At 41.6% G+C, this 188,063-nt stretch carries 188 protein-coding genes, 1 pseudogene and 1 riboswitch (1 of these 190 only partly in view); of the genes and pseudogenes, 157 read left to right on the plus strand and 32 right to left on the minus strand.

Annotated elements, in window-relative coordinates:
* From KUA57_RS02305 to KUA57_RS02355, 11 genes are all read left to right on the plus strand, one after another.
* On the plus strand, positions 1–1,163 hold the 3' end of the coding sequence (locus KUA57_RS02305) for an SIALI-17 repeat-containing surface protein (RefSeq protein WP_218493581.1). It extends 1,972 nt beyond the left edge of the window; the window shows 1,163 of its 3,135 coding nt (coding positions 1,973–3,135); the start codon falls outside the window, past its left edge; it ends in the stop codon at positions 1,161–1,163.
* Between the two features lie 117 nt (positions 1,164–1,280).
* Positions 1,281–3,914, plus strand: a complete 2,634-nt coding sequence (gene polA, locus KUA57_RS02310) for a DNA polymerase I (RefSeq protein WP_125446633.1) — start codon at positions 1,281–1,283, stop codon at positions 3,912–3,914.
* Between the two features lie 102 nt (positions 3,915–4,016).
* A riboswitch (TPP riboswitch) is annotated at positions 4,017–4,119 on the plus strand.
* A 68-nt stretch (positions 4,120–4,187) separates the two neighbouring features.
* The gene (locus KUA57_RS02315; RefSeq protein ID WP_000647659.1) at positions 4,188–4,478 is read left to right on the plus strand and encodes a thiamine-binding protein; all 291 of its coding nucleotides are present in this window, start codon (positions 4,188–4,190) and stop codon (positions 4,476–4,478) included.
* Positions 4,441–5,199: an ABC transporter permease gene (locus tag KUA57_RS02320; protein WP_167747867.1), complete on the plus strand. Its 759-nt coding sequence runs from the start codon at positions 4,441–4,443 to the stop codon at positions 5,197–5,199. Before KUA57_RS02315 ends, KUA57_RS02320 begins: the two co-directional genes overlap by 38 nt.
* Before the next feature lie 39 nt (positions 5,200–5,238).
* A complete protein-coding gene (locus KUA57_RS02325) occupies positions 5,239–6,246 on the plus strand; it encodes an ABC transporter substrate-binding protein (protein ID WP_061864811.1) in 1,008 nt (335 codons plus the stop codon).
* Entirely contained in the window at positions 6,246–6,974 is a 729-nt protein-coding gene (locus tag KUA57_RS02330; RefSeq protein WP_061864810.1) for an ABC transporter ATP-binding protein, read from the plus strand. The genes KUA57_RS02325 and KUA57_RS02330 overlap by 1 nt, the downstream gene beginning before the upstream one ends.
* A gap of 118 nt (positions 6,975–7,092) precedes the next feature.
* The gene (locus KUA57_RS02335) at positions 7,093–7,551 is read left to right on the plus strand and encodes a CtsR family transcriptional regulator (protein ID WP_001211265.1); all 459 of its coding nucleotides are present in this window, start codon (positions 7,093–7,095) and stop codon (positions 7,549–7,551) included.
* A gap of 1 nt (position 7,552) precedes the next feature.
* Entirely contained in the window at positions 7,553–9,985 is a 2,433-nt protein-coding gene (locus KUA57_RS02340; protein WP_125446640.1) for an ATP-dependent Clp protease ATP-binding subunit, read from the plus strand.
* 148 nt (positions 9,986–10,133) lie between these two features.
* Positions 10,134–11,192 (plus strand): AAA family ATPase, encoded by a 1,059-nt coding sequence (locus KUA57_RS02345; RefSeq protein WP_049487554.1) that lies wholly within the window; start codon positions 10,134–10,136, stop codon positions 11,190–11,192.
* A gap of 9 nt (positions 11,193–11,201) precedes the next feature.
* Positions 11,202–11,981 carry a nicotinamide riboside transporter PnuC gene (pnuC, locus tag KUA57_RS02350; RefSeq protein ID WP_115904572.1) on the plus strand — a complete coding sequence of 260 codons (780 nt, stop codon included), beginning with the start codon at positions 11,202–11,204 and terminating at the stop codon, positions 11,979–11,981.
* Between the two features lies 1 nt (position 11,982).
* A complete protein-coding gene (locus KUA57_RS02355) occupies positions 11,983–12,756 on the plus strand; it encodes an NUDIX domain-containing protein (protein WP_218493582.1) in 774 nt (257 codons plus the stop codon).
* 72 nt (positions 12,757–12,828) lie between these two features.
* On the opposite strand, the gene KUA57_RS02360 is transcribed toward KUA57_RS02355, so the two are convergent.
* Entirely contained in the window at positions 12,829–13,059 is a 231-nt protein-coding gene (locus KUA57_RS02360) for a hypothetical protein (protein WP_218493583.1), read from the minus strand.
* Between the two features lie 279 nt (positions 13,060–13,338).
* Between KUA57_RS02360 and KUA57_RS02365 the strand changes: the two genes are divergently transcribed.
* On the plus strand, positions 13,339–14,019 hold the full coding sequence (locus KUA57_RS02365; RefSeq protein WP_218493584.1) for a hypothetical protein: 681 nt from the start codon (positions 13,339–13,341) through the stop codon (positions 14,017–14,019).
* Positions 14,020–14,088: 69 nt separating this feature from the next.
* On the opposite strand, the gene KUA57_RS02370 is transcribed toward KUA57_RS02365, so the two are convergent.
* Genes KUA57_RS02370 through hslO form a run of 3 tightly spaced genes read right to left on the minus strand, consistent with a single transcriptional unit; the run spans position 14,089 to position 16,481 of the window.
* A complete protein-coding gene (locus KUA57_RS02370) occupies positions 14,089–14,640 on the minus strand; it encodes a cysteine hydrolase family protein (RefSeq protein WP_049487548.1) in 552 nt (183 codons plus the stop codon).
* A 1-nt stretch (position 14,641) separates the two neighbouring features.
* Positions 14,642–15,622: a tRNA dihydrouridine synthase DusB gene (gene dusB, locus KUA57_RS02375; RefSeq protein WP_218493585.1), complete on the minus strand. Its 981-nt coding sequence runs from the start codon at positions 15,620–15,622 to the stop codon at positions 14,642–14,644.
* On the minus strand, positions 15,609–16,481 hold the full coding sequence (gene hslO / locus KUA57_RS02380; RefSeq protein ID WP_115904568.1) for an Hsp33 family molecular chaperone HslO: 873 nt from the start codon (positions 16,479–16,481) through the stop codon (positions 15,609–15,611). The genes dusB and hslO overlap by 14 nt, the downstream gene beginning before the upstream one ends.
* A gap of 164 nt (positions 16,482–16,645) precedes the next feature.
* Here hslO and KUA57_RS02385 point away from each other — a divergent pair, with 164 nt between their 5' ends.
* The 16 genes from KUA57_RS02385 to KUA57_RS02460 all read left to right on the plus strand — a co-directional run bounded on the left by KUA57_RS02385 (position 16,646) and on the right by KUA57_RS02460 (position 35,342).
* The gene (locus tag KUA57_RS02385) at positions 16,646–18,073 is read left to right on the plus strand and encodes an AcpB/EbpR/MafR family transcriptional regulator (RefSeq protein ID WP_115904567.1); all 1,428 of its coding nucleotides are present in this window, start codon (positions 16,646–16,648) and stop codon (positions 18,071–18,073) included.
* Between the two features lie 159 nt (positions 18,074–18,232).
* On the plus strand, positions 18,233–19,741 hold the full coding sequence (gene glpK, locus KUA57_RS02390) for a glycerol kinase GlpK (protein WP_070482504.1): 1,509 nt from the start codon (positions 18,233–18,235) through the stop codon (positions 19,739–19,741).
* Positions 19,742–19,782: 41 nt separating this feature from the next.
* Entirely contained in the window at positions 19,783–21,609 is a 1,827-nt protein-coding gene (glpO, locus tag KUA57_RS02395) for a type 1 glycerol-3-phosphate oxidase (protein ID WP_218493586.1), read from the plus strand.
* Between the two features lie 70 nt (positions 21,610–21,679).
* Positions 21,680–22,384 (plus strand): MIP/aquaporin family protein, encoded by a 705-nt coding sequence (locus KUA57_RS02400; RefSeq protein ID WP_020902151.1) that lies wholly within the window; start codon positions 21,680–21,682, stop codon positions 22,382–22,384.
* A gap of 402 nt (positions 22,385–22,786) precedes the next feature.
* Positions 22,787–23,941, plus strand: coding sequence for a D-alanyl-lipoteichoic acid biosynthesis protein DltB (dltB, locus tag KUA57_RS02405; protein ID WP_125446662.1), 1,155 nt, complete (start codon positions 22,787–22,789; stop codon positions 23,939–23,941).
* A gap of 47 nt (positions 23,942–23,988) precedes the next feature.
* Positions 23,989–25,161: a D-alanyl-lipoteichoic acid biosynthesis protein DltD gene (gene dltD, locus KUA57_RS02410; protein WP_061589664.1), complete on the plus strand. Its 1,173-nt coding sequence runs from the start codon at positions 23,989–23,991 to the stop codon at positions 25,159–25,161.
* Positions 25,162–25,613: 452 nt separating this feature from the next.
* On the plus strand, positions 25,614–25,745 hold the full coding sequence (locus tag KUA57_RS02415; RefSeq protein WP_000813667.1) for a teichoic acid D-Ala incorporation-associated protein DltX: 132 nt from the start codon (positions 25,614–25,616) through the stop codon (positions 25,743–25,745).
* A 20-nt stretch (positions 25,746–25,765) separates the two neighbouring features.
* On the plus strand, positions 25,766–27,316 hold the full coding sequence (gene dltA, locus KUA57_RS02420; protein WP_061864789.1) for a D-alanine--poly(phosphoribitol) ligase subunit DltA: 1,551 nt from the start codon (positions 25,766–25,768) through the stop codon (positions 27,314–27,316).
* Positions 27,313–28,557 carry a D-alanyl-lipoteichoic acid biosynthesis protein DltB gene (dltB, locus tag KUA57_RS02425; protein WP_061864788.1) on the plus strand — a complete coding sequence of 415 codons (1,245 nt, stop codon included), beginning with the start codon at positions 27,313–27,315 and terminating at the stop codon, positions 28,555–28,557. Before dltA ends, dltB (KUA57_RS02425) begins: the two co-directional genes overlap by 4 nt.
* Before the next feature lie 13 nt (positions 28,558–28,570).
* Complete coding sequence (gene dltC / locus KUA57_RS02430; RefSeq protein ID WP_000351967.1) at positions 28,571–28,810, plus strand: D-alanine--poly(phosphoribitol) ligase subunit DltC; 240 nt, start codon at positions 28,571–28,573, stop codon at positions 28,808–28,810.
* Positions 28,803–30,071 carry a D-alanyl-lipoteichoic acid biosynthesis protein DltD gene (dltD, locus tag KUA57_RS02435; RefSeq protein WP_061864787.1) on the plus strand — a complete coding sequence of 423 codons (1,269 nt, stop codon included), beginning with the start codon at positions 28,803–28,805 and terminating at the stop codon, positions 30,069–30,071. Before dltC ends, dltD (KUA57_RS02435) begins: the two co-directional genes overlap by 8 nt.
* Before the next feature lie 152 nt (positions 30,072–30,223).
* A complete protein-coding gene (gene adcR / locus KUA57_RS02440; RefSeq protein ID WP_001249308.1) occupies positions 30,224–30,664 on the plus strand; it encodes a zinc-dependent transcriptional regulator AdcR in 441 nt (146 codons plus the stop codon).
* Complete coding sequence (locus tag KUA57_RS02445; RefSeq protein ID WP_001269496.1) at positions 30,664–31,368, plus strand: metal ABC transporter ATP-binding protein; 705 nt, start codon at positions 30,664–30,666, stop codon at positions 31,366–31,368. The genes adcR and KUA57_RS02445 overlap by 1 nt, the downstream gene beginning before the upstream one ends.
* A complete protein-coding gene (locus KUA57_RS02450) occupies positions 31,361–32,167 on the plus strand; it encodes a metal ABC transporter permease (protein WP_000950038.1) in 807 nt (268 codons plus the stop codon). The genes KUA57_RS02445 and KUA57_RS02450 overlap by 8 nt, the downstream gene beginning before the upstream one ends.
* A 9-nt stretch (positions 32,168–32,176) precedes the next feature.
* Positions 32,177–33,682 carry a zinc ABC transporter substrate-binding lipoprotein AdcA gene (gene adcA / locus KUA57_RS02455; RefSeq protein WP_218493587.1) on the plus strand — a complete coding sequence of 502 codons (1,506 nt, stop codon included), beginning with the start codon at positions 32,177–32,179 and terminating at the stop codon, positions 33,680–33,682.
* A gap of 775 nt (positions 33,683–34,457) precedes the next feature.
* Positions 34,458–35,342, plus strand: a complete 885-nt coding sequence (locus KUA57_RS02460; RefSeq protein ID WP_004235732.1) for an SPFH domain-containing protein — start codon at positions 34,458–34,460, stop codon at positions 35,340–35,342.
* Between the two features lie 273 nt (positions 35,343–35,615).
* On the opposite strand, the gene KUA57_RS02465 is transcribed toward KUA57_RS02460, so the two are convergent.
* Positions 35,616–37,703: a GH92 family glycosyl hydrolase gene (locus tag KUA57_RS02465; protein ID WP_049509694.1), complete on the minus strand. Its 2,088-nt coding sequence runs from the start codon at positions 37,701–37,703 to the stop codon at positions 35,616–35,618.
* 170 nt (positions 37,704–37,873) lie between these two features.
* Here KUA57_RS02465 and KUA57_RS02470 point away from each other — a divergent pair, with 170 nt between their 5' ends.
* From KUA57_RS02470 to KUA57_RS02520, 11 genes are all read left to right on the plus strand, one after another.
* Positions 37,874–39,154, plus strand: a complete 1,281-nt coding sequence (locus KUA57_RS02470) for a glycoside hydrolase family 125 protein (protein WP_125446668.1) — start codon at positions 37,874–37,876, stop codon at positions 39,152–39,154.
* A 98-nt stretch (positions 39,155–39,252) separates the two neighbouring features.
* Positions 39,253–41,898, plus strand: a complete 2,646-nt coding sequence (locus tag KUA57_RS02475) for an alpha-mannosidase (protein WP_125446670.1) — start codon at positions 39,253–39,255, stop codon at positions 41,896–41,898.
* A gap of 83 nt (positions 41,899–41,981) precedes the next feature.
* A complete protein-coding gene (locus KUA57_RS02480) occupies positions 41,982–42,851 on the plus strand; it encodes an ROK family protein (protein WP_185756751.1) in 870 nt (289 codons plus the stop codon).
* Entirely contained in the window at positions 42,845–44,725 is a 1,881-nt protein-coding gene (locus KUA57_RS02485) for a beta-N-acetylhexosaminidase (RefSeq protein WP_061864780.1), read from the plus strand. Before KUA57_RS02480 ends, KUA57_RS02485 begins: the two co-directional genes overlap by 7 nt.
* A gap of 209 nt (positions 44,726–44,934) precedes the next feature.
* Positions 44,935–45,864, plus strand: coding sequence for an ABC transporter permease (locus KUA57_RS02490; RefSeq protein ID WP_049552653.1), 930 nt, complete (start codon positions 44,935–44,937; stop codon positions 45,862–45,864).
* 13 nt (positions 45,865–45,877) lie between these two features.
* Positions 45,878–46,801: a carbohydrate ABC transporter permease gene (locus tag KUA57_RS02495; protein ID WP_000818352.1), complete on the plus strand. Its 924-nt coding sequence runs from the start codon at positions 45,878–45,880 to the stop codon at positions 46,799–46,801.
* Between the two features lie 103 nt (positions 46,802–46,904).
* Positions 46,905–48,386, plus strand: coding sequence for an ABC transporter substrate-binding protein (locus tag KUA57_RS02500; protein ID WP_004263115.1), 1,482 nt, complete (start codon positions 46,905–46,907; stop codon positions 48,384–48,386).
* A 235-nt stretch (positions 48,387–48,621) separates the two neighbouring features.
* Positions 48,622–49,311: a CPBP family intramembrane glutamic endopeptidase gene (locus KUA57_RS02505; protein WP_218493588.1), complete on the plus strand. Its 690-nt coding sequence runs from the start codon at positions 48,622–48,624 to the stop codon at positions 49,309–49,311.
* A gap of 56 nt (positions 49,312–49,367) precedes the next feature.
* The gene (locus tag KUA57_RS02510) at positions 49,368–49,664 is read left to right on the plus strand and encodes a bacteriocin immunity protein (protein ID WP_218493589.1); all 297 of its coding nucleotides are present in this window, start codon (positions 49,368–49,370) and stop codon (positions 49,662–49,664) included.
* A gap of 131 nt (positions 49,665–49,795) precedes the next feature.
* Positions 49,796–50,785, plus strand: a complete 990-nt coding sequence (trhO, locus tag KUA57_RS02515; protein WP_070842105.1) for an oxygen-dependent tRNA uridine(34) hydroxylase TrhO — start codon at positions 49,796–49,798, stop codon at positions 50,783–50,785.
* A 121-nt stretch (positions 50,786–50,906) separates the two neighbouring features.
* Complete coding sequence (locus KUA57_RS02520; protein ID WP_218493590.1) at positions 50,907–51,767, plus strand: DUF4299 family protein; 861 nt, start codon at positions 50,907–50,909, stop codon at positions 51,765–51,767.
* A gap of 223 nt (positions 51,768–51,990) precedes the next feature.
* Here the strand turns inward: KUA57_RS02520 and KUA57_RS02525 are convergent, their stop codons facing one another.
* The 5 genes from KUA57_RS02525 to KUA57_RS02545 form a co-directional block, all read right to left on the minus strand.
* On the minus strand, positions 51,991–53,055 hold the full coding sequence (locus KUA57_RS02525; RefSeq protein WP_218493591.1) for a DUF6574 domain-containing protein: 1,065 nt from the start codon (positions 53,053–53,055) through the stop codon (positions 51,991–51,993).
* Between the two features lie 57 nt (positions 53,056–53,112).
* A complete protein-coding gene (locus KUA57_RS02530) occupies positions 53,113–54,027 on the minus strand; it encodes a DUF4097 family beta strand repeat-containing protein (protein ID WP_218493592.1) in 915 nt (304 codons plus the stop codon).
* On the minus strand, positions 54,020–54,613 hold the full coding sequence (locus KUA57_RS02535) for a DUF1700 domain-containing protein (protein ID WP_061589652.1): 594 nt from the start codon (positions 54,611–54,613) through the stop codon (positions 54,020–54,022). The genes KUA57_RS02530 and KUA57_RS02535 overlap by 8 nt, the downstream gene beginning before the upstream one ends.
* On the minus strand, positions 54,600–54,926 hold the full coding sequence (locus tag KUA57_RS02540; RefSeq protein ID WP_042751793.1) for a PadR family transcriptional regulator: 327 nt from the start codon (positions 54,924–54,926) through the stop codon (positions 54,600–54,602). The genes KUA57_RS02535 and KUA57_RS02540 overlap by 14 nt, the downstream gene beginning before the upstream one ends.
* A gap of 138 nt (positions 54,927–55,064) precedes the next feature.
* Positions 55,065–56,231: a CynX/NimT family MFS transporter gene (locus KUA57_RS02545; RefSeq protein ID WP_125446681.1), complete on the minus strand. Its 1,167-nt coding sequence runs from the start codon at positions 56,229–56,231 to the stop codon at positions 55,065–55,067.
* A gap of 150 nt (positions 56,232–56,381) precedes the next feature.
* Between KUA57_RS02545 and KUA57_RS02550 the strand changes: the two are divergent.
* Positions 56,382–57,448 (plus strand): annotated as a pseudogene (locus KUA57_RS02550) (glycosyltransferase family 2 protein).
* 38 nt (positions 57,449–57,486) lie between these two features.
* A complete protein-coding gene (locus KUA57_RS02555; protein WP_218493593.1) occupies positions 57,487–59,337 on the plus strand; it encodes a polysaccharide biosynthesis protein in 1,851 nt (616 codons plus the stop codon).
* A gap of 108 nt (positions 59,338–59,445) precedes the next feature.
* Here the strand turns inward: KUA57_RS02555 and KUA57_RS02560 are convergent, their stop codons facing one another.
* Genes KUA57_RS02560 through sdaAB form a run of 3 tightly spaced genes read right to left on the minus strand, consistent with a single transcriptional unit; the run spans position 59,446 to position 61,652 of the window.
* Positions 59,446–60,078 (minus strand): HAD family hydrolase, encoded by a 633-nt coding sequence (locus KUA57_RS02560; protein ID WP_218493594.1) that lies wholly within the window; start codon positions 60,076–60,078, stop codon positions 59,446–59,448.
* A gap of 21 nt (positions 60,079–60,099) precedes the next feature.
* Positions 60,100–60,972, minus strand: a complete 873-nt coding sequence (gene sdaAA / locus KUA57_RS02565; protein ID WP_049509903.1) for an L-serine ammonia-lyase, iron-sulfur-dependent, subunit alpha — start codon at positions 60,970–60,972, stop codon at positions 60,100–60,102.
* A gap of 8 nt (positions 60,973–60,980) precedes the next feature.
* Positions 60,981–61,652 (minus strand): L-serine ammonia-lyase, iron-sulfur-dependent subunit beta, encoded by a 672-nt coding sequence (sdaAB, locus tag KUA57_RS02570; RefSeq protein ID WP_000838909.1) that lies wholly within the window; start codon positions 61,650–61,652, stop codon positions 60,981–60,983.
* 239 nt (positions 61,653–61,891) lie between these two features.
* Between sdaAB and apf the strand changes: the two genes are divergently transcribed.
* Positions 61,892–62,542 carry an aggregation-promoting factor gene (gene apf / locus KUA57_RS02575; protein WP_049509905.1) on the plus strand — a complete coding sequence of 217 codons (651 nt, stop codon included), beginning with the start codon at positions 61,892–61,894 and terminating at the stop codon, positions 62,540–62,542.
* 51 nt (positions 62,543–62,593) lie between these two features.
* Here the strand turns inward: apf and KUA57_RS02580 are convergent, their stop codons facing one another.
* Positions 62,594–63,457: a helix-turn-helix domain-containing protein gene (locus KUA57_RS02580; RefSeq protein WP_061864770.1), complete on the minus strand. Its 864-nt coding sequence runs from the start codon at positions 63,455–63,457 to the stop codon at positions 62,594–62,596.
* A 321-nt stretch (positions 63,458–63,778) separates the two neighbouring features.
* Here KUA57_RS02580 and KUA57_RS02585 point away from each other — a divergent pair, with 321 nt between their 5' ends.
* On the plus strand, positions 63,779–64,366 hold the full coding sequence (locus KUA57_RS02585; protein WP_061864769.1) for a hypothetical protein: 588 nt from the start codon (positions 63,779–63,781) through the stop codon (positions 64,364–64,366).
* 181 nt (positions 64,367–64,547) lie between these two features.
* Here the strand turns inward: KUA57_RS02585 and KUA57_RS02590 are convergent, their stop codons facing one another.
* On the minus strand, positions 64,548–65,429 hold the full coding sequence (locus KUA57_RS02590; RefSeq protein WP_125446687.1) for a hypothetical protein: 882 nt from the start codon (positions 65,427–65,429) through the stop codon (positions 64,548–64,550).
* Positions 65,430–65,731: 302 nt separating this feature from the next.
* Here KUA57_RS02590 and mnmA point away from each other — a divergent pair, with 302 nt between their 5' ends.
* The 3 genes from mnmA (at position 65,732) to mnmG (ending at position 69,838) form a co-directional block, all read left to right on the plus strand.
* Positions 65,732–66,853 carry a tRNA 2-thiouridine(34) synthase MnmA gene (mnmA, locus tag KUA57_RS02595; protein WP_125446689.1) on the plus strand — a complete coding sequence of 374 codons (1,122 nt, stop codon included), beginning with the start codon at positions 65,732–65,734 and terminating at the stop codon, positions 66,851–66,853.
* Between the two features lie 139 nt (positions 66,854–66,992).
* Positions 66,993–67,928 carry a hypothetical protein gene (locus KUA57_RS02600; protein ID WP_070482477.1) on the plus strand — a complete coding sequence of 312 codons (936 nt, stop codon included), beginning with the start codon at positions 66,993–66,995 and terminating at the stop codon, positions 67,926–67,928.
* Positions 67,925–69,838, plus strand: a complete 1,914-nt coding sequence (mnmG, locus tag KUA57_RS02605) for a tRNA uridine-5-carboxymethylaminomethyl(34) synthesis enzyme MnmG (protein WP_125446693.1) — start codon at positions 67,925–67,927, stop codon at positions 69,836–69,838. Before KUA57_RS02600 ends, mnmG begins: the two co-directional genes overlap by 4 nt.
* 36 nt (positions 69,839–69,874) lie before the next feature.
* Here the strand turns inward: mnmG and rnjA are convergent, their stop codons facing one another.
* Both rnjA and KUA57_RS02615 read right to left on the minus strand, forming a co-directional pair.
* Positions 69,875–71,554: a ribonuclease J1 gene (gene rnjA / locus KUA57_RS02610; protein ID WP_000331993.1), complete on the minus strand. Its 1,680-nt coding sequence runs from the start codon at positions 71,552–71,554 to the stop codon at positions 69,875–69,877.
* Between the two features lies 1 nt (position 71,555).
* The gene (locus KUA57_RS02615; RefSeq protein ID WP_000639572.1) at positions 71,556–71,789 is read right to left on the minus strand and encodes a DNA-dependent RNA polymerase subunit epsilon; all 234 of its coding nucleotides are present in this window, start codon (positions 71,787–71,789) and stop codon (positions 71,556–71,558) included.
* Between the two features lie 279 nt (positions 71,790–72,068).
* Here KUA57_RS02615 and KUA57_RS02620 point away from each other — a divergent pair, with 279 nt between their 5' ends.
* From KUA57_RS02620 to KUA57_RS02670, 11 genes are all read left to right on the plus strand, one after another.
* Positions 72,069–72,284: a hypothetical protein gene (locus KUA57_RS02620; RefSeq protein WP_000282478.1), complete on the plus strand. Its 216-nt coding sequence runs from the start codon at positions 72,069–72,071 to the stop codon at positions 72,282–72,284.
* A gap of 103 nt (positions 72,285–72,387) precedes the next feature.
* A complete protein-coding gene (gene tsaB, locus KUA57_RS02625; protein WP_061864765.1) occupies positions 72,388–73,071 on the plus strand; it encodes a tRNA (adenosine(37)-N6)-threonylcarbamoyltransferase complex dimerization subunit type 1 TsaB in 684 nt (227 codons plus the stop codon).
* Positions 73,068–73,505 carry a ribosomal protein S18-alanine N-acetyltransferase gene (gene rimI / locus KUA57_RS02630; protein WP_061864764.1) on the plus strand — a complete coding sequence of 146 codons (438 nt, stop codon included), beginning with the start codon at positions 73,068–73,070 and terminating at the stop codon, positions 73,503–73,505. The genes tsaB and rimI overlap by 4 nt, the downstream gene beginning before the upstream one ends.
* Positions 73,495–74,505 (plus strand): tRNA (adenosine(37)-N6)-threonylcarbamoyltransferase complex transferase subunit TsaD, encoded by a 1,011-nt coding sequence (tsaD, locus tag KUA57_RS02635; RefSeq protein ID WP_061864763.1) that lies wholly within the window; start codon positions 73,495–73,497, stop codon positions 74,503–74,505. The genes rimI and tsaD overlap by 11 nt, the downstream gene beginning before the upstream one ends.
* Positions 74,506–74,739: 234 nt before the next feature.
* Positions 74,740–75,435, plus strand: a complete 696-nt coding sequence (locus KUA57_RS02640; protein ID WP_125446695.1) for an AzlC family ABC transporter permease — start codon at positions 74,740–74,742, stop codon at positions 75,433–75,435.
* Positions 75,425–75,748 carry an AzlD domain-containing protein gene (locus KUA57_RS02645; RefSeq protein ID WP_000253936.1) on the plus strand — a complete coding sequence of 108 codons (324 nt, stop codon included), beginning with the start codon at positions 75,425–75,427 and terminating at the stop codon, positions 75,746–75,748. Before KUA57_RS02640 ends, KUA57_RS02645 begins: the two co-directional genes overlap by 11 nt.
* Before the next feature lie 219 nt (positions 75,749–75,967).
* Positions 75,968–76,798, plus strand: coding sequence for an amino acid ABC transporter substrate-binding protein (locus tag KUA57_RS02650; RefSeq protein WP_004254995.1), 831 nt, complete (start codon positions 75,968–75,970; stop codon positions 76,796–76,798).
* 153 nt (positions 76,799–76,951) lie between these two features.
* Positions 76,952–77,806, plus strand: a complete 855-nt coding sequence (locus KUA57_RS02655) for a MetQ/NlpA family ABC transporter substrate-binding protein (protein WP_000694522.1) — start codon at positions 76,952–76,954, stop codon at positions 77,804–77,806.
* 96 nt (positions 77,807–77,902) lie between these two features.
* Positions 77,903–79,276 carry a M20 family metallopeptidase gene (locus tag KUA57_RS02660; RefSeq protein ID WP_061864762.1) on the plus strand — a complete coding sequence of 458 codons (1,374 nt, stop codon included), beginning with the start codon at positions 77,903–77,905 and terminating at the stop codon, positions 79,274–79,276.
* Positions 79,269–80,330: a methionine ABC transporter ATP-binding protein gene (locus KUA57_RS02665; RefSeq protein ID WP_033680837.1), complete on the plus strand. Its 1,062-nt coding sequence runs from the start codon at positions 79,269–79,271 to the stop codon at positions 80,328–80,330. The genes KUA57_RS02660 and KUA57_RS02665 overlap by 8 nt, the downstream gene beginning before the upstream one ends.
* Position 80,331: 1 nt before the next feature.
* On the plus strand, positions 80,332–81,024 hold the full coding sequence (locus KUA57_RS02670) for a methionine ABC transporter permease (protein ID WP_033685604.1): 693 nt from the start codon (positions 80,332–80,334) through the stop codon (positions 81,022–81,024).
* Between the two features lie 28 nt (positions 81,025–81,052).
* On the opposite strand, the gene KUA57_RS02675 is transcribed toward KUA57_RS02670, so the two are convergent.
* Positions 81,053–81,622: an MptD family putative ECF transporter S component gene (locus tag KUA57_RS02675; RefSeq protein ID WP_125446697.1), complete on the minus strand. Its 570-nt coding sequence runs from the start codon at positions 81,620–81,622 to the stop codon at positions 81,053–81,055.
* A gap of 134 nt (positions 81,623–81,756) precedes the next feature.
* Here KUA57_RS02675 and KUA57_RS02680 point away from each other — a divergent pair, with 134 nt between their 5' ends.
* The 5 genes from KUA57_RS02680 (at position 81,757) to nrdI (ending at position 86,449) form a co-directional block, all read left to right on the plus strand.
* Entirely contained in the window at positions 81,757–82,371 is a 615-nt protein-coding gene (locus tag KUA57_RS02680; protein ID WP_125446699.1) for a YesL family protein, read from the plus strand.
* Positions 82,349–84,019, plus strand: coding sequence for a sensor histidine kinase (locus KUA57_RS02685; protein WP_284691207.1), 1,671 nt, complete (start codon positions 82,349–82,351; stop codon positions 84,017–84,019). Before KUA57_RS02680 ends, KUA57_RS02685 begins: the two co-directional genes overlap by 23 nt.
* A gap of 11 nt (positions 84,020–84,030) precedes the next feature.
* Positions 84,031–85,317 carry a response regulator transcription factor gene (locus KUA57_RS02690; RefSeq protein WP_125446703.1) on the plus strand — a complete coding sequence of 429 codons (1,287 nt, stop codon included), beginning with the start codon at positions 84,031–84,033 and terminating at the stop codon, positions 85,315–85,317.
* 60 nt (positions 85,318–85,377) lie between these two features.
* Positions 85,378–85,911, plus strand: a complete 534-nt coding sequence (locus tag KUA57_RS02695) for an ABC transporter permease (RefSeq protein ID WP_004269724.1) — start codon at positions 85,378–85,380, stop codon at positions 85,909–85,911.
* A gap of 73 nt (positions 85,912–85,984) precedes the next feature.
* The gene (gene nrdI, locus KUA57_RS02700) at positions 85,985–86,449 is read left to right on the plus strand and encodes a class Ib ribonucleoside-diphosphate reductase assembly flavoprotein NrdI (RefSeq protein WP_020901834.1); all 465 of its coding nucleotides are present in this window, start codon (positions 85,985–85,987) and stop codon (positions 86,447–86,449) included.
* Positions 86,450–86,615: 166 nt separating this feature from the next.
* Here nrdI and KUA57_RS02705 read toward each other — a convergent pair whose 3' ends face one another.
* Both KUA57_RS02705 and argS read right to left on the minus strand, forming a co-directional pair.
* A complete protein-coding gene (locus tag KUA57_RS02705) occupies positions 86,616–86,861 on the minus strand; it encodes a hypothetical protein (RefSeq protein ID WP_042751768.1) in 246 nt (81 codons plus the stop codon).
* A gap of 378 nt (positions 86,862–87,239) precedes the next feature.
* Positions 87,240–88,931: an arginine--tRNA ligase gene (gene argS, locus KUA57_RS02710; protein ID WP_061864675.1), complete on the minus strand. Its 1,692-nt coding sequence runs from the start codon at positions 88,929–88,931 to the stop codon at positions 87,240–87,242.
* Positions 88,932–89,066: 135 nt separating this feature from the next.
* Between argS and argR the strand changes: the two genes are divergently transcribed.
* Both argR and mutS read left to right on the plus strand, forming a co-directional pair.
* Positions 89,067–89,513 carry an arginine repressor gene (gene argR, locus KUA57_RS02715; protein WP_001231476.1) on the plus strand — a complete coding sequence of 149 codons (447 nt, stop codon included), beginning with the start codon at positions 89,067–89,069 and terminating at the stop codon, positions 89,511–89,513.
* A 50-nt stretch (positions 89,514–89,563) separates the two neighbouring features.
* Complete coding sequence (gene mutS, locus KUA57_RS02720; protein WP_218493595.1) at positions 89,564–92,098, plus strand: DNA mismatch repair protein MutS; 2,535 nt, start codon at positions 89,564–89,566, stop codon at positions 92,096–92,098.
* A gap of 41 nt (positions 92,099–92,139) precedes the next feature.
* Here the strand turns inward: mutS and KUA57_RS02725 are convergent, their stop codons facing one another.
* Positions 92,140–92,598: a DUF3021 domain-containing protein gene (locus KUA57_RS02725; protein ID WP_218493596.1), complete on the minus strand. Its 459-nt coding sequence runs from the start codon at positions 92,596–92,598 to the stop codon at positions 92,140–92,142.
* A complete protein-coding gene (locus tag KUA57_RS02730) occupies positions 92,595–93,035 on the minus strand; it encodes a LytTR family DNA-binding domain-containing protein (protein WP_125446707.1) in 441 nt (146 codons plus the stop codon). Before KUA57_RS02730 ends, KUA57_RS02725 begins: the two co-directional genes overlap by 4 nt.
* A 206-nt stretch (positions 93,036–93,241) precedes the next feature.
* Between KUA57_RS02730 and mutL the strand changes: the two genes are divergently transcribed.
* The 3 genes from mutL (at position 93,242) to KUA57_RS02745 (ending at position 96,486) form a co-directional block, all read left to right on the plus strand.
* Positions 93,242–95,191, plus strand: a complete 1,950-nt coding sequence (mutL, locus tag KUA57_RS02735) for a DNA mismatch repair endonuclease MutL (RefSeq protein ID WP_061864676.1) — start codon at positions 93,242–93,244, stop codon at positions 95,189–95,191.
* Positions 95,192–95,319: 128 nt separating this feature from the next.
* Positions 95,320–95,913: a Holliday junction branch migration protein RuvA gene (ruvA, locus tag KUA57_RS02740; protein ID WP_125446709.1), complete on the plus strand. Its 594-nt coding sequence runs from the start codon at positions 95,320–95,322 to the stop codon at positions 95,911–95,913.
* A 9-nt stretch (positions 95,914–95,922) separates the two neighbouring features.
* The gene (locus KUA57_RS02745) at positions 95,923–96,486 is read left to right on the plus strand and encodes a DNA-3-methyladenine glycosylase I (RefSeq protein WP_061864677.1); all 564 of its coding nucleotides are present in this window, start codon (positions 95,923–95,925) and stop codon (positions 96,484–96,486) included.
* 61 nt (positions 96,487–96,547) lie between these two features.
* Here KUA57_RS02745 and KUA57_RS02750 read toward each other — a convergent pair whose 3' ends face one another.
* From KUA57_RS02750 to KUA57_RS09565, 8 genes are all read right to left on the minus strand, one after another.
* A complete protein-coding gene (locus tag KUA57_RS02750) occupies positions 96,548–97,579 on the minus strand; it encodes a S66 family peptidase (protein WP_061864678.1) in 1,032 nt (343 codons plus the stop codon).
* Positions 97,580–97,729: 150 nt separating this feature from the next.
* Positions 97,730–97,993 (minus strand): SemiSWEET family transporter, encoded by a 264-nt coding sequence (locus KUA57_RS02755; RefSeq protein ID WP_000166114.1) that lies wholly within the window; start codon positions 97,991–97,993, stop codon positions 97,730–97,732.
* 224 nt (positions 97,994–98,217) lie between these two features.
* The gene (locus KUA57_RS02760) at positions 98,218–98,895 is read right to left on the minus strand and encodes a DUF1129 domain-containing protein (RefSeq protein WP_061864679.1); all 678 of its coding nucleotides are present in this window, start codon (positions 98,893–98,895) and stop codon (positions 98,218–98,220) included.
* Between the two features lie 11 nt (positions 98,896–98,906).
* Entirely contained in the window at positions 98,907–99,851 is a 945-nt protein-coding gene (locus KUA57_RS02765) for a magnesium transporter CorA family protein (protein ID WP_000815623.1), read from the minus strand.
* A gap of 160 nt (positions 99,852–100,011) precedes the next feature.
* Entirely contained in the window at positions 100,012–101,178 is a 1,167-nt protein-coding gene (locus tag KUA57_RS02770) for a tyrosine-type recombinase/integrase (protein ID WP_061864680.1), read from the minus strand.
* Between the two features lie 185 nt (positions 101,179–101,363).
* Positions 101,364–102,377 carry a virulence RhuM family protein gene (locus KUA57_RS02775; protein ID WP_001004339.1) on the minus strand — a complete coding sequence of 338 codons (1,014 nt, stop codon included), beginning with the start codon at positions 102,375–102,377 and terminating at the stop codon, positions 101,364–101,366.
* A 393-nt stretch (positions 102,378–102,770) separates the two neighbouring features.
* On the minus strand, positions 102,771–103,439 hold the full coding sequence (locus KUA57_RS02780) for a zinc ribbon domain-containing protein (RefSeq protein ID WP_061864681.1): 669 nt from the start codon (positions 103,437–103,439) through the stop codon (positions 102,771–102,773).
* A 66-nt stretch (positions 103,440–103,505) separates the two neighbouring features.
* Positions 103,506–104,063 carry a helix-turn-helix domain-containing protein gene (locus KUA57_RS09565; protein ID WP_228113243.1) on the minus strand — a complete coding sequence of 186 codons (558 nt, stop codon included), beginning with the start codon at positions 104,061–104,063 and terminating at the stop codon, positions 103,506–103,508.
* Positions 104,064–104,270: 207 nt separating this feature from the next.
* Here KUA57_RS09565 and KUA57_RS02790 point away from each other — a divergent pair, with 207 nt between their 5' ends.
* From KUA57_RS02790 to KUA57_RS03135, 70 genes are all read left to right on the plus strand, one after another.
* Positions 104,271–104,471, plus strand: coding sequence for a helix-turn-helix transcriptional regulator (locus tag KUA57_RS02790; protein ID WP_125446711.1), 201 nt, complete (start codon positions 104,271–104,273; stop codon positions 104,469–104,471).
* Between the two features lie 14 nt (positions 104,472–104,485).
* Positions 104,486–105,115 (plus strand): Rha family transcriptional regulator, encoded by a 630-nt coding sequence (locus KUA57_RS02795; protein WP_125446713.1) that lies wholly within the window; start codon positions 104,486–104,488, stop codon positions 105,113–105,115.
* A 370-nt stretch (positions 105,116–105,485) separates the two neighbouring features.
* Positions 105,486–105,938: a hypothetical protein gene (locus KUA57_RS02800; RefSeq protein ID WP_061864682.1), complete on the plus strand. Its 453-nt coding sequence runs from the start codon at positions 105,486–105,488 to the stop codon at positions 105,936–105,938.
* Complete coding sequence (locus KUA57_RS02805) at positions 105,935–106,135, plus strand: hypothetical protein (RefSeq protein WP_061864683.1); 201 nt, start codon at positions 105,935–105,937, stop codon at positions 106,133–106,135. Before KUA57_RS02800 ends, KUA57_RS02805 begins: the two co-directional genes overlap by 4 nt.
* A 1-nt stretch (position 106,136) precedes the next feature.
* On the plus strand, positions 106,137–106,352 hold the full coding sequence (locus KUA57_RS02810) for a hypothetical protein (RefSeq protein WP_061864684.1): 216 nt from the start codon (positions 106,137–106,139) through the stop codon (positions 106,350–106,352).
* On the plus strand, positions 106,349–106,642 hold the full coding sequence (locus KUA57_RS02815; protein WP_061864685.1) for a hypothetical protein: 294 nt from the start codon (positions 106,349–106,351) through the stop codon (positions 106,640–106,642). The genes KUA57_RS02810 and KUA57_RS02815 overlap by 4 nt, the downstream gene beginning before the upstream one ends.
* Entirely contained in the window at positions 106,623–106,964 is a 342-nt protein-coding gene (locus KUA57_RS02820; protein WP_000058833.1) for a hypothetical protein, read from the plus strand. The genes KUA57_RS02815 and KUA57_RS02820 overlap by 20 nt, the downstream gene beginning before the upstream one ends.
* Positions 106,957–107,232 carry a hypothetical protein gene (locus tag KUA57_RS02825; RefSeq protein WP_061864686.1) on the plus strand — a complete coding sequence of 92 codons (276 nt, stop codon included), beginning with the start codon at positions 106,957–106,959 and terminating at the stop codon, positions 107,230–107,232. The genes KUA57_RS02820 and KUA57_RS02825 overlap by 8 nt, the downstream gene beginning before the upstream one ends.
* 140 nt (positions 107,233–107,372) lie before the next feature.
* Positions 107,373–108,239, plus strand: a complete 867-nt coding sequence (locus KUA57_RS02830; RefSeq protein WP_125446715.1) for a primase alpha helix C-terminal domain-containing protein — start codon at positions 107,373–107,375, stop codon at positions 108,237–108,239.
* 79 nt (positions 108,240–108,318) lie between these two features.
* Positions 108,319–109,761 (plus strand): DNA primase family protein, encoded by a 1,443-nt coding sequence (locus KUA57_RS02835; RefSeq protein WP_125446717.1) that lies wholly within the window; start codon positions 108,319–108,321, stop codon positions 109,759–109,761.
* A gap of 282 nt (positions 109,762–110,043) precedes the next feature.
* Positions 110,044–110,211 (plus strand): hypothetical protein, encoded by a 168-nt coding sequence (locus KUA57_RS02840; RefSeq protein ID WP_185756753.1) that lies wholly within the window; start codon positions 110,044–110,046, stop codon positions 110,209–110,211.
* 83 nt (positions 110,212–110,294) lie between these two features.
* Entirely contained in the window at positions 110,295–110,753 is a 459-nt protein-coding gene (locus KUA57_RS02845) for a hypothetical protein (RefSeq protein ID WP_061864688.1), read from the plus strand.
* An 82-nt stretch (positions 110,754–110,835) separates the two neighbouring features.
* The gene (locus KUA57_RS02850) at positions 110,836–111,339 is read left to right on the plus strand and encodes a hypothetical protein (RefSeq protein ID WP_125446719.1); all 504 of its coding nucleotides are present in this window, start codon (positions 110,836–110,838) and stop codon (positions 111,337–111,339) included.
* Between the two features lie 1,010 nt (positions 111,340–112,349).
* Entirely contained in the window at positions 112,350–112,742 is a 393-nt protein-coding gene (locus tag KUA57_RS02855; protein WP_061864690.1) for a hypothetical protein, read from the plus strand.
* A 38-nt stretch (positions 112,743–112,780) separates the two neighbouring features.
* Entirely contained in the window at positions 112,781–112,954 is a 174-nt protein-coding gene (locus KUA57_RS02860; protein WP_185756761.1) for a hypothetical protein, read from the plus strand.
* A gap of 470 nt (positions 112,955–113,424) precedes the next feature.
* Positions 113,425–116,256, plus strand: coding sequence for an excinuclease ABC subunit UvrA (gene uvrA / locus KUA57_RS02865; RefSeq protein WP_218493597.1), 2,832 nt, complete (start codon positions 113,425–113,427; stop codon positions 116,254–116,256).
* Positions 116,249–117,310, plus strand: coding sequence for a M24 family metallopeptidase (locus KUA57_RS02870; protein WP_033685586.1), 1,062 nt, complete (start codon positions 116,249–116,251; stop codon positions 117,308–117,310). Before uvrA ends, KUA57_RS02870 begins: the two co-directional genes overlap by 8 nt.
* A 131-nt stretch (positions 117,311–117,441) precedes the next feature.
* The gene (spx, locus tag KUA57_RS02875; protein WP_000591165.1) at positions 117,442–117,840 is read left to right on the plus strand and encodes a transcriptional regulator Spx; all 399 of its coding nucleotides are present in this window, start codon (positions 117,442–117,444) and stop codon (positions 117,838–117,840) included.
* Positions 117,841–117,906: 66 nt separating this feature from the next.
* Positions 117,907–118,476 carry an SP0191 family lipoprotein gene (locus KUA57_RS02880; protein ID WP_049487395.1) on the plus strand — a complete coding sequence of 190 codons (570 nt, stop codon included), beginning with the start codon at positions 117,907–117,909 and terminating at the stop codon, positions 118,474–118,476.
* Between the two features lie 86 nt (positions 118,477–118,562).
* Entirely contained in the window at positions 118,563–118,829 is a 267-nt protein-coding gene (locus KUA57_RS02885) for an IreB family regulatory phosphoprotein (RefSeq protein ID WP_000507059.1), read from the plus strand.
* Positions 118,830–118,832: 3 nt separating this feature from the next.
* Positions 118,833–119,252, plus strand: coding sequence for a Holliday junction resolvase RuvX (gene ruvX, locus KUA57_RS02890; RefSeq protein ID WP_004239076.1), 420 nt, complete (start codon positions 118,833–118,835; stop codon positions 119,250–119,252).
* A 15-nt stretch (positions 119,253–119,267) separates the two neighbouring features.
* Positions 119,268–119,573: a DUF1292 domain-containing protein gene (locus KUA57_RS02895; protein ID WP_000017620.1), complete on the plus strand. Its 306-nt coding sequence runs from the start codon at positions 119,268–119,270 to the stop codon at positions 119,571–119,573.
* 253 nt (positions 119,574–119,826) lie between these two features.
* Positions 119,827–121,077 carry a folylpolyglutamate synthase/dihydrofolate synthase family protein gene (locus tag KUA57_RS02900; RefSeq protein WP_218493598.1) on the plus strand — a complete coding sequence of 417 codons (1,251 nt, stop codon included), beginning with the start codon at positions 119,827–119,829 and terminating at the stop codon, positions 121,075–121,077.
* 86 nt (positions 121,078–121,163) lie between these two features.
* Positions 121,164–121,628, plus strand: coding sequence for an SP_0198 family lipoprotein (locus tag KUA57_RS02905; protein ID WP_247932112.1), 465 nt, complete (start codon positions 121,164–121,166; stop codon positions 121,626–121,628).
* 193 nt (positions 121,629–121,821) lie between these two features.
* The gene (locus tag KUA57_RS02910) at positions 121,822–123,138 is read left to right on the plus strand and encodes a glycosyltransferase (protein ID WP_049487398.1); all 1,317 of its coding nucleotides are present in this window, start codon (positions 121,822–121,824) and stop codon (positions 123,136–123,138) included.
* Positions 123,095–124,075 (plus strand): NAD-dependent epimerase/dehydratase family protein, encoded by a 981-nt coding sequence (locus KUA57_RS02915; protein ID WP_049487399.1) that lies wholly within the window; start codon positions 123,095–123,097, stop codon positions 124,073–124,075. The genes KUA57_RS02910 and KUA57_RS02915 overlap by 44 nt, the downstream gene beginning before the upstream one ends.
* Positions 124,050–124,865: an MBL fold metallo-hydrolase gene (locus KUA57_RS02920; RefSeq protein WP_049487400.1), complete on the plus strand. Its 816-nt coding sequence runs from the start codon at positions 124,050–124,052 to the stop codon at positions 124,863–124,865. The genes KUA57_RS02915 and KUA57_RS02920 overlap by 26 nt, the downstream gene beginning before the upstream one ends.
* Positions 124,843–126,105 (plus strand): F390 synthetase-related protein, encoded by a 1,263-nt coding sequence (locus KUA57_RS02925; RefSeq protein WP_049487401.1) that lies wholly within the window; start codon positions 124,843–124,845, stop codon positions 126,103–126,105. The genes KUA57_RS02920 and KUA57_RS02925 overlap by 23 nt, the downstream gene beginning before the upstream one ends.
* 14 nt (positions 126,106–126,119) lie before the next feature.
* Positions 126,120–127,064, plus strand: coding sequence for a 3-oxoacyl-[acyl-carrier-protein] synthase III C-terminal domain-containing protein (locus KUA57_RS02930; protein ID WP_218493600.1), 945 nt, complete (start codon positions 126,120–126,122; stop codon positions 127,062–127,064).
* A 133-nt stretch (positions 127,065–127,197) separates the two neighbouring features.
* On the plus strand, positions 127,198–128,730 hold the full coding sequence (gene cls / locus KUA57_RS02935; RefSeq protein WP_218493601.1) for a cardiolipin synthase: 1,533 nt from the start codon (positions 127,198–127,200) through the stop codon (positions 128,728–128,730).
* Between the two features lie 254 nt (positions 128,731–128,984).
* Entirely contained in the window at positions 128,985–130,538 is a 1,554-nt protein-coding gene (locus KUA57_RS02940) for a hypothetical protein (protein WP_049487404.1), read from the plus strand.
* Positions 130,539–130,657: 119 nt separating this feature from the next.
* Entirely contained in the window at positions 130,658–132,865 is a 2,208-nt protein-coding gene (nrdD, locus tag KUA57_RS02945) for an anaerobic ribonucleoside-triphosphate reductase (protein ID WP_218493602.1), read from the plus strand.
* An 11-nt stretch (positions 132,866–132,876) separates the two neighbouring features.
* The gene (locus KUA57_RS02950) at positions 132,877–133,017 is read left to right on the plus strand and encodes a hypothetical protein (RefSeq protein ID WP_218493603.1); all 141 of its coding nucleotides are present in this window, start codon (positions 132,877–132,879) and stop codon (positions 133,015–133,017) included.
* A gap of 43 nt (positions 133,018–133,060) precedes the next feature.
* The gene (locus KUA57_RS02955; protein WP_218493604.1) at positions 133,061–133,567 is read left to right on the plus strand and encodes a GNAT family N-acetyltransferase; all 507 of its coding nucleotides are present in this window, start codon (positions 133,061–133,063) and stop codon (positions 133,565–133,567) included.
* Complete coding sequence (nrdG, locus tag KUA57_RS02960) at positions 133,560–134,150, plus strand: anaerobic ribonucleoside-triphosphate reductase activating protein (RefSeq protein ID WP_218493605.1); 591 nt, start codon at positions 133,560–133,562, stop codon at positions 134,148–134,150. The genes KUA57_RS02955 and nrdG overlap by 8 nt, the downstream gene beginning before the upstream one ends.
* A 253-nt stretch (positions 134,151–134,403) precedes the next feature.
* Complete coding sequence (gene rpsJ / locus KUA57_RS02965) at positions 134,404–134,712, plus strand: 30S ribosomal protein S10 (RefSeq protein WP_001284513.1); 309 nt, start codon at positions 134,404–134,406, stop codon at positions 134,710–134,712.
* An 82-nt stretch (positions 134,713–134,794) separates the two neighbouring features.
* Positions 134,795–135,421: a 50S ribosomal protein L3 gene (gene rplC / locus KUA57_RS02970; protein WP_000160197.1), complete on the plus strand. Its 627-nt coding sequence runs from the start codon at positions 134,795–134,797 to the stop codon at positions 135,419–135,421.
* 24 nt (positions 135,422–135,445) lie between these two features.
* A complete protein-coding gene (gene rplD / locus KUA57_RS02975; RefSeq protein WP_000024547.1) occupies positions 135,446–136,069 on the plus strand; it encodes a 50S ribosomal protein L4 in 624 nt (207 codons plus the stop codon).
* Positions 136,069–136,365, plus strand: a complete 297-nt coding sequence (locus tag KUA57_RS02980; protein WP_001055347.1) for a 50S ribosomal protein L23 — start codon at positions 136,069–136,071, stop codon at positions 136,363–136,365. Before rplD ends, KUA57_RS02980 begins: the two co-directional genes overlap by 1 nt.
* A 17-nt stretch (positions 136,366–136,382) precedes the next feature.
* Complete coding sequence (gene rplB, locus KUA57_RS02985) at positions 136,383–137,216, plus strand: 50S ribosomal protein L2 (RefSeq protein WP_000512911.1); 834 nt, start codon at positions 136,383–136,385, stop codon at positions 137,214–137,216.
* Between the two features lie 103 nt (positions 137,217–137,319).
* Positions 137,320–137,601: a 30S ribosomal protein S19 gene (rpsS, locus tag KUA57_RS02990; RefSeq protein ID WP_000533766.1), complete on the plus strand. Its 282-nt coding sequence runs from the start codon at positions 137,320–137,322 to the stop codon at positions 137,599–137,601.
* A gap of 11 nt (positions 137,602–137,612) precedes the next feature.
* A complete protein-coding gene (gene rplV / locus KUA57_RS02995; protein WP_000818137.1) occupies positions 137,613–137,957 on the plus strand; it encodes a 50S ribosomal protein L22 in 345 nt (114 codons plus the stop codon).
* A 12-nt stretch (positions 137,958–137,969) separates the two neighbouring features.
* Positions 137,970–138,623 (plus strand): 30S ribosomal protein S3, encoded by a 654-nt coding sequence (gene rpsC / locus KUA57_RS03000; protein ID WP_000529936.1) that lies wholly within the window; start codon positions 137,970–137,972, stop codon positions 138,621–138,623.
* A 3-nt stretch (positions 138,624–138,626) separates the two neighbouring features.
* Complete coding sequence (gene rplP / locus KUA57_RS03005; protein ID WP_000960946.1) at positions 138,627–139,040, plus strand: 50S ribosomal protein L16; 414 nt, start codon at positions 138,627–138,629, stop codon at positions 139,038–139,040.
* 9 nt (positions 139,041–139,049) lie between these two features.
* Positions 139,050–139,256 (plus strand): 50S ribosomal protein L29, encoded by a 207-nt coding sequence (gene rpmC, locus KUA57_RS03010; protein ID WP_000772918.1) that lies wholly within the window; start codon positions 139,050–139,052, stop codon positions 139,254–139,256.
* Positions 139,257–139,280: 24 nt separating this feature from the next.
* Positions 139,281–139,541, plus strand: a complete 261-nt coding sequence (rpsQ, locus tag KUA57_RS03015; protein WP_000440801.1) for a 30S ribosomal protein S17 — start codon at positions 139,281–139,283, stop codon at positions 139,539–139,541.
* A gap of 25 nt (positions 139,542–139,566) precedes the next feature.
* Positions 139,567–139,935: a 50S ribosomal protein L14 gene (gene rplN, locus KUA57_RS03020; protein WP_000616545.1), complete on the plus strand. Its 369-nt coding sequence runs from the start codon at positions 139,567–139,569 to the stop codon at positions 139,933–139,935.
* Positions 139,936–140,013: 78 nt separating this feature from the next.
* Entirely contained in the window at positions 140,014–140,319 is a 306-nt protein-coding gene (gene rplX / locus KUA57_RS03025) for a 50S ribosomal protein L24 (protein WP_000497691.1), read from the plus strand.
* A 23-nt stretch (positions 140,320–140,342) separates the two neighbouring features.
* Positions 140,343–140,885: a 50S ribosomal protein L5 gene (rplE, locus tag KUA57_RS03030; protein ID WP_000013542.1), complete on the plus strand. Its 543-nt coding sequence runs from the start codon at positions 140,343–140,345 to the stop codon at positions 140,883–140,885.
* Positions 140,886–140,902: 17 nt separating this feature from the next.
* The gene (locus KUA57_RS03035; protein ID WP_001085697.1) at positions 140,903–141,088 is read left to right on the plus strand and encodes a type Z 30S ribosomal protein S14; all 186 of its coding nucleotides are present in this window, start codon (positions 140,903–140,905) and stop codon (positions 141,086–141,088) included.
* A gap of 213 nt (positions 141,089–141,301) precedes the next feature.
* On the plus strand, positions 141,302–141,700 hold the full coding sequence (gene rpsH / locus KUA57_RS03040; RefSeq protein WP_000245504.1) for a 30S ribosomal protein S8: 399 nt from the start codon (positions 141,302–141,304) through the stop codon (positions 141,698–141,700).
* A 226-nt stretch (positions 141,701–141,926) separates the two neighbouring features.
* Positions 141,927–142,463, plus strand: a complete 537-nt coding sequence (gene rplF / locus KUA57_RS03045) for a 50S ribosomal protein L6 (protein WP_000086626.1) — start codon at positions 141,927–141,929, stop codon at positions 142,461–142,463.
* An 83-nt stretch (positions 142,464–142,546) separates the two neighbouring features.
* A complete protein-coding gene (gene rplR / locus KUA57_RS03050; protein WP_000624044.1) occupies positions 142,547–142,903 on the plus strand; it encodes a 50S ribosomal protein L18 in 357 nt (118 codons plus the stop codon).
* Between the two features lie 17 nt (positions 142,904–142,920).
* On the plus strand, positions 142,921–143,415 hold the full coding sequence (gene rpsE, locus KUA57_RS03055) for a 30S ribosomal protein S5 (RefSeq protein WP_000874202.1): 495 nt from the start codon (positions 142,921–142,923) through the stop codon (positions 143,413–143,415).
* 13 nt (positions 143,416–143,428) lie between these two features.
* Entirely contained in the window at positions 143,429–143,611 is a 183-nt protein-coding gene (rpmD, locus tag KUA57_RS03060; RefSeq protein WP_000057241.1) for a 50S ribosomal protein L30, read from the plus strand.
* Positions 143,612–143,755: 144 nt separating this feature from the next.
* Positions 143,756–144,196 carry a 50S ribosomal protein L15 gene (gene rplO, locus KUA57_RS03065; RefSeq protein WP_000766087.1) on the plus strand — a complete coding sequence of 147 codons (441 nt, stop codon included), beginning with the start codon at positions 143,756–143,758 and terminating at the stop codon, positions 144,194–144,196.
* A gap of 12 nt (positions 144,197–144,208) precedes the next feature.
* Positions 144,209–145,519 (plus strand): preprotein translocase subunit SecY, encoded by a 1,311-nt coding sequence (secY, locus tag KUA57_RS03070; RefSeq protein ID WP_000465403.1) that lies wholly within the window; start codon positions 144,209–144,211, stop codon positions 145,517–145,519.
* Positions 145,520–145,668: 149 nt separating this feature from the next.
* Positions 145,669–146,307 carry an adenylate kinase gene (locus tag KUA57_RS03075; RefSeq protein ID WP_001050436.1) on the plus strand — a complete coding sequence of 213 codons (639 nt, stop codon included), beginning with the start codon at positions 145,669–145,671 and terminating at the stop codon, positions 146,305–146,307.
* A gap of 116 nt (positions 146,308–146,423) precedes the next feature.
* Entirely contained in the window at positions 146,424–146,642 is a 219-nt protein-coding gene (infA, locus tag KUA57_RS03080; protein WP_001029883.1) for a translation initiation factor IF-1, read from the plus strand.
* Between the two features lie 24 nt (positions 146,643–146,666).
* Complete coding sequence (rpmJ, locus tag KUA57_RS03085; protein ID WP_001808836.1) at positions 146,667–146,783, plus strand: 50S ribosomal protein L36; 117 nt, start codon at positions 146,667–146,669, stop codon at positions 146,781–146,783.
* 17 nt (positions 146,784–146,800) lie between these two features.
* Positions 146,801–147,166 (plus strand): 30S ribosomal protein S13, encoded by a 366-nt coding sequence (gene rpsM / locus KUA57_RS03090; protein ID WP_000090781.1) that lies wholly within the window; start codon positions 146,801–146,803, stop codon positions 147,164–147,166.
* 17 nt (positions 147,167–147,183) lie between these two features.
* Positions 147,184–147,567: a 30S ribosomal protein S11 gene (gene rpsK, locus KUA57_RS03095; RefSeq protein ID WP_001118385.1), complete on the plus strand. Its 384-nt coding sequence runs from the start codon at positions 147,184–147,186 to the stop codon at positions 147,565–147,567.
* Between the two features lie 42 nt (positions 147,568–147,609).
* The gene (locus KUA57_RS03100; RefSeq protein ID WP_000568988.1) at positions 147,610–148,545 is read left to right on the plus strand and encodes a DNA-directed RNA polymerase subunit alpha; all 936 of its coding nucleotides are present in this window, start codon (positions 147,610–147,612) and stop codon (positions 148,543–148,545) included.
* A gap of 11 nt (positions 148,546–148,556) precedes the next feature.
* Positions 148,557–148,943 carry a 50S ribosomal protein L17 gene (gene rplQ, locus KUA57_RS03105; RefSeq protein ID WP_000331493.1) on the plus strand — a complete coding sequence of 129 codons (387 nt, stop codon included), beginning with the start codon at positions 148,557–148,559 and terminating at the stop codon, positions 148,941–148,943.
* A 264-nt stretch (positions 148,944–149,207) separates the two neighbouring features.
* Positions 149,208–149,474, plus strand: a complete 267-nt coding sequence (locus KUA57_RS03110) for an ACT domain-containing protein (protein ID WP_125446735.1) — start codon at positions 149,208–149,210, stop codon at positions 149,472–149,474.
* Positions 149,475–149,483: 9 nt separating this feature from the next.
* Positions 149,484–150,821 carry a PFL family protein gene (locus KUA57_RS03115; protein WP_125446737.1) on the plus strand — a complete coding sequence of 446 codons (1,338 nt, stop codon included), beginning with the start codon at positions 149,484–149,486 and terminating at the stop codon, positions 150,819–150,821.
* Between the two features lie 244 nt (positions 150,822–151,065).
* Entirely contained in the window at positions 151,066–151,758 is a 693-nt protein-coding gene (locus tag KUA57_RS03120; RefSeq protein ID WP_125446739.1) for a histidine phosphatase family protein, read from the plus strand.
* 160 nt (positions 151,759–151,918) lie between these two features.
* On the plus strand, positions 151,919–154,420 hold the full coding sequence (gene leuS / locus KUA57_RS03125; RefSeq protein WP_125446741.1) for a leucine--tRNA ligase: 2,502 nt from the start codon (positions 151,919–151,921) through the stop codon (positions 154,418–154,420).
* Positions 154,421–154,530: 110 nt separating this feature from the next.
* Complete coding sequence (locus tag KUA57_RS03130) at positions 154,531–155,226, plus strand: GNAT family N-acetyltransferase (protein ID WP_125446743.1); 696 nt, start codon at positions 154,531–154,533, stop codon at positions 155,224–155,226.
* An 11-nt stretch (positions 155,227–155,237) separates the two neighbouring features.
* Positions 155,238–155,654 carry a GNAT family N-acetyltransferase gene (locus KUA57_RS03135; RefSeq protein ID WP_125446745.1) on the plus strand — a complete coding sequence of 139 codons (417 nt, stop codon included), beginning with the start codon at positions 155,238–155,240 and terminating at the stop codon, positions 155,652–155,654.
* Between the two features lie 723 nt (positions 155,655–156,377).
* On the opposite strand, the gene KUA57_RS03140 is transcribed toward KUA57_RS03135, so the two are convergent.
* The gene (locus KUA57_RS03140) at positions 156,378–156,458 is read right to left on the minus strand and encodes a type I toxin-antitoxin system Fst family toxin (RefSeq protein WP_084819591.1); all 81 of its coding nucleotides are present in this window, start codon (positions 156,456–156,458) and stop codon (positions 156,378–156,380) included.
* Between the two features lie 133 nt (positions 156,459–156,591).
* Between KUA57_RS03140 and ruvB the strand changes: the two genes are divergently transcribed.
* From ruvB to KUA57_RS03185, 9 genes are all read left to right on the plus strand, one after another.
* Entirely contained in the window at positions 156,592–157,590 is a 999-nt protein-coding gene (gene ruvB / locus KUA57_RS03145) for a Holliday junction branch migration DNA helicase RuvB (RefSeq protein ID WP_125446747.1), read from the plus strand.
* The gene (locus KUA57_RS03150; protein WP_061864705.1) at positions 157,571–158,143 is read left to right on the plus strand and encodes a nucleotidyltransferase family protein; all 573 of its coding nucleotides are present in this window, start codon (positions 157,571–157,573) and stop codon (positions 158,141–158,143) included. The genes ruvB and KUA57_RS03150 overlap by 20 nt, the downstream gene beginning before the upstream one ends.
* 347 nt (positions 158,144–158,490) lie before the next feature.
* Entirely contained in the window at positions 158,491–159,249 is a 759-nt protein-coding gene (uppS, locus tag KUA57_RS03155) for an undecaprenyl pyrophosphate synthase (RefSeq protein WP_000466726.1), read from the plus strand.
* A gap of 8 nt (positions 159,250–159,257) precedes the next feature.
* Positions 159,258–160,061 carry a phosphatidate cytidylyltransferase gene (locus tag KUA57_RS03160; protein WP_004269763.1) on the plus strand — a complete coding sequence of 268 codons (804 nt, stop codon included), beginning with the start codon at positions 159,258–159,260 and terminating at the stop codon, positions 160,059–160,061.
* 21 nt (positions 160,062–160,082) lie between these two features.
* The gene (gene rseP, locus KUA57_RS03165) at positions 160,083–161,342 is read left to right on the plus strand and encodes an RIP metalloprotease RseP (RefSeq protein WP_125446749.1); all 1,260 of its coding nucleotides are present in this window, start codon (positions 160,083–160,085) and stop codon (positions 161,340–161,342) included.
* A 12-nt stretch (positions 161,343–161,354) separates the two neighbouring features.
* Positions 161,355–163,208, plus strand: coding sequence for a proline--tRNA ligase (locus KUA57_RS03170; RefSeq protein ID WP_125446750.1), 1,854 nt, complete (start codon positions 161,355–161,357; stop codon positions 163,206–163,208).
* A 98-nt stretch (positions 163,209–163,306) separates the two neighbouring features.
* Positions 163,307–164,686 carry a 6-phospho-beta-glucosidase gene (bglA, locus tag KUA57_RS03175; protein WP_061864708.1) on the plus strand — a complete coding sequence of 460 codons (1,380 nt, stop codon included), beginning with the start codon at positions 163,307–163,309 and terminating at the stop codon, positions 164,684–164,686.
* Between the two features lie 191 nt (positions 164,687–164,877).
* On the plus strand, positions 164,878–166,686 hold the full coding sequence (gene glmS / locus KUA57_RS03180; RefSeq protein ID WP_061864709.1) for a glutamine--fructose-6-phosphate transaminase (isomerizing): 1,809 nt from the start codon (positions 164,878–164,880) through the stop codon (positions 166,684–166,686).
* 233 nt (positions 166,687–166,919) lie between these two features.
* The gene (locus KUA57_RS03185) at positions 166,920–167,969 is read left to right on the plus strand and encodes an LLM class flavin-dependent oxidoreductase (RefSeq protein WP_218493606.1); all 1,050 of its coding nucleotides are present in this window, start codon (positions 166,920–166,922) and stop codon (positions 167,967–167,969) included.
* 99 nt (positions 167,970–168,068) lie between these two features.
* On the opposite strand, the gene KUA57_RS03190 is transcribed toward KUA57_RS03185, so the two are convergent.
* On the minus strand, positions 168,069–171,968 hold the full coding sequence (locus tag KUA57_RS03190) for a pullulanase (protein WP_218493607.1): 3,900 nt from the start codon (positions 171,966–171,968) through the stop codon (positions 168,069–168,071).
* Between the two features lie 448 nt (positions 171,969–172,416).
* On the opposite strand from KUA57_RS03190, the gene rpoB reads away from it, so the two are divergent.
* From rpoB to KUA57_RS03245, 11 genes are all read left to right on the plus strand, one after another.
* On the plus strand, positions 172,417–176,028 hold the full coding sequence (gene rpoB / locus KUA57_RS03195) for a DNA-directed RNA polymerase subunit beta (protein WP_033682367.1): 3,612 nt from the start codon (positions 172,417–172,419) through the stop codon (positions 176,026–176,028).
* Between the two features lie 32 nt (positions 176,029–176,060).
* Positions 176,061–179,738 (plus strand): DNA-directed RNA polymerase subunit beta', encoded by a 3,678-nt coding sequence (gene rpoC / locus KUA57_RS03200; RefSeq protein WP_185756756.1) that lies wholly within the window; start codon positions 176,061–176,063, stop codon positions 179,736–179,738.
* 108 nt (positions 179,739–179,846) lie between these two features.
* Complete coding sequence (gene ndk / locus KUA57_RS03205) at positions 179,847–180,269, plus strand: nucleoside-diphosphate kinase (protein WP_125446756.1); 423 nt, start codon at positions 179,847–179,849, stop codon at positions 180,267–180,269.
* 133 nt (positions 180,270–180,402) lie between these two features.
* Positions 180,403–181,032 carry a competence protein gene (locus KUA57_RS03210; RefSeq protein WP_125446758.1) on the plus strand — a complete coding sequence of 210 codons (630 nt, stop codon included), beginning with the start codon at positions 180,403–180,405 and terminating at the stop codon, positions 181,030–181,032.
* A gap of 95 nt (positions 181,033–181,127) precedes the next feature.
* The gene (tsaE, locus tag KUA57_RS03215; protein WP_125446760.1) at positions 181,128–181,571 is read left to right on the plus strand and encodes a tRNA (adenosine(37)-N6)-threonylcarbamoyltransferase complex ATPase subunit type 1 TsaE; all 444 of its coding nucleotides are present in this window, start codon (positions 181,128–181,130) and stop codon (positions 181,569–181,571) included.
* A complete protein-coding gene (locus tag KUA57_RS03220) occupies positions 181,561–182,079 on the plus strand; it encodes a GNAT family N-acetyltransferase (RefSeq protein WP_125446762.1) in 519 nt (172 codons plus the stop codon). Before tsaE ends, KUA57_RS03220 begins: the two co-directional genes overlap by 11 nt.
* 7 nt (positions 182,080–182,086) lie before the next feature.
* Positions 182,087–183,142 (plus strand): glycopolymer--peptidoglycan transferase LytR, encoded by a 1,056-nt coding sequence (gene lytR, locus KUA57_RS03225; protein WP_125446764.1) that lies wholly within the window; start codon positions 182,087–182,089, stop codon positions 183,140–183,142.
* Between the two features lie 77 nt (positions 183,143–183,219).
* Entirely contained in the window at positions 183,220–184,476 is a 1,257-nt protein-coding gene (locus tag KUA57_RS03230) for a competence/damage-inducible protein A (RefSeq protein WP_218493608.1), read from the plus strand.
* Between the two features lie 54 nt (positions 184,477–184,530).
* Positions 184,531–185,697 carry a recombinase RecA gene (recA, locus tag KUA57_RS03235; RefSeq protein WP_060627462.1) on the plus strand — a complete coding sequence of 389 codons (1,167 nt, stop codon included), beginning with the start codon at positions 184,531–184,533 and terminating at the stop codon, positions 185,695–185,697.
* A gap of 114 nt (positions 185,698–185,811) precedes the next feature.
* Positions 185,812–187,182: an MATE family efflux transporter gene (locus KUA57_RS03240; RefSeq protein ID WP_218493609.1), complete on the plus strand. Its 1,371-nt coding sequence runs from the start codon at positions 185,812–185,814 to the stop codon at positions 187,180–187,182.
* A 96-nt stretch (positions 187,183–187,278) separates the two neighbouring features.
* The gene (locus KUA57_RS03245) at positions 187,279–187,995 is read left to right on the plus strand and encodes a YebC/PmpR family DNA-binding transcriptional regulator (RefSeq protein WP_000532879.1); all 717 of its coding nucleotides are present in this window, start codon (positions 187,279–187,281) and stop codon (positions 187,993–187,995) included.
* Positions 187,996–188,063: the final 68 nt, after the last annotated feature.

A 188,063-nucleotide genomic window follows, 5' to 3' on the forward strand; every position in this document is an offset into this window, starting at 1 on the left:
CGAATAAAGCTGATCAAGATGTTATCGATAAATTACAAGATGCTGTAACTAAACTAGAAGGTTCTGTCGCTTCTGCTAAAGCTTCTGTTGATGAAGCTCAAGCTAAATTTGACGAAGTTAACGAATCATTACAAGCGCGTAAAAATGCAATCGATACACTAACTGACGATTACAACGCAACTTTAGGTTATATCGAAAACTTAAAAGAAGTTCCTAAAGGTGAAGAACCTAAAGATTTCAGTGGTGGCGTAAGTGATGATGAAGCACCTACTGAGCCTGCTAAGGAAGCAGATGAAGTTCCAACTGTTCCTGATGCTCCAGAATTCACTGGTGGGGTAAATCCTGCTGACGCTCCTTCTGACGATGCTAAACAACCTGACGAAGTACCAACTGCTCCTAATGCTCCAGAATTTAATGGTGGAGTAAATCCTAGTGATTCTCCTTCTGACGATGCTAAACAACCTGACGAAGTACCAACTGTTCCTAATGCTCCTGAATTCACTGGTGGGGTAAATCCTGCTGATGCTCCTACGGCTGAAAATGCTCCAGAGTTTAACGGTGGCGTGAATCCTAGTGATTCTCCTTCTGGAGATAATGAATCTGATTTTACTGGTGGGGTAAATGATGCAACACCTCCTACTGTAGCCGATGCTCCAGAATATACAGGCGGCGTTAATGGTTTAGAAGCAGCAATTAATGAAGTTCCAGAATATAAAGGGGGTGCTAACTTTGTCTTAGCAGCTGTTAACGAAGTTCCAGAATATACAGGACCTTTATCTACAAATGATGAAGACCCTGTAGTGAACAATGTTCCAGCATATGGAGAAACAGGAGCACCAGCTGTAAATAATGTTCCGGCGTATGCAGAAACAGGTGCCCCAGCCGTAAATAATGTTCCAGCGTATGCAGAAACAGGAGCGCCAGCTGTAAACAATGTTCCAGCGTATGCAGAAACAGGAGCCCCAGCCGTAAATAATGTTTCAGACTATAAACTGACAACAGTAGGAACTAAGCAAGATCAGACTTATCAAGCGCCAGCAGCAAAAACAGAAGATAAAAAAGAACTTCCAAATACTGGTGGTAAAGATAATGTTGCAGTTACATCATTAGGATTCCTTGGATTGTTCCTTGGTGCTATTCCATTTGTGAAACGTAAAAACTAATTCATTTCGTAGCTTGAAAGAGGGGGAATAACTTCCTTCTCTTTTTATATTATCTTAGTTTCTCTCAGGGAACTCTTCCTAATGGTATTTTTTGGTGCTTTCCTTTATAATGGGTGTATGGATAAGAAAAAATTATTATTGATTGATGGGTCTTCTGTTGCTTTTCGGGCGTTTTTTGCGCTCTATCAGCAGTTGGACCGTTTTAAGAATGCGGCTGGCTTGCATACCAATGCGATTTATGGCTTTCAGTTGATGTTGAGCCATTTGTTGGAGCGGGTTGAGCCGAGTCATATTTTGGTGGCTTTTGATGCGGGTAAGACGACCTTCCGTACAGAGATGTATGCGGACTATAAGGGTGGTCGGGCTAAGACTCCTGATGAGTTTCGTGAGCAATTTCCCTTCATTCGTGAGTTGCTGGATCATATGGGGATTCGTCATTATGAGTTGGCTCAGTATGAGGCGGATGACATCATTGGGACGCTGGATAAACTAGCTGAGCAGGATGGTTTTGATATTACCATTGTCAGTGGGGACAAGGACTTGATTCAGCTGACGGATGAGCATACGGTGGTTGAGATTTCCAAGAAAGGTGTGGCTGAGTTTGAGGCCTTTACGCCAGAATATCTTATGGAAAAGATGGGCATCACACCGACTCAGTTTATCGATCTCAAGGCGCTCATGGGTGATAAGTCGGATAATATCCCTGGGGTGACCAAAATCGGTGAAAAGACGGGTATCAAGCTCTTGCTGGAGCATGGTTCGCTTGAGGGGATTTATGAAAATATTGATGGGATGAAGGCTTCTAAGATGAAGGAAAATCTCATCCATGATAAGGAACAGGCCTTTTTGTCGAAAACACTGGCGACCATTGATACCAAGGCACCGATTGAGATTGGTTTGGATGATTTGGTCTATAGTGGTCCAGATGTGGAAAATCTTGGGAAATTCTACGATGAGATGGGCTTCAAACAGCTCAAGCAGGCTTTAAATGTGTCGTCAGCTGATGTGACTGAGAGTTTGGACTTTACTATTGTTGACCAAGTCTGTCAAGACATGCTGAATGAAGAATCTATCTTCCATTTTGAGCTTTTTGGTGAGAATTACCATACGGATGATTTGGTTGGATTTGCCTGGTCTTGTGGGGATAAGCTCTATGCTACAGATAAACTTGAACTTTTGCAAGAGCCTATTTTCAAGGATTTTTTAGAAAAAACACATCTGAGAGTTTATGATTTTAAAAAGGCCAAAGTTCTCTTGAATCGTTTTGGTGTAGATTTACAGGCGCCTGCTTTTGATAGCCGTTTGGCTAAATACCTCCTTTCGACTGTGGAGGACAATGAAATTGCGACTATTGCTAGTCTTTATGGTCAGACTTACTTGGTCGATGATGAGACCTTCTACGGTAAGGGTGTCAAGAGAGCCATTCCTGCACGTGAGAAATTCTTGGAGCATTTAGCTCGTAAGCTTGCAGTTTTGGTCGAAACAGAGCCTATTTTGCTTGAAAAACTCAGCGAAAATGGGCAATTAGAGCTTCTTTATGATATGGAGCAACCTCTGGCTTTTGTCCTTGCCAAGATGGAAATTGCTGGGATTACGGTCAAGAAAGAGACCTTGCTTGAGATGCAGGCTGAAAATGAGCTTGTCATTGAAAAACTGACTCAGGAGATTTATGAACTGGCTGGTGAGGAGTTTAATATTAACTCGCCTAAGCAGTTGGGCGTGCTTCTCTTTGAAAAATTGGGACTTCCTCTAGAATACACTAAGAAAACCAAGACAGGTTACTCGACAGCGGTGGATGTCTTGGAGCGTCTAGCTCCTATTGCACCGATTGTTAAGAAAATCCTGGATTACCGTCAGATTGCCAAGATTCAATCTACTTATGTGATTGGCTTGCAGGACTGGATTTTGGCTGATGGCAAGATTCATACTCGCTATGTGCAGGATTTGACCCAGACTGGGCGTCTGTCTAGTGTGGATCCAAACTTGCAAAATATTCCTGTGCGATTGGAACAAGGCCGTCTCATTCGTAAGGCTTTTGTGCCTGAGTGGGAGGATAGTGTACTTCTCAGCTCCGACTATTCACAGATTGAATTGCGTGTTTTGGCGCATATTTCTAAAGACGAGCACTTGATTAAGGCTTTTCAAGAGGGGGCAGATATCCATACTTCGACAGCCATGCGGGTCTTTGGCATTGAGCATCCTGAGGATGTGACTCCAAACGACCGTCGCAATGCCAAGGCAGTCAACTTTGGAGTGGTTTACGGGATTTCCGACTTTGGCTTGTCTAATAATTTGGGCATTAGCCGTAAGGAGGCCAAGGCTTACATTGATACCTACTTTGAACGTTTCCCAGGTATTAAAAACTATATGGATGAAGTGGTGCGTGAGGCGCGTGATAAGGGCTATGTAGAGACCCTCTTCAAGCGTCGTCGTGAGTTGCCGGATATCAATTCGCGTAACTTTAACATTCGTGGTTTTGCTGAGAGAACTGCCATTAACTCACCTATCCAGGGTTCGGCAGCAGATATTCTCAAGATTGCCATGATTCAGCTAGATAAAGCCTTGGTTGCAGGTGGTTATCAGACTAAGATGCTGTTGCAAGTGCACGATGAAATCGTCCTTGAAGTGCCTAAATCGGAACTAGCAGAGATGAAAAAATTGGTCAAACAAACCATGGAAGAAGCCATCCAACTCAGTGTTCCCCTCATCGCAGATGAAAATGAAGGTGCAACCTGGTACGAGGCTAAATAAAAAAGCTATATAGAGTTTGAAGCATTTGTTTTCAAACTCTTTTTCATGTTTTTCTGTAAGCAGTTTCCTTGACATTTTTTTTGTTTTACGCTATCATATGTCCATATAATATATGGGAGTCTGTGTACAGTCTGAGAGGAAGTGTTAAACTTCGACCGCACCTGATCTGGGTAATGCCAGCGTAGGGAACGATACTTAGTCTAATCTTGACCTTTTCCATATATGGTAAAGGTTTTTCTTTTTGTCAAAGGAAAACGAGAAGAGGAGGTTCTTATGAAAGCAAGCATAGCCTTGCAAGTTTTACCCTTGGCACAGGGAATTGATCGGATTGCTGTTATTGATCAGGTCATTGCTTATCTGCAAGCTCAAGAAGTAACTATGGTGGTGACACCATTTGAAACGGTCTTGGAAGGGGAGTTTGATGAGCTCATGCGCATTCTCAAAGAAGCGCTAGAGGTAGCAGGGCAAGAGGCAGACAATGTCTTTGCCAATGTTAAAATAAATGTAGGAGAGATATTAAGTATTGATGAGAAACTTGAAAAGTATACTGAGACGACACATTAGTCTATTGGGCTTTCTAGGAGTCTTGTCAATCTGGCAGCTAGCAGGTTTGCTTAAACTTCTCCCCAAGTTTATCCTGCCGACACCTCTTGAAATTCTCCAGGCCTTTGTTCGTGATAGAGAATTTCTCTGGCACCATAGCTGGGCGACCTTGAGAGTGGCTTTGCTGGGGTTGGTTCTGGGAGTTTTGATTGCCTGTCTCATGGCTGTGCTTATGGATAGTTTGACTTGGCTTAACGATCTGATTTACCCTATGATGGTGGTTGTTCAGACCATTCCGACCATTGCCATAGCTCCTATCCTGGTCTTGTGGCTCGGTTATGGGATTTTACCCAAGATTGTCTTGATTATCTTGACGACTACTTTTCCTATCATCGTTAGCATTTTGGACGGTTTTAGGCATTGTGACAAGGATATGCTGACCTTGTTTAGTCTGATGCGGGCCAAACCTTGGCAAATTCTGTGGCATTTTAAAATCCCAGTCAGCCTGCCTTACTTTTATGCAGGTCTGAGGGTCAGTGTCTCCTACGCCTTCATCACAACAGTGGTATCTGAGTGGTTGGGAGGCTTTGAAGGACTAGGTGTCTACATGATTCAGTCCAAGAAACTGTTTCAGTATGATACCATGTTTGCTATTATTATTCTGGTATCGATTATCAGTCTTCTTGGTATGAAGTTGGTCGATATTAGTGAAAAATATGTTATTAAATGGAAACGTTCATAAGAAAAAGGATGTTTCTGAAAAAGAAAAGAGGAAATTGAAATGAAGAAAACATGGAAAGTGTTTTTAACGCTTGTGACAGCTCTTGTAGCTGTTGTGCTTGTTGCCTGTGGTCAAGGAACTGCTTCTAAGGACAATAAGGAAGCAGAACTCAAGAAGATTGACTTTATCCTAGACTGGACGCCAAATACCAACCACACAGGGCTTTATGTTGCTAAGGAAAAAGGTTATTTCAAAGAAGCTGGAGTGGATGTTGATTTGAAATTGCCACCAGAAGAAAGTTCTTCTGACTTGGTTATCAATGGTAAGGCACCGTTTGCAGTCTATTTCCAAGATTATATGGCTAAAAAATTGGAAAAAGGAGCAGGAATTACTGCCGTTGCAGCTATCGTAGAACACAATACATCAGGAATCATTTCTCGTAAATCTGACAATGTAGCTAGTCCAAAAGACTTGGTTGGTAAGAAATACGGAACTTGGAATGACCCAACTGAACTTGCTATGTTGAAGACCTTGGTAGAATCACAAGGTGGAGACTTTGAGAAGGTCGAAAAAGTACCAAACAACGATTCAAACTCAATCACACCGATTGCCAATGGAGTTTTTGACACTGCTTGGATTTACTACGGTTGGGATGGTATCCTTGCAAAATCTCAAGGAGTAGAGGCTAACTTCATGTACTTGAAAGACTACGTCAAGGAGTTTGACTACTACTCACCAGTTATCATCGCAAACAACGACTATTTGAAAGACAATAAAGAAGAAGCTCGTAAAGTCATCCAAGCTATCAAAAAAGGCTACCAATATGCCATGGAGCATCCAGAGGAAGCAGCAGATATCCTCATTAAGAATGCACCTGAACTCAAGGAAAAACGTGACTTTGTCATCGAATCTCAAAAATACTTGTCAAAAGAATACGCAAGCGACAAGGAAAAATGGGGGCAATTTGACGCAGCTCGTTGGAATGCCTTCTACAAATGGGATAAAGAAAATGGTATCCTAAAAGAAGACTTGACAGACAAAGGCTTTACCAATGAATTTGTGAAATAATGACAGAAATTAGACTAGAACACGTCAGTTATGCCTACGGACAAGATAGAATTTTAGAAGACATCAACCTGCAGGTGACTTCAGGTGAAGTGGTTTCTATCCTAGGCCCAAGTGGTGTTGGGAAAACCACCCTCTTTAACCTAATCGCTGGGATTTTAGAAGTTCAGTCAGGGAGAATTGTCCTTGATGGGGAGGAAAATCCTAAGGGGCGCGTGAGTTATATGTTGCAAAAGGATCTCCTCTTGGAGCATAAGACAGTCCTTGGCAATATCATCCTGCCCCTCTTGATTCAAAAGGTTGATAAGGCAGAAGCCATTGCTCGAGCGGATGAAATTCTTGCGACTTTCCAGTTGACAGCTATAAGAGATAAATACCCTCATGAACTCAGTGGTGGGATGCGCCAGCGTGTAGCCTTGCTTCGTACCTACCTTTTCGGGCACAAGCTATTTCTCCTAGATGAGGCCTTTAGCGCCTTGGATGAGATGACTAAGATGGAACTCCATGCTTGGTATCTGGAGATTCACAAGCAGTTGCAACTAACAACCTTGATCATTACGCATAGTATCGAGGAGGCCCTCAATCTCAGTGACCGCATCTATATCTTGAAAAATCGTCCTGGGCAAATTGTTTCAGAAATTAAACTAGATTGGTCCGAAGATGAGGACAAGGAAGTTCAAAAGATTGTCTACAAACGTCAAATCTTGGCAGAATTAGGCTTAGATAAGTAGAAAAATAGGGAGTTGGTGAAGATTATCCTTTACCAACGCCCTTTTTCTTTTAAAAATGAGAAAATTTCGGTATAATAGTCAAAGATAGTCAAGGTTTAAAGAGAGAGGTGGGTTTGTAATGAGATTTAAAAATACATCGGATCATATTGAGGCCTACATCAAGGCGATTTTAGATCAATCTGGAATTGTGGAGTTGCAACGGAGTCAGTTGGCAGATACCTTCCAGGTTGTTCCTAGTCAGATTAACTATGTGATCAAGACGCGCTTTACTGAAAGTAGAGGCTACTTGGTTGAAAGTAAACGTGGTGGCGGAGGCTACATTCGTATAGGACGGATTGAGTTTTCTAGTCATCATGAAATGCTCAGGGATCTGCTTTACTCAATTGGTGAGCGGGTCAGTCAAGAAATTTATGAGGATATTCTGCAGCTTTTGGTTGAGCAGGAATTGATGACCAAGCAGGAGATGAATTTGCTGGTGGCAGTAGCTTTGGATCGCGTTCTAGGAGAAGAAGCTCCAGTTGTTCGTGCTAATATGCTAAGACAGGTCATACAAGAGGTAGATAGAAAAGGGAAGTAAGATGAACTATTCAAAAGCATTGAATGAATGTATCGAAAGTGCCTACATGGTTGCAGGCCATTTTGGAGCTCGTTACCTAGAGTCTTGGCACTTGTTGATTGCCATGTCCAATCACAGTTATAGTGTGGCAGGGGCGACTTTAAATGATTATCCATATGAGATGGACCGTTTAGAAGAAGTCGCTTTGGAACTGACTGAAACGGACTATAGCCAGGATGAAACCTTTACGGAATTGCCGTTTTCTCATCGTTTACAGGTTCTTTTTGATGAAGCGGAATATGTGGCGTCAGTGGTCCATTCTAAGGTGCTAGGGACGGAGCACGTCCTTTATGCGATTTTACATGATGGCAATGCCTTGGCGACTCGTATCTTGGAGAGGGCTGGTTTTTCTTATGAAGACAAGAAAGATCAGGTTAAGATTGCTGCCCTACGTCGAAATCTAGAAGAACGGGCAGGCTGGACTCGTGAAGATCTCAAGGCTTTACGACAACGACATCGTACAGTAGCTGATAAGCAAAATTCTATGGCTAATATGATGGGCATGCCCCAGACTCCGAGTGGTGGTCTCGAGGACTATACGCATGATTTGACAGAGCAAGCTCGTTCTGGCAAGTTAGAACCAGTCATCGGTCGGGACAAAGAAATCTCACGTATGATTCAAATTTTGAGTCGGAAAACCAAGAATAATCCTGTCTTGGTTGGAGATGCGGGTGTCGGGAAAACTGCTCTGGCGCTTGGTCTCGCCCAGCGTATTGCTAGTGGTGATGTACCTGCAGAAATGGCTAAGATGCGCGTGTTGGAGCTTGATTTGATGAATGTCGTTGCAGGGACACGCTTCCGTGGTGACTTTGAAGAGCGCATGAACAATATCATCAAGGATATTGAAGAAGATGGCCAAGTCATCCTCTTTATCGATGAACTCCACACTATCATGGGTTCTGGGAGCGGTATTGATTCAACTTTGGATGCGGCCAATATCTTGAAACCAGCTTTGGCGCGTGGAACTTTGAGAACGGTTGGTGCCACCACTCAGGAAGAATACCAAAAACACATCGAAAAAGATGCGGCCCTTTCTCGTCGATTCGCCAAAGTGACGATCGAAGAGCCAAGCGTGGCAGACAGCATGACCATTTTACAAGGTTTGAAGGCGACTTATGAGAAACATCACCGTGTGCAAATCACAGATGAAGCGGTCGAAACAGCTGTCAAGATGGCGCATCGTTACTTGACTAGCCGTCACTTGCCAGACTCTGCTATCGATCTCTTGGACGAAGCAGCAGCAACAGTGCAAAATAAGGCTAAGCATGTAAAAGCAGACGATTCTGACTTAAGTCCAGCTGACAAGGCCCTGATGGATGGTAAGTGGAAACAGGCAGCTCAGTTAATCGCAAAAGAAGAGGAAGTGCCTGTCTATAAAGACTTGGTGACAGAGTCTGATATTTTGACCACCTTGAGTCGCTTGTCAGGTATTCCAGTCCAAAAACTGACTCAGACTGATGCTAAGAAATACCTAAACTTGGAAGCTGAATTGCACAAACGTGTCATCGGGCAAGATCAAGCAGTTTCAAGCATTAGCCGTGCGATTCGCCGCAACCAGTCAGGGATTCGCAGTCATAAGCGTCCGATTGGTTCCTTTATGTTCTTAGGGCCTACAGGTGTCGGTAAGACCGAATTGGCTAAGGCTCTAGCAGAAGTTCTTTTTGATGATGAATCAGCTCTGATCCGCTTTGATATGAGTGAATATATGGAGAAATTTGCAGCCAGCCGTCTCAATGGAGCTCCTCCGGGCTATGTGGGTTATGAAGAAGGTGGGGAGTTGACCGAGAAGGTTCGCAACAAACCCTATTCCGTTCTCCTCTTTGACGAAGTAGAAAAGGCCCACCCAGACATCTTTAATGTCCTCTTGCAGGTCTTGGATGACGGTGTCTTGACAGATAGTAAGGGACGCAAGGTCGATTTTTCAAATACCATTATCATCATGACATCGAACCTTGGTGCGACAGCCCTTCGTGATGATAAGACTGTCGGATTTGGGGCTAAGGATATTCGTTTTGACCAGGAAAACATGGAAAAACGCATGTTTGAAGAGTTGAAAAAGGCTTATAGACCTGAATTCATCAACCGTATTGATGAAAAGGTGGTCTTCCATAGCCTATCTAGCGACCATATGCAGGAAGTGGTGAAGATTATGGTTAAACCTTTAGTGGCAAGTTTGGCTGAAAAAGGCATTGATTTGAAATTACAAGCTTCAGCCCTGAAATTGTTGGCAAATCAAGGATATGACCCAGAGATGGGAGCTCGTCCACTTCGCAGAACCCTGCAAACAGAAGTGGAGGACAAGTTGGCAGAACTTCTTCTTAAGGGAGATTTGGTGGCAGGCAGCACACTTAAGATTGGTGTTAAAGCAGGCCAGTTAAAATTTGATATTGCATAAAAATGGAGAATCAGGAGCAATCTTGATTCTCTTTTTTGCTACTTTTTTATAAAAAATAATAAAAAACTATTGACAAAACAAAAATATAGTTTATAATAAAAAACATAGATAATAAAAATATCAAAAATTATAAAAAGGCAATGCGTTTATGAAAAAGAAAACAGCAGTGGTATTTGGAACCTTTGCTCCGCTTCATCAAGGTCATATCGATCTGATCCAGCGTGCGAAGCGACAGTGTGACCGGGTTTGGGTTGTCGTTTCAGGCTATGAGGGAGATAGAGGGGAGCAGGTAGGCTTAACGCTTCAAAAAAGATTTCGCTATATCCGAGAGGCCTTTGGTGATGACGAGTTGACCTCTGTCTGCAAGTTAGATGAAACCAATCTTCCTCGTTACCCTATGGGTTGGCAGGAGTGGTTGGACCAAATGTTAGAGGAGATTTCCTATGATGAAACCCAGCAAGAACTAATTTTCTTTGTGGGAGAAGCAGACTACCAGCAAGAATTGTCTAATCGTAGCTTTGAGACTGTCTTGCAAGAAAGAAAGTTTGGTATCTCAGCGACTATGATTCGAGAAAATCCAAGCAAATATTGGAAATATATTGCTCAACCCTTCCGACGTCAGTTTACAAAGAAAGTGTTGATTATGGGAAGTGCCAGCAATGGGAAGACCACTTTAGCCAAGGATTTGGCAAGGTATTACGATGCACCAGTTAGCCTGGAATACGCGCGTGAGTACCAGATCAAAAACAATGTCCGCGACGATGAATTGACTCCAAAGGATTACTATTATCTCCTGTTGGGGCAGTATGACCAGACATCTAAGTTAATCGATAGCAATGCCAATAGGGGACTGGTAATAGCAGACACCAACTCCTTAGTAACCAAGGGCTACTATGATTATTACATGGAGACTGAGGACCAAAGGGACTTATCAGGAGAGACATTTGACAATCTCTTTGTTTCAATCTTGGCTAAGGAAAAATGGGACTTGATTCTCTTTGTGCAACCTGTCGGTTCCTATGTCAATGACGGATTTAGAGATATGACTATGGCAGAAGACCATATTCGTCATAGTTTTTCCCAGCATTTGGACCAGATGAGGGAGCGCTACTTAGCAAACATTCCACTAGTTTATCTAGCAGAAGATTATCTAGGAAATTATGAAGCAGCAAAAGTGGCTATTGATGCCATTTACCAAGCAGATTAGGAGAAAAATATGAAAAAACTAACTGAAAAAATCACACAATTTATCGAAAACTTTAAAAATGTCCATGCGGAAGCCCGCAAGATCGGTTTTGCAGGAATCATGAACCTGCTCTGGAAAGATCTCTTTGTCGGCCGTAGCCTCTTCCAGTGGTTGTATCTTATTGTCTTGTCAAGTGTTCCCTTGATCTTGGAATTCACGCAAAATACAGAAAGTCATGACTGGATGAGCTTGTTGGCATCTTGGACTGGGATTGTCTGTGTTATCTTGGTAGCAGAAGGGCGTGCAAGCAATTATCTCTTTGGGGCCATCAACTCAGCTATCTATTTGGTTTTGGCCATGAACGCGACTTTTTATGGAGAAGTCTTGACAACCGTTTACTTCTTTGTCATGCAGCCGATTGGCCTCTATGCTTGGCTGTCCAACCGTATCAATGATCAAGGAAAAGTAGAAGAATCTCACTTTGAAGCTAAGAAATTATCTGTGCTTGACTGGCTCAAGTACTTGGCTTTGACTGCTATCATTTGGATTGGTATGGGCTTGGCTTACCAAAGTATTCATAGCGCTCGCCCTTTCCGTGATAGTGTAACCGATGCGACCAATGGTGTAGGTCAGCTCTTGATGACACGTCTCTACCGTGAGCAATGGATTTTCTGGATTGCAACCAATCTTTTTAGTATCTACCTCTGGTGGGGTGAAAATATCCACATCCAAGGGATGTACTGGGTTTACACACTCAATAGTCTAGTAGGTTGGTACCAATGGACCAAGGCAGTTCGTAAGGAGGCATAAAATGGCGGATACGATGATTCCAGCAGGGATGACGGAAAAAGAATTTTTTGAAGTTCATGCAAGTCAGGAAGAGTTTTTAGACTGGTACTACAAGCAGGAACTCCCTCAATACGAAAAACCAAGTGTGACGGTGGATATGGTAGCCTACTGCTTTGTCGAAGGAAAGATCAAGCTCTTATTAATTCGTCGCAAGGCTCACCCTTATCAAAATTGTTTGGCCTTAGTTGGAGGATTTATGGACAAGGGCGAAGATGCTGCGCATGCCTGTCAGCGTGAGGTGAGAGAAGAAGTTAATCTCGATCTTCCTTTGGAAAAAATTGAGCAATTGATGACCGTATCGACCCCCGGCCGTGACCCACGGGGCTGGACAGTGACCATTGCCCACTTGGTTTATCTGCCTAGTCGTGCATTAGAACTTGTTCAAGCAGGAGACGATGCCAAGGATGTCGTTTTCGTAGATGTCGATTTTCAGACAGGCAAGTGCTTCTTAAAGGGAGTAGAGTTGGAGGAGCAAGCCTTCGCTTTTGACCATTATGCCATTATCCAAGAATCCATCAAACGAATCCAAGGCCGTCTCGACTGGAATCCGACCTTCCTTTATCTGCTGGAGGAGGAGTTCACTGTCTACGAAGGAACTGAACTGGTCAATCTTATCAACCCCGGTCGTCCAATCGTCAGCAATAATTTTCTCGTAAAATACGGAGAATATGTAGAAGAAGTCGGACTCAAACGAGTGCCTAAAAAGAAACCAAGAAAAACCTATCGATTGAAATAAAAAACGAGGTCGGGACAAAGTTCCCGATCTCTTTATTTGCCTTTATTAGTTTGATTTGCTGTTGCGACTGTTTTAGGGATGGCTATCTTTCTTAGAATTACTCAACATGTGAGTAAAGAAGTCTTTGTATCGATACTTGAGATATTTCTCATGCAAAACTAATAAAGCGATATAGAAAATCAAAAAGATTGTAGTCAGATAAAACACATCAAATGCAGTTCGCGCATAGTAAGTTGCTGATTGATAAGAGACAATAGATGTCACAATCAACCAAGGAAGATACTTGTAATATTTGCTTAACATAAGCCTACACCTCCTATATTCTATTTCAATGTTATTATATTCCTTTGCACTTAAAGTTGCAAGCGATTACACAAAAAACAAATTCAAATTTTTAATAGGAAAATCTCCTGTTTTTCTGTTTTATTACGAATAGAAGAGTAGGAGGAGTAAATGTATCTAAAGTATTTAAGATTTTTAAAATAGTTTAGATAAATTGTTGACATATTCAAATTTAAATGTTACAATCATATTACAAAAAGATTTCTTTATATTTCTAAAATATTACAAAGGAGTAGAAAAATGAAAAAGAAAACCTATATCAAATTGATGGCAGCAACTGTATTGGCTTCTACCTTGCTATTAGGAGCTTGTGGAAATAAAAAGGAAACAACTCAAGCAAGCAGTTCTGCTAAGACAAGCCAGTCATCAAGTTCTAAAGTAGCTTCTTCTAGCAAAGAAAGCAAGACTCAGAAGTCCTCAAGTTCAGCTTCATCTGAAAAGGCCAAGGCATCTACCGATCAGTCTTCAGTAAGTGCAACACCATCACAAGCGGCACCTGCACCAGAGCAAAGACAAGGTCAAGAAGTGTCTAATCAACAGGCGGCTAGTCAACAAACTCCTGCTCAGGCTCCTCAAGCCCAGTCTAACCAATCAAGCTATGATCCTACAACTGACCGCAAACTTCAAGACAAACAAGCAGAGCAAAATAAACGCTACAAGGGTGTTTTAACCATGGTAGATGGTGATTTCTCAGCTGCAGCGGGCAATTGGAAGGGAGCAAATGGCGAAACTATCACAGTTTCATCAGGAGGCAAATTCACAGTAGAATCTGCTGATGGAAAGAAAGAAAACTACTCTATCAGAGACTATTCTTATACTCTTGATGATGGTAAGTATAATGCCAAAATTGGTGGGGGAAAAATCATCCAAATTACAACAGGAGCGGATGGTAAGGTTTCCAGTGTTGCTTTGAGTCAATAATAACTCTCAGTATTTGAATTTTTACAATCAAAGAAAATCCGTCAGCTCAATAAGAGTTGACGGATTATTTTATACTTGTACTTGGGTTAAAAATTCTTCTGTAGTAAGAATTTGAGCAAACTCATCTTGTAGAGAAAGGAGATTAATCTCATGGATAGTCTCAGGAGAGATGGCCTGACCGTTTTTGTTAGATAGGGTAAAACTGGCAGTGGCATCTGCTAGTAAAGTGACTTCAAAACCAAGATTTGCTGCCATTCGTGTCGTAGTAGATACACAATGAGGCAGGGTCAAACCAACAACGACTAAATGACAAATCTGATTTTTTCGTAAATATGTTTCAAGATTTGTTCCAATAAAGGCGCTATTAACCGTTTTTTGAAAGACAGGTTCTGCAGTAACTGGTTCAAATCCACTTTTAAACACCTGATTTTGTTTGTTATGAAATTGCGACTGGGGATTGTCAGATATGTGTTGAACGTGTAAGACTGGAAGATCGTGTTTACGAAAGTGTGCCAGTACCCTCAATGCTTGATGTTCAGCTTGAGGGTTATTTCGTTCTCCCCAAATAGGTCTATCAAATGCTTTTTGCATATCGATAACCAGTAGAGCAGTATGAACCATTTTAAGCTTTCTCCAATTGCAAGAGGGCTTCAATCTCTGCCAGAGTGCTAGCTTGTGAAATGGCTCCACGGAGTTTGGCAGCGCCAGATGTTCCACGGAGGTAGTGAGGAGCGAGGCCACGGAATTCACGAACTGCGATCTTTTCTCCTTTGAGGTTAATCAAGCGTTTCAAATGTTCGTAGGCGATTTTCATCTTGTCCTCAAAGGTCAAATCAGGTAGGATTTCTCCTGTTTCAAAATAATGGTTGATTTGGTTGAAGAGGTAAGGATTTCCCATGGCAGCGCGGCCAATCATAACTGCGTCAGCCCCGACTTCTTCGATGCGTTGCTTGGCTTCTTGGACAGTACGGATATCACCGTTGGCGATAAATGGAATCTTGGTCAAAGCTTGAGCGACCTTGTGAAGGGTCTCAAGGTCTGCGTGACCTGTATACATTTGTTCACGGGTACGGCCATGCATGGCGAGGGCAGAAACACCTGCAGCTTCAGCAGCGAGGGCATTTTCTACTGCCAGAGATGGATCGGCCCAGCCGGTACGCATTTTGACAGTAAGTGGGATATCAAGGATAGATTGGACCTTGTTGATGATAGAGTAAATCTTATCTGGATCCTTGAGCCACATAGCGCCAGCTTCGTTCTTCACGATTTTGTTAACTGGGCAGCCCATGTTGATATCCACGATATCGGTTTTGGTGTTTTCTTGGATGAATTCTGCTGCGCGTGCTAGGCTGTCTTCATCACTACCAAAAAGTTGGATAGAAACAGGGTTTTCGCCTTCATCAATATGAAGCATGTGCAGGGTTTTTTCATTGTTGTATTGGATTCCCTTGTCAGAGACCATTTCCATTACAACGAGTCCAGCTCCGAGCTCTTTTGCAATAGTACGAAAGGCTGAGTTTGTCACGCCAGCCATAGGCGCTAAAACGGTACGATTGGGAATCTCAACATTGCCAATCATAAAGGGTGTATTAAGATTTGTCACGAATGAGTTCCTCCAGGTCGTGTTCATCAAAGTTGTAAGTTGTTTGGCAGAATTGACAAGTGATTTCTGCTCCGTGGTCTTCCTCTTTCATTTCCTGCAAGTCTGAGCTTGGAAGGCTAGAAAGAGCGTTCATAAAGCGTTCATGGCTACAGTCACATTGGAAACGGATTTCTTCTTCAGAAAGACGCTTGTAGGCCTCGTCCCCGTAGATAGCCTTGAGAAGGGCTTCAATATGGTCTTCACTTTCCAGAAGGGTTGAGATAGCTGGCATTTCTTGGATGCGTTTTTCAAAGCGAGCAATCTCTTCTTCCTTGGCTCCTGGCAAGACTTGGACTAGGAAACCACCTGCAACCTTGACCTTGTCTTCTTCGTCCAAAAGGACATTGAGGCCGACTGCTGAAGGGGTTTGTTGGCTTTCGGTCAGGTAAAAGGCCAGGTCTTCACCGATTTCCCCAGAGATGAGGGGAGTCATAGAGTTGTAAGGATTTCCAGTACCGTAGTCTGTGATAACGAGGAATTGACCATTTCCAACAAAAGGTCCAACTAGGACTTCACCAGTTGCAGTCTTTTTGATGTCAACACCAGGATTTTGAACGTAGCCTTTGACGTTCCCCTTGGTATCAGCAACGGTGATAATGGCTCCTAGAGAGCTAGATCCCAGTACCTTCACTGTTAGTTTGGTATTTCCTTTTTCATTGGCTGCGAGAATCTGGCTAGCGATAAGAGTTCGACCAAGCGCTACAGTTGAGCTAGCTTGGGTTTGGTGTTTTTCTTGAGCAGTGCGGACGGTTTCTGTGCTATCAAGGACAAAAGCACGAAAGGCTCCGCTTTCTGATATTGTTTTAATAATTTTATCCATAGCTACTATTTTAGCATAAAAATGCCCAAAGGGGGAGCCGTGTGTTTGCTGATTTTCAGGATAATGGACCAGGAAATCAGCATGAAAATAAAAAGAGAAACAGATTATTTCAGCATTTCTAAGATTTATGCTATGCTTAAGGTAGAAAATGAAAGGGGTAACAAATGTATTTAGGAGATTTGATGGAAAAGGCTGAATCTGGCCAATTTTCAATCCTTTCCTTTCTATTACAAGAGTCTCAGACGACCGTCAAGGCTGTAATGGAGGAAACAGGATTTTCAAAAGCAACCCTAACCAAATATGTCACCCTGCTCAATGACAAGGCTTTGGATAGTGGCATAGAGCTGACTATTCATTTAGAAGATGAAAATCTGCGTCTATCGATCGGTGCAACTACCAAGGGAAGAGATATTCGGAGCTTGTTTTTGGAGAATGCTGTTAAATATCAGATTTTGGTCTATCTTCTCTACCACCAACAGTTTTTAGCCCATCAGCTGGCTCAAGAATTGATGATTAGCGAGGCTACGCTTGGTCGTCACTTAGCTAGCTTAAATCAGATTTTGTCAGAATTTGATTTATCTATTCAAAATGGACGTTGGCGAGGTCCAGAGCATCAGATTCGCTATTTCTATTTCTGTCTTTTCCGCAAGGTTTGGTCGAGTCAGGAATGGGAAGGCCATATGCAGAAACCAGAGAGAAAACAGGAGATTGCTACACTAGAAGAAATCTGCGGTGCAAGTTTGTCTTCGGGGCAGAAATTGGATTTGGTTCTCTGGTCTCACATCAGTCAACAGCGTCTTCGGGTCAATGCCTGTCAGTTTCAAGTCATAGAAGAAAAAATGCGAGGGTATTTTGACAATATTTTCTACCTTCGTTTGCATCGAAAGGCTCCTTCCTTTTTTGCCGGGCAACACCTTCCTCTAGGAACTGAGGATGGGGAGATGATGGTATTCTTCTCTTTCCTCCTATCTCATCGCATCCTTCCTCTTCATACAATGGAGTATATTCTTGGTTTTGGAGGGCAGTTGGCAGATTTGCTGACGCAATTGATTCAAGAAATGAAGAAGGAGGAGTTGCTGGGCGGTTATACAGAGGACCATGTCACCTATGAACTCAGTCAGCTTTGTGCTCAAGTCTATCTCTATAAGGGCTATATTTTACAGGACCGCTACAAGTACCAGTTGGAGAATCGTCATCCTTATTTGTTGATGGAACATGATTTTAGGGGAACGGCAGAGGAGATTTTTCATGCTCTACCTGCTTTTCAACAGGGGACGGATTTGGATAAGAAGATTCTCTGGGAATGGCTCCAGTTGATAGAATATATGGCTGAAAATGGTGGCCAGCATATGCGGATTGGTCTGGATTTGACATCTGGTTTTCTTGTCTTTTCAAGGATGGCAGCCATTTTGAAACGGTATTTGGAATACAATCGTTTTATCACCATTGAAGCCTATGACCGAACTCGGCATTATGATTTGCTGGTTACCAATAACCCGATTCATAAGAAGGAACAAGCACCAGTCTATTATTTAAAAAATGACTTGGATATGGAAGATTTGGCAGCGATTCGTCAGTTATTATTCACTTAAAAGGCTTGGTTGTTCCAGGTCTTTTTTGTGAAATTCACACAATCTCCTCACATTTTTTAAAAAATTAAAAAAAGTTGATGAACAAGAAAGCGCTTTATTTTGTATACTAGTTAGTGTAAAGAGGAAACATCCTCAAGATCTTTATCAGGAGGACAGCACATGTCACAAGAAAAATACATCATGGCCATTGATCAGGGAACTACAAGTTCTCGTGCCATTATTTTCAACAAAAAAGGAGAAAAGGTCAGCTCGAGTCAAAAAGAGTTTACCCAGATTTTCCCTCAGGCAGGTTGGGTAGAGCACAATGCCAATGAAATTTGGAACTCAGTCCAGTCAGTTATTGCGGGTGCTTTCATCGAAAGTGGTGTGAAACCAAGTCAAATCGAAGCAATCGGAATTACCAACCAGCGTGAAACAACGGTTGTCTGGGATAAGAAAACAGGGCTTCCGATCTATAACGCAATCGTTTGGCAGTCACGCCAGACAGCACCTTTGGCTGAGCAACTAAAAAGCCAAGGTTATGTGGAAAAATTCCATGAAAAGACTGGTTTGATCATCGATGCTTACTTCTCAGCGACTAAGGTTCGTTGGATTTTGGATCATGTAGAAGGCGCTCAAGAGCGAGCAGAAAAAGGAGAATTGCTCTTTGGTACTATCGATACTTGGTTAGTTTGGAAGTTGACTGACGGTGCGGCTCACGTGACGGACTACTCAAATGCAGCTCGTACCATGCTTTATAACATTAAAGAACTTAAATGGGATGATGAGATTTTGGAAATCCTCAACATTCCAAAGGCTATGCTTCCGGAAGTTCGTTCTAACTCTGAAATCTACGGTAAGACAGCGCCATTCCATTTCTACGGTGGAGAAGTGCCAATCTCAGGTATGGCTGGGGACCAACAAGCAGCCCTCTTTGGACAGTTGGCCTTTGAACCAGGTATGGTCAAGAATACTTATGGAACAGGTTCTTTCATCATCATGAATACCGGTGAAGAAATGCAGTTGTCTGAAAACAATCTTTTGACAACCATTGGTTACGGAATTAACGGCAAGGTTTACTATGCCTTGGAAGGTTCTATCTTCATCGCAGGAAGTGCTATTCAGTGGCTTCGTGACGGTCTTCGCATGGTGGAAAATTCACCAGAATCTGAAAAATACGCTCGTGATTCTCACAACAACGATGAAGTTTATGTCGTTCCAGCCTTTACAGGTCTAGGTGCTCCATACTGGAACCAAAATGCTCGCGGTTCTGTCTTTGGCTTAACTCGTGGAACAACTAAAGAAGACTTTATCAAGGCAACTCTTCAATCTATCGCTTATCAAGTCCGTGATATCATCGATACGATGCAAGTGGATGCGCAGACAGCTATCCAAGTCTTGAAAGTAGACGGTGGTGCAGCTATGAACAATTTCCTCATGCAATTCCAAGCTGATATTTTGGGAATCGATATCGCACGCGCCAAAAACTTGGAAACAACAGCTCTAGGGGCAGCCTTCCTAGCAGGTTTGTCAGTGGGCTATTGGAAAGACTTGGATGAGTTGAAACTCTTGAACGAGACAGGAGAACTCTTTGAACCATCGATGAACGAATCTCGCAAGGAACAACTCTACAAGGGCTGGAAGAAGGCTGTAAAAGCAACTCAAGTCTTTGCGGAAGTAGACGACTAATACTGGAAGAATAAAGCGACTCAGTTAGAAAGTGTGTAAATATGGAATTTTCAAAGAAAACACGTGAATTATCAATTAAAAAAATGCAGGAACGAACCCTGGACCTCTTGATTATTGGTGGAGGAATCACTGGTGCTGGTGTAGCTTTGCAGGCGGCAGCTAGTGGTCTTGAAACTGGTTTGATCGAAATGCAGGACTTCGCAGAAGGAACATCAAGTCGTTCAACAAAATTGGTTCACGGAGGTCTGCGTTACCTCAAACAATTTGACGTGGAAGTGGTGTCAGATACGGTTTCTGAACGTGCAGTAGTTCAACAAATCGCTCCACACATTCCAAAACCAGACCCAATGCTCTTGCCAGTTTACGATGAAGATGGAGCGACCTTTAGCCTCTTCCGTCTGAAAGTAGCCATGGACTTGTACGACCTTTTGGCAGGGGTTAACAATACGCCAGCAGCCAACAAGGTCTTGAGCAAGGAAGAAGTCTTGGAACGTCAACCAAACTTGAAGAAAGAAGGCTTGGTAGGAGGCGGGGTTTACCTTGACTTCCGTAACAACGATGCGCGTCTCGTGATTGAAAACATCAAACGTGCCAATCAAGATGGTGCCCTCATTGCCAACCATGTTAAGGCAGAAGGCTTCCTCTTTGACGAAAGTGGCAAGATTACTGGTGTTGTAGCTCGTGATTTGTTGACAGACCAAGTCTTTGAAATTAAGGCTCGTCTGGTTATCAACACAACAGGTCCTTGGAGCGACAAGGTGCGCAATTTGTCTAATAAGGGAACACAATTCTCACAAATGCGTCCAACTAAGGGAGTTCACTTGGTAGTGGATTCAAGCAAAATCAAGGTTTCACAGCCAGTTTACTTTGATACAGGTTTGGGTGATGGCCGTATGGTCTTTGTTCTCCCACGTGAAAACAAGACTTACTTCGGTACAACCGATACAGACTACACAGGAGATTTAGAACATCCAAAAGTGACGCAGGAAGATGTAGATTATCTGCTTGGCATTGTCAACAACCGCTTCCCAGAAGCTAATATCACCATTGATGATATCGAAAGCAGCTGGGCAGGTCTTCGTCCATTGATCGCAGGCAATAGTGCTTCTGACTACAATGGCGGAAATAACGGAACCATTAGCGATGAGAGCTTCAATACTTTGATTGCGACTGTCGAAGCTTATCTATCGAAAGAAAAAACGCGTGAAGATGTTGAATCTGCTGTCAGCAAGCTTGAAAGCAGTACCTCTGAGAAACATTTGGACCCATCCGCAGTTTCTCGTGGTTCTAGCTTGGACCGTGATGATAATGGTCTGCTGACCCTTGCTGGTGGTAAAATTACAGACTACCGTAAGATGGCTGAAGGAGCTATGGAGCGCGTGGTCGATATCCTCAAAGCAGAATTTGACCGTAGTTTTAAACTCATCAACTCTAAGACTTACCCTGTTTCAGGTGGAGAATTGAATCCAGCAAATGTGGACTCAGAAATCGAAGCCTTTGCGCAACTTGGAGTGTCACGTGGATTGGATAGCAAGGAAGCTCACTATCTAGCAAATCTTTACGGTTCAAATGCACCGAAGGTCTTTGCCCTTGCTCACAGCTTGGAACAAGCGCCAGGACTCAGCTTGGCAGACACCTTGTCCCTTCACTATGCAATGCGCAATGAGTTGGCTCTTAGCCCAGTTGACTTCCTCCTTCGTCGTACCAACCACATGCTCTTTATGCGTGATAGCTTGGACAGCATTGTAGAGCCAGTTCTAGATGAAATGGGACGTTTCTACGAATGGACAGAAGATGAAAAAGCAACTTACCGTGCTGATGTCGAAGCAGCTCTTGCTAACAACGATCTAGCGGAATTGAAAAATTAAGAAAAACTAGAAGAGAGGGAGACAAGCCTTCCTTGCCTTCCCTCTCCTTCTTTAAAATGGAGACAACGATATGATGAAAGAATTATTTGGAGAATTTTTGGGGACTTTAATCCTGATTCTTCTAGGAAATGGTGTTGTTGCAGGTGTGGTTCTTCCTAAAACCAAGAGCAACAATGCAGGTTGGATTGTGATTACTATGGGTTGGGGAATTGCTGTAGCCGTTGCGGCTTTTGTATCTGGCACGCTCAGCCCAGCCCACCTAAATCCAGCTGTAACGTTTGCGATGGCCTTAAAAGGAACGCTCTCTTGGGCTTCCGTTTTCCCATACATCCTAGCTCAGTTCGCAGGGGCTATGCTGGGTCAGATTTTGGTTTGGTTGCAATTCAAACCGCATTATGAGGCAGAAGAAAATGCAGGCAATATCCTGGCAACCTTCAGTACTGGACCAGCTATAAAAGATACTGTATCAAACTTGATTAGTGAAATCCTAGGAACTTTTGTATTGGTATTAACAATCTTTGCTTTGGGACTTTATGACCTTCAAGCAGGAATCGGAACCTTCGCAGTGGGAACTTTGATTGTCGGTATCGTTCTATCACTAGGTGGAACAACAGGTTGTGCCTTGAACCCTGCGCGTGACCTTGGACCTCGTATCATGCATAGCATCTTGCCAATTTCAAACAAGGGAGACGGAGATTGGTCTTACGCTTGGATTCCAGTTGTGGGACCTGTTATCGGTGCAGCCTTGGCCGTGCTTGTATTCTCGCTTTTCTAAGATATTAAAACTCAATTATTCATACCTCAATAAACATAACTTACAAAAACGACTAAAATAAGGAGCACTTTCTCACTTCATTTTGGTCGTTTTGATTTTTTAAGTTTATATACTGGTGCTGATTACTATTTCAGCTAAAAAGGCAGAATTCTTCACTGGTCCCTTCATCAATTTTTTGTTCTTGAATTTTATTTATTGTGTGAATAATTTTGTCTCATTATTGGGGTTCAGTACTAAGAGTCAGTTGGATTTTTTATTTTAAGAAATAAAATAACAGAAGTATTTTTAGTTTTTAAATTATGATATAATGAATAAAGTTAACTATCTTTGGTAATATGATAGGAACTAATCTTAAAAAGATAAATCATGAGATGAGAAAAAGAAAAAAGGAGTTTGGCTGGTATGAATTATTTCGAGGGGAATGAGTTTTTCCTTCTTTTGTTTGTAGTTTTACTGATTGGTTTTGTGGTAAACTTTTTTGAAAAACGTAAGGACTACTATATTTTGGTGCTCTCCCTCTTATTTGCAGGAGCTATTTATGGCAAGAGTAGAGCAATGATTGTCTATTTAATCTCCTTTGTAACTTATCAATATTTTCTGGTTTTCATAGCACAGAGGATAGAAACAAAGCGGCTGAAACCTCTGGTTTTCCTTTCTATTTTTCCTTTGGTGATCAATAAAGTCTTTGCCCTGACTTCTCTGCATTTGTTGGCCTTTATTGGAATTTCTTACATGTCCTTTAAGACCATTCAGATCATGCTGGAGATATCGGATGGCTTGATTAAAGAAAAGATTAGCATAAAAGACTACCTGCAATTTTTACTTTTTTTCCCTACAGTTAGTGCTGGTCCGATTGATCGGAGTAGGAGATTTTTAAAAGAGATAAACGAGGTCATGCCTCGAAAAGAGTATCTAGAGTTAGCAGGGGACGGTGTGTATCGTATCGTTCTAGGCCTTCTCTACAAGGTTGTTTTGTCAACCTATGTTTATCAGATGTTACTCGCTCTAAATAATACTGGCACAGTCGTTTACTCAATCAAGTATATGTACCTCTATACCTTGTATCTGTTCTTCGACTTTGCAGGCTATAGTCTAATGGCCGTTGGAAGTAGCAACATTCTAGGTATTCAGACACCGATGAACTTTAACAAACCTTTCTTGAGTGTCGATATCAAGGATTTCTGGACCAGATGGCATATCACCTTGTCGACCTGGTTGAGAGATTTTGTATTTTCAAGAGTATTGATGCAGGTTATCAGGAAAAAATGGTTTAAAAATAGACTACACAATGCAACCTATGCCTATATGGTCAATATGTTGGTCATGGGTTTTTGGCATGGCCTTAGTGTTAGCTACATTGTTTATGGTTTTTATCATGGTGTCTTGATGGCTGGATTTGAAGTGTATCAAAAGAAAAGCACTTTTTATAAGAAAAATAAAAACAAAAATTGGTATAAACTACTAAGTTGGTTTGTGACCATGAATTTGGTTATGATTGGTTTCTTTATCTTTTCAGGTGAACCCTATAAAATCTTACTGACGATTTTAAAGAGATAAGAAATTGAAAAGAGATTGGACGGATCGAAGGGATAGGATAAAACGAGATGATTAAACTAAAAGCATTTTTGCTATCGCTTGTGCTCGTAATTGCGACGCTTGCCCTTTTAAATGTGACATACGTCAAGAAGATTGATGATTATTATAAAGTAAAGGATAACAGTATTCGCTATAGCACTTCGTATGAAAAGTATAAAAGTAGAGATATTCTGACAAGCAATATTACTCCCAATACATTTGTTTTATTGGGATCATCTGAGTTGGTTGCGACTATAAATGAAGACTATCATCCCAATAAAATTTTTAACTACAACGATTTTAATATCATGCAGATTGGAACCAGCTATTCACAAAACATCATTCAGGCTACGACCTTGGGCTCAATTGAAGGATCTATGACTAAGCGAAAAGTGGCTATAATAGAGTCGGTTCAGTGGTTTGAAAAAGATGGGACTCATCAAGATGCCTTTTTGAACAAGGCTTCTCAGGAACATATTTTCCATATGCTAGATAATGATAAGATTAGTAAGGAAACGAAAGAAAAACTAATCAATCGCATTATCGAGATTACCAAGGGGAACAAGCAACAAAATGACATCTACAAAAAATACAAAAGTTATTTCATAGATGAGAAAGGAACGATTGTTGATAAAAAACTATTAGAGTTTGATAACGCGATTTATTCCTTTAAACTCAAACAGACTTTTTATCAAAAACATGCCAAATCAGATTATCCTTCACTAGGGGATAAAACCCCAGACTATGATTGGGAGAAAATGACGAATCAGTTTGTAGAAGAGGTCAAAAAGAAAACAGACAATAATGATTATGCTGTTGATAATAACTACTACAATACCTATTTAAAAGATCGTTATACATCGCTGAAGAATTCTAATAAAGATTTGAGCTACCTCGAGTCACCAGAGTATTCAGATATGGAACTTTTCTTGACAGTTGCCAAAGAATTGGGCATTGAAGTTGAGGTCATTATTTTCCCAGTAAACGGGAAATGGAATGACTACACAGGTGTCTCAAGAGAGATGCGGGAGAAAACTTATAAAAAAATAGAAGATGTCGCAAAAAGCCATGGTGCAACAGTACTAAACTATGGAAACAGAGAGTACGATGATTACTTTTTATTTGATGTGATGCACGTTGGAGTGAAAGGATGGATGGAAGTTGAAAAAGAACTATACAAATTTGCAAACCAAGATAACTAACACACACCGTTTAATCTTGTGGACGTTATTTTTCTATACGGTTATCTTAAGCATCGTGATTTATTGTTTTGTTACCGATTTTTCGAACATTCAAGAATTTATCTATAGTGAATTCTAGGATTACATACTATAAAAATCTCTAGATAAAGGGAACTGCACCGATAAAGTGAGACATAAGATAAGGCTCTATAATATTTATAGTGGAAAAATCCTCTATAGGTAGTATGGAGCCTACTTTGTTGTAGCTCCCCATATAATCCATACTGAAAAGCATTTAAGCTATCATTAGAAAGAATTATATGGAACAAATTAATGTTACTGGAACGTAGTGAAAATAGACGGGTAAACAATTGAAAAACTAGTCTATAAAGTGGTATAATAGCAGAAAAATAAATTAGTAAGAAATTGATTTTATTTTAGCGGAAAATTACAGAAATGAATGGTTTTTCTTTATGAAACAGAGAAAAGAATTGTACCTCTTTCTTGGTCGGACAGCCTTGTATTTTCTTATCTTTCTAGGGCTGCTTTACTTCTTTAGCTATCTTGGTCAGGGTCAAGGAAGCTTTATCTATAATGAATTTTAACTTGAAGGAGAATCCTTATTATGTCAAATAAACCAATAGTAGATATGATTGAAACCATTGAGCATTTTGCTCAGACACAGCCTAGCTATCCTGTTTACAATGTTTTGGGGCAGGAACACACTTATGGAGATTTGAAGGCTGATTCGGATAGTTTAGCTGCAGCCATCGACCAACTGGATTTACCAGAGAAGTCTCCTGTGGTTGTTTTTGGTGGCCAAGAATATGAAATGTTGGCAACTTTTGTAGCTCTGACTAAGTCAGGACATGCCTACATTCCCATTGACAGCCATTCAGCCTTGGAGCGAGTTTCGGCTATTTTAGAAGTAGCAGAGCCAAGCTTGATTATTGCTATCTCAGACTTTCCATTGGAGCAGGTTTCTACGCCAATGATGACTCTAGCTCAGGTTCAAGAAGCCTTTGCTCAAGGGACTAGTTATGAGATTACGCATCCAGTCAAGGGTGATGATAACTACTACATTATCTTTACTTCTGGTACAACTGGTAAGCCTAAGGGAGTACAGATTTCCCATGATAACCTCCTCAGTTTTACCAACTGGATGATTACGGATAAGGAATTTGCGACGCCAAGTCGTCCGCAAATGCTGGCTCAGCCACCTTATTCTTTTGATCTGTCTGTCATGTACTGGGCACCGACATTAGCACTTGGTGGTACACTTTTCGCTCTTCCTTCAGCTATTACTCAGGACTTTAAGCAACTCTTTGCGACCATCTTTTCATTGCCAATCGCTATCTGGACATCAACGCCTTCTTTTGCGGATATGGCCATGTTGTCTGAAGACTTTAATAGTGAGAAAATGCCTGGTATCACGCATTTCTACTTTGATGGAGAAGAATTGACGGTCAAAACGGCTCAAAAACTACGTGAGCGTTTCCCAAATGCCCGTATTATCAATGCTTACGGCCCAACAGAAGCGACAGTGGCCCTGTCAGCAGTTGCCGTGACAGATGAGATGCTAGCGAATCTCAAACGTCTACCAATTGGCTATACCAAGGCTGATTCTCCAACCTTTATCATTGACGAGGAAGGAAATAAACTGCCAAATGGTGAACAGGGAGAAATCATTGTTTCAGGACCGGCCGTCTCAAAAGGTTATATGAATAATCCTGAAAAAACAGCAGAAGCCTTCTTTGAGTTTGAAGGTCTGCCAGCCTATCACACAGGTGATGTGGGAACCATGACAGATGAGGGCTTGCTTCTCTACGGCGGACGCATGGACTTCCAGATTAAGTTCAACGGTTACCGCATTGAGTTAGAAGATGTCTCTCAAAACCTCAATAAGTCTCGCTTTATCGAGTCTGCTGTTGCAGTACCGCGCTATAATAAAGACCACAAGGTGCAAAATCTTCTAGCCTATGTCATCTTAAAAGATGGTGTTCGTGAGCAGTTTGAGCGTGATATCGATATTACCAAGGCCATTAAGGAAGACTTGACAGATATTATGATGTCTTATATGATGCCGTCCAAATTCCTTTATCGAGACAGTTTGCCACTGACTCCAAATGGAAAAATTGATATCAAAGGATTGATTAATGAGGTAAATAGGAGATGATGGAGTTTTTTAAACAGCTTCCTCATTTAGAGCCATACGGCAATCCTCAGTATTTTGTCTATGTGATTGCTGCAACCTTGCCCATCTTTATCGGCCTCTTTTTCAAGAAACGCTTTGCCTGGTATGAGGTATTGGTTAGTCTCTTCTTTATCGTTACCATGCTGGTAGGTGGGAAGACCAATCAATTGGCTGCCTTGGGCATTTATCTGTGCTGGGAAATATTGCTCTTGCTTTTCTATAAGCACTATCGAAAAAGTAAGGATGGTAAGTGGGTTTTCTACCTAGTTAGTTTTCTGTCCCTACTGCCGATTATCTTTGTCAAGGTGCAGCCAGCTATCAATGGAACGCAGTCTTTGCTTGGATTTTTGGGAATTTCTTACCTGACCTTTCGTTCGGTTGGAATTATCATCGAGCTGAGAGATGGAGTGATTAAGGATTTTACCCTCTGGGAATTCCTCCGTTTTCTTCTCTTCATGCCGACTTTTTCAAGTGGTCCAATCGATCGCTTTAAGCGTTTTAATGAAAATTATCAGACCATTCCTGAGCGAGATGAGTTGATGGATATGCTGGAAGAGGCTGTCAAGTATATCATGCTTGGCTTTCTATATAAGTTTATCATAGCTCATATTTTAGGAGAGACCTTACTCCCTCCTCTGAAGAATCTAGCCCTACAGTCAGGTGGCTTTTTTAACCACTATGCCTTGGCAGTTATGTATACCTTTGGTCTAGAACTTTTCTTTGACTTTGCAGGCTACTCTATGTTTGCCTTGGCAATCTCAAACTTAATGGGGATTCATAGTCCAATTAACTTCAACAAGCCTTTTTTATCTAGGGATTTAAAAGAGTTTTGGAATCGCTGGCACATGAGTCTGTCTTTCTGGTTCCGTGACTTTGTCTTTATGCGAATGGTCATGGTGTTGACCAGAAAGAAGGTCTTTAAGAATCGCAATGTAACCTCAAGTGTGGCCTATATTTTAAATATGCTGATTATGGGATTTTGGCATGGAGTGACCTGGTACTATATCGCCTATGGCCTCTTTCATGGATTAGGCTTGGTTATTAATGATGCTTGGATTCGTAAGAAAAAAACGCTCAATAAGGAACGGAAAAAAGCAGGGAAAGCTGCTCTACCTGAGAATCGCTGGATTCAGTTGCTTGGCATGGTTATCACCTTCCATGTCGTCATGCTGTCATTCTTAATCTTTTCTGGATTTTTGAATGATTTATGGTTTAAAAAATAAAAGGAAATAAAATATGGATATCAAATCAGAAGTTATTGAAATTATTGATGAGTTGTTTATGGAAGATGTTTCTGACATGATGGATGAAGATCTTTTTGATGCAGGTGTCTTGGATAGTATGGGAACGGTTGAGTTGATTGTGGAGATTGAAAACCGTTTTGATATTCGTGTCCCTGTTACAGAGTTTGGTCGCGACGACTGGAATACAGCCAATAAAATCATAGCTGGTATTGTGGAGCTACAAAATGCTTAAACGCTTATGGATGATCTTCGGACCGGTCTTGATAGCTGGTTTGTTGGTTTTTCTGCTCATTTTCTTTTATCCTACTGAGATGCGTCATAATCTAGGAGCTGAAAAGCGTTCAGCGGTGGCTACTACCACAGAAAGTTTTAAGGAGAGGAGTCAAAAGGTCAGAGCCTTATCTGATCCAAATATGCGTTTTGTTCCCTTCTTTGGCTCCAGTGAATGGCTTCGTTTTGACGGTGCTCATCCTGCAGTCTTGGCTGAGAGATACAATCGCACCTACCGCCCTTATCTTTTAGGACAGAGGGGAGCTGCTTCACTTAATCAGTATTTTGGGATGCAACAGATGTTGCCACAACTGGAGAATAAACAAGTTGTGTATGTTATCTCACCTCAGTGGTTCAGTAAAAATGGCTATGAGCCAGCAGCTTTCCAGGAATATTTTAATGGAGACCAGTTGACCAGTTTTCTGGAACATCAATCTGGAGATCAGGCTAGTCAATATGCAGCGACTCGCTTACTACAGCAGTTTCCCAACGTAGCTATGAAGGAACTGGTTCAGAAGTTGGCAAGTAAAGAAGAATTGTCGAAAGCAGACAATGAAATGATTGAATTATTGGCTCGGTTTAATGAACACCAAGCTTCCTTTTTTGGTCAGTTTTCTGTTAGGGGATATGTCAATTATGATAAGTATGTGGGTAGATATTTAAAAACCTTACCAGATCAGTTTTCTTATCAAGCCATAGAAGATATTGTTAAAGCAGATGCAGAAAAGAATACTTCTAATAATGATTTAGGAATGGAAAATTATTTCTATACTACTCAGATTAAAAAGGATTTGAAGAAATTAAAAGGTTCTCAGAAAACACATACCTATCTCAAGTCGCCAGAGTATAATGACTTGCAGTTGGTTTTAACACAGTTTTCTAAATCTAAGGTCAACCCGATTTTTATCATTCCACCTGTTAATAAAAAATGGATGGACTATGCTGGTCTACGAGAGGATATGTACCAACAAACGGTGCAGAAGATTCGCTACCAGTTAGAAAGTCAAGGTTTTACTAATATAGCAGATTTTTCTAAGGATGGAGGGGAGCCTTTTTTTATGAAGGATACCATTCATCTGGGTTGGTTGGGTTGGTTGGCATTTGACAAGGCCGTTGATCCTTTCCTATCCAATCCCACTCCAGCTCCGATGTACCATCTGAATGAGCGCTTTTTCAGTAAAGACTGGGCGACTTATGATGGAGATGTCAAGGAATTTCAATAGATAATAGTATGGAAGAGTTCAAGAATGAAACTGGTTTTCACGTTTTTTCTTGACTCTTTTTTTGGTTGTGATATAATTAACCAGTAAATAATTCTTCAAAGAATAGTATTTTTCTCTTAAAAAAGAGAAGTCCAAAAGGAAAGGAGTCAGATATGAGACAGCTAGCGAAGGATATCGATGCTTTTTTAAATGAGGTGATTTTGCAGGCGGAAAATCAGCATGAAATTCTAATAGGTCATTGTACTAGCGAGGTAGCTCTGACCAATACCCAGGAGCATATCCTCATGCTCTTGTCGGAGGAATCTTTAACCAATTCAGAGTTGGCTCGTCGCCTCAATGTCAGTCAGGCGGCGGTTACCAAGGCCATTAAATCTCTGGTTAAGGAAGGGATGTTAGAAACATCTAAAGATCCTAAGGATGCGCGTGTGATTTTTTACCAGTTGACTGATTTGGCTCGTCCAATCGCTGAGGAGCACCATCATCACCATGAGCATACACTTTTAACTTATGAACAAGTGGCGACTCAGTTTACTCCAAATGAACAAAAAGTGATTCAGCGGTTTTTGACTGCTTTAGTAGGAGAAATCAAATAATGAGATACATTACGGTAGAGGATTTATCCTTCTATTATGATAAGGAGCCCGTTCTTGAACATATCAATTATAGTGTTGATAGTGGTGAATTTGTTACCTTGACAGGGGAGAATGGGGCAGCTAAGACGACACTGATTAAGGCCAGTCTTGGAATTCTTCAGCCACGCATTGGAAAGGTAACTATTTCAAAGACAAATACGCAGGGTAAGAAATTGAGAATAGCCTATCTTCCCCAGCAGATTGCCAGTTTTAATGCTGGTTTTCCAAGTACGGTTTATGAATTTGTCAAATCTGGTCGCTATCCGAGAAAGGGTTGGTTCCGTCGCTTGAATGCTCATGATGAGGAGCATATCAAGGCTAGTCTGGACTCAGTTGGCATGTGGGAACACAGAGACAAACGCTTGGGTTCTCTATCTGGGGGGCAAAAGCAGCGAGCGGTGATTGCGCGTATGTTTGCTTCTGACCCAGATGTGTTTATCCTAGATGAGCCGACAACGGGGATGGATGCAGGAAGTAAAAATGAATTTTACGAACTCATGCACCACAGCGCCCATCATCACGGCAAGGCTGTTTTGATGATTACTCATGACCCTGAAGAAGTTAAGGACTATGCGGACCGCAATATTCATCTAGTCCGTAACCAAGACTCGCCATGGCGTTGTTTCAACGTTCATGAGAATGATCAGGAGGTGGGCCATGCTTAGTTTATTATCTTATGACTTTATGCAACGTGCCTTTCTGGCTGTTATTGCTATGAGTCTTTTCTCGCCAGTATTAGGAACCTTCCTTATCTTGCGCCGTCAGAGTTTGATGAGTGATACCCTCAGCCACGTCTCGCTTTCAGGTGTAGCCTTTGGTCTGGTCCTAGGGATTTCTCCGACTGTTTCTACGATTGCCATTGTCTTGATTGCGGCGGTCTTTTTGGAGTATCTCCGTACGGTTTACAAGAGCTTTATGGAAATCGGGACAGCGATCCTCATGTCAACAGGTCTGGCTGTTTCTCTGATTGTCATGAGTAAGGGTAAAAGCTCGAGTTCAATGAGTTTGGACCAGTATCTTTTTGGTTCAATCGTGACGATCAGCGAAGAGCAGGTTATTTCCCTCTTTGTCATTGCGGCGGTTGTTTTGATTTTGACCTTCCTCTTCCTTCGTCCTATGTATATCTTGACCTTTGATGAGGATACGGCCTTTGTGGATGGCTTGCCAGTTCGTACCATGTCCATTCTTTTTAACATGGTTACAGGGGTGGCCATTGCCCTTATGATTCCTGCTGCAGGAGCTCTTTTGGTGTCGACCATTATGGTCTTGCCAGCTAGTATTGCCCTGCGTCTGGGGAAAAACTTTAAATCGGTTATGCTGCTTGCCAGTGCGATTGGATTTTTGGGAATGGTAGCAGGACTTTACATTTCCTACTATGCAGAAACACCTGCAAGTGCAAGTATTACCATTATTTTTGTAACTGTCTTTTTACTCATCAGTTTAGTAAGACGTTTTATCAAATAGGAGACTAACGTGAAAAAAATTAGCTTATTGCTAGCCAGTCTATGTGCCTTGTTTTTAGTGGCTTGTTCCAATCAAAAGCAGGCAGATGGCAAACTAAATATCGTGACAACCTTTTACCCTGTCTATGAATTTACCAAGCAAGTCGCAGGAGATACGGCTAATGTAGAACTCCTCATCGGTGCTGGTACAGAACCCCATGAATATGAACCGTCTGCCAAGGCAGTTGCCAAAATCCAAGATGCAGATACCTTCGTTTATGAAAATGAAAACATGGAAACATGGGTTCCTAAATTGCTAGATACCTTGGATAAGAAAAAGGTGAAAACCATCAAGGCGACAGGCGATATGTTGCTCTTACCAGGTAGCGAGGAAGAAGAGGGAGACCATGACCATGGAGAAGAAGGTCATCACCATGAGTTCGATCCCCATGTTTGGTTATCACCAGTTCGTGCCATTAAACTAGTAGAGCATATCCGTGATAGCTTATCAGCAGATTATCCTGATAAAAAAGAGACCTTTGAGAAGAATGCTGCTGCCTATATCGAAAAATTGCAAGCCTTGGATAAGGCTTATGCAGAAGGCTTGTCTCAAGCCAAACAAAAGAGCTTTGTAACGCAACATGCAGCCTTTAACTATCTGGCCTTGGACTATGGACTCAAACAAGTCGCAATTTCAGGCCTCTCTCCAGATGCAGAGCCATCAGCTGCTCGCTTGGCGGAATTGACAGAGTACGTTAAGAAAAATAAAATCGCCTATATCTATTTTGAAGAAAATGCCTCACAAGCCCTTGCTAACACACTTTCAAAAGAAGCAGGTGTCAAAACAGATGTCCTTAATCCTTTAGAAAGTCTGACAGAAGAGGATACCAAGGCTGGAGAAAACTACATTTCCGTGATGGAGAAAAATCTCAAGGCTCTAAAACAAACAACAGACCAAGAAGGCCCAGCAATCGAGCCTGAAAAGGCAGAGGATACCAAGACAGTTCAAAATGGTTATTTTGAAGATACAGCTGTCAAGGACCGCACCTTGAGTGACTATGCAGGTAATTGGCAGTCAGTTTATCCTTTCCTTGAAGATGGAACTTTGGATCAGGTCTTTGACTATAAGGCTAAGTTGACTGGTAAGATGACTCAGGCTGAGTACAAGGCCTACTATACAAAAGGCTATCAGACAGATGTAACTAAGATTAAAATCACTGATAACACTATGGAATTTGTTCAAGGTGGACAAAGTAAGAAATATACTTACAAGTATGTTGGTAAGAAAATATTGACTTATAAGAAAGGCAATCGTGGCGTGCGCTTCCTTTTTGAAGCCACAGATGCAGACGCTGGTCAGTTCAAGTATGTTCAGTTTAGTGACCACAATATCGCCCCAGTTAAGGCAGAACATTTCCATATCTTCTTTGGAGGCACAAGCCAAGAAGCCCTCTTTGAAGAAATGGATAACTGGCCAACCTACTACCCAGATAACCTATCTGGCCAAGAAATCGCCCAAGAAATGTTGGCACATTGATGAGAAACCGACTAGATCATAGGAGCTAGTCGGTTTTTTGGGTACTAGATGGCTAACTTCATGATAGATCTTTCAGATACATAAGGCGCTTTAAAAAATAAATAAAACTCTTGAAATATCGGGGCTTGTATGTTAGAATGATTTTAACGGACAAGGTTCATTAGAACACCAAAGCCCCTAACTATGCCAGTAGTTAAGGGCTTTTTTGACGTATCTTAGAGATTTAACGGGTGTTGATAGGCTAGTCACTCGGTCTACTTCTTACCATCTAGCCATTTGCAGACGAAATACAAGATAATTCCTGCTATGACGTCCGCTATAATAGTAAGAACGAGCTCTGGGGCAAGGTTCATTAGTTTCACCTCCTCTCACGAACCGTAAGGAACGTAATCGGTAACCGATGACAAAAATAGTATACACATCAAATTTAGATCATCAACCTCACTTAATGCTTGAACTATTGGAGTGCGGTTCACTTCAATGATGTTTTTTGTGAGTCTTTTAAAGGGATTAACCGTTACTTGTTTCGTTTCTTTGTCCACGACTTGTAATGTTCAGATAGTATGTTGATAATCAACGGAGTTAGAAAGAACTCGTATGGTGCACCTAATTCTTTACCAGTTGGTTTAGCAAGAAATCAGACGACAATGTGACAATTCACCTCTAATTATGGACATTTCAGGAAAAATCGCAGTAAAAACTGCACAGCCTTCTTTAAATGTGCTATAATACAGGAAAAATAATGATGGAGGTCACGATAATGGCAACATTTTTGATGATTTTTGTGGTGGTTTGTGTGCTCCTATTGGTGATAGTCACACTGAGTACAGTTTATGTAGTTCGTCAGCAGTCGGTGGCGATTATTGAACGCTTTGGGAAATACCAAAAGGTTGCCAATAGCGGTATTCATATTCGCTTGCCTTTTGGGATTGACTCGATTGCAGCGCGGATTCAGTTGCGCTTGTTGCAAAGTGATATTGTGGTTGAGACTAAGACCAAGGATAATGTGTTCGTTATGATGAATGTGGCGACACAGTACCGTGTCAATGAGCAGAGCGTGACAGATGCCTACTATAAACTCATGCGTCCAGAATCTCAGATTAAATCTTATATCGAAGATGCTCTTCGCTCTTCTGTTCCCAAATTAACCTTAGATGAATTGTTTGAGAAAAAAGATGAGATTGCCCTCGAAGTTCAACACCAAGTGGCGGAAGAAATGACTACTTACGGTTATATTATTGTGAAAACCTTGATTACTAAGGTCGAACCAGATGCAGAAGTCAAGCAATCCATGAATGAAATCAATGCGGCGCAACGTAAGCGGGTCGCAGCGCAAGAATTGGCGGAAGCAGATAAGATTAAAATCGTCACTGCAGCTGAAGCCGAAGCAGAAAAAGACCGCCTCCATGGTGTGGGGATTGCCCAACAACGTAAGGCGATTGTGGATGGATTGGCAGAGTCTATCACAGAACTCAAGGAAGCCAATGTTGGTATGACAGAAGAGCAAATCATGTCTATCCTCTTGACCAACCAGTATTTGGATACCTTGAATACCTTTGCCTCTAAAGGAAATCAGACTATCTTTTTACCAAATACGCCAAATGGTGTGGATGATATCCGTACACAAATCTTGTCAGCTCTTCGCGCTGAGAAGAAATAATAGACTAAAGAGCCTGGAGTCAGGCTCTTTTTAGTGTTTGTGAGAGATAAGTCTTAGCTTAAATAAGACTATTCACAAAAGTTACTAACAGGTTGTGGATAAGTGTGGATAACTTCTGATTATTTTAGTGATAATTCTTATTTGTGTGACCAATTTAGTAACTTTTGAGGATTATAAAGTAGTTTTAATTACTGCAACTCAAGAGTTAAGCACAGTTTGGGATAGTTATTCGCAGATTGTGGATAACCTTGGGAATTGCAGATTTTTTATTATTTAGCGATGACTTGGTAACCAGCTAAGTGTAAAGGTTAGTTGTTCAGCTTTTAAGAGGTTTTGGTGTTGAATAGTTGATACGAGTGTTTTATCCAATCGGCATTCTTTTACAAAGTTAAAATGGCTGTGGTTTTGCTCAGCATGAATATCTAGCCATTTATTTTCTGTGGCAAGATAGACTCGGAGATGGTCAAAGAGAGGGATTCCGAGATCATAGTTTGGTTTGCCTGGACAGGTTGGATAGAATCCGAGAGACGACCAAATGTACCAGGCTGAGAGACTGCCATTGTCTTCATCGCCAGGATAGGCTTGCCAGCTTGGGTGAAAGGCCTTCTGACGGAGAGTCTTGATGAGAAGGGCAGTGTAGTCAGGGTAATCGCTGTAGCGGAAGAGATAAGGAATGTGGAAGCTAGGTTGGTTAGAAATGGCGAGTTGCCCAAAAGGAGCAGTAGCCATTTCGCTCATTTCGTGAATCTCGTAACCATAGCCTGTTGTCTCAAAGAGGGGAGCATCTTGACAGGTTTTCAAAAGATAGTTGCTAAAGGTTTCTTTTCCACCCATAAGCTGGATCAAGCCTGGAATATCGTGGAGGACACCTAGGGTTGCTTGGATGGCAGAACATTCGGCATAGTCGCGTCCCCAACTATAAGGAGAGAAGTCAGGCCGGAAGTTGCCTTGACTATCACGCGCTCGCATGTAACCTGTCTCAGCGTCAAATAGATGGCGGTAATTTTGTGATGCGGCCTTGTAGGTTTCAGCGATTTCTATTTTCCCTCGTTTTTTGGCACAGCTGGCGATACAAAAGTCACTATAGGCATAGTCTAGAGTATGGCTAACGCTTTCGTGGTGGTCGATAGAGAGATAGCCCAGTTCTTGGTATTGAGCTAGTCCGTGACGACCATTGATGCCAAGAGGATCAGATTTGGTGGCTGTTTCAAGCATGGCTTGGAGGAGTTCTTCTTCTAGGTCGGGGGCCATGTCCTTGCAGGCGCTATCGGCGATAATACCGTCTATAAGTGTACCTGGCATCATACCCCGTTCATCTGGAGCCAGCCATTTTGGAAGGAAACTAGTATCGCGGTAGTTATTGAGAAATCCTTCTAAGAAGCGGTGGTAGTGTTCTGGTATGATAAGGGCAAAGAGGGGGAATGTGGTGCGGAAGGTATCCCAGAAACCATTGTTGCTAAAGAGGACACCGGGCTTTACAGTTCCAGTAGCCAAATCTTTGTGGATGGCTTGCCCTGATTCATCAACCTCATAAAAAGTCTGAGGAAAGAGGAAGAGTCTGTAGAGACAGTGGTCAAAGAAGGTTCGGTTAGCTTCTCCTGTCTCTATAATGTCAAAACGATGGAGGAGATTTTCCCAATCCGCTTGGGCATTTGCTTTACAGCTATCAAAATCTTCTTGAGGTAGATTAAGCAGTGCTTGAGAAGGAGAGATGAAAGAAGTCGCTAGCTGAATTTCAGCATGACTATCTGCCAGGTCGATTCGCCAGTCTCCACCTTCTTGGCTGATAGCAAGGATATCCATATTCATTTTCAGGGATGTGAACAGTATCAGTGGATTTTTGTTGTTCTCAGTTTTTCCTTCTTGTCGTAGGGCAAGATTCCTCTTATCTACTTGCTCTACTGCTAATTCATCTGCTGCGTGAAGATAGAGGGATAGGGCTTTGCCTTGCTTTTGCTCCAAACGAATAGAAGCACCGTAGCAAGTCGGTGTAAGCTGGGTTTCAATCTGATAGCGCAGGGAGAAAATCTTCAGATAATGAGGTTTGAAAGAGGACTTATCTATGTCATAGGAAGACTGGCGGTGAAAGAGGCTGTCTCCCCCTAGCTGACCGGTGACAGGTGTCAGAAGGAGCCAAGAGTAGTCCCCAATCCAAGGACTGGGCTGGTGGGTTAATCGAATCCCTTGAAATATAGGCAGATGTGGGTCGAAAAACCAAGAGCCCTCCTGGTCGCTGGTCTGGGGTACAAAGTAATTCATCCCAAAAGGAACGCCTGTGTAAGGCAGGGTATTTCCCCGAGAAAAGGCATGCTTGCTGGCAGTTCCAAATCGGGTATCGATGGTTTTAAGTAGTGGTTTCATAGTCTTTCCTTTAGCTGTTTTTCTACATTATATCAGAAAAAGATAGTCTTTAGAAAAGGCGTTTTAAAGATAACTATTTTGTAGAAAAATGACTATCATTTGTGTATGTATTTTCTGTCTCAAAAGCTATATACTGAAAATGAAACTTGTTTGAAAGAGGATACTGCACGATGATTTATTCAAAAGAAATTGTTAGAGAATGGCTAGATGAAGTGGCAGAACGGGCTAAGGACCATCCAGAGTGGGTGGATGTCTTTGAGCGTTGCTACACAGATACCTTGGACAATACGGTTGAAATCCTAGAAGATGGTTCAACTTTTGTCTTGACTGGGGATATTCCTGCCATGTGGCTTCGAGATTCGACAGCCCAACTCAGACCCTACCTGCATGTGGCTAAAAGAGATGCCCTCCTGCGTCAGACCATTGCAGGTTTGGTCAAGCGTCAGATGACCTTGGTACTCAAGGATCCTTATGCCAATTCTTTCAACATTGAGGAGAACTGGAAGGGGCACCACGAGACTGACCACACAGACCTTAACGGCTGGATTTGGGAACGTAAGTACGAGGTAGACTCGCTTTGCTATCCTTTGCAGCTGGCTTATCTCCTCTGGAAAGAGACTGGCGAGACTAGTCAGTTTGATGAGACTTTTGTCGCAGCGACCAAGGAAATTCTTCATCTGTGGACAGTGGAACAAGACCACAAGAATTCTCCTTATCGTTTTGTCCGCGATACGGACCGCAAGGAAGATACCTTGGTAAATGATGGCTTTGGCCCTGATTTTGCAGTGACAGGCATGACCTGGTCAGCTTTTCGTCCGAGTGATGACTGCTGTCAGTATAGTTACTTGATTCCGTCAAATATGTTTGCAGTTGTTGTTTTGGGGTATGTTCAAGAAATCTTCGCAGCATTAAACCTAGCTGATAGCTCGAGCATTATCACAGATGCTAAGCGTCTTCAGGCTGAAATCCAAGAAGGAATTGAAAACTACGCCTACACAAGCAATAGCAAGGGCGAAAAGATTTATGCCTTTGAAGTGGATGGTCTAGGAAATGCCAGCATCATGGATGATCCAAACGTACCAAGTTTGTTGGCTGTACCTTATCTGGGCTACTGCGATATTGACGACGAAGTCTATCAAGCAACTCGTCGTACCATTCTGAGCCCTGAAAATCCATACTTCTACCAAGGAGAATACGCTAGCGGTCTCGGAAGTTCTCATACCTTCTATCGCTATATTTGGCCTATCGCCCTTTCTATCCAAGGATTGACAACGACAGATAAGGCAGAGAAGAAATTCTTGCTGGATCAGCTGGTTGCTTGTGATGGGGGGACAGGTGTCATGCACGAAAGCTTCCACGTGGATGACCCAACTCTTTATTCTCGTGAATGGTTCTCTTGGGCCAACATGATGTTCTGTGAATTGGTCTTGGATTACTTGGATATCCGCTAAGGATCACGCTTTCGCTCAATTGATTCTTGGAAAGAATCACAAATTTACATTTAAAATGTTAACAATAAAAATTTAAATTTAGAATGAGGTTTTACTTCATGGAAAATGTTGTCGTACATATTATCTCACATAGTCACTGGGATCGTGAGTGGTACTTGCCTTTTGAAAGCCACCGTATGCAGTTGGTGGAATTATTTGACAATCTCTTTGATCTCTTTGAAAATGACCCTGAGTTCAAGAGCTTCCACTTGGATGGTCAAACCATTGTCCTTGATGACTACTTGGAGATTCGCCCTGAAAATCGCGACAAAGTCCAACGATACATCGACGAAGGCAAACTTAAAATTGGTCCTTTTTACATCTTGCAAGATGACTACTTGATTTCAAGTGAAGCCAATGTCCGCAATACCTTGATTGGTCAGCAAGAAGCTGCAAAATGGGGCAAATCCACTCAGATTGGTTACTTCCCAGATACTTTTGGAAATATGGGACAAGCTCCTCAAATCCTTCAAAAATCAGGCATTCACGTGGCAGCCTTTGGTCGTGGTGTGAAACCGATTGGATTTGACAACCAAGTTCTCGAAGATGAGCAGTTTACTTCCCAGTTTTCAGAAATGTACTGGCAGGGTGCGGACGGAAGTCGTGTCCTCGGTATCCTCTTTGCCAACTGGTATAGTAATGGGAATGAAATCCCAGTTGATAAAGACGAGGCCTTGACCTTCTGGAAACAAAAACTGGCAGACGTGCGTGACTATGCTTCGACCAACCAGTGGTTGATGATGAACGGCTGTGACCATCAGCCTGTCCAGAAAAATTTGAGTGAAGCCATTCGTGTGGCAAATGAACTCTTCCCAGATGTAACCTTTGTTCATAGTTCTTTTGATGAATATGTTCAAGCTGTGGAAAGTGCCCTACCAGAGCAATTATCAACGGTTACAGGTGAGTTGACCAGTCAGGAAACAGACGGCTGGTACACACTTGCCAACACTTCTTCATCTCGTATTTATCTCAAACAAGCCTTCCAAGAAAATAGCAACCTCCTAGAGCAAGTGGTAGAACCCTTGACGATTATCACTGGGGGTCATAACCACAAGGACCAGTTGACCTATGCTTGGAAAACTCTTTTGCAAAATGCGCCGCATGATAGCATCTGTGGCTGTAGCGTGGACGAAGTTCACCGCGAGATGGAAACTCGTTTTGCCAAGGTTAACCAAGTCGGAAACTTTGTTAAGAGCAATCTTCTTAACGAATGGAAGGGTAAAATCGCTACAGCTAAGGCTCAAAGTGATTATCTCTTTACTGTCATTAACACAGGCTTGCATGATAAGGTCGATACTGTCAGCACAGTGATTGATGTGGCGACTTGTGATTTCAAGGAATTGCACCCAACAGAGGGATACAAGAAGATGGCTGCCTTAACCTTGCCAAGTTATCGTGTGGAGGACTTGGATGGTCGTCCTGTAGAGGCTAAAATCGAAGACCTCGGAGCTAATTTTGAGTACGATTTACCAAAAGATAAGTTCCGCCAAGCTCGTATCGCTCGACAAGTGCGCGTGACTATTCCAGTTCACCTAGCACCGCTTTCTTGGACAACCTTCCAATTGCTGGAAGGAGAACAAGAACACCGTGACGGTATTTACCAAAATGGAGTAATTGATACGCCATTTGTAACGGTGAGTGTGGATGACAATATCACAGTCTATGACAAGACAACTCACGAAGCCTATGAAGATTTTATCCGCTTCGAAGACCGTGGTGACATCGGAAACGAGTATATCTATTTCCAACCAAAAGGAACAGAGCCAATCTATGCAGAGCTTAAGGGCTACGAGGTCTTGGAAAACACAGCTCGCTACGCTAAGATTTTGCTCAAACATGAATTGACCGTGCCTGTCAGTGCAGATGAAAAGCTAGAAGAAGAGCAAAAAGGCATCATCGAGTTTATGAAGCGTGAAGCTGGACGTTCAGAAGAATTGACAAGCATTCCTCTTGAAACTGAGATGACTATCTTCGTTGATAATCCACAAATCCGCTTTAAAACTCGCTTTACCAACACTGCCAAAGACCACCGTATCCGTCTCTTGGTCAAGACTCACAACAAGCGTTCAAGTAATGATTCTGAAAGCATTTATGAGGTAGTGACACGACCAAACAAACCAGCAGCTTCATGGGAAAATCCTGAAAATCCTCAACACCAACAAGCCTTTGTTAGTCTGTATGACGATGAAAAAGGTGTGACTGTATCCAACAAGGGATTGAATGAATACGAAATCCTTGGAGACGACACTATTGCAGTGACCATTCTGCGTGCGTCAGGTGAGCTAGGTGACTGGGGTTACTTCCCAACACCAGAAGCACAATGCTTGCGTGAGTTTGAAGTCGAGTTTGCGCTTGAATGCCACCAAGTCCAAGAACGCTTTTCAGCCTATCGTCGTGCTAAAGCCTTGCAGACACCGTTTACCAGCCTTCAGCTTGCTAGACAGGAAGGAAGCGTGGCTGCGACTGGTAGCCTCTTGAGCCATTCTGTTCTCAGCATACCGCAAATCTGTCCAACAGCCTTTAAGGTAGCTGAAAATGAAGAAGGCTATGTTCTTCGCTACTACAATATGTGTAGTGAAAATGTGCGTGTACCGGAAAGTCAACATCTCTTCCTGGACCTACTGGAACGACCATACCCAGTTCATAGAGGCCTCATTTCACCACAAGAGATTCGTACAGAATTCATCAAAAAAGAAGAAATTTAATTTCAAAAAGTAAACATAAAAAGAAAGGAGGGGCGAAAAGGTAAGAACTAACTGCTGATTCGCCCCTTTTTATGGTAAAAACAATGACCATTGCAACGATTGATATCGGAGGGACTGGGATTAAGTTTGCCAGTCTGACTCCTGATGGGAAAATACTAGATAAGACAAGCATTCCAACGCCAGAAAGTTTGGAGGACTTACTATCTTGGCTAGATCAACGTTTGTCAGAACAGGATTATAGCGGGATTGCTATGAGCGTTCCAGGCGCGGTCAATCAAGAGACAGGTGTGATTGATGGCTTCAGTGCGGTGCCCTACATTCACGGATTTTCTTGGTATGAGGCGCTTAGCTCTTATCAGATTCCTGTCCATCTGGAAAATGATGCCAACTGCGTTGGACTCAGTGAATTACTGGCTCATCCAGAACTTGAAAATGCAGCCTGTGTCGTGATTGGGACAGGGATTGGCGGAGCCATGATTATCAATGGTAGACTTCATCGAGGTCGCCACGGCCTGGGTGGAGAATTTGGCTACATGACCACCCTTGCCCCTGCTGAAAAGCTCAACAACTGGTCGCAACTAGCGTCAACTGGAAATATGGTGCGATACGTGATTGAAAAATCTGGTCAGACTGACTGGGACGGTCGCAAGATTTACCAAGAAGCTAAAGAAGGTAATACCCTTTGTCAAGAAGCTATTGAGCGCATGAATCGTAATCTGGCGCAAGGCTTGCTCAATATTCAGTATCTGACTGATCCAGATGTCATTAGCCTGGGAGGCTCTATCAGTCAAAATCCAGATTTCATCCAAGGTGTTAAGAAGGCTGTTGAAGACTTTGTTGCTACCTACGAAGAATACACAGTCGCACCTGTCATCCAAGCCTGCACCCATCATGCAGATGCTAATCTCTACGGTGCCCTTGTCAACTGGCTACAGGAGGAAAACCAATGGTAAGATTTACAGGACTTAGTTCCAAACAAACTCAGGCAATCGACTTGCTGACAAAGCATATCTCTTTACCAGATGTGGAAGTATCTGTCGCTCAGTCTGACCAAGCCTCTATTTCAATCAAGGGTGAGGGTGGTCACTATCAATTGACCTATCGCAAACCTCACCAACTTTATCGTGCCTTGTCCTTGTTAGCAACAGCTCTAGTAGAAGGTGATAAAGTAGAGATTGAAGAACAAGCAGCTTATGAAGATTTGGCTTATATGGCTGACTGTTCGCGAAATGCGGTGCTGAATGTGGCTTCTGCCAAGCAGATGATTGAGGTCTTGGCTCTCATGGGCTACTCAACCTTTGAGCTCTACATGGAAGACACTTACCAGATTGAAGGGCAACCTTACTTTGGCTATTTCCGCGGGGCTTATTCGGCTGAGGAGTTGCAGGAAATCGAGGTTTATGCCCAACAGTTTGACATGACCTTTGTGCCATGTATCCAGACCTTGGCCCACTTGTCAGCCTTTGTCAAATGGGGTGTCAAGGAAGTGCAGGAGCTCCGTGATGTGGAGGATATCCTCCTTATTGGCGAAGAAAAGGTTTATGACCTGATTGATAGTATGTTTGCTACTCTGTCTAAACTACAAACTCGCAAGGTCAATATCGGGATGGACGAAGCCCACTTGGTTGGTTTGGGACGCTACTTGATTCTGAACGGTGTTGTGGATCGTAGTCTCCTCATGTGCCAACATTTGGAGCGCGTGCTGGATATTGCTGACAAATATGGTTTCCACTGCCAGATGTGGAGCGATATGTTCTTTAAACTTATGTCAGCAGATGGCCAGTACGACCGTGATGTGGAAATTCCAGAAGAAACTCGTGTCTACCTAGACCGTCTCAAAGATCGTGTGACCTTGGTTTACTGGGACTATTATCAGGATAGCGAGGAAAAATACAATCGCAACTTCCGCAACCATCACAAGATTAGCCATGACCTTGCATTTGCAGGTGGTGCTTGGAAGTGGATTGGTTTCACACCCAATAACCATTTCAGCCGTCTCATCGCTCTTGAAGCCAATAAAGCCTGTCGTGCCAATGATATCAAAGAAGTCATTGTAACGGGTTGGGGGGATAATGGTGGTGAGACCGCTCAGTTTTCTATCCTACCAAGCTTGCAAATCTGGGCAGAACTCAGCTATCGCAATGACCTAGACCGTTTGTCTGCACACTTCAAAACCAATACTGGTCTATCGGTTGAGGACTTTATGCAGATTGACCTAGCTAATCTCTTGCCAGACCTACCGGGTAATCTCAGCGGGATCAATCCTAACCGCTATGTCTTTTATCAGGATATTCTCTGTCCGATCCTTGATCGACACATGACACCTGAACAGGACAAACCGCACTTCGCTCAGGCTGCTGAGACGCTTGCTAACATTAAAGAAAAAGCTGGCAACTATGCCTACCTCTTTGAAACTCAGGCCCAGTTGAATCAGATTTTAAGTAGCAAAGTCGATGTGGGACGGCGCATTCGTCAGGCTTACCAAGAAGGTGATAAAGAAAGCCTGCAAGAAATCGCCAGACAAGAATTACCAGAACTCAGAAGCCAAATTGAAGACTTCCATGCTCTCTTTAGCAACCAATGGCTGAAAGAAAACAAGGTCTTTGGCTTGGACACAGTTGATATCCGTATGGGCGGACTCTTGCAACGCATCAAGCGAGCAGAAAGCCGCATCGAGGCTTATCTAGCTGGTCAGATTGACCGCATCGATGAGTTAGAAGTGGAAATCTTACCATTTACAGACTTCTACGCAGACAAGGACTTCGCAGCCACAACAGCCAACCAGTGGCATACCATTGCGACAGCTTCAACCATTTATACAACCTAAAAACAAGAACACCTTGCCTTGAGCAGAGTGTTTCTCGTGAAACATCCCTTTCTTAAAAAAGTACTCCACATAAAATAATTTGTGGAGTTTTTTCTATAATTAGTAGTTTAACCTAACCTTCAAATAGGAGTATACTAATAATGTAATCGTTATCAAAAGTCTAAAAAGGAATTTTTAGATGGATATCAAAATAAAAAGGGGAGGAAATTATGAATAAGTTTTCAAAAACCTTGAGAGACAACTGGATCTTTCTCTTGATGGTTTTGCCAGGGGCACTCTGGTTGATTCTATTCTTCTACATTCCAGTATTTGGGAACGTGGTTGCCTTTAAAGACTACCACATGACCAGTAATGGATTTATAGATAGTATCGTGAATAGTAAATGGGTCGGACTCGATAATTTCAGATTCTTGTTTAGTTCAAAAGACGCCTTTATCATCACTCGAAATACTGTCCTCTACAATCTAGGCTTTATCTTTATCGGTTTGATTGTATCAGTAGGGATTGCTATCATCTTAAGTGAACTCCGTTCTAAGAGAATGGTTAAGATCTTCCAAACTTCCATGTTGTTCCCTTACTTCTTGTCTTGGGTTATCATCAGTTTCTTTACAGATGCTTTCCTAAACATTGATAAAGGTGTGTTCAACCATTTCCTAGAATCTATTGGGATGAAGGAAATCAATTTCTACGCTGACTTGGGTATTTGGCCTTATCTCCTACTTTTCCTTGGTATTTGGAAAGGCTTTGGATATAGCAGTGTCATGTACTATGCGACAATCATGGGAATTGATCCAACCTACTACGAAGCAGCAACCGTGGACGGGGCCAGCAAATGGCAACGAATTCGCAATGTAACCATTCCGCAGTTGACACCATTGGTAACCGTATTGACCATTCTTGCAGTCGGAAACATCTTCCGTGCAGACTTTGGTCTCTTCTACCAAATCCCCCACAATGCTGGTCAGCTTTATAACGTAACCAACGTCTTGGACGTATATGTTTATAATGGTTTGACTCAGACAGCGGATATCGGGATGGCTTCAGCGGCAGGTCTCTATCAATCAGTAGTCGGCTTGATTCTGGTTGTCCTATCAAACTTACTTGCAAGACGAGTTGATCCAAACTCAGCCTTGTTCTAGAAAGGAGGAGAATATGGCAGAAAAGAAAATTAAAAAAGAGAAAATTGATAATGTCGGCATTCACTCCTTCAGTAAGAAAGCAGATATCTTCTTTAGTACTATTTCTGGTTTGATCGCCCTCTCTTGTATCCTACCCTTCGTATTCGTTATTGTTATTTCAGTGACAGATGAAAAGAGTATTCTCCAAAATGGATATAGCTTCTTCCCATCCCAATTTGGATTAGACGGTTTTGAATTTTTGGCACAGTTTAAGGATAAAATCCTCCAAGCCCTCTTCATCTCAGTCTTTGTAACCGTAGTTGGGACATTGACAAATGTCTTTATCACAACAACTTATGCCTACGCCATTTCACGGACAACCTTTAAGTATCGCAGATTCTTTACGATCTTTGCCCTTCTTAGTATGTTGTTCAACGCTGGTTTGGTACCAGGCTATATCGTGGTAACTCGTTTACTTCAACTTGGTGATACAGTTTGGGCCTTGATTGTTCCAATGCTTCTCTCACCATTTAACATCATCTTGATGCGTTCCTTCTTCAAGAAGACCATTCCAGAAGCTATTCTAGAATCCGCTCGTATCGATGGTGCTAGTGAGGCCCGGATTTTCTTCCAAATTTGTTTGCCATTGTCACTACCAGGTATCGCAACCATCACGCTCTTGACAGCTCTTGGTTTCTGGAATGACTGGTTTAACGCCCTTCTTTACATCAAGAGTGACAACTTGTATCCATTGCAATATTTGCTCATGCAAATCCAACAAAATATGGACTACATTGCAAAAGCAGTCGGTCTATCTGGTCAACTGGGAGTTGCTCTACCAAAAGAAACAGGTCGTATGGCCATGGTTGTGGTCGCAACCCTTCCAATCGCGATTTTGTATCCATTCTTCCAACGCTACTTTGTAAAAGGTTTGACTATCGGTGGTGTGAAAGAATAGTGCTTGTCGAGAAAAAACATTTCTCATTTTCCAACTTCCCTTGCGTGAAGTTAAAATCATTATATTGTTTATAAGTTTAAAAATAAAAAAAGGAGTTTTTGTCATGAAAAACTGGAAAAAATATGCTTTTGCATCTGCTAGCGTAGTCGCTTTGGCTGCTGGTCTCGCTGCTTGTGGAAACCTTTCAGGTAACAAGAAAGCTGCTGACTCAGCTTCAGGTGATAAGACTGTTATCAAAATGTACCAAATCGGTGACAAACCAGATAACTTGGATGAATTGCTAGAAAATGCTAACAAAATCATCGGAGAAAAAGTTGGTGCCAAATTGGATATCCAATATCTTGGATGGGGTGACTACGGCAAGAAAATGTCAGTTATCACATCATCTGGTGAAAACTATGATATCGCCTTTGCAGATAACTACGTTGTAAATGCACAAAAAGGTGCTTATGCTGACTTGACAGAATTGTACAAAAAAGAAGGTAAAGACCTTTACAAAGCACTTGACCCAGCTTACATCAAGGGTAATACTGTAAACGGTAAAATTTACGCTGTTCCAGTTGCAGCCAACGTTGCGTCATCTCAAAACTTCGCCTTCAACGGAACTCTTCTTGCTAAATACGGTATCGACATTTCAGGTGTAAACTCATATGAAACACTTGAACCAGTCTTGAAACAAATCAAAGAAAAAGCTCCAGATGTAGTGCCATTTGCGGTTACTAAGAACTTCATCCCATCCGATAACTTTGACTACCCAGTTCCAAATGGACTTCCATTCGTTATCGACCTTGAAGGGGACACTACTAAGATTGTAAACCGTTACGAAGTGCCTCGCTTTAAAGAACACTTGAAGACTCTTCACAAATTCTATGAAGCTGGATACATTCCAAAAGACGTAGCAACAAGCGATACTTCATTTGACCTTCAACAAGATACTTGGTTCGTTCGTGAAGAAACAGTAGGACCAGCTGACTACGGTAACAGCTTGCTTTCACGTGTTGCTAACAAAGATATCCAAATCAAACCAATCACTAACTTCATCAAGAAAAACCAAACAACACAAGTTGCTAACTTTGTTATCTCAAACAACTCTAAGAACAAAGAAAAATCAATGGAAGTGTTGAACCTCTTGAACACTAACCCAGAACTCTTGAATGGTCTTGTATACGGTCCAGAAGGCAAGAACTGGGAAAAACTTCCAGGTAAAGAAAACCGTGTTAAAGTCCTTGATGGCTACAAAGGAAACACTCACATGGGTGGATGGAACACTGGTAACAACTGGATTCTTTACATCAACGAAAACGTTACAGACCAACAAATCGAAGATTCTAAGAAACAATTGGCTGAAGCTAAAGAATCTCCAGCACTTGGATTCATCTTTAACACTGACAATGTGAAATCTGAAATCTCAGCTATCTCTAACACAATGCAACAATTCGATACAGCTATCAACACTGGTACTGTAGATCCAGATAAAGCTATTCCAGAATTGATGGAAAAATTGAAATCTGAAGGTGCTTACGATAAAGTATTGAACGAAATGCAAAAACAATACGATGAATTCTTGAAAAACAAAAAATCATAAGATCAATTGATTTCGTGTATTCATTCCTAACTCCTAAAAACTGAATCACTGTTTTCCTCAGGTTGGTATGGGGGAGGCAGTGATTTTTTGAAACGAGAGAGCATAGATATCCATGTTTTTCTTATCACTATTTAACCACTCAGGAAATCTCAAGTAGCATTTAGGATTTGGAGTAAGGATTTAGGAAAATATAGCTTATATTAGAGATGTCTCGAGTTTACAAAGGAGAGTTCATATGAAGAAGTATCAGCTTGTCTTCAAAATAAGCGCAGTCTTCTCTTACTTATTTTTCGTATTTGGTCTTTCTCAGTTGACGCTTATTGTCCAAAATTATTGGCAATTTTCTTCCCAGATTGGCAATTTCGTCTGGATTCAAAATCTCTTGAGTTTGCTATTTAGTGGAGTCATGATTTGGATTCTGTTTAAGACAGGGCACGGCTATCTTTTTCGCATTCCGAGAAAAAAATGGCTTTGGTATTCGATTTTGACAGTATTAGTGGTAGTGCTCCAGATCTCTTTTAACGTTCAGACAGCTAAACATGTTCAGTCAACTGCTGAAGGTTGGGCTGTATTGATCGGTTATAGTGGGACCAACTTTGCTGAGCTAGGTATCTATATAACTTTGTTCTTTCTGACTCCACTTATGGAAGAGCTAATCTATAGAGGATTACTGCAACACGCTTTTTTTAAGCATTCGAGATTTGGCCTTGATTTGCTTCTTCCGTCAATTTTATTTGCTCTTCCTCATTTTTCAAGCCTGCCTAGTTTGTTAGATATCTTCGTCTTTGCAACATCTGGCATCATCTTTGCTAGTTTGACCCGCTATACCAAGAGCATTTATCCTTCCTATGCGGTGCATGTGATTAATAATATTTTCGCAACATTACCATTTTTGCTGACTTTTTTACACAGGGTGTTTGGGTGAAATATTGGTACGAGAGTTAGGAATGATAGCTTTTCAATTTAAGGAGGAAAATGAGAATGACACCATTAAAATGGTTTGCAGGAGGAAGTGAAAGGCGTTGTGAAGCCATGACTATCATAGATCATCTACTAGAAGACATAAAGGATACGCCTCAACTTGCTCCTTTGAAAAATCAGTTAGTGAGTTATCAAAGAAGATTGAAGGACGATGGGACTTCTACTCCATTTATTTTGAGTCAAATGAACGTTGACCTTGCGCGCGTATTGATTGATAACAAGCTAAGTTTGTCAGAAAGTCAAGCTAGGCAAATCAAAAAATTGAGAGAATTATCTGCGATTCGCTATGGTTACTGATGAAGTGCAGGGATAAGCACTTTTCTACAATTTCCAGTCAAATAAATTGCATTCGCTTTCTCAAGCAGGTATACTAGTATAGTTAGATGAAAAATTCTGAAAATTTAAGAATAGAAAAGAGAACAAATCTTATGGCAAAAGATATTCGTGTCTTACTTTACTACCTTTACACTCCAATTGAAAATGCAGAGCAATTTGCTGCAGACCACTTGGCTTTCTGTAAATCAATCGGCCTTAAAGGTCGTATCCTAGTCGCTGACGAGGGAATTAACGGAACAGTTTCAGGGGATTATGAAACAACTCAAAAATACATGGACTACGTTCACAGCCTCCCAGGCATGGAAGACCTCTGGTTCAAGATTGACGAAGAAAATGAACAAGCCTTCAAGAAGATGTTTGTTCGCTATAAGAAAGAGATTGTCCACCTTGGTTTGGAAGACAACGACTTTGACAACGACATCAACCCACTTGAAACAACAGGTGCTTACTTGTCTCCAAAAGAGTTCAAAGAAGCCCTTCTTGACGAAGATACAGTTGTCCTTGACACTCGTAACGATTACGAGTACGATCTAGGACATTTCCGTGGGGCTATCCGCCCAGACATCCGCAACTTCCGTGAGTTGCCACAGTGGGTTCGTGATAACAAAGAAAAATTCATGGACAAGCGTGTCGTGGTTTACTGTACAGGTGGGGTTCGCTGTGAGAAATTCTCAGGCTGGATGGTGCGTGAAGGCTACAAAGATGTCGGCCAATTGCACGGAGGAATCGCAACCTACGGTAAAGACCCAGAAGTCCAAGGTGAGCTTTGGGATGGGAAAATGTACGTCTTTGACGAGCGTATTGCCGTAGATGTTAACCATGTCAACCCAACTATCGTAGGGAAAGACTGGTTTGATGGAACACCATGTGAACGTTATGTCAACTGTGGAAATCCATTCTGTAACCGTCGTATCTTGACATCAGAAGAAAATGAAGACAAGTACCTTCGTGGATGCTCACACGAGTGCCGTGTTCACCCACGTAACCGCTATGTTTCAGAACATGAATTGACACAAGCTGAAGTTGTCGAGCGCCTAGCCGCTATCGGTGAAAGCTTGGATCAAGCAGCAGCTACTGTATAAGATTAAACAGTCCTTAGGGGCTGTTTTTCTATGCTTTTTACTAAAAAATCTAAAGTTTGTTTCTGTATCTTTCAGGAAAATAGGGTATACTATATGTAAACGATTTCAAAGGAGTCCAGTTATGACGAAAACATTTTTTATTCCAAATAAACAGAGCATTTTAGGAGAACAAGAGATTTTGACTGCCAAGTCCGTCTTGGCCTTGGTAGATGGTTTGGAGTCACATAGCTATGATGCTGTCTATCTCCGTCAGCCTCTTAACCGTCTCGAGTATATTGAGTGCGGAATCGTGGGCAGATCTCAGTTTCTCTTTAAAGTTCGCTACCTAGACTCTCAAAAAGGCCATCAAGTAATCATTCCTGACTTGATTACCAGAGCTGACTGGGAGATTGTAGAAGCTCTCTTGCAAGCCTTATCTAGCAAGGTTGGTGAAGAAGTTGAAGGATTGGCAGACTTTGACTTGGAAAACTATTTCCAAGAAACTGTTAAAACTTATTTGGCGGATAAGGGTGCTCGTTTGGGCTTCTGCCAAGGAATTCTATCACCTGTTTACTTTGACAAGAAGGATTTAGAAAGCTTCTTAAAAGAAGATGGTTTGGCACGTTTTGAAGCATTAGTCAAAAAAGTTCAAGGGTCTGATGCATATCCTGCCAGCGCTAAATTTTATCCAGATGGAGAAGGTAAGGTTCATGGTATCTACCACCTAGCTCAGGGAGTAAAGACTATTTTGCCAAAAGAACCTGTGATTCCAGCGCCTTATGTTGAGCAGTTGGTAGGAAAAGAGCTTGTCTGGGAAATTGATCTAGTAAAAATATCAGGAGACGGCTCAAAACCAGAAGACTATGAAGCAATTGCCCGCTTGGACTATGCAAAATTCTTAGAGTCTCTACCATCAGCATCTTACCACCAACTAGATGCCAATCAATTAGAAGTACAACCCATCCTAGACAAAGATTTTAAAGCATTAGCACAAGAAGAGTAAAGCAGAAGCAGGTCAAGTGACTTGCTTTTTTGGCATAGAAAAATCCTGCCATGGAAGACAGGATTGCTACTCAATGAAAATCAAAGAGCAAACTAGGAAGCTAGCCGCAGGCTGCTCAAAACACTGTTTTGAGGTTGTAGATAAGACTGACAAAGTCAGGAACATATATCTACGGTAAGGCGAAGCTGACGTGGTTTGAAGGGATTTTCGAAGAGTATGAAGTTTAAATAAAGGCCAAGATACGAAGATAATCCCCAATCAGTGCCACTTCAGCTACAAAGAAGAGGAGGATAATGACTCCGTTCACAAGGACAGACAAGAATAACTGATAGAAGGAGTCGGTTTCATTTGCTTGACTTGGCCTTGTAATGATATGGAGACTAGCGAGCAGAATGATTCCAATGCTAATCACACACAAGATGGCTGTAAATCGTAGGCTATCAAAGAAGGCAAAGAAACTAGCAATAGCAGTGAGGATGATTGGAATGGCCAAGAGTTGACTATATTGTTGGAGAACCTTTTCTAGCGTCCAGTCAGTTTCTTGGTGGATAAATCGTCTCACCACGAAACTACCCAAGAGGAATGAAAAGAAGAAGAGTGTTGTTGCTACTAGGATAGAGATAATCGAAAAGAGATTTAATGAAGCAAATTGTTCAGGGAAGTGATTATGCATAGTTGCTATATGTCCATAGTAAGCATGTTTGATATGGTAGATACTAAAGAAAAAGGAAGATGCAGAAAACAGAATGAGCAAGAGAAAGGCTGTGTAACTGTGTGTGCTACTTGTTTCAAGATTGCTCGTAGGAGATTTGATTGCTTCCACTAGCCAAGACCAAAAATCAAGCGCTTGCTCTTTCCATCTATCCGTAGATTTTGGAGCTTGGTCGGGGATATAGGGACTTTCTAAGGATTGACTGATAAGAAGGGGCTCTTTCGTGCTTGTTTTTTGCTGAGGAAGTGCTTCTTGACTCTCTTCAGCTATAGTGACTTTTTCTGTTTCTTTAGAAAGGTCTTGCTCTTCTTCAGTAGAATCTAATGCTTTCTTTTCTTCTATTTCTGTTCTCGCTTCACTGTCTTCAGGAGCTTCGATTTTCTCTTCTTGCTGGCTTTCCAGTTCGACTTCAGCTTGAGAGACTTCCTCCTCTACTTGAGTATTTTTTTCAATTGGTGTATCGAGATCGGCTATCGTTTCTTCAGTTTTATCTATCATTTTTTGTGATAAATCTTCTGATTTGTTTTCATTTGGTGATTTAACAAAATCATTACTTTCAAACCATTCTTGTTTCATGGTAGAACCTCCTTTTTAGTGGGCTATGCGTTATAGTGGTCGATATAAATAGGTTTGTTAAGGTCTGTTTGCTGTAATTTCAAGACTAATATAATCATCAGCCTTAGCTATGAGTTGACCTTTTGTATCAGTTTTTTCAGTTTTGTAAGGGTTACTCAATTCGTTGGGGTGGCGTTGACTCTCGTCTTTCGATAACTGATAAATAGGACCATAGTGACTTGAGAGGTCTAAGTTGATTTCTTGGCTTTCTTTTTGAGTTAGCGTGATACTAAGTTCATTTTTAGAAGTTAGTTCTACCTTACCATATACTTTAATATTGTCAACGTAGAAGTGATTTTCTGTTGACTCAAGCTGACTATCTGTCAGCTCTGTATCAAAGATATTAATGATATTTGGGGTTGTGAGTTTGCTGTTTTTGATTCGACTCTCTGTGATTCTTAGGAGATAGCCATTATTGGTATTGATAGTCGCATTTTCAAGGCTAGCATTTATGATGGTGGTTTGTCCACGATTGGCTGACACGTTGATCCCTTTTAGACTTCTTCCTTTTGGAACTTGTAGAATAACTTCTTCAAAACGACGAGAGTAGCTACTTGCGACATGGAGAATCCCGCCAATTCCTGAAGAGAGATATGGAGTTTCAGACAGTTTTTTATCCGTTAGGCTCAGAGTTTTGTCGTTTTGATTTGTGACAAGATCATGGTTAGCAGAAATAGATGGATGGTAAGAAATGTGGATTTGATCATCGAAAGAGTCTGTGATGGTTAGCGCGTGTTGGTGGAGAGTAATTTCTAGGTTTTCGACTTCCTTGCCAAAGGTCAGCTCTTCCATCCGACTATCGTAGACAGGTTCTTTGGACATGGTAAGTAGGCTCCTAATTCCGTCAGATTGGATGCCTACAAAGAGCAGGACAAAGCCGATAACGGTAGTCACAACACCAAAAATGAGAAATCCTTTTGTCCATTTACGCATGCTGGGCACCTCTCTTTCCTTTTTTAAGAACAAATTGCACCAGGCGAACAATGAGTAGACCGAAGAAGCGGGCTACATAGGAAATACCTAATAAAACCAGCGAAGAAGCACCGATAGCTAGTAAACCAGAACCGAAAATCAAGATAAAGGCTGATTTAGCTTGGGCTAGGACAGTAAAACTTTCAACTAAAAATAGGAATCCGCCGATGATACCAAGTATGGAAACCGCAAAGAAAGCCAAGATGACAGTCAAGGCTGCCACAAGGATTGCGAACAGGGACACGAGGATGGCGATTCCCAGAGGAATACCGATGGGTGCCGCAAGGAGAGCTAACAAGGCGATATGCAAAATTTGTCGGTTATTCTTTTGAGCGGGTGCCTCATTGATTTTTTTATCGAGAAGATTAGAGAGAACTTCGTGGGCCGCTTCTTTGGGAGTTCCCAAGCTAGCGATAAGTTCTTCTTCTCCTTCGACTCCAGCATCATCAAAGAGTTCCCTGAAATAGTCCATGGCTTCGATGCGGTCAGCTTCAGGTAGTTTCTTGAGATAGAGTTCTAGCTGAGTCAGGTATTCAGTTCTTGTCATGGCGGATACTCCCTTCTATGATGCCATTGATAGTGTCTGTATAGAGTGTCCACTCATCTTTTAGGGTCACGAGCTGCTCTACACCACGGTCTGTTAAGGAGTAGTATTTGCGCATGCGACCTTGGAACTCTCTAGAATAGGTGGTCAGAAAGCTATTGCCTTCCAATTTTTTGAGAATGGGATAGAGCGTAGATTCTTTGATGTTAGCGATCAGCTTAATGGTCTGGCTAATCTCATAACCATAAGAATCATCCTGCTCCAGTACGGCCAAGATGAGAAATTCAATCAAGGCAGAGGATGTTGGAAAGTACATGGGAAACCTCCTTTTCTAATGTGTAAGATTTTTATATATAATTTTTCTACACATACATTGTACATCTAAATGAAAGCCCTGTCAAGAGAAATGTGTAAAATTTTTATATATAAAAAACTTCTAGGCAAAACTAGAAGTTTAGAGGATTTTATCGGTTCTGTCCACTGTAAAGAGGGCCACAGTCATCAGGATATCGACGAGTAAGAGGGCAGCTACAGCTGGTACCCAAGAGTGGAAAAGGTCAAAACTGTAACCAAAGAGGGTTGGTCCAAAGGCTGCTAGGATATAGCCTCCTGTTTGAGATAGACCTGACAATTGGGCTGTCTTTTCAGGAGCGCTTGTCTTGAGTGAAAAGTTGACCATGAGATAAGGGAAGAGGGCGCTTGTTGCGGTTCCGATGAGGAGATGGATGGCAAGCCAGTAAAAGAAATTATTGATTGGGAAGAAGAGCATGGAAATACCGACCACACCAGCCAGTGAGACCAGAGTGAGCATGAGCTGACGGTTACGAGTAGATAAACTAGTTGTCAGGCTTGGGATAGTCATAGAAAAAGGAATGCTAATCAGAGAGAAGATAGAAGTCAGCAAGCCAGCTTCGTGACTGGATAGGCCTGCATGGATGGCCATGGTAGGTAGCCAGGTCATAGCGGTGTAAAAGAGCAAGGATTGAAAACCTGCAAAGACAATCACTGCCCAGACCTGTTTATTACGCATGACCTTTGCTTTGCTTTTTTGTTTGGTTTGTGGAGCCAGTCTGTGATTATAGCGGTGATTTGGGAGCCAGACCAAAAAAGTTGCTAGGCAGAGCAGGGTGAGGAGGATGATAAGTCCTTTCCAAGAACTGGCTTGTGTAATAGGCACAGCTAGATAGGAAGCCAGAGCCGTTGCAATCCCCATAGAGGTTACATATAAGGTGGTCAGAAAACCAATTTTCTTTGGTTGATTGGCTTGGATAAGACTAGGAAGCAGAACATTGATGACTGCGATGCTTGCCCCAACCATCAAGGTTCCTAGATAGAGCAGGGGCAGATTGATTAGTCGAATAAGTGATCCAATGGTCAAGAAGAAGAGGCTATAGGTGAAGAGATGCTCCAAGCCAATTTTCTGAGCCAATCGGGTAGAAAAGAGCGAGAAGAGAGTAAACATGAGGAGGGGAAGGCTGGTCAAGACACCAAGCGAACTAACTTCTACTCCCAGCCCTTGCGAAATATCTCCCAATATAATGGGTAAAACAGTAAAAGGAGTCCGCAAGGAAACACCAATCAGGATAATACCTGGAACAAAAAAGAGTGACTGCTTTTTCATAAAATACCTCTTCTAGCTGATTTTAATAACAGCTTATTTTAAGGCTTTTTCACTATAATGTCAAGTAAGGTTTCTGGCTTTCAAGATAAAAATGGGAAAGTCTTGAAAATTATGATAAAATAGTGGAAGGAAAAATTCAGGAGAGTAGTAGTGACTCAAAATGTTGAAAGTCTTCTCGTATCCATTGTAATCAGTGCATACAATGAAGAAAAATATCTGCCTGGTCTAATTGAAGACTTAAAAAATCAAACCTATCCTAAAGAAAATATTGAAATTCTATTTATAAATGCTATGTCTGCAGATGGGACAACAGCCATCATTCAGCAATTTATAAAAGAAGACACAGAGTTTAACTCAATCAGATTGTATAACAATCCTAAGAAAAATCAAGCTAGTGGTTTTAACCTGGGAGTTAAACATTCTGTAGGGGACCTTATTTTAAAAATTGATGCCCATTCAAAAGTTACTGAAAGTTTTGTAATGAATAATGTGGCTGTTATTCAACAAGGTGAATCTGTCTGTGGGGGACCTAGACCGACGATTGTTGAAGGAAAGGGAAAATGGGCAGAGACCGTGCATCTTGTTGAGGAAAATATGTTTGGCAGTAGCATTGCCAATTATCGAAAGAGTTCCGAGGATAGATATGTTTCTTCCATTTTTCATGGGATGTATAAACGAGAGGTTTTCCAGAAGGTTGGTTTAGTAAATGAGCAACTTGGCCGAACTGAAGATAATGATATTCATTATAGAATTCGAGAACATGGTTATAAAATCCGCTATAGCCCAAGTATTCTATCTTATCAGTATATTCGACCAACATTCAAGAAAATGCTGCATCAAAAGTATTCAAATGGTTTGTGGATTGGCTTGACAAGTCATGTTCAGCCTAAGTGTTTATCATTATTTCACTATGTCCCTTGTTTATTTGTTTTGAGTCTTGTGTTTAGCCTGGCATTGTTACCATTCACATTCTTATTTATAACTTTACTATTAGGTGCTTATTTTCTACTTTTATTACTGCTCACTTTTCTGACTTTATTAAAACATAAAAATGGATTTCTAATTATGATGCCATTTCTTTTATTTTCCATTCACTTTGCTTATGGCCTTGGGACGATTGTAGGTTTAATTAGAGGATTTAAATGGAAGAAGGAGTACAAGGAAACAGTAATTTATTTGGAAAAATAAACCAAATAAATCAAAATATGCTACAATAATGATATAGTATAACTCTTTTAAGGAGGAGTAAATTTCTATGAATAAAAAACTCACAGATTATGTGATTGATCTGGTGGAAATTTTAAATAAACAACAAAAACAGGTTTTCTGGGGAATATTTGATATTTTGAGTATGGTGGTTTCCATCATTGTATCTTATATTTTATTCTACGGCTTGATTAATCCAGCACCTGTTGACTACATTATCTATACGAGTTTGGCCTTCCTGTTCTATCAATTGATGATTGGATTTTGGGGGTTGAACGCTAGTATTAGTCGTTACAACAAGATTACGGATTTCATGAAAATCTTTTTTGGTGTGACTGCTAGCAGTATCTTGTCATATAGTATCTGCTATGCCTTCTTGCCTCTCTTCTCTATCCGTTTTATCGTGCTCTTTATCTTGTTGAGTACTTTCTTGATTTTATTGCCACGGATTACTTGGCAGTTAATCTACTCTAAACGCAAAAAGGGAAGTGGTGATGGAGAACACCGTCGGACCTTCTTGATTGGTGCCGGTGATGGTGGAGCTCTCTTTATGGATAGTTATCAACATCCAACTAGTGAATTAGAACTTGTCGGTATTTTGGACAAGGATTCTAAGAAAAAGGGCCAAAAACTTGGTGGGATTCCTGTTTTGGGTTCATATGATGATCTGCCTGAATTAGCCAAACGCCATCAAATCGAGCGTGTCATCGTTGCGATTCCGTCGCTTGACCCGTCAGAATATGAACGTATCTTGCAGATGTGTAATAAGCTGGGTGTCAAATGTTACAAGATGCCTAAGGTTGAAACCGTTGTTCAAGGACTTCACCAAGCAGGTGGAGGCTTCCAGAAGATTGATATCACAGACCTTTTGGGACGTCAGGAAATTCGTCTTGACGAGTCGCGTCTGGGAGCAGAACTTACTGGAAAAACAATCTTGGTTACAGGGGCTGGTGGTTCAATCGGTTCTGAAATCTGTCGCCAAGTTAGCCGCTTCAATCCTGAACGCATCGTCTTGCTCGGTCATGGGGAAAATTCAATCTACCTTGTTTATCATGAATTGATTCGTAAGTTCCAAGGGATTGATTATGTACCTGTGATTGCGGACATTCAAGACTATGATCGCTTGTTGCAAGTCTTTGAGCAGTACAAGCCAGCTATTGTTTATCATGCGGCTGCTCACAAGCACGTTCCGATGATGGAGCGCAATCCAAAAGAAGCCTTCAAAAACAATATCCGTGGAACCTACAATGTTGCTAAGGCTGTTGATGAAGCCAAAGTACCTAAGATGGTTATGATTTCGACAGATAAGGCGGTTAATCCACCAAATGTTATGGGAGCAACCAAGCGCGTGGCTGAGTTGATTGTCACTGGATTTAACCAACGTAGCCAATCAACCTACTGTGCAGTTCGTTTTGGGAATGTACTTGGTAGCCGTGGTAGTGTCATTCCAGTCTTTGAACGTCAGATTGCTGAAGGTGGTCCTGTCACGGTGACAGACTTCCGCATGACCCGTTACTTTATGACTATTCCAGAAGCTAGCCGTCTGGTTATCCATGCTGGTGCTTATGCCAAAGATGGAGAAGTCTTTATCCTTGATATGGGCAAACCAGTCAAGATTTATGACTTGGCTAAGAAAATGGTCCTTCTAAGTGGACACACCGAAAGCGAAATTCCAATCGTTGAAGTTGGAATCCGCCCAGGTGAAAAACTCTACGAAGAACTCTTGGTATCAACTGAACTTGTTGATAATCAGGTTATGGATAAGATTTTCGTTGGTAAAGTTAATGTCATGCCTCTAGAAGCAATCGATCAAAAGATTGAAGAGTTCCGCACTCTTAGTGGAGATGAGTTGAAGCAAGCTATTATCGCCTTTGCCAATCAAACTACCCACGTTGAATAAAAAAGAAAAACGCATATTATCAGGTCTGAAGAATCTTGGTAATATGCGTTTTGTTATGTAGAGACTTGCTCCATTTTCTTCTGGAATGGAGTCGTTGTCCAGTCTATGTTATTGAAAATACTCCAAAACTTCTATGGGTTTGTGGGCGATATAATCAGGTTGATAGTTTAGCAAGTCTGCTTGCTCTCCAAATCCCCAAGTGACGGCCAATTTCTGAATGCCTGTTTCTTGAGCTCCAAGCATATCAAACTTGGTATCTCCGATGATGATGGTTTGTTCCGGTGCTAGTTGATGTGTCTGCAAGGCTTGGCGAATGACATCTGCCTTATGAGGTGCTTCAGGGCTGGAACCATAAATGCCATCAAAGAAATGATGGATTCCTAAGTTTTTAGTCATGTCTTGAGCGGTTGGAGTATTCTTTGTAGTGGTGATATAAAGAGGGTAATTGCTCGATAATTTCTCAAGCAAGTCTACAATCTGAGGAAAGAGTTGAGCTTCATGGATGCCTTTTGCCTTGTAGTAAGAACGGTATATCTGCACGGCCTCAGAAATTTGTTCTTTGGGCAGGCAGGTCGCAAAACTACTTTCAAGGGGCGGTCCCATAAAACCACGAATAGTTTTGGTATCAGGACTAGGCACTCCCAGCTCCTTAAAGGTATGAGTAAAGGCATTGTGAATCCCGATAGAACTATCAACGAGGGTTCCGTCCAGATCGAAAAAAATCGCTGTGATAGAGGTCATGGTTTCTCCTATTTGATAAGCTTATTCTCCGAAAATTTCTTTTTGCAGGCGACGACCAGTAGGGGTGGCAGCGAGTCCACCTTCAGCTGTTTCACGAAAGGCAGTTGGCATGCTTGACCCCACTTGGTACATGGCATCGATAACTTCATCCACAGGAATTTTAGATTCGATACCTGCCAGGGCCATGTCTGCTGCGATGAAGGCAAAGCTGGCTCCCATGGCATTACGTTTGACACAGGGAACTTCGACCAAGCCGGCAACAGGGTCACAGATAAGGCCCAGCATATTTTTAATGACAAAGGCAATGGCCTGACTGGCCTGATAAGGTGTTCCACCGGCAGCTAGAGTCAAGGCTGCAGCACTCATAGCAGAGGCCGAACCAACCTCGGCCTGACAGCCACCTTCAGCACCTGAGATAGAAGCATTATTTGCGATGACTAGTCCAAAGGCACCGGCAGCAAAGAGGAAATCCAGCTGTTGCTCGTGGCTGAGGTCTAATTTTTCAATAGCAGCAGTGAGAACGGAAGGGAGACAGCCAGCACTTCCAGCGGTTGGAGTAGCGCAGACCAAGCCCATTTTAGCATTGTGTTCATTGACTGCGATAGCATTTCGGGCAGCAGAGAGAATCGTGTAATCTGACAGAGTTTTTCCGTTTTTAATGTAGTGATCCAATTTGGCAGCATCTCCACCTGTCAGGCCACTACGAGATTTATTTTCATTGAGGCCGAGTTGGACAGAGGCTTTCATGACTTCCAGATTGCGTTCCATGAGAAGGAAGACTTCTTCACGTTCGCGACCGGTCAATTCAAACTCTGTTGTAATCATGAGTTCTGCGACATTTCCTTGAAAGTCCAGATCTGCTTGCTCGACCAATTCTTTGATAGAATAAAACATGCTTCCTCCTATTTAAAGAAATTGACATTGTGGAGATGAGGGATTTTTCGAATTTCTTCGATAGCCTCATCACAGTTGCGACTGTCAACTTCGATAATCATAATAGCTTTTTCACCAGCTTTTTCACGAGTGACATTCATCTGGGCGATATTGATATCATAGCGGGAGAGTGCCTCCGTAACAAGGGCAATCATACCTGGAATATCTTGATGAACGATGATGATAGTTGGTGTATTCATATTAAGAGAGACAGCAAAGCCATTGAGTTCGGTTACCTGAATATTCCCTCCACCGATAGAAATACCAGTCACACTGATAGTTTTATGGGCATTTTTAACGGTGATTTTAGTAGTGTTAGGGTGAGGGGCATTGCTGTCTTTCTGAATAGTCCAGACAATCTTGATACCGCGCTTGTGGGCAATTTCCAGACTATTTGGGATTTCAGGATCATCTGTATCCATGCCCAAAATACCTGCAACAAGGGCTAGGTCTGTCCCGTGACCACGATAGGTCTTGGCAAATGAGTTAAATAGTTGGAATTCGACTTCTGTCGGAGTATCATCAAAAATGGAAGAGACAATCTTTCCAATACGAACAGCACCAGCGGTATGACTACTAGATGGGCCAATCATAACTGGTCCGATGATATCAAAGACAGATTGAAAACGAAGTGATTTCATCAGTTTCCCCTTATAAAAATTCTTATCTCTATTATATCAAAGAATGAAGGTCTTGGCTTTAATTGTGGATGAAAACCTTTTTACACTACAAATAGCATAAAAAAGCATCTTTTGTAACAAAAAATAGCTTATTTAGGGAAATAAAAAATAATTTTGTAATATTTCTACATAAAAGTGTCAAGAAACGGTAATATTTAAAGGGTATGATAGAACTATAGAAAGAAGGAGAATTTTCAAATATGAAATCAACAACTAAAAAGATTAAAACAACTCTTGCAGGAGTAGCTGCCTTGTTTGCAGTATTTGCTCCATCATTTGTATCTGCTCAAGAATCATCAACTTACACTGTTAAAGAAGGTGATACACTTTCAGAAATCGCTGAAACTCACAACACAACTGTTGAGAAATTGGCAGAAAACAACCACATTGACAACATTCATTTGATTTATGTTGGTCAAGAGTTGGTTATCGATGGTCCTGTAGCGCCTGTTGCAACACCAGCGCCAGCTACTTATGCGGCACCAGCTGCTCAAGATGAAACTGTTTCAGCTCCAGTAGTAGAAACTACAGAAGTAGTAGAAGAAGCAGCACCAGCTGCAAGCGCTCCTGTAGCAGAAGAAACTGTTGCTGCAGCAGAAACTTCAGCACCAGCTTCAACTGTAAGTGGATCTGAAGCAGAAGCTAAAGAATGGATCGCTCAAAAAGAATCAGGCGGTAGCTACACAGCTACAAATGGCCAATACATCGGACGCTACCAATTGACAGATTCATACTTGAACGGTGACTACTCAGCTGAAAACCAAGAACGTGTAGCAGATGCCTACGTTGCAGGACGTTACGGTTCATGGTCAGCCGCTAAAAACTTTTGGCTTAACAACGGCTGGTATTAAGAAATAACGAACAGAATAATATGAAAAGGTCGAGGAAATCCCTCGACTTTTTTATATTTCTTTCGGTTGATAATAGGTCTCCACTTCTTTTTTGAGAAAGGCTAGAATGGACGTTTCATCGGTCAGCTCCAGAAGGGAGAACCCTTTTTGGATAAGCTTAGAATCATCCCTACAAATCCCAATACGGACATAGCAGACAGCAAGCATATCGTAGTTTTTCTTGTTCTTGGCATCCTCTAGTAAAATATAGCAGATTCGTTGACACATGTTTTTGTCTTGATGGTATAAGTAAATGGTGGAAAGGTTGAGTAGGATTGCCATTCGTAAGTCGTATAAATGTTGGTGGTTTTTATAGACTTCTAAGCGTTGCAGGATTTTTCCAGTAATGAGATGGAGGTGTTCAATTGGAAAGCTGAAAAGGATGGTATTGAGGATTTTTAGGTCACTTTCATACCATGTATCTTGTTTTTCAATTTTTTCCCATAGTTTTTTGACAGTCTGTTTCACTTGGTCTGACAGTTGATCTGTACCATGTTGACGAATATGAATGACAACTTCAAGCATATCCCTGATTTCTTCTATAGGCAGGTCGTGATGGGTCTTGAGATAGTTTTGGCATGTTTCAAAAAAATCAACTAGACCACTGCCACCAATGATGGAATTCATATTGAGATAAGTTTGCATGATTTCTGTCCGTTGGCTCGGCTGATAGAGATGGCAGATGTAGTCAAACTCTTCAAAACTCATATTGATTTGCCGGAGAAGAAAATCCATATTTTCATATTTAGGAGTTACTTTACCACTTTCAATCTTTGATAGGCTAGTTCTTGAGAGAACATTTCCACAGACCTCTTCTTGGGTCAATCCTTTTGACTCGCGTATTTCTTTATAGACCTTTCCGAAATCATAACGCATGATTGACTCCTTTTCGTGAAAAAAGTTAACAAATAATAAAATCCTATTAAAAATATTGTATCATAGTAATATAAAAAGTAGAAAAGAAAGCTAAAATAAGTTTGGTGTAATTTTAAAATGGGCTTAACAGTATTATGATGTAGCTAGAAAAGGGATGGAAAAATGTTTAAAAATAAGGAACTTTTTCGAGTAGTTATGATATTTGTGATAGGAATTATCCTAATTTTAATGACACCCGTCTTATTTAAAGTTGTGATGGAACTATTTTCAAAATAAATAGGCCTCTGCTTTATGTAGAGTCGTGAATCAGGAGGTTAAGTGATGAACTACAATTTAAAATATCTTTTATCAGGAATATTTGTCCTAGTCTTTATAGGTTTCCTAGTCTGGATGCGTTATGTTAATCAGAGGAAGGAAGAAGAGCATTCGGATGTGTCTTTTGAAGCGAGGTTAGATAGTGAGGTAAAGGCCTTATATAAACAACTAGGATTGGGTGAGGAGCCTCATTATTTCTTAGCCTATCGCTACCTACATCCCTGGTTTAATTTGGCGATTTTACCACCAACAGTTGAAATTTTCTTAACTAAAATAGCGCTGGTGATGGTGACACCAGACGAACTGTTGATAAGAAATCTTGGGAATGGGATGACTTTCACAAGTGAGCATCATCGTGATTTGCGGCAAGGACTTATCCGCATTCCAAAATCAGAGATGAAAGAATTTGAGATTCGTAACTGGAAAAAATTTTTTGTATTTGGCGATTTTTTGACAATTAAAACAAGCCAACATAGCTATTATTTACAGGTTAGAGATGATGGACTTCAAAAAGGAAGTCTTTCTACCAAACACTTCTCCGACTTGAAACGACAAGATTTTCTCGGATTATTGACAGATAAACGGACATTTTGATTGACAATTGCCCAAAAAACGAATCTCTGAACGTTCAAAAACCACACAGTATCCCTTTCAATTTGATTGTGTTCAAGATTGGAATGACAGTGTGGTTTTATTTAGAAGTTAGTTTTTGCTAGCCTTTTATATACTTTATTCGACAAAAGATAATTTTTAAATAGTAGTAATAACAGATTGCTTACGGCTGACGAGATTCTGGAGTTTCTCCAGCTGAATTAGTGCGATTATTACTGTTAGTATCGCGAACCTCGGCATTATTACTATTATTATTGGTATTCGTATTTCCTTGGGTTCCTGCAGTATCAGTAGCTTGATCTCGTGTATTGACAGCAGTGTTTCCCCCGCTTCTAGCACTATCAGATGAATATTGCTCGCTTGCAGGTGCTTGTGAATTATATCTGTTCCCATTTGACTCAGTATAGCTTGGAGTGTAGCTACCTCCTTCTGAAGAATAGCTTTCTCTTCCCTCAACGTTACTAGTCGTTTCTGTTTCTTTTTTATTAGACTTTTGTTCTTCTTCTTTTTTGGTCAAGACTTCAACTTGCTTTTGGAATTTAGAAATCAGTTCTTGAATGGGTTTTATTTTTTCATCAATAGTGACTTGTTCGCTTGTGGAATTGACACTTTTAATAATTTCTAGTATTTTTTGTAAGGAAGTGATGGCTGTTTCAAGTGTTTGTTTATCTTCGAATTGGTTATCGGATTCCTTTATATCCAATTTTAAAGCTTTTTCAGTATAATGATTAGTGATTTTATCGGCCGTAGAAGTAAGAAAATCTGCTAATGTCTTTTTGCCTTCGTCAGTGGTCGGCTTTAATTCTTGAATTTTTTTCCAATCCTCTATAATCGTTTCAGAATCAATATTGAAGTCTTTAATGGCATTTTTTACTTGTTCGACATCTTGTCCATTCTTATGTTGTTTGCTGAGAGCGATGTTCCCTCTATCTGCTTGGATATGTTCTTGATGAATGACTAAACCTATTAAAAGTCCAAGACCTACAACAATAATGATAGTAAAAATAGTATTTTTTGATGTTAGAATATCTTTGTAGTTTTTCACAATCGTACTACGTACATGGATGGTAGTATCTTAAAGGGATCATGTACGACTTCCTCCTCATTACAGTATATCATTTTTAGCTTATTTTATAAATAAGTTTATAAGTAGAATCGAGATTTAACTGTTCATTGCCCTTTTTGTAATTATATTTCTGTTTCTATCAAATAGAATGTCAGATTATCAGCCTCTTTCTTGTCTTCTCTAACCAAGCGTGTTATAATGAATACTGCTCAAGCGACCTTCAATCGTTAAAGCACACACGACCTTCAATCGTGAATAAACGAATAGATGGGAGACCTACCATGAGTGATAACTTTAAAACACGTGTTGTCGTGGGGATGAGTGGTGGTGTTGATTCGTCGGTGACGGCTCTTCTTCTCAAGGAGCAGGGCTACGATGTGATCGGTATCTTCATGAAGAACTGGGATGACACAGATGAAAACGGCGTCTGTACGGCGACCGAAGATTACAAGGATGTGGCTGCGGTGGCAGATCAGATCGGCATTCCTTACTACTCTGTCAATTTTGAAAAAGAGTACTGGGACCGCGTCTTTGAGTATTTCCTAGCGGAATACCGTGCAGGACGCACGCCTAATCCAGATGTTATGTGCAACAAGGAAATCAAGTTCAAGGCTTTTTTGGACTATGCCATGACCTTGGGGGCAGACTATGTAGCGACTGGGCATTATGCCCGAGTGGCGCGTGATGAGGATGGGACAGTTCACATGCTTCGTGGCGTTGACAATGGCAAGGACCAGACCTATTTCCTCAGCCAACTGTCGCAAGAACAACTTCAAAAAACCATGTTCCCACTAGGACATTTGGAAAAGCCTGAAGTTCGCAGACTAGCAGAAGAAGCAGGACTTGCGACTGCTAAGAAGAAAGACTCGACAGGGATTTGCTTTATCGGAGAAAAGAACTTTAAAAACTTTCTCAGCAACTACCTGCCAGCTCAGTCTGGTCGCATGATGACAGTGGATGGTCGCGATATGGGCGAGCATGCAGGTCTTATGTACTATACGATTGGTCAGCGTGGCGGTCTTGGTATCGGTGGCCAACACGGCGGTGACAATGCCCCTTGGTTCGTTGTCGGAAAAGATCTAAGTAAGAATATCCTCTATGTCGGACAAGGTTTCTACCATGACTCGCTTATGTCAACTAGTCTAGAGGCTAGTCAAGTCCACTTTACTCGTGAGATGCCAGAGGAATTTACGCTAGAATGCACAGCAAAATTCCGCTACCGTCAGCCTGATTCTAAGGTGACCGTCCATGTCAAAGGAGACAAGGCAGAGGTCATCTTTGCGGAACCACAACGCGCCATTACACCAGGACAGGCAGTTGTCTTTTACGATGGCGAAGAGTGTCTAGGTGGTGGCTTGATTGACAATGCTTACCGCGATGGACAAGTTTGTCAGTACATTTAGATTGACAAATTTTCTCAATTTGCTACAATAATAAAAGCAATAGAAATGATGGTCAAAGCTCATGGATGTTGCAGGCTTTTTTGTCCTGCACTTCTTTGGAGTTTTGACTGTTTTTGTGTGATTTCATGGGGGAAATTAAATGTATATCAATAACTTAAGTTACGAATTGTATAAATTTGTGTTAAAATTTTTGAAATTGCAGAAGTCTAGCTATACAAAAAAAGGAAAAATGTTAATTTTTTTTGCAAGCGCAGCACTTGTTTTTTATCTGATTTTTGTAGCAACAATTCTATTTAAAAATATTTTGGGTATTAAGATTTCAGCAGCTCTTATGTTTGTATCAGTATGTGTGACTATCTACTGCATTTCTCTTTTTAATAAAGAACAACAGAAGATCAATCATATGAAAGTACAATTGCAAAAATATAGACGTTTTAAACAGAAGTTTCATGAAAAGTACGGGATAGAGGTAGAGGAAAGCTTATTACAGAAGACAATTGACGAACTATCAAAGAGTATTGAATTAGAAATAGAAAGAAGTAAATATACATTTGATAAAATATTGTCAATTATGACACTAACACCTATTTTAGCAGTGTTTTTAAGTTTTGGGAAAGTTCCTGATAGCAATCAATATGATCCTTCCTTTATAGTTATAGCAATTGTTTGTATAACAGTAGTAGGAATTCATTTTTTTACCAAAAGTATTTATTTTCCTCAATTTAAGGAAGTTGAGAAGAAACAGAGAGTTTTATCCTTTTTAACAGGATGTTTGTTAGAACTTAAAATAAATGATGATAGTTTAGAAGATATTGAAAAAAATGAAGAGGATGAAGTGGAAATTTTAGATTCTGAAAATAGAAACTTAGATTGTAATATACGAATATTATTTGGTGTGTTTTCTTATTACAATAGTTATGTAAATGAGGAACATAAGCTATCAATAAGTTTTTTGTGGGGTATGTTGAAAATAGATTTCACAAAAACAAAAACTCAAAGAGAATGTAATATTAAGTTTTTATGGAAACTGATTGATATTTGTAGAAAAAGTGAGTGGAATAGGAGAGAAACATGACTTATCATTTTACTGAAGAATACGATATTATTGTAATTGGTGCGGGACACGCTGGGGTCGAGGCTTCCTTGGCCGCTAGCCGTATGGGCTGTAAGGTCTTGCTTGCGACCATCAACATTGAAATGCTGGCCTTCATGCCTTGTAACCCCTCTATCGGTGGTTCTGCCAAAGGGATTGTTGTACGTGAAGTTGATGCCCTCGGTGGCGAGATGGCTAAGACCATTGACAAGACTTACATCCAGATGAAGATGCTCAACACAGGTAAGGGTCCTGCCGTTCGTGCCCTTCGTGCGCAGGCTGACAAGGAGCTTTACTCTAAGGAGATGCGCAAGACAGTTGAAAATCAAGAAAATCTGACTCTTCGTCAAACCATGATTGATGAGATTTTGGTGGAAGACGGCAAAGTTGTCGGTGTACGTACAGCGACCCATCAAGAGTATGCTGCTAAGGCCGTTATCGTGACGACAGGGACTGCACTACGTGGGGAAATTATCATCGGAGACCTCAAGTACTCATCAGGTCCTAACCACAGCTTGGCTTCTATTAACCTTGCTGACAATCTTAAGGAACTGGGCCTCGAAATCGGTCGTTTCAAGACAGGAACCCCTCCACGTGTCAAGGCTTCTTCAATTAACTACGATGTGACCGAGATTCAGCCAGGAGACGAAGCGCCTAATCATTTCTCATACACTTCACGAGATGAGGATTATGTCAAGGACCAAGTGCCATGCTGGTTGACCTACACCAATGGTACCAGTCATGAGATTATCCAAAACAACCTCCACCGTGCGCCTATGTTTACAGGTGTGGTCAAGGGAGTGGGGCCTCGTTACTGTCCGTCGATTGAGGACAAGATTGTACGCTTTGCAGATAAGGAGCGCCACCAACTCTTCCTTGAGCCAGAAGGGCGCAATACAGAGGAAGTCTATGTTCAAGGACTTTCAACCAGTCTGCCTGAGGATGTGCAACGTGAACTTGTTCATTCTATCAAAGGTTTGGAAAATGCAGAGATGATGCGAACAGGTTATGCCATTGAGTATGATATGGTCTTGCCTCATCAGTTGCGTGCGACACTGGAAACCAAGAAAATCTCAGGACTTTTCACTGCTGGTCAGACAAATGGAACGTCAGGTTACGAAGAAGCTGCTGGGCAAGGGATTATCGCGGGTATCAATGCGGCTCTGAAAATCCAAGGCAAGCCTGAGTTGATTTTGAAGCGTAGTGATGGTTATATCGGGGTGATGATTGATGACTTGGTGACCAAGGGAACCATTGAACCCTACCGTCTATTGACAAGTCGTGCTGAGTACCGTCTCATCCTCCGTCATGACAACGCTGATATGCGTCTGACAGAGATGGGACGCGAGATTGGACTTGTGGATGATGAACGTTGGGCTCGATTTGAGATTAAGAAAAATCAATTTGACAATGAGATGAAGCGTCTCGACAGTATCAAACTCAAGCCAGTCAAGGAAACCAATGCCAAGGTTGAGGCAATGGGCTTCAAGCCGTTGACCGATGCAGTGACAGCCAAGGAATTCCTTCGCCGTCCAGAAGTTTCTTATCAAGATGTGGTGGCTTTTATCGGACCAGCAGCAGAGGACTTGGATGACAAGATTATCGAATTGATTGAAACAGAAATCAAATACGAGGGTTACATCTCAAAAGCTATGGATCAGGTTGCCAAGATGAAACGCATGGAAGAAAAACGCATTCCAGCCAATATCGACTGGGATGACATTGATTCTATCGCGACGGAAGCCCGTCAGAAGTTCAAACTCATTAATCCAGAAACCATCGGCCAAGCCAGCCGTATTTCGGGAGTAAACCCAGCAGATATTTCTATTTTGATGGTGTATTTGGAAGGTAAAAATCGTAGTATTTCTAAAAATCAAGAAAAGAAAGCATAGAGAAAAACAGCTCCGAAGACGGGGCTGTTTTATAATTTATTCTTCATCTGGTGTGAGGATCATCGGGATGATAATCGGTTCACGTTCGGTATTTTCATAGAGGAATGGTCGAATGGCGTTGACAATGGCACCATTGACAGATTGCACGCTGGCGTCCTTGTTTTTGAGTGCGATACGAATTGCATTGAAGAGGATGCGTTGGCTTTGGCGAATCAAATCACCAGACTCTCTCATGTAGACAAAGCCTCGGCTGAGGATGTCTGGACCAGACAGAATCATCTGCGATTTGAAGTCAACAGTTGCGACTGCCAGAACGACACCGTCTTCAGATAAATCACGACGGTCTTTGAGGACAGCAGCGCCGATTTCACCGATACGATTTCCATCGACATAGATGTCTTGGGCATTGAAATGACCTGCGATACGAGCTGAGTCAGCAGTAAGAGCAAGCACATCACCATTGCTCATGATAAAGATATTGTCCTTCTCGACACCAGTATCCACCGCTAGTCCAGCGTGGACTTTTTGCATGCGGTATTCACCGTGGACAGGCATGAAGTATTTTGGCTTAATCAAGCGGAGCATGAGTTTTTGCTCTTGCTGACCACCGTGTCCAGATGTATGGATATTGTTCACTTTACCGTGGATAACTTCGACACCAGCTTCAGAAATGATGTTAATCAGCTTGTTGACGCTAGTCGTGTTTCCAGGGATTGGGCTAGAAGAGAAGATAACCGTATCACCGGGTTGGAGTTGTACCTGACGGTGGGTTCCGTTGGCGATACGAGAGAGGGCTGCCATCGGCTCGCCCTGACTACCTGTACAGAGGATCAGAACCTCGCCTGCAGGGTAATCTTTGATTTCATTTGGCTCGATAAAGGTTCCCTTAGGAGCTTTGATGTAACCAAGCTCGATTCCATTGACAATGGCTTTTTCCATAGAGCGACCAAAGACCGCAATCTTGCGTCCAGTCTTAACAGCGGCTTCTGTCGCTTGCTGGAGACGGAAGATATTTGAGGCAAAGGATGCAAAGATGATACGTCCTTCAATGCCTTGGATAATCTTCATGATGGACTGACCAACGACTTTTTCAGAGTTGGTAAAGGTTGGAATTTCTGCATTTGTCGAGTCAGACAGGAGACAGAGTACACCTTCTTCACCAAGCGCAGCCATACGGTGCAAATCTGCTGGTTCACCAACTGGTGTTAAGTCAAACTTGAAGTCACCCGTACAGACAATTTTCCCTTGAGGAGTATGAATGACAATCCCCAAAGGCTCTGGAATAGAGTGAGTAGTTCTAAAGAAAGTTGCCTTAAGATTTTTAAAGGTCAACTCAGTGTTGTGGTTGATTTCGTAAAGTTTGGCGTTGCGCAAGAGGCCGTGTTCTTCGAGTTTTCCACGGATTAAAGCCAAGGCAAGCGGTCCAGCATAGATGGGGACATTTGCTTGCTTGAGCAGGAATGGAATCCCACCGATGTGGTCCTCGTGTCCGTGTGTAATCAAAACAGCCTTGACGCGGTCGATATTGTCTACGATATAAGAGTAATCAGGAATGACGTAGTCGATACCCAGCAAGTCATCTTCTGGGAATTTAATCCCAGCATCGACGATGATAATCTCATCTTGGTATTCAATCCCGTATGTATTTTTCCCGATTTCTCCCAGACCACCGATGGCAAAAACGCCGACTTCTTCAGGTTTAAGAGTATAGGCCATATTAGAACTCCGTGATTTCGAAGGCGCCAGTTTCTTTTTCGTAATCTAGCAATTTGTCAGACAAGAGTTCGATATACTCGATATTGTACTCTGGGCGATTTTCTTCGACAAGTTGGCGAGCAGCGATGCGGCCCTCAAGTTCTGAGCTGGCATCGATGTCTAGGTAAAGTGCGCGTGTTGTTTCACGACGTGGGCTACGTTCTTTTGTTTCTTGATAAAAAACTTTGTAAATCATATAGTTCCTTTCTATTTACAGGTCAGCTTATTCCAAACTTTTAGCATAGATTTGCTTGATTTCATTCCATTTTGTGTCTAGATTGACCTTGATTCGTTACAATTATTTCAATTATACCACAAAATGAAAAATTAGTAAAAGACAGAAACGAGAAAGTCAGGGGACGATTCCTTTAGTAAGCGCTTGCAAAAACAAAGAAAATGTGCTATATTGACAATGGAAGTGAAATTTATCGCTTGTCATAATTCCATATAGATTTTAAGTCAAGGAGGTTGCCCTATGTATAACTTATTTGCTTTTGCTATCGGAGCTCGCTTGGTAGCTTTTATTGTTTTTGTTGCTTGCGTTTATGCGGGGAATCTTCTATTTGCCAAACTGGAACGACGACAAACCAAGTTCTTGTGGAAAATTACCTTTGTGACTCTCTACTCGCTTTTTCTCCTCCTCGTAACCTATGTCGTTTGGTTTGTATTTTACTTTGGATTAAATGCTTAGATGCCCTGCTCATGCTGGGGCTTTTTGTTTGGGGGCAAAGAAAATTCCCATGTGCCAGCTTTTGTAGTATAATAGTAAGCAGACAAAAAGATAGGAATGTGTTATGAAAGTATTAGCTTTTGATACGTCCAGCAAGGCTCTTTCTCTCGCTATTTTAGAGGACAAGCAGGTTCTTGCCGAGACGACGATTAATATTAAGAAAAATCACAGTATTACCCTTATGCCTGCCATTGATTTTTTGATGGCGAGTTTGGATTGGACACCCAAGGACTTGGACCGAATCGTAGTGGCGGAAGGGCCAGGTAGCTACACGGGTTTGCGAATCGCGGTAGCCACTGCCAAGACGCTTGCTCATACTCTGAACATTGAGTTAGTTGGTATGTCGAGCCTCTTGGCTCTGGTGCCCTACCAACAAGAAGGCTTGTTCGTTCCTTTGATGGATGCGCGTCGCAACAATGTTTATGCAGGATTTTATGAAAATGCTAAATCTGTCATGCCAGAAGCACACCTATCTTTTGAAGAGGTGTTAGAAAAAGTCAAGGGCGCTAGTCAGGTAACCTTTGTCGGAGAAGTTTCCTCCTTTGTGGAGCAGATTCAAGAACACTTGCCAAGGACTAATTTCAAAGAAACCTTGCCTAATGCAACCAATCTTGCTCTTTTGGCCTGGGATAAGGAAGCAGACTCCTTGCACGACTTTGTGCCTAACTACCTCAAACGTGTTGAGGCTGAGGAAAATTGGCTCAAGAACCACACCGAATCTGGCGAGTCTTACATTAAACGCCTATGATAGAAATCAAACGAATCCAACAGCAACCTGATTTGGCTCAAGCCATCTCCGATGTCATGATAGATGTTTACCCAGTCAGTCCTTGGACGCTGGAACAAATCCAAGCAGATCTGTCCCAAGATCAGACTTGGTATGCTCTGGCTTATGATGGGGCAGAAGTGATTGGCTTTCTAGCCGTGCAGGAAAATATCTTTGAGGCAGAAGTCTTGCAAATCGCTGTTAAACAAACCTATCAGGGTCAGGGAATTGCGTCAGCCTTGTTTGCTCAATTGCCGACAGATAAGGAGCTCTTCCTCGAAGTCAGAAAGTCAAATTATCGAGCGCAAGCATTTTACAAGAAAGAAAAGATGGGAGTCATCGCTGAGCGAAAGGCCTACTACCATGATCCAGTCGAGGACGCCATTATCATGAAGAGAGAAATAGATGAAGGATAGATATATTTTAGCATTTGAGACATCCTGTGATGAGACCAGTGTTGCCGTATTGAAAAACGACGATGAGCTCTTGTCCAATGTCATTGCTAGTCAAATTGAGAGTCACAAACGTTTTGGGGGCGTAGTGCCTGAAGTAGCCAGTCGTCACCATGTCGAGGTCATTACAGCCTGTATCGAGGAGGCGCTAGCAGAAGCAGGAATTACCAAAGAGGACGTGACAGCTGTTGCGGTTACCTATGGACCGGGCTTGGTCGGAGCCTTACTAGTTGGTTTGTCAGCTGCTAAGGCTTTTGCTTGGGCACATGGACTTCCACTAATTCCTGTTAACCACATGGCTGGTCACCTCATGGCAGCTCAGAGTGTGGAACCGTTGGAGTTTCCCTTGCTAGCTCTCTTGGTCAGCGGTGGACACACAGAGTTGGTTTATGTTTCGGAGGCTGGTGATTACAAGATTGTTGGGGAAACGCGTGATGATGCAGTTGGCGAGGCCTATGATAAGGTCGGCCGTGTCATGGGCTTAACCTATCCTGCAGGTCGTGAGATTGATGAGCTAGCTCATCAGGGACAGGATATTTATGATTTTCCTCGTGCCATGATTAAGGAGGATAATCTGGAGTTTTCATTCTCTGGTTTGAAGTCCGCCTTTATCAATCTTCACCACAATGCCGAACAAAAGGGAGAAAATCTGTCCACAGAGGATTTGTGTGCTTCCTTCCAAGCAGCTGTCCTGGATATTCTCATGGCAAAAACCAAGAAGGCTTTGGAGAAATACCCTGTTAAAACTCTAGTTGTGGCAGGTGGTGTGGCAGCCAATAAAGGTCTCAGAGAACGCCTAGCAACCGAAATAACAGATGTCAAGGTCATCATCCCACCTATGCGCCTCTGCGGAGACAATGCAGGTATGATTGCCTATGCCAGCGTCAGCGAGTGGAACAAAGAAAACTTTGCAAGCTTGGACCTCAATGCCAAGCCAAGTCTTGCCTTTGATACTATGGAATAAAATGGAGTCTGTCTGATTACAATCAGCAGACTTTTTTCTCTTTCCTGAATGTGTTATAATAGTCCATGCTATGGCTGGAGCCTTTTCAGCCTACTTATACTCTTCGAAAATCTCTTCAAACTGCGTCAGCTTCTATCTACAACCTCAAAACAATGTTTTGAGCAACCTGCGGCTAGCTTCCTAGTTTGCTCTTTGATTTTCGTTGAGTATTATTAAGACAATATGAGGAGAAAGATGAAAGAAAAAGGATTTTGGGAGGGGGCGCAGGCAGCTATGCCAACGGCCCTTGGTTATGTCAGTATTGGCCTTGCCTGTGGAATTATCGGTGCGCCCTATGTGACACCTGTTGAGATGGGCTTGATGAGCCTCTTTGTTTATGCTGGGAGTGCCCAATTTGCTATGTTGGCCTTGATTGCAGTGCAGGCGCCTGTAGCGGCTATTGCTACGACGGTCTTTTTGATTAATTTGCGTCTCTTTTTGTTGAGTTTGCATGCGTCGACCTATTTCCGTCATACTAGTCTTTGGCACAATATCGGTATGTCTAGTATCTTGACGGATGAGACCTATGGCGTTTTGATGGGTGAATTGGCCCATACAGACAAGGTCAATCCTATGTGGATGCACGGAAACAATCTCAATAGCTATGTGGCTTGGTTTGTGGGGACAGTTGTCGGAACGGCTCTGGGTGGCCTGCTACCAAATCCAGAAATCTTTGGCTTGGATTTTGCCCTGGTTGGGATGTTCATCGGAATTTTTGCTTCGCAATTCCAGATTATGCAAAGACGGATTCCTGTCCGTAATCTGCTCATTATCCTAGCAGTTGTTGCGGTGTCCTTCTTTTTACTCTTGACAGTGGTGTCTCAGTCACTAGCTGTTCTGTTTGCGACGTTACTTGGTTGTACAATGGGGGTAGTTTTAGATGGTCAGTAAGTATCTTTTATTAGCAGTTATTTTCTCTGGCTTGGTGACCTGGATTCCTCGTATGATTCCCTTCATCTTGGTCAAATATAAGGGCTTGCCTGCGATTGTTGAACGTTTTTTGAAGTTCTTGCCCGTTTCTATTATCTTTGCCTTGATTCTTTCAAGTGTAGTGACAGGTAAGGTTGGCAGTCTTCCTCAAATCAAATGGCTGGACTTCTTAGCAGTCTTTCCAACAGCTTGGGTAGCCTTTCGTTACCGCAATCTAGTCGGAACAGTTCTCTTTGGAGTGGTCTTAATTGCAGTCTTGCGTTTGGTCTTTTAATACTCTTCGAAAATCAAATTCAAACCACGTCAGCTTCTATCTGCAACCTCAAAACAATGTTTTGAGCAACCTGCGGCTAGCTTTCTAGTTTGCTCTTTGATTTTCATTGAGTATAAATCAGCCATAAAGAAAACCTATCACAGAGATAGATATCATATAATGGCGTAAATGTTTTTTTTCTGTTAAGATTATAAGGTATTCTATTTTGGAGGAAATGACATGAAAAAAATCGTTAAATACTCATCTCTTGCTGCCCTAGGGCTTGTTGCTGCAGGTGTGCTAGCAGCTTGCTCAGGTGGTGCGAAAAAAGAAGGAGAAGCAGCTAGCAAGAAAGAAATTATCGTTGCAACTAATGCTACACCAAAACCATTCAACTATGAAGAAAATGGCGAATTGACTGGTTACGAAATTGAAGTGGTTCGCGCTATCTTTAAAGACTCTGACAAGTATGATGTCAAGTTTGAGAAGACAGAGTGGTCAGGAGTCTTTGCAGGACTTGATGCCGACCGTTACAATATGGCTGTTAGCAACATCAGCTACACTAAAGAACGTGCTGAAAAATACCTTTATGCAGCTCCAACTGCTAAAAACCCTAACGTTCTTGTAGTGAAAAAAGATGACCCTAGCATCAAATCGCTTGATGATATCGGTGGAAAATCAACAGAAGTTGTTCAAGGGACAACTTCTGCTAAACAGCTAGAAGACTACAACAAACAACATTCAGATAATCCAACTGTCCTAAAGTATACTAAAGCAGACTTCCAACAAATCATGGGACGCTTGAGCGATGGCCAATTTGACTACAAGATTTTTGATAAAATCGGTGTTGAAACAGTCATCAAGGACCAAGGTTTGGACAACTTGAAAGTGATCGAACTTCCAAGCGACCAACAACCTTATGTTTACCCACTTCTTGCTAAAGGTCAAGATGAGTTGAAAACATTTGTAGACAAACGTATCCAAGAACTCTACAAAGACGGAACTCTTGAAAAATTGTCTAAACAATTCTTTGGAGACACTTATCTACCAGCAGAAGCTGATATTAAATAATTTCTTGAAATCATCCATTCTGCATAAGGTGGATGATTTCTCAGTTTTTAGGGATATAGTTTTAAACTATATATCTGACTACATAATAACAATTTGTGAAATCAAACAAATTGTGAGATACTAGTACGGTATTATTTTTAAGGAGAAAGAATCATGAAAATTAAAAAATGGCTTGGTGTAGCAGCCCTTGCTACAGTCGCAGGTTTGGCTCTTGCAGCTTGCGGAAACTCAGAAAAGAAAGCAGACAATGCAACAACTATCAAAATCGCAACTGTTAACCGTAGCGGTTCTGAAGAAAAACGTTGGGACAAAATCCAAGAATTGGTTAAAAAAGACGGTATCACTTTGGAATTTACAGAGTTCACAGACTACTCACAACCAAACAAGGCAACTGCTGATGGCGAAGTAGACTTGAACGCTTTCCAACACTACAACTTCTTGAACAACTGGAACAAAGAAAACGGGAAAGACCTTGTAGCGATTGCTGATACTTATATCTCTCCAATCCGCCTTTACTCAGGTTTGAATGGAAGTGACAACAAGTACACTAAAGTAGAAGACATCCCAGCAAACGGAGAAATTGCTGTACCAAACGATGCTACAAACGAAAGCCGTGCGCTTTACTTGCTTCAATCAGCTGGTTTGATTAAATTGGATGTTTCTGGAACTGCCCTTGCAACAGTTGCTAACATCAAAGAAAATCCAAAGAACTTGAAAATCACTGAATTGGACGCTAGCCAAACAGCTCGTTCATTGTCATCAGTTGACGCTGCCGTTGTAAACAATACTTTCGTTACAGAAGCAAAATTGGACTACAAGAAAGCACTTTTCAAAGAACAAGCTGATGAAAATTCAAAACAATGGTACAACATCATTGTTGCGAAAAAAGATTGGGAATCATCACCTAAGGCTGATGCTATCAAGAAAGTTGTTGCAGCTTACCATACAGATGATGTGAAAAAAGTTATCGAAGAAACATCAGACGGTTTGGATCAACCAGTTTGGTAATAAGAAATAGGGAGGTGGGAGAGAAAATTCCACCTCTTGCTTTTGTATAGAGCATGGATTGTCAGGAAGAGTAGTTCATAGAAAGGTAGAGAGAATATGGTTTTTCCTAGCGAACAAGAACAAATTGAAAAATTTGAAAAGGATCATGTAGCCCAGCATTATTTTGAGGTTTTGCGTACCTTGATTTCTAAGAAGTCGGTCTTTGCCCAACAGGTGGGTCTCAAAGAAGTTGCCAACTATCTGGGTGAGATTTTCAAGCGTGTTGGGGCTGAAGTGGAGATTGATGAGACTTACACGGCGCCTTTTGTCATGGCGCATTTCAAGAGTTCGCGTCCAGATGCCAAAACCTTGATTTTCTATAACCACTATGACACTGTGCCAGCGGACGGAGATCAGGTCTGGACAGAGGATCCCTTTACGCTTTCGGTGCGCAATGGCTTCATGTATGGGCGTGGGGTTGATGATGATAAGGGGCATATCACAGCTCGTTTGAGTGCTTTGAGAAAATACATGCAGCACCATGATGATCTGCCTGTCAATATCAGTTTTATCATGGAGGGAGCGGAGGAATCGGCTTCGACAGACCTAGATAAGTATCTGGAAAAACATGCGGATAAACTCCGTGATGCGGATTTATTGGTCTGGGAACAAGGGACCAAAAATGCCTTGGAACAGCTAGAAATTTCTGGTGGAAATAAGGGGATTGTGACCTTTGATGCCAAAGTAAAAAGCGCTGATGTGGATATCCATTCTAGTTATGGTGGGGTTGTGGAGTCAGCTCCCTGGCACCTCCTTCAAGCCCTACAGTCTCTTCGTGCCGCAGATGGTCGTATCTTGGTTGAAGGTTTGTACGAAGAAGTACAAGAGCCAAATGAACGTGAATTGGCTTTGGTGGATATCTATGCTCAACGCAATCCAGGGGAAATCAGCCAGATTTATGGTTTGGAATTGCCTCTCTTACAAGAGGACCGTGCAGCCTTTCTAAAACGTTTCTTTTTCGAGCCAGCCCTTAATATAGAAGGGATTCAGTCAGGTTATCAAGGACAAGGGGTTAAAACGATTTTGCCTGCAGAAGCTAGTGCTAAGTTAGAAGTTCGTTTGGTTCCTGGCCTAGAACCGCATGATGTTCTGGAAAAAATTCGGAAACAGCTAGACAAAAATGGCTTTGATAAGGTAGAATTATACTATACCTTGGGAGAGATGAGCTATCGAAGCGATATGAGCGCGCCAGCCATTCTCAATGTGATCGAGTTGGCCAAGAAATTCTATCCACAGGGCGTATCAGTCTTGCCAACAACTGCAGGTACAGGTCCTATGCATACGGTTTTTGATGCTTTAGAAGTACCTATGGTTGCCTTTGGTCTAGGAAATGCCAATAGCCGAGACCACGGTGGAGATGAAAACGTGCGAATCGCCGATTATTATACCCATATTGAATTAGTAGAGGAGCTGATTAGAAGCTATGAGTAGAGATATTATCAAGTTAGATCAGATCGATGTGACTTTTCACCAAAAGAAGAGAACTATCACAGCGGTCAAGGATGTGACCATTCACATCCAAGAAGGGGATATCTACGGAATTGTTGGATATTCTGGAGCAGGGAAATCAACCCTTGTACGGGTGATTAACCTCTTGCAAAAACCATCTGCAGGAAAAATTACCATTGATGACGATGTGATTTTTGATGGCAAGGTGACCTTGACGGCAGAGCAGTTGCGTCGTAAACGTCAGGATATCGGGATGATTTTCCAGCATTTTAACCTCATGAGTCAAAAGACGGCAGAGGAGAATGTAGCCTTTGCCCTTAAACATTCTGGACTCAGCAAGGAAGAAAAGAAGGCTAAAGTAGCTAAGTTGTTGGACTTGGTTGGCTTGGCAGACCGTGCTGAAAACTACCCTTCACAACTATCTGGAGGGCAAAAACAGCGTGTGGCCATTGCGCGTGCCTTGGCCAATGATCCGAAAATCTTGATTTCAGACGAGTCAACTTCTGCGCTTGATCCGAAGACAACCAAACAAATTTTGGCCTTGTTGCAAGATTTGAACCAGAAACTAGGTTTGACTGTTGTCTTGATTACGCATGAAATGCAGATTGTCAAAGATATTGCCAACCGTGTGGCAGTTATGCAAGATGGGCACTTGATTGAAGAGGGCAGCGTCCTTGAAATCTTCTCAGATCCTAAACAACCTTTGACTCAAGACTTTATCTCAACAGCTACAGGCATTGACGAAGCCATGGTCAAGATTGAGAAGCAAGAAATCGTGCAACATCTGTCTGAAAACAGTCTCTTGGTGCAGCTCAAGTATGCAGGTGCTTCAACAGACGAGCCACTTTTGAATGAATTGTACAAGCATTACCAAGTGACGGCTAATATCCTCTATGGCAATATCGAAATCCTCGATGGCACTCCTGTTGGAGAATTAGTTGTGGTCTTGTCAGGTGAAAAAGCAGCGTTAGCAGGTGCCCAAGAAGCCATTCGTCAAGCAGGCGTACAGCTAAAAGTATTGAAAGGAGGACAGTAAGATGGAATCATTGATTCAAACCTATTTACCAAATGTCTATAAAATGGGCTGGGCTGGTCAAGCAGGCTGGGGAACAGCCATCTACCTAACCCTTTATATGACAGTTCTTTCCTTTATCATCGGAGGATTCTTGGGGCTTGTTGCAGGTCTCTTCCTTGTCTTGACAGCGCCAGGTGGGGTTTTGGAGAATAAGGCCGTTTTCTGGATTTTGGATAAGATTACCTCTATTTTCCGTGCGGTTCCCTTTATCATCCTCTTGGCAGTCTTGTCACCCTTCTCCCATCTAATCGTAGGGACAAGCATTGGTCCAAATGCGGCTATCGTACCGCTATCTTTTGCGGTATTTGCCTTCTTTGCCCGTCAGGTGCAGGTTGTCTTGGCTGAGCTAGATGGTGGTGTCATTGAGGCGGCTCAAGCGAGTGGAGCGACATTCTGGGATATCGTGGGTGTCTACCTATCAGAAGGTCTTCCAGATTTGATTCGTGTGACAACTGTGACTTTGATTTCACTTGTTGGGGAAACAGCCATGGCCGGTGCGGTTGGAGCTGGCGGTATTGGTAACGTAGCCATCGCTTATGGATTTAACCGTTACAATCACGATGTGACCATTTTGGCAACCATCATTATCATTTTGATTATCTTTGCGATCCAATTCTTGGGAGATTTCTTGACTAAGAAATTGAGTCATAAATAAAAAAGAGCCGTGAGGCTCTTTTTATTTATCAGATTTTCTGTGCCAATTTTTTACTCAAGGCTTGTCCAATCAAGGCGCCAACTAGGGCTCCGATGACAACACTAGCGATAAATAGAAGGATGGTTCCAGGATTTGGTGCGACCATGATACGGTCGATATATTCTTGGGATTTTCCTCTTGCTAGAAGAGTAGCCATATAGGTTTGGGGCGCAATCCACATGAGTAAGATTGGACCAGTTGAACTAAAGGCGAAAATAATGAAAGAAAGCAAATTTTTTGTTTGGTCCTTGTATTTTCCTAAATGAGCTACTCCATCTGCTAGGAGGCCACAGATAATTCCAGGAAGGAAGGCACCGGCACCGTGTTTGCTCCCCAAGAAAAAGAGGGCGATGACAAGGCCGATAGTGGTAATGGCTCCAAAGCGCGGAACTTTTGCGACTAGAATCATATAGACGATACCGCCTACAAGGGCAGTAAAGGCAGGTGCATAAAACATGTTTCCAGTTTGGTCAAGGAGATTGCCCAAAAGGACACCAATCCCCATGCAGAGGAAGTAAAGAACTGCAAAGAGCAGTGTAGTTAAGATAGATTTTTTCATGAATTGTCTCCTGATAATTTTCTCACAATTCTCATTGTACCACGGTTTGGTGGGATTGTAAATGGATAGTCTATGTTTTTGAAAACGCTTGAAATATGATATAATAGTTTCATAGTTATTTTTAGGGGGATATCATGGGTAGATTTTTAGACTTTGTCTTTAATCGTTTCTTTTTAGGGATGATTGCGACAGCCTTCTTTTGGCTATTAACCTTAGCAGGAGGGATTATTCTTGGTCTAGCGCCAGCTAGTGCCACCTTGATGAGCCTATATGCAGAACATGGTTATAGCTTTCGGGAGTACAGTTTGAAGGAGGCTTGGTCTCTTTACAAGCAAAATTTTGTCTCAAGCAACCTGGTTTTCTATAGCTTTTTAGGGGTGGATCTAGTTTTAATCTATGGCTTGTATCTCTTGGTGCAATTGCCTCATCAAACCATCATTCATTTGATTGCGACCTTTTTGAATGTCCTAGTAGTCGCCCTGCTCTTTTTGGCCTATACAGTGTCTTTGAAATTACAAGTTTATTTTGACTTGTCCTATCGAAATAGCCTCAAACTATCCTTGATTGGCATCTTTATGAGCCTAGCAGCTGTGGCCAAGGTTCTCCTTGGGACAGTGTTACTTGTTGCAATTGGTTACTATATGCCTGCTCTACTCTTCTTTGTAGGAATTGGGATGTGGCATTTCTTTATCAGTGATATGTTGGAACCTGTCTATGAAAGCATCCATGAAAAATTGGCGACAAAATAGAATGAAGCAGTTTTGGCTACATACGCTTCTGAGAACCTACAGTTCAGTTATGATGATTATTATTGCGAGTTTTGCAATCTTACTCTCCTACGCTGACTGGGATTCAAGGGAAAAGGAAGCTCAAAGAGTAGCCCAGCGTGTAACCACTCGAACAGTCGAAGAGGTGGAATATTATTATCGCGAGTCAGCCCAGCTAGCGCAAGATTTAGTAGCCAATCAAGACCGTATACAAGGGGTTTATAAGTACTTTAGCCTATCAACTTCTGAGTATTTTTATTGGTTGTTGGAGCATCAAGCGGCTTCTTCAACTTCTATTTCTCTGTATGAAAATATTGATGACCTGTATGTCCAAAATGACTATATAACGGGTGTTGCAATCGTCTTGCAGGACTTTAAAGAAGTTTATGTGTCAACAAGGGATAAAAGAAGTGGGCATGTCTTGCCTGCTGAGGCCTTTAAACCGGAGACCAATAGTTTTGGAATTCCTGTTCTGGATCCAGCAACGGATCAATCTATAGGAGTGATATACATCTCCTTGGATCCAGAAGTTTTATATCATGCCATTGATAATACCCGAGGTCATATCCCGATGGCCGTTACCGTGACATCGCCTTTTGATACGGAGATTTTTCATATTGGTGAGAGGGTCAATAGAGAGCATGAGAACTGGTTCGTTGGTGTGACCTCTCATGGCTATCAGGTTCAGGTGGCAGTTCCTAAAAGCTTTGTTTTACAAGGAACGGTGACCAGCTCTGCTTTGATTGTGGGCTTGAGCCTTCTCTTTATTGTCATTCTCTATCTGACTTTGAGGCAGACCTTTGCTAACTACCAAAAGCAGGTAGTGGATTTGGTGGATTCCATTCAAGCTATTGCCCAAGGAGAGGAAGGTCTTCGCATTGATACGCTTGAAAAGGACCAGGAATTACTCTTAATCGCGGAGACCACCAATGATATGTTGGATCGATTGGAAAAGAATATCCATGATATTTACCAGCTAGAGCTTAGCCAAAAGGATGCTAATATGCGAGCTTTGCAGGCGCAAATCAATCCTCACTTCATGTATAATACGCTAGAGTTCTTGCGCATGTATGCAGTTATGCAGAGTCAAGATGAGTTAGCAGACATCATTTATGAGTTCAGTAGCTTGTTGCGTAACAATATTTCAGACGAAAGAGAAACTCTTCTCAAGCAGGAATTAGAATTTTGTCGTAAATATAGCTATCTCTGCATGGTTCGCTATCCTAAATCCATTGCCTATGGTTTCAAGATAGATCCAGGGTTAGAAAATATGAAGATTCCTAAGTTTACCTTGCAACCGCTGGTAGAAAACTATTTTGCGCATGGTGTTGACCACAGGCGGACAGATAATGTGATTAGCATTAAAGCTCTTAAACAGGATGGTTTTGTAGAAATTTTGGTGGTCGATAATGGCCGTGGAATGTCGGTTGAAAAACTGACAAGTATTCGAGAAAAATTAAGTCAGAGACAGTTTGAACACCAAGCCAGTTACAGTGATCAAAAGCAATCTATCGGGATTGTCAATGTCCATGAGCGTTTTGTGCTCTATTTTGGGGACCGCTATGCTATTACTATAGATTCTGCAGAGCAAGCAGGTGTTCAGTATCGTATTACAATTCAAGATGAGTAGAAAGGGAGAAAATGTATAAAGTATTATTAGTAGATGATGAGTACATGGTGACAGAAGGTCTGAAACGTTTGATTCCCTTTGATAAGTGGGATATGGAGGTCGTCGCAACAGCCAGTCATGCTGATGCAGCCATGGAATATGTTCAGAAAAATCCCGTCGATGTCATCATTTCAGATGTCAACATGCCCGATAAAACAGGGCTTGACATGATTCGGGAAATGAAAGAAATCTTACCAGATGCCGCCTATATCCTGCTCTCAGGTTATCAGGAGTTTGATTATGTCAAAAAGGCCATGAATCTCAAGGTTGTAGATTATTTGGTTAAGCCTGTTGATAAGGTAGAGTTGGGAAATCTGCTGGAAAAGATTGCAGGTCAGCTCGGCGAGAGAGGAAAGAAAAGTCAGACCCTTAGTCAAGATTTAGACGAGGCTGGATTTGCTAGTTATCTAGGAGGTAAGGAGAACTGGTGGATAGGCCTATCCAAGGAAAAACAAGGCTCCTTCATCATTCCCTACTATGTCTTAGGGCAAGACTGGCAGATTTTCATTTCTGACCAACCCCTAGATGGTTTAGTTGTTACCCCTTTTGAAGCTCCTTATCAAGAACACTTTGAACGCTGGAAGCTGAATGCTGAGAAAACCCTCTTTTACGGTTCTGTAAATCTAAAACAGTCTGAGAGTCTCTTTGCCTATTACGAACCGATTTATAGGGTTATCATTCAGGGGAATCTCAATCAAATCGTGGAAGAGTTGAATCTTTTGGAGAAGGTGGTTCTTAAGAATACACCGCGTGTTCCGATTACCAAACAGCTTTTTATCCAGTTTGTCATGGATGTCTTTCATTTATTTGAACATCTCAAAGCTGATGATATGACGGACATTGTCAAAACCATTCATGCTATTCAATCATTCGATGAACTGGTTCCTTATATCAAAGAAACTCTGACCCGATTCTTTGGACAATATCGGATGAATGAAAATGTGGTTAGTGTGCTAGAAGTCATTGGGCGTGATTATCAGAAAGAACTTTCTCTCAAGGATATTAGTAAGGATCTTTTTATCAATCCTGTCTATCTGGGGCAGTTGATTAAGCGAGAAACCAATTCGACCTTCGCAGAGCTTTTAAACAAACAACGCATTAAGGCTGCCCAACAACTTTTGCTTTCAACTAGTGACAGTATCGAAGATATTTGTTATGCTGTTGGTTACAGTAATGTTGGATATTTCTATAAAGTGTTCCGAAAATTGTGCGGAAAATCGCCAAAAGCCTACCGAAAACAGGTAGAAAATACACTATAATATTTGTATCCCTTTACAAAAAGTGCTATAATATCAATAATAATATCAGGAGGTTCTATCATGAAAAAGAAACCAATCTATCTATGGGTATTACTGATTTTTTCAGCCTTACTCTCAGCATTGTCACTATTTGGAATCATATCTCCAGTACCTACTGCGGAGAGTATGAACAATCTAGAAACATCAGCATCAGGTGTTAATGCTACTTATGCTAAGGAGCTCGTTGCTTACACTATTAAGGTATCGGAGCATGGTCATTCTATCTTCAGCATTCTCTTGGTTGTCTTATCTGTTATTCTGGTTGTTGTGTCTTTGGTTTTCCTTGTTCGTAAAAACATACAATTGGCTAACTACACTTATCTTGCTTATGTCTTCGTTGCCATCGTTGGTTCTATCTACAACTTTATCGGCATTCAGGATGCGGTTTTACTTTTTACAGACCCTAACATCCGTATGGGAGCGGAGCTTGGTGCCAAAGGTTCTGCTATTTTTGGGATCGTACTCAATGTTATCTTCCTAGCAATCGTCTTCTATAAAATGTGGCGTCAGCAAAAAGCCTTGGCGGAAGAAGAGGAAACAGAAGAACTTGCCTAAGTATTGACAAAAAAGAACTATCAAGTTACAATCTTGGTAGTTATTTTTTATGATTCAAAAAAAGGAGGAGAGCATGAAAAAAGTTTCCTTGGTCTACATCAGTCTGAGCGGAAATACGGAGAGTTTTGTGACGCGCTTGAAAGACTATCTCTTGTCCCAGTACGAGGGAATTGAGGTTCAAAAGATTCATATCAAGGATTTGGTCAAAGAAGGCCAAGATTTCTATGAAATGGACCATCCCTATGTTGCTTTTTTGCCGACTTACCTAGAAGGTGGGAATGGCGTGGATAACGGAGATGTCGAGATTTTGACGACACCAGTGGGAGATTTTATCGCCTATGGTGACAATGCTAGTAAGTGTTTTGGTGTGGTTGGTTCAGGAAATCGTAACTTTAATAACCAATACTGCCTGACAGCCAAGCAATATAGTCAACGTTTTGGCTTCCCTGTATTGGCTGATTTTGAAATGCGAGGTATGCTAGGAGATATCAAACGTGTCGCAGCGATTATCGCAGATTTGTATGAGTTGGAAAGTTAAGCTGAAACCAATCTTTCAATCATTAGAAGAAAGAACTTATTATATCCCCCTCTATAGCAGAGATGAAAATTACCTATAAAATTTTTAATATAAATGTTATTTGCTATAGTTGGAAGATAAAAATTATGCCCTAAAAAAACCGAGAAGCTTTCTTCTCGGTTTTTGATTATTTCAATTGATCTGTAATGTCTTTTGATAGCAACATTCCTAGATGATAAGTTTTATTGATGTAAGCAATGACATCATTGATATTTTCAGTCGTGTGAATTTTCTCTTTGATGTCAGACCTAAATGTTTCATCCTTTAAAAGTTGTTCTTGGTAGAGTTTTTGCAGTCTCTCCTTCTCGTACTTATTGAGCAGAAAAAGGAAAACCAAACTAATCACAACGAGGATATAAGCATATTGGCTCATAGGATATCTCCCTGTATGATAAAGAAGTAATAGTGAATAAATCGATTTAGTGGATCTAAAATAGCAGAACAAGCCAGCAAAACTTGATAAGATTTTTGATAGACCTCTAAACCAAAATCCGTATAGGCTTTAGTGTAAGTTACTTAGATTATTTTGCAATCAAGTAGTTTAAAATATTACGACATGAACCTAACCAAATCGATATTATTTGGTTAGATGAATTAGTAAAGCGTTTAGACAAGTGTCTCTGATTACGACGTCATGGCCCCTAAATCGATTATATTTAGGGACCATGACTAGTGAAGCAGTTAGCTAGTCCGCATATAAGCGGCTAGCGTCTAACAATTAGGAACTTTAGTTCCAATTGTTAGTACTGAATCACATCTTCTCTGGCGCCTCCACTCCGAGCAAGCGAAGGGCTTCTTTGAGAACGACTGCCGTTGCGTAGCTGAGGGCCAGACGACTGTCGCGCTCAGGGCTTTCATCCAAGATACGGGTATGTGCATAATATTTGTTAAAGGCTTGAGCCAAGCTAATCGCAAATTTAGCAATGATAGAAGGTTCAAAGTTATCCGCCGCACGGTTGATAATACGTGGGAAGTCTTGGATGAGTTTGATGATTTCCCAGCTTTCAGTATCATTCAAGCTATAGTTGCCAGCTGTTTCTGGTTTGAAATCCGCTTTACGTAAGATCGATTGGATACGAGCGTAGGCGTATTGAACATAAGGTCCAGTTTCACCCTCGAAGGATACCATAGCTTCTAGGTCGAAGTCGTATCCATTTGTACGGTCGGTTTTGAGGTCATAGAATTTAATGGCTCCAACCCCAACAGCATGTGCTACCTGATCTTTATTTTCCAATTCAGGATTTTTTGCTTCAATTTGGGCTTTGGCACGACTAACAGCCTCTGCAACAGTAGGTTCTAGCAAGATGACATTCCCTTTACGAGTAGAGAGTTTTTTTCCTTCTTTTGTAACTAAACCAAAAGGAACGTGAGTAATATCGTTACTCCAGTCGTAGCCCATCTCTTGCAAGACGGCTTTGAGCTGTTTAAAGTGGGCAGATTGCTCTTGGCCAACGACATAGATAGATTTGGCAAATTGGTATTCATTTTTACGGTAAAGGGCTGCAGCCAAGTCACGAGTGATATAGAGAGTTGCACCATCCGATTTCTTGATAAGGGCTGGATGTTCAATTCCATATTTCTCAAGATTGACAACTTGGGCACCTTCTGACTCAACAAGAAGTCCTTTTTCAGAAAGAATGTCTACGACTGCATCCATCTTATCGTTATAGAAGGCTTCTCCGTTATAGCTGTCAAATTCAACCTGCAATTCATTGTAAAGGCGGTTAAATTCCACCAAACTTTCATCACGGAACCATTGCCAAAGAGCGAGAGCTTCCTCGTCGCCATTTTCAAGTTTACGGAACCATTCGCGTGCTTCTTCATCCAAGCTAGGGTCATTTTCAGCTTCAGCGTTGATGCGGACATAGAGTTTAAGGAGTTCATCGATTGGATGAGCTTTTACAGCTTCTTCGTCACCCCATTTTTTGTAGGCAACAATCAGCATCCCAAACTGCTTACCCCAGTCTCCCAAGTGGTTGATCTTGACTGTTTGATAACCGATTTTTTGGAAAATATGTGACAAGCTATCTCCGATAACAGTTGAGCGCAGGTGACCAATAGAGAATGGTTTAGCGATATTGGGACTAGACATGTCGATAACAACATTTTCTTGTTTACCAATATTTTGATCAGCATAGTGTTCTTTTTCAGTGATAACAGCTTGCAATACTTGAGCAGAAATGGCAGATTTATCAAGGAAAAAGTTAACGTAAGGTCCTGTTGCGACAACCTTTTCAAAGGCTTGGCTGTTAATTTTTTCAGCCAGTTCAGCAGCAATCATTTGAGGTGCTTTACGTTCGACTTTTGCAAGAGAAAAAGCAGGGAAAGCGATATCTCCCATTTCTGAGTTTTTAGGGGTTTCCAGTAAATTTAAAATAGCCTCTTGGTCCAGGCTATCAATGACGCTAGCCAACTCGCTAGCAATCAATTCTTTTGTATTCATTAAGAGCTCCTTTTTGGACTTTTCTACTATTTTATCACAATTTTAAAGAAAGAAGAAAAAATTTTTGAAATCTCCTATTTTTTTGGTATAATATAGTTATAAAATTAGTTATAAATATGCATATAAGAGGATTTTATGAGAAAAAGAGATCGTCATCAGTTAATAAAAAAAATGATAACTGAGGAGAAATTAAGTACACAAAAAGAAATTCAAGATCGGTTGGAGGCACACAATGTCTTTGTGACGCAGACAACCTTGTCTCGTGATTTGCGCGAAATCGGCTTGACCAAGGTCAAGAAAAATGATATGGTGTATTATGTACTAGCAAATGAGACAGAAAAGATTGATTTGGTGGAATTTTTGTCTCATCATTTAGAAGGTGTTGCAAGAGCAGAGTTTACCTTGGTGCTTCATACCAAATTGGGAGAAGCCTCTGTTTTGGCAAATATTGTAGATGCAAACAAGGATGAATGGATTTTAGGAACAGTTGCTGGTGCCAATACCTTATTGGTCATTTGTCGAGACCAGCACGTTGCCAAACTCATGGAAGATCGTTTGCTAGATTTGATGAAAGATAAGTAAGGTCTTGGGAGTTGCTCTCAAGACTTATTTTTGACAAGGAGAGACGGACAATGACGACAGAAAAGCTATCACCCGGCATGCAACAGTATGTGGATATTAAAAAGCAATATCCAGATGCTTTTTTGCTCTTTCGGATGGGTGATTTTTATGAATTATTTTATGAGGATGCGGTCAATGCTGCGCAGATTCTGGAAATTTCCTTAACGAGTCGTAACAAGAATGCCGACAATCCGATTCCTATGGCGGGTGTCCCCTATCATTCTGCCCAACAGTACATTGATGTCTTGATTGAGCAGGGCTATAAGGTAGCTATCGCAGAGCAGATGGAAGATCCGAAACAAGCAGTTGGGGTTGTTAAACGAGAGGTTGTTCAGGTCATTACGCCAGGAACAATGGTTGATAGCAGTAAGCCGGACAGTCAGAATAATTTTTTGGTTGCTATAGACCGTGATGGCAGTCAATTTGGCTTAGCTTATATGGACCTGGTGACGGGTGACTTTTATGTGACAGGTTTATTGGATTTCACGATGGTTTGTGGGGAAGTCCGTAATCTCAAGGCGCGAGAAGTGGTGCTGGGTTATGACTTGTCTGAGGAAGAGGAACAAACCCTTAGTCGTCAGATGAATCTGGTACTTTCCTATGAAAAAGAAGGCTTTGAAGACCTTCATTTACTGGATTCACGATTAGCAGATGTGGAGCAAGCGGCATCTAGTAAGTTGCTCCAGTATGTCCATCGAACCCAGATGAGGGAATTGAACCACCTCAAACCTGTTATCCGCTATGAAATCAAGGATTTCTTGCAGATGGATTATGCGACCAAGGCTAGTCTGGATTTGGTTGAGAATGCCCGTTCAGGCAAGAAGCAAGGCAGTCTTTTCTGGCTTTTGGATGAAACCAAGACGGCTATGGGTATGCGTCTCTTGCGGTCTTGGATTCATCGCCCCTTGATTGATAAGGAACGAATTATCCAACGTCAAGAAGTGGTGCAGGTCTTTCTCGACCATTTCTTTGAGCGCAGTGATTTGACAGATAGTCTCAAGGGTGTTTATGACATTGAGCGCTTGGCTAGTCGGGTTTCTTTTGGCAAAACCAATCCTAAGGATCTCTTGCAGTTGGCGACCACCTTGTCTAGTGTGCCACGGATTCGTGCGATTTTAGAAGGAATGGAGCAACTTGCTCTGGCCTATCTCATCGAACAACTGGATGGAATCCCTGAGTTAGAGAGTTTGATTAGCGCAGCGATTGCTCCTGAAGCTCCTCATGTGATTACGGAAGGTGGTATTATCCGCACTGGATTTGATGAGACTTTAGACAAGTACCGTCGCGTTCTCAGAGAAGGGACTAGCTGGATTGCTGAGATTGAGGCCAAGGAGCGAGAAAACTCTGGTATCAGCACGCTTAAGATTGATTACAATAAAAAGGATGGCTATTATTTCCATGTGACCAATTCACAACTGGGGAATGTGCCAGCCCACTTTTTCCGTAAGGCAACATTGAAAAACTCGGAACGCTTTGGAACTGAGGAATTGGCGCGTATCGAGGGAGATATGTTGGAGGCGCGTGAGAAGTCAGCCAACCTAGAGTACGAAATCTTTATGCGTATTCGTGAAGAGGTCGGCAAGTACATCCAGCGTTTGCAGGCTCTAGCCCAAGGAATTGCGACAGTTGATGTCTTGCAAAGCTTGGCAGTTGTAGCTGAAACCCAGCATTTGATTCGACCTGAGTTTGGCGACGACTCACAAATTGATATTCAGAAAGGGCGCCATGCTGTCGTTGAAAAGGTTATGGGGGCTCAGACCTATATTCCAAATACGATTCAGATGGCAGAAGATACCAGTATTCAACTGATTACAGGTCCAAACATGAGTGGGAAGTCAACCTACATGCGTCAGTTAGCCATGACGGCGGTGATGGCTCAGTTGGGTTCTTATGTGCCAGCAGAAAGTGCCCATTTGCCAATTTTTGATGCAATCTTTACCCGTATCGGAGCAGCCGATGATTTGGTTTCAGGTCAATCAACCTTTATGGTAGAGATGATGGAGGCCAACAATGCCATTTCGCATGCGACTAAGAATTCTTTGATTCTTTTTGATGAGTTAGGACGAGGAACTGCGACTTATGATGGGATGGCTCTTGCCCAGTCCATCATCGAATACATCCATGAGCATATCGGAGCCAAGACTCTCTTTGCGACCCACTACCATGAGTTGACCAGCCTGGAGTCTAGTTTACAACACTTGGTCAATGTTCACGTGGCAACCTTGGAGCAGGATGGGCAGGTCACTTTCCTTCATAAGATTGAACCAGGCCCAGCTGACAAATCCTACGGTATTCATGTTGCTAAGATTGCTGGTTTGCCAGCAGACCTTCTAGCAAGGGCGGATAAGATATTGACGCAACTGGAGAGTCAAGGGCAAGAGAGTCCTGTCCCAATGAGGCAAACAAGTGCTGTCACTGAACAGATTTCACTATTTGATACGCCAGAAGAAAATCCTATCCTAGCAGAATTATCTAAACTGGATGTTTACAATATGACACCTATGCAGGCTATGAATGTCTTGGTCGAGTTAAAACAGAAACTATAAAAATAATCCCACTCATGCATTTGTGAGTGGGATTATTGCTATTACTTTCTATGCTCTAAGAGTTGATTGATGTGGTCTACTTTTTTTGATGCTCTTTTATAGGAAATAGTCCAAATGATGAGGTAGACAATCGCAAACTCGATAATGAGTTGGAGATAGAAAATCCAGTGGAAGGGGAACCAACCTGCTAGAGTTGCTAGTGGGACAAAGCCAACCAGCATGAGGAAGAAATGGGTCAGAGTTGCACGGAGCAAGCTCCAGTCACGGCTGAATAATCGTTTACCAAAGTTGAAGAGAATACCGATGGCTGCCCAGATAAGTGTGCAGTAGAGCAAGACCAGGGCACCGTGAACCTGATGTTGGGTCATTACTTGGCCGATGAGAGAGTCGGAACTTAGTGGTGCGTAGGTATTTGGTGCATAAATGAGTGAAAAGATGATAGAGAGGATGAGACCGATAAGAACACCGGCAGTTGCATCGTTAAATACTTGTTTTTTCATAGTTCTAATTTCTCCTTGATGGTTTTTAGGTAACGGCGTGAAGAGTAGGTGAAACTTTCGTTTTTTAGAAAGATTTCTACTAGACCGTTGTGAGTTAGCTTGAGATGGGAGATGGAGTTGATATTGATGATTTCTGATTGGGAAATTTGGATAAAAGTTGTTGGCAGAATTTCAAGGACCTGATAGAGTCGCAAATCAATGCTGTAGGTCTGACTCGCGGTTTCTGCTAGAACTTTCCGATTCTCGATATAGAAGCGTTGTATCTTACTAATCTTAACGAGATAGACTTGATCATCAATCTTTCCTTTGATTGTTTCTTTTTGGTCAAGATTTTCTGCGAACTCGATGACTTTCTGGACTTTATCTGTCGGATGAGGTGCTTGGACAATCAGTTTTTCCTCCTTGTAAGTCTCACTAATCTGTAGTTCTACTTTCATATATTTCTCTCCTTGTTTTTCATACAAAATTGTGATCACTTCTTGTACACCTTTATTAAACACTATTTTACGATACCTGGCAAGGGACTTTGTTTATGTGGAGGGATTTGTCTCCTATGTGGTGCTTGCTTTTCTGTCCTTTCTGAAATATGGTATAATAGCACTAATCAATTTCTAGGAAAATAGATACAGAAAGGGGCTGAAAAATGTCTCATATTATTGAATTGCCAGAGGTGTTGGCAAACCAGATTGCAGCTGGGGAGGTCATTGAACGTCCTGCCAGTGTTGTTAAAGAGTTGGTAGAAAATGCCATTGACGCGGGCTCTAGTCAAATTACCATTGAGATTGAGGAAGCTGGTCTCAAGAAAATCCAAATCACAGATAATGGTCATGGAATTGCCCACGATGAGGTGGAATTGGCCCTGCGCCGCCATGCGACTAGTAAGATCAAAAATCAAGCGGATCTTTTTCGGATTCGGACGCTTGGTTTTCGTGGTGAAGCCCTTCCTTCTATAGCGTCTGTTAGTGTCTTAACTCTGCTAACGGCGGTAGATGGTGCTAGTCACGGGACCAAGCTGGTCGCGCGTGGAGGAGAAGTAGAGGAAATCATCCCAGCGACCAGTCCTGTGGGAACCAAGGTTTGTGTAGAAGACCTCTTTTTCAACACGCCTGCCCGTCTCAAGTATATGAAGAGTCAGCAAGCGGAGCTGTCTCATATCATTGATATTGTCAACCGTCTGGGCTTGGCCCATCCTGAGATTTCTTTTAGTTTGATTAGTGATGGCAAGGAAATGACACGGACAGCAGGGACTGGTCAACTGCGCCAAGCTATCGCAGGGATTTACGGTTTAGCTAGCGCCAAGAAGATGATTGAAATTGAGAATTCTGACCTTGATTTCGAAATTTCTGGCTTTGTGTCCTTGCCTGAGTTAACTCGGGCCAATCGCAATTATATCAGTCTCTTCATCAATGGTCGTTATATCAAGAATTTCCTACTCAATCGTGCTATTTTAGATGGTTACGGAAGTAAGCTCATGGTGGGACGCTTTCCGTTGGCTGTTATTCATATCCATATTGACCCTTATCTAGCGGATGTCAATGTGCATCCAACCAAGCAAGAGGTGCGGATTTCCAAGGAAAAAGAACTGATGACCCTGGTCTCAGAAGCTATTTCTAATAGTCTCAAGGAGCAAACTTTGATACCTGATGCCTTGGAAAATCTTGCCAAATCGACTGTGCGCAATCGTCAAAAGGTGGAGCAGACCATTCTCCCTCTCAAAGAAAATACGCTCTACTATGAGAAGACTGAGCCGACAAAACCTAGTCAAGCTGAGGTGGCTGATTATCAGGTTGAATTAACTGATGCAGGACAAGACTTGACCTTGTTTGCCAAGGAAACCTTGGACCAATTGACCAAGCCAGCAAAACTGCATTTTGCAGAGAGAAAGCCTGCTAATTATGACCAACTAGACCATCCAGAGCTAGATTTAGCCAGTCTTGATAAGGCTTATGACAAGCTGGAGCGAGAAGAATCATCCAGCTTCCCAGAGTTGGAGTTTTTCGGACAAATGCACGGGACTTATCTCTTTGCACAGGGACGAGATGGGCTCTACATCATAGACCAACATGCAGCTCAGGAACGGGTCAAGTATGAGGAATATCGTGAAAGCATTGGCGATGTTGACCAGAGCCAGCAGCAACTCCTAGTGCCCTACATCTTTGAATTTCCAGTGGATGATGCCCTGCGTCTCAAGGAAAGAATGGCACTGTTGGAGGAAGTTGGGGTCTTTCTAGCAGAGTACGGGGAAAATCAATTTATCCTTCGAGAGCATCCTATTTGGATGGCAGAAGAAGAAATCGAGTCAGGCATCTATGAGATGTGCGACATGCTCCTTTTGACCAAGGAAGTTTCTATCAAGAAATACCGAGCAGAGTTGGCTATCATGATGTCCTGCAAACGGTCTATCAAGGCCAACCATCGTATCGATGACCACTCAGCTAGACAGCTGCTCTATCAGCTTTCTCAATGTGACAATCCCTATAACTGTCCCCACGGACGTCCTGTTTTGGTGCATTTTACCAAGTCGGATATGGAAAAGATGTTCCGACGCATTCAGGAAAATCACACCAGTCTTCGTGAGTTGGGGAAATATTAAATTCATACTCTTCGAAAATCTCTTCAAATTAGGTCAGTTCTATCTGCAATATCAAAGCTGTGCTTTGAGAAACCTGTGGCTAGCTTTCTAGTTTGCTTTTGATTTTCATTGAGCATAAAAGGAAAACTATGTACGAATATTTAAAAGGAATCATTACCAAAATCACTGCTAAATACATTGTTCTTGAAGTCAACGGTATCGGTTATATCCTGCATGTGGCCAATCCATATGCCTACTCAGGGCAGGTTAATCAAGAAGCTCAAATTTATGTGCACCAGGTCGTGCGTGAGGATGCCCATCTACTTTATGGATTTCGCTCAGAAGATGAGAAAAAGCTTTTTCTCAGTCTGATTTCGGTTTCTGGGATCGGTCCTGTATCAGCTCTTGCTATTATCGCTGCCGATGACAATGCTGGCTTGGTTCAAGCCATCGAAACCAAGAACATCACCTACTTGACCAAGTTTCCTAAAATTGGCAAGAAAACAGCCCAGCAGATGGTGCTGGACTTGGAAGGCAAGGTAGTCGTGGCTAGTGATGACCTTCCTGCTAAGGTGGCAGTGCAAGCTAGCGCTGAAAATCAAGAATTGGAAGAAGCTATGGAGGCCATGTTGGCACTGGGCTACAAGGCAACCGAGCTCAAGAAAATCAAGAAATTCTTTGAAGGAACGACAGATACAGCTGAGAACTATATCAAGTCGGCCCTTAAAATGTTGGTCAAATAGGAGCAGAGCATGACAAAACGTTGTTCGTGGGTCAAGATGACCAATCCTCTCTATATCGCCTATCATGATGAGGAGTGGGGCCAGCCCCTCCATGATGACCAAGCATTGTTTGAGTTATTGTGCATGGAAACCTATCAGGCAGGCCTGTCTTGGGAAACGGTGCTCAACAAACGCCAAGCTTTCCGAGAAGCCTTTCATGGCTATCAAATTCAAGCGGTCGCAGAGATGACCGACACTGAACTAGAAGACTTGCTGGAGAATCCAGCCATCATCCGAAATAGAGCCAAGATTTTTGCTACACGAGCTAACGCCCAAGCCTTTCTACGACTACAGGAAGAATATGGCTCTTTTGATGCCTATCTTTGGTCTTTTGTTGAGGGGAAAACTATCGTTAACGATGTTCCCGATTACCGCCAAGCCCCTGCTAAAACACCCTTGTCTGAGAAATTAGCCAAAGATCTCAAAAAACGAGGTTTCAAGTTCACAGGCCCAGTCGCTGTCTTGTCTTTTCTACAAGCAGCAGGGCTAGTTGATGACCATGAGAATGATTGTGAGTGGAAAAGCGGTCACTAGTGTGTACAGGTAATTAGAATATCTGAGAATATAGAAAAAAGCTGAGAAACTTTTCCCAGCTTTATTTGTTATAGTCAAAGCAAATGACTTGCTCCTGTGCATCTACATGGGCATGGACTCCGAAGGGGACAATTGCTCTTGGAGTTGCGTGGCCGACATTTAGATTATAGATAATCGGGATATTGCTGTCAATGATATCCAATAGTGCCTCTTTATAGTCGTCATAGAAAGTTTCATCCATAGGTTTTCCGACCAAGAGTCCATTGATGACCTCGAATATGCCAGTGTCCTTTAAAGTCCGCAACATCTTTTTGAAGTCTTCTGGTTCAGGCTTTTCTTCGCTTGTCTCTAGCAAGAGGATCTTTCCTTCCCAGTCTGACAAGTCAGGGAAAAGTTTGTATTTTTGGCAGAGCTCCGTGCTATCTGCGTATCGAGAGTTGTCAAAGATATCGTAGAGGGATTCGAGGCAACCACCGAGGATTTCCCCCTCGAACTGGGCAGTTCCTTGTAACAACTCAAAACCAGTATTTACATGACTGACACGAGGTGTTCCCAGAGCCTTGGGACTAAAATCAGTTCGTTCCTCATACCAAACGTCACTAGGGCGGATTTCTGAGATTCTTCCAGTCTCAATCAATTCTTTAAAGTAGTGAAGGCTATAGGCTAACATTTCTTTGTCTAATTCACAAATGTCTGCTAAGAAGGATTGACCATAAAAAGTCTTGATTCCTAGTTTATGCAACATGAGATGGTTCATGGTTGTATCCGAGAAGCCAAGAAAAATTTTTTGTTTGATAACCTTTTGGAGTTGGTCATTTTCAAAAAGATAAGATAGCAAGCGATAGGTGTCGTCTCCACCAATGGCACATAGGATCATGTCGATGCTATCATCAGAAAAGGCATGAATCAAATCCTCTGCACGAGCTTCAGGATGGTTCTTGATAAAGTCTAATCCATTTAGCGAATGGGGCAAAAAGATAGGATTGAGTCCCAGGTCCTTGAGACGTTGGACACCCAAGTCTACTTCGTGTTTGACAAAGTCCTCTCCGATAATGCCACTAGATAAACTAACAATACCAATAGTAGAAATCATATTTTATCCCCCTAGAAATAGATTGAGCCTATTTTATCACAAAAGATTAGATAGAGCTATGTGAGATGTCAGAAGAATACTTTAAAATAAAAAAGTAAGTGAAAAAGCAACCGCACCTGCAGTTGCTTTTTATACATACTATTAGATTTGTTAGAGTGAAGTCAAAAAAGTGATTCCACCTAAAATAACACCGGCTGAATTTGGAATGATTAGTATCCAATCCTTCTTAGGTTCCTTTGTCCATCCATAAATAACCCAGATTAAGCAAGATATAGCAGCTGATAAAGGTTGAAATGGTTGAGCTTTATTTCCCTGTAAATTAGCGATAATTTGAGGTATGTAGGCAATAAATACTATAATTCCAATAAAGGCACCAATGGAGCCTACGATTCGATTAATTTTTTGTTTTGTCATATTTCCCTCCAATTATAGAGTATCAAAATGATTGTATATAGGCAAGGAATATGCTCATTTGTTGTTATTCTCTGTAAAAAATAGAATAAAATGTTTACATTTATGTTTTATAAAGTATAAATGTACTGAATTTTAGATAGAGTTAAATATTTTTTACATGATTGTTTAAAGATTAAAAAATCATGGTTCTTATGATGTTGAACCATGATATGTTTCCGTTCTTCTTAATAGCGTGTTGGTCCTGCACTTGCGCTGCGGATGTTCAAGCGTTTCTTGAGATAAAAGCGAAGGGCTAGGAGGGATGCTCCGATAATAGCTAGTGGTAATGGAGCAAGTACTGGGTTAAGGTTAGCTGGTAGGAAGCTTGTTGCAAAGAAGACAAGCAACCAAAGAAACATAGAAGCTAGGATAACCAGTACAGATTTCCAGAAAGGTGGGCGTTGACTGCGATCCATATCTGGTCCATAGTATTGGTAAACAAAGTAGTACATCAAGTAGAAGGCAAATCCACCAACCAGTCCAACTAATAGGAGAGTGACAAATCCATAGCCGAAAGCTTGATCTGCCGCAAAGAAGGTTGTGAGGGCGCTGACAAGGGCAAAGAGACTAGTGATGAAAAGAGCTGAGTCCATAATCATCAGTTTTGGATCATCATTTTCTTTTGGATGCTCTTTTTCATATTGTTCCTTGACAGTGAAGCTGTGCGCCCAGTGGGTCGGCGCGCCATAGAGGGAACGAGCAGTAGTACCCTTGGCTTGCTCTTCAAGGATTTTGGGAATAACTTCCTCAAAAATAGTTTTGATTTCAGCGTCTGATTTTCCATCTTTGATGAATTGTTGGGTAGCGATGTGGACAAACTCTTGGTTTTTCTTTGTTAATTTTTGTAGATCAATCTGAGACATAGGAACTCCTCTTAGAACCATTTTTTATGGATGAGATAGAGAGTGAGCGAGACACTCATAGCAAAGGCGATAAAGACGATTAACCAGAAGGCATTTGGCTCTCCGTTTAGGGGGATTTCATTATCCTTAAAGTTCATCCCGTAGGCAGAAAAGACCATGGTTGGGATGGACATGACGATGGTCACAAGGGCCAAGGTTTTCATGATGTTGTTCTGGTTGTTAGAAATGATAGAGGCGAAGGTCTCTGTCATAGAGTGCAAGACGTTTCCATAAATATCTGCCATCTCGATGGCCTGTTGGGTTTCAATCAGGGTATCTTCAAGCAGGTCTTCGTCCTCAAGGTATTTCTTGATATTGCTGGTTGAGCTGGTCAATTTCTTAATCACGCGCTCATTTGTTTTGAGGGAAGCCTTGAAATAGACGATAGTTTTTTCTAATTCCATGAGCTCAATCAATTCTTCATTACGAGTTGATTGATGCAGTTGACTTTCGATTTGTTCACTCTTACGGTCAATCGAACGAAGGGCCGTTAGGTAAAGCTCTGCATTGCGATAGAGAATCTGGAAGATAAAACGCGAACGCATGAACGTATAAAAATTACGTAATCGACGGTTGATAAAGACATCAAGGACAGGTAGTGGTTCCAAACACGTAGTGATAATGGTTTCCTCGGTGATGATAATACCAAGCGGGATGGTTACGTAGTAGGTGCGGTTATTTCTTTCCTCTGTGACCGGCACGTCTACGATAATCAGGGTATACTCGTCTTCAATGGTAATACGAGACATTTCTTCCGCATCGAGCGGTGCTCGAAGATCGGCAATATCGATATCGAAGGCGTTGGCGATTTCGAGTGATTCATTTTGAGTTGGATTGACGAGATTGATCCAAGTACCCGGTTCAAGCGTATCGATCTCTTTAAATTCAGTTGTTGTAGAGAGAAAAACTTGTTTCATATCCCTTATCCTTTCTCATTTTTCAGATTTTTTCACACCGTACTATTATACTACAAAATCGGCTTTTTTCAAATAAAATATTACAAAAACACCGTTGTTATTGGCTTTTTACTTTGTCTTGAAATGTTGATTTTTGAATTTGCTCCCCTTTTTGCTCCCCCTATAGTGCTTTTAGTGCAGTTTCGTAGAATGAGACTGCTTTTTTTGCGTTCTCTTTTGAGAGGTGGCTATATATATCCATGGTCATTGATAAAGTGGAATGACCTAGGCGGTACTGGAGTTCCTTGTATGGTATTCCAGAGTTAAGCAAGAGACTAGCGTGAGTGTGACGGAATCCGTGAAAGCCAATGTTAGGAACATCAGCACGCTTAAAATGTGTTTGCAATCTTCTTTTAAGTCTTGAACTGCTAGGATACTCATGAATGAAATCAGAAAATACTACACTTTCACGTTGCCCTATCTTCCAAGCCTCTTTAGTTTGGCGTAGTTTGTACTGCTTCAGCATGCTAACAGTCGCTTGATCTATATCTATATCCCGATAACTAGCCTTAGATTTTGGGCTATTGATTTCTAAATCCCGATTTAGTGTTTTGGTAACATGTACCACGGCATTATCTAAATCTATATCAGACCAGGAAAGAGCTAAAGCTTCATTGATACGGCAACCAGTAGCCAATAGGAACTTATAGAGCGTTGTCTCATAGTAGTAACGATATCTATCGCTATCTAAATTATCGAGATAACCAAGAAACTTTTTTAGTTCTTGATTTTCAAAGTGTTTTACCTTTTGGCGCTTTGCTTTCTGAGTGTTACGAGGTAAAACAACATCACGCGCAGGATTGGACGGTATAGCTTGCATGGTTACGCCATATTGTAAGATACGTTTGTTTAAAGCGTGTATCATATCATAGTGTAGAAAAGCGCCCTCTTCCTCTCTATTAGCCTTATCAGCAAGCTTATTGATAATTGACTGAATAAGTGGAGTAGTGAGCTTATCGAGCTTATACTCCCCGAAAGTAGGCAATATGTGATTATCTATTAGCGCTCTAACGTTTCCTTGAGTGTTTGGCTTAACTGTATTCTTATAGCTTTCCCACCAGAGGGTTGCCAATTCTTGATAGTTTTTTATGGTAACAGCCTTTTGTCTGGTAGATCCTGCTTTTTGAAAAGCTATTTTTTCTTTAGTGGCCTTTTGCTTTACCTCTTTATGTGTCCGACCTGTTACTTTGGTTTTTACTTTCTTTCCTGTTACCTGGTCAACTCCTAGATATACATTAGCACGATAGACTTTACTACCGTCTTTTTTTATAACTTCAGTTATTTTCATGATGATAAACCTTTCTAAAATACATCAGCAGGCAAGCCATTATCAAAAAGGTTTTATATCATGCTAGGGCTTCATAGATTGCCCCATATTCGATTTTAAAGAGTCAGGCGGTAAATAATACCAGAGTTGGAAGCAAGGCGGATATGGGGTTAATATGGGCTTGTTTATAGTAAACAGGCTTGTATTTAAAGTTTTTTATCGTCAGTTAGCTGTTTTAAAGTTTTTTCAAAGTCCGAGTTTATCTTTTGAGTTTTGTTGAATAGTTGGTATTCTGCTTTTGCTTTATCTTTCGCAACCTTGGAAGTGATTTTTCCATGACCTTCTAAAATATCGTATTCTTGGAAAGTCAAAAAGCGGTCAATACTTTGGGCTAGTTGTTGCATTGTCTGAGCTTTTCGCTGTTCTATCTGTCTTTCCAGGTAATCAAAATAGCTAGATATTCCTCTTTCAAGGGAACGGATTTCTGTTTCTGAAAGATAATTCTTTGCTATTTGAGTATCTGCTTGCAGTATGCGACCGTTAGGGGAGTTTTTCCATGTTGTAAGCCCCATGTTGTCTTTTGTATGGTCTGCTTTCGTGTAGATAATTTCCGCAGCAGTTTGGCCAGTGATTGCATAATGAAACTTATTCTGTACATCAGCATAGAATTGCTTAGTCAACGTACTTTGTGGGTCATAGTCGATAGAGATTTCAGCAAAAATATCTGTAATCTGCAACCATATACGACGCTCACTAGCTCGGATAGAACGCACGCGCTCCAAGAGCTCACGGAAATAGTCTTTTTCCAGCAAGTTTTCGCCTTGTTTCAGACGGTTGTCATCCATGGCGAACCCTTTTATCATGTACTCACGAAGTACCGAAGTAGCCCACTGTCTAAATCTCGTAGCTTTTTGGGAATTGACACGGTAACCAACTGAAATGATGGCATCAAGGTTGTAGTAGCTGACATCCTTAGTTTGGGTTTTATCAGCAATTGCACCGTGTTTTGTGGTTATTTCCATTTTGGAAACAACCACCTTTTCTTCTAATTCTCCCTCTTCAAAGATATTTTTTAAGTGCTTACTAATTGCAGGAACACCGACATCGAAAAGTCTAGCCATTTCTTTCTGACTAGCCCAAATCGTTTCGCCTTTGATGATGACACTAGCTGTCTCGCTATCGTTGTCAGCGGTATAGATTAAAAATTGTAATTCGTTCATGAGATCCTTTCTAAAACATTGTGAGTAGTTGACTTTTGTTGACATCAACAAAATTAGTAGATATGGGGCTTATATGGGCTTGAAGCTCGAACGAAGCTTGAGAATCCACGCGCTTCATGATTGTTGGACATTGTGGCGCGTGGGTATGGTGTAAGTCGCTTTTTAAATGCAAGAGTGGTATAATGATGTTGTAAATACCTAACCTTTCGCTTATTTTCAGTTAGGTACTATTAGACAAGTTGGCAGTAGCTAGCTTGTCTTTTTCTATTTGTCAATTTCGCTTATTTTTTAGCTTTAGTCTGTAAAATTGGCTTTCTATTCTTCAAATTCCCCTGTTTTTGCACAATAGACCATGAAAAAAGGGGGGTATTCGACGAGGTGGGGGAGTTTTGTTTATGAATTATGGGTAATAACATCTAGAGCTCCAATAATCTTTTGAGCATTTTCAATAGCTTCTTTGTATTCTTTAGATGTGTTTTTAACAGGTTTTTTAATTAAATCTATAAAAACAACTGGTTTAGTAAAATCGTTAGATGTTATTCGGATTGTCATATTCAAAATCTTGGTAGTTGCTTTTCTTTTAGCGACGATTCCGCCAGCTACGGCTCCTATTACACCAAATACCGCTCCAGCTACTAAAGCTTGTCCAACACCGCCGGAAACAACAGACTGATCGTTTATAACTAATTCGTAAGATACTAAATCATCGAAGGAGTACCAGTCGGTATCATTTTTATCTTTTTTAATTAAAGATGGAATCAAAGATAAACCGCCTGTCCCAAGCGCTAAGGTGGTTTTTCCAACAACTTTAGCAGTTCCGCCAATCAGACCTGATGAACCTTTTGCTTTTCTTGCTCCATGTATTCTATATGTACGATGATTTTTATCTATTTCAAGAGGTCCGACTTTATCAGTACGTTTACTTCTTACAGTAGAAGGTCTAGACGATGGAGTTGCTACTTTTTGGGGAGAAGTTGTAAGTGACACATTGATTGAGTATCCGCAATTCGGACAAAACTTGCAACCAACAACAGAATTTCCGCATTCAGGACAAAATTTCATAATTTTTTTACTCCTTTTTAATTCTCTCTATATATGCCTACGGCTTCGCCGATGGTTTAGAAGATATTAGTCATCGCTATATGATTTATCGAAAAAGATAGTATATCCGTTATTTTCTAAGAAATCAACAGCTTTAGTAAAGTCTTCATCTGCCACTTTTTCAAATAATTTCTTTTTATTTCCACTGTTTAAATCAGCAGTTAAAAGCATATTGTAAAAATTTTCAATTTCTTCATCGTTTAAAACGATTATATTTGTTTTTAAGAACTTAACAAAATTTCTAAATTTTTTGTTGTTTTGCTTTTCCTTCTTCAATTCAGCTTGATACATTAATTCAGCGAGTAAGTCACCTTCTTCTGTAAAAGCAAAATCCATTGCCTCTGTACCGGACATTTTAGAAATTTTTTGGCCTAATTCTTTTATTAAGCTAGAGTCATCCTCATACCCCAACAGATACCCAACGCTTACCTTGAAGTAGTCAGCTAGTTGCTGGGCTTTTTCTGGTTTAATTTGGCGTTCCTCGTTTTCCCACCGCAATACGGTAATTTTAGATACAGAAATTTCATCAGCTAATCCTTGTTGGGTTAGCCCTTTTTGTTTTCTCAGTTCTTTCAATCTATTCATAATTTATCACACCTTTCAAAGATGATTATATCTGATTTTTAGAAAAGTATCAAGAAATGATACAAAAAAATCTAAAAAACAGTTGACAATTAACCGAAACGGATATATAATAAAACACAAGTTATCCAAATCGGATACCACCCCCTCCAACCTTTCACACTTTCAATCTATTCATGGAGGGGGGATTTTTTAGAAAGGGGGAAAGCTATGAGCAAACTACGAGGCTATCGGGTTATGTTAGGACTAACTCAACAACAGATGGCGGACAAGCTAGATATTTCTTTGCAGTCATACAACAACAAAGAATTAGGTAAAACGCCATTCAATGACAAGGAACGCCTAGCGATTAAGTCAATGGTTGCAGAAATCAAATCAGATATAACCATAGATGAACTATTTTATAGCTAGAAAGGAGAAAACCAATGGAACTAGTCTACATGGACGGTAAGAAAGAGCCGTATACTACAAGCGAAATTATCGCTGAATGTGCTGAAGTCACTCATCACACAATACAAGAACTTTTAAGGAAGCATAAAGCTGATTTTGAAAGCTACGGAATTATCGCATTTGAAATGCGTAAATTAGACGGGCGAGGGAGACCAATGAAAATCTATCGCTTGAATGAGCAACAAGCGACCTTGCTGATCACTTATCTAAAGAATACTGCACCAGTTCGTAAATTCAAAATGAACCTGGTCAAAGCTTTCTTTGAAATGCGTGAGGAACTTTCTAAGTTTCGTATGCAGAGGGCGCTAGAAAAGCCAAAAAGAAAAACCTTGCATGACAGCATTGAGAACTGGGAACAAGCCCCAAAGCACGCGCATAGCACTATGAACAACCTGCTACTGAAAGCAGTAACCGATAGGAATGCTAAACAGTTAAGGGAAGAACGTGGGGGCTATAATGGCATCGATAGCTTGACCAGTGACGAGCTGGAGCAATATCAAGCCTTTGAGGATATGGTAATAGCCATGATTGGCTTGAATATGAGTTATCAGGAAATCAAGGCTATGGCATTCAGAAATAAAAAAACACGCCAAAGAAGCGCGTGAGAGCAACAAAAAAAGGCTTAGCAATAACCACACCGCAGAGCCTTTCACACTAACACTAAAACGAATTTAACAAAGCAGGCAAGCTATTATCAAAGAGGTTTTAGTAAAGATTTATACCTAGATTATAGCATATTTAGGGCAATTTGACCATACGGAGAGCGCCAACTCTTAAAACTGGTACTTTCTCACGCTTTCAATTTGGCGACTCTGAGCGTGAGGAACTTCATTACAAGAAAAACTGTATAAGAAACAACCATTAAAAATCCCCACACTCTCTATCGCCAAACTTTGAGTGTGAGGTATGTGACAGGAAAAAAAGCATTAAAAGCCCTCAGGGCAGTTACACAACATAGAAACAAAGGTAAAAAACATGACAGAAACAACATACGAGAATTTAACTAGACATATAGACAGAATTAGCGCAGAAATGCGAGAAATTGGCGAAAAAAATGGGCTTAGTAGACTTTCGTTATTGGCAAATCAGACAAAATTCATCAAAGAAAATTTACACCGTTTACTTTGGATTGAACTTCCTGAATTGAATGACAGCTATAAAATCGAGGCAGTTTCTAAAAGCACTACGGGAGTCTTTTTCTCCCCTGGTATTTTTGAAATGGACGCTATGCGACAAGCCTTCTTTAAACGCCAAGCCAAGCACTTTTTTGAGAACGAAGCAGAGCAACAGGCGTATATAGAGCATGCTGAAAAGGAGTATTTAGAGGCTACTGTAACCTTAAAAGATATTCTTTTTAACTCTAAAAATGGAACTCAGAGAGTAAATAAAAGTTGTCTTATAGAGAAGTTTGAGGAGGCGATGCAATGACACTAGACCTAGACAACATGACACAAGCAGAATTTGATAAACAAATGGCTGAAATCAAGGAGAGAAATCCGAACCTCTTCCAGTTTATTGCTGATTTTGTAGATAGAAAGGTAAGCACCGAAGAGGTGGACGAGTTCCTGAAGATGGAGCGAACTGATCAAGTGGACTATATCAAGAATTACAAAGCGAGGGCATGACATGAATGAATTAGATTTGACCAATACACAAGCGGTTGTCTTTATGATGGTATTGATTGGCTTACTGCTTTATCTAAACCACCGAGACCGCAAAAAAAGCGTCAAAATAGAGCGAGAAAACCAACAGACGATAGAAACACCTAGCGAGGATTTAAACCCTGAATATGGGCGATATATCCAGCTTGCAGGGGTAAGAGTTTACGGAGGGATGAAATGAGTTACATAGTGAAGATATACCTTGATAGTGAAAAAATACCAGATGAACCTTATTTTACTAAAGAGATTTTTCTAGCTACGTGTATGGACAATGCAACAAAGTTAGCTGTAACTATGAGCTTGTTGACAAAACAAGCGTTTGATTTAGAGACTAAGACAGCTATTTTGAAAACTTTGGATACAATCATAGAAACTCAAAAAGCTATTTTGCAAGGGGTAGTGAGCGGACAAATAACCGTTGTGAATAAAAGCAAAGGAGAGGAGGAACTGAATGAGTCTATCAGAGAATGACAAACGAGTATTAAGACTAATCAAGGTAGGGGCTGAGAACTCCATAACAGGGGCAGAAATCAGCCTGATCACTAAGCTAGCAGAAAGAACCGTGCAAGATATTATCAGCCGTCTAATCACGCGCCATAGCGTTCCTATTGTTGGGGTTCGCCATGGGACATTTAGAGGATATTTTATCCCTGCTAACAAAGAGGAGCTACTGGACGGAGCAAAAACATTTTACAATCAGATACGAGAAGAAGAAAAGCGCCTAGCGGTGTTGATGAACAGCGACCTAGAAAGCTATAAAGAAACCTTGAAGGAGGTGGGCGGATATGTTTAGCCTAAGCCGAGAAAGTGAGCAAGACCTAGCGCATGGCATTCTGGAGATAGTGGAAAGATACCTGAAAGCGCGTGATACAGTCAAACCACGACTGACAGGTTTAATCTCAGCCCAGGAAGTCATGGGCGAGTTAGATATAAAATATCTGACACTCCAAAAATGGGAAAAAGCAGGGTTGAGGCGATACCATCCACCGCTTGAAGATACAAGAAAGGTTTATTATAAAATAACTGACATCTGGAAGTTTCTGGGGGTAGAAAATGGGTAGATATAACACACACCCAGCACAGGGCGGAGGACATTATCATGACATTAAATTGTATAAGCACCGTGGCAGATCTTTGGAACAGTTCCAAGAACAAAAGCTACTGAAGAAGTTAAAAAAGAAACGCAAAAAGGGGCGATAGTATGACAATTTATGAGGCTAAAGGCTTTCAGAGTAATCTTGTCTATCCATTTGATAAAATTGAGCCGTTCCAGTACATTGAACGCTTTAAGCCTTTGGTAGTCCCTGAAGGGGCAAACATTGAAGAATTTAAACGTACACAAGCGCCTTACTGTATCAGTGGGAAAGTGACGCCAGAAAAGCATGGCAGTTACAAGCGAAACAACTCCAGTCTAATCTATCGGGATTTGATTTTCCTTGATTATGACGATATACAGGGGACGTCTGAGGGCTTTATAAAGGCCGTTTCTAGCGCTTTATTTGGCTACTCCTATATCTTATACCCGACTATTAAACATAGCTTAGAAAAGCCCCGTTTTCGCCTTGTAGTGAAGCCTGACAACGTGATGAATGAGGCCACCTATAAGCAGGTAGTGAAAGAGATTGCTGATAAGATTGGGCTACCCTTTGACATGGCCAGTTTAACATGGTCACAACTCCAAGGGCTACCAGTAACAACAGGCAACCCAGCAAATTATCAAAAAATTGTAGAGCATGGACTTGATTATCCAGTACCACAGACAACGGTTGAACCAGTCAAACAGAATGCTACAAGTCTTCCATACACTCCAAGGCCAAGCGGTCAGAAATCTATGACCATGAGGATCATTGACACGCTTTTCAACGGATTTGGAGACGAGGGAGGGCGAAACGTAGCGCTGACACGCTTTGTAGGTTTACTCTTTAATAAGTGGGTTGATTGTGACCTAGAGACCGCCTATGAACTTACTAAGATAGCCAATAGCGTGACAGTTGAACCATTGCCTATTGAGGAGCTAGACCGCACTTTTAGCAGTATAGCACGGGCTGAATATAGAAAGAGAGGTTAGAACCATAGAACTAGAAGAATTAGCAAACCTAAAAAGTGAAATCTTGGAGGTCAGAGAGCAAGAACAACCTCCTAGAACGATGAAGGAGCTTGAAAATCGTATCTTTAAAGCTGGAGAAGAATGGCGGGCAGAACATACCGAAACTAAGGTAAATGAGACCACAGGGGACGTTACCGAAAAGGTGGCCATGCCCCAGACATTCACAGTAGCAAAAATACTGAGCGAGATTGTCACATTTACTTTTATCAGCAAGAGCAATATACCTGATTATAGCTTGCTCTATATCTATGATTTAGACGAGGGTATCTATACCGCTAGTAATGATCTATTCAATCTTTTGTGTAAGACCTTTGACGTTAGAATTAAACCCAGAGAGTGGCCTCAGATTAAGTTAATGGTTAGAACATTGGCAAAGATACGAAAACCTTTAGAAAGTTCCAACCTCATTCCAGTACAGAATGGCATTATCAACTTAGAAACTAAGGAGCTACTCCCCTTTAGTCCTAAGTATGTAATTACAAGTAAGATAAGCACGGCCTACCACGCGCCTAAACGAGTCCCAACAGATAGAGAGGGCAAAACTTTTGATGATTGGCTAAACTCAATTGCTTGTAATGACAGTGAACTGGTAACACTGTTTTGGCAGATTATCCTTGAAGCTATTAACCCTAACCATACCCGAAATAAGTTTGCCATCTTCTACGGGGACGGTAACAATGGTAAAGGGACATTTCAGCGCTTCCTTATCAATCTAATAGGGGAAAGCAATATATCAGCCTTAAAACCTGCACAGTTTGCTGAAAAGCATAACTTAGAAACCCTGGTAGGTAAAGTTTGTAATATCGGAGATGAAGCCCCAAACGAATACTTAAAAAATCCGTCGGATCTAATGAGTATCACTAGTGGCGACACTGTTCTAGTCAATCCCAAAGGACGCCCAGCCTTTGAAGCTACTTTCAAGTTATTCAATATCTTTTCAGGCAACTATATCCCCAATGGCGGCAACAAGACAAAAGGCTGGTATCGTAGAATTATGATCGTCCCTTTTAATGCTGACTTTAACGGGGAGAAGGAAAAACCTTGGATAAAAAATGAATTTTTGGCCAACGATGAAGTATTAGAATACGCACTTTACAAAGCTATCAATCAAGAGCCATTTACTCACTTTATCGAACCTCAAACAGTCAAAGACCTGTTAGAAGAATACCAAGAGGATAATGACTACTTGCTTTCATGGGTTAAGCATGAATACATGGAAAGAGGTTGGCATGAGCTGGACGTAGTACCTGTTTTTATAATGACCAGATCGCTGAAACATTATGCTGAAGATATGGGAATACCCAAGCCCAATGTTTACGGGGCAGGAAAAGATACTATCAGACACCTACAGCAGTTAACACCTAATAAGTATCAACTCAAAAAGGCTCGTGTTAGAATTGAAGATTTTGACAAACTAGATCCGTTGGAGTTTGAGAGACAAAAACTGGGTCGAGTAAATCATGCTATAACTAAAAAAGAATAATGTTGACCTTCTCATAATGCTCTAAACCGTTGATATGACTGGGTTTTTACGGAATTTGTTGACCTTCTTGTTGACCTTGTTACCTTCTTTTTAAAAACAAGAATGTAAATGAAATAGATATATTTTATATATAAGAGCTACGACTTCAAAAGAAGGTCAACATGGTCAACAAGTGACCTAAACCCTTGGGAGAGTAAGGTGGAAGGCGTAACCTAGAAGGTCAACAAAACACCAAAGAAGGTCAACAAAAACTACTTAAACACCAATCAAAGGAGAAAATACATGAAAGCCAAGCTATTTGAATATACTAGACGATGGGAAAAAGAAGACTTTGAGAAAGAGATCAATGACTTCATGGCAACTGTTGAAGTGCTGGGCGTTAAATTTTCTGGTACACCATCTAGTGAATCCTTTAATTCGGTGGCTATCGTATTGGTATTATACAGATAACAAAATGGGGTAGATAGTACCGACCCCCTTGCAATGATGTAACTACTAGTGAAACCCTTAAAAACAGAAAGAGGAAAAACAACATGACAGAACAAACATACTTTGAACAGGCAGATCAGGAACTGGAGGAACTCAATCGCAAACGTGATGATTTTATGGCGGATGCAACACCAGTATGTCTTGAAGATACGCCTAAACTGATTGAACTAGGTGAGAAGCTCCGGACGGAAGACACTAGCATAAATGCCTATGAGTTATACAGACACCCTGAAGCGCGTGCAAAGTTATTCGCCCAAATCGCGGAAGCCTGCTTCTTGTTGATTGCAGATAGTTCACCAGTACCAGTGCAGCCGACACAAGCACAGCGGATACATTTTTGCGAGTACTTGGAAGGACAATTCCAGAATATCATTAAGAAGTTGATTGCAGGAACTGACAAGCAAGTTCTAGAGTCTTTACTTGAAGCTTTGCAACTACCCAAAGAAAAACAAGCTCAATTTGTCCGTGATGTGGTAGTAAGTGGCTTACTCAGTGAAGAATAGTATCAAAGGGGCATTGCCTCTTTTTGTGGTTTCACTACTACTGAACCCAATAGTTTTGGGTTTTTCCATATAGGGGGAAATAATGAAGCGGTTAGCAATAGAAACAATCACTAAACCAATGAAGATGAGAGGAATATCTAAGGGTATAGCTGAGTTGGACGGTCAACGTTTAGAGATTGATTTGGATAATTTAATGATTGATTTTGGTGGAGAGTCATTTGAATTAGACAGAATAGCAGGAACTAAGGGAGGTAATCGATATTTCTTTCTTTGCCCTGATTGTGGGAGACGGTGCAGGTTGCTTTATAAACGGTATTTGTATTTTAGTTGCGGTACTTGTCTAGATATCCACAAGCATACCCTGAACCGTAGTAAAACGGATTGCCAATACTACTGGGAGCTTGCACTAAAAGAAGGCAGAAAGGTAGAACCAGGGTGGAGTCCTAGACGTGGTGGATATATGTTTGATGGTTTCCCTGAAAGACCAAGGTATATGAAACGTGACAGGTATCGTAAGCACTATAAGAAGTTTTTGAAGTATACTAAAAAAGGAGATAGATTTTGGCTGAATGGTTTGAGATTGTAGGACGATATGAAGTAGTGTGCAATTTACAAAACGAACAAATACTACATATTAGACGGTTTAAATGTTAAAAAAAGCTAGATATATCAAGGGTTTAAGTAAGCAGAGCGTTCCAAAAAAAGGGTGCGATAAATGGAGCGCGTGTTTTGATAAAAAAATTATTCGTTTAGGAAAAGGAAACAGGAAATACTTAGGTTTTGATTAGGTAGTGGCAGTAAATATGCCTGACAAATGGCAGGGTTATGTGTGTTGAACTCCGAGCGAACGCCGAGAAAAGTGGATATATCCCCCTATCATTTATCAAACAATTAATAGCAATAATAACCCCTCTTAACTCCCTGAGAAATGACAAGCAGATAAGCGAAGTTTTTAGCCCTCTTATTTCGGATCTACTCCTTGCAGAACGACAAGCAGATAAGGACGACAATAAGCCTTCTTAATTGCTTACAAAACGATAGGGAGTTAAGATAAATTTAAAAGCTCCTTATTTTCGTTTTTCTCCTTGTCAAACGGTAAGGGAATAGGACAGGAAATAACATCGCTTATTTTGATTTTGCTCCCTGAAAAACTGTAAGGAGATAAGGAGACTTATTAGCTTCCTTAATTTGGATTTTCTCCTTACAAAATGACAAGGAAATAAGAACTAAAATAACTCCCCTTATTTTCCTACCAAATGACAGGGAGATAAGAGCGGTTTAAAAGTCTGTTATTTTGGATTTGTTGCTTACCAAATGATAAGCAGATAAGCAAAGAAATAACTTGCCTTAATTGCTTGCAGAATGACAAGGAAATAAGAGAGATAAAAACATCCCTTAATTGCTTATCAAACCATAAGGAGATACGGGGGCTATCTCCCTCCCCACGCGCCTCTATGAGCTTCACCCGTCATTGTACATTTTTTCTCACGGGAAAGCATTTGAAGCTAGAGCGAACATAGAGAAATAGCAAAAAAAGCCAAGGCGCTCCGCCTCAGCTATAATCTCAATAATATTATATCATGAAGGAGCAAACTAATGGAGCTGGATAAGTTTAAAACGATGATGAACGTAAGAGAGCGGATGACTTACTTTCTGAGATTCCAGAGGATGGCAGGGAGTGAAAACCAAGTTAGGATAGATGAAGAGGCTTGGGAACTTGTCTTACCTGATCAGTGGAATTTGAGCGGTGAGCATGAAAAAGCAATTCGTGAGGGGTTGGAGATATTCGCCCACGACATCAATAAGATAGAGAACAAGCGAGCCAGAAAATACTTTATTATCCATTATTGCTACATGAGGAAGAAAACAATGAGTGAATGCGTAGAGATGGCAGGTACTAGCTCCACTAGCTACCACCGATATAAACAGATAGCCGTCTTAAACTTTGCGAGAATCCACCAGAACGGAGAGCTAGAAGCATATAAGTAGGCGTTTGTGGTGTTTTGTTGAGAAATGTTGAGATTTAAGTGAGGGGGGATGACATAATTGAAGATTTTTTGATTGATCTGGAGAATATCCAATTAGAGGATGTGGAGATAGATTTAAACATGGATATAGACATCGATTTAAACATAGATTTTGAAATAGATGTTGACCTTGATGGTTTAGATTTAACCTTACTACAAGAGTTAGAAGCATAAATGTTGGCAAATGTAGGCGTAGGCTTCATATTCACCCCCTATTTCGCTTGGTTTCGTACTGGACAACTAAAACACCATGGATAAACTAGAAGCCCTCAGAAACGAATCTGGGGGCTTTTGTGAGGTCATAATCTTATAAACCACGCGCTTCATGGTATAATATACCTATCAGCAACCAGCAATAAAAAAAGCACGTTTGACCGTGCTAGTTTCTTGCCTGCTGAACTCGTTAAATCTTAGCCCTTTTGTGGGGCTTTTTTGCTCCCCTTTTTGCGTACTTTGGGGGAGCAAGTAGTAAAAAGTAATATTAGTGATTTTTGTTAAAAAAGCGCGTGATATAAGGGTTAGGAAGCCCTAAGGAAACCTAAAATAAGAAGTTTTTTATTATACTACAAAATCAGCCTTTTGGGTAATAGAATCTCACTTTTTTTGGTATAATGGTAAGCAATAATGGACTAGAAAGAACAAAAATGCAAGATAAAATTGTCATTCATGGGGCGCGTGCCCATAATTTAAAAAATATTGATGTGGAGATTCCACGAGACAAGCTGGTTGTCGTGACTGGTTTGTCAGGTTCAGGGAAATCCAGTCTGGCCTTTGATACCCTCTATGCGGAGGGACAACGTCGCTATGTGGAGAGTTTGTCAGCCTACGCTCGTCAATTCTTGGGGAATATGGAGAAGCCTGATGTAGATGCTATTGATGGTCTCAGCCCAGCTATTTCCATCGACCAGAAAACGACTAGTAAAAATCCTCGCTCGACGGTGGGAACAACGACTGAAATCAATGACTATCTGCGTCTCCTCTACGCACGTGTGGGGACGCCTTACTGTATTAACGGGCATGGAGCTATCAAGGCTTCTTCTGTGGAGCAAATCGTGGATAAGGTTTTAGAATTGCCTGAACGCCAGCGCTTGCAGATCTTGGCCCCTGTCATCCGCAAGAAAAAAGGCCAACATAAGAGTGTTATTGAGAAGGTTCAGAAAGATGGGTATGTTCGTGTCCGTGTGGATGGTGAAGTCTATGATGTAACCGAAGTGCCAGAGTTGTCTAAGAGTAAGCAACACAATATCGATGTCGTGGCTGACCGTATTGTCATCAAGGAGGGCATTCGTAGTCGTCTCTTTGATTCCATTGAGGCTGCCCTTCGTATTGCAGAAGGTTATGTCATTATCGACACTATGGACGACTCTGAGTTGTTGTTTTCTGAGCATTATGCCTGTCCAGTTTGTGGCTTTACTGTTCCAGAGTTAGAGCCTCGTCTCTTCTCTTTCAATGCTCCTTTTGGCTCTTGTAGTGAGTGTGACGGTTTGGGCATCAAGCTGGAGGTGGATACTGATTTGGTAGTACCAGATGCCAGCAAAACCTTACGTGAGGGAGCCTTGGCTCCGTGGAATCCTATCTCATCCAACTACTATCCAAACATGCTAGAGCAGGCTATGACAGCCTTTGGAGTGGATATGGATAAGCCTTTTGAGGACTTGTCAGAAGAAGATAAGAACTTGATTCTCTACGGCTCAGATGGTAAGGAATTCCATTTCCACTATGAGAATGAATTTGGTGGTGTGCGCGATATCGACATTCCTTTTGAGGGAGTTGTCAATAATATCAAGCGTCGCTACCATGAAACCAATAGTGACTACACGCGCACCCAAATGCGCCTCTACATGAATGAGCTGACTTGCGGAACCTGTCACGGCTATCGTCTCAATGACCAGGCCTTGTCTGTCCGTGTGGGTGGCGAGAACGGGCTACATATCGGAGAAATTTCAGACCTGTCTATCGCAGATCACTTGGAATTAGTCAGTCAGTTGACTCTTTCTGAAAATGAAGCCATCATTGCTCGGCCCATTCTCAAGGAAATCAAGGACCGTTTGACTTTCCTTAATAACGTGGGTCTTAACTATCTGACCCTGTCACGTTCGGCAGGAACTCTTTCAGGTGGGGAAAGTCAGCGTATTCGCTTGGCGACCCAGATTGGTTCTAACCTATCAGGTGTTCTTTATATTCTAGACGAGCCGTCAATCGGTCTTCACCAGAGGGATAATGACCGTCTGATTGCCAGTCTCAAAAAGATGCGTGACTTGGGCAATACTCTTATCGTGGTGGAACATGACGAAGATACCATGCGTGAGGCTGATTATCTGATTGACGTTGGTCCTGGTGCGGGTGTTTTTGGTGGGGAGATTGTTGCGGCAGGTACGCCCAAACAGGTAGCTCGTAACAGTAAGTCTATCACAGGCCAGTACTTGTCAGGCAAACGTGCCATTCCAGTACCAGAAGAACGCCGTGTTGGTAATGGTCGTTTTATCGAGGTGACGGGAGCGCGTGAGAACAACCTGCAAAATGTCACAGCTCGCTTCCCACTAGGAAAATTCATCGCAGTGACAGGGGTGTCGGGCTCAGGGAAATCGACCCTAATCAATAGCATTCTCAAAAAAGCTATTGCCCAGAAGCTCAACCGCAATTCAGACAAACCTGGTAAGTTTAAAACGATTACAGGGATTGAGCATGTAGACCGCTTGATTGATATTGATCAGAGCCCCATCGGACGAACGCCGAGGTCCAACCCAGCTACCTATACAGGAGTTTTTGACGATATACGTGACCTTTTTGCCCAGACAAATGAGGCTAAGATTCGTGGTTACAAAAAGGGACGTTTCAGTTTCAATGTTAAGGGAGGTCGCTGTGAAGCCTGCTCAGGTGACGGGATCATCAAGATTGAGATGCACTTCTTGCCAGATGTTTATGTGGCTTGTGAGGTCTGCCACGGAACCCGCTACAACAGTGAAACCCTAGAAGTTCACTACAAGGAAAAAAATATTTCACAGGTCTTGGACATGACGGTCAACGATGCGGTGGAATTCTTCCAACATATTCCGAAAATTCAACGTAAACTTCAGACTATCAAGGATGTGGGACTTGGTTATGTGACATTGGGGCAACCTGCTACCACCCTTTCTGGGGGAGAAGCCCAGCGTATGAAGCTGGCTAGTGAACTTCACAAACGATCGACAGGAAAATCTTTCTACATTCTGGATGAGCCGACGACAGGTCTTCATACCGAGGATATCGCTCGCTTGCTCAAGGTTTTAGCTCGCTTTGTTGACGATGGCAATACAGTTCTTGTCATTGAGCACAATCTGGATGTTATAAAGACAGCAGACCATATTATTGATTTGGGACCTGAGGGCGGTGTCGGTGGTGGAACCATCATCGCAACAGGAACTCCAGAAGAAGTAGCGGGCAACGAAGCCAGCTACACAGGACATTATTTGAAAGGAAAGTTACATCATGAATAAACGTGTACAAGCATTTCTCGCTAAAATGCAAGAAAAAGAACTAGATGGCATCATTATCAACAACCTTAAAAACGTCTACTACTTGACTGGTTTTTGGGGTTCAAATGGAACAGTCTTTATCAGCCGTGACCGTCAGGTCTTGGTGACAGATTCTCGCTATATCATTGCAGCTAAGCAAGAAACCAGTGGCTTTGAGATTGTAGCTGACCGTGATGAATTGGCTGTCATTGCAGGAATTGTCAAGGACATGGGCTTGTCCCGTATCGGTTTTGAAGATGAGATTTCGGTCTCTTATTATCACCGTATGCAAATGGCATTTGAAGGTTTGGAACTAGTTCCACAGACACAGTTTGTTGAAGGTCTTCGAATGATTAAGGATGAGGCAGAGATTGCAGCGATTCGCAAGGCTTGTTCTATTTCAGACCAAGCTTTCCGTGATGCGCTTGACTTTATCAAACCAGGAAAAACTGAAATTGAAATTGCCAACTTCCTTGACTTCCGCATGCGTGAGTTGGGAGCATCTGGTTTGTCTTTTGACACTATTTTAGCAAGTGGTATCAACTCTTCTAAGCCCCATGCCCATCCAATGCACAAACCAGTGGAGCTGGGAGAAGCCATTACCATGGACTTCGGATGTCTTTACGAGCACTATGTCAGCGATATGACACGTACTATCTATCTGGGGCATGTCAGCGATGAGCAGGCGGAGATTTACAATACGGTTTTGAAAGCCAACCAAGCCTTGATTGACCAGGCTAAGGCAGGATTAGGTTTCCGAGACTTTGACAAAATTCCTCGTGATATTATCATCGAGGCAGGCTATGGCGACTACTTTACTCACGGTATTGGACACGGTATTGGACTGGATATCCATGAGGAACCATACTTTAGCCAGACTTCTACAGAAACTATTAAGGCGGGTATGGCCTTGACCGATGAACCAGGTATCTATATCGAAGGCAAATATGGCGTTCGTATCGAGGATGATATCCTGATTACAGAGACAGGTTGTGAATTGTTGACCCTTGCTCCAAAAGAGTTGATAGTCATTTAGTTATTTGTCAAGAAAAAAGTACGAAAATGACGAAAAAAGTCAAAAAAATTTAAAAATAGGTCGCAAGTCGGATGTTTTTTATGGTATAATAGACTAAACTGATAGTAACATGTAGCGAAAGGGGTAGGTACATGATTAAAATTTATACAGTCTCAAGTTGTACTAGCTGTAAAAAAGCAAAAACCTGGCTCAATGCCCACCAGTTAAGTTATAAAGAACAAAACCTTGGTAAAGAAGGAATTACGAGAGAAGAATTACTGGATATTCTAACCAAAACAGATAACGGAATAGCCAGCATCGTTTCATCTAAAAATCGCTATGCCAAAGCCCTTGGAGTGGATATTGAAGATTTGAGTGTCAATGAAGTTCTCAATCTGATTATGGAAACACCAAGAATTTTAAAGAGCCCAATCCTTGTAGATGAAAAACGCCTGCAAGTTGGCTATAAGGAAGACGATATTCGTGCCTTCCTACCACGCTCTGTCCGTAATGTAGAAAATGCAGAAGCACGTTTGCGTGCAGCTCTATAAACATCAAGGCTGGGAGTGCTTCCTAGCCTTGTTTGCTCTTTTAATTCAAAAATGATGTGAGGAATTATGAAAAAAATACTGATTACAAGTTTTGCACTACTTTTCTTGCTTGCTGGATGTGGGCAAAAAAAAGCGACAACTGCGTCCTCTAGCAGTAAATCTGAAACGTTACAGTCAACTTTACCTGTCCTAGAGAATGCTGAGAAGAATACAGTAGTTACAAAAACATTTATGCTACCGAAGTCAACAGACGGCAGTCAGCAGATTCAAACAGTCACATATAAAGGAAAACAATTTTTAAGTTTGACTATTATTCAAAAAAGACCAGTTACCGATGAATTGAAGACTTTTGTAACTGAGCATGGTGTAGAGGCTACCCAAAAAGCACTCATTGAAGCTGAAGGTAAAGATGCCTCAATTCAGGAAGCGCGCAAGTTGCCAGGTTTTACACTTGAGACGAAGCTACTAAGTGAAACAGAAATTCAAACAACAACTACTTATGATTTTCAGGTTTTAGATATCAAAAAAGCTTCACAGGTTGAATATTTAAAGAATATTGGCTTGGAAAATCTTTTGAAAAATGAACCGAGTCAATATGTAGCAGACAGATTGGCAAATGGTGCGACAGAACAGTAGAAAATCCAAATAAATAGACTGCCTGAATTGTAGAACGTAAGGAATTATGCTATAATGGTACTATTCTAAGGAAAGAGGGTGTTAGAATGGGATTTACTGAAGAAACAGTACGTTTTAAATTGGACGATTCCAATAAAAAAGAAATTAGCGAAACTCTGACTGATGTTTATGCTTCGTTGAACGATAAGGGCTACAACCCAATCAACCAAATCGTAGGTTACGTATTGAGTGGAGACCCTGCCTACGTTCCTCGTTATAATAATGCACGAAATCAAATCCGTAAGTATGAGCGTGATGAAATCGTTGAGGAATTAGTCCGCTACTACCTTAAAGGACAAGGAGTCGATCTATAACCTATGAGAATTATGGGATTGGACGTCGGTTCAAAAACGGTAGGGGTGGCGATTAGCGATCCGCTTGGTTTTACAGCTCAAGGACTTGAAATCATCCAAATCAATGAGGAGCAAGGTCAATTTGGTTTTGACCGCGTTAAGGAGTTGGTTGATACTTACAAGGTGGAACGATTTGTAGTGGGCTTGCCTAAAAACATGAACAATACAAGCGGACCGCGCGTGGAAGCTAGTCAAGCCTACGGAGCAAAGCTGGAAGAGCTTTTTGGTTTACCAGTAGACTATCAAGATGAACGCTTGACAACAGTTGCCGCAGAGCGTATGTTGATTGAACAAGCAGATATTAGCCGTAACAAGCGCAAGAAAGTCATTGATAAATTAGCAGCTCAGCTGATTTTACAAAATTATTTAGATAGAAAATTTTAATACAAAGGAGAGGCTATGTCACACGATCATAACCACGACCACGAAGAACGTGAACTAATCACACTAGTAGATGAGCAAGGAAATGAAACCTTGTTTGAAATCCTTTTGACCATTGACGGAAAAGAAGAATTTGGTAAAAACTATGTTCTTCTAGTACCAGTTAATGCAGAAGAAGACGAAGACGGACAAGTTGAAATCCAAGCTTACTCATTCATCGAAAACGAAGATGGAACAGAAGGCGAATTGCAACCAATCCCAGAAGACTCAGAAGACGAATGGAACATGATTGAAGAAGTCTTCAATAGTTTTATGGAGGAGTAAAAACGTCCGGGGGACGTTTTTAGCCTGACGCTAAAAATAAAAACCGTCAGTAAGTCCGGGGGACGTTTTTAGCCCTGCGCTAGAAATTAGAAACGCAGGCACATTCAGTGGACGTTTTACCCCAGATTAACATTCATAGGAGCTAGTTATTAGCTAACCAGGTAAGAGGTCGGGACGAAAATCCTGACCTCATTTTTTGTTATCTATGGAATTTTGCTAGGTAATTGATTGAACTTTTGTCAAGGAGATGTGTATGTTTGAAGTAGAAGAATGGCTTCATAGTCGGATTGGTTTGAATTTTCGATCAGGCTTGAGCCGAATGCAGCAAGCGGTGGATTTGTTGGGGAATCCCGAGAAGTCTTATCCTATTATCCACGTAACAGGAACTAATGGAAAAGGTTCTACCATTGCTTTCATGAGGGAATTATTTATGGGGCATGGCAAAAAAGTTGCGACCTTTACCTCCCCTCATATCGTCTCTATCAATGACCGAATTTGCATTAATGAACAACCTATAGCAGACGCAGACTTTATCCGTTTAGCTGAGCAGGTCAAGGAGATGGAAAAGACGCTTTTGCAAACTCATGACCAGTTGTCCTTTTTTGAATTGCTGACCTTGATTGCTTTCCTCTATTTTAGAGAGCAAGAGGTGGATTTGGTTTTACTAGAAGTGGGAATTGGTGGCTTACTTGACACGACCAATGTGGTAACTGGAGAGATTGCTGTCATCACCTCCATTGGGCTTGACCATCAGGATACTTTGGGCGATAGTCTAGAAGCAATCGCAGAGCAAAAAGCTGGTATTTTCAAGGCTGGTAAGAAGGCAGTGATTGCGAAATTGCCTTCAGAAGCTAGGCTTGTATGTCAGAAAAAAGCCGAATCTTTAGCTGTTGACCTTTATCAGGCAGACCAAGATTTTTCAATGCTGAATGGTGATTTTTCAAGCTCTTTGGCTAATCTTTCACAGTTGAAAATAGGCTTGGAAGGAGCTTATCAGCAGGAAAATGCGGCCTTGGCGCTACAAACTTTTCTTCTCTTTATGAGGGAAGAAAAGGAAGATGTTGATGAGCAGGCTATAAGACAGGCCTTGGAACAGACCCATTGGGCTGGACGTTTGGAACGTATTCGTCCTCAGATATACTTGGACGGTGCCCATAACCTCCCTGCTTTGACTCGCTTGGTTGAATTTACTAAAGAAAAAGAGCAGGAAGGATATCGTCCTCAAATCCTATTTGGAGCCTTGAAAAGGAAGGATTATCAAGGGATGTTGGCTTATCTGACTGAAAAATTGCCTCAGGTGGAACTCAAGGTGACCGGCTTTGACTATCAAGGTTCTTTGGATGAAACAGATGTAACAGGTTACGATGTAATTCCTTCTTATCGCGAATTTATCAGCAGTTTCGAAGAAAGAGCAGACACTCAAGACTTGTTATTCATTACAGGGTCTCTCTATTTTATCTCAGAAGTACGGGGCTACTTGCTGGCCCATGAGCAGATAAATTGACCTCCTTTTTTGAACTTGTTATACTAGGAAAACTACTAGTTAGAAGGAAAAACTTCTGTAAATTGGTAGCAGAAAGGAAATTCATCATGAAATTAAAAAGATTCACACTTTCTCTTGCTTCTCTAGCAAGTCTTAGTCTCTTAGTAGCTTGTTCACAAAGAGCTCAACAAGTTCAACAACCAGTAGCTCAATCGCAAACACAACAAACTCAGCAATCACAACCTGCTGCTTCATCTTCGGCAGAAAATTCAAACCAGGCAGCGACAAGTTCTTCACAAAATACGCCTGAGGCTCAACCAACCAATATTGATGGAACTTATACTGGTCAGGACGAAGGAGACCGTATCACTTTAGTGGTAACTGGAACAACTGGTACATGGACACAGGTAGAAACTGACGGAGATCAAGAAATCAAGCAGGTTAGCTTCGATGCCGCTAATCAACGCATGATTATTGGGGATGATGTCAAGATTTATGCAATTAATGGAAATCAGATGATTATTGACGATATGGATAGAGAAGCGTCTGATCGCATTGTTTTATCTAAGTAAAGCTTATTTATCAAAAATTCCGATAAGATGAAAGATATTTGATGTATTACTCGATAAAAGTTAGATAGATTATACACATAAAGGAATGGGTCTTATACAAGATTCATTCCTTTTCCTTAAATATAAGTTCCACTTTTAGGAGTGGTACTCTTTTTGAGTAGTTCTTTTTAAAAAAATTTGTTATGCTAGATTTATGAAGAGAATCAAAATCGACGTGGTAGTACTCCCTTTAAGTGGACATCTCTTCCCAGCCCTGAATTTACTCGCACCTTTGTTGAAGGATTCTTTGTATGATATTCGATTATTCACAGGACCGCAACGAAAAGCTGTCGCAGAGGAGATGGGATTCCAGGTACTTCCCATTTTAGAAAATTTTGTAGATGCGTTTGAGCGTGTAGCCAACAATGAAGGACAACTAAATCTTATTTCTGCTTATCGACAGTTGTCAGCTAGTCTGGATTTGATCAATATAGTGTCTGACCAACTAGTGCAAGAATGGGAGAAAAATCGACCAGATATTGTTATTGCGGATTTTATAACTCTCTCTGGAGGACTTGTAGCGGAACAGTTGGGAATTCCTTGGATAACAACCATGGCGACACAGTTTGCCATTGAAACGACAGCTGGACCGCCTTGTTTCTTTGGAGGAATGGGCAGTCCAAAGAACCCTTTCCAGTCTGCCCAGCAATGGCTAGGAAGAAAAGTGACTCGTTTAGGGAAACGAATCGTAACCTTTTTATTGAGAGAACGCTTGAAACGTTACGATTTTAAGCTCTACAATCAAAAAAATCAGGAAACCATTTATTCGCCCTATTCCATCTTGGGAATTGGGATGAAAGAGTTGGAGCTGAAAAGTGGTTTTCCAGAGCACTACCTTTGGGTGGGGCCTTTTGGCTCTTCGATTGAGAGAGCAGAGAATTATCCTCTCGATTTGTCTCCCTATGCAAGTTATAAAAAAGTCCTCGTATCCTGTGGAACTCAGCTTGCGTGGGCTAAAGATAACCTCCTCTACCAGACCCAACAATTGGCAAAAGCCCATCCTGACTGTCACTTTTTTGTGACTCTGGGGTTTGGTGGACAAGACTTCCAATGTGAGGAGCTCATGGACAATGTTTCTGTGGTATCCTATCTTCCCTATAAGGAATACATTCCCCAGATGGACTATGTGATTCATCACGGAGGTGCGGGTATTTTTTACCAATGTATTATCTATGGCAAGCCTGCCTTAATTCTCCCTCATGACTATGATCAGTATGACTATGCGGTTCGCGGGCTAGAGGCGGGGATTGCCCTGACTACTAAACGAGAGGACACGGAAGCGATTGGACGCGCTTTTGATGAGCTATTGGCTAGAGATGGTTGGTCAGACTTGAACAAACTCAGTCGTGTAGCTCAAGACTATCAGCCAACAGAAATCCTCAAGAATGAAATATATCGACTCTTGGGGGGACAAGGAGAAATAAAACATGAAGAAAGTATTGGTAACAGGTGCTACGGGCTTTTTAGGTAAGTATGTTGTTGAAGAGCTCAGTCAGCATGGCTATCAGGTACGAGCTTTTGGACGTAATCGCAAGGTTGGTCAGTCTTTAGAGAACTCCTCTGTGGCATTTTTCCAGGGAGATTTGACCAAGCAAGAGGATCTGACTCAGGCTTGTCAGGGTATGGACATGGTTGTTCATGCGGGAGCTCTTTCTACCGTCTGGGGACCTTGGGAAGATTTCTACCAGACAAATGTCTTAGGGACCAAGTATGTTCTGGATGCTTGTCGAGAGGCTGGTATTCAGCGTTTGGTTTATGTGTCCTCGCCTAGCATATATGCTGCGCCTCGAGACCAGATAGCTATCAAAGAAAGCGATGCGCCTCAGGAAAATAATCTGAACAACTATATTCGTAGTAAACTAGCTTCGGAGAAGCTGTTTAAGGATTATCCCGATGTTCCGAGTATTATCTTACGACCTCGTGGGCTTTTTGGAATTGGGGATACCAGTATTTTGCCTCGGGTTCTTAAACTCAGTCAGAAGATTGGTATTCCCTTGATAGGGGATGGCCGTCAGCTGATGGATATGACCTGTGTGGAAAATGTCGCTCTGGCCATTCGCTTGGCTCTAGAGGCTCCTCAAGCTAGTGGCGAAGTCTATAATATTACCAACGGGGAACCAAGAGCCTTTAAGGATCTGATAGAAGAAACCTTGGGAGGGCTTGGATATCCGATAACATACAGAAAAGTGCCGGTTCCTCTTATTTCAGTTATTGCAAGTAGTTTAGAGTTTCTGTATAAGATTTTGAAACTTAAAGGTGAGCCGGCTCTAACACGCTATACCTATGACTTGCTGAGGTATAGCCAGACGCTGGACATCAGCAAGGCGGAGCGAGACTTGGGCTATCGCCCTCAAATCAGTATTTCGGAAGGAATTGAACAGTATGTCAAAGATTATAGAAAGCATTGATTATTTCCCGGCAGGATATTGCACGAGTTATACAGGTTTGCTATTTAAGGGAATCAAGAATAAAAAGATGATCTTTCCAGCCGGGGTTTTTCTTATCAAACATAGGGAGAAGGGATATCTCCTCTATGATACGGGCTACCATTACGATATTAAGACTCAGATTCGTTATGGTTTCTATCGTTTGGGAACACCTGTTCAAATGACGGAGAAGGACCAGATTTCATATTTGCTGAAAGCTAAGGGAATTAAACCGGAAGAAATTAATTATATCATCCTATCCCACCTGCATCCAGATCATTTGGGAGGGGCTAGCTTCTTCCCTCATGCAACTTTTATCTTGACTCAGGAAGTGTATGATGTTTACAAGAAACCGACACTGAAAGACTTGATTTTCAAGGAATTTTTGCCAGTTTCTTTTGAAAAAAATCTAACCATTATCAGAGCTGACCAGCAAGATTCAACCTTTCCCTATCGTCCGACTAGTGACCTTTTTGGAGATGGAAGTATCCTAGTAGCTTCTGTTGATGGGCATGCAAGGGGGCAAGCTTGTCTGTACCTTCCAGACTTTAATCTCCTCATCGCAGCAGATCTCTGTTGGGGAATTGACCTTTTGCCTTACACCAAGCAGATGCTCCTGATTCCTTCCTTGGTTCAGGACAATAAGGCAGACTATATCAAGGGGACAGAGTTTTTGGAGGAAGTCTTGAGAGATGGTATTGAAGTAGTTGTTAGCCATGACCCTGTAGAAAGGATAGAACGTATCATATATGAAAAAAGGAACCTTTCTTAAAACCTTTATCCAAACTCGCTGGCTTCATAACTTCAAATCTCGAGAAGCTGTAGAGAACTATCAGAAAAAGCAATTAGCTAACTATATGAACTTTTTAAAGCGAGAGTCGCCCTACTTTAAAAATGGGGTTCCTAGTGACTTTGACCATATGGACAAGGCTTTTATGATGGAGCATTTCAACGAGCTCAACACCCAAGGAGTAGATCGGGATGAAGCCTTGGCCTTGGCTATTGAAAGTGAAAAGACTCGTGATTTCACTGAACTCAAAGGCGATGTGGCAGTCGGACTGTCTTCAGGGACATCTGGACATCGGGGGCTTTTTATCACAACGGAGAAAGAGCGAAGTATGTGGGCAGCAGCTATCTTAGCTAAGATGTTACCCAAGGGCCAGCTTTTTGGACACCGAATCGCCTTTTTCCTGAGAGCTGATAATGAACTCTATCAGACCATCAATACGGCACTTATTCGTTTGGAGTATTTTGATATTTTTAAACCTACAGATGTCCATATTGAGCGGCTGAATACCTACCAGCCGACGATTGTTGTGGCACCAGCCTCTATGTTGATTGAATTGAGCAAGCGTCTCAAGGCTGGAGAGTTAGCTATCCACCCACAAAAAATCGTTTCGGTGGCAGAAATCTTGGAAGATAATGATAGGGAACTCATCGCAGAAGCCTTTTCTCTATCCATTATTGACCAAGTTTATCAGGCAACCGAAGGTTTCCTAGCTTGCACTTGCTCAGCTGGCAATCTGCATCTCAACGAAGACATTATACTTGTGGAAAAGCAGTATCTGGATGACCGCCGTTTTTATCCAGTGATTACGGACTTTAAACGAAGTAGTCAGCCTGTTTATCGCTACCAGCTCAATGATATCTTGGTTGAAAATCCGAAGACTTGTCCGTGTGGCTCCTGCTATACACGAATTGACAAGGTCGAAGGACGCTCTGACGACATCTTCTATTTCGATGGACTGGATGGGGGACAGGTGACCATCTATCCAGACTTTATCAGACGTTGCATCCTCTTTGTGGAGAATATAGGAGATTACCAAGTCAAACAATATTCTGAAAAGTTAGTGGAAGTTTGTCTAAACCAACGAGATGAGAGCATGGAGACAGCTATTTTAGTACAGTTTCAACTCCTGGCCCAGCAAAAGCAGTTTATAGTTCCCGAAATTCAATTTTCAGATTATCACTGGGATACTAGCCATAAACTCAAACGAATCCAACGTTTATGAAAGGATAAAAGACAATGACAGAAGTAAAAAGACATGTAGAAATTGCAGGATATGGTGTTTGCCTTCCAAAGCATACCGTCCAATTCAAAGACCAGACGCGTTATCGTGTAGTTGAAAATGAAGAAACGCAGTTAGATTTAGCAGAGGTAGCAATTCAGAGAGCACTCGAATATGCAAACTTAGATATTAAAGATATCGATTGCCTTGTATCAGCTAGTGCAGTTGGTGTTCAGCCTATTCCTTGTACGGCTGCCTTGATTCATGAGCGCGTGGCAAAAGGACTCTCAATCCCAGCTATGGATATCAATACGACCTGTACTAGCTTTATTTCTGCTCTATCGACTATGTCCCACTTGATCGAGGCAGGCGAATACAATCGTGTCTTAATTGTGTCTAGTGAGGTTGGTAGTTTAGGGCTCAATCCTAAGCAAAAAGAAAGTTTTGAACTCTTTAGTGATGGGGCGGCAGCCTTTATTTTCCAAAAAAGCCATCAGGAAAAAGGGGTCATTGCTAGTCTCCAACGTACTTGGTCAGAAGGAGCACACGATACGGAGATTCGTGGAGGTCTGACTTCTTTTCAACCAAAAGAGTACTCTGAAGCGACTAAGACCAACTATATGTTTGATATGAAAGGTAAGAAAATTCTCCTCTTATCTGCTCGTAAAATTCCAGTCATGTTTGAAGAGTTTCAAGAAAAAATGCAGCTAGCATTGTCAGATGTGGACTATATTATTCCCCATCAAGCAAGTCGTGCCCTTCCTTTAGTTATGGAAAAACTAGGTGTTGCGGAGGAACAATATCTCAATCTTGTCACTGATTATGGAAATATGGTGTCAGTATCTGTACCGTTTGGCTTGGCTTATTCATTAGAACAAGGGCTTGTTAAGGAGGGAGATGTCATCTATCTTATGGGAACTGCAGCCGGTATGACGGTCAATATGTTGGCTCTCAAACTGTAATACGCATATGAGATCATAATGGTTGAAACTTTAGCAAGAGTAAATTGTTGCCATCTAGCTATGAACTGATGTATACTAGTGGAAACATCTATTAATTAGGTGGTTAGGGGGAAGGTTAAAAGAAAGGGGATGTATGAAATATAGAAAATTTCAATTATTGATGTCCAAGTATGGCTTTAGTCTTTCGATTATGCTACTTGAACTGTGTCTTGTTTTTGGTCTCTTTCTCTATTTAGGGCGCATGGCCCCTATTCTATGGGTAATTGTCTTAATTTTTATGAGTATGGCGACTATTGTCGCAATTGTCAATCGTTCAATGGCGCCTGAAAGTAAAGTAATGTGGTTAGTGGTAACTTTTGTTCCTGTCATCGGGCCCTTGCTCTATCTGATGTTTGGTGAAAGGCGATTGTCCAAAAAAGAAATCAAGCAGTTGGACAAACTTGGTTCCATGCATTTTCGGGAGGATAACAGTAAAGCTCTCCGCCAGAAATTGAAGGAAGATGATAAGGCGGCTTACGGAGTTATCAAATCTTTGCTAAGTATGGATAGCAATGCCGATGTCTATGATCGAACAGATTCACAATTCTTTTCTTCGGGTGAAAGCATGTGGCAATATATGTTGGAAGACCTCAAGAAAGCTGAGAAATTTATCTTTCTAGAGTACTATATTGTCGAAGAAGGTCTGATGTGGAATAGCATACTAGATATACTAGAGCAAAAGGCAGCTCAGGGTGTAGAGGTCAAGATGCTCTATGATGATATCGGTTGTATGGCGACTTTACCTGGAGACTATACTGTTCAGCTTCGTAGTCGAGGAATTGAAGCCCATAAGTTTAACAAGGTGATTCCTCGTTTGACGGTAGCTTACAACAATCGGGACCATCGTAAAATCCTTGTTATAGATGGTCAGGTAGCTTATACAGGAGGCATTAACTTAGCCGATGAGTATATCAACCATGTAGAACGCTTTGGTTATTGGAAGGATAGTGGGATTCGCATAGATGGTCCTGGTGTCAAGGCTCTAACCCGTCTCTTTTTGATGACTTGGTACATCAATCGTGGGGAAATCAGCGATTTTGATCAGTATCACTTGGAAAATCAGCCTTGTTCTGGCCAAGGGCTCTGCATTCCTTACGGTAGTGGGCCCAAGCCCATCTTCCGTACCCAAGTAGGGAAAAAAGTCTATCAAAGTTTGATTAATCAGGCTACTGATTCAGTCTACATCACAACACCCTATTTGATTATTGACTATGATTTAACTGAGAGTATTAAAAACGCGGCCATGAGGGGTGTTGATGTTCGCATCGTGACTCCTTTCATTCCAGATAAAAAATTAATCCAACTCATTACAAGAGGGGCCTATCCGGATTTGTTGTCAGCAGGAGTAAGGATTTTTGAGTATAGTCCAGGCTTCATCCACAGTAAACAAATCTTAGTGGATAAGGACTTTGCTGTAGTTGGAACGATTAATTTAGATTATAGAAGTTTACTTCATCACTATGAAGATGCAGTTTTGCTATATAAAACGGCATCAATCACAGAGATTCAAAAAGACTTTCAGGAGATTTTTTCAGTATCTCAAGAAATTTTCCCTCATACGATAAAAAATAGCTGGTATCAGAAATTGATTAAGGAAATTGCCCAGTTATTCGCCCCTATCTTATAAGAAATCTAGGACTTAGGATACAACCCAGTCCTATTTTTCTTGCCTTTTACGAATAAGAAGATATAGGAGGAACGATGCTGACTCAGAAAGAATTGGATTATATCATGTCATTTAAACAGACGCATTTACACCGATTTCGGGAAATTGAAACCTTTGTGAAACTATGCAAAAAATCGCTCAAACAGCCATCGCAAGCTGACAATTTTAGGTCTTTTTGATATACTAAGACAGATAAATTGAATAGGAGAAACGATATGGCTGTATATGGCAGAATCGAAGAAGTATCCGAAACGATACAGAGTAATGAAATTGAAAATAGACTGGATAGGAAGCTTGAATCTCATGTAGAAAAAGAAGAACAGGTAGCTTTCCCGTTTTTCAGACTCATCATTGGAAGTACGATTGCAACGGTTTTTTCTGTGGTGATACCTTTACTTTTAGATATGGTAGGTCCCTCTCAGGCGCAGGATTTGTATATAGGGTGGGCTTTACATCAGGGAGGACAGCTTTACAGTAGCTATTATGCAAGTCAAGGTCTTCTTTATTACTTACTACTTTATATTACCCAAGGAGGCATCCTTTTTGCCTTGGTAGAATGGCTAGCCCTCTTAGGAGGAGGTTATTTCCTCTTTTCTTCAACCGACTATCTGACGGGACAAAGGGAACAAGCCAAACAACTCCTAACCATATTTTATATCTTGGTGTCTGGTCTTGGTTTTGGAGGAGGTTATGCTACTATCTTAGCTCTGCCATTCCTGTTTGCAGGATTTTCATTTATAGCAGCTTATCTATCAAATCCTAATCATGACAAGGGATTTCTACGTCTGGGGATCTTTTTGGGCCCATCATTTTTCATAGAGCCTCTTACAAGTCTTCTCTTTGCTGTAGTAGTAACGATTGGTTTATTTGTCTTTAATGTTGGGCATGGTCGTTTTGTCCATGGAGTTTATCAGTTTTTTGCAGCGGCACTTGGTTTTTCTCTCATCTTTTACCCAGTAGGCTACTATGTGCTTACTTCAGGTGGTTTTGGAGAAGCTATAGGAAGTCTTTTGTATCCGATTGATTCCCTTCAGGTCTTTACCAATCCTCAACTAATGGATAATGTTGTATTCTATGGTTTGTTGACCTTTGGTTTAGGAGCTCTCTTCCTTGTTTTTCTAGGATTGTTCCAATCAAAGGCATCAAGATTATATGTTATTTCAGTACCAGCTAGTTTTGCTTTCTTATTTGTATTAGCCTTGTTGCTTTTTTCTCAAGAACCTCTTCACGGTTCGCGTTTGATTCTAATCCTTCCATTTTTACTCCTTCTTTTGATGACCAGTATTCGTGGGAAACATTCAGCTAGAGGAGCTCGTCGTCGGAGAAGAGAAGATGTTCCTACTTTATGGAAAAAATTCATGAAAGGAAATCTCTACTTACCGATCCTAGTGGTGGTTTATCTGATTGCAATTCCTTTTGTAGCTCGTTTTGTCTTGCATCCAGCTTCTTATAGAGAACAACATCAAGTAGTAGACAGAGTCAAACAAGAGACGAGTGAGGGAGACCAAATTTATATTTGGGATTCACATGTTCAGATGTATAAAGAAAGCCAGCGTTTGGCTGGATCCATGTTCCCATCACCTCTTCTTTACACGAGTACAGAAGAAAACAAAACTACCTTGATTCATGACTTGAAAGAAAACCAACCTAAGATGATTGTGGTAAACGACAAGGTGGCTCTCTGGTCTGAGGCGGAGACACTCTTAAAAGAAAATTACCAACAAGTAAAGACTGATTACTCAGAGTTTAAAGTCTATAAAATTAAATAACTAAATCAATATCTTGTGTATTTTTAAAAAAATTATGATTTTTAACACAAGATATTGATTTTTCTTTTTAGAGTGGTATAATACTTTTTAGAAAGAACATTTTAGAAAAGAGCATGCATATGATTGCACTAGAAGAAAAAGTTACAATTTTGCCAACTCTCTTCGTCGAGAAACGAGATGGGAGACGTGTTGTATTTGATGTGGATAAGATTGACAAGGCTCTCCACAAGGCGGCTGATAAGGTTATGGATGTGACACCCTTGGTCGAAAAACGCCTCAATGCTCTGACTGAGCGTATTGTCACAGAAATTCATAGTCGTTTTCCACAGGGGGTTAAGATTTATGAAATCCAAAATATCGTAGAACATGAACTCCTTGAAGCCAAAGAATATGCGCTAGCTGAGGAGTATATTACTTATCGGACACAGAGGGATTTTGAGCGCTCAAAAGCGACGGATATCAACTTTAGTATCCACAAACTTCTCAACAAAGACCAGGCAGTTGTCAATGAAAATGCTAATAAAGACAGCGATGTCTTTAATACCCAGCGTGATTTGACAGCGGGCATCGTTGGAAAATCAATCGGACTGCAAATGCTTCCTAAGCACGTAGCCAATGCCCACCAAAAAGGGGATATCCACTATCATGATTTGGATTATAGCCCCTACACACCTATGACCAACTGCTGTTTGATTGATTTTAAAGGTATGTTGGAAAATGGTTTTAAGATTGGGAATGCAGAGGTAGAAAGTCCTAAGTCTATCCAGACTGCAACAGCTCAGATTTCCCAAATCATTGCCAACGTTGCTTCTAGCCAGTATGGAGGCTGTTCAGCTGACCGTATCGATGAAGTCTTGGCTCCTTATGCAGAGAAGAATTATCAAAAACACCTCAAGGATGCGGAAGAGTGGGTTTTACCTGATAAACGAGAAGATTATGCATGGAAGAAAACCCAAAAAGACATCTACGATGCCATGCAATCTCTTGAGTATGAAATTAACACCCTCTTCACTTCAAATGGACAAACACCTTTTACTTCGCTCGGTTTTGGTTTAGGAACTAGTCGTTTCGAACGGGAAATTCAAAAAACTATCTTGACCATCCGAATCAAGGGGCTTGGTTCGGAGCATCGTACAGCCATCTTCCCTAAGCTCATCTTTACGCTTAAAAGAGGCCTTAACTTGGAAGAAGGGACTCCCAACTACGACATTAAGCAGTTGGCTCTTGAGTGCGCAACTAAACGGATGTATCCGGATGTCTTGTCCTATGATAAGATTATCGAGTTGACTGGTTCTTTCAAGGTTCCTATGGGCTGTCGTTCTTTTCTTCAAGGATGGAAGGATGAAAATGGTGTCGAGGTCAATTCAGGTCGCATGAATCTGGGCGTTGTGACGGTTAACCTGCCTCGTATTGCTCTTGAGTCTGAAGGTGATATGAATAAGTTCTGGGAAATCTTCAACGAGCGAATGAACATTGCGGAAGATGCTCTGGTTTATCGTGTCGAACGGACCAAGGAAGCGACACCAGCCAATGCTCCTATCCTTTATCAATACGGTGCTTTTGGCCATCGTCTAGGTAAAGAAGAAAATGTTGACCAGCTCTTTAAGAATCGTCGTGCGACAGTTTCGCTGGGTTACATCGGTTTGTACGAAGTAGCGACAGTTTTCTTTGGAAATAGCTGGGAACACAATCTAGAAGCTAAGGAATTTACGCTGGATATCATTCGCGATATGAAACGCCGTGTAGAAGAGTGGTCTGACCAATATGGCTACCATTTCTCTATCTACTCAACACCATCTGAAAGTTTGACAGACCGTTTCTGCCGACTAGATACAGAGAAGTTTGGTTCTATTCCTGATATTACAGACAAGGAATACTACACTAACTCTTTCCACTACGATGTTCGTAAAAATCCAACACCATTTGAAAAAATAGACTTTGAGAAAGTCTATCCAGAAGCAGGTGCGTCAGGTGGTTTCATCCATTATTGTGAGTATCCAGTCCTTCAGCAAAATCCTAAGGCTCTGGAAGCTGTTTGGGATTATGCCTATGACCGTGTGGGCTATCTTGGGACCAATACTCCAATAGACCGTTGCTACAAGTGTGACTTTGAAGGGGATTTTGAACCAACTGAAAGAGGATTTGCTTGTCCAAACTGTGGCAATAGCGACCCTAAAACAGTAGACGTTGTTAAACGGACTTGTGGCTATCTTGGCAATCCTCAAGCAAGACCTATGGTCAATGGCCGTCACAAGGAAATCGCTGCGCGTGTTAAACACATGAATGGTTCAACGATTAAAATAGCTGGCCATCAAGTAACAAATTAGAAAGAAATGAAATGGGAAAATATCAATTAGACGATAAGTGGCGTGCACAAGTGACCCGTTATCACGAGAAACATTCTAAAGGTGGAGCTGGTAAGAAAGAACGCTTGCTCAGCCTCAGAGAACAATTTTTAAACAAGAACAAGCAAAAATAAAAGTGAGAGTCAGCTCTCGCTTTTCTCATAGTGGGAGGTAAGGATGGAACTACGTAGACCAAGACTAGCAGATAAGAAAGCTATTATAGACATGATGGAGGAATTTGAAAAATATCAGTCGCCTCACGATGGGGGCTTTTGGGATACAGAGAACTTTGTGTATGAAGAGTGGTTGGAAACAAATATGCAAAAAGAGATGGGAATAAACTTGCCTGAAAATCGTGTTCCTTCTATTCAATTTGTATCATTTGATGATGTAGGTCCTGCTCTAGGATTTTTGAATCTGCGATTGAGACTGAATGAGGGTTTACTGAATTATGCTGGCCACATTGGATACTCCATCCGTCCATCTCAAAGAGGCAAAGGATATGCTAAGGAAACTCTCCGTCAGGGCTTGCAAGTTGCTAAGGAAAAGAACATCAAGAAAGCTCTTGTGACTTGTAGCGTGAATAATCCTGCTAGCAGAGCAGTCATTCTAGCAAATGGAGGTCTCATTGAGGATGTTCGTAATGGAGTCGAGCGTTATTGGATAGAGGTAGCGAATGAATAATCCAAAACCACAAGAATGGAAAAGTGAAGAGCTCAGTCAAGGCCGTATCATCGACTACAAGGCCTTTAACTTTGTAGATGGAGAGGGTGTGCGTAACTCTCTCTATGTATCAGGTTGCATGTTTCATTGTGAGGGATGTTATAATGTTGCGACTTGGTCTTTTAATGCTGGCATTCCCTATACAGCAGAATTAGAAGAACAAATCATGGCAGATCTTGCTCAACCTTATGTTCAAGGCTTGACCTTGCTGGGAGGAGAACCCTTTCTCAATACGGGTATTCTCTTGCCACTCGTTAAACGCATCCGAAAGGAATTGCCAGGTAAAGACATCTGGTCCTGGACGGGCTACACCTGGGAAGAAATGATGCTGGAGACACCAGATAAACTGGAACTCTTATCACTGATTGATATTCTGGTCGATGGACGGTATGATAGAACTAAAAGAAATCTTATGCTTCAGTTTCGAGGTTCTTCCAATCAACGAATTATCGATGTGCAAAAATCTCTCAAAAGTGGGCAAGTAGTGATTTGGGATAAGCTTAATGACGGAAAAGAAAGCTATGAACAGGTGAAGAGAGAGTAACTTTCTTCCATAAAATACTTAAATAAATGACCCGCCAAAAAAGAAAACAGTTTCATTGTAAAAAAACGAAAAAACAGCAACAAATCCCTTGCAATCGCAGGGGCTTTGTGTTATTCTATTATGGTGCTGTAAATTACAGCCTTAGCTTTGATGCAAGAGGTTGCGACACGCTCGGTTGCATTGCCACGCAACACCGCGTCGGTTTTCTTGTGGAGCTAGCCTATTATCTTAAATAGACGAAAAGGAGAAAAAGATGGCAAACAAAAAAATCCGTATCCGTTTGAAAGCTTACGAACACCGTACGCTTGATACTGCGGCTGCAAAAATCGTAGAATCAGCTACTCGTACAGGTGCACAAGTTGCGGGTCCAATTCCACTTCCAACTGAACGTAGCCTCTACACAATCATTCGTGCGACTCACAAATATAAAGACTCTCGCGAACAATTCGAAATGCGTACACACAAACGTTTGATCGATATCGTTAATCCAACTCAAAAAACAGTTGATGCTTTGATGAAATTGGATCTTCCAAGTGGTGTAAACGTAGAAATCAAACTTTAATCTAAAGCTTGATACCTTGAGCATAAAAAACGCTCGTTAAAAACTTTTTGAATAAAAAATATAGAAAAGGAACTATTTTCTCATGACAAAAGGAATCTTAGGGAAAAAAGTGGGAATGACTCAAATCTTCACTGAAGCTGGCGAATTGATCCCTGTAACAGTTATTGAAGCAACTCCAAACGTTGTTCTTCAAGTTAAAACTGTTGAAACAGACGGATACAACGCTATCCAAGTTGGTTTCGATGACAAACGCGAAGTATTGAGCAACAAACCTGCTAAAGGACATGTAGCGAAAGCTAACACGGCTCCTAAGCGCTTCATTCGTGAATTCAAAAACGTTGAAGGCTTGGAAGTTGGTGCTGAAATCACAGTTGAAACATTCGCAGCTGGAGACGTTGTTGACGTAACTGGTACTTCTAAAGGTAAAGGTTTCCAAGGTGTTATCAAACGCCACGGACAATCACGTGGACCAATGGCTCACGGTTCTCGTTACCACCGTCGTCCAGGTTCTATGGGACCTGTTGCACCTAACCGCGTATTCAAAGGTAAAAACCTTGCAGGACGTATGGGAGGCGACCGCGTAACAATTCAAAACCTTGAAGTTGTACAAGTTGTTCCAGAAAAGAACGTTATCCTTATCAAAGGTAACGTACCAGGTGCTAAGAAATCTCTTATCACTATCAAGTCAGCAGTTAAAGCTGGTAAATAATAAGGAAAGGGGAATACAGTCAAAATGGCAAATGTAACATTATTCGACCAAACTGGTAAACAAGCGGGCGAAGTTGTTCTTAACGATGCAATCTTTGGTATCGAACCAAATGAATCTGTTGTGTTTGATGTGATCATCAGCCAACGTGCTAGCCTTCGTCAAGGAACTCACGCAGTTAAAAACCGCTCAGCTGTTTCAGGTGGCGGACGCAAACCATGGCGTCAAAAAGGAACTGGACGTGCTCGTCAAGGTTCTATCCGCTCTCCACAATGGCGTGGTGGTGGAATCGTCTTCGGACCAACTCCACGTAGCTATGCGTACAAACTTCCTCAAAAAGTTCGTCGCCTTGCACTTAAATCTGTTTACTCAGAAAAAGTTGCTGAAAATAAATTTGTAGCCGTTGATTCTCTTGAATTTACAGCTCCAAAAACTGCTGAATTTGCAAAAGTTCTTGCAGCTTTGAGCATCGATTCTAAAGTCCTTGTTATTCTTGAAGAAGGAAACGAATTCGCAGCTCTCTCAGCTCGTAACCTTCCAAACGTGAAAGTTGCGACTGCTACAACTGCAAGTGTTCTTGACATCGCAAATAGTGACAAACTTCTTGTTACTCAAGCAGCTATCTCTAAAATCGAGGAGGTTCTTGCATAATGAATTTGTATGATGTTATCAAAAAACCTGTAATCACTGAAAGCTCAATGGCTCAACTTGAAGCAGGAAAATATGTATTTGAAGTTGACACTCGTGCACACAAACTTTTGATCAAGCAAGCTGTTGAAGCTGCTTTCGAAGGTGTTAAAGTTGCTAATGTTAACACAATCAACGTAAAACCAAAAGCTAAACGTGTTGGACGTTACACTGGTTTTACTAACAAAACTAAAAAAGCTATCATCACACTTACAGCTGATTCTAAAGCAATCGAGTTGTTTGCTGCTGAAGCTGAATAATCTAAGGAGGAAATATCGTGGGAATTCGTGTTTATAAACCAACAACAAACGGTCGCCGTAATATGACTTCTTTGGATTTCGCTGAAATCACAACAAGCACTCCTGAAAAATCATTGCTTGTTGCATTGAAGAGCAAGGCTGGTCGTAACAACAACGGTCGTATCACAGTTCGTCACCAAGGTGGTGGACACAAACGTTTCTACCGTTTGGTTGACTTCAAACGTAACAAAGACAACGTTGAAGCAGTTGTTAAAACAATCGAGTACGATCCAAACCGTTCTGCAAACATCGCTCTTGTACACTACACTGACGGTGTGAAAGCATACATCATCGCTCCAAAAGGTCTTGAAGTTGGTCAACGTATCGTTTCAGGTCCAGAAGCAGATATCAAAGTCGGAAACGCTCTTCCACTTGCTAATATCCCAGTTGGTACTTTGATCCACAACATCGAGTTGAAACCAGGTCGTGGTGGTGAATTGGTACGTGCTGCTGGTGCATCTGCTCAAGTATTGGGTTCTGAAGGTAAATACGTTCTTGTTCGTCTTCAATCAGGTGAAGTTCGTATGATTCTTGGAACTTGCCGTGCTACAGTTGGTGTTGTCGGAAACGAACAACATGGACTTGTAAACCTTGGTAAAGCAGGACGTAGCCGTTGGAAAGGTATCCGCCCAACAGTTCGTGGTTCTGTAATGAACCCTAACGATCACCCACACGGTGGTGGTGAAGGTAAAGCACCAGTTGGTCGTAAAGCACCATCTACTCCATGGGGCAAACCTGCTCTTGGTCTTAAAACTCGTAACAAGAAAGCGAAATCTGACAAACTTATCGTTCGTCGTCGCAACGAGAAATAATATTAAACTAGTCGCTTAAGCAACTAGTAAATCCGCCAGCTCGGTAGCGCTCCATAGGAGCGCAAGCCGTTGTGGTACAACATTTAAAGGAGAAAATATAAAAATGGGACGCAGTCTTAAAAAAGGACCTTTCGTCGATGAGCATTTGATGAAAAAAGTTGAAGCTCAAGCTAACGACGAAAAGAAAAAAGTTATTAAAACTTGGTCACGTCGTTCAACGATCTTCCCAAGTTTCATTGGTTACACTATTGCAGTTTATGACGGACGTAAACATGTACCTGTTTACATCCAAGAAGACATGGTAGGTCACAAACTTGGTGAATTTGCACCAACTCGTACTTACAAAGGTCACGCTGCAGACGACAAGAAAACACGTAGAAAATAAGGAGAACATAAATGGCAGAAATTACTTCAGCTAAAGCAATGGCTCGTACAGTACGTGTTTCACCTCGTAAATCACGTCTTGTTCTTGATAACATCCGTGGTAAAAGCGTAGCCGATGCAATCGCAATCTTGACATTCACTCCAAACAAAGCTGCTGAAATCATCTTGAAAGTTTTGAACTCAGCTGTAGCTAACGCTGAAAACAACTTTGGTTTGGATAAAGCTAACTTGGTAGTATCTGAAGCATTCGCAAACGAAGGACCAACTATGAAACGTTTCCGTCCACGTGCGAAAGGTTCAGCTTCACCAATCAACAAACGTACAGCTCACATCACTGTAGCTGTTGCAGAAAAATAAGGAGGTAAAATCGTGGGTCAAAAAGTACATCCAATTGGTATGCGTGTCGGCATCATCCGTGATTGGGATGCCAAATGGTATGCTGAAAAAGAATACGCGGATTACCTTCATGAAGATCTTGCAATCCGTAAATTCGTTCAAAAAGAACTTGCTGACGCAGCAGTTTCAACTATCGAAATCGAACGCGCAGTAAACAAAGTTAACGTTTCACTTCACACTGCTAAACCAGGTATGGTTATCGGTAAAGGTGGTGCTAACGTTGATGCACTCCGTGCAAAACTTAACAAATTGACTGGAAAACAAGTACACATCAACATCATCGAAATCAAACAACCTGATTTGGATGCTCACCTTGTAGGTGAAGGTATTGCTCGTCAATTGGAGCAACGTGTTGCTTTCCGTCGTGCACAAAAACAAGCAATCCAACGTGCAATGCGTGCTGGAGCTAAAGGAATCAAAACTCAAGTATCAGGTCGTTTGAACGGTGCAGATATCGCCCGTGCTGAAGGATACTCTGAAGGAACTGTTCCACTTCACACACTTCGTGCAGATATCGATTACGCTTGGGAAGAAGCAGATACTACATACGGTAAACTTGGTGTTAAAGTATGGATCTACCGTGGTGAAGTTCTTCCAGCTCGCAAAAACACTAAAGGAGGTAAATAACCAATGTTAGTACCTAAACGTGTTAAACACCGTCGTGAATTCCGTGGAAAAATGCGCGGTGAAGCAAAAGGTGGAAAAGAAGTAGCATTCGGTGAATACGGTCTTCAAGCTACAACTAGCCACTGGATCACTAACCGCCAAATCGAAGCTGCTCGTATCGCCATGACTCGTTACATGAAACGTGGTGGTAAAGTTTGGATTAAAATCTTCCCACACAAATCATACACTGCTAAAGCTATCGGTGTGCGTATGGGATCTGGTAAAGGGGCACCTGAAGGTTGGGTAGCACCAGTTAAACGTGGTAAAGTGATGTTCGAAATCGCTGGTGTATCTGAAGAGATCGCTCGCGAAGCGCTTCGTCTTGCTAGCCACAAATTGCCAGTTAAATGTAAATTCGTAAAACGTGAAGCAGAATAAGGAGAAGGCATGAAACTTAATGAAGTAAAAGAATTTGTTAAAGAACTTCGTGGTCTTTCTCAAGAAGAACTCGCGAAGCGCGAAAACGAATTGAAAAAAGAATTGTTTGAACTTCGTTTCCAAGCTGCTACTGGTCAATTGGAACAAACAGCTCGCTTGAAAGAAGTTAAAAAACAAATCGCTCGTATCAAAACAGTTCAATCTGAAGCGAAATAATAGACTAGGGAAGGAGAAATTTCAATGGAACGCAATAATCGTAAAGTTCTTGTTGGACGTGTTGTATCTGACAAAATGGACAAGACAATCACAGTTGTAGTTGAAACAAAACGTAACCACCCAGTCTATGGTAAACGTATTAACTACTCTAAAAAATACAAAGCTCATGATGAAAACAATGTTGCCAAAGAAGGCGATATCGTACGTATCATGGAAACTCGTCCGCTTTCAGCTACAAAACGTTTCCGTCTTGTAGAAGTTGTTGAAGAAGCGGTCATCATCTAATCAAACCTGAAAGGAGAAAACTGAAATGATTCAAACAGAAACTCGTTTGAAAGTCGCAGACAACAGCGGTGCTCGCGAAATCTTGACTATCAAAGTTCTTGGTGGTTCAGGACGTAAATTTGCAAACATCGGTGATGTTATCGTGGCATCTGTAAAACAAGCTACTCCTGGTGGTGCGGTTAAAAAAGGTGACGTTGTTAAAGCAGTTATCGTTCGTACTAAATCAGGTGCTCGTCGTGCTGATGGTTCATACATCAAATTTGACGAAAACGCAGCAGTTATCATCCGTGAAGATAAAACTCCTCGCGGAACACGTATCTTTGGTCCAGTTGCACGTGAATTGCGTGAAGGTGGCTTCATGAAGATCGTGTCACTTGCTCCAGAAGTACTTTAACTTTTAGAAACAAACTAGTCCCCTGGATTTACCTCCAGGGTGCCCTTATGGGCGTAAGAAAAATTAAGGAGAAACCTAATGTTTGTAAAAAAAGGCGACAAAGTTCGCGTAATCGCTGGTAAAGATAAGGGAACAGAAGCTGTTGTCCTTACTGCCCTTCCAAAAGTAAACAAAGTTATCGTTGAAGGTGTTAACATCGTTAAGAAACACCAACGTCCAACTAACGAGCTTCCTCAAGGTGGGATCATCGAAAAAGAAGCAGCTATCCACGTATCAAACGTTCAAGTTTTGGACAAAAATGGTGTAGCTGGTCGTGTTGGTTACAAATTTGTAGACGGTAAAAAAGTTCGCTACAACAAAAAATCAGGCGAAGTGCTTGATTAATCACGAAGGAAAGGAGAAGTATAATGGCAAATCGTTTAAAAGAAAAATATCTTAATGAAGTAGTTCCTGCTTTGACAGAACAATTCAACTACTCATCAGTGATGGCTGTGCCAAAAGTAGATAAGATCGTTTTGAACATGGGTGTTGGTGAAGCTGTATCAAACGCTAAAAGCCTTGAAAAAGCTGCTGAAGAATTGGCACTTATCTCAGGTCAAAAACCACTTATCACTAAAGCTAAAAAATCAATCGCCGGCTTCCGTCTTCGTGAAGGTGTTGCGATCGGTGCAAAAGTTACCCTTCGTGGTGAACGTATGTACGAATTCTTGGATAAATTGGTTTCAGTTTCACTTCCACGTGTACGTGACTTCCACGGTGTTCCAACAAAATCATTTGATGGACGCGGAAACTACACACTTGGTGTGAAAGAACAATTGATCTTCCCAGAAATCAACTTCGATGACGTTGACAAAACTCGTGGTCTTGACATCGTTATCGTAACAACTGCTAATACTGACGAAGAGTCACGTGCATTGCTTACAGGCCTTGGAATGCCTTTTGCAAAATAATATAGGAGGTAAATCTAATGGCTAAAAAATCAATGATTGCTAAGAACAAACGTCCAGCGAAGTTCTCTACTCAAGCTTATACTCGTTGTGAAAAATGTGGTCGTCCACATTCAGTTTACCGCAAATTTAAACTTTGCCGTGTTTGCTTCCGTGAATTAGCTTACAAAGGACAAATTCCTGGTGTAACAAAAGCATCTTGGTAATATCATGATGCAAAGAGCGTAACAACCACAGCAAAAATAGGAAATTTGGTGTAGGAGCGATGCTCCAAAACAAATTTATCTTTTTTGCCCAGGTTGTAGCTCGTGTTCAAATAAGAGTTTTCTCATTTGAATGTATCAATACTATCTGAGCCTAGCTCAATCATTAACTAGCAAGTGCAACTTGCAAACTACTAGTAAGAGGAGAAAAACAAAATGGTTATGACTGACCCAATCGCAGACTTCCTAACTCGTATTCGTAACGCTAACCAAGCAAAACACGAAGTACTTGAAGTACCTGCATCAAATATCAAAAAAGGGATTGCTGAAATCCTTAAACGCGAAGGTTTTGTAAAAAACGTTGAAATCATCGAAGATGACAAACAAGGCATCATCCGTGTATTCCTTAAATACGGACCAAACGGTGAAAAAGTTATCACTAACTTGAAACGTGTTTCTAAACCAGGACTTCGTGTCTACAAAAAACGTGAAGACCTTCCAAAAGTTCTTAACGGACTTGGAATTGCTATCCTTTCAACTTCTGAAGGTTTGCTTACTGATAAAGAAGCACGCCAAAAGAATGTTGGTGGTGAGGTTATCGCTTACGTTTGGTAATTGATGATGTGAGAGCGTTAAAAGAATGCAGTGAAAATAGGAAGTTTGCAGCAGGAGCGATGCTCCAAGACAAACTTATCTTTTTCACCAAATTCTTAGCTCGAACTCAAATCAAGATACAAAGCTCGTTAGAGCGTGTTCAGTTCAGCTCTTGAACTAAATAAGTATCTGAACCCCGTGAAAACTGGCCGTTCTGGCCTGACAATCTAACAGGAGAATTAAAAACATGTCACGTATTGGTAATAAAGTTATCGTGTTGCCTGCTGGTGTAGAAATCACTAATAATGACAACGTTGTAACTGTAAAAGGACCTAAAGGAGAACTTACTCGTGAGTTCTCAAAAGATATTGAAATCCGTGTGGAAGGTACTGAAGTAACTCTTCACCGTCCAAACGATTCAAAAGAAATGAAAACTATCCACGGAACTACTCGTGCCCTTTTGAACAACATGGTTGTTGGTGTATCAGAAGGATTCAAGAAAGAACTTGAAATGCGCGGGGTTGGTTACCGTGCACAACTTCAAGGATCTAAACTTGTTTTGGCTGTTGGTAAATCTCATCCAGACGAAGTTGAAGCTCCAGAAGGAATTACTTTTGAGCTTCCAAACCCAACAACAATCGTTGTTAGCGGAATTTCAAAAGAAGTAGTTGGTCAAACAGCTGCTTACGTACGTAGCCTTCGTTCACCAGAGCCATATAAAGGTAAAGGTATCCGTTACGTTGGTGAATTCGTTCGCCGTAAAGAAGGTAAAACAGGTAAATAATGTTGAGTGGTTGATTCTCAACCACCAACCTATTTTCCAACTTTGTGCATAGCACACGATTTAAAACTAAAGAGGTGAAAACTGTGATTTCAAAACCAGATAAAAACAAACTCCGCCAAAAACGCCACCGTCGCGTTCGCGGAAAACTCTCTGGAACTGCTGATCGCCCACGTTTGAACGTATTCCGTTCTAATACAGGCATCTACGCTCAAGTGATTGATGACGTAGCGGGTGTAACGCTCGCAAGTGCTTCAACTCTTGACAAAGAAGTTTCAAAAGGAACTAAAACTGAACAAGCCGTTGCTGTCGGTAAACTCGTTGCAGAACGTGCAAACGCTAAAGGTATTTCAGAAGTGGTGTTCGACCGCGGTGGATATCTATATCACGGACGTGTGAAAGCTTTGGCTGATGCAGCTCGTGAAAACGGATTGAAATTCTAATAGGAGGACACTAGAAAATGGCATTTAAAGACAATGCAGTTGAATTAGAAGAACGCGTAGTTGCTGTCAACCGTGTTACAAAAGTTGTTAAAGGTGGACGTCGTCTTCGTTTCGCAGCTCTTGTTGTTGTTGGTGACCACAATGGTCGCGTAGGATTTGGTACTGGTAAAGCTCAAGAAGTTCCAGAAGCAATCCGTAAAGCAGTAGATGATGCTAAGAAAAACTTGATCGAAGTTCCTATGGTTGGAACAACAATCCCCCACGAAGTTCTTTCAGAATTCGGTGGAGCTAAAGTATTGTTGAAACCTGCTGTAGAAGGTTCTGGAGTTGCCGCTGGAGGTGCAGTTCGTGCCGTTGTGGAATTGGCAGGTGTGGCAGATATTACATCTAAATCACTTGGTTCTAACACTCCAATCAACATTGTTCGTGCAACTGTTGAAGGTTTGAAACAATTGAAACGCGCTGAAGAAGTTGCTGCCCTTCGTGGTATTTCAGTTTCTGATTTGGCATAAGAAAGGGGATAAAATGGCTCAAATTAAAATTACTTTGACTAAGTCTCCAATCGGACGCATTCCATCACAACGTAAAACTGTTGTAGCACTTGGACTTGGCAAATTGAACAGCTCTGTTATTAAAGAAGATAACGCTGCTATCCGTGGTATGATCACTGCAGTATCTCACTTGGTAACAGTTGAAGAAGTAAACTAATGAATTTTTAGGGGATGTGCACTATACCATCCCCTAAAACTAGATATAGTCATCTATAATGACGTCGTATAGGCGAGTTGATGGGGGAGACAACCTTTTCTCCCTTATCGGCGCTAGCATTTTACAAAAGAGGAGAAAATAAAAATGAAACTTCATGAATTGAAACCTGCAGAAGGTTCTCGTAAAGTACGTAACCGCGTTGGTCGTGGTACTTCATCAGGTAACGGTAAAACATCTGGTCGTGGTCAAAAAGGTCAAAAAGCTCGTAGCGGTGGCGGAGTTCGCCTTGGTTTTGAAGGTGGACAAACTCCATTGTTCCGTCGTCTTCCAAAACGTGGATTCACTAACATCAACGCTAAAGAATACGCAATTGTGAACCTTGACCAATTGAACGTCTTTGAAGATGGTGCTGAAGTTACTCCAGTTGTTCTTATCGAAGCAGGAATTGTTAAAGCTGAAAAATCAGGTATTAAAATTCTTGGTAACGGTGAGTTGACTAAGAAATTGACTGTGAAAGCAGCTAAATTCTCTAAATCAGCTGAAGAAGCTATCACTGCTAAAGGTGGTTCAGTAGAAGTCATCTAAGAGAGGTGACCTATGTTTTTTAAATTATTAAGAGAAGCTCTTAAAGTCAAGCAAGTTCGATCAAAAATTTTATTTACAATTTTTATCGTTTTGGTCTTTCGTATCGGAACTAGCATTACAGTTCCTGGTGTGAATGCCAATAGCTTGAATGCTTTAAGTGGATTATCCTTCTTAAACATGTTGAGCTTGGTCTCAGGGAATGCCATGAAAAACTTCTCAGTTTTTGCTCTTGGTGTTAGTCCCTACATTACGGCCTCTATCGTAGTCCAACTCTTGCAAATGGATATTTTACCTAAATTTGTAGAGTGGGGTAAACAAGGGGAAGTAGGTCGAAGAAAATTAAATCAAGCTACTCGTTATATTGCTCTTGTTCTAGCCTTTGTGCAATCTATCGGGATTACAGCTGGTTTTAATACTTTGGCTGGAGCTCAATTGTTGAAAACAGCTCTTACACCACAAGTCTTTATCATGATTGGTATCATCTTAACAGCTGGTAGCATGATTGTGACGTGGTTGGGAGAGCAAATTACAGATAAGGGATACGGAAATGGTGTTTCTATGATTATCTTTGCCGGGATTGTTGCCTCAATTCCAGAGATGATTCAGGGCATCTATGTGGACTACTTTGTGAACGTCCCAAGTAGCCGTATCAACTCATCTATCATTTTCGTAATCATTTTGATTATTACTGTATTGCTGATCATTTATTTTACAACTTATGTTCAACAAGCAGAATACAAAATTCCAATCCAATATACTAAGGTTGCACAAGGTGCTCCATCTAGCTCTTACCTTCCTTTGAAGGTAAACCCTGCTGGAGTTATCCCTGTTATCTTTGCAAGTTCGATTACTGCAGCGCCTGCGGCTATTCTTCAGTTTTTGAGCGCTACAGGTCATGATTGGGCTTGGGTGAGAACAGCACAAGAAATGCTGGCAACAACTTCACCAACTGGTATTGCTATGTATGCTTTATTGATTATTCTCTTTACATTCTTCTATACGTTTGTACAGATTAATCCTGAAAAAGCAGCAGAAAACCTACAAAAGAGCGGTGCATATATCCACGGAGTTCGTCCTGGTAAAGGTACAGAAGAATATATGTCTAAACTTCTTCGTCGTCTTGCAACTGTTGGTTCTCTCTTCCTTGGTGTGATTTCTATTTTACCGATTGTAGCAAAAGATGTTTTCGGACTTTCAGAAGCAGTTGCTTTTGGAGGAACCAGTCTTTTGATCATTATCTCTACAGGTATTGAAGGAATCAAACAATTGGAAGGTTACCTATTGAAACGTAAGTATGTTGGTTTCATGGACAGAACAGAATAAAAGTATTTACTGAGTCAGTAAATGCTGAGGGAGTGGAGGTTTAACTCTAACATTAGTGAGAGTTTGGTCTCCCCTCTTCTATTTTGTTTTTAAATAGGGGTGAAAAGACTTTTTGCTTCTATTTAAAAATAAAATAAGGAGATCAAATCATGAATCTTTTGATTATGGGCTTACCTGGTGCAGGTAAGGGAACTCAAGCAGCAAAAATCGTAGAACAATTCCATGTTGCACATATCTCAACAGGTGATATGTTCCGGGCTGCTATGGCAAATCAAACTGAAATGGGTGTTCTTGCTAAGTCATACATTGACAAGGGTGAATTGGTTCCTGACGAAGTTACAAATGGAATCGTAAAAGAACGTCTTTCACAAGATGATATTAAAGAAACAGGATTCTTGTTGGATGGTTATCCACGTACAATCGAGCAAGCTCATGCCTTGGACAAAACATTGGCTGAACTTGGCATTGAACTAGAAGGTGTCATCAACATTGAAGTGAATCCAGATAGCCTCTTGGAACGTTTGAGCGGCCGTATCATCCACCGAGTAACTGGAGAAACTTTCCACAAGGTCTTTAACCCACCAGTTGACTATAAAGAAGAAGATTACTACCAACGTGAAGATGATAAGCCTGAGACAGTAAAACGTCGTTTGGATGTAAATATTGCTCAAGGAGAACCGATCATTGCTCACTACCGTGCCAAAGGTTTGGTTCATGACATCGAAGGTAATCAAGATATCAATGATGTCTTCTCAGATATCGAAAAAGTATTGACAAATTTGAAATAAAGCGTTTTTCATACTTGCAAAAATCCGCTACAAATGTTATACTGAGATAGTCTGACTTATAATTGTTGTCTCTGTGTCTAGAGGCATCGAATCGAAATTTATGGAGGTGCTTTTGCGTGGCAAAAGACGATGTGATTGAAGTTGAAGGCAAAGTAGTTGATACAATGCCGAATGCAATGTTTACGGTTGAACTTGAAAATGGACATCAGATTTTAGCAACAGTTTCTGGTAAAATTCGTAAAAACTATATTCGTATTTTAGCGGGAGATCGTGTTACTGTCGAAATGAGTCCATATGACTTGACACGTGGACGTATCACTTACCGCTTTAAATAATCGAAAAACTTGGAGGGATAAGAAATGAAAGTAAGACCATCGGTCAAACCAATTTGCGAATACTGTAAAGTTATTCGTCGTAATGGTCGTGTTATGGTAATTTGCCCAGCAAATCCAAAACACAAACAACGTCAAGGATAAGATAGAAAGGAGAAAACATGGCTCGTATTGCTGGAGTTGACATTCCAAATGACAAACGCGTAGTAATCTCATTGACTTATGTTTATGGTATCGGACTTGCAACATCTAAGAAAATTTTGGCAGCTGCTGGAATCTCAGAAGATGTTCGTGTACGTGATCTTACATCAGATCAAGAAGATGCTATCCGTCGTGAAGTGGATGCAATCAAAGTTGAAGGTGACCTTCGTCGTGAAGTAAACTTGAACATCAAACGTTTGATGGAAATCGGTTCATACCGTGGTATCCGTCACCGTCGTGGACTTCCTGTCCGTGGACAAAACACTAAAAACAACGCTCGCACTCGTAAAGGTAAAGCTGTTGCGATTGCTGGTAAGAAAAAATAATATAGGAGGTAAAAGTCTTGGCTAAACCAACACGTAAACGTCGTGTGAAAAAGAATATCGAATCTGGTATTGCTCATATTCACGCTACATTTAATAACACTATTGTTATGATTACTGATGTGCATGGTAATGCAATTGCTTGGTCATCAGCTGGTGCTCTTGGTTTCAAAGGTTCTCGTAAATCTACACCATTCGCTGCTCAAATGGCTTCTGAAGCTGCTGCTAAATCTGCACAAGAACACGGTCTTAAATCAGTTGAAGTTACTGTAAAAGGTCCAGGTTCTGGTCGTGAGTCAGCTATTCGTGCGCTTGCTGCCGCTGGTCTTGAAGTAACAGCAATTCGTGATGTGACTCCAGTGCCACACAATGGTGCTCGTCCTCCAAAACGTCGCCGTGTATAATCATCGCATTACACTGCTTTTCGTTTAAGAGGGAGTAACTAAATGATCGAGTTTGAAAAACCAAATATAACAAAAATTGATGAAAATAAAGATTATGGCAAGTTTGTAATCGAACCACTTGAACGTGGCTACGGTACAACTCTTGGTAACTCTCTTCGTCGTGTACTTCTAGCTTCTCTACCAGGAGCAGCTGTGACATCTATCAACATTGATGGTGTGTTACATGAGTTTGACACAGTTCCAGGTGTTCGTGAAGACGTGATGCAAATCATTCTGAACATTAAAGGAATTGCAGTGAAATCGTACGTTGAAGACGAAAAAATCATCGAACTAGATGTTGAAGGTCCTGCTGAAGTAACAGCTGGTGACATTTTGACAGATAGCGATATTGAAATTGTAAATCCAGATCATTATCTCTTTACAATCGGTGAAGGTTCTTCTCTAAAAGCGACTATGACTGTTAACAGTGGTCGTGGATATGTACCTGCTGATGAAAATAAAAAGGATAATGCACCAGTTGGAACACTTGCTGTAGATTCTATTTATACACCAGTTACAAAAGTCAACTATCAAGTGGAACCTGCTCGTGTAGGTAGCAATGATGGATTTGACAAATTAACCCTTGAAATCTTAACAAATGGAACAATTATTCCAGAAGATGCTTTAGGGCTTTCAGCACGTATTTTGACAGAACATCTTGATTTGTTTACAAATCTTACTGAGATTGCTAAGTCAACTGAAGTGATGAAAGAAGCTGATACTGAATCTGACGACCGTATTTTGGATCGTACGATTGAGGAACTGGACTTGTCTGTGCGTTCATACAACTGTTTGAAACGTGCCGGTATCAATACTGTGCATGATTTGACAGAAAAATCTGAAGCAGAGATGATGAAAGTACGAAATCTTGGACGCAAGAGTTTGGAAGAAGTGAAACTTAAACTCATTGATTTGGGTCTTGGATTAAAAGATAAATAAAGGAGGAATACATGGCTTACCGTAAACTAGGACGCACTAGCTCACAACGTAAAGCAATGCTTCGCGATTTGACAACTGACCTTTTGATCAACGAATCAATCGTGACAACTGAAGCTCGTGCTAAAGAAATCCGTAAAACTGTTGAAAAAATGATTACTCTAGGTAAACGTGGTGATTTGCATGCACGTCGTCAAGCAGCTGCTTTCGTACGTAATGAAATCGCATCTGAAAACTATGATGAAGCAACTGATAAGTACACTTCTACTACAGCACTTCAAAAATTGTTCTCAGAAATCGCACCTCGTTATGCTGAACGTAACGGTGGATACACTCGTATCCTTAAAACTGAACCACGTCGTGGTGATGCAGCGCCAATGGCGATCATCGAATTAGTATAAAATCATCAATTTTGTTGAGTGTTATGATGATGGAGTCTTGTGCTCTTAGTCTAGCTCTGGTCTACCGCTAGGATTTCGATCCTAGCGGGAACACTCATCATAAGTTGAGATAGTAGACGCTTGTTTACGAAATTGTTTTTTCTTAAGAACAACTTCGTAAGCAGGCGTTTTTGAGTATTTTAGTTAGAATTATGCTATACTATTTGAAAAGAATCCTGTTTAATGTTCAGGTTTCCTAATTAAAAGAAGAATTGGAGTTTGCTTATGAAAGCGATTATAACTGTTGTTGGTAAAGATAAATCTGGAATTGTTGCAGGTGTTTCTGGTAAAATTGCAGAATTGGGTTTGAATATTGATGATATCTCTCAAACTGTTTTGGATGAATTTTTTACGATGATGGCTGTCGTCTCTAGTGATGAAAAACAAGATTTCACTTATCTTCGTAATGAATTTGAAGCTTTTGGGCAAACTTTGAATGTAAAAATCAATATTCAGAGTGCAGCGATTTTCGAAGCTATGTATAATATCTAGGAGGTGCACATGGATATTAGACAAGTTACTGAAACCATTGCCATGATTGAGGAGCAAAACTTCGATATCAGAACTATTACCATGGGGATTTCCCTATTAGACTGTATTGATCCAGATATCAATCGTGCTGCGGAGAAAATTTATCAAAAGATTACGAGCAAGGCAGCTAATTTAGTGGCTGTTGGCGATGAAATTGCAGCTGAGTTGGGAATTCCTATCGTTAATAAGCGTGTATCGGTGACTCCTATTTCTCTGATTGGAGCAGCGACAGATGCGACAGACTATGTGGTTCTGGCAAAAGCTCTTGATAAGGCTGCGAAAGAGATTGGTGTGGACTTTATCGGTGGCTTCTCTGCCTTGGTACAAAAGGGTTATCAAAAGGGAGATGTGATTCTCATCAATTCTATTCCTCGCGCTTTGGCTGAAACGGACAAGGTCTGCTCGTCAATCAATATCGGCTCAACCAAGTCTGGTATTAATATGACGGCTGTGGCAGATATGGGACGTGTTATCAAGGAAACGGCTAATCTATCAGATATGGGAGCGGCCAAGTTGGTTGTATTCGCTAATGCTGTTGAGGACAATCCATTTATGGCGGGTGCCTTCCATGGTGTTGGGGAGGCAGATGTTATCATCAACGTCGGAGTTTCTGGTCCTGGTGTGGTAAAACGTGCCTTGGAAAAAGTTCGTGGACAGAGCTTTGATGTAGTAGCCGAAACAGTTAAGAAAACTGCCTTTAAAATCACTCGTATCGGTCAATTGGTTGGTCAAATGGCCAGTGAGAGACTAGGTGTGGAGTTTGGTATTGTGGACTTGAGTTTGGCGCCAACTCCTGCGGTTGGAGATTCTGTCGCACGTGTCCTTGAGGAAATGGGGTTAGAGACAGTTGGCACGCATGGAACGACGGCTGCCTTGGCTCTCTTGAATGACCAAGTTAAGAAGGGCGGAGTGATGGCCTGCAACCAAGTCGGTGGTTTGTCTGGTGCCTTTATCCCTGTTTCAGAGGATGAAGGAATGATTGCTGCAGTGCAAAATGGTTCTCTTAATTTAGAAAAACTAGAGGCCATGACGGCTATCTGTTCCGTTGGTTTGGATATGATTGCCATTCCGGAGGATACACCTGCTGAAACCATTGCGGCTATGATTGCGGATGAGGCTGCAATTGGTGTCATTAACATGAAAACAACAGCTGTACGTATTATTCCAAAAGGAAAAGAAGGCGATATGATTGAATTTGGTGGCCTATTAGGTACGGCTCCAGTAATGAAAGTCAATGGGGCTTCGTCTGTCGACTTCATCTCTCGTGGAGGACAAATCCCAGCACCGATTCATAGTTTTAAAAATTAAGAAAATAGGAGAAATTTTAAGTTCTATTTAAGGTTGGATGTGTATACTATAATCATTAAATAAAGACCTCCTAATATTATTTGAAACAGATAACACTGATTTAGTTTGAATTTGATTTTCATCTAATATCTTTATTTAATAGAACTCCTAAACTTTTTCATAATAATCTCCTGCAAAAGTCACCTGTCTGGGTGGCTTTTGTTTTATCATCCATGATATAATAGAAGCAAACGGAGGACGGAAAATGGTAAAAGTACGATTGTATTTGGTACGTCATGGCAAGACCATGTTTAACACGATTGGTCGCGCTCAAGGTTGGAGCGATACTCCCTTAACAGCTGAAGGTGAGCGAGGGATTCAAGAATTAGGAATCGGTTTGCGAGAATCTGGTCTACAGTTTGAGCGCGCTTATTCCAGTGATTCTGGTCGCACCATTCAGACAATGGGAATCATTCTTGACGAGCTTGGCTTGCAGGGGAAAATCCCTTATCGCATGGACAAGCGTATCAGAGAATGGTGTTTTGGTAGCTTTGATGGAGCCTACGATGGCGATCTTTTCATGGGCATTATTCCTCGTATCTTTAATGTGGACCACGTTCACCGATTGTCTTATGCCGAACTGGCTGAGGGCTTGGTAGAGGTCGATACAGCTGGTTGGGCTGAGGGCTGGGAAAAACTCAGTGGCCGAATCAAGGAAGGTTTTGAAGCGATTGCCAAAGAAATGGAAGAACAAGGCGGCGGCAATGCCCTTGTCGTGAGCCACGGAATGACCATTGGAACCATTGTTTATCTGATTAATGGTATGCATCCGCATGGTCTAGATAATGGTAGCGTGACGATCCTTGAATATGAGGACGGCCAGTTTAGCGTAGAAGTTGTCGGCGACCGTAGTTACCGAGAACTAGGACGGGAGAAGATGGAGGAAAAAAATAGTTAATAGAAGTTAGCTCCAAGTGTGAGCTAATTTTTTATTCTGCTAAATAAGCTGGATTTGCGATTCAGTCTTTCTTGCCATCCAATCCCAAAAGAACATTTCTCGTCTTTCAAATTCCCTCAAAAATGGTATAATAGTAACATCACAAAATTGGAGAGAGACCATGAGTTTTTACAATCATAAAGAAATTGAGCCTAAGTGGCAGGGCTACTGGGCAGAACATCATACATTTAAGACAGGAACAGATGCTTCAAAACCGAAGTTTTATGCTCTTGATATGTTCCCTTATCCGTCTGGAGCTGGTCTGCACGTAGGACATCCAGAAGGTTATACCGCAACGGATATCCTCAGCCGTTACAAACGTGCGCAAGGCTACAATGTCCTTCACCCAATGGGTTGGGATGCTTTTGGTTTGCCTGCAGAGCAATACGCTATGGATACAGGTAATGACCCAGCAGAGTTTACAGCGGAAAATATTGCCAACTTCAAACGCCAAATTAATGCGCTTGGATTCTCTTACGACTGGGATCGTGAAGTCAATACAACAGATCCAAACTACTACAAGTGGACTCAATGGATTTTTACTAAGCTTTATGAAAAAGGCTTGGCCTATGAAGCTGAAGTACCAGTAAACTGGGTTGAGGAATTGGGAACTGCCATCGCCAACGAAGAGGTCCTTCCTGATGGAACTTCTGAGCGTGGAGGCTATCCAGTTGTCCGCAAACCAATGCGCCAATGGATGCTCAAAATCACGGCCTATGCAGAGCGCTTGCTCAATGACTTAGATGAACTAGATTGGCCGGAGTCTATCAAGGATATGCAACGCAACTGGATTGGGAAATCAACTGGTGCCAATGTAACTTTTAAAGTTAAGGGAACAGACAAGGAATTCACAGTCTTTACTACTCGTCCTGATACCCTTTTCGGCGCGACTTTCACTGTCTTGGCTCCTGAGCATGACTTGGTTGATTCAATCACAAGTTCAGAGCAAGCAGAGGCAGTAGCAGACTACAAACATCAAGCCAGCCTTAAATCAGACTTGGCTCGTACCGACCTTGCCAAAGAAAAAACTGGTGTTTGGACAGGTGCATATGCTATCAACCCTGTCAATGGCAAGGAAATCCCAATCTGGATTGCGGACTATGTTCTTGCTAGTTACGGAACAGGTGCCGTTATGGCTGTGCCTGCCCACGACCAACGTGACTGGGAATTTGCTAAACAATTTGACCTTCCAATTGTAGAAGTGCTTGAAGGTGGAAATGTAGCAGAAGCTGCCTACACAGAGGATGGTCTTCATGTCAATTCAGACTTCCTAGATGGATTGAACAAAGAAGAAGCGATTGCTAAGATTGTGGCTTGGTTGGAAGAAAAAGGCTGTGGTCAGGAGAAAGTTACCTACCGTCTCCGCGACTGGCTCTTTAGCCGTCAACGTTACTGGGGTGAGCCAATTCCTATCATTCATTGGGAAGATGGAACTTCAACAGCTGTCCCTGAAAGTGAATTGCCACTTGTCTTGCCAGTAACCAAGGACATTCGCCCTTCAGGTACTGGTGAAAGTCCACTAGCTAACTTGACAGATTGGCTTGAAGTGACTCGTGAAGATGGCGTCAAAGGTCGTCGTGAAACAAATACTATGCCACAGTGGGCTGGTTCAAGCTGGTACTACCTCCGCTATATTGACCCGCACAATACTGAGAAATTGGCCGATGAGGATCTTCTCAAACAATGGTTGCCAGTAGATATCTACGTGGGTGGTGCAGAGCATGCCGTTCTTCACTTGCTTTATGCTCGTTTCTGGCATAAATTCCTCTATGACCTCGGTGTTGTTCCGACTAAAGAACCATTCCAAAAACTCTTTAACCAAGGAATGATCTTGGGAACCAGCTACCGTGACCATCGTGGGGCTCTTGTGGCGACTGACAAGGTTGAAAAACGTGATGGTTCCTTCTTCCATGTGGAAACAGGCGAAGAGTTGGAGCAAGCGCCAGCCAAGATGTCTAAATCCCTCAAGAACGTGGTTAACCCAGACGATGTGGTGGAACAATACGGTGCCGATACCCTTCGTGTTTATGAAATGTTTATGGGACCACTTGATGCTTCGATCGCTTGGTCAGAAGAAGGTCTGGAAGGAAGCCGTAAGTTCCTCGACCGTGTTTACCGTTTGATTACAAGTAAGGAAATTGTTGCGGAAAACAATGGCGCTCTTGACAAGGTATACAACGAAACGGTCAAAGCTGTCACAGAACAAATTGAATCATTGAAATTCAATACAGCCATTGCTCAACTTATGGTCTTTGTCAACGCGGCTAACAAGGAAGAAAAACTTTATGTAGACTATGCCAAAGGCTTTATCCAATTGATTGCACCATTTGCACCTCACTTGGCAGAAGAACTCTGGCAAACTGTTGCAGCAACAGGTGAGTCAATCTCTTACGTGGCTTGGCCAACATGGGACGAAAGCAAATTAGTTGAAGACGAAATCGAAATCGTTGTCCAAATCAAAGGAAAAGTTCGTGCCAAACTCATGGTCGCTAAAGACCTATCACGGGAAGAATTACAAGAAATTGCTCTCGCTGACGAAAAAGTCAAAGCAGAAATTGACGGTAAGGAAATCGTGAAAGTAATTGCGGTACCGAATAAATTGGTTAATATTGTTGTGAAATAAGATAGGAATCCTTCAGAGTAGAATCTGGAGGATTTTTTGAATCTTCTTATAAAAGTATGATATACTATGGGCAACTATAAAGTTTGAAAAGCGAAACAAGGAGAAGAAAAATGCCAGTAAACGAATATGGTCAGATGATTGGGGAGTCAATGGAAGGTTATACTCCAGGTGAATTGCCTTCTATTGATTTCTTAGAAGGGCGTTATGCTCGAATAGAAGCTCTTTCAGTGGAAAAGCATGCGGAGGATTTGCTAGCTGTTTATGGTCCTGATACGCCTCGGGAGATGTGGACCTACCTCTTTCAGGAGCCAGTAGCAGGCATGGAGGAACTGGTCAGCCTTTTAAATCAGATGTTGACTCGTAAGGACCGTTTTTACTATGCAATCATAGACAAGGCAACTGGTAAGGCTTTGGGAACATTTTCTCTCATGCGCATTGACCAGAATAACCGAGTAATAGAAGTGGGAGCAGTCACTTTTTCTCCAGAGCTCAGGGGAACACGTACAGGGACAGAGGCTCAGTATCTCCTAGCTCGCTATGTTTTTGAGGAGCTGAACTATCGTCGCTACGAGTGGAAATGCGATTCTCTAAATCTCCCATCAAGACGAGCTGCGGAGCGTTTAGGATTTATTTATGAAGGAACCTTCCGTCAGGCAGTGGTTTATAAGGGGCGTACGAGGGATACGGATTGGTTGTCCATGATTGATAAGGGCTGGCCCAAAGTCAAATCTCGTTTGGAAACATGGTTGCGTCCTGAAAATTTTGATAAAAATGGACAGCAGTACAAGAGCTTGAGAGAGCTTTAATAGGTGTTGAGATGATTACTATTAAAAAGCAAGAAATTGTCAAGCTAGAGGATGTTTTGCATTTCTATCAGGCTGTCGGTTGGACAAATTATACCCATCAACCAGAGATGCTGGAGCAGGCCTTATCTCATTCATTAGCGATTTATGTGGCGCTTGATGATGATACTGTGGTGGGGTTGATTCGTTTGGTTGGAGATGGATTCTCATCAGTATTGGTTCAGGATTTAATCGTTTTACCTATCTATCAGCGTCAAGGGATTGGTAGTGCCCTAATGAAAGAGGCTTTAGAGGATTACAAAGATGCCTATCAAGTCCAGCTGGTGACAGACCAGACAGAAAGAACCTTGGGATTCTATCGTTCTATGGGCTTTGAAATCTTATCCACCTATAATTGTATAGGGATGACTTGGGTGAATCGTAAAAATTAACAAAACTTGTTTTTTCTTAAGCAAAGTTTAAGGCTGGTCTAGTATCATATAGTCATTAAATAAAGACCTCCTAACTTTATTTAATGAAATCCTAAAACTTTTCTCATCATAATCTCCTAATGAAGTCACCCAATCAGGTGGCTTTTTTCGTAGGTAGGTGATGGTGATAGAAATTTTTTGCAAAATAGTAAAATATGAGAAAAGTTAAGCTAGTTTTAAGCTTTGTCTTGTAACATATAGTTATTAAATAAAGACCTCCTAACTTTATTTAATAAAATCCTAAACTTTTCTTTTTCATAATAATCTCCCTTAACTCCACCCAATCAGGTGGAGTTTTTTGGCTCTATTTCAGGATTTTGGGGACTATTCTAAAAATCATTTTCCGATATTTTTCGGATTTTGGTCGGGGAATTGGCGGGGACTTTTTTTAGCGAATATGACTAATAAATAGGTCTGTTGTCGCTTCAGCTACTTCAACCTTACTTTGAATTTAAGTGACTGTTAATTGAAGGACTAGAACTACTGTAATAATGCTCTTGGTTTTCAAGGAGTGAGTCATCATATTGTTGTACAGCGGTTAAAGCTTGAAAAGCCACGAATATAAACCTTTGAAAAATTTTGTGAACTATGGGATAATAAAAAGGAATTGAGTACTAGTTCTATATCATAGGCTAGAAAAGGCCCCAAGCTCACGACCAAATAAGCTAGGGGTCTTTTTTGACACTATTTATCCTTGTTTAGCCATTTATCGACTAAGCGAAGAACGACACCGACCACAATTGGTCCGATGATAGTTTTGAGTATGGGCTATCTCACCTCCTTTCGTAGGCGGTGTAGCAGTGCCGTAGAATGTTATACCACATAGGTGCTAAACTCTGGAGTCACCCAATCAGGTGGCTTTTTTGTTTGTGGCTTGGTTTTTTGATATAATAGAGCCATGAGTAGAATTTTAGATAATGAGATAATGGGGGACGAGGAGTTAGTAGAACGCACGCTCCGTCCTCAGTATTTACGTGAATATATTGGGCAGGATAAGGTCAAGGACCAGCTTCAAATCTTTATAGAAGCTGCCAAAATGCGGGATGAAGCGCTGGATCATGTGCTTTTATTTGGCCCTCCAGGCTTGGGAAAAACGACCATGGCTTTTGTTATTGCCAACGAACTAGGTGTCAATCTCAAGCAGACTTCGGGTCCAGTCATTGAAAAAGCCGGTGATTTGGTAGCGATTTTGAATGACTTAGAGCCTGGGGATGTTCTCTTTATTGATGAGATTCATCGTTTGCCAATGTCAGTGGAAGAGGTGCTTTATAGTGCCATGGAGGACTTCTACATTGATATCATGATTGGGGCTGGTGAAGGCAGTCGCAGTGTTCATTTGGAGTTGCCACCTTTCACTTTGATTGGTGCGACGACTCGGGCTGGTATGCTCTCAAATCCGCTACGGGCACGTTTTGGAATTACAGGTCACATGGAGTATTATGCCCATGCTGACTTGACGGAAATTGTTGAGCGGACGGCAGATATTTTTGAGATGGAAATCACTCATGAGGCAGCATCTGAATTAGCCCTACGTAGTCGTGGAACCCCTCGTATTGCCAATCGTCTCCTCAAACGCGTGCGCGATTTTGCCCAGATTATGGGGAATGGGGTTATCGATGATCTTATTACTGATAAGGCTTTGACTATGCTGGATGTTGACCATGAAGGTCTGGACTATGTGGACCAGAAAATCCTTCGCACCATGATTGAGATGTACGGTGGTGGTCCTGTTGGTCTAGGAACTATTTCTGTTAACATAGCAGAAGAGCGTGAGACAGTTGAAGACATGTATGAGCCCTACTTGATTCAAAAAGGTTTTATCATGCGGACACGTTCTGGACGGGTGGCGACTGCTAAGGCATATGAGCATTTAGGGTATGAATATATTGAAAAATAAGGCTGAAATTTTAGACTCTTTCAGAGAAAATCCGGATATGATGGCTATTTTGACTATCATCCGAAACCTTGGTCTGAAAGATTCTTGGTTGGCAGCAGGTTCTGTCAGAAATTTTATCTGGAATCTCTTGTCAGAGAGACCAGCATTTGATCTTGAAACAGATGTAGATGTGATTTTCTTTGATCCGGATATTTCTTATGAGGAAACCCTGTCCCTAGAGAAAAAACTGCGAGAGGACTTTCCTCAGTACCAGTGGGAATTGAAAAATCAGGTCTATATGCACCAGCACAGCCCTCATACTGCTCCCTATAGCAGCTCTTGTGATGCTATGAGTAAGTATCCAGAACGGTGTACGGCAGTTGGACTGCGCTTGAATGAAGAATTAGATTTTGAACTCTATGCACCTTATGGTTTGGAGGATATTTTGAATTTTCAAGTTCGTCCAACTCCTCATTTTTTAGAGAATGAAGACCGAATGGAACTTTATCGAACACGTCTATCCAAGAAAAATTGGCAGGAGAAATGGAAAAATTTGATTTTTAAAAATACTTAAGGAAACTTTAAGCTAGGAAGTGTATACTAAGTTCATAAGTTAAGAAGACCTTAACTTAAACTCCTAAAACTTTTTCATAATAATCTCCCTATAAAAAAATAGAGTCGCCCAATCAGGCGGCTTATTTTTTTGAAAAATGGGCTTTGTGTCTGAGAATAATACTCAATGAAAATCAAAGTGCAAACTAGGAAGCTAGCCGCAGGCTGCTCAAAACACTGTTTTGAGGTTGCAGATAGAGCTGATGTGGTTTGAATTTGATTTTCGAAGAGTATAAATAGCTTAGTGATAGAAGAAAATAGGGAAATATGGTATAATGAAACGATAGATTTTTGAATAGGAATAAGATCATGTTTGGATTTTTTAAGAAAGATAAGGCTGTGGAAGTAGAGGTTCCGACACAGGTTCCTGCTCATATCGGCATCATCATGGATGGCAATGGCCGTTGGGCTAAAAAACGTATGCAACCGCGAGTTTTTGGACATAAGGCGGGCATGGAAGCATTGCAAACTGTGACCAAGGCAGCCAACAAACTAGGCGTTAAGGTTATTACGGTCTATGCTTTTTCTACAGAAAACTGGACCCGTCCAGATCAGGAAGTCAAGTTTATCATGAACTTGCCAGTAGAGTTTTATGATAATTATGTCCCAGAATTGCATGCGAATAATGTTAAGATTCAAATGATTGGGGAGACAGAACGCCTGCCTAAGCAAACTTTTGAAGCTCTGACCAAGGCTGAGGAATTAACTAAGAACAACACAGGATTAATTCTTAATTTTGCCCTCAACTATGGTGGACGTGCTGAGATTACACAGGCTCTTAAGTTGATTTCTCAGGATGTGTTAGATGCCAAAATCAACCCAGGTGACATCACAGAGGAATTGATTGGCAACTATCTCTTCACCCAGCATTTGCCTAAGGAGTTACGAGACCCAGACTTGATTATTCGGACTAGTGGAGAATTGCGTTTGAGTAATTTCCTTCCATGGCAGGGAGCCTATAGTGAGCTCTATTTTACGGACACCTTGTGGCCTGATTTTGACGAGGCGGCCTTGCAGGAAGCCATTCTTGCCTACAATCGTCGTCATCGCCGATTTGGAGGAGTTTAGGAGGAAATATGACACAGGATTTACAGAAAAGAACCTTGTTTGCAGGGATTGCCCTGGCTATTTTCCTACCAATTTTAATGATTGGTGGACTCTTGCTTCAGATAGCAATTGGAATCATAGCCATGCTAGCCATGCATGAACTTTTGAAGATGAGAGGTCTAGAGACCATGACGATAGAGGGTCTCTTAACCCTCTTTGCAACCTTTGCCTTGACCATTCCCTTGGAGAATTATCTGACTTTTTTGCCAGTTGATGGGAATGTGGTTGCCTATAGTGTTTTGATTTCAATCATGTTAGGAACGACTGTTTTTAGCAAGTCCTATACGATTGAGGACGCTGTTTTTCCTCTTGCTATGAGTTTCTATGTAGGCTTTGGATTTAATGCTTTACTAGATGCTCGCGTTGCAGGTTTAGATAAGGCTCTCTTGGCCTTGTGTATCGTCTGGGCTACCGACAGTGGTGCCTATCTTGCTGGGATGAACTTTGGGAAACGGAAACTGGCTCCAACGGTTTCTCCAAATAAAACCTTTGAGGGTGCCTTGGGTGGCATTTTAGGTGCTATTTTAGTAACCATCATCTTTATGATGTTTGACAATACAGTTGCTCTTCCGTATGGAATTTACAAGATGTCAGTCTTTGCTATTTTCTTTAGCATTGCTGGACAATTTGGTGATTTACTAGAAAGTTCGATCAAGCGTCACTTTGGTGTCAAGGATTCTGGGAAATTTATCCCTGGACATGGTGGTGTTTTGGATCGTTTTGATAGTATGTTGCTTGTATTTCCAATCATGCACTTATTTGGACTCTTTTAATCAAAAGACGGAGGAAATACTATGCTCGGAATTTTAACCTTTATTCTGGTTTTTGGGATTATTGTAGTGGTGCACGAGTTCGGACACTTCTACTTTGCCAAGAAATCAGGGATTCTAGTGCGTGAATTTGCCATTGGCATGGGACCCAAGATCTTTGCTCATATTGGCAAGGACGGGACGGCCTATACCATTCGAATCTTGCCTCTGGGTGGCTATGTCCGTATGGCCGGTTGGGGTGATGATACAACTGAAATTAAGACAGGAACTCCTGTCAGTTTGACGCTTACTGATGATGGTAAGGTTAAACGCATCAATCTCTCAGGTAAAAAATTGGATCAAACAGCTCTTCCTATGCAGGTGACCCAATTTGACTTTGAAGACAAGCTCTTTATCAAAGGACTGGTTCTGGAAGAAGAAAAAACATTTGCAGTGGATCACGATGCAACGGTTGTGGAAGCAGATGGAACTGAGGTTCGAATTGCACCTTTAGATGTTCAATATCAAAATGCGACTATCTGGGGGAAACTCATTACTAATTTTGCAGGCCCTATGAACAACTTTATCTTAGGGGTTGTTGTTTTCTGGATTTTAATCTTCATGCAGGGTGGTGTCAGAGATGTCGATACCAACCAGTTCCATATTATGCCCCAAGGGGCCTTGGCTAAGGTGGGAGTACCAGAAACGGCACAAATTACCAAAATTGGCTCACATGAGGTTAGCAACTGGGAAAGTTTGATTCAGGCTGTGGAATCAGAAACCAAAGATAAGACGGCCCCGACCTTGGATGTGACTATTTCTGAAAATGGTAGTGACAAACAAGTCACTGTTAGTCCGGAAGAAAGTCAAGGCCGTTACCTTCTAGGTGTTCAACCGGGGATTAAGTCAGATTTTGTATCTATGTTTGTAGGTGGTTTTACAACTGCTGCTGACTCGGCCCTCCGAATTCTCTCAGAACTGAAAAATCTGATTTTCCAACCGGATTTGAACAAGCTAGGTGGACCTGTTGCCATCTTTAAGGCAAGTAGTGATGCTGCTAAAAATGGAATTGAGAATGTCTTGTACTTCTTGGCAATAATTTCCATCAATATTGGGATTTTTAATCTTATTCCGATTCCAGCCCTGGATGGTGGTAAGATTGTGCTCAATATCCTGGAAGCCATTCGCCGTAAACCATTAAAACAAGAAATTGAAACCTATGTCACCTTGGCCGGAGTGGTCATCATGGTTGTCTTGATGATTGCTGTGACTTGGAATGACATCATGCGACTCTTTTTTAGATAATCGAGGAATATTATGAAACAAAGTAAAATGCCTATCCCAACGCTTCGCGAAATGCCAAGCGATGCTCAAGTTATCAGCCACGCTCTTATGTTGCGAGCTGGTTATGTTCGCCAAGTTTCAGCAGGCGTTTATTCTTACCTACCACTTGCTAACCGTGTGATTGAAAAAGCTAAAAACATCATGCGCCAAGAATTCGACAAGATTGGTGCCGTTGAGATGTTGGCTCCAGCCCTTCTCAGTGCAGAATTGTGGCGCGAATCAGGTCGTTATGAAACTTATGGTGAAGACCTTTACAAACTAAAAAACCGTGAAAAATCAGACTTTATCCTAGGTCCAACTCACGAAGAAACCTTTACAGCTATTGTCCGTGATTCTGTTAAGTCTTACAAGCAATTGCCGCTTAACCTTTATCAAATCCAGCCTAAGTATCGTGATGAAAAACGCCCACGTAATGGACTACTCCGTACACGTGAGTTTATCATGAAAGATGCTTACAGTTTCCACGCTAACTATGATAGCTTGGACAGTGTTTACGATGAGTACAAGGCTGCTTATGAGCGTATTTTCACTCGTAGTGGTTTAGATTTCAAGGCTATCATCGGTGACGGTGGAGCCATGGGTGGTAAGGACAGCCAAGAATTTATGGCTATTACACCTGCTCGTACAGACCTTGACCGCTGGGTTGTTTTGGACAAGTCAGTTACCTCATTTGATGAAATTCCTGCAGAAGTGCAAGAAGAAATCAAGGCAGAATTGCTCAAATGGATGGTTTCTGGTGAAGATACTATTGCTTACTCAAGTGAGTCTAGCTATGCGGCTAACTTGGAAATGGCAACAAACGAGTACAAACCAAGCAACCGTGTTGTCGCTGAAGAAGAAGTGACTCGTGTCGCAACACCAGATGTTAAATCAATTGATGAAGTGGCAGCCTTCCTCAATGTTCCAGAAGAACAAACGATCAAAACCCTCTTCTATATGGCAGATGGGGAGCTTGTTGCAGCCCTTCTAGTTGGAAATGACCAGCTCAATGAAGTCAAGTTGAAAAACCATTTGGGAGCAGATTTCTTTGACGTTGCTAGCGAAGAAGAAGTGGCAAGTGTTGTTCAAGCAGGATTTGGTTCACTTGGCCCAGTTGGTTTACCAGAGAATGTTAAAATCATTGCAGACCGTAAGGTGCAAGATGTTCGCAATGCAGTTGTGGGTGCTAACGAGGATGGCTACCACTTGACTGGTGTGAACCCAGGTCGTGACTTTACTGCAGAATATGTGGATATTCGTGAAGTTCGTGAGGGTGAAATTTCTCCAGACGGACAAGGTGTCCTTAACTTTGCGCGTGGTATCGAAATTGGTCACATCTTCAAACTCGGTACTCGTTATTCAGCAAGCATGGGAGCAGATGTCTTGGATGAAAATGGCCGCGCTGTGCCAATTATCATGGGATGTTATGGTATCGGTGTCAGCCGTCTCCTTTCAGCAGTGATGGAGCAACACGCTCGTCTCTTTGTTAACAAAACGCCAAAAGGTGAATACCGTTACGCTTGGGGCATCAACTTCCCTAAAGAATTGGCACCATTTGATGTGCACTTGATTACTGTCAATGTCAAGGACGAAGAAGCGCAAGCCTTGACAGAAAAACTTGAAGCAAGCTTGATGGGAGCTGGTTATGAAGTCTTGACAGATGACCGTAACGAACGTGTCGGAGTCAAATTCAGCGATAGCGACTTGATTGGGTTGCCAATCCGCATCACTGTTGGGAAGAAAGCAGCTGATGGTATCGTAGAAGTTAAGATCAAAGCAACTGGTGATACCATCGAGGTTCATGCAGATAACGTACTTGAAACGCTTGAAATCCTAGGCAAAAAATAAAAACTATAATCAGAAGAAAAACAAGGAAAAAATGTAACTAGTTTTTACCTTGTTTTTTCTGTATAATGGGAAAAATGAGTAGATAAAGAGGTAAATGTATGCTAAGATTTCCAAAGGATTTTGTCTGGGGATCCTCTACTTCTGGACCACAAACAGAAGGACGTGTAGCTGGTGACGGTAAGGGAGATAATCTCTGGGATTATTGGTACCAAGTGGAGCCAAATCGTTACTATAATGGGATTGGTCCAGATAAAACATCAACCTTTTATGAAAACTGGGAAAAGGATATTGAGCTACTGTTAGAAACTGGTCACACGGCCTTTCGGACTTCTATTCAGTGGTCACGGATTTTTCCACAAGGGCGTGGGGAAGTCAATGCTCAAGGTGTGGATTTCTATCGTAAGGTCTTTGAGGCTATTAAGGCTAAAGGTATTCGTCTTTTAGTGAATCTTTATCATTTTGATTTGCCTTTTGCTCTTCAAGAAGCTGGTGATGGTTGGGAAAATAAGGCGACTGTCTCAGCCTATGAAGACTATGCTCGTTTTTGTTTTGAGACTTATGGAGATTTAGTGGATCAATGGATTACCTTTAACGAGCCCATCGTTCCAGTAGAATTTGGATATTTTTACGATGCCCATTATCCACATAAGGTGGATGCAGAGGCAGCCGTTAAAGTAGCTTATCATACACAATTGGCCAGCAGTCGGGCGGTTAAGGCCTGTCATGAACTCTTGCCTGATTCCAAGATTGGGATTGTCTTAAATTTGACACCGGCTTATCCACGTAGCCAGCATCCTGCTGATGTCAAGGCTGCTCGTATTGCGGATCTCTTTCAAGCTCAATCCTTCTTAGATCCGTCTGTTTTGGGGACTTATCCACAGGAGTTAGTAGAAATCTTGCATGAACATGGCCTCTTGCCTGATGCCACAGAGGAGGAGTTGGAGCTCATTTGTGACAATACGGTGGATTTCCTTGGTGTCAACTACTATCAACCTTTACGTGTTATGGCTCCTCGATTTGCTAAGAATCCAGAGAGTCCTCTTTTGCCAGAACATTTTTACGAGCCTTATGTGATGCCTGGACGTAAAATCAATCCTCATCGTGGCTGGGAGATTTATGAGCAAGGGATTTATGACATTGCCCAAAATATCAAGGAAAATTATGGTAATATCGAGTGGATGTTGACAGAGAATGGCATGGGTGTTGAAGGGGAAGAAAAATTCCGTCAAGATGGAATGATTCAAGATGATTACCGTATTGACTTTGTAAAAGGTCATCTTCGTGAACTGCACCGTGCCATTGAAGATGGTGCCAACTGTAAGGGTTACTTGATTTGGACCTTTATTGACTGTTGGTCATGGCTCAATAGTTATAAAAATCGCTATGGCTTAGTCGAATTAGACTTGGAAACGCAAGAACGTCATCTGAAGAAATCAGGGCACTGGTTCAAGGAATTAAGCGATAATAATGGATTTTAAAAAGGACTCTGACTGATTATCCTAATTGGTCAGAGTCTTTTGCTAACAGGAGCGTAATTTGAACTATACCAATTTTTACTCTTGACAAGTGAAAGAAACAAGTATATACTGTTTTTGCTGATTCTATAAAAGAGGAATTAGACTATACCAATTTTAAGGAGAAAGCACAGCTGGTCTGTGTCGTATATACTATGTGTGGAATTGTTGGTGTTGTTGGAAACACAAATGCAACTGATATTTTGATTCAAGGGCTTGAAAAGCTCGAATACCGTGGCTATGATTCTGCGGGGATTTTTGTCCTAGGTGGTGCTGAAAACCATTTGATGAAGGCTGTTGGTCGTATCGCAGAATTGTCTGCTAAGACAGCTGGTGTTGAGGGGACAACGGGTATCGGACATACTCGTTGGGCTACTCACGGAAAACCAACGGAAGACAATGCTCACCCACACCGCTCTGAGACAGAACGTTTTGTCTTGGTGCACAACGGGGTGATTGAGAACTACCTTGAAATCAAGGAAGAATACCTTGCAGGGCACCACTTCAAGGGGCAAACAGATACAGAAATCGCCGTTCACTTGATTGGAAAATTTGCGGAAGAAGAAGGTTTATCAGTTCTTGAAGCCTTCAAAAAAGCCCTCCACATTATCCGTGGTTCTTATGCCTTCGCCTTGGTTGACTCACAAGATCCTGAAGTCATCTACGTGGCTAAGAATAAATCACCACTTTTGATTGGTCTTGGGGAAGGCTATAACATGGTCTGCTCAGATGCCATGGCTATGATTCGTGAGACCAACCAATACATGGAAATTCATGACCAAGAGTTGGTCATCGTCAAGGCTGATAGTGTCGAAGTTCAAGACTATGATGGCAACAGTCGTGAGCGTGCTAGCTATACTGCGGAGCTTGATTTGTCAGATATCGGTAAGGGAACTTATCCTTACTACATGCTCAAGGAAATTGATGAGCAACCAACTGTTATGCGTAAACTCATCCAAGCCTACACAGATGAGGCAGGTCAAGTAGTGGTGGATCCTGCTATCATTAAGGCTGTTCAAGACGCAGACCGCATCTACATCCTTGCAGCTGGAACATCTTACCACGCAGGATTTGCTTCTAAGAAAATGTTGGAAGAATTGACTGATACACCAGTTGAACTTGGTATCTCCTCTGAGTGGGGCTACGGTATGCCACTGCTCAGCAAGAAACCACTTTTCATCTTTATCAGCCAATCTGGTGAAACAGCAGATAGCCGTCAGGTTTTGGTCAAGGCTAATGAAATGGGAATCCCAAGTTTGACAGTGACAAACGTCCCAGGTTCAACCCTTTCACGTGAAGCCAACCATACCATGCTCCTTCATGCTGGTCCTGAAATTGCCGTAGCCTCAACAAAGGCCTATACAGCGCAAATCGCAGCCCTTGCCTTCCTTGCAAAAGTGGTTGGGGAAGCGAACGGCAATGCCAAAGCGCAAGCCTTTGATTTAGTTCATGAGTTGTCAATCGTGGCTCAGTCTATCGAATCAACTCTTTCAGAGAAAGAAACGATTGAAGCCAAGGTTCGTGAGCTTCTTGAAACGACTCGTAACGCCTTTTACATCGGACGTGGTCAAGATTACTACGTAGCCATGGAAGCCAGTCTCAAACTCAAAGAGATTTCTTATATCCAGTGTGAAGGCTTTGCGGCAGGAGAACTCAAGCACGGAACTATTGCCTTGATTGAAGAAGGAACACCTGTCTTGGCCCTCTTGTCAGATCCAGTCCTTGCCAACCACACTCGTGGAAATATCCAAGAGGTCGCAGCCCGTGGTGCCAAGGTTCTCACTATCGCAGAAGAAAATGTTGCCAAAGATACAGACGACATCGTTCTTACGACCGTACACTCTTACCTCTCACCAATCTCAATGGTCGTGCCAACGCAATTGGTCGCTTACTTTGCAACGCTTCACCGTGGTCTCGATGTGGACAAACCACGTAACCTTGCTAAATCAGTAACGGTAGAATAAGCTAAAAAAGTCTAGTTATCTAGGCTTTTTCTTGTGAGCAAATGGGTTGCTTGTACTCAAGATTCGTGTTATACTCTTCGAAAGTCTCTTCAACCCACGTCAGCTTCCATCTGCAACCTCAAAACACTGTTTTGAGCAGCCTGCGGCTAGCTTCCTAGTTTGCTCTTTGATTTTCATTGAGTATTAGAATAATTTTTCAAATTGAAGGACAGAGGTAGATAAGGAGAATCACCATGGTAGAATTGGGAATTTCAACATTTGGGGAAACAACGGAGCTTGAAGGGACTGGACAAACTTACAGTCATGCTGAACGCATTCGCCAGTTAGTGGCAGAGATTGAACTGGCTGACAAGGTTGGTTTGGATGTGTATGGGATTGGCGAGCACCATCGAGCGGATTTTGCGGTATCAACCCCAGAGATTGTTCTGGCCGCTGGGGCAGTCAATACCAAGAAAATCCGTTTGACTAGTGCAGTCAGCATTCTCTCGAGCATGGATCCGATTCGCTTGTTCCAACAGTATGCCACTATCGATGCTTTGTCAAATGGACGAGCGGAGATTATGGCTAGAAGGGGTTCTTTCACGGAATCTTTTCCCTTGTTTGGCTATGACTTGAAAGACTACGAAGCTCTTTTTGATGAGAAATTAGACTTGCTTCAGTTAGTCAATGAAAAGACCAAGCTAGACTGGCAAGGTCGATTGACTCAAACGATTGCTGGCAAAGAAGTCTATCCTCGTCCAGTTCAGGATAAATTGCCCTTGTGGATAGCGACAGGTGGTCATGTCGAATCAACGGTGAAGATTGCTCAGGCGGGGTTGCCGATTGTCTATGCCATTATTGGTGGCAATCCTCGTTATTTTAAAAAGTTGATTCAGGCTTATCGTGATATTGGGAGTGAAGCGGGGCATGCCAGTCATGAACTAAAGGTTGGAGCTCATTCTTGGGGTTGGATTGCTGAAGATGGCGAGCAGGCTGTGAAAGATTATTTCCATCCGACCAAGCAAGTGGTGGATGCTATTTCCAAAGACCGTCCGCACTGGCAGGAATTACGTTATGAGCAATATTTGGAACAGGTAGGGCCAAATGGCGCTATGTTTGTGGGCAATCCAGATCAGGTGGCAGAAAAATTGATTCGCATGATAGAGGATTTAGGATTGGACCGCTTCATGCTCCATCTACCGCTTGGTTCCATGCCTCATGACCAGGTTCTGAGAGCTATTGAACTCTTCGGCACGCAAGTGGCTCCAAAAGTACGGGCTTATTTTGCCATGAAAGAGGCTTAATAAAAAATACTAATCAAATGTATTATAACCACAAATATTGTACAAAAAATAATCCCCCTGGACTTAATGCTTGGGGGATTTTTCTATAGGAGGGCTAGTTTAGTTCTCTTTTTTGTTTTTTAGCAAGAACCCGAGACCTAGAAGAGCGAGGAGACTAATTCCTGCAAACAGGAGTTTGTGATCGTTTTTGGTTCCTGTATTTGGAAGTTCAGCTTGTTTAGCTGGGGTTGCAGGTATATTTTCCTTGCTAGAGTTTTCTACAGATCCGTTTTGAATAGCTTCACTTACAGATGCTGGTTGTGCTTCTTGTGCTGGTTGTTCAGCTTGTGAATCAGTTGTAGCTTGGCTAGGTTTATCTTCTGCATCAGCTACTTTTTCATCTGGTCTAGTAGAATCAGGTTTAGTTTGTGGAGCTGGAGTTTGCTGTTCCGGTTTGACTACTCGGTTTGACATATTGTCTTGGCCGTTATTTTGACCGTGTTCTTGTTTTAGGCTAGAAAGGTCAAATTCTGGTTTTTCTTCCATAGCTGGGGCAACAATGGCACCGCCTTGAGAGACTCGAAGAACAGTAGCTGTAAGGGCATTCAATTTCAAGCCTTTTTCAGTCCATTCAAGTCCTTGAGGGTTGGCAATTCCGACTGGCCCTGCTTGGTTTTCATCTGCCAAAACTTCAGCATTTCTGAGGTGGGCAAAGGCAGTTCCCAAATTAAATTCGCGAGCTTTTTCATCCGCATTGACAAAGACTGCGTAGATATCCCCATTTGGAGCAGTGATTTGGTAGCCAATCACTACGTCCTCTTTTGCCACACCATTTTGACCTGGCACAGTGATGAGGTGGACACGGTCTTTGATATCTTGGAGACTCTTAAGTCGGAAGGCATCTGTAGATTGACGAAGGGCAATCAAACCTTTCATATAGTCACGGCTCTTGACATTTTCAGGATAGGCTTTTCCATCTGTAGCCTTAGTCCAGTCAAACTTGTTAACTGCATCGCTAGAATCGTAAGAGTCATGGATGAAGTAAGGATAGTCAAATGGATTGCCGTCCTTATCACGCAACAAGTGAGATTTGTTTGGAACCTTATCCTCTGCTACTGGAGTCTTGTAGGCTGGGTCACGGAATTGTTTAGTACGTCCATATTCCTGACCAGAGTGGATAAATGGAGTTCCTTGAGCAGTCAAGACCATGAGGTTTCCAAGTCGTAAACGACGGTGGATTTCAGCATAGTTCTCAGCCTTGCTTGGGTCTTTTTTGATTGACTGGGCGATGATGTCAAAGAGAGTCAAGTTATCATGGGCTGCGATGTATTGGATAACATCTCCAGGGCTGTCAGCTTCAAAGTTGGTTGGCTGAGCAATGAGATTTTTAAAGATGGTGTTAATATCACGCTTGCCACCTGTGATAAAGGCAGGTTGACCTTCGTTTGGATAACCAGACTTGAGGTTGTTACGGATGTCATCTGAGAAGACAGCGACAGTATCGGTATGTTTCATCCAATCTTGGTCAGCAGCTTTAGTAGGCATATTTTCATCACCAGCATAGGTTCTCCAACCTTCACCTAGCATGATGAGATTTGGATTAAGGGCGCGTGCAGCCTTGTACGCTTCTTCGATAGAAGCGGCATCATGGTCTCCCATCATATCGAAGCGGAATCCATCCACTTTGTAGGTATCAACTAGATATTTGATAGAGTCAACTAGGAGCCGTTTGGTCATATGGTGGGTTGTCCCTAAGCGTCCACCACCAAAGCTAGTTCGAGGTGTTCCATCAGCATCCATAAAGTGGTAGTAGTTTGGTTCTAAATCTTCAAAGAGATCGACCTTGGCTGTATGGTTGTAAACTACGTCCAGGATAGCTCCCATGCCACGTTTGTGGATTTCGTTGATGAGGTTTTTAAATTCTGCGATTCGTTTTTCTGGATTTTTAGGATCGCTTGAGTACATACCAGTCAATGAGAAGTAGTTTTGAGGGTCATATCCCCAGTTATAGTTGCTGTTGCTTGAAGCATAGTCAGACAAGCGTTCATGGTTTTTCAATTCATTGACAAAGTAGTAAGACAAGACTGGAAGGAGTTGGATGTGGGTCACACCTAAGTCTTTGAGATAGTCTAGTTTTTCAATAAAGGCTTCAAAGGTACCAAATGGTTTTGTCAAGTCTTTTGCAATGGCAGGATCTGAAGTGAAGTCACGCACATGAGCTTCGTAGATAACGGCATCTTCACGAGTCTTAAAGTTGTGAATCTTACCATAAGTCAAGTCTTGAGGTCCTAGTTTAGCTGGATCTACAAAGGCGGCTTTAGCCACTTTATGGACATCGTCAATCTTGGCATCGTCACTATTCCAAGCAGCGAGGGACTTAGCGTAAGGATCGAGTGCAAGAACAGTTTTCCCCTGACGCTCGATTTGGTATTGATAATAGTATCCAGTGAAATCGGTGATTCCGAGTTTGTTTGTGCTATCTAGAGTTTGTTTCCAAGTTCCTCTTTCACCTTTTTCAAGAGCGACAGTTCCAACCACTTTTTCAGGGTTATTCTTGTCGTAGACAACAACAGAAACCTTATCAGCACTTGGTGACCATAGAGTTAAATCAACCTGTTTTCCTTCTTCTTTGAGGTCAGCTCCAAGTTTGCCATCATAGCTGTAAGTCTCATCTTTAAGACGCCAGCTTGTTTTGGTAGTGAATTTGTCAGAGTTGTAGCTAACGGTATAAGGATGTTTTGTGTCAGAGAAATCTCCGCTGTAGGTCACTTTCTTACCAGCCTCATCGATTGCAACATCAGTGATAGTTACTTTGTTTCCTAGATGATTAGTGATGCTGGAGTGTTTGAGGATATCTTCTTTTTTAGCACCGACAAGTGTTGAAAAACTACTTTCAATGCTAGAAGTTCCTACATGTTGAGCTCCTGTCATGCGGATATCGTGCACATAGTAGGGGTTGGTGTAGATGGTTTCGTCATCATCTTTTAGGAAAATTTGGCTATGATTTTTCAAATCTGTGAACTTATAATCTTCTTTACGGATTTTCACATCGTCTCCTTGTTTGTTTCTGTCTAATAATAAAAATCCAAGATCTTTAGCTGCATCTTTGAGTGGAATATCAATATAGCGACCATATTTGCCTGTAGCCGTAAAGTCTGTTCCGTTAGGCCATTCACCACTACTTGGATTTTTCACATCTCCCCAGTACCAGAGAGATTTCTTGTCATAGTTGCCATCTGTACGGTAGTAGTTGACGCGAATAGTTCCTGCAGGTTGTGGCTCGTAAGAGAAAACCTTGTGATCTTGGTCCAACCAAGCCTCATTCATCTTTGGTGACAGTTTTTCTACCGATTTATCGCCGGTTAGATTTTTCCCAGCTGTATTATTGATGAGGAAGCTAATTTTCTTGGCTTGTTCTCCCTTTAATTTGACATCTAGGTAGTAGCCGTAGTCATCTTTTTTGGCATCCTTGAAGGATAAGGCTCCGTTAGGCCAATTTTCAGATGGTTTTTCAACATCGTCCCAAGTCCATAGTCCTTGAGCATCCTTATTTTCTTCAGGAAGTTTTTTGACGTGGATACGGAAGTAGTTGTCTTCGATTGGCTCTTCTGCTTTGGTTTCAGTTGTTACTGGACTCGTAGCAGTAGTTGGCTCATTGGAACGATCTTGTCCGGTTTGTGGTGCTGAATCGGCTGGGGTTGCAGCCGGAGTGGGTGCCTCTGTTGCAGGTTGTTTTTCTTCTTTTTTCTCTAGGGAAGCGTTTGCATTTTTTGGCGAAGAAATATCACTTTCCTTCTTACCAGAGCTCGTTGCTGTATCAGTAAGAGGCTGTGCAAGGGCAGTAGTGGTTTCATTACTAGTTCCCTTATTGCTCGTAGTATTTTCGTTGGCTGAAATAGTTGGTGTAGCCATGGCAAGCAGAACAAGGCTTGCTCCAATAAGGACAGAACCAGTTCCATTTTTGAGGGAACGGATGCTGTAAACCATTTTTTTCTCAGTGTGAGATGGTGTTTTTCTCATAATGATTCTCCAATCAATAAATTTCTATATCAGTATAGCACTTAGTAAAAGAATATGCAAGCGTTTTCCTGAAGCTAAAATAAAAGAAAAATCGCAACAGATTTTGTTACGATTTAGCCAATCTTTCTTATAGGAAAAGATTTTGTCAAAAATTCGTCAATCCCCTTGAAAAATCTAGCTAAATAGGGTATAATATGAGTAATCATTTGTCGTAGGTTTTGTCTGAAATATTGTCCAGACAAGACTCACAGCAGTTAAATCTTCTGAAAAAGTCAGATTTAGCTGCTCTTTTTGTGCTTTTTTTCAGGATTTTGAGTGCTTGTAACAAAGACTTAAAGATTCTGAAAATTCATCAAGAGGACACGGTGATAGGGGTTTTAAAAACCATATGACGATTAGAAAAGCCTGATTGACAAGGCTTGGAACTTATTTACAAAGGAGAATCATCTTGGCAGGACATGACGTTCAATACGGGAAACATCGTACCCGTCGTAGTTTTTCAAGAATCAAAGAAGTTCTTGACTTACCAAATTTGATTGAAATTCAAACTGACTCATTCAAAGATTTCCTAGACCATGGTCTGAAGGAAGTGTTTGAAGATGTATTGCCAATTTCAAACTTCACAGACACAATGGAGTTGGAATTTGTTGGATATGAAATCAAGGAACCAAAATACACGCTAGAAGAGGCTCGTATCCACGATGCTAGCTACTCAGCACCAATTTTTGTAACCTTCCGCTTGATTAATAAAGAAACAGGCGAAATCAAAACTCAAGAAGTTTTCTTTGGTGATTTCCCAATCATGACAGAAATGGGTACTTTCATCATCAATGGTGGTGAACGTATCATCGTATCTCAGTTGGTCCGCTCACCAGGTGTTTACTTTAACGATAAAGTTGATAAAAACGGTAAAGTGGGCTACGGTTCAACTGTTATCCCTAACCGTGGAGCTTGGTTGGAACTTGAAAGTGACTCAAAAGATATCGCCTACACTCGTATCGACCGTACTCGTAAGATTCCATTTACAACCTTGGTTCGTGCTCTTGGTTTCTCAGGTGACGATGAAATCTTTGATATCTTTGGTGACAGCGAATTGGTTCGCAACACTGTTGAAAAAGATATCCACAAGAACCCAATGGACTCTCGTACCGACGAAGCTTTGAAAGAAATTTACGAACGTCTTCGTCCAGGTGAGCCTAAGACTGCTGAAAGCTCACGTAGCTTGCTTGTAGCTCGTTTCTTTGACCCACGTCGTTATGACTTGGCAGCTGTCGGTCGTTACAAAATCAATAAAAAACTCAATGTTAAAACACGTTTGCTTAACCAAACTATTGCTGAGCCATTGGTAGACCCTGAAACAGGCGAAATCTTGGTAGAAGCTGGTACAATCATGACTCGTAGCGTGATTGAAAGTATTGAAAGCCATTTGGATGGCGACTTGAACAAGATTGTCTACATTCCAAATGATGCAGCCGTTGTGACTGAGCCAGTTGTTCTTCAAAAATTCAAGGTTGTTGCTCCAACTGATCCAGACCGTGTTGTAACTATTATTGGTAATGCTAATCCAGATGACAAGGTTCGTATCGTCACTCCTGCAGATATCCTTGCTGAGATGAGCTACTTCCTCAACTTGGCTGAAGGACTTGGTCGTGTAGATGATATCGACCATCTTGGAAACCGTCGTATCCGTGCGGTTGGTGAATTGCTTGCCAACCAAGTTCGTCTTGGGCTTTCTCGTATGGAACGTAATGTCCGTGAACGTATGTCTGTTCAAGATAACGAAGTCTTGACACCACAACAAATCATCAACATCCGTCCTGTAACAGCTGCGGTTAAAGAATTTTTTGGTTCATCACAGTTGTCACAGTTCATGGACCAACACAACCCACTTTCTGAGTTGTCTCACAAACGCCGTTTGTCAGCCTTGGGACCTGGTGGTTTGACACGTGACCGTGCTGGATATGAAGTACGTGACGTGCACTACACTCACTACGGTCGTATGTGTCCAATCGAGACACCTGAAGGACCTAACATCGGTTTGATCAATAACTTGTCATCTTACGGGCACTTGAACAAATATGGATTTGTTCAAACACCATACCGTAAGGTTGACCGTGAAACAGGCGTTGTTACGAACGAAATCGTTTGGTTGACAGCCGATGAAGAAGATGAATTTACTGTAGCACAGGCTAATTCTCGTCTGAATGAAGATGGAACATTTGCTGAGAAAGTTGTCATGGGACGTCACCAAGGGGTCAACCAAGAGTATCCAGCTAATGTTGTTGACTACATGGACGTATCACCAAAACAGGTAGTTGCCGTTGCGACAGCATGTATTCCTTTCTTGGAAAACGATGACTCCAACCGTGCCCTCATGGGAGCCAACATGCAACGTCAGGCTGTGCCATTAATTAATCCTAAAGCACCTTACGTTGGTACTGGTATGGAATACCAAGCAGCCCACGATTCAGGAGCTGCTGTGATTGCTCAGTATGATGGTAAAGTTACTTATGCAGATGCTGACAAGGTAGAAGTTCGTCGTGAAGATGGTTCATTGGACGTTTACCACATCCAAAAATTCCGTCGCTCAAACTCAGGTACTGCTTACAACCAACGTACTCTCGTAAAAGTTGGAGATGTCGTTGAAAAAGGCGATTTCATCGCTGACGGACCTTCTATGGAAAATGGAGAAATGGCCCTTGGACAAAACCCAATCGTTGCCTACATGACTTGGGAAGGTTACAACTTCGAGGATGCCGTTATCATGAGCGAACGCTTGGTTAAAGACGATGTCTACACATCTGTTCACCTTGAAGAATACGAATCAGAAACGCGCGATACAAAGCTTGGGCCTGAAGAAATTACTCGTGAAATTCCAAACGTTGGTGAAGATGCCCTTAAAGACCTTGACGAAATGGGTATTATCCGTATCGGTGCTGAGGTTAAAGAAGGCGATATCCTTGTAGGTAAAGTAACACCTAAGGGTGAGAAAGACCTTTCAGCTGAAGAACGTCTCCTGCACGCTATCTTTGGAGACAAGTCTCGTGAAGTTCGTGATACTTCTCTTCGTGTACCACACGGTGCCGATGGTGTCGTTCGTGATGTGAAGATCTTTACACGTGCAAATGGAGATGAGTTGCAATCTGGTGTTAACATGCTGGTTCGCGTCTACATTGCTCAAAAACGTAAGATCAAGGTCGGAGATAAGATGGCCGGACGTCACGGAAACAAAGGGGTTGTCTCTCGTATCGTTCCTGTAGAAGATATGCCTTACCTTCCAGACGGAACTCCAGTCGACATCATGTTGAACCCACTTGGGGTGCCATCACGTATGAATATCGGTCAGGTTATGGAGCTCCACCTTGGTATGGCGGCTCGTACTCTTGGTATTCACATCGCAACACCAGTCTTTGATGGAGCAAGTTCTGAAGATCTTTGGTCAACTGTTAAAGAAGCAGGTATGGATAGCGATGCCAAAACAATCCTTTACGATGGACGTACTGGTGAACCATTTGATAACCGTGTTTCTGTCGGAGTCATGTACATGATCAAACTCCACCACATGGTTGATGATAAATTGCACGCGCGTTCAGTCGGACCTTACTCAACCGTTACTCAACAACCACTCGGAGGTAAAGCTCAGTTTGGTGGACAGCGTTTCGGTGAGATGGAGGTTTGGGCTCTTGAAGCCTACGGTGCGTCAAATGTCCTTCAAGAAATCTTGACTTATAAGTCTGACGATATCAACGGACGTTTGAAAGCTTATGAAGCTATTACAAAAGGAAAACCAATTCCAAAACCAGGTGTTCCAGAATCCTTCCGAGTTCTTGTCAAAGAATTGCAATCTCTTGGTCTTGACATGCGTGTCCTTGACGAAGATGATCAAGAAGTGGAACTTCGTGACTTGGATGAAGGAATGGACGAAGATGTCATCCACGTAGATGACCTTGAAAAAGCCCGCGAAAAAGCAGCCCAAGAGGCTAAAGCAGCCTTTGAAGCTGAAGAAGCTGAGAAAGCAACGAAAGCGGAAGCAACAGAAGAAGCTGCTGAACAAGAATAAGCAGTTCACTTAGAATAGAAAGGGAAGAAATAGTGGTTGATGTAAATCGTTTTAAAAGTATGCAAATCACCCTAGCTTCTCCAAGCAAAGTCCGTTCATGGTCTTATGGAGAAGTCAAAAAACCTGAAACAATCAATTACCGTACCTTGAAACCAGAACGTGAAGGACTCTTTGATGAAGTGATCTTTGGTCCTACAAAAGACTGGGAATGTGCTTGTGGTAAGTACAAACGCATTCGTTACAGAGGGATTGTTTGTGACCGTTGTGGGGTTGAAGTAACGCGTACGAAAGTTCGTCGTGAGCGCATGGGGCACATCGAGTTGAAAGCTCCTGTATCTCACATCTGGTACTTCAAGGGAATTCCAAGCCGTATGGGCTTGACCCTTGATATGAGTCCTCGTGCCCTCGAGGAAGTGATCTACTTTGCGGCTTATGTGGTGATTGATCCTAAGGATACACCACTTGAACACAAGTCTATCATGACAGAGCGCGAATACCGTGAGCGCTTGCGTGAGTACGGTTATGGATCATTCGTTGCCAAAATGGGTGCCGAAGCTATCCAAGACCTTTTGAAACAAGTAGATCTTGAAAAAGAAATTGCTGAACTCAAAGAAGAGTTGAAAACAGCGACTGGACAAAAACGTGTCAAAGCCATCCGTCGTTTGGATGTTTTGGATGCCTTTTACAAGTCTGGAAACAAACCTGAATGGATGATTCTCAACATCCTTCCGGTTATTCCACCAGATCTTCGTCCAATGTTGCAGTTGGATGGTGGTCGTTTTGCCTCATCTGACTTGAACGACCTTTACCGCCGTGTTATCAACCGTAACAACCGTTTGGCTCGTTTGCTTGAGTTGAATGCACCAGGTATCATCGTTCAAAATGAGAAGCGTATGCTTCAAGAAGCGGTTGACGCTTTGATTGACAATGGTCGTCGTGGTCGTCCAATCACAGGACCAGGTAGCCGTCCTCTTAAATCATTGAGCCACATGCTTAAAGGTAAACAAGGACGCTTCCGTCAAAACTTGCTCGGTAAACGTGTTGACTTCTCAGGACGTTCCGTTATCGCCGTTGGTCCAACTCTTAAGATGTACCAATGTGGTGTGCCACGTGAAATGGCTATCGAGCTCTTTAAACCATTTGTGATGCGTGAAATCGTTGCCCGTGATATCGTGCAAAACGTCAAAGCGGCTAAACGTTTAGTGGAACGCGGAGATGAGCGTATCTGGGATATTCTTGAAGAAGTAATCAAAGAACACCCAGTGCTTTTGAACCGCGCACCGACCCTTCACCGTTTGGGTATCCAAGCCTTCGAGCCAGTCTTGATTGATGGTAAGGCCCTTCGCTTGCACCCACTTGTCTGTGAAGCCTATAATGCCGACTTTGACGGAGACCAAATGGCCATCCACGTACCGCTTTCAGAAGAAGCCCAAGCAGAAGCACGTATCTTGATGCTTGCTGCTGAGCATATCTTGAACCCCAAAGATGGTAAACCAGTTGTTACTCCATCTCAGGACATGGTTTTGGGTAACTACTACTTGACAATGGAAGAAGCTGGTCGTGAAGGTGAAGGAATGGTCTTCAAAGACCGTGATGAAGCGGTTATGGCTTACCGTAATGGTTATGTTCACCTCCACTCACGTGTTGGTATCGCAACAGACAGCCTCAACAAACCATGGACAGAAGAGCAAAAACATAAGGTCTTGCTTACAACAGTTGGTAAAATCCTCTTCAACGACATCATGCCAGAGGGTCTACCATACTTGCAAGAACCAAACAATGCCAACTTGACAGAAGGCGTTCCAGCTAAATACTTCTTGCCACTTGGTGGAGATATCAAGGAAGCTATCAGCAATCTTGAACTTAACCCTCCATTCAAGAAGAAAAACCTTGGAAATATCATCGCTGAAATCTTCAAACGTTTCCGTACGACAGAAACTTCTGCCCTACTTGACCGTATGAAGAACCTCGGTTACCACCACTCAACTCTTGCAGGATTGACAGTGGGTATTGCCGATATCCCAGTCGTTGATGACAAGGCTGAAATCATTGAAGAATCACACAAACGTGTAGAACAAATCACCAAACAATTCCGTCGTGGTATGATCACAGACGACGAGCGATACAATGCCGTTACAGCTGAATGGCGTGCTGCTCGTGAAAAACTTGAGAAACGTTTGATTGCCAACCAAGATCCTAAGAACCCAATCGTTATGATGATGGATTCTGGAGCCCGTGGTAACATCTCAAACTTCTCACAGCTTGCCGGTATGCGTGGTCTGATGGCTGCTCCGAACGGACGTATCATGGAATTGCCAATCCTTTCAAACTTCCGTGAAGGTTTGTCAGTACTCGAAATGTTCTTCTCAACTCACGGTGCCCGTAAAGGTATGACCGATACGGCCCTTAAGACAGCCGACTCAGGTTACTTGACTCGTCGTTTGGTTGACGTTGCCCAAGACGTTATCATCCGTGAGGACGACTGTGGAACAGACCGTGGTCTCTTGATCCGCTCTATCGCAGAAGGAAAAGAGATGATCGAGTCTCTTGAAGAGCGTCTCAATGGTCGTTACACTAAGAAAACTGTTAAACATCCAGAAACTGGTGCAGTGATTATCGGTCCAAATGAGTTGATTACAGAAGACAAGGCGCGTGAAATTGTTAATGCTGGTGTGGAAGAAGTTACTATCCGCTCTGTATTTACATGTAACACTCGTCATGGTGTCTGCCGTCACTGTTATGGTATTAACTTGGCGACTGGTGATGCGGTTGAAGTTGGTGAAGCAGTTGGTACAATCGCTGCCCAATCTATCGGGGAACCTGGTACACAGCTTACAATGCGTACCTTCCACACGGGTGGGGTTGCCTCAAATACCGATATCACTCAGGGTCTTCCTCGTGTCCAAGAAATCTTTGAAGCCCGTAATCCTAAAGGGGAAGCGGTTATCACAGAGGTTAAAGGACAAGTTACTGCTATCGAAGAAGATGCCTCAACTCGTACCAAGAAAGTCTTTGTTAAGGGTGAAACTGGCGAAGGTGAGTACGTCGTTCCATTTACCGCTCGTATGCGAGTTGAAGTTGGAGACCAAGTAGCGCGTGGTGCTGCTCTTACAGAAGGTTCAATCCAACCAAAACGCCTCCTTGCAGTTCGTGATGTCTTGTCAGTTGAAACTTACCTTCTCGGTGAAGTACAAAAAGTTTACCGTAGCCAAGGGGTAGAAATCGGTGACAAACACATCGAGGTAATGGTTCGTCAAATGATCCGTAAAGTTCGTGTCATGGATCCAGGTGACACAGATCTTCTTATGGGTACCCTCATGGATATCAATGACTTTACAGATGCCAACAAAGATGTCCTTATCGCAGGTGGAGTTCCAGCGACAGGTCGCCCAGTTCTTATGGGAATTACCAAAGCCTCACTTGAAACAAACAGTTTCTTGTCAGCGGCTTCCTTCCAGGAAACAACTCGTGTCCTTACTGACGCAGCTATCCGCGGTAAGAAAGACCATCTCCTTGGACTTAAAGAAAATGTTATCATCGGTAAGATCATCCCAGCAGGTACTGGTATGGCCCGTTACCGTAACCTTGAACCACATGCTGTCAACGAAGAAGAATACCTTAATCCTCCAGTAGAGGAAGAAGGGAATGAGGAAACAACAGAAGTAGTTGTTGATGCTGCCGTTGAAACTGTGGAAGAAACAGTAGAATAAGAGAGAATGAGAGAGCCTTCGGGTTCTCTTTCTCTTTTCTGAAAACTTTCTCCATTTTTCCATGAAATGTGGTAAAATAAAAGAAAGAAGCTGACAAAGGAGACGGGGATGGAACAAACATTTTTTATCATTAAACCAGACGGTGTAAAAAGAGGACTAGTGGGTCAAGTGTTGAAACGCATCGAACAACGTGGGTTTACAATCGAAAAATTGGAGTTGCGTTCACATATTTCAGAAGAGTTGATTGACCGGCACTATCAGGACTTGGTTGGCCAAAGTTTTTACCCACCGATTCGTGAATTTATGACTTCAGGCCCAGTTCTTGTAGGTATCATTTCTGGTCCCAAAGTAATCGAAACTTGGAGGACCATGATGGGTGCTACTCGTCCAGAAGAAGCTTTACCAGGAACTATCCGAGGTGATTTTGCAAAAGCTGCTGGAGAAAATGAGGTTATCCAAAATGTTGTACATGGTTCAGATTCGGAAGAGTCAGCTAAGCGAGAAATTGCTCTTTGGTTTGAAGAGAAATAGTAAAAGTTTGATGTAAGGGTTACTTGCATCAAACTTTTTTGCATTTTAGACTAGAAAACTGACAGTTGAGAAATATTTTAGCAATGGTGAGGAGTTCTAGCCTATAATAAGAGCAAGTAAGGGAGGAAGAATGATGGAAAAAATGAAAAAGCAAATTCGTATTTTGTTATTGTTGACAGTTTTTGGTATTAGTAGCTGTTCTTGTTTAAGTTTATCAACTTGGGCCTTGATGTTAAATCAAAACTGCTTCTATTATTTAGTTGGCATGTTGCTCCTTGCCAGTATTGGGGCAGGATTAAACTACTATAGAGAGCAGAGAAATCAATCTTATTCAGTTTTTAAGGAAGATAAGCAACAATTCTTGTATAGTCTCTTGCTCTTAGTAAACATTTTGGGTTTAGCTTTAATTGTCATAGAACATATCCTTGCAGGAAATACATCCGTAGAAGGATTTGTGGAAGCCTTTCTACCGAGTTTCTTTTTCTTATTTGGTATTGATTTGTTAGTTTTTCTACCAATTCAGAAGTATGTAAATGGATTGAAAAAGATTTTAGGAAAGAAGAAAATCTGTTTTATTAGTGGACTAGCTATTCTAGTCTTTCTCAGAAATCCTTGGATGCTATTATCCATGACCTTTTATATTACCTTAGGAATGCTATTTCTAGGACTGTTGGTGCCAAAAGTAATTCGCTGGGAAGTTTCATTTTACAGTCATTTGATGAGAGATATCTTGTTAGTTGTCTTCTTGCTGTTTCTATTTTAAGAACAAAAGAAGAGATAGTTCAAGTTTTACAATTTATAATATGGAATTCACAGATAATATCTCGACAAAGAACAACTTTTTGGTATAATAGAAACATGTACACTAAAAACGAAGAAGAGTTACAGTCCTTAGGAGAACGTTTGGGCTATTTATTAGAAAAGAATGATGTCTTAATTCTAACTGGAGAACTTGGAGCAGGCAAAACGACCTTTACAAAAGGTCTTGCTAAAGGGTTACAGATTACTCAGATGATTAAGAGTCCAACCTATACTATTGTGAGAGAGTATGAAGGTCGTATTCCTCTTTATCATTTAGATGTTTATCGTATTGAGGGGGACGCTGATTCTATTGATTTGGATGAGTTTCTCTTTGGTGGTGGGGTGACCGTCATCGAGTGGGGGAATCTTTTAGGTGATGCCTTACCAGATACTTATTTAGAATTGGAAATTCTAAAAGAAGAAGACGGTCGCAGGCTGAATTTCCAAGCAAAGGGTTTACGTGCAGAAAAACTCTTAGAGGAGCTTCAACATGGAGTATGAATTGCTCATTAGGGAAGCAGAAGTTGAAGATGCGGCTGAGTTAGTATCATTTTTAAATCGTGTCAGTGTAGAAACAGATTTTACCAGTCTGGACAGGGATGGCATTTTGATGACAGATACTGAGATGGAGTTGTTTTTGGATAAACAGGCTCACTCGGAAAATCAAATCACTTTACTGGCCTTGCTGAATGATGAAATTGCTGGTCTTGTAAATATCACAGCTGATCAACGTAAGAGAGTTTGTCATATTGGAGAACTCTTTGTTGTGATTGGTAAGAAGTATTGGAATAATGGGCTGGGAAGTTTGTTACTTGAAGAAGTCGTAGAATGGGCGCAGGCTAGTGGCATTCTTCGTCGACTTCAACTCACTGTCCAAACTCGTAATCAGGCTGCAGTTCATTTATATCAAAAGCATGGCTTTGAAATTGAAGGTAGACAAGAGCGCGGTGCGTACATAGAAGAAGGGAAATTTATAGATGTTTACCTGATGGGTAGACTGATAGATTAATAGAAATATGGTTAAAAAAATTATTGGAATGGTGCTAGCTTTTCTAGCTGTGACAGTTTTGGGTGTGGGTGTTTTTGCTTATACCATTTATCAACAAGGTACAGAAACTTTATCAAGAACTTATAAAAAAATTGGTGAAGAAACCAATGTTATTGAAGCGACTGAACCCTTAACGATCCTTTTAATGGGGGTTGATACTGGAAATGTGGAACGAACGGACCCTTGGGAGGGAAATAGTGATTCCATGATTCTCTTGACGGTTAATCCGCACACGAAAAAAACAACGATGTTGAGTTTGGAACGTGATATCTTGACTAAAATTCAGCATAAAGATGGTCAGATTGAGGAAGCAAAACTAAACGCTGCATATGCGGGTGGAGGTGCAGAATTAGCTATCTCAACTATTCAGAAGATGATGAATATTCATATTGATCGCTATATTATGGTCAATATGCACGGATTGCAACAATTAGTTGATGCAGTGGGTGGTATAACTGTCAACAACACTCTAGGTTTCCCTATTTCTATCAGTGACCAAGAGGAATTTAATACTATTTCTATTGGTGTTGGGCAACAAACTCTAAATGGAGATGAAGCTCTTGTTTATTCTCGCATGCGCTACCAGGACCCAGAAGGGGACTACGGACGTCAGAAACGTCAGCGTGAAGTCATTCAAAAGGTTGTTGAAAAAGTTCTTAGTTTGAATAGTGTTAGTCACTATCAATCTATCTTAAAAGCCCTAAGTACCAATATGCAGACCAACATTGATTTATCAGCGAAAAGTATTCCACAATTACTTGGTTATCAAGATTCCTTCAAGAATATTGAAACACATCAATTGCGAGGAGAAGATGCTGAATTGCAAGGAATATCTTATCAAATCGTAACTGCTAACCATTTGTTAGAAATCCAGAATCTTTTGAGAACCTCACTTGATAAACCAAAGGTGACAGAGTTAGAGACAAATGCAGTCTTATATGAAAATGTTCTCGGAAATCAAAATGGTATCGGTTTGGGAACAGGTACGATTAGTAGTACAAGAAATCAAGAAGATGTAGAATAATCTAATTTATAGTTGAAATCGTGGGAAATTTCCTGCGATTTTTTCAAAAAAATACGAATAGATAGGTAGGAGGAAACATGAAAGCAGAAATCATTGCTGTTGGAACAGAGATTTTGACAGGACAGATTGTTAATACCAATGCCCAGTTTTTGTCGGAAAAACTAGCAGAGATTGGGGTAGATGTATATTTTCAGACGGCTGTAGGAGACAATGAAGCTCGTCTCTTATCCCTGCTTGAGATTGCCAGTCAACGTAGTAGTCTGGCGATTTTAACAGGTGGTTTGGGGCCGACTGAGGATGATTTGACCAAACAAACCCTAGCTAAATTTTTAGGGAAAGAATTAGTCTTTGATTCTCAGGCTCAGGAGAAGTTAGATGTCTTTTTTGCCCAGCGACCAGACTATGCCCGAACACCGAATAACGAAAGACAAGCTCAACTTGTAGAAGGAGCGACTCCACTGCCCAACGAAACAGGACTGGCTGTGGGAGGCATTTTGGAAGTCGATGGAGTTACCTATGTCGTCCTTCCCGGTCCACCAAGTGAATTAAACCCCATGGTTTTAAACCAACTTCTACCTAAGTTGATGACAGGGAGCAAGCTATATTCCCGAGTTCTTCGTTTCTTTGGGATTGGCGAAAGTCAGCTGGTTACGATTTTGGCTGATTTAATTGATAATCAGACCGATCCTACCTTGGCACCTTATGCCAAGACAGGAGAAGTCACTCTGCGTCTGTCAACAAAAGCTAGCAGCCAAGAAGAGGCGAATCAAACGCTGGATATCTTGGAAAATCAAATCTTGGACCACCAGACTTTCGAAGGAATTTCTTTACGAGATCTTTGTTATGGTTATGGGGAAGAAACTAGTTTAGCTAGTATTGTGGTAGAAGAACTGAAAAAGCAAGGGAAAACCATCACGGCTGCAGAGAGTTTGACGGCAGGTCTTTTCCAAGCTACTGTAGCTGATTTTTCAGGTGCTTCAAGTATATTTAAGGGTGGTTTCGTGACCTATAGCTTGGAGGAAAAATCAAAGATGTTGGATATTCCTGTCAAGGATTTGGAAGAGCACGGTGTGGTGTCTGAATTTACAGCTCAGAAGATGGCTGAGCAGGCGCGAAGCAAGACCCAGTCAGATTTTGGCCTTAGTTTGACTGGAGTAGCAGGACCAGATAGCCTAGAAGGGCACCCAGCTGGGACAGTCTTCATAGGCTTGGCTCAAGAGCATGGAACTGAAGTCATCAAGGTTAATATTGGAGGCAGAAGTCGAGCAGATGTACGGCACATTGCGGTTATGCATGCCTTTAACCTAGTTCGCAAGGCTTTATTAAGTGACTAACTTTTGATATAATAGTAGATAGGTCTGAGGACCATTAGAATGTAGGAGAATAGAATGGCGAAAAAACCAAAAAAATTAGATGAAATTTCAAAAAAATTCGGGGCAGAACGTGAAAAAGCCTTGAATGATGCTCTTAAATTGATTGAGAAAGACTTTGGTAAAGGTTCAATCATGCGTTTGGGTGAACGTGCAGAGCAAAAAGTGCAAGTGATGAGCTCAGGTTCCTTGGCTCTTGATATTGCCCTTGGTTCAGGTGGTTATCCTAAGGGACGTATCATTGAAATCTATGGGCCAGAGTCATCTGGTAAGACAACGGTTGCCCTTCATGCAGTTGCGCAAGCGCAAAAAGAAGGTGGGATTGCAGCCTTTATCGATGCGGAGCATGCCCTTGATCCAGCTTATGCTGCGGCTCTTGGGGTCAATATTGACGAATTGCTCTTGTCACAACCAGACTCAGGAGAGCAAGGTCTTGAGATTGCAGGAAAATTGATTGACTCAGGAGCCGTGGATCTTGTCGTAGTCGACTCAGTTGCTGCCCTTGTACCTCGTGCGGAAATTGATGGAGATATCGGAGATAGCCACGTTGGTTTGCAGGCTCGTATGATGAGTCAGGCCATGCGTAAACTTGGTGCTTCTATTAATAAAACAAAAACTATTGCCATCTTTATCAACCAATTGCGTGAAAAAGTTGGGGTTATGTTTGGAAATCCAGAAACAACTCCTGGTGGACGTGCTCTGAAATTCTACGCTTCAGTGCGTTTGGATGTTCGTGGAAGCACACAAATCAAGGGAACTGGTGACCAGAAAGACACCAATGTCGGTAAAGAAACTAAGATTAAGGTCGTGAAAAACAAGGTAGCTCCACCATTTAAGGAAGCCTTCGTTGAAATCATGTACGGAGAAGGTATTTCTAAGACTGGTGAACTTTTGAAGATCGCAAGCGATTTGGATATCATCAAAAAAGCAGGAGCTTGGTACTCTTACAAGGATGAGAAAATCGGGCAAGGTTCTGAAAATGCTAAGAAATACTTGGCAGATAACCCAGAAGTCTTTGATGAGATTGACCATCAAGTCCGTGTTCAATTTGGTTTGATTGATGGAGAAGAAGCTTCTGTAGAAGGTGTTGAAACTAAAAAAGATGAAGCAGTTCAAGCAGATTCTGTGAATGAAGAAGTTACACTTGACCTAGGCGATGAGCTTGAAATCGAAATTGAAGAATAAGCTGTCAAAGTAGTGGAGAAATCCACTGCTTTTTCGATTCTTTGTTCAAGATTTCAGATTGCCTATAGTTTGCTGTTTCTTGTCGCACCTCTAGAAAGCTGATATAATAGCCTTATGAATAAAAAACGAACAGTGGACCTGATACATGGTCCGATTCTTCCCTCGCTTTTGAGTTTTGCCTTCCCAATCTTGCTGTCTAATATTTTTCAACAGCTCTATAATACTGCTGATGTCTTAATTGTTGGGCGATTTCTGGGTCAAGATTCCTTGGCTGCAGTAGGGGCGACGACAGCGATTTTTGACCTGATTGTAGGTTTTACTCTTGGTGTTGGCAATGGCATGGGGATTGTCATTGCCCGTTATTACGGGGCTCGTAATTTCACTAAAATCAAGGAAGCAGTAGCAGCCACCTGGATTTTAGGTGCACTTTTGAGTATTGTAGTTATGTTGCTGGGCTTTCTTGGCTTGTATCCTCTCTTGCAATACTTAGATACTCCCGCAGAAATCCTTCTTCAATCTTATCAATATATTTCTATGATTGTGACCTGTGTAGGCGTCAGCTTTGCTTATAATCTCTTTGCAGGTTTGTTGCGGTCCATTGGTGACAGTCTGGCAGCTCTGGGATTTCTGATTTTCTCTGCTCTGGTTAATGTGGTTCTGGATCTCTATTTTATTACGCAACTGCAACTGGGAGTTCAATCCGCTGGACTTGCTACCATTATTTCGCAAGGCTTATCAGCGGTTCTCTGCTTTTACTATATCCGCAAGAGCGTTCCAGAACTTCTACCTCAGCTGAAACATTTCAAATGGGACAAGGCCTTGTATGCGGATCTTTTGGAGCAAGGTTTGGCTATGGGCTTGATGAGTTCAATTGTATCTATCGGCAGTGTGATTTTACAGTCTTCGGTTAATACCTTTGGTGCAGTGATTATTAGTGCCCAGACGGCGGCTCGACGCATTATGGCCTTTGCCCTTCTTCCTATGACCGCTATTTCTGCCTCGATGACGATCTTTGCTTCTCAAAATCTTGGTGCTAAGCGCCCAGACCGCATTGTCCAAGGACTTCGAATCGGCAGTCGTTTAAGTATGTCCTGGGCAATTTTTGTTTGTGTCTTCCTTTTTTTTGCCAGTCCAGCCTTGGTTTCCTTCTTGGCTAGTTCGACAGATGATTACTTGATAGAAAATGGAAGTCTCTATCTGCAAATCAGTTCAGCCTTTTATCCTATTTTGAGTCTCTTGTTGATTTATCGCAATTGCTTGCAGGGCTTGGGGCAAAAGATCCTTCCTCTAGTTTCTAGCTTTATTGAACTAATCGGAAAAATCGCTTTTGTGGTCTTGATTATCCCTTGGGCAGGCTATAGAGGAGTTATTCTTTGCGAACCCCTAATCTGGGTTGCCATGACAGTTCAACTGTACTTTTCGCTTTTCCGTCACCCCTTGATAAAAGAAGGCAAGACTATCTTGGCAACAAAAGTGTCATCCTAGCTTGATTTACTGAATAAAATCTATTTCCTCTAGTGAAAATCGAAAAAACTTGTGTTATAATAAGAAAGATTAAAATGTGAAAAAAGGAGATTCCTAATGGGACGTAAATGGGCCAATATCGTAGCCAAGAAAACGGCTAAAGATGGAGCTAACTCTAAAGTATATGCAAAATTTGGTGTAGAAATCTATGTAGCAGCTAAAAAAGGTGATCCAGATCCAGAATCAAACTCAGCCTTGAAATTCGTTATCGACCGTGCTAAACAAGCGCAAGTGCCAAAACACGTTATTGATAAAGCGATTGATAAAGCAAAAGGGAACACAGACGAAACCTTTACAGAAGGACGTTACGAAGGTTTTGGACCAAATGGTTCTATGCTGATTGTTGATACTTTGACTTCAAATGTCAACCGTACAGCGGCTAATGTCCGTGCAGCCTTTGGTAAAAACGGCGGAAACATGGGTGCTTCAGGTTCGGTTTCATACCTCTTCGATAACAAGGGTGTTATTGTATTTGCAGGTGAAGATGCGGATGCAGTCTTTGAGCAATTGCTAGAAGCAGATGTGGATGTGGATGATGTAGAAGCAGAAGAAGGTACAATCACAGTTTACACAGCTCCAACTGACCTTCACAAGGCTATCGTTGCCCTTCGTGAGTCAGGTGTCGAAGAATTCCAAGTTACTGAATTGGAAATGATTCCTCAGTCAGAAGTGGAATTGTCAGGGGATGACCTTGAAACTTTTGAAAAACTTTACAGCGTTCTTGAAGACGACGAAGACGTACAAAAGATCTACACAAACGTAGACGGATTCTAATGACAAAAATATAACCCTTGGAAATACTGGATTTTCAAGGGTTATTGTTATTTTGTGCGAATAAAGGG

Source organism: Streptococcus vulneris (assembly GCF_019218685.1).
Lineage (GTDB): Bacteria > Bacillota > Bacilli > Lactobacillales > Streptococcaceae > Streptococcus > Streptococcus vulneris.

Coding starts and splice junctions, on each gene's coding strand:
- glmS (WP_061864709.1), top strand. CDS start 164,878: ATGTGTGGAATTGTTGGTGTTGTTGGAAACACAAATGCAACTGATATT.
- KUA57_RS02905 (WP_247932112.1), top strand. CDS start 121,164: ATGAAATTAAAAAGATTCACACTTTCTCTTGCTTCTCTAGCAAGTCTT.
- rplO (WP_000766087.1), top strand. CDS start 143,756: ATGAAACTTCATGAATTGAAACCTGCAGAAGGTTCTCGTAAAGTACGT.
- argR (WP_001231476.1), top strand. CDS start 89,067: ATGAGAAAAAGAGATCGTCATCAGTTAATAAAAAAAATGATAACTGAG.
- KUA57_RS02370 (WP_049487548.1), bottom strand. CDS start 14,640: ATGGTTCATACTGCTCTACTGGTTATCGATATGCAAAAAGCATTTGAT.
- KUA57_RS02750 (WP_061864678.1), bottom strand. CDS start 97,579: ATGATTTCTACTATTGGTATTGTTAGTTTATCTAGTGGCATTATCGGA.
- KUA57_RS02510 (WP_218493589.1), top strand. CDS start 49,368: ATGACACCATTAAAATGGTTTGCAGGAGGAAGTGAAAGGCGTTGTGAA.
- KUA57_RS02730 (WP_125446707.1), bottom strand. CDS start 93,035: ATGAAAGTAGAACTACAGATTAGTGAGACTTACAAGGAGGAAAAACTG.
- KUA57_RS02400 (WP_020902151.1), top strand. CDS start 21,680: ATGATGAAAGAATTATTTGGAGAATTTTTGGGGACTTTAATCCTGATT.
- KUA57_RS02950 (WP_218493603.1), top strand. CDS start 132,877: ATGGGAAAATATCAATTAGACGATAAGTGGCGTGCACAAGTGACCCGT.
- KUA57_RS03210 (WP_125446758.1), top strand. CDS start 180,403: ATGGAAAAAATGAAAAAGCAAATTCGTATTTTGTTATTGTTGACAGTT.
- KUA57_RS02695 (WP_004269724.1), top strand. CDS start 85,378: ATGAAAAAGAAACCAATCTATCTATGGGTATTACTGATTTTTTCAGCC.
- mutS (WP_218493595.1), top strand. CDS start 89,564: ATGACGACAGAAAAGCTATCACCCGGCATGCAACAGTATGTGGATATT.
- dltA (WP_061864789.1), top strand. CDS start 25,766: ATGTCAAATAAACCAATAGTAGATATGATTGAAACCATTGAGCATTTT.
- dltB (WP_125446662.1), top strand. CDS start 22,787: ATGAATTATTTCGAGGGGAATGAGTTTTTCCTTCTTTTGTTTGTAGTT.
- KUA57_RS02490 (WP_049552653.1), top strand. CDS start 44,935: ATGAATAAGTTTTCAAAAACCTTGAGAGACAACTGGATCTTTCTCTTG.
- mutL (WP_061864676.1), top strand. CDS start 93,242: ATGTCTCATATTATTGAATTGCCAGAGGTGTTGGCAAACCAGATTGCA.
- KUA57_RS02895 (WP_000017620.1), top strand. CDS start 119,268: ATGTCACACGATCATAACCACGACCACGAAGAACGTGAACTAATCACA.
- hslO (WP_115904568.1), bottom strand. CDS start 16,481: ATGGATAAAATTATTAAAACAATATCAGAAAGCGGAGCCTTTCGTGCT.
- KUA57_RS03230 (WP_218493608.1), top strand. CDS start 183,220: ATGAAAGCAGAAATCATTGCTGTTGGAACAGAGATTTTGACAGGACAG.
- spx (WP_000591165.1), top strand. CDS start 117,442: ATGATTAAAATTTATACAGTCTCAAGTTGTACTAGCTGTAAAAAAGCA.
- KUA57_RS02790 (WP_125446711.1), top strand. CDS start 104,271: ATGAGCAAACTACGAGGCTATCGGGTTATGTTAGGACTAACTCAACAA.
- rimI (WP_061864764.1), top strand. CDS start 73,068: ATGATAGAAATCAAACGAATCCAACAGCAACCTGATTTGGCTCAAGCC.
- KUA57_RS02930 (WP_218493600.1), top strand. CDS start 126,120: ATGACAGAAGTAAAAAGACATGTAGAAATTGCAGGATATGGTGTTTGC.
- leuS (WP_125446741.1), top strand. CDS start 151,919: ATGAGTTTTTACAATCATAAAGAAATTGAGCCTAAGTGGCAGGGCTAC.
- bglA (WP_061864708.1), top strand. CDS start 163,307: ATGCTAAGATTTCCAAAGGATTTTGTCTGGGGATCCTCTACTTCTGGA.
- KUA57_RS02725 (WP_218493596.1), bottom strand. CDS start 92,598: ATGAAAAAACAAGTATTTAACGATGCAACTGCCGGTGTTCTTATCGGT.
- ndk (WP_125446756.1), top strand. CDS start 179,847: ATGGAACAAACATTTTTTATCATTAAACCAGACGGTGTAAAAAGAGGA.
- tsaD (WP_061864763.1), top strand. CDS start 73,495: ATGAAGGATAGATATATTTTAGCATTTGAGACATCCTGTGATGAGACC.
- recA (WP_060627462.1), top strand. CDS start 184,531: ATGGCGAAAAAACCAAAAAAATTAGATGAAATTTCAAAAAAATTCGGG.
- KUA57_RS02880 (WP_049487395.1), top strand. CDS start 117,907: ATGAAAAAAATACTGATTACAAGTTTTGCACTACTTTTCTTGCTTGCT.
- KUA57_RS02585 (WP_061864769.1), top strand. CDS start 63,779: ATGAACTACAATTTAAAATATCTTTTATCAGGAATATTTGTCCTAGTC.
- uvrA (WP_218493597.1), top strand. CDS start 113,425: ATGCAAGATAAAATTGTCATTCATGGGGCGCGTGCCCATAATTTAAAA.
- KUA57_RS02535 (WP_061589652.1), bottom strand. CDS start 54,613: ATGACAAGAACTGAATACCTGACTCAGCTAGAACTCTATCTCAAGAAA.
- rnjA (WP_000331993.1), bottom strand. CDS start 71,554: ATGGCCTATACTCTTAAACCTGAAGAAGTCGGCGTTTTTGCCATCGGT.
- KUA57_RS03160 (WP_004269763.1), top strand. CDS start 159,258: ATGACACAGGATTTACAGAAAAGAACCTTGTTTGCAGGGATTGCCCTG.
- KUA57_RS02655 (WP_000694522.1), top strand. CDS start 76,952: ATGAAAATTAAAAAATGGCTTGGTGTAGCAGCCCTTGCTACAGTCGCA.
- tsaB (WP_061864765.1), top strand. CDS start 72,388: ATGAAAGTATTAGCTTTTGATACGTCCAGCAAGGCTCTTTCTCTCGCT.
- KUA57_RS02805 (WP_061864683.1), top strand. CDS start 105,935: ATGACACTAGACCTAGACAACATGACACAAGCAGAATTTGATAAACAA.
- KUA57_RS03100 (WP_000568988.1), top strand. CDS start 147,610: ATGATCGAGTTTGAAAAACCAAATATAACAAAAATTGATGAAAATAAA.
- KUA57_RS02560 (WP_218493594.1), bottom strand. CDS start 60,078: ATGACCTCTATCACAGCGATTTTTTTCGATCTGGACGGAACCCTCGTT.
- rpmJ (WP_001808836.1), top strand. CDS start 146,667: ATGAAAGTAAGACCATCGGTCAAACCAATTTGCGAATACTGTAAAGTT.
- KUA57_RS02835 (WP_125446717.1), top strand. CDS start 108,319: ATGAAGGAGCTTGAAAATCGTATCTTTAAAGCTGGAGAAGAATGGCGG.
- KUA57_RS03240 (WP_218493609.1), top strand. CDS start 185,812: ATGAATAAAAAACGAACAGTGGACCTGATACATGGTCCGATTCTTCCC.
- KUA57_RS02320 (WP_167747867.1), top strand. CDS start 4,441: ATGAGAAACTTGAAAAGTATACTGAGACGACACATTAGTCTATTGGGC.
- apf (WP_049509905.1), top strand. CDS start 61,892: ATGAAATCAACAACTAAAAAGATTAAAACAACTCTTGCAGGAGTAGCT.
- KUA57_RS03120 (WP_125446739.1), top strand. CDS start 151,066: ATGGTAAAAGTACGATTGTATTTGGTACGTCATGGCAAGACCATGTTT.
- KUA57_RS02335 (WP_001211265.1), top strand. CDS start 7,093: ATGAGATTTAAAAATACATCGGATCATATTGAGGCCTACATCAAGGCG.
- glpK (WP_070482504.1), top strand. CDS start 18,233: ATGTCACAAGAAAAATACATCATGGCCATTGATCAGGGAACTACAAGT.
- argS (WP_061864675.1), bottom strand. CDS start 88,931: ATGAATACAAAAGAATTGATTGCTAGCGAGTTGGCTAGCGTCATTGAT.
- KUA57_RS02815 (WP_061864685.1), top strand. CDS start 106,349: ATGAGTTACATAGTGAAGATATACCTTGATAGTGAAAAAATACCAGAT.
- KUA57_RS03035 (WP_001085697.1), top strand. CDS start 140,903: ATGGCTAAAAAATCAATGATTGCTAAGAACAAACGTCCAGCGAAGTTC.
- dltD (WP_061589664.1), top strand. CDS start 23,989: ATGATTAAACTAAAAGCATTTTTGCTATCGCTTGTGCTCGTAATTGCG.
- KUA57_RS02765 (WP_000815623.1), bottom strand. CDS start 99,851: ATGAAACAAGTTTTTCTCTCTACAACAACTGAATTTAAAGAGATCGAT.
- KUA57_RS03190 (WP_218493607.1), bottom strand. CDS start 171,968: ATGAGAAAAACACCATCTCACACTGAGAAAAAAATGGTTTACAGCATC.
- KUA57_RS02900 (WP_218493598.1), top strand. CDS start 119,827: ATGTTTGAAGTAGAAGAATGGCTTCATAGTCGGATTGGTTTGAATTTT.
- KUA57_RS02825 (WP_061864686.1), top strand. CDS start 106,957: ATGTTTAGCCTAAGCCGAGAAAGTGAGCAAGACCTAGCGCATGGCATT.
- KUA57_RS02670 (WP_033685604.1), top strand. CDS start 80,332: ATGGAATCATTGATTCAAACCTATTTACCAAATGTCTATAAAATGGGC.
- KUA57_RS02800 (WP_061864682.1), top strand. CDS start 105,486: ATGACAGAAACAACATACGAGAATTTAACTAGACATATAGACAGAATT.
- mnmG (WP_125446693.1), top strand. CDS start 67,925: ATGACTTATCATTTTACTGAAGAATACGATATTATTGTAATTGGTGCG.
- KUA57_RS02415 (WP_000813667.1), top strand. CDS start 25,614: ATGAAACAGAGAAAAGAATTGTACCTCTTTCTTGGTCGGACAGCCTTG.
- ruvX (WP_004239076.1), top strand. CDS start 118,833: ATGAGAATTATGGGATTGGACGTCGGTTCAAAAACGGTAGGGGTGGCG.
- KUA57_RS02705 (WP_042751768.1), bottom strand. CDS start 86,861: ATGAGCCAATATGCTTATATCCTCGTTGTGATTAGTTTGGTTTTCCTT.
- KUA57_RS02920 (WP_049487400.1), top strand. CDS start 124,050: ATGTCAAAGATTATAGAAAGCATTGATTATTTCCCGGCAGGATATTGC.
- KUA57_RS02760 (WP_061864679.1), bottom strand. CDS start 98,895: ATGTCTCAGATTGATCTACAAAAATTAACAAAGAAAAACCAAGAGTTT.
- rplF (WP_000086626.1), top strand. CDS start 141,927: ATGTCACGTATTGGTAATAAAGTTATCGTGTTGCCTGCTGGTGTAGAA.
- rplV (WP_000818137.1), top strand. CDS start 137,613: ATGGCAGAAATTACTTCAGCTAAAGCAATGGCTCGTACAGTACGTGTT.
- KUA57_RS02360 (WP_218493583.1), bottom strand. CDS start 13,059: ATGTTAAGCAAATATTACAAGTATCTTCCTTGGTTGATTGTGACATCT.
- KUA57_RS02665 (WP_033680837.1), top strand. CDS start 79,269: ATGAGTAGAGATATTATCAAGTTAGATCAGATCGATGTGACTTTTCAC.
- lytR (WP_125446764.1), top strand. CDS start 182,087: ATGGTTAAAAAAATTATTGGAATGGTGCTAGCTTTTCTAGCTGTGACA.
- KUA57_RS02885 (WP_000507059.1), top strand. CDS start 118,563: ATGGGATTTACTGAAGAAACAGTACGTTTTAAATTGGACGATTCCAAT.
- dltB (WP_061864788.1), top strand. CDS start 27,313: ATGATGGAGTTTTTTAAACAGCTTCCTCATTTAGAGCCATACGGCAAT.
- KUA57_RS03185 (WP_218493606.1), top strand. CDS start 166,920: ATGGTAGAATTGGGAATTTCAACATTTGGGGAAACAACGGAGCTTGAA.
- rpsH (WP_000245504.1), top strand. CDS start 141,302: ATGGTTATGACTGACCCAATCGCAGACTTCCTAACTCGTATTCGTAAC.
- KUA57_RS02645 (WP_000253936.1), top strand. CDS start 75,425: ATGGTCAGTAAGTATCTTTTATTAGCAGTTATTTTCTCTGGCTTGGTG.
- KUA57_RS02525 (WP_218493591.1), bottom strand. CDS start 53,055: ATGAAACAAGAATGGTTTGAAAGTAATGATTTTGTTAAATCACCAAAT.
- uppS (WP_000466726.1), top strand. CDS start 158,491: ATGTTTGGATTTTTTAAGAAAGATAAGGCTGTGGAAGTAGAGGTTCCG.
- tsaE (WP_125446760.1), top strand. CDS start 181,128: ATGTACACTAAAAACGAAGAAGAGTTACAGTCCTTAGGAGAACGTTTG.
- KUA57_RS02850 (WP_125446719.1), top strand. CDS start 110,836: ATGAAGCGGTTAGCAATAGAAACAATCACTAAACCAATGAAGATGAGA.
- KUA57_RS02330 (WP_061864810.1), top strand. CDS start 6,246: ATGACAGAAATTAGACTAGAACACGTCAGTTATGCCTACGGACAAGAT.
- KUA57_RS03075 (WP_001050436.1), top strand. CDS start 145,669: ATGAATCTTTTGATTATGGGCTTACCTGGTGCAGGTAAGGGAACTCAA.
- rplP (WP_000960946.1), top strand. CDS start 138,627: ATGTTAGTACCTAAACGTGTTAAACACCGTCGTGAATTCCGTGGAAAA.
- KUA57_RS02485 (WP_061864780.1), top strand. CDS start 42,845: ATGGTAAGATTTACAGGACTTAGTTCCAAACAAACTCAGGCAATCGAC.
- KUA57_RS02475 (WP_125446670.1), top strand. CDS start 39,253: ATGGAAAATGTTGTCGTACATATTATCTCACATAGTCACTGGGATCGT.
- KUA57_RS09565 (WP_228113243.1), bottom strand. CDS start 104,063: ATGAATAGATTGAAAGAACTGAGAAAACAAAAAGGGCTAACCCAACAA.
- KUA57_RS02500 (WP_004263115.1), top strand. CDS start 46,905: ATGAAAAACTGGAAAAAATATGCTTTTGCATCTGCTAGCGTAGTCGCT.
- KUA57_RS02820 (WP_000058833.1), top strand. CDS start 106,623: ATGAGTCTATCAGAGAATGACAAACGAGTATTAAGACTAATCAAGGTA.
- KUA57_RS03110 (WP_125446735.1), top strand. CDS start 149,208: ATGAAAGCGATTATAACTGTTGTTGGTAAAGATAAATCTGGAATTGTT.
- rplC (WP_000160197.1), top strand. CDS start 134,795: ATGACAAAAGGAATCTTAGGGAAAAAAGTGGGAATGACTCAAATCTTC.
- KUA57_RS02580 (WP_061864770.1), bottom strand. CDS start 63,457: ATGCGTTATGATTTCGGAAAGGTCTATAAAGAAATACGCGAGTCAAAA.
- KUA57_RS02540 (WP_042751793.1), bottom strand. CDS start 54,926: ATGTACTTTCCAACATCCTCTGCCTTGATTGAATTTCTCATCTTGGCC.
- KUA57_RS02780 (WP_061864681.1), bottom strand. CDS start 103,439: ATGAAATTTTGTCCTGAATGCGGAAATTCTGTTGTTGGTTGCAAGTTT.
- KUA57_RS02690 (WP_125446703.1), top strand. CDS start 84,031: ATGTATAAAGTATTATTAGTAGATGATGAGTACATGGTGACAGAAGGT.
- rpsS (WP_000533766.1), top strand. CDS start 137,320: ATGGGACGCAGTCTTAAAAAAGGACCTTTCGTCGATGAGCATTTGATG.
- rplX (WP_000497691.1), top strand. CDS start 140,014: ATGTTTGTAAAAAAAGGCGACAAAGTTCGCGTAATCGCTGGTAAAGAT.
- trhO (WP_070842105.1), top strand. CDS start 49,796: ATGGCAAAAGATATTCGTGTCTTACTTTACTACCTTTACACTCCAATT.
- rpsJ (WP_001284513.1), top strand. CDS start 134,404: ATGGCAAACAAAAAAATCCGTATCCGTTTGAAAGCTTACGAACACCGT.
- KUA57_RS02795 (WP_125446713.1), top strand. CDS start 104,486: ATGGAACTAGTCTACATGGACGGTAAGAAAGAGCCGTATACTACAAGC.
- KUA57_RS02315 (WP_000647659.1), top strand. CDS start 4,188: ATGAAAGCAAGCATAGCCTTGCAAGTTTTACCCTTGGCACAGGGAATT.
- KUA57_RS02545 (WP_125446681.1), bottom strand. CDS start 56,231: ATGAAAAAGCAGTCACTCTTTTTTGTTCCAGGTATTATCCTGATTGGT.
- KUA57_RS02940 (WP_049487404.1), top strand. CDS start 128,985: ATGGCTGTATATGGCAGAATCGAAGAAGTATCCGAAACGATACAGAGT.
- polA (WP_125446633.1), top strand. CDS start 1,281: ATGGATAAGAAAAAATTATTATTGATTGATGGGTCTTCTGTTGCTTTT.
- glpO (WP_218493586.1), top strand. CDS start 19,783: ATGGAATTTTCAAAGAAAACACGTGAATTATCAATTAAAAAAATGCAG.
- KUA57_RS02685 (WP_284691207.1), top strand. CDS start 82,349: ATGAAAAATTGGCGACAAAATAGAATGAAGCAGTTTTGGCTACATACG.
- KUA57_RS02650 (WP_004254995.1), top strand. CDS start 75,968: ATGAAAAAAATCGTTAAATACTCATCTCTTGCTGCCCTAGGGCTTGTT.
- KUA57_RS02870 (WP_033685586.1), top strand. CDS start 116,249: ATGAATAAACGTGTACAAGCATTTCTCGCTAAAATGCAAGAAAAAGAA.
- KUA57_RS02910 (WP_049487398.1), top strand. CDS start 121,822: ATGAAGAGAATCAAAATCGACGTGGTAGTACTCCCTTTAAGTGGACAT.
- KUA57_RS02745 (WP_061864677.1), top strand. CDS start 95,923: ATGACAAAACGTTGTTCGTGGGTCAAGATGACCAATCCTCTCTATATC.
- KUA57_RS02755 (WP_000166114.1), bottom strand. CDS start 97,993: ATGACAAAACAAAAAATTAATCGAATCGTAGGCTCCATTGGTGCCTTT.
- rseP (WP_125446749.1), top strand. CDS start 160,083: ATGCTCGGAATTTTAACCTTTATTCTGGTTTTTGGGATTATTGTAGTG.
- rpsE (WP_000874202.1), top strand. CDS start 142,921: ATGGCATTTAAAGACAATGCAGTTGAATTAGAAGAACGCGTAGTTGCT.
- adcR (WP_001249308.1), top strand. CDS start 30,224: ATGAGACAGCTAGCGAAGGATATCGATGCTTTTTTAAATGAGGTGATT.
- rpmC (WP_000772918.1), top strand. CDS start 139,050: ATGAAACTTAATGAAGTAAAAGAATTTGTTAAAGAACTTCGTGGTCTT.
- KUA57_RS02340 (WP_125446640.1), top strand. CDS start 7,553: ATGAACTATTCAAAAGCATTGAATGAATGTATCGAAAGTGCCTACATG.
- KUA57_RS02470 (WP_125446668.1), top strand. CDS start 37,874: ATGATTTATTCAAAAGAAATTGTTAGAGAATGGCTAGATGAAGTGGCA.
- KUA57_RS02620 (WP_000282478.1), top strand. CDS start 72,069: ATGTATAACTTATTTGCTTTTGCTATCGGAGCTCGCTTGGTAGCTTTT.
- KUA57_RS02460 (WP_004235732.1), top strand. CDS start 34,458: ATGATTTTTGTGGTGGTTTGTGTGCTCCTATTGGTGATAGTCACACTG.
- KUA57_RS02480 (WP_185756751.1), top strand. CDS start 41,982: ATGACCATTGCAACGATTGATATCGGAGGGACTGGGATTAAGTTTGCC.
- KUA57_RS02615 (WP_000639572.1), bottom strand. CDS start 71,789: ATGATTTACAAAGTTTTTTATCAAGAAACAAAAGAACGTAGCCCACGT.
- KUA57_RS02770 (WP_061864680.1), bottom strand. CDS start 101,178: ATGAAAATAACTGAAGTTATAAAAAAAGACGGTAGTAAAGTCTATCGT.
- KUA57_RS02385 (WP_115904567.1), top strand. CDS start 16,646: ATGTATTTAGGAGATTTGATGGAAAAGGCTGAATCTGGCCAATTTTCA.
- KUA57_RS02830 (WP_125446715.1), top strand. CDS start 107,373: ATGACAATTTATGAGGCTAAAGGCTTTCAGAGTAATCTTGTCTATCCA.
- KUA57_RS02555 (WP_218493593.1), top strand. CDS start 57,487: ATGAATAAAAAACTCACAGATTATGTGATTGATCTGGTGGAAATTTTA.
- KUA57_RS02855 (WP_061864690.1), top strand. CDS start 112,350: ATGGAGCTGGATAAGTTTAAAACGATGATGAACGTAAGAGAGCGGATG.
- KUA57_RS02530 (WP_218493592.1), bottom strand. CDS start 54,027: ATGCGTAAATGGACAAAAGGATTTCTCATTTTTGGTGTTGTGACTACC.
- rpmD (WP_000057241.1), top strand. CDS start 143,429: ATGGCTCAAATTAAAATTACTTTGACTAAGTCTCCAATCGGACGCATT.
- KUA57_RS02680 (WP_125446699.1), top strand. CDS start 81,757: ATGGGTAGATTTTTAGACTTTGTCTTTAATCGTTTCTTTTTAGGGATG.
- KUA57_RS03130 (WP_125446743.1), top strand. CDS start 154,531: ATGCCAGTAAACGAATATGGTCAGATGATTGGGGAGTCAATGGAAGGT.
- KUA57_RS02845 (WP_061864688.1), top strand. CDS start 110,295: ATGACAGAACAAACATACTTTGAACAGGCAGATCAGGAACTGGAGGAA.
- KUA57_RS02640 (WP_125446695.1), top strand. CDS start 74,740: ATGAAAGAAAAAGGATTTTGGGAGGGGGCGCAGGCAGCTATGCCAACG.
- nrdD (WP_218493602.1), top strand. CDS start 130,658: ATGATTGCACTAGAAGAAAAAGTTACAATTTTGCCAACTCTCTTCGTC.
- mnmA (WP_125446689.1), top strand. CDS start 65,732: ATGAGTGATAACTTTAAAACACGTGTTGTCGTGGGGATGAGTGGTGGT.
- dltC (WP_000351967.1), top strand. CDS start 28,571: ATGGATATCAAATCAGAAGTTATTGAAATTATTGATGAGTTGTTTATG.
- KUA57_RS02505 (WP_218493588.1), top strand. CDS start 48,622: ATGAAGAAGTATCAGCTTGTCTTCAAAATAAGCGCAGTCTTCTCTTAC.
- rplE (WP_000013542.1), top strand. CDS start 140,343: ATGGCAAATCGTTTAAAAGAAAAATATCTTAATGAAGTAGTTCCTGCT.
- KUA57_RS02955 (WP_218493604.1), top strand. CDS start 133,061: ATGGAACTACGTAGACCAAGACTAGCAGATAAGAAAGCTATTATAGAC.
- KUA57_RS02325 (WP_061864811.1), top strand. CDS start 5,239: ATGAAGAAAACATGGAAAGTGTTTTTAACGCTTGTGACAGCTCTTGTA.
- KUA57_RS02810 (WP_061864684.1), top strand. CDS start 106,137: ATGAATGAATTAGATTTGACCAATACACAAGCGGTTGTCTTTATGATG.
- KUA57_RS02675 (WP_125446697.1), bottom strand. CDS start 81,622: ATGAAAAAATCTATCTTAACTACACTGCTCTTTGCAGTTCTTTACTTC.
- KUA57_RS02445 (WP_001269496.1), top strand. CDS start 30,664: ATGAGATACATTACGGTAGAGGATTTATCCTTCTATTATGATAAGGAG.
- KUA57_RS03115 (WP_125446737.1), top strand. CDS start 149,484: ATGGATATTAGACAAGTTACTGAAACCATTGCCATGATTGAGGAGCAA.
- rpsM (WP_000090781.1), top strand. CDS start 146,801: ATGGCTCGTATTGCTGGAGTTGACATTCCAAATGACAAACGCGTAGTA.
- rplQ (WP_000331493.1), top strand. CDS start 148,557: ATGGCTTACCGTAAACTAGGACGCACTAGCTCACAACGTAAAGCAATG.
- KUA57_RS02520 (WP_218493590.1), top strand. CDS start 50,907: ATGACGAAAACATTTTTTATTCCAAATAAACAGAGCATTTTAGGAGAA.
- pnuC (WP_115904572.1), top strand. CDS start 11,202: ATGAAAAAACTAACTGAAAAAATCACACAATTTATCGAAAACTTTAAA.
- KUA57_RS02840 (WP_185756753.1), top strand. CDS start 110,044: ATGAAAGCCAAGCTATTTGAATATACTAGACGATGGGAAAAAGAAGAC.
- ruvB (WP_125446747.1), top strand. CDS start 156,592: ATGAGTAGAATTTTAGATAATGAGATAATGGGGGACGAGGAGTTAGTA.
- sdaAA (WP_049509903.1), bottom strand. CDS start 60,972: ATGTTTTATTCTATCAAAGAATTGGTCGAGCAAGCAGATCTGGACTTT.
- KUA57_RS02915 (WP_049487399.1), top strand. CDS start 123,095: ATGAAGAAAGTATTGGTAACAGGTGCTACGGGCTTTTTAGGTAAGTAT.
- KUA57_RS03170 (WP_125446750.1), top strand. CDS start 161,355: ATGAAACAAAGTAAAATGCCTATCCCAACGCTTCGCGAAATGCCAAGC.
- KUA57_RS03150 (WP_061864705.1), top strand. CDS start 157,571: ATGAATATATTGAAAAATAAGGCTGAAATTTTAGACTCTTTCAGAGAA.
- KUA57_RS02660 (WP_061864762.1), top strand. CDS start 77,903: ATGGTTTTTCCTAGCGAACAAGAACAAATTGAAAAATTTGAAAAGGAT.
- dltD (WP_061864787.1), top strand. CDS start 28,803: ATGCTTAAACGCTTATGGATGATCTTCGGACCGGTCTTGATAGCTGGT.
- KUA57_RS03135 (WP_125446745.1), top strand. CDS start 155,238: ATGATTACTATTAAAAAGCAAGAAATTGTCAAGCTAGAGGATGTTTTG.
- rplN (WP_000616545.1), top strand. CDS start 139,567: ATGATTCAAACAGAAACTCGTTTGAAAGTCGCAGACAACAGCGGTGCT.
- secY (WP_000465403.1), top strand. CDS start 144,209: ATGTTTTTTAAATTATTAAGAGAAGCTCTTAAAGTCAAGCAAGTTCGA.
- KUA57_RS02600 (WP_070482477.1), top strand. CDS start 66,993: ATGTATATCAATAACTTAAGTTACGAATTGTATAAATTTGTGTTAAAA.
- KUA57_RS02355 (WP_218493582.1), top strand. CDS start 11,983: ATGGCGGATACGATGATTCCAGCAGGGATGACGGAAAAAGAATTTTTT.
- rpsQ (WP_000440801.1), top strand. CDS start 139,281: ATGGAACGCAATAATCGTAAAGTTCTTGTTGGACGTGTTGTATCTGAC.
- KUA57_RS02495 (WP_000818352.1), top strand. CDS start 45,878: ATGGCAGAAAAGAAAATTAAAAAAGAGAAAATTGATAATGTCGGCATT.
- KUA57_RS02775 (WP_001004339.1), bottom strand. CDS start 102,377: ATGAACGAATTACAATTTTTAATCTATACCGCTGACAACGATAGCGAG.
- KUA57_RS02365 (WP_218493584.1), top strand. CDS start 13,339: ATGAAAAAGAAAACCTATATCAAATTGATGGCAGCAACTGTATTGGCT.
- sdaAB (WP_000838909.1), bottom strand. CDS start 61,652: ATGAAATCACTTCGTTTTCAATCTGTCTTTGATATCATCGGACCAGTT.
- cls (WP_218493601.1), top strand. CDS start 127,198: ATGAAATATAGAAAATTTCAATTATTGATGTCCAAGTATGGCTTTAGT.
- KUA57_RS03220 (WP_125446762.1), top strand. CDS start 181,561: ATGGAGTATGAATTGCTCATTAGGGAAGCAGAAGTTGAAGATGCGGCT.
- KUA57_RS02980 (WP_001055347.1), top strand. CDS start 136,069: ATGAATTTGTATGATGTTATCAAAAAACCTGTAATCACTGAAAGCTCA.
- KUA57_RS02465 (WP_049509694.1), bottom strand. CDS start 37,703: ATGAAACCACTACTTAAAACCATCGATACCCGATTTGGAACTGCCAGC.
- nrdG (WP_218493605.1), top strand. CDS start 133,560: ATGAATAATCCAAAACCACAAGAATGGAAAAGTGAAGAGCTCAGTCAA.
- KUA57_RS03245 (WP_000532879.1), top strand. CDS start 187,279: ATGGGACGTAAATGGGCCAATATCGTAGCCAAGAAAACGGCTAAAGAT.
- rplD (WP_000024547.1), top strand. CDS start 135,446: ATGGCAAATGTAACATTATTCGACCAAACTGGTAAACAAGCGGGCGAA.
- KUA57_RS02450 (WP_000950038.1), top strand. CDS start 31,361: ATGCTTAGTTTATTATCTTATGACTTTATGCAACGTGCCTTTCTGGCT.
- KUA57_RS02925 (WP_049487401.1), top strand. CDS start 124,843: ATGAAAAAAGGAACCTTTCTTAAAACCTTTATCCAAACTCGCTGGCTT.
- ruvA (WP_125446709.1), top strand. CDS start 95,320: ATGTACGAATATTTAAAAGGAATCATTACCAAAATCACTGCTAAATAC.
- nrdI (WP_020901834.1), top strand. CDS start 85,985: ATGAAAAAAGTTTCCTTGGTCTACATCAGTCTGAGCGGAAATACGGAG.
- KUA57_RS02345 (WP_049487554.1), top strand. CDS start 10,134: ATGAAAAAGAAAACAGCAGTGGTATTTGGAACCTTTGCTCCGCTTCAT.